Origin of the sequence: Arcobacter defluvii (assembly GCF_013201725.1) — a bacterium.
GTDB classification, from domain to species: domain Bacteria; phylum Campylobacterota; class Campylobacteria; order Campylobacterales; family Arcobacteraceae; genus Aliarcobacter; species Aliarcobacter defluvii.
In genome coordinates, this window is sequence record NZ_CP053835.1 from 286,819 (window position 1) to 517,504 (window position 230,686).

Sequence of the window (230,686 nt, forward strand, 5' to 3'; positions counted from 1 at the left end):
AGGTGAACAATATATATTTTCTAATGGTTTTAGTAGTTATGTTTTAAATTTTAAAGATAATCAGCAATCAGTAGAATTAACGTTTAAAATTGATGGTAAAACTATTAAAGTTGACTTAAAAGGAATAGTTCCTCTTCTTCAAGAAAATGTTGAAGGTATGGAAAATCCTACTTTAGTAATAATTAATAAAACAGTTAATGAGAAAGATGTTGATAATATAGTTGATAATGATGCATTTAATGGCAGTGAAATAATAGATAGATTAGAAGCTTTATTATCTAAACCAGTTGAATTAGGATCAGGAAATGGGAATGATAAATTAGCAATAATTTCTGATTTTCAATCATTAGTTGAAACACTTGATGCCGCTGCAGCTGGTGGAGAACAAGGAGGAGCAACATCTAATGGTTCTACATTCAATTCAATATTTGGTTCTATTTCAGATTCTTTAAATGGAATTGCAGATAGTGCAATATGGGAAAATTTGAGTGAATCTATTTCAACTATTCCTGTTGAAACAGGAAATACAGCGGCTATAGCTGCTAATCAAGCAGACCAAATTGTGAATATCTTAGTAAGTGATGCAGGAAGTGTAAAAGAAGCAGATGGAGCAACTTTAACATATGAAGTAAAACTATCAAACGCAGTTGGATCAGATGTAGAAGTAGATTTAACAACAGGTGGAACAGCAACAAGAGGTAGTGATTATGAAAATACATTACAATACTCAACAGATGGTGGAACAACTTGGTTAGATGTACCAGCTACAGGAAAAGTAACTCTTCCAGCAGATGGATCTTCAATTCTTGTAAAAGTAACAGTAATAGATGATGCAATAACAGAGCCTGATGAAACAGTACTGTTAACAGCAACAACAATAAATACACAAATTACAACAAAAACAGCAACAGGAACAGGAACAATCCTTGATGATAGAGGAAGTGATAATCCAGATGTAGATGAAGATATAAAAGCAAATATCTTAGTAAGTGATGCAGGAAGTGTAAAAGAAGCAGATGGAGCAACTTTAACATATGAAGTAAAACTATCAAACGCAGTTGGATCAGATGTAGAAGTAGATTTAACAACAGGTGGAACAGCAACAAGAGGTAGTGATTATGAAAATACATTACAATACTCAACAGATGGTGGAACAACTTGGTTAGATGTACCAGCTACAGGAAAAGTAACTCTTCCAGCAGATGGATCTTCAATTCTTGTAAAAGTAACAGTAATAGATGATGCAATAACAGAGCCTGATGAAACAGTACTGTTAACAGCAACAACAATAAATACACAAATTACAACAAAAACAGCAACAGGAACAGGAACAATCCTTGATGATAGAGGAAGTGATAATCCAGATGTAGATGAAGATATAAAAGCAAATATCTTAGTAAGTGATGCAGGAAGTGTAAAAGAAGCAGATGGAGCAACTTTAACATATGAAGTAAAACTATCAAACGCAGTTGGATCAGATGTAGAAGTAGATTTAACAACAGGTGGAACAGCAACAAGAGGTAGTGATTATGAAAATACATTACAATACTCAACAGATGGTGGAACAACTTGGTTAGATGTACCAGCTACAGGAAAAGTAACTCTTCCAGCAGATGGATCTTCAATTCTTGTAAAAGTAACAGTAATAGATGATGCAATAACAGAGCCTGATGAAACAGTACTGTTAACAGCAACAACAATAAATACACAAATTACAACAAAAACAGCAACAGGAACAGGAACAATCCTTGATGATAGAGGAAGTGATAATCCAGATGTAGATGAAGATATAAAAGCAAATATCTTAGTAAGTGATGCAGGAAGTGTAAAAGAAGCAGATGGAGCAACTTTAACATATGAAGTAAAACTATCAAACGCAGTTGGATCAGATGTAGAAGTAGATTTAACAACAGGTGGAACAGCAACAAGAGGTAGTGATTATGAAAATACATTACAATACTCAACAGATGGTGGAACAACTTGGTTAGATGTACCAGCTACAGGAAAAGTAACTCTTCCAGCAGATGGATCTTCAATTCTTGTAAAAGTAACAGTAATAGATGATGCAATAACAGAGCCTGATGAAACAGTACTGTTAACAGCAACAACAATAAATACACAAATTACAACAAAAACAGCAACAGGAACAGGAACAATCCTTGATGATAGAGGAAGTGATAATCCAGATGTAGATGAAGATATAAAAGCAAATATCTTAGTAAGTGATGCAGGAAGTGTAAAAGAAGCAGATGGAGCAACTTTAACATATGAAGTAAAACTATCAAACGCAGTTGGATCAGATGTAGAAGTAGATTTAACAACAGGTGGAACAGCAACAAGAGGTAGTGATTATGAAAATACATTACAATACTCAACAGATGGTGGAACAACTTGGTTAGATGTACCAGCTACAGGAAAAGTAACTCTTCCAGCAGATGGATCTTCAATTCTTGTAAAAGTAACAGTAATAGATGATGCAATAACAGAGCCTGATGAAACAGTACTGTTAACAGCAACAACAATAAATACACAAATTACAACAAAAACAGCAACAGGAACAGGAACAATCCTTGATGATAGAGGAAGTGATAATCCAGATGTAGATGAAGATATAAAAGCAAATATCTTAGTAAGTGATGCAGGAAGTGTAAAAGAAGCAGATGGAGCAACTTTAACATATGAAGTAAAACTATCAAACGCAGTTGGATCAGATGTAGAAGTAGATTTAACAACAGGTGGAACAGCAACAAGAGGTAGTGATTATGAAAATACATTACAATACTCAACAGATGGTGGAACAACTTGGTTAGATGTACCAGCTACAGGAAAAGTAACTCTTCCAGCAGATGGATCTTCAATTCTTGTAAAAGTAACAGTAATAGATGATGCAATAACAGAGCCTGATGAAACAGTACTGTTAACAGCAACAACAATAAATACACAAATTACAACAAAAACAGCAACAGGAACAGGAACAATCCTTGATGATAGAGGAAGTGATAATCCAGATGTAGATGAAGATATAAAAGCAAATATCTTAGTAAGTGATGCAGGAAGTGTAAAAGAAGCAGATGGAGCAACTTTAACATATGAAGTAAAACTATCAAACGCAGTTGGATCAGATGTAGAAGTAGATTTAACAACAGGTGGAACAGCAACAAGAGGTAGTGATTATGAAAATACATTACAATACTCAACAGATGGTGGAACAACTTGGTTAGATGTACCAGCTACAGGAAAAGTAACTCTTCCAGCAGATGGATCTTCAATTCTTGTAAAAGTAACAGTAATAGATGATGCAATAACAGAGCCTGATGAAACAGTACTGTTAACAGCAACAACAATAAATACACAAATTACAACAAAAACAGCAACAGGAACAGGAACAATCCTTGATGATAGAGGAAGTGATAATCCAGATGTAGATGAAGATATAAAAGCAAATATCTTAGTAAGTGATGCAGGAAGTGTAAAAGAAGCAGATGGAGCAACTTTAACATATGAAGTAAAACTATCAAACGCAGTTGGATCAGATGTAGAAGTAGATTTAACAACAGGTGGAACAGCAACAAGAGGTAGTGATTATGAAAATACATTACAATACTCAACAGATGGTGGAACAACTTGGTTAGATGTACCAGCTACAGGAAAAGTAACTCTTCCAGCAGATGGATCTTCAATTCTTGTAAAAGTAACAGTAATAGATGATGCAATAACAGAGCCTGATGAAACAGTACTGTTAACAGCAACAACAATAAATACACAAATTACAACAAAAACAGCAACAGGAACAGGAACAATCCTTGATGATAGAGGAAGTGATAATCCAGATGTAGATGAAGATATAAAAGCAAATATCTTAGTAAGTGATGCAGGAAGTGTAAAAGAAGCAGATGGAGCAACTTTAACATATGAAGTAAAACTATCAAACGCAGTTGGATCAGATGTAGAAGTAGATTTAACAACAGGTGGAACAGCAACAAGAGGTAGTGATTATGAAAATACATTACAATACTCAACAGATGGTGGAACAACTTGGTTAGATGTACCAGCTACAGGAAAAGTAACTCTTCCAGCAGATGGATCTTCAATTCTTGTAAAAGTAACAGTAATAGATGATGCAATAACAGAGCCTGATGAAACAGTACTGTTAACAGCAACAACAATAAATACACAAATTACAACAAAAACAGCAACAGGAACAGGAACAATCCTTGATGATAGAGGAAGTGATAATCCAGATGTAGATGAAGATATAAAAGCAAATATCTTAGTAAGTGATGCAGGAAGTGTAAAAGAAGCAGATGGAGCAACTTTAACATATGAAGTAAAACTATCAAACGCAGTTGGATCAGATGTAGAAGTAGATTTAACAACAGGTGGAACAGCAACAAGAGGTAGTGATTATGAAAATACATTACAATACTCAACAGATGGTGGAACAACTTGGTTAGATGTACCAGCTACAGGAAAAGTAACTCTTCCAGCAGATGGATCTTCAATTCTTGTAAAAGTAACAGTAATAGATGATGCAATAACAGAGCCTGATGAAACAGTACTGTTAACAGCAACAACAATAAATACACAAATTACAACAAAAACAGCAACAGGAACAGGAACAATCCTTGATGATAGAGGAAGTGATAATCCAGATGTAGATGAAGATATAAAAGCAAATATCTTAGTAAGTGATGCAGGAAGTGTAAAAGAAGCAGATGGAGCAACTTTAACATATGAAGTAAAACTATCAAACGCAGTTGGATCAGATGTAGAAGTAGATTTAACAACAGGTGGAACAGCAACAAGAGGTAGTGATTATGAAAATACATTACAATACTCAACAGATGGTGGAACAACTTGGTTAGATGTACCAGCTACAGGAAAAGTAACTCTTCCAGCAGATGGATCTTCAATTCTTGTAAAAGTAACAGTAATAGATGATGCAATAACAGAGCCTGATGAAACAGTACTGTTAACAGCAACAACAATAAATACACAAATTACAACAAAAACAGCAACAGGAACAGGAACAATCCTTGATGATAGAGGAAGTGATAATCCAGATGTAGATGAAGATATAAAAGCAAATATCTTAGTAAGTGATGCAGGAAGTGTAAAAGAAGCAGATGGAGCAACTTTAACATATGAAGTAAAACTATCAAACGCAGTTGGATCAGATGTAGAAGTAGATTTAACAACAGGTGGAACAGCAACAAGAGGTAGTGATTATGAAAATACATTACAATACTCAACAGATGGTGGAACAACTTGGTTAGATGTACCAGCTACAGGAAAAGTAACTCTTCCAGCAGATGGATCTTCAATTCTTGTAAAAGTAACAGTAATAGATGATGCAATAACAGAGCCTGATGAAACAGTACTGTTAACAGCAACAACAATAAATACACAAATTACAACAAAAACAGCAACAGGAACAGGAACAATCCTTGATGATAGAGGAAGTGATAATCCAGATGTAGATGAAGATATAAAAGCAAATATCTTAGTAAGTGATGCAGGAAGTGTAAAAGAAGCAGATGGAGCAACTTTAACATATGAAGTAAAACTATCAAACGCAGTTGGATCAGATGTAGAAGTAGATTTAACAACAGGTGGAACAGCAACAAGAGGTAGTGATTATGAAAATACATTACAATACTCAACAGATGGTGGAACAACTTGGTTAGATGTACCAGCTACAGGAAAAGTAACTCTTCCAGCAGATGGATCTTCAATTCTTGTAAAAGTAACAGTAATAGATGATGCAATAACAGAGCCTGATGAAACAGTACTGTTAACAGCAACAACAATAAATACACAAATTACAACAAAAACAGCAACAGGAACAGGAACAATCCTTGATGATAGAGGAAGTGATAATCCAGATGTAGATGAAGATATAAAAGCAAATATCTTAGTAAGTGATGCAGGAAGTGTAAAAGAAGCAGATGGAGCAACTTTAACATATGAAGTAAAACTATCAAACGCAGTTGGATCAGATGTAGAAGTAGATTTAACAACAGGTGGAACAGCAACAAGAGGTAGTGATTATGAAAATACATTACAATACTCAACAGATGGTGGAACAACTTGGTTAGATGTACCAGCTACAGGAAAAGTAACTCTTCCAGCAGATGGATCTTCAATTCTTGTAAAAGTAACAGTAATAGATGATGCAATAACAGAGCCTGATGAAACAGTACTGTTAACAGCAACAACAATAAATACACAAATTACAACAAAAACAGCAACAGGAACAGGAACAATCCTTGATGATAGAGGAAGTGATAATCCAGATGTAGATGAAGATATAAAAGCAAATATCTTAGTAAGTGATGCAGGAAGTGTAAAAGAAGCAGATGGAGCAACTTTAACATATGAAGTAAAACTATCAAACGCAGTTGGATCAGATGTAGAAGTAGATTTAACAACAGGTGGAACAGCAACAAGAGGTAGTGATTATGAAAATACATTACAATACTCAACAGATGGTGGAACAACTTGGTTAGATGTACCAGCTACAGGAAAAGTAACTCTTCCAGCAGATGGATCTTCAATTCTTGTAAAAGTAACAGTAATAGATGATGCAATAACAGAGCCTGATGAAACAGTACTGTTAACAGCAACAACAATAAATACACAAATTACAACAAAAACAGCAACAGGAACAGGAACAATCCTTGATGATAGAGGAAGTGATAATCCAGATGTAGATGAAGATATAAAAGCAAATATCTTAGTAAGTGATGCAGGAAGTGTAAAAGAAGCAGATGGAGCAACTTTAACATATGAAGTAAAACTATCAAACGCAGTTGGATCAGATGTAGAAGTAGATTTAACAACAGGTGGAACAGCAACAAGAGGTAGTGATTATGAAAATACATTACAATACTCAACAGATGGTGGAACAACTTGGTTAGATGTACCAGCTACAGGAAAAGTAACTCTTCCAGCAGATGGATCTTCAATTCTTGTAAAAGTAACAGTAATAGATGATGCAATAACAGAGCCTGATGAAACAGTACTGTTAACAGCAACAACAATAAATACACAAATTACAACAAAAACAGCAACAGGAACAGGAACAATCCTTGATGATAGAGGAAGTGATAATCCAGATGTAGATGAAGATATAAAAGCAAATATCTTAGTAAGTGATGCAGGAAGTGTAAAAGAAGCAGATGGAGCAACTTTAACATATGAAGTAAAACTATCAAACGCAGTTGGATCAGATGTAGAAGTAGATTTAACAACAGGTGGAACAGCAACAAGAGGTAGTGATTATGAAAATACATTACAATACTCAACAGATGGTGGAACAACTTGGTTAGATGTACCAGCTACAGGAAAAGTAACTCTTCCAGCAGATGGATCTTCAATTCTTGTAAAAGTAACAGTAATAGATGATGCAATAACAGAGCCTGATGAAACAGTACTGTTAACAGCAACAACAATAAATACACAAATTACAACAAAAACAGCAACAGGAACAGGAACAATCCTTGATGATAGAGGAAGTGATAATCCAGATGTAGATGAAGATATAAAAGCAAATATCTTAGTAAGTGATGCAGGAAGTGTAAAAGAAGCAGATGGAGCAACTTTAACATATGAAGTAAAACTATCAAACGCAGTTGGATCAGATGTAGAAGTAGATTTAACAACAGGTGGAACAGCAACAAGAGGTAGTGATTATGAAAATACATTACAATACTCAACAGATGGTGGAACAACTTGGTTAGATGTACCAGCTACAGGAAAAGTAACTCTTCCAGCAGATGGATCTTCAATTCTTGTAAAAGTAACAGTAATAGATGATGCAATAACAGAGCCTGATGAAACAGTACTGTTAACAGCAACAACAATAAATACACAAATTACAACAAAAACAGCAACAGGAACAGGAACAATCCTTGATGATAGAGGAAGTGATAATCCAGATGTAGATGAAGATATAAAAGCAAATATCTTAGTAAGTGATGCAGGAAGTGTAAAAGAAGCAGATGGAGCAACTTTAACATATGAAGTAAAACTATCAAACGCAGTTGGATCAGATGTAGAAGTAGATTTAACAACAGGTGGAACAGCAACAAGAGGTAGTGATTATGAAAATACATTACAATACTCAACAGATGGTGGAACAACTTGGTTAGATGTACCAGCTACAGGAAAAGTAACTCTTCCAGCAGATGGATCTTCAATTCTTGTAAAAGTAACAGTAATAGATGATGCAATAACAGAGCCTGATGAAACAGTACTGTTAACAGCAACAACAATAAATACACAAATTACAACAAAAACAGCAACAGGAACAGGAACAATCCTTGATGATAGAGGAAGTGATAATCCAGATGTAGATGAAGATATAAAAGCAAATATCTTAGTAAGTGATGCAGGAAGTGTAAAAGAAGCAGATGGAGCAACTTTAACATATGAAGTAAAACTATCAAACGCAGTTGGATCAGATGTAGAAGTAGATTTAACAACAGGTGGAACAGCAACAAGAGGTAGTGATTATGAAAATACATTACAATACTCAACAGATGGTGGAACAACTTGGTTAGATGTACCAGCTACAGGAAAAGTAACTCTTCCAGCAGATGGATCTTCAATTCTTGTAAAAGTAACAGTAATAGATGATGCAATAACAGAGCCTGATGAAACAGTACTGTTAACAGCAACAACAATAAATACACAAATTACAACAAAAACAGCAACAGGAACAGGAACAATCCTTGATGATAGAGGAAGTGATAATCCAGATGTAGATGAAGATATAAAAGCAAATATCTTAGTAAGTGATGCAGGAAGTGTAAAAGAAGCAGATGGAGCAACTTTAACATATGAAGTAAAACTATCAAACGCAGTTGGATCAGATGTAGAAGTAGATTTAACAACAGGTGGAACAGCAACAAGAGGTAGTGATTATGAAAATACATTACAATACTCAACAGATGGTGGAACAACTTGGTTAGATGTACCAGCTACAGGAAAAGTAACTCTTCCAGCAGATGGATCTTCAATTCTTGTAAAAGTAACAGTAATAGATGATGCAATAACAGAGCCTGATGAAACAGTACTGTTAACAGCAACAACAATAAATACACAAATTACAACAAAAACAGCAACAGGAACAGGAACAATCCTTGATGATAGAGGAAGTGATAATCCAGATGTAGATGAAGATATAAAAGCAAATATCTTAGTAAGTGATGCAGGAAGTGTAAAAGAAGCAGATGGAGCAACTTTAACATATGAAGTAAAACTATCAAACGCAGTTGGATCAGATGTAGAAGTAGATTTAACAACAGGTGGAACAGCAACAAGAGGTAGTGATTATGAAAATACATTACAATACTCAACAGATGGTGGAACAACTTGGTTAGATGTACCAGCTACAGGAAAAGTAACTCTTCCAGCAGATGGATCTTCAATTCTTGTAAAAGTAACAGTAATAGATGATGCAATAACAGAGCCTGATGAAACAGTACTGTTAACAGCAACAACAATAAATACACAAATTACAACAAAAACAGCAACAGGAACAGGAACAATCCTTGATGATAGAGGAAGTGATAATCCAGATGTAGATGAAGATGTTCCAGTAATTACAATAACAGGTAGCATCGTATCTGAAAAAGAAAGTGGAATTGCAACAGGAGATAAAGTAATAGGAACGGTATCTATTAGTATTGATAAAGTATTTAATGAAGACATAAAAATAACATTAAGTGATGGGCAACAAGTTACTATTTATGCAGGTGAATATACTCCAAGAAATACAATATATATTGAAACAGATAGAATAGATGACTATTATAAACAAGGAACAACAACTTTTGAAGTATCTATAACAGATATATCAAATTCTGAAATAGATATAAGTGATAAAAAAACAGAAATTACAATTAATGATGATGTTGATCCTATTGGTATGACTGTAACTGCAACTGCAACTTCACCTAAAATAATAGATGTAGATACTGAATTTGATGATTTAACAGGAGTATCAATTTATGCAACAGATACAAAAGGAAATAATAAAGAAATTTCTGTTGTAAAAGGTACAAATCATGATGGATTTGGTGTATATGGAAAAACTACTGGAAGTGGTGCATCAACTGAGTTAGGTAATCTTGGAAATGGAGAAAGTGAAAAGATTGTTCTTACTTTTGATAAAGATGTAAATTCATTAGATGTTGCTTTTGCTTGGAGACATAATGGTGAAACAGCTAGAGTTACTTTTATAAAAGATGGTCAAATTCTAGGTTATGCAGAAGTTACAGGTGGAGGAGATAATACAAAAGCAAAAGTAAATTATTATTCAGTTGATGGTGAATTAATAAAATCTGTAGAAGCGCAGGGTGGAACAGATAGAGTTGATTTATCTTATACATTTGAATTAACTGATACAAATGGAAATTTAGTAGCATTTGATCAAGTTGAATTTACTGCACCTAATTATGATGATGATTATTTGATTAACAAAATTTCATATAAAGAAGTTGTTGATACAAGTTTAACTGATATTATTACTGATGGAGGAGAAGTTACATTTAGTATTCAATTAGATGAAAAATATCCACCTCAAGGAACAGCAACTGCAACAATTGAAATAAATGGCATAACATATGAAAATGTGGCTATAAATGCAACAGGAAGAGCTACATTAACTGTTGATAGCAAAGATTTAGGTGATTTATCAAATGTTGTTGTAAAAGTAATTTCAATTAATGGTGGAAATTATGAAAAAGTTGAACAAGTTGAAGAAACTTTTGATTTTTCACCAGTTCTAGAATCTTCTGATGATAGTATAACTACAAATGAAGATACATCATATATTTTTAAAGTAAGTGATTTTGGAAATATTTCAGTTAATACAACAGAGTTTAAAATTACAGAGTTGCCAAGTTTACAAAGCGGTAAACTTTATTTATTAGTTACAGAAGGTGAAACAATTATTGATAAAGAAGGCAATCTAATCACAGTAACTCAAGATACAAAAATTGAAGTTTATGAAGGTCAAATTATTTCTTTAGCAGATGTTGGTACTGGAAAATTAATATTTGAACCTACTTCTAATAGTGATATTGATGGAGAACTTAAATTTGAAGTAGGTGATGGAAATGGAAATTATAGTGATGAATATACAACATCTATTGAAATAATTGCAGTTGCAGATGCTCCAATAGCAAGTATTGACGTTGTTAAAATTGAAACACTTTCTACAACAAATGAAATTATTGTTAAAGTGGGGAATAAAACATATAATATATCTGAAATAATCGCAAATAAAGATTCATATACAGAGTTAAGTGGAATAACAAATAGCACTTCAACTAATAGTTCAAGTGTAGTTATAAATGAAAATATGGATAGCAATGATTATCTTAAAACAACAAACTCTGATGATATTATAGTGTTAAATGGAGATTTTGGTGGACAATGGGGTAATGCAAAATTTGAAGGAATGTCTGGAAATGATGTATATGTAATATTAGGAGATATTAGAGGATCAAATAATGCAATAAATGATAGTGCTGGTGATGCAGATATCATATATTTAAGTAAAGCTAGAGAATATTATGTAATTACTGATTCAAGTAATCATATAGTTAATAATTCAGGAACAGGAGTTGATTTTACTATAACACAATATGATGATAATGGTAATTTCGTAGGAAGTATGAGAATTAATAATATTGAAGGTATTGTCTTTGGTGATGGCTCTACTTTTGGAAGTATAGAAAAAGTTGAAACGACTACTACAACAATAAATTATGAAGTTGATATAACTGCAGCTTTAGTAGATACAGATGGAAGTGAAACTTTAACTGTACAAATAAGTGGAGTACCAGAAGGGGCAACATTTGATTTAGCAAATATGACAAATCTTGGAAATGGAATTTGGGAAGTAATTGTACCTCAAGGTGGAACATCAATAAATTATAGTAATATTAAAATGACTGTTCCATCTGAAGTAAAATATGTAGATTTACAAATCACAGCGAAATCGACAGAGGTAAGTAATAATTCTTCTGCTAAAACAACTGATTCGGATGCAACAATTTATGCTGTTAATGAATCAGAGCAAGTTAATATGCAAGAATTTAAATATAATCTAGTCTTAACAATAGATAATTCAGGAAGTATGAAAGGTGATAAAATTGCTTTAGCAAAAGCTGCAATGGTTAATTTGATAAACAAATATGATGATTTAGGTGAAGTTAAAGTATTATTAAATGTGTTTAATGCTTATGGTGATATTAAAGGTGTATGGGTAGATCCTTCTAAAGCTATTAGTTTAATTAATGCAATTAGTGCTGGTGGTGGAACAAATTATGATGATGCGTTATTAAAAAATATTACTGCATTAGAAAATAATCCAGCACCATTAGATGGGAAAACAATTTCATATTTTGTATCAGATGGAGTACCAACTTATGGAATGTATGAAAAAACTGAATGGTCATGGTCTCAACTTAAAAAAATAACAACTTGGGAAAGAGATGGAGATGGGAAAAACACAACAGATGTAAATGATAAAATAGTTAATGATTGGAAAAAATTAGATATTGATAAAACATATTCTATAGGCATAGGAACAAATGAATTAAATACTTATATGAGAGAAATATCACAAAATCCAGATGAAGATGTAATTATTATTAGTAATGCAAATGACTTAAGTAGCACTCTTGAAGATACAGTACAAGAGTTATTAGTTGATGGAAATGTAATTAATAATGTTGTTGGAGGAGATGGCGAAATTTCTATAGATAGTATAGAAGTAGATGGAAAAGAATATACAAAAGATGACTTCCCTGAAGATGGATTATTATTAGGTGATAATAATATTAAGTTTACATTTGATTTTGAAACAGGTGATTATCAATATTATGCAAAATCATCAAATTTTGTAGAAGAAGTGGAAACATTTAAAGTAAATGCTTCAGATTCAGATGGAGATAAAACATCATTTGATGTTAGTGCAAGTGTAAAAATTGTTCAAGAAGAAACATCAAATATTCAAAACTTAATGGGTGAAGATATTGATTTAACAACTGTTATCACAAAAAATACAGATGTAATTAATTTAGAAAATTCTACTAACGATAAGATAACTATTGAGTTAGAAGATATGTTAGTTCAAGAAGATAAACAATTAATAATCAAAGGTGATGATGGAGATATGATTGAACTTGATAATCCAAGTGATTGGTCAAATGCAGGAACAGAACAATTAGATGGTATAAACTACAATGTTTATACAGGAACAGGAGAAAATTCAACAGTTAAATTATTAATTGAAGATGATATAGATATTACACCTGATATATAAATACAAATAGGAAAAATTCCTATTTGTATAGCTTTTAATTTTTTATAAAGTTGGATTTTTTTAAATATGAGACAAACGAGAATTGATGAATTCCTAGAATTAGAACATCACAATAAAGAACTTGAAAAAAGAATAAAAGAAGAAGTTGCAAAGAATAGAGAAAAAGACAAATTGATGTTTCAACAAGCAAAACTTGCTTCTTTAGGTGAAATGTTAGGAAATATTTCTCATCAATGGCGACAACCTTTGATGGAAATCAATTCTTTATTTCTACCAATTGAAGCAAAAATTGCATTAGGTGAAACTTTAAATAAGGAAGAAATTTTGGAATCAATAGATAAATTAAATCATATAACAAAATATATGTCTAATACAATAGATGATTTTAAAGATTTTTTTGCAACAGATAAAGAAAAAATAAGATTCAAATTAATAGAACAAATAAATTCAACAATAAATATTATAAGTGGTGGATTAAAAGCAAATAGTATTAAACTTGATATTATAATCAAAAAAAATCCTGAATTAATTGGATATAAAAATGATTATTCTCAAGTTTTAATTAATATTATTAGCAATGCAAAAGATGTATTAGTTCAACGAAATATAAAAGAGCCATACATAAAAATAACTATTTATGAAGAAAATAATAATATTGTTACAACAATAGAAGATAATGCAGAAGGAATAAAAGTAGAACCTATTGAAAAAATATTTGAACCTTTTTTTACATATGAAAAAATTAATGGTTCAGGAATTGGTCTTTTTATGTCAAAATTAATAATAGAAAAAAATATGAATGGAAAATTAACTGCAAAAAATTCTTCAACAGGTGCATTTTTTAAAATAATTATTCCAAAAAACTAAACTAAATCAATTCATTTTTTATTCAATCAATTTTAGATATAATCCTAAAAATTTAGAAAACTTCACTCATTATTAGGATAATCATGTCAAAACAATTATTACAAAAACAAGCAGATACTATCAGATTTTTAGCAGCTGATATGGTGCAACAAGCAAACTCAGGACATCCTGGTGCTCCTATGGGATTAGCTGATATTGCAACAGTATTAAGTAAACATTTAAATGTAAATCCAGCTGATGAAAAATGGCTAAATAGAGATAGATTAGTATTTAGTGGTGGTCATGCTACAGGTTTAGTATACTCTTTATTACACCTTTGGGGATTTGATGTATCAGTAAATGATATGAAAAATTTTAGACAAACTCATTCTAAAACTCCAGGACATCCAGAATATGGGCATACTCATGGAATTGAAATAACAACAGGACCTTTAGGACAAGGAATTGCAAATTCAGTTGGATTTGCAATGGCAGGAAAATATGCACAAAATCTTCTTGGACGTGATGTAATTAACCATAAAGTTTATTGTTTATGTGGTGATGGAGATTTACAAGAAGGTATCTCTTATGAAGCAACTTCAACAGCAGGGCATCTAAAACTTGATAATCTTGTAATAATCTATGATTCAAACTCTATTACAATAGAAGGCGATACAAGTATAGCTTGGAGTGAAAATGTTAAAAAAAGATTCCAAGCTATTGATTTTGAAGTAATTGAAATTGATGGACATAATTTTGAGCAAATTGATAAAGCGTTAGTTACAGCTAAAGATGCAACTCAACCTGTACTTATTATCGCAAAAACTGCAATTGCAAAAGGTGCAGTTACTATGGAAGGAAGTCATCATTCTCATGGTGCACCTTTAGGTGAAGATGAAATTGCTAAATCAAAAGAAAAAGCCGGATTTGATCCAAAAGAAAAATTCTTTGTACCAGCAGATGTGAAAGGTGCTTTTGATAAGTTAATCGTGGGTTCTACCGCACAAAATGCTTGGACTGAATCACTTTCAGCTGAAACAAAAGCGAAAATTGAAGAGTTAAAAAATCCAAATTTTGATTCTATTGTTTATCCAACTTTTGAAGTTGATTCAAGTGTTGCAACAAGAGATTCAAATCACAAAATCTTAAATGCAATAGCACTTGCAATTCCAGGATTTTTAGGTGGAAGTGCTGACTTAGCTCCATCAAATAAAACTGAATTAAAAGATATGGGTGATTTCCCAAATGGAAGAAATATTCACTTTGGTATCAAAGAACATGCAATGGCAGCAATTACAAATGCAATGAATTTATACGGATTATTTAGAGTTTATTCTGCAACATTCTTTGTATTTAGTGATTATTTAAAACCAGCTGCAAGAATAGCTGCACTTGCAGGAATCCCTCAACACTTTATTTGGACACATGACTCTATTGGTGTTGGAGAAGATGGACCAACACACCAACCAATTGAGCATTTATCACAATTTAGAGCATTACCAAACTTTTATACATTTAGACCTGCAGATGCAAGTGAAAATGTTGAAGCTTGGAAAGTAGCACTTAAAATGAAAGCACCAACTGCTTTTGTTTGCTCAAGACAAGGTTTAAAAGTATTAAAAGATGAAAGAGCTTATGGAAATGTTTCAAATGGAGCTTATTTATTAAAACAAAGAGAAAATGCAAATATTACTATCATGGCAAGTGGAAGTGAATTAATGCTTGCTCTTCAAACAGCTTGTTCTTTAGAAGAAGAAGGAATTATTGCAAACGTAGTTTCTGTTCCTTGTTTTGATTTATTAATGGAACAAAGTAAAGAGTATGTAGAAAAAATCATTAACCCAAAAACTAAAGTATATGCAGTAGAAGCAGCGCGTGGTTTAGAATACTACAAGTATGCTGATGTTGTATTTGGTATGGAAACATTTGGAGCATCTGGACCTGCAAATGATTTATTCAAAGAATTTGGATTTACAATTGATACTTTAAAGGCTAAAATTGTTGCAGATTTTAAAAAATAGATAAGAGTTTTTCTCTTATCTATTTATCTTGAGATAAAATATTTATAATCTCAAAAGGTGAAGTTTTATTTATTGAAGCAAGTTCTTTTAAAGAGTTTGCTTTTTCAAGTTTTATTCCTGCTTTTTCAAGTTTCTCTTTAGCATTTTCAATATTTTTACTAAAAATCAGAAATGAAGTTTCAATGGGTGCTTCTAATGTTTTATTTATCAATATTGCTTTTGGATTTTCACCTGTTTTTGCATTTAAAATAAATGTTAAAGCCACGATGGAAATTATTATTCCAGCACTTAAAAAAACTTTTTTGCTAAAATAACTTTTCATTGCTTTCCAATTAAAAAAAACATGAAAGAAGATTACTAAAACAAAAACTAAACCTAATATTTCATGCATTTCTTTTGTATAATTATCCAAAATGTGAAAATACATTAAAACACCAGTTATTCCCATAACTAAAAATAAAAATGTTGTAAAAGATGTTGCAATATCTCTTTTTAAAAATTTATTCATTTTTTCCCCTTTTAAAAAGGTAATTATACAAAAGTAATCTTAATGAATTTTTAATATAATCATATATAAAGATAAGAGGGAGATATAAATGAAAATAGGATTTATTGGACTTGGAAATTTAGGTCAAGCAATTTGTAAAAGATTAAGTGATGTTGGTGAGACATTAATTGTTTATAATAGAAATAAAGAAAAAATAGAAAATTTACCTTATGAAAAAGTTGATACACCAAGAGAACTACTTTTAAAGAGTGATGTGATTTTTATGTGTTTATTTGATAGTGATGCAGTAAGTCATATTTTGTCAAGAGAAAATGGGCTTTTATGTGATGAAATAAAAGGAAAAACAATTATAGATTTGACAACAAATGATTATAAAGATGTTTTAGAATTTCATGACGCAATTAATAGTATGGGTGGAAATTATTTAGAAAATCCAGTTTTTGGTTCCGTTGCACCTGCACTTAAAGGTGAATTAACTGTTGTTAGTTCTGGAAAAGAAGAAATATTTAAAAATGTTAAACCAATTTTAGAAAAGATTGCAAAAGAGATTTTTTATCTTCCTGTACCTTCAAGTGCTACAAAAATGAAACTTATAAATAACCTTTGTTTAGGTTCATTTATGGTCACAATTGCGGAATGTACAGCAATGGCTGAAAGTTGTGATATAAATAAATCTAAAGCTTTAGAAATACTTGGAGTTGGTGGTGGTCAATCACTTGTACTTAAAGCTAAAACACAAAAATTGATAGATGAAGATTTTTCTGCACATTTTTCAAATAATGCAATAAATAAAGATTTACATTTATTACAAAATTTAGCTTATGAATTAAAAAAGCCACTTTTTAGTGCAGCAATTCCAAAAGAGTTATTCTCTAAAATGAAAATGTTAGGAAAAGGTGACGAAGATTTTTCTTCAATTTATCAATTATTTAAAAACTAAAAGGATAAAAAATGCCTCATTTACAGTTTGAATTGAATAAAAAAGTATCAAATGAAACTAAAGAAGAGTTTGTAAAAGAGATAAGAAATAGTTTTGCTCAAATCATGGATACAAAAACAGATCATATTGCTATTAGTTTAAGAGAGTATGATAAATATAGTTTAACTATTGGAAGAGCAAATGTTACTGATGATATTTGTTTGATGAATCTTGATATAAGAGAAGGTAGAACAATTGAAAAAAGAAGAGAATTAGCTTTAAAATTTATGGATGTAATTAAAGATAACTTTGGAATAAATCCAAAAAATCAGTATATAACATTTACTGAACATAAAGGTGAAGATTTTCATTTAATTGAAAAATATTTAGCCACATGGCAAAGTGGAGAAGATCCACTTAATTAAAAGATAAATTCAAGGAAATAGATTTGTTAAAAGGTATTATAGTTTTATTAGTATTTCAATTTTTAGGGGAGTGTATAGCTAAATTCTTTGAGTTATTAGTTCCTGGACCTGTAATTGGAATGGTTTTATTGTTATTTTTTTTATTGATTAGAAAAGGAAGTTTTATAAGTCTTGATAATGCAGTTGCACTTCATTTAAGATATCTTCCATTACTTTTTATTCCTGCTGCAATGGGAATAATTACTCAAATAGATATTATTACAAAAGAGTTTTGGGCTATATTTATAGCTCTGTTTTTTGGAACTTTAATAGCTTTAGTTTTTGCAGCTAAATTTATGGATTTTCTAACTTCAAGGGTGAATAAAGATGAATTATGAAGCATTGACAAACTATATTAGTTCTACACCACTTACTTGGTTAATTATAACTTTAGCAGCATTTAAATTAGGAATAATAATTTATGAAAAGTTTAATAAACATACTTTATTACAACCAATTATTATAGCTTATGTGATTATTTTATCTTTGATTGTTTATACAAATACATCATTTGAAAAGTATTTTAAAAGTGTTGAAATAATTCATTTTTTCTTAGGCCCTGCAACAGTTGCACTTGCTCTTCCACTTTATAAAAATTTGAAATATATAAAATCACTTTTTTTACCAATAGTTTTAACTCTATTTATAGCTGGTGTTTTTTCAATAGTGATTGCAATTAGTTTACTTTATATTTTTGGAGCACATCTTCCAACTATTTTATCAATGACTACAAAATCTATAACTGCTCCAATAGCAATTATAACTTCAGAACAAATTGGAGCTATTCCTTCACTTGCTGTTGGTTTTGTTTTAATTACAGGAATTGTTGGAGCTTTATTTGGAACAATAGTGTTTAAAATTTTTAAAGTAAAATATGAAACTTCAAAAGGTTTTGCTCTTGGACTTGTATCACATGGAATTGGAACTGCAAGGGCAATAGAAATAAGTGAAAAAGCAGCAGCTTTTGCAGCACTTGCAATGGGTTTAAGTGGAATATTTACTGCAATTTTTCTTCCAATGGTAATTACTTTTTTTAAGTAATTACTATTTTTATAATTAATATATCAAGATATGTTGATATATTAATATTTTTATGTTAAACTTTCAAAAATCATCAAGGAGCAAGTATGGATATATTTTTAAAAACAGTTAGTGCTTTAAATGATGAGACAAGAGTAAAGATAATTAAGTTCATAAATATTTATGGAAAATGTTGTGTTTGTGATTTGGAAAACTCATTTGAAATGATTCAATCAAGACTTTCACGTCATCTAAAGATTTTAAAAGAAGCTGGATTTTTAAAACTAGAACGTGATGGAAGATGGGCTTATTATAGTATTCGTTCACCTTTAGATGAGTTTAGACAAAGTTGTATAAAAGAGATAATGACACTTCAAATAGAGTTGCCAACTCTAAAAAAAGTTTGTGAGATTAAGGAATAAAATTGAAAGAGACACTTTTTGTATATGGAACACTAATGCCAAATTGTCCAAATGCTTATGTATTAGAAAATATAGTTGGGAAATTTGTTCCTGCAACTGTAAATGGAAAATTAATAGATGCTGGTTGGAGTGCAAGTATGGGTTATCCTGGGATTAGGCTTGATGCTGGAAAGGATACTATTCATGGATTTTTATTTTATTCAGATAACCTTATAAATCATTGGGATAGTTTAGATGAGTTTGAAGGTGCCGAGTTTGAAAGAACAGCTGTAACAGTAGAAAGATTTGATGAAATTGAAGTTGATTCTTATATTTATACTTTAAAATCAGAGATTTTAGAAATGCATGAAGAAAAATAGATGTTAATTGCAAGTTTAATTTTTTTGATTACTTTGATATTTGTAATTTGGCAACCACGAGGTTTACAAATTGGAACAACTGCAATTTTAGGTGCAATTGTTGCTTTGATTTTTCAAGTTGTAAATTTTGATGATGTACTTGCTGTAACAAATATAGTTTGGGATGCAACTTTAGCATTTATTGGAATCATAATCTTATCTATGATTTTAGACGAAATAGGATTTTTTGAGTGGGCTGCACTTAAAATGGCAAAGTTTTCAAATGGAAATGGAATATTGATGTTTATCTATTCTATTTTACTTGGGGCTTTTGTTTCTGCACTTTTTGCAAATGATGGAGCAGCGTTAATTTTAACTCCAATTTTGTTAGCAAAAATGAGAATACTAAAACTAAATACAAAAACAATAGTTGCTTTTTTACTTGCAGGTGGATTTATAAGTGATAGTGCTTCTTTACCATTCGTATTTTCAAATCTAACAAATATAGTAACAGCGAACTATTTTAGTATTGGATTTGTGGAATACTTTTTTAATATGATAATTCCATTTATTGTAAGTGTAATCACTTCAATAGTTTTTTTATGGTTACTTTTACGAAAAGATATTCCCAAAACTGTGGATATAACTTTGTTAAAAGAGCCAAAAAGTGTAATCAAAAATATGAAACTTTTTTATTTTTCTTGGTTCTTTTTAGGTTTTTTATTATGTGCATATTTTTTAGGAGATGCTTACGATTTACCTATTTCTATTTTTGCTTTAGGTGGAGCAGTTATATTTTTAATAATTGCAACTATTTCAAAAACTGTAAAAGCAAAACATATTATAAAAGAAGCACCATGGCAAGTTGTATGGTTTAGTATTGGACTTTATATTGTTGTTTATGGTTTAAAAAATGCAGGATTGACAGATGAATTAAGTCAAATTTTACAATATCTTGCAACAAAAGGTGATATGGTTGCTGTTGTTGGAACAGGATTTATAGCTGCATTTTTAAGTGCAATTATGAATAATATGCCAACAGTAATGATTATGGATATAGCTTTAACTGATATTTCAAATCAAGCATTGATTTATGCAAATGTTATTGGGTGTAACCTTGGACCAAAAATGACTCCATTTGGTAGTTTAGCTACTCTTCTTTGGCTTCATGTTTTAGCAAAAAAAGGTGTAAAAATTAGCTTTTGGGAATATAGTAGATTTGGACTTATTATAACTCCTCCAGTTTTATTAATAGTTTTATTATCAATTTAAAAGGAAAAATAATGAATAAAAAAGTTTTAATTTTATGTACAGGAAATTCTTGTCGAAGTATTATAGCTGAAGCTTTGATTAATGCTAAATTAGATGGAATTAGTGCAGATAGTAGTGGAGTGCGAGCAAGTGGAAAAGTAAATCCAAATGCAAAAAAACTTCTTGAAGAAAAAGGAATTTGGAAGGAAGAGTATCACTCTAAAACACTTGATGCAGTAATTGACAATGATTATGATTTAATCGTAACAGTTTGTGACCATGCAAATGAAACTTGTCCAATGTTTCCAAAACCAATCAAAAAAATTCATGTGGGATTTGAAGATCCAGATGGAAAAGGTTTTGAAGCATTTGAAGAGACATATAAAGAGATAGAAGAAATTTTACTTCCAAGAATTATAGAGGCTTTGAAATAGATGTTTGATTGGCTTGCAAATTTAACTTCAATTTTTGTATTTAATATTTTAGGTCTTGTAAAAAATAGTCATTTAGGTGAATCATTAAATTTCTTTATTTACGACACAATTAAAATTTTTATATTATTAATCTCTATTATTTATATAGTTACACTTTTAAGAAGTTATTTTCCTATTGAAAAAGCAAGGGATTATATAAGTGGTAAGCATAAAATCGTAGGACATATACTTGCAGCAATTTTTGGAGTAATAACTCCATTTTGCTCATGTAGTGCAATACCTCTTTTTTTAGGATTTTTACAAGCAAGAATTCCTTTAGGAGTTACATTTTCATATTTGATTTCTGCACCACTAAGTGATGCAGTTGTAATTGCAATGTTGTTTTCACTCTTTGGTTGGAAAATTGCTTTATTATATGTGGGAATAGGTCTGCTAATTGCAATAATCTCAGGTCTTGTAATAGGAAGTATGAATCTAGAAAAAGAGGTTTTAATAGAAGTTAAACCTATGAATAACTGTTGCAATAGCTCAAATAGTGATGAAACTTTATTTAAGCAAAGATTGAAAGAATCTTGGGAAAATACAATTGATATATTTAAAAAGATTTATCTTTATGTAATTATTGGTGTTGGAATAGGAGCATTTATTCATGGCTATATTCCAGCAGATTTTATAAGTACTTACGCAGGTGGAGATATTTGGTATGCTCCAATAGTTGCAGTTATTATGGGAATTCCAATGTATTCAAATGCTGCAGGAATTTTACCACTTGTTGAGGTTTTAACACAAAAAGGAATGTTATTAGGAACAGCGTTATCATTTATGATGGCTGTTGTTGCTCTTAGTCTTCCTGAAGCTATGATTTTAAAAAGAGTTTTAAGTATAAAACTTATTTCAATATTTTTTGGAATAGTTGGAGTTTCTATTTTAATAACAGGTTATTTATTTAATACTATTTTATAGGAGAAAAAATGAAAATAGAAGTTTTAGGAACAGGATGTTCAAAATGTAAAGCTTTAGAAGAAGCTGTGAAACAAGCAGTTGCAAAAATTGGTGGTTTCCATGAAGTTAAAAAAGTTGAAGATATAGTTGAAATAATGAATTATGGTGTAATGAGTACACCAGCACTCGTTGTTGATGGAGTTGTGAGAAGTAGTGGAAAACAGCTAAATGTTGAGGATATTGTAAAAATATTATCAAATAATAATTAAGTTTTGAAGGATATTCTTGATAAAAGAGTTTAGTTTATATTTTTTAGCAGCTTTTTTTGAGATACTTGGTTGTTATAGTTTTTGGGTTTATTTTAAACTTGGCAAAAGTTATTGGTTTTTAATTCTTGGAGTTTTTTCTTTGATTGCTTTTGCTTATGCTTTAACACGAGTAAATTTAGAGTTTGCTGGACGAGCTTATGCTATTTATGGTGGAATTTATATTGTTTCATCTTTACTTTGGTTATATTTTGTGGAAAAACAAGAGTTTAATAGATGGGATTTATTAGGTTCTTTTGTCGTTTTAATTGGAGTTTGTATTATACTTTTGGGAAATCAAAAATAGAGAAAAATTTCTCTATTTTAATGACCACCCATAACTTTTTCTATCTCTTCTGGTTTATCATGAATTCCAAATCTATCAATGATAGTTTTACTTGCTTCATTTTGTCCTATAACTTCAACTTCTTTACCTTCTTTTCGCAGTTTAATTACTGATTTGTCTAAAGCATAAACAGCTGAAATATCCCAAAAGTGAGCTTTTGAAACATCAATGATAACTTTTTTAATATCTTCTTTGAAATCAATCATTTCATAAAACTTATCAGCACTATTAAAAAATACCTGCCCTACAAATTTATAAGTTTTTATTGTTTTATTTTCATTATAAAAAGTTTCATTGTACATAAAGTGTGAAATCTTATTTGCAAAAAATAAAGAAGCAAGTAAAACTCCTGTGATTACTCCCATAGCAAGATTGTGTGTATAAACTGTAACAAAAACTGTTGATAACATTACAAGATTTGTTGAAATTGGAAGTGTTTTTAACTTTTTTACTGAAGCCCAATTAAATGTACTAATAGATACCATTATCATAACAGCAACTAATGCAGCCATAGGAATAATAGAAATTATATCACTTAAAAATACAACCATTATCAAAAGTAAAAAACCGGCAATAAAAGTAGATAATCTTCCTCGACCTCCTGATTTGAAGTTGATAATAGATTGTCCAATCATAGCACAACCTGCCATTCCACCAATACAACCTGTTGCTATATTTGCGATTCCTTGACCTCTGGCTTCTGTTTGTTTATTACTTTTAGTATCTGTTAAATCATCAATAATGGTTGCCGTCATAAATGACTCTAAAAGTCCAACGATTGCTAAAGCAAAAGAGTATGGGAAAATGATTTGTAAAGTTTCAAAATTTAGAGGAATTTCTGGAAATAAAAATATTGGTAAAGTGTTTGGTAATTCACCCATATCTCCAACATTTCTCACATCCCAACCAACAAAATATACAAATATAGTAAGAACTACAATTGTTACAAGAGGAGAGGGTAAAAGTTTTCCAATTTTTGGAACATAAGGAAATAGATAAATAATACCAAGACCAACAGCAGTTAAAGCATAAACATGCCATGTTACATTAGTTAGTTCAGGTAATTGAGCCATAAAAATTAAGATTGCTAGCGCATTTACAAATCCAACAACAACAGCACGTGCAACAAAACTCATAAGTTTATGAATACCAATATATGATAAAAATATTTGAATTACACCAGTTAAAAGTGTAGCAGCTAGAAGATATTGTAATCCATGTTCTTTTACTAATGTCACCATCACAAGAGCCATAGCACCAGTAGCTGCACTAATCATCGCAGGTCGTCCTCCCACAAATGCAATAACAACTGCCATAGAAAATGAAGCATAAAGTCCAACTTTTGGGTCAACTCCTGCAATAATAGAAAAAGCAATTGCTTCAGGGATAAGTGCAAGTGCAACTACAAGACCTGATAAAAAATCAGCTCTAATATTTGAAAACCACTCTTTTTTCATGGTTTGGTACATATAATTCCTTAATAATGATTATTTTTTATTTTGATAGATAATCAGATTTTATCTAATAAGTGGTTAATAGTTGATAAATAAAAAGTAAAGAGTTAAACTCTTGACTTTTTAAATTAATTTTTATAAACTTTCAAAAGTAAAGAGTTTAACTTTATACTTTAAAGGAAAAATTATGAAAATAATAGAGAATAAAAACTATTATAAAATGTCAGAATTGGTTGATTTAACAGCTTTAAGTAATCATACGATTTCATTTTATGATAAAAAAGGTTTATTACCAAACACTTTAAGTACATCAAAAAATATGAAATATTATCCTGAAATCACAATAACAGTTTTAAATCTAATTAAATACTTCAAAGATAACCTAAATTTTTCAATTGATTACATAAAAGAACTTTTTGATTATTACAAAATAAATTTTGATGACAGATCAGATTTAATTTTACAATCAATTCAAATGTTAAGTAATGAGATTAAAAACCCAGTTTTAAAAAAAGATTTAATAAATCAAAATATAGAAGAAGCTATAAAACTTGATTTATTAGATGATAAAGAAGTATATTTTAAAACAGAAATAGAAGTTTTAAACACTTTCAATGAGTTAAGAAAATATGACATCTCAACGGAACTTATAAGTGAATATGTAAATACAAGTAAAAAACTTGCATTACTTGAAAAAGAGTTAACAAGTAAAGTTTTAGAAAAAAATGGATATTTACCTGAGGTTTTAGTTCTTGATATACTTAATTCATTTAAACCTTATATTTTCAATCGACATACTATTATTGAATTTAAAAAGGCTAGATAATGAAAAAAGAGAAATATATATCAGCAATTTTTGCTTTTATTTTATGGGGAACTTGGTCGTATTTTATAAATATAAAAGATGAAAATAGATTTGTTTCATCTTTTTTTCAAGGAATAGCTAGTTTTTTAATAACAATTTTTATGGTTCATTTAATAGTTTTTTTTAACAGATTATTTATAAATAGTTCAGCTTATGTTGTTGCAATATTAACTGTAATGATTACTTCAAGTATAGTTTTTATAGGACATTTATTGATAAATACACAAAATATTTTTTATACTATTGCACCAACAGTTATAGTTTCCTTACTATTTTCTGTTTTTATGGCAAAAAAAGTATCAAAAGTAAATTAAGAAAGGGAAAATATGGAAAATAATAACAGAAGACCACTAAAAGTTAGAGGAAGTGTTTGGAGTCAAAAGTTCGCAAGTTATTTAAGCAAAAAGGATATTACTCCAAATCAAATATCAATAGGTAGTATTGTAGCTTCTTTTATAGCTTCAATTTTTATATTGTCAATTTCAAATGATAATTTTTTTACTATTTGGATTTCACCAATATTAGCTGCATTATTTATACAAATGAGGTTATTATGTAATTTATTTGATGGAATGGTTGCACTTGAAGGTGGTAAGAGTACAAAATCAGGGGAGTTATTTAATGATATTCCAGATAGAGTTTCTGATAGTTTACTTTTTATAGCTTTAGGATATTCAATAGCAAATATTTCTTTTGGAATAGAACTTGGATATTTAGCAGCACTTTTTGCAGCTTTAACAGCTTATGTAAGAGTTTTAGGAGCAAGTATGCAAGCTGGAAGTTGCTTTAAAGGACCAATGGCAAAACAACATAGAATGGCTATTTTGACAACAGCTTTAATATTAACTCCATTTGAATTTTCATATTTAAATTCAGATTATATTTTAACTGTTACTTTATTTATCATAACAATTGGTTCATTTTTAACAATAATCAATAGAACAAAAACTATTTACAACACTTTAGAAGGAAAATAATGTTTGATATTGCACAAAATTCATTGTATGCAATGGCTTTTACCATTGTTGTTTTAGTTATATCAACTTTGATATATCAATACAAAAAAGTTAAAAATCCAAATAAGGATTTTAATGAATTAGGATTAAGAATAAAATCTTGGTGGTGGATGATTGCTATTGTTTTTTTAGCATTAAGTATTAGTCTAAAATCTGCTTTAATATTTTTTGCTTTTTTATCATTTCTAGCTCTAAAAGAGTTTTTATCAATTGTTTCTGTTAGATATGTAGATAGAAGAGCAATCTTCTGGGCTTATTTATCTATTCCTTTGCAATATTATTGGATTAGTATTGGTTGGTATGGAATGTTTATAATTTTCATTCCTGTTTATCTGTTTTTATTTATACCTATAAGATTGGTTTTAATTGGAGAAACAAATGGTTTTATAAAATCAGCAAGTATAATCCAATGGGCAACAATGTTAACAGTTTTTAGTATAAGTCATATAGCTTATCTTATGGCATTGCCAGTTCATAATAGTTTAGCTGGAAATATCGGTCCAGTTTTATTTTTATTGATAATGACACAGTTTAATGATGTATCACAATATGTTTTTGGAAAATTATTTGGAAAACATAAGATTATTCCAAAAGTTAGTCCAAATAAAACATGGGAAGGATTTTTAGGAGGAGTTTTTAGTGTTACATTAATTTCTGGAATAATTGCACCTTATTTAACACCTTTAGATATGTATTATGGATTTATTGCAGGATTTATTATCTCTTGTATCGGATTTTTTGGAGATGTTGTAATCTCAAGTGTAAAAAGAGATATCGGAATAAAAGATACAGGTACATTTATCCCTGGTCATGGTGGGATTTTAGATAGAATTGATAGTTTAATGTATACAGCACCAGCATTTTTCCATTTTTTATATTATGTGAGTTATTAATATGAAAAGAGTTATTAAAATTTTATTTTTTGCTTTTATAGTAAAACCTATTGTATTTGTTATTTTAGGATTAAATATTAGAGGAAGAGAAAATCTACCTTTAAAGGGTGGAGCTGTTATTGCTCCTAATCATAATAGTCATTTAGATACTTTAGTAATTATGAGTCTATATCCTTTGTCTATGATAGATAAAATTCGTCCAGTTGCAGCAGCAGATTATTTTATGAGAAATAAATTTATATCTTGGATTTCAACTTATTGTATAGGAATAATTCCTTTAGATAGAACGGGTGCGAGTTCCCAAGAAGAGTTATTTAAAAAGCCACATGAAGCTTTAGATAATGGAGATATTTTAATATTATTTCCAGAAGGAAGTAGGGGAAAACCAGAACAAATGACAAGATTAAAAAAAGGGTTATATTATTTATTAAAAGATAAAAAAGATATACCTATTACTCCTATAGCAATGCAAGGTTTAGGTAATTCTTTACCAAAAGGAGAAGCTTTATTTGTTCCTTTTAATTGTCAAGTATTTATAGGTGAGCAAATCAGTATTCCAGAAAATTCTCAAATATTAAATGAAAATTTAAAAGAATTTTTTGAAACAAATTTAAATCAATTTAATTAAATAGGATAACTAATGACAAAAATAAATAATCTTTTATCAATAAAAATTGCATTTTTATTTGTGGTTTTTTGTAATGCTGTCGTTGATGTTGCTCATAAAGTATTACTACAAAATATTGCTTTCAAAGTTTTTGATGGAACAACACAAGTAATTTGGATTTCAGTAATCAATGCAATGATTATAATCCCATTTTTACTTCTATTTACTCTAAGTGGATATTTATCTGATAAATATAATAAAAAAAATATTATGGTTTATGGGGCTTTATCCTCTTTTTTATTATCAGTTTTGATGATAATTTCATATATGAGTGAAAATTTTTATTTTGCAATGTTCTCTTTAGTTTTATTGGCTGTTCAAAGTGCCATTTATTCTCCAGCTAAATTTGGTCTTATTCTTGATATTTATGGTAAAAAAAATCTTTCACGTGGAAATGCTGCTTTACAAGCAATTTCAATAATTGCTATATTATTTTCAATTGGTGTTGCATCTTTTGTTTTTGAAAATTTTTACAATGTAAATAATCTTCAAAATTTAACTTCAAAAGAAGAACTATTAACTGCAATTTTGCCATTGACTTACTATATATTACCAGTTGCTTTTTTAGAAATGGTTGTTTCATTTTTATTTTTAAGAAGAATAAATACAGTTTATGTAAAAGATGAAAATTTGACTTTAGACAAAGATGAATTTTTTAAAGGTAAGTTATTAGTTAAAAATATAAGAACGATTTTTTCACATGATGTGATTTTTTTATCAGTTATAGGCTTATCTGTATTTTGGGGAGTTTCTCAAGCTACAATGGCTGTTTTCCCATCTTTTGTAAAACAATATTTAAATATTACAGATGTGTTTTTAATAAATGGAGTAATTGCAGCTTCTGGAATTGGAATAGCTATAGGTTCAGTATTATATTCAAGAATATCAAAACATTATATTGAAGTAGGAACTATTCCTTTAGCATCTTTTGGTATGGCTTTTTCTTTATATGTTTCAACAGTTGTTCAAACTCCATTTTTATTGGCAATTTCATTTTTGATGTTTGGAGTTTTTGGTGGAATGTTTGTTGTTCCATTAAATGCTTTAATTCAATTTAATGCAAAGAAAAAGGTTTTAGGAACAATATTAGCAGGAAATAATTGGTTTCATTCTTTATCTATGTTTTTAATGCTTTGTATGACAACAATCGTATCTTATTTTGATTTAGATCCATTAAAAACTATATATTTAATATTACTAATAATTGTAATAGGAACAGCATATACAATTTATAAATTACCTCAATCTTTGATTTTACTATTCTTAAAAAGTATTGTGGGATTAAAATATAAATTAGAAGTTGATGGAATAAAAAATATACCTTCATCAGGAGGAGTTTTACTTTTAGGAAATCATATTTCTTGGCTTGATTGGGCAATAATTTTAATGGCAGTTCCAAGAGAAGTTAAGTTTGTTATGGATAAAACAATTTATAGCAAATGGTATATAACTTGGATACTAAAAATGTTTAAAGCAATTCCTATATCAAATGCTTCAAGTAAATCAACTATTCAACTTATTGCAAATGAGTTGGACAATGGTAGTGTTGTTGTACTTTTCCCTGAAGGAAGTATTACAAGAAACGGACATTTAGGGGAGTTTAAAAAAGGTTTTGAAAAAGCATTAGAGTTGACACAAACAGAGATAAAAGTTATTCCTTTTTATATTAGAGGACTTTGGGAATCTATGTTTAGTAGAGCTAATAAAAAGTTCAAAAAATCAAAGAAAACTAATAGTGTTACGGTATCTTTTGCAAGAAGTATGACGAAAGAAAGAGCAAATATTGTTAGTGTAAAAAAAGAGGTTTTTGAATTATCTTCAAAATCTTGGAAAGAGCATATAAGAAATCTAAAACCTTTAAATGAAACTATATTTGATAGATTAAAAGAAGTTTCTTCAGAGATTGTTTTTGCTGATTCAACAGGTTTAGAGATGACAGGAAGTAAGTTTTTAACTGCATCAATACTTTTTAAAGATTTATTGAAAAAAGAGATAAAAGGTCAAAATATAGGTCTGTTAGTTCCCTCAACTGCCAGCGGTGCATTTATAAATTACACAGTATTAATGATGGGAAAAACAGCAATAAATCTAAACTATACAAGTGAGATAAACTCTTTAAAATCTTCTATTGAATTAGCAGAAATAAAAACAATAATAGCTTCAAAAAAATTTGTTGAAAAACTTGAATCAAAAGGTATAAATATAAAAGAGATTTTAGAATTGGTTGAGGTAATTTATTTAGAGGAATTAAAAACTAAGATTTCTAAAAATAAAGGCTTATTTACATATTTAAGTGTTAAATTTTTACCTGCTTGTATTTTAAAATCGATACATTTAACAAAAACAAATAAAGATGACACGGTAATGATATTGTTCTCTTCTGGAAGTGAAGGAAAACCAAAAGGTGTAGAACTAAGTGGTGATAACATTTTAGGAAATGCACAACAAATAGCAAATATTATAAATGTAAGTAATGAAGATACAATAGTAGGTTCTTTACCATTATTTCATGCTTTTGGAATAGTAGTTACAACATATTTACCATTAATTGAAGGTATAAAATGTGTTGCTCATCCAGATCCAACAGATGGATTAGGAATTGCAAAATTAGTAAGTTCTTATAAAGCAACAATAATGTGTGGAACTTCAACTTTCTTTAGATTATATGCAAAAAATCAAAAAATTCATCCTTTGATGTTTGAGAGTTTACGACTAGTTGTTGCAGGTGCTGAAAAATTACGAGAAGATGTAAAGTTTGAGTTCAAAAAAAGATTTGGAAAAGATATTCTTGAAGGTTTTGGTGCAACTGAAACTTCACCAGTTGCAAGTTGTAATCTTCCTGATGTTTTAGCTTCTGATTTTACTGTTCAAGTTGGGCAGAAAACAGGAACAGTTGGTATGGCAATTCCAGGAACAACAATTAAAATTGTAAATCCAGAAACATATAAAGAATTAGAACCAAATGAAGAAGGAATGATTTTAATCTCAGGTATTCAAGTAATGAAGGGATACTTAAAAAATGAAGAAAAAACAAAAGAAGTTTTAAAAACTATAAAAGGAAAAACTTATTATATAACTGGAGATAAGGGAAAAATTGATGAAGATGGTTTTTTAACTATAGTTGATAGATATTCACGATTCGCTAAACTTGGAGGAGAAATGATAAGTCTTGGTGCAGTTGAAGAGAAAATATCAAAATTATTAGATTTAAAAGATGATAGTTTAGTAGATTTTATTGTTACAAGTATTGAAGATGAAAAAAAAGGTGAAAAAATAGTATTGTTAATCTCCCATGTAAGTGAAGATTATATTTTAATATTAAAAGATAAAATATTAAAGAATTTTGAAAATAAATTAATGATTCCTACTGATATAAAAATTGTTGATGAGATACCAAAACTTGGTAGTGGGAAGAAAGATTTTAATGCTTGTAAGTTAAAAGCAAAAGAGTGGTGATTTTCAATTTCTAAAAAAGAGTCATTTGTGAGTCATTTGTTTGTTACAATTTTTTATTAACAGAAGAGATTGAAACAAAGAGTTTTAAATGAAAATATTTGAACTAAAATGCGAAGCATACTTAAAAAATTTTATTGAATTAAAAGAGAGCTTTGATGTATTGTCAAAATATATAAATTTTACGATATATCAAAGTAAAAGATTAGATCTTGAGAATAAAGATAAATCAATAAATAACTATTGTTTTAGTAATTTTTATCCAACAGAAAGTGATAGAATTTATAAAAAAGACAAAATATATAAATTTGTAATTAGAAGTATTGATAGAGAATTGATTAATGAATTAGAGATTTTACTTTGTAAAAATACAAATAATATCTTTCTTAAAGTTTTAAATGTACAAAAAAAAGTAATTGATCAATTTTTTATTCATGAATTATATAGTGCAACACCAGTTATCGTTTCTGATAAAAGAGATGAAAAGGGAAAACAACTTTTCTGGTCTTTACATTATAATGGAGATATATTGTCTTTACAAAAAAGACTTCATAATAATTTGGAAAAAAAATTAAAACAGTTTTATCAAGAAGATGTGAGTGAATCAACAAGTTTTATTCAAGAGATTGAATTAAAAAATCAAAAACCTCAATCTATTTATTTTAAAACTACAAAAGATAAAAAAGAGAAGATTGTAAGATTAATTGGTAATAAATTAAGAATTGTACCAAATAAAGATGTAATATCTCAAAAATTAGCTTTTTTATCTTTAGCAGTTGGTTTAGGTGAAAAAAGTAGTTTAGGTGGTGGATTTTGTTTGAGTAGAGGAATTTAATAAAACAGAATTATTCTGTTTTATCGCCTTTACATATTAAATCTATAATTTCATCTTGATTTGAACAGAAATTCCCATTTTTTTCAATTAAAATTAAATCTTTTGCATAACCTTTTAGAGTATGAAGTTTAGCACTTTCAATTTCAACATTAAAATCATCAAAGATTTTAGCTATATATGCAAATAAACCTTTTTGGTCTTTTGCAACTATATGCATAGATGCTAGATAAATAGTATGATTACAATCTATTTTTACATTTTCTTTTTTTATAATTGGAGTAATTAAATTTGTTGTTTTATTCATATCAAAAGAGTCTTTGATAATCTCTTCAATAAAATAAATGTCTTCATTATCAACTTTTTCAGAAAAAGAGATCTCAAAAGCTTTTTTATTATCATAAAGTTTAAAAATATTCATCGATGCAATATTTAAAAACTCTAATTTACCTAGTAAATATCCAAGATTAAGTGGAGATTTTCTGATAATTCTAATAGTAAGTTGTGCTTCATTTGTTATTTTATAAATATAGCTATCTACATCTTTTGCTTTTATTGCAATATCTAAAATATCTTCAGCTTTTAATCTTAAGAAGATTTGATTTGAAGCTATGTACATTATTTTCTTTTGTAAAATAGTTGGAAGTTCTTTATATCTTGGCAAATTTTTTATTGCATTTTGTTTTACGATTCTTCTTTTACTTTCATTTAAAAATTCTTCATCTTCAAATGCTGGTAATGATTGATAATATAACTGTTTTAATAAAGATGCTGTTGAACTATTGAAAATATTTTTCCCAACAGCTGAAATATCACAATAAGTAATTACGTACAACATTTTTAATGCATCTTTTGTTTTAATCAATCCAGTAAAGTTTAAAATAGTTTTTTCAGAATATATATCTTCATGAGTTGCCATATAAGACATCATATTATGATATCTAACTAATCTTGAACCTAATTTTATAAATTCATCATCAAAATCAAAAGATTTCATCATACTTTTAAATAATTTTTCTCCAACAATATGATGATCTTCTTTTCTTCCTTTTCCAATATCATGTAAGAAAGCAACCAATCTTACTATTATTTTTTGTTCATTTGTAAGTTCATCAAATATAGATTTAATAAAATCATTTTCTATATATTGAGCAAATTTTAGAGTTTTAATAGAATGAATATCAACAGGATGCGCATGATAACCGTCAAATTGTGGTAAATCAATCATCGTTTTTGTACTAGGTAGAACAGCTCTGAATAATCCAGCATTATAAATAAGTTTTATTATAGGATATAAATTTGTTTTACATAAAAGAGCTTTAACAGTTTTTTTTAACTCTTTTGTTTGAACCTTTGGAAGTTTCGCTTTACTTAAATAGTAAATATATGACCTATCAAATTTTTCTACATTTGCTGGTAATTCAATAAGTTCTTTAAGCATATAATTTAAAGATTGAGATTTTGCACTAAATGAACAATAAAGTTCATTGTCAATTATATAAAGATTTTTTTTATATCTTTGAGTTTTTAGTTTTGCTATATTTGATGCTTCAAAAAAAGCAACTCTTGTAAATTTTTTTACCATTGTTGCTGTGAAACTATGAATTATATGTAAACAAGAGATGATTTTTGACATACAAAGTCTATCTTTTGTATATCTTGATGTATTTTTAAATCCGAGTTTAGAACTTAAATCAGGTAATATATCAAAAGTTACTTGGTCTAATTTTTTTCTAGCAATATTATGTAAAGCATTTCTAACTTGAAAAATAAATTCTAAAGCTTGTCTATATTTTTTATATTCATCTTCTGTGAATTGAGTTCCAATTAAATCTTTTGTATTAGTAACTCCATATAAAATATTAGCCATCCAATACATCATATTTGCTTCTCTTATTCCACCATATCCATCTTTGATATTTGGTTCCATCTTTAGTGGATATTTTAGTAATCTTTGTTTATGTTCTTCAAGTTTGTCTAAAATGAACTCTTTTTGATTTGTTTTTCTAATGATTTTTAGAACATTTTCATAACTAAACCATAAAATCTTTGAACCATAAATCATCCTTGATTCTAAAATAGAACTTTTTATTGTTATATCTTCTTTTACTGCTTCTTTTATCTCTTTTAATTCATGAACTCTTGAACCGAGTTTTAATCCGCAATCCCAAGCTAAAGTTATAAATTCTTCCATAATATCTTTAAGATTATAGCCTTTGATATTTTCATATAAAATCATAATATCAATATCAGAGTAAATACATAATTGTTCTCTTCCATAAGAACCAAGGGCAATTAAAGAAATTGGAATTGATGTACTCATTGGTTGATGAGAACCAAAGTTTTTTCTTAAGATATATTTGTATAAAAGGATTAAAAATTTATCTGTATGTTTTGTGTGTTTTATGAAAAAATCTTTTCCACCCGTTGTTTCAACTGTTGTATCAATTGATTCTAAATAGTTTTTATAATATGTCTTAAAAACTTTTGAGATTTGAAAATCTGTAGCATTATTTGAAATTAACTCTTCAATTTGTAAATTAAGCTCTGTCATAATAAATCTTTATAAATTTCCAATTTTTTTCTTAAAGTAATTCTATTTAATCCCAAGTGTTTTGCCACTTGAACTTGTGATTTATATTTTTTTGTTGCAGCTTTAAGTAAAGGAACTTCAAAAATATATGATAAATCTTTATAAGAATTTTCTCCGTATAGATTTTCACTTATATATTTTTCTAAAAACATTAAAATCTCATGCTCACCAATTGTTTCAAAAAGATATGAAAAATAGATAGATTTTCTTAAACTATGAGTATTGTTTGAAATATTAATAATAAGTTTAGATTGTGGAATTAAAGGCATATCTAAAATAGAACTTGCCTCTTGTGAGAATTTATTTACTAAAGCTTTTGTATCTTCTTCTCTTTTTGCTAAAATAGGAATTTCTAAGTTAATCGAAAAAATATCTTTTAATTTTTGATTTAAATTCTCAGTTGGCGATATAGCAATAATTCTAATTGCATTTTCTTCAATCCATTTTAAAAATAAATCAATATTTGTAATTTCATTTATTTTATCTATAATTATTGCATCATTTTGCAAAGTTAAAACATCATCTGCAATATCTTTTTGTAAATTTTTTGCTTCATAAACTTCTGATTGGGGTAAAATATATTTAGCTAAAGATTTTTTTCCTACACCACTTTCTCCTAAGATTAAAGCATTTACTTCTACTGCTTGTAAAAGTTTTGCTGAATTTAAAATCTCTTTGGAAATACTATCTTTTGCTATATATTCTTGCATATTATATTACCTCTTTTAACTCTAAAAATTTGTAGATGATTTACCATTTATAAAATATTATACTGTATAAAAATGAAAAAAAAGTAAAAAAATGTATAAAAAATAAACAATTGTAATGATAATTTAAACAAATTATTATTTAATAAAGAATATGTAATACTCTAAATAATATAATAATAAATAAAAAGGTTCTATTTGAAGAAGAAAAGTAAATATATTTTAATAAATTTTTTTGTATTGATTTTTCTTTGTTTTATTACAGCTTTTGGTGGAATAGAATTTATACTTAAAAAAGAAAAAGAACTCTTAGAAGAAAAATATAATAGTTTAACAATTAATATAAAAGATAAAATTAATTCTTTAATTCTTTCAAAAAAGAATGCAACTTTAGCTATAACTCTTACTTTATCTGAAAATGAAAATATTAAAAAAATTATTCTAAATAAAAAAGAAACTAATTTTTATGATTTAAATAATTTAAGTAAAAAATTAAAAGATTATACAGATTTTAAAAATGTTTGGTTTCAAATTATCAATAAAGATGGAATTTCTGTTTATAGAAGTTGGACAGAAAATAAGAATGATGAAATAAAATTATATAGATTAGATTTGCAAAAAATATTGGAAGAACCAAAAATAAAAAATACAATAAGTGTTGGAATTTATGATATGACATTTAAATCAATTGTTCCTATTTATAAAAATAACGATTTTATTGGAACATTAGAAGGAATAACACATTTTAATTCTATAACAAAAGATTTAAAGGATATTGATAAAGTAGAACCAATAATTTTAGTTGATAAACTTTTTACAGAACAATTAAAACAAAATAGTTTTAGTAAAATATTTTTTAAAGATTATTATATTCCAAATGTTGATGTTTCAAAAGAATTACTAACTTATTTGGAAAATGAAGATATAAAAAAATTTTTGGAAATAAATAATTATGTAATAAAAGATGGAAAAATAATTACAACTTTCAAAATTTATCAAGACGATATAAAATTAGCAGATATTTTAATATTTAAAGATTTGAATTTAATTGATATATCAGAAATAACAAAATTTAAACAACATGCTTTTTTATATTTGATTTTATTTTTGATTCTTCTATGTTTGACAGTTTTGATTATAAGTTATTATATTTATTCTAAAAGGCTAAAAGAGTTAAATGAATATTTACAACAAACAGTTAACAATGAAATAATAAAAAATGATGAAAAAAACAAACTTTTATTTCAACAAAATAAAATGGCAGCAATGGGTGAAATGATAGAAAATATTGCCCATCAATGGAGACAACCTCTTTCTATTATAACAACTTCTGCTTCTTCAATAAAGCTAAAAAAAGAGTATGGAATTTTAGAAGAAAAAGAGTGTGAAGAATCTCTTAATTATATAATTGATACAGCAAATTATTTATCAAATACAATAGATGATTTCAGATATTATTTTTCACCTGAAAGAAGTGAGAATTTATTTAAAAGTAAAGATTTGATAGATAAAGCACTAAATATTGTAAAAATTTCATTTAATACTAATGAAATAAAGATTATAAAAGAGATAGAAGATTGTGAAGTTTTAACTTTTGAAAATGAGTTATTACAAGTGATAATAAATATATTAAACAATGCAGAAGATGAATTAATAAAAAAAGATAAGAATTTTGAAAAATATATATTTATAAAATTATTTAAAGAAAAGAATAATTTGAAAATTTCTATAAAAGATAATGCAAATGGAATAAATGAAGAGATAATAGATAGAATTTTTGAACCATATTTTACAACAAAACATAAAAGTAAAGGTACTGGAATAGGACTTTATATGTGTGAAGAAATAATCAAAAAGCATATGAAGGGGACTATTAGTGTTTCAAATGAAAGATATATTTATAATAACAAAGAGTATATTGGTGCAATGTTTGAAATAAATATTCCTCTATCATAATTTAAAGGAGTTACAAATGAAATGGAAAAAGAATTATGCAGCAATATATAGAGCTAAAAAAGAGTTATTAAAACCTGTAAAACATCTTGATAAAATAAAATTAGATGAGTTAGTGGGAATAGATACTCAAAAAGATGCAATTATTGAAAATACAAAAAGATTTCTAAAAGGATTGCCCTCAAATAATGTTTTACTTTGGGGAGCAAGAGGAACAGGAAAATCATCATTAATTAAAGCAATTTTAAACAAGTTTAAAAAAGATGGCTTACGACTTATTGAAATTGATAGAGATGATTTGGATGACTTGATTGAAATATCAGATTTGATAAGAGAAAAACCATATAAATTTATAATTTTTTGTGATGATTTATCTTTTGAAGAGGGCGAAAAAGGATATAAAGGTTTAAAAAGAATTTTAGAAGGTTCTATTGAAGCTCCAGCTTCAAACATAAAAATATATGCAACATCAAATAGAAGACATTTAATAACAGAATATCAAAAAGATAATGAAGGTACAAAAATTGGAAATAATGGTGAAATTCATTATTCAGATAGTGTTGAAGAAAAAATTTCATTAAGTGATAGATTTGGATTATGGTTATCTTTTTATCATGGAACGCAAGATGATTATTTAAAAGTTGTAGATTTTTATTTTAAAGATTGTGAGATAGATAAAGAAGAACTATATAAAGAAGCATTAAGATTTGCTCAATTAAGAGCAAGTAAAAGTGCAAGAACTGCAAAACAGTTTTATAACACTTATTTTAATAAAGAGATGAAATAATTTTAAAGTTAAGAAATTTATTTAAAAATAAATTTCTTAATTTTGTGAATCAGAAGATTGTTTATATTTTTTTGATGAAAAATATATAAATACAGTTAAAGAGATAAGAATTAAAGCAATTCCTGCAATTAAATAAAAAGCATTAATCATCTTATCATAATCATTAATCGCAATTTTAAATACGACAATTAAAGCTTCAATAGATAAAGCAATAATAATCGTAGTTAAAAATTTTGTTAATAATTTTGTTTCAACTCTTGAATTTTTTGAATATGATTTAAAAAATACTTCTTGTTCTAAAATAGTTTTAGCTAAATCAAAAATAGCTATACTTAAAGTTAACGCAATTATAGGTTTAAATATCATTTCTAATGCAATATCATGTTTAGAAAAAATATAAAGAATAAAATCGTATAAAGAAAATAAAATTGTTGCAAGAGCTAAAATCATCATTGAAAATCCTGCAAGTATATAGAAACCTTTAGTAACACTATGAAAAGGTTTATTTAATTCAATTAGATTTAATTTTTGTAATAATACATCAATTTGAAAATCTAAAAAAAAGATTTCATCTCCTTCTTTTATTGTAACCGTTACACAAGTACTTTTTGTTGCACTACTTATATATGGTTTTGAAAAAGCCATATTTGATTCTTTAAAATGTAATTTAGAAATTAGATGTGAACGGTCTTTATTTTTTGCACTTTCATCGACTTTATATCGATAAAAATTATTTGAAGTTTGGATTTTTGTCTCTTTATCTATAATATAAACAAGTTCAAGAGAAGGAAATATTTTATAAAGTTGTTTAAAATCATTTTTTTTGTGGATTGATAGATTTCCAATATTTTTTAAACTCTCTTGCAAAAAATATTCTATATCTTCTTGATGTTGCGTATAAGTTTCAAAAAATTCTTTCATAGTAATCCTGTATATTTTTTATTATATTATATAAAAGAATTTGATTAGTAAGTTAAAAACCATTGTATACTAACTAATCAGATGTTGATTTTATTGTGTAATGTTAAATTCTTTTATCATATTATTTGCAAGTAAATTTAGATTTGCTTTATCTAACTCTTTTTCTACACCTTTTGATAAATCAATAATATTTTGGTGAAATTTTTCTAAAAATTTTAATATTTTAGGATCTTTTTTAGATGGATTATTAACAGATACACCTTCATCTAACATTTCAATAACTAAATCTTTTTTTCCCATAAAAGCTGCATAATTTATAGGTTTAACTCCAAATATATCAGGAATATCAACAATATCTTTATTATAGTGATGAATTAATTTGAAATATTTTGTAGTATTTTTTAAAATACAATTATTAATGATACTTCTTCCTTTTGAATCAGTGATAAAACAATCAGCTCGTAATTCTAATAATAATCTAATTGTATATTCACATTTTTCAGTAACTGCAACATGTAAAGCTGTAAGACCTTCATTATTTTTTGCATTTATATCTACACCAGAATTAATAAGACTTTTTAAAGTGTTTAAATATAGTTTTTTATCTTTTATTTTACCTTGATAGTTATATTGCATTAGTTTAAATACAATGTTATTACCATCTTTATCTTTTTGATTTAGATTAATATTTTTTATTCTTAGAATTTTAAACAATTTGAAGTTAAAATATAAGATAGATTGAAAGAAAATTGGTTCACTTTTTGAATTTAGTTTATTTAAATCTATTTTGCAATTTCTTAGAAGATTTTCTAAAACAGTTGGATATTCAGCATCTTCATTTAAAAGTATCTCATATTCAAAATCTAACTCTTTTCTATTTTGAACATGTAAAATTATATCTATTAAGATTTCTATAATTGATTTGCCAAATTTATTTTCAAGTGTTGGATTAGCTCCTTTTTCCAAATAAAGTTTTATTAAATCACTATTTCTTATACCATTTAATACTAAAATTGATAAAACTGTTTCTCCATCAATATTTTCATGATTTAAATTAACATTAGAATTTTCAAGAAATAAATTTATTAATTCTCTATCTTCACTTTTTGTCGCTAAAAAGAAAGCATTTTCTCCTTTATTGTCTAATGTTTCGACATTAACTCCTAAATTTATAAGTTCTTTAATCATTTCAAAATGGCTAATTTTTTCATTTTCATCTTTTGCATTTAAAAAATAATTGATTGATTCCATTAATAAAGTAGTGTTTTGTGAACTTTTACTATTTATATTACAACCCAATTCAACTGCTTTTTGAATAATACTAATGTTTTCTATACCTTTAGTAATGGCATAAAATAAGAAGTTTTTTCCATTTTTATCTAATATTGTAGGATTTGCACCTAAATCTAATAATAATAAAGCAAGATTATTGTTTTTTAGAACTGTCTCTTTTTGTAAGATAGTATTTCCTTCTTCATTTATTTGATTAATATTTATTTCTTGTAAGGAAGCGACTTTTTTGATAATTTCTAAGTTTCCATTTGCTATCGCATCAAAAATCAAATTATTTCCGTGAATATCACAATTTCCCAAATTTGTAGTTACTTCAATTAAAAAATTTACTATTCTATTGCTTGCACTAATTACAGCATCTTGTAATGCAGTTCTTCTATAAATATTTAAATGATTTATGTTTGCATTATGTTCGATTAGAAGTTGCATAATAGCACTACTTTTTGAGTGAATAGCATAAAATATAGCTGTTTCTTTTTGATTATTTTCAATTTCAGGACTTACTCCTTGATTTAATAACCATAGTACTGATTCATATAAATCTTTTTTACAACAATAATGTAAGATATGTTCATCTTTATAATAATATGAATTTAAATCAATATCTAATTGATTGTATATTTTAGTTATTTTTTCTAAATCTAATGAAGAGGATATTAACTCTTTTATAAATTCTTCTTCCGTAAATTTAGTCTTTTTAAGAAGTTTGCTAAACATTATTTTTGCCCATTTTTTTATGATAATTTATTTGTGATTATATAATAAAAAATTTAAATTTTTTGTTTTATGTCAGAATAAAATTAGAAAACAACTATATTGTATAAAAAATATACAAATATATATTTACATATTGTTTAGAAATTCCTATAATTTGTTTAGATAAATTGACAAAGGAGTCTTATGGAAAATTTTACTGATGTAAAATATATTTTAGATGGTTTTCTGTTTGTATTTGCAGGAATCCTTGTAATGTGGATGGCAGCAGGTTTTGCAATGCTAGAATCAGGTTTAACAAGAACTAAAAATACAGCAACAGTATTAACAAAAAATGTTGCTTTATTTGCTATTTCTTGTATCATGTTCTATTTTGTAGGATATAACTTTATGTATGGTGATGGAAGTGCATTTATTGGAAGTGGAGCAATGTTATCTGGAAAAACAAATGAAGAAATGGGTTATCCAGTAATGGCTGACTTCTTCTTCCAAGTTGTTTTCGTAGCAACAGCTGCATCAGTTATTTCAGGAACAATTGCTGAAAGAATGAAATTATGGCCATTCTTAATATTTACAGTGTTTTTATCTGGATTAATTTACCCAATTCAAGGTCACTGGACATGGGGAGGAAGTGAATTAGGTGGTTTAATTGCTGGATTCTCTGACTTTGCTGGATCAACAATTGTTCACTCTGTTGGTGGATGGGCTGCATTAGCTGGTGTATTAATCTTAGGAGCTAGAAAAGGTAAATATACTAAAGATGGTCAAGTAAAACCAATGCCAGGTTCAAATTTACCATTGGCTACTTTAGGTACATTTATTTTATGGATGGGATGGTTTGGATTTAATGGTGGTTCTCAATTAGCTTTAGGTTCAAAAGAAGATATTGATGGTATTGCTTCAGTAGTTGCAAGTACAAATATGGCAGCTTGTGCTGGTGCTATAATGGCTGCAATTTTAACTCAACTAATTTATAAAAAAGTTGATTTAACTATGGTTTTAAATGGTGCATTAGCAGGGTTAGTTTCTTGTACTGCAGGTCCAGATTTAGGTATGAACATTGCCTTTATTGAAGGATTAATTGGTGGTGCATTAGTTGTATTTGCTGTACCATTCTTTGATAAAATAAGAGTTGATGATCCAGTTGGAGCATTATCTGTTCACTTAGTTGCAGGTATTTGGGGAACATTAGCTGTAGGTATTTTCAATCCTGAAGTTGCTTTATTAGCTCAAGTTAAAGGTATAGTTGTAATTGGAGCATTTGTATTCATATCATCATTCATTGTATGGAAAATCTTAGATTTAATCATGGGATTAAGAGTTGATGAAGAAACAGAAGTTAATGGTCTTGACATTCATGAAACTGGATTAGAAGCTTATCCAGAATTTAAAAGAGCGTAATTAAGGATAAATGATGAAAAAAATTGAAGTAATAATTAAACCTTTTAAATTAGAAGATGTAAAGGATGCTTTAGTTGAAGCAGGTATTACAGGTATGAGTGTTTATGATGTGAAAGGTTATGGAAGACAACAAGGACATAGTGAACTTTATAGAGGTGCAGAATATGTAGTTGATTTTTTACCAAAAATCAAAATAGATGTTGTTGTAAAAGATGAAATGGTTGAAACTGTGATTAATGCAATCGTTAATTCAGCAAAAACAGGAAAAATTGGAGATGGAAAAATATTTGTTTCATCTTTAGATGAAGTTGTAAGAATTAGAACTGAAGAACGAGGAAGTGAAGCAGTTTAGTTTTTCTACTTGTAGTAAGGAAATAACCTTTCCTTACTATGTTGTATAAAATATATACATTAAGTTCTTAAAATATAAAATATATACTGTTATAATATTCAAAAAAGAATAAGGAATATTATGAGTATAGAATCATTATCTTACATAATTGATACTTTGTATGCAATCTTTGCAATGACGTTGATTATTTTTATGGTTCCCGGTTTTGCTATGTTAGAAGCAGGAATTGTAAGAACAAAAAATGTTACAGCAGTATTAACTATAAATACACTTATTTATGCAATAGCATCATTATCTTTTTTATTATTTGGTTATTCATTGGCTTTTGGTGATTTAGGAAGCGATACGATGAGTAAGTATGCAGCATTTTTATTTCAAATGGCTTTTGTAGGAAAAGTTATAAATATTATGAGTGGTGGAGTTAGTGAACGAGCAAAAATAATACCACTTGCGATATTTACAATAATTATGGCTGCAATTTTATATCCAATTGTTGTAAATGTAACTTGGGGAGCAAATTTTCTTGAAGGAACAATATTAGAATTATCAATGTATGATTTAGCTGGTTCAACTGTGATTCATAGTACAGGAGGTTGGGCATTATTAGCTGCAATATTAATTATTGGTGCTAGAAAAGGAAGATACACTCCTGAAGGAGGAATTAGAGTAATTCCTGCTTCGAATATTCCTTTAGTAACATTAGGTGCATTTTTATTATGGATTGGTTGGTTTGGATTTAATGGTGGAAGTGTAGGCTCAATAGCATCAAAAGAAAATGCAGATTTAGTTGCATTGACAATAATGAATACAAATACAGCAGGATTAAGTGGTGCAATAATAGTTGCGATAGTTATGCAAATAATTTATAAAAAACTTGATTTAACAATGATTTTAAATGGAGCATTAGGTGGTTTAGTTGCAATTACAGCTGGTCCAGATTTATATGATATTTATACACCAATTTTAATTGGTTCAATAGGTGGAATTTTAGTTGTAGTTGCAGTTCCAATGTTTGATAGATTGAGAATTGATGATCCAGTTGGAGCATTATCTGTTCACTTAGTAAATGGAATTTGGGGTACATTAGCTGTTGGTATCTTTGCCTCAAATGGAAATGATATAACACTGTTAGGACAATTAAAGGGAATTTTAATTGTTGCAATTTTTGCATTTGTTAGTTCATATATTGTTTTATTTTTAATTAATAAAATAATTCCACTACGTGCAGGAAATGATGATGAAATGCAAGGATTAGATGTTGGAGAATGTGGACTTGAAGCTTATCCTGAGTTTAAGCGAGCATTCTAATATTAATTTAAAAAAATTTTGTTAAAATATAAGAACTAAAAAAAGGATTAATAGTGAAAAAAATTGAAGCTGTAATTAAACCATTTAAACTAGAAGATGTGAAAGATGCATTAGCACAAGCTGGTGTAACAGGAATGACTGTATCAGACGTAAAAGGTTATGGAAGACAACAAGGTCATAGTGAACTTTATAGAGGTGCAGAATATGTAGTCGATTTTTTGCCAAAAATTAAATTAGAATTAATTGTTGCAGACGAAAGTGTTGATGCAATTATTTCAGTAATTATAGAATCTGCAAAAACAGGAAAAATTGGAGATGGAAAAATCTTTGTATCACCAGTTGAAAAAATTGTAAGAATTAGAACAGGTGAGCAAGACGAGGAAGCTATTTAATGGCTGAATTGACATTTGAAATTAATGAACCATTAGATATGCATCTGCATTTAAGAGATGCAGATATGTTAAAACTTGTTGGTCCATTAACTTCTAAAACATTTAGTGGTGCACTAATTATGCCAAATTTAGTACCACCAATTACTACAAAAGAAGCATTATTATCATATAAACAAAGAATTAAAGAAGCTTGTAAAGATGATAAATTTGAACCATATGTAACACTGTTTTTTAAAAATGATTATTCATATGAATTTTTATCAGATGTAAAAAATGATATTATTGGAATTAAACTTTATCCTGCTGGAATTACTACTAATTCAGAAACAGGTGTTGCTTCAATGGATGTTGAAGTTTTAAGACCAGCTTTAGAATCTATGAGTAAGTTAGGTATTCCATTATGTATTCATGGTGAAACAAATGGATTTGTAATGGATAGAGAAAAAGAATTTATGCCAATTTATGAATCTATTGCAAAATCTTTTCCTGATTTAAAAATCATAATGGAACATATTACAACAAAAGATGCAATAGAATTATTGGATAAATACGACAATCTATTTGCAACAGTTACTCTTCATCATTTAATAATCACACTAGATGATGTTGCAGGAGGAATGTTAAATCCGCATCTATTCTGTAAACCAATTGCAAAAAGACCAGAAGATAGAAGTGCATTATTAAATGCAGCACTAAAAGCTCATCCAAAACTTATGTTTGGTAGTGATTCTGCTCCTCATCCAAAACATAAAAAAGAGTGTTGCGGCTGTGCAGCTGGTGTATTTACATCACCAATTGCATTACAGGTTTTGACTGAACTTTTTGAGAAACATAATGCACTTGACAAACTAAATGCTTTCGTATCATTAAATGCACAAAGAATTTATAATTTATCTTTAGAGAAAAAAACTATCAAATTAGTAAAAAAAGATTTTGTAGTTCCAGCAATTTATGAATATAAAAATGAAAATGTAGTTCCTATGTATGCTGGAGAAACAATTTCTTGGAGTATTGAAAGTATCAATTAAAAAAGGAAATAGTTAGATTAACTATTTCTTTGATTTAAAAGTTTTCTAATATTTTCTGCAGTCTCTTTTGCTTTTATTTCTCTTTCTTCTCTCATAGCTCTTAGATTTTCTAGAGTTTCTTGTTTTTCTTTATCTAAATTTGATTTAATTTGTATAGCTTTTCTATTATTTGATATTCCAGATATTGCAGAAAATTTTTCTTTTTTATTTATGTAAATAGTAGCTGATGAAGAAGTTGCATTTTTATTGAAAACTATAACATCATTTTCTTTTAAATTTAAAATTTCTTGAGTTGTTAATTCAGTTTCTGCCATAATAGATTCGATTTTCATTCTAGCACCAGAGATTAAAGTTTTTATATCTCTTTTTCTACTTGATTTTCTATTTTTACCTTCACTAAATATTTTTTCAACAATTTTATTTAAAAGAGGTTCAAAATATGAAATAGGGTAGCAAATAGAGAGAAAACCTGATTCTTCATCAATTGTTATTTCTAAAACAACAAGTAAAACAATTTCATGATCAGAAACTATTTGTATTGCATTTGCATTTGTATCTCTTGATTCTATTTTAAAATTCAGACTTGAAATATCACTCCAAGTTTTATATAATATTTTAATAAACATTTTGTAGAAATGTTCAAGAATTTCAACTTCAATTTCTGTTAATTCTCTATCAATATTATCTGTTGTATTAACAGCACCTGAACCTAATAAATCAGCAATTATTTTATGTGAAATTGCAGGATTACATTCAACAACAATTCTTCCATCAAGTGGTTTTATAGAAAGAGTATTTAAAGATGTTATTTGGGGAATTGATAAAATAAATTCTCCATATGTCATTTGTTCAATAGAATATAACTTTATATCAACAAGTTTTCTAAGCATAGAAGATAAGTCATTAATAAAATCTCTTAGCATCTTATCATGCATAGTAGAAAAAGCTTTTAATTGGTCAACAGTAATTCTATTTGGTTTTTTAAAGTCATAAATAGAGTAATTTTTTTCTTTTGATACAACTTTATCAAGAGGATTAGTACCATCAATATCCTCTCCTTGTTCAGCAATGTCTAAAAGAGCATCAATTTCATCTTGACTTAAAAATTCAGCCATATTATCCTCTTACCTCAATATCTACATCAATTGCACCCATTTCTTTTATCATTTTTATCGTATCAATAATTTCTGTCATTGGTAATTTCATAACTTTCATAGAACGAACTAAATCAGATATTGTAGGTGTTCCTTTAGTATTTATCATTGCATTATCAATATTTATTATAGGTTTATCTGCAATTTTAACATTGTCTCCAATATCAACACCTGGATTCTTTTTTGAATCATTCCAATCATTATCATTTAAAGGTGATTTATCTATTCTAATTGTAAATTTATCTCTTGCAATTGTAACAGGATCAATTGGAATATCTCCTCCTGTAATTATAGATTCTCTACTTAGGTCAATAATAACTTTCTTTTTAAATGTAGAATCTAATTCTATATTTTGGACAATAGATAAAAACTTAACCATAGAAATATTTTCTGGTTTCATAATTTCAATAGTTCTTGTATCAAGAGCTGTTGCTAATTTTTTATTAAATCTTTCATTTACTTTTGTTTCAATTAAATCAGCATTTCTTGCAGAATTTTTTAATAAACTCAATTGAATAGAATTTTCATCTTTTAAATTATAATCAATCTCATTTTCAACTGTTGCCCCATCATAAATAAATCCAGTAGTTTTGTTATTTTCATTTGAAACAATCGTTCCTTGAGCTAATGCATAAACATTACCATCTACACCTTTTAATTGTGTTATTAATAGTTCTCCATTATCTACAGATTTAGCATCACCAATAGTTGAAACTTTTACTTTTATTTTATCACCTTGTCTAGAAAATGGTGGTAAATCTGCTGTTACCATAACAGCAGCAATATTCTTTGAATTTATTGATCCAGCAGGAATTTTTATGTAAGAATTTCTAAGAAGATTTTGTAAAGATTGCATTGTAAATTTTGATTTATCACCAGTTCCAGGAAGTCCAACAATCAAACCATAACCAATTAATTGATTTTCACGTATTCCAATTACATTTGAAATATCTTTGATAGTCTGCGAATACAAAGATGATAAAAATAGTGTAAGTATAAAAAAATATTTCAATATCATCCTCCATTATTAAGTAAGAAATATTTTATCGAAAATTTAATAAAAAAAGGTATAATCTATCATAATAAAATCATCACATAGGGTTCTAGTATTGAATATTTATATATATGGTAATCAAAGTTTTAAAAAAGAGATTCTTGAAACATTAGAACATTCAAATATTAAATTTAAACTCGATACAGATACTTCAATTAAAGAAATAAATAAATTATCTGAATTAAAACAAACTATTAGAACTTATCCAAAAGAAATATATTTAATTGATGATGAAAAAATAATTAAAAAAAACTCATTAAATAAAAAATTAAAATTTTTTATACCAAAAGATGGGATAGAAGAAGAATTTTTACTTGATAATGGAATTGCTGATTTATCAATAGATTCTTTAAAAGAGATACCTAAATATATAATTAGAAAATATGAAGAACAAAAAGATTTAGAAGAAAATGATAAAAACGTATCTTTAGAAAATGAAGATGGAATAGAAGGGAAAAATAAAAGTATTGAACTTGATGAAGAATTAGCCCAACTTTTAGTCAAAGAACCAATTCCTGAAGAAAAAAATATTATAGAGTCAAAAGAAGAAAATTTAGATGATTTGTTTGATACAATGGGTTCAGGTGTAAATTTAGATGAATTAGAGAATTTAATTGGAAAAAATGAAGAAAATAATGTAAATATTTTTGATAATGAATCTGATAAAAATTTAGATTTTAATGATAATTTTGGACTAAATAATATATCATTTGACTATGATGATAAAGATATTTTAAGTGAGCAAGAAGAACCTTTAAATGATGAAGATATACTTGCTAACTTATTAGATGAAAATATTGAAGATGAAGAAGATTCAATAGAAGAAGTATTTGAAGATGTTGATTTTTTAGAAGAAATTTTTGCTAAGAAAGATAAAGATGAAAATGAAAAAGCTGATGATTTTGAGAATTTTGTAGAAGAAAAAGATGAAGATCTTGATGATATAAATTTTTTTGAAGAGAAAAAAACAGAGTTAAAAGATATTGAACCTTTAAAAGGAGAAAAAATGAGTGATGATGAATTTTTTGAGTTAGATTCATTGAATGAAAAAGATTTATTAGAAGCATTAAATTGTACAGATACAAATGAGTCGAAGAGTGAAAAAATAGAATTTAAACAAGAAATTGTGAAAAATAATAGCGAAACTCTAAATATTAGTAGTTCAAATGTTGATGATCTTTCATTATTAATTTCTAAATTATTAAATAACAAAACATTAGAAATAACAATAAAAATTAAAGATTAGGTATGGATTTAATAGCTATTTCTGAAAATACTGTGAAAATAATTTTGATTCTTGGTTTACCATCACTAATAGTTAGTATGATTATAGGACTTATAATATCTATTTTTCAGGCTGTAACACAAGTAAGTGATGCATCTTTATCTTTTGTTCCTAAAATGATTTTTGTATCTGCTTTTATTTTAATTTCTCTTCCTTGGATTGGGGATCACATTGAAACATATACTAAAGATTTATGGAATCTAATTTTAGTATTTGGTAATTAATTTGATTGAAAAATTATATAATTTAAAAAAAAATCAAACAGATCAAAAATTAATGCAAAAGGCATTAATTGAAACAAAAATAGAAAAAATAGATTTAGAAATATCTTTTACTCAAAACAAAATTGATACAGCAACAGTTGAAAAACATGGTGCTATATCAGATTTTATGATTTTAACAATGCATAAAAACACAATGAAAATGTATATTCAAAATCTTAAAAATGAAAAGACAAGTTTAAATAAACAACTTGAGGTTCTTGTAAAAGAGATAATTGAATTACAAAAAGAGGCTGAACAATTTAAATATATTTTAGATGAAGAAAAGAAAGAAGCATTTAAAAAGGTATTATTAGCCGAAGAGGAAGCATCTAGTGAATATATGCAAAGTAAATATATAAAAGATAAAGGAGAAAATAAATTTGTTCAATAAAATATTAATAATAGTTTTTTTAGGACTTTATCTAAATGCTGAGGAAACAAGTAGTTCTTTGACTAGACAGAAAATTGAGGTTATGGAATTAAAAAAAGAGTTAAATAATTTTTATAATGAAAAAGAAAAAGAGTATCAAGATAGAAAAAAAGAGTTAGAAAATATTCTTACTCAAATAGAAAAAGAGAAAAATGAAATAAAAAAATTACATGATGATAATCTTGAAATTTTGAAGGATATAAAAGGAGAAGTTGAAAGTAAAACTTCTAAAATATACAATGCAATGAAAGCAAAAAATGCTGCTGAAATTTTTAATCAAATGATCAGTGAAGGCAAAATTGATGATGTTTTTGATATAATTTTAAAATTAAAAGAGAATAATGTAACTCAAATAATGAAATTTTTAAGTGTACCAAATGCTTCTATACTTACTCAAAAACTTGAGAATTACAATATAGAAAATGAGAAAAAGGATTAATATGGCAGAAGAAAATAATCAAGAAAAAAGTTCATCTGGAGGAGGAAAAGGATTAATTATTGTATTAATCGCTTTAGTTGTAATTTTATTAGTAGCTGTTGTAGGAGGAGGTTATTTTTTATATTCACAAGGTGTTTTAAGTGGTAATAATCAGACTACACAAGAAGAAGTTAAAGCTGAAGCTTCAGATAAAGGAGATTCTTTTAAAGCTGACATAAATGATTTGGTACTTAATTTAACTGATTCAAGAGGAAAAGAAAAATTAATGAAATTGTCTTTTTCTATAAAAAGTACAGAACCAACAATTGCTGCAATTGTAGAAGAGTACAAAGCAGAGATAATTGATGTTGTAATTTCTCAAATAAGCGCAAGAAGTTCAGAAGAATTATTGACAGTGGGTGGAAAAAATTTATTAAAAGATGAATTGATTCAAGATATAAATAATGTAATAAATAATGTTACACAATCAAATAGTAAAATAGCTCGGAATAGTGTTCAAACGATATTATTTACTACTTTTGTAATTAAATAATGATAGTTGCAGTAAAAAGAAATCGAAAACAAAAATTTATTAAACTAATATCATTAGTTGTATTAATCGCTATGTTTGGTGGCTATTACTATTATATGAATAAAACTTTTGAAGAAAAACAAAAACAAGAGTTACAAGAAAAACAAGCTTTAAAAATTGAAGAAGAAAAAAAAGAAAAAGCTAAAAAAAATTTGGAAAGAGCAATTCTTTCTGAAGTAGAAAAAGCTGTTGACTTAGTTGGTCAAGAACATATTAAACATGTAAAATTAATTGAAAACAAAGTTGTAATAGTTTGTGAGCCAGATACAAATTTAGATGCCTTGATTGTTAGATATGGAGTTATGGCTTTGATAAAAAGAACTTTGACTGAAGTAATTGTGGCTGTTGATATAAATTTTATTTTAAAAAGTAAATCAAATGAAAAAAAATAATCTTCTACTAATATTTTTTTTAGGTTTTTTTGTTGGATGTAGTACATCAGAACCGGAATTAGAATTTAAAAAACCCGAAATACAAATTCCTAAAAAAGCTCCTGAAGCAAGAAAAAATAAAGGTTCTTTATACTCAATGCAAGGAACATCTTTATTTGCTGACAAGAAAGATTTACAAGTTGGTGATATTATTCAAATTGTAATTAGCGAAGATCTAACTTCAAAAAGTAATAATAAAAGAGAACTGACAAATACTAGAGATAATAGTTTAGGTGGAGGCTTATTCTCTGCAACTGGTACAAATGCTTTAAGTGGCGTAGCAGGAAATGTAACAAAAAACTTAAATGCAAATCTTGGTGTTAATTTTGGAACAAATAGTTCAACTTCTGATAAAGGAAAAGTTAAAACAGAATTAGATGAAACTTTTGATACAACAATCTCTGCAATTATTGAAGAAACTTATCAAAATGGTAACTATTATGTTAAGGGAAAAAAAGAGATGTTAATTGAAGGTCAAAAACAAGAAATTGTTATAAGTGGTGTTATTAGACCTTATGATATAACATCAGATAATTCAATTAATTCATCACAAATCGCAAATCTAAAACTTATGTATAATAAAGATGGTGTTGAATCAGATATTTTAGATACCCCTTGGGGATTAAAATTTGTAAGAGCAATTTGGCCATTTTAATCTAATTTTAAGAAATGTAATGCGATAATTTTATAAATTATAAAGGAGTCACTATGTTAAGTACATTGAACGTGTCATATACTGGGCTTAGTGCTGCAAAAACTGCAGTTGAGAATGTATCTAATAACATAGCTAATGAGAATACTCCTGGATATAAAAAAAGAGTGGTTGGACTTAGTGAAATAGGTCAAATAGATTCTTTATTTGCAGCTCGTGGTGTAAACGTTGATGGTGTTTATAGAGTAACATCCCAATATGTATATGATAAGCTTATGAGTGAAAATTCAAAGTCAAGTTATTATAGTAAGTTATCAAATATGCTTGGAAATGTAGAAGCAACATTTAAAGAGACAGAAGATAGTGGTTTTTCTGTTGATTTAAATAGATATTTTCAAGCAGTAGAAAATTTAAGAACAAATCCAAATTCAGAAGTTTATCAAAGTGCATTAAAGAGTCAAGGTTCTATTTTAGTAGATTCTTTGCAAAATCTTTATTCGAGTGTTGAGAAACAACAAGAATTTGAAAAAACAGAATTAAATGCAAATGTTGAAAAGATAAATTCTTTATTAAAAGAAATAGGCGATGTTAATGATAAAATACAAAAGTATGCAACCGCGACAAATGATTTATTTGATAAAAGGGATCAATTAGAATTAGAGTTATCTAGTTATGTTGATATAAGTGTGAGTAGAGAAGACAACTTTTATGAACTAAAAATTGGTGATACAGTTGCAATTAGTAATAATACTATTGTAAGAACAATAAGTGTTTTAGAAAATGATACACCTCAAGTGGATAAATTTAATTATGTAAAATATAATAGTAATAATACATTTGAAGTTTATGATTCTTTAAAATATAATGAAGATTTTACATCAAAAAATCTTGATTTAAATGATGTTGTAACTTATAAATTAAATAATGAATTTGAAGTTTCAGTTACTATTGGTGAATCAATCACAATGGATTGGAATGGAGATGGAAGTGAGACAACAGAAGTTGTATCAGAATCAAATCTTACAAGAGCAATGGTACATAAAATTAATTCTGATCCAGATTTAAAAAATTATGTTACTGCATATAATGGTGATTATTCAATTGATGACAATGGTAATAAAATCATAAATAATAATCAAGATAATTTTTTAAGAATAGAATCAAATTTACCTGGAATATCAAATGAATTTGAAGCAAGAGTAAGTATAGAAAAAAGAGATAATAGTGATTCTACAATAGTTGATAGTAGAGAATCAGTTTATAAAAATGAGAGTGAGAGTAAAGAACCTAAATCAGAAGTTTCAATAGCAACTTATGATAGAGAAATTACATTAAAAAATGGAATGGTAAAAGCTCAACTTGATAATTTATCTTCAACATCACCTAATAATAAATATCAAGTTTACCTTGATAAATTAGATGAATTTGCTCAAACTTTAGCTGATATAACAGATAAATATATAAAATCAGGACCAAATGATTATATTTATGGAGAGGCTGCAAGTGATGAATCTTTAGGGATAATAAATTCTCTAGGATTATTTAGCGGAGCAAGTGTTAAAACATTGAAATTTAGTAAAAATGCAGTGAATGATTTAAAACAAGAAGAATTAGATTATTTAGCAACTATACAATGGAAAAGTAACTTATCTTATGATGGAAAAGCTCAAAATATTACTTCTTCTAAAACTACATCTTTATTGGAGTTTTATAGAGATTTAAGAGTAAGTATTTCCGCAGATAAAGAAAATACAAAATTTTTACAAGAAACACAAAATGATATAAAACAATCAGTACAAAGTTCTTATGATAAGCTTGTAAAAGTTGATAAAGATGAAGAAATGTTAGATTTAATGAAATTCCAAGCAGCATATACAGCAAATGCAAAAATTGTAACTGCAATAGATGAAATGTTACAAACTTTACTTGGATTAAAAAGATAAAAGGATAAATCATGGCTAGTGGAATATTAGGATTAGGTTCAGGACAAGCAGCTTCTTTAAATAGTGATTTAATTGAAAAATTAAAAACAGCAGAAAGAAAAGCTACTGTTGAACCATATGATACAAAAATAGAGAATATTACAAAAGAAAAAGAAGTTTTTTCAAGTATTGAAACAAAAGTTTCTGAGTTACTAAATGCAATAAAACCTTTTGATTTATTTGTATCTGGTGGAGTAAGTGCATTTGAACAAAAATCGGCAACAACTTCTGGTGATTCAGTTACTTTTGATGCTGCAGATGTTAAATCCTTAAAAAAAGGATTTACAAGTGTTGAAGTAACACAATTAGCTCAAAAAGATGTTTACCAATCAAATAGTTTTAATTCAACAATAAAAGATGGAACTGTTGATCAAGGCGACTTAATAATTAATGGCGAAACATTTAATACAAATGGAAAAACTTATCAACAGTTAGCTGATGAAATAAGTACAAAATCTGGAATGAATGCTTCAATAGAGCAAGTAGGTACAGATTCTTTTAGATTAGTTATTAAAAGTGAAGATACTGGACTTGACAATGCTTTATCTATTAGTGGTCAAGCAAGTCAAGCTTTAGGATATACAACAGATCAAATTACAGTTAATACCTCAAATCACATATTAGAAGCTAAAAATATGATTGCAAAAGTTGATGGAGTTACATATGATGTTTCTTCAAATACAATAACTGTTGATGGATTAAAAATAACAGCTAATAAAGAAGGTACATCTTCAATAAATATAGTAGAAGATAATACTCAAGTTGAGACACAAATGCAAAATTTCATTACAAAATACAATGAATTAGTAGCTTTAGTTGATGGAGAAGTATATAATGCAGATTCTAAACTAGGAGATAAATCTTCAATAAGAGATATAATAGATCAAGTAAAAAGTAAATTATTTGATTCATATGGTTCTTCTAGCGATAAATCAGTATTTAACTATGGAATAGAACTTGATAGATATGGTTCTTTATCTTTAGATTCAACAAAATTTAATGATGCAGTTCAAAATGATATGACAGGATTAAAAGATTTATTTTTAGGAACAGCAGAAAAAAAAGGTTTAGGAACAGTATTAAAAGAAACTATTGATCAAATGACTTTTACTGGTGGAACTTTAGATTTGTATGCAAAATCAATGACAACAAGGGAAACAACTTTAAATACTGAAAAAAATAAAGCAGAAGAAGCTTTAAATGCAAAATATGAGCTTTTATCTTTACAATTTAGTTCATATGGAACAATAATTAATCAGATGGAGTCTTCATTTTCTGGATTAAAGATGTTGATACAACAGTCAACAGTAAGTAATTAGTATTAAAATAAGAAGTTGAAAATAGTTATTTTCTCTTCTTATTTAAGTAAATCTATTATATACTGATAAAAGAAAAATGATTAATTTGGAGTAATGATTAATGGGAATAGAAGTATACAATCAACAAAATGCAATATCTGATGATCCATATGTTTTAGTACTAAAACTTTATGAAGGGATTATTAAATATCTTTCTTTTGTAAAAAATGCAATGCAAGATGGTGATGTTGAGCAAAAATTTACTTATATAAACAAAACAATTGCAATTTTTGATGAATTAAGAAATGTGTTAGATTTTGATGGTGGAGAAGTTGCATATTATTTAGATGGTTTATACTTATATCAAATTGAAACTCTATTTGCTGCTGGAATTGATGATAATATTAATTCAGTTAATCAAGTTATGAAAGTTACTCAAGGATTGATTGACGCATGGAAAGAAGAAACAGGTCTATAAAAGCACTAAGTGAATTAACATATATTGATTCGCTTGATTCATTTGAAAAAGCAGATGCTTTAGTTAGATGGTACAAAGATTACTTAACTGATGATTCAATTGAAAACTTTGATTTAGAGTTAAGTGATTTAAAAAAACTTGAAGAACTTTTTTTTAAAAATATAAATTTCCTGAAAAAACATAAAGAAGATACTCGACAGGAATTAATAAAAATACAAAAAATGAAAAGATTTTTAAAAAATTAATTCATTTAAATTTATATTAGAAGTACAAATATAACTTCTAATATTTTTAGGTATATTATTTACTCTACACAATTCTTTAAATTTTTTATCCATGCTTTTTTCAATTTTTGGTGCTATCCAGATAAACTTTTCAGTAATAGAAATATTTATTTTGTGAGAAATAGTTATCTCTTTTTGCTTAAGTATTTCTTCTCTTTGTGCAAAACTTAATAAAATTCCTCTTTTTTTCAAACTATTATCTATGATTCTAATATTTAAATTATCGCTATTTTGATTATAAAAGATTTCTAGTTCATGTATTTTTTTTATAGGATTTAAGTTGATATTTAAAGAATTTAAATCATTTTGTAAATATACAAAAGAATTTTTTATTCCATTTTTAAATTCGTTTAAAAGTTTATCAGAAAAATTATGTCGAAAATAGTTTCTTTTATATTTTTCATCAAAATTAGATTTATCAATAAAATATTTTATATTTTCTAGTTTCAAAAAGTTTTCTAACTCATCTTTTGTAATTTCTAATAAAGGTTTATAGACTTTGTAGTTTTCTTTTTCTTCAAATTCATTAAATCCAATTAGTTCAATTAATCCTGCACCTTTTGTAAATTGCATCAAAAACCACTCTAATTTATCATTTAATTGATGAGCTGTGATTAAAGTAACATAAGAATTTTGAGTTATAATCTCATCAAAAAAAGAGTATCTTATATCTCTTGCAGTTTTTTCAAAGTTTGAAGTTGCTTCTAATTTTACTTCTTTTATAAAGATTTTTTTATTGTATTTTAAAGCTAACTCTTTTGCATAAGAGACTTCATCTTTTGATTGAACTCTTACATTATAATTAACAATTGCAATATCAAAAGGAATATTTTGTTTTAAAAGTAAAAAAAATAGTGCAGTAGAGTCAACACCAGCAGAAAATGCTAGAAGATTTTTTGACTCTTTTACAGCACTAAAATCTAAATTCATAACTATTTAATTACAGTTGCAAGTAATTTATCACCAACAAGTTCTGTAACTTTTACAGTGTAAATTTGTCCAAATTTGATTTGTTCACCCTCAGCTAATTCATTATCATTGATATAAATTTCCCCATCAATATTTGGTGCCCAAATAGTTTTTCTAGCACTTAATAGATACTCATGTTCATCACTTTCTCCATCAATATAAACTTCAAAAATTTTTCCAACTTCATTTTCAAGTGATTCTTGTGTAGTTTGCGAGATGATTTCTCCTAAAACTTCAGCTCTTTCATCAATCAGTTCTTGTTCAACTTTATCATTTCTTGTTGCTGCTGTTGTTCCTTCTTCATCAGAGTATGAGAATACATTTGCTCTATCAAATTTAAAGTTTTCTACATAATTACAAAGTGTTTCGAAATCTTCTTGCGTTTCTCCTGGATGTCCAGCAATAAATGTTGTTCTTACAAAAGAGTTTTGTTTTGATTTCATATGATTCATTAATTCATTTAATTGCTCAACACCTTTTCCTCTTTTCATGATTTTTAACATTGAAGGAGTTATATGTTGTAAAGGCATATCAAAATAATTTACAAATACTTTTGAATCAGCAATTTTGTCAATTAAACTTAATGTTGTAGTTGATGGATAAAGATATAAAATTCTTGCTGTTTTGATACCTTCTATTTTTTCAACTTCTTCTATTAGAAGTTCAAGACCATTTTTCGTGTCTAGGTCTCTTAAAAATGATGAAGAATCTTGAGATACAAAAGAAAAATCAACATATCCTTTTGCTACAAGTGATTTTACTTCTTTTACAAGTGATTCTAAAGTTCTTGAGTGAAGTTTTCCTTTAAATGAAGGAATTGCACAAAATGAACAGGCTTGATTGCATCCTTCACTTAATTTTACATAAGCATGATATGAAGAACCTGTTATTACTCTTTCATTGTTTTCGCTTGCTAGAAATACTTCTGTTGTAAAATTACTTCTTTTTTCATTTACTAGTTCATCGATTTTGTCATAATCACCAACTCCCGTAAAAACATCAATTTCTGGAAGTTCTTTTTGCAATTCTTCTTTATATCTTTCACTTAAACATCCAGCCATTACTAGAACAGATTCTTTTTTTCTGTCATCATGTAGATTTAAAATTGTATTAATACTTTCTTGTTTTGCACTGTCAATAAATCCACAAGTATTTACTATAATAACATCTGCATTTTGTGCATCATCTGTTAGTTGATATTCATTTAATCGTCCAAGCATAACTTCACTATCTACTAAGTTCTTAGTACAACCAAGACTTACCATATGCAAAGTTTTTTTAGGTTTTTGTATTGAAAATTTCATATATATTATTATTTACCTTAAATTTTTTTGTGATTTTAACATAATCTTTTTTTAAAGCCAAATATTATCAAGTAATCTAGTATTTCCAAATCTAGCAACTACCAAGATAATTGTATTTTTAGGTTCAATAATCTCAATTTCATTAAATTCTCTATCAACTATTGCTACATACTCAATATCCAATGTTTGCATAACTTCATAAATTTTATCTTTTACAACTTTAACACTTCTTTCACCTTTTGAAATAACTGAACCTGCCATATAAAGTGATTTTGAAATTAAAAGTGCATCTTGTCTTTGTGTTGGATTTAGATAAATATTTCTTGAACTAAGTGCTAAGCCATCTTCTTCTCTTACAATATCACATGGAACAATATTTATTGGTAAAAAGAAATTTCTTACCATTTGTTGAATAAGTGTTAGTTGTTGCGCATCTTTTTTCCCAAAGTAAGCATTTGTTGGTTGTGTTAAATTAAATAGTTTTAAAACAACTTGTAATACTCCATCAAAATGTCCTGGACGTGTTTTACCTTCTAAAATATAACTTTTATTTGGAGCTTTTACTAAAACTTCTTCTTTTGTATACATAGTTGAGATTTCAGGCATAAAAACATAATCAACTTTACACATTTGACAAATCTTTTTATCTGCTTCATCTTTTCGTGGATATGCATCTAAATCTTCACCCGGTAAGAATTGAGTTGGATTTACAAATATAGATACAATAAGAACATCATTTTCATTTCTTGCTTGTTTGATAAGTGAAATATGTCCATTATGTAAAGCTCCCATTGTTGGAACAAAACCAACACTACTAGTTAAATTTTTTCTAACTTCTTGCAATTCTTCAATAGTTTTTAAAACTTGCAATATTTATCCTTTAATAAATTTATTTTTCTTCATAATTTGGGTTTAGTTTTAGTAAAACTAAATCAGCAATCATATTACCAATTAGTGTCAAAAAGGCTCCAATTATTAAAATCCCCATAATTACAGGATAGTCATGACTTAATGCACTTTGATAAAAAAGTAATCCCATCCCATCTATTGAAAATATAGTTTCAAGTATTACAGAACCTCCAATTATTCCAGGAAGTGAAAGCCCAAGTAAAGTTATAACAGGTGGATATAAATTGGGCAAAATATAAAATCTAAGTATTTGTTTTTGAGTTAAACCACGTGATTTTGCAAAAAAGATATAATCAGATTTAAGTATCTCGATGGTTAAACCTCTTATATATAAAATTAAACTACCAATTCCCCCAAAAACAATAATAAAAATTGGAAGTATTAGATGCCAAGCAAAATCTAAGTAGTAATTAAAACTCCCGTCATTAGGAACACTATGTAATCCTGCTATTGGAAAAATCTCAAAATTTATAGCAAAAACTAAAACTAAAATAAGTGCCAAATAAAATGAAGGCATTGAAAAACTTAGAAGTGATAATTGACCTGTAAATTTATCAAAAAAAGAGTTTTTATTTAAAGCTGATTTTATACCAAAATATAGTGAAATTATAAAAATTAGTACCATTGAAACAATATTTATAGTTAAAGTAATAGGAATTCTACTTAATATCTCATTTTTTACCATTTCTCCACTTGAAAAAGAGATTCCAAAGTCAAGTTGTAAAATAGAAATAATCCAAGAAAAGAATTGGACATATAAAGGTTTATCAAGTCCGTAAATTGCTTTTAATTGTTCAATTGATTCAGGTGTGATATTTGGATTTAGTTCTCCACTTGCAAAAAAAGAGTTTGGTGCAGCATTTATTGCAATAAAAGATATTAGACTGATTATAAATAGCATAATTACTAAATAGAAAAATTTTCGGATAAACAGTTTCATATTGTTTATAAAATTCCTTTTATATTCATAAAATTATGAGAAAAAGAATAATATCCAAATTAAAGTAAGAGTTATTCATAAATATTACTTTTAAGTTTATTTAATTCATCTTTTTTATTTTTTAAAAGTTTTTTACACTCTTTTTTAGAACATTTTTTAATTTTTGATTTCTTTAAATAACCAATTTGATTTCTAATATCTTGAATTTCTCCAAAATTATTTTGAACTTTTTTACATATTTTTATTTTATTTTTTTCATTACTTATATGACAATTTTCTAAAAACTCTAAGGAATATCTTGATTTTTTAAAATGTATTCTGATTTTATGGAGTTTTTTATTACTATATTTTGCATCTATTTTTTTTGCTAAATCTATACTTTCTTCAAAATGATTATGTGTTATTTTTATTAATTCTTGGTTTGAATAAGAATATTTTATTTTAGAAATTTTATTTTTGATTCTTTTTAATTTTTTTAAATATTTTTTTGTTGATTTTTTATTCCAATATTTTTTTAAATATTTTTTTCTTTCAAGAATTATTTTTTTATGAAGATTTGGATATTTGTCTTTTGAAAGTGTTTTGATAAAAATATCAAATTCTCGTAAAGAGTTGGTTTTTAGAAATATTTTTTTTAATTTTAAATTTATAGATTTTTTATCTTTAAAAAAAAGATTTAATAAAGAACGAATTTTTCTAATATTAAGACGAAAATTATGTAAATCTTCAATATTTTGTTCTTTTTTATCTAATTTTTTGAGTAATTTAATACTATTTTTTATAGTTAATAAAAGATAATTGTTTAAAATAGATAATTGTTTCATTATGTTGGTTTACCTTTGACATAATCATATGCTTTTAATTGTGTAATACCTAAAAATTTTCCCGATAATTAATTTTACTCTTATTAAGTTTATTTGGACTTATAAAAGCTAAATAAATATGAGATATAATATTAATTTGAAAGTTTTAATAATTTAAATATAGGTTTAAAATGATAGGAATAGATGTTACATCTTTAGATAGAATAAAAAAAATGTATGAAAGATTTGGAATAAAAGCATATAAAAAGTTTTTAAATCCCAATGAAATTGAACTAATTAAAAGAATAGAAACAGCAGCTGGATTTTGGGCAGCAAAAGAAGCAGCTAGTAAAGCTTTAGGAACAGGAATTGGTGCTAATTGTTCTTTTCATGATATAAAAATAAAAAAAGATAAATTTGGAGCACCTAAAATAAAGTATAAAAAAGAGATTAGAAAAAAATTTGGTATAAAAAAATCTCATTTATCAATAACACATGATGCAGGTTTTGCAATAGCTGTTGTTGTAAATGTTTTAAAATAATTACTTTTTAGCTAAATAACGTTCAAGTATTATTTTAGCTGCGAGAGAATCAACTCTTCCATCTCTTTTATATTTTATTTCACCTTTAATTAACTCTTCAGCTTCAATTGAACTCATATTTTCTTCTTGGAATTCATAAGGAATTTGAAGCTTTAAAAGAGAAACAAAGTGTTTTATTCTTTTTTGCATATCTTCGCTTGCACTTGGAAATCCAACTATTAGTTTTTCAATTTCCCACTCTTTTAAAAAAGAGTTTACATCATGTGCAGCTTGGTCTCTATTTTTTCTCAAAATGGCAGTTTGAGGAGTTACGATATTTGAAGTTAAACAAATAGCAACTCCTATTCTTTTTAGTCCTACATCAATTGAAGCTAATTTCAAGAGATAATCTCATTTGCAACATCAAATCTATTTGCTGTCATTAGATGGATTTTTGGATGAAGTTTATTTAAATCTCTGAATAAATCTTGACTTAATTGCATTCCAACTTTGTACTCTTCCTCTTCTGAAATATTATGTGCAGTTTCAAGGGCATCAATCCAAAATTGTGGTACATGAATACCTGGAACTTGTGCTGATAAAAATAGAGCTGTCCTAAGTTTTGTTACTGGAAAAACTCCAAAAATAAGTTGAGCTTTTTTCTTGTCTCCTTCAACTCCTTCTTTTGCTATATTAAATGATTCTAAAAGTTTTTTAGCATTTTCAATATCAAAAACAGGTTGAGAAATAATTCCAACAGCACCATTTTGGATTTTTAAATTCATTTTTTTCTCTAAAGTTGAAAAATTTTTTGCATAAGAGTTTGTAACAGCAAAAGGAAAAATTTGTTTAGGTTCTATTTTAAAAGGATGACCTGACATATCCATTCCATAATTAAATGATTTAATAATTTTTAAAAGCATTAAAGAGTTTGCTTCAAAAACTCCTTTTGCATGAGGTTGGTCACTCATTTTTGCAGGATCACCAGTAAGTGCTAAAATAGCTCTCACATCAAAATCATTTGCTCCCATTAAATCTGATTGTAATGCAATTTTGTTTCTATCTCTCATACTCATAGTTGCAATTACAGGTTTATTAAATTCTGTTTGTAATTTTAATGAGGCAAATAAAGCATTGTATTTTAATTTGGCAAGAGGATTATCTGTACACGAAAAACCATCAACTCTATCTTGTAATTTAAATTTTTTAATTCTTTCAATAATATTATGCATAGAAGGTTCATGTTGAGGTGTTGTTTCAAGTGTTAAAAATCTATCTTCTTGAAGTTTTTGTATAAGTGTTTCAAACATTTAAAAATATGTTCCTTTTAGATATTTAGTTAAATTTAGCTAATATTATACCTTTTAAAGACTAAAACTAGGGAAAATTGATGAAATTAGCTGTTTTTGATTTTGATTCAACTTTAATGGATGGGGAAACTATTGATTTTTTAGCAGTTGAATTAGGAATAGGTGAGCAAGTAAAAAAGATTACAGAAGAAGCAATGAGTGGAAGACTTGATTTTTTTGAATCTTTAACAACAAGAGTTGCTTTATTAAAAGGAATGGATTATAAAAAAGTTGTAGATATTTGTGCAAATCTTCCTTTAATGCCAGGCTCATATGAACTTGTACCAGAACTTCAAAAAATGGGATACAAAGTAGTGTGTTTTTCTGGTGGATTTAGACTTGGTACATCTCCAGCACGTGAAAAATTAGGTTTAGATGCAGATTTTTCAAATGTTTTACACGAAAAAAATGGCATTTTGACTGGACTTGTTGGTGGAGATATGATGTTTGGTTATTCAAAAGGTGATATGTTACAAAGAATCCAATCTTTAATGGGAATAACAAGAGCTGAAACTTTAGTTTGTGGTGATGGTGCAAATGATTTAAGTATGTTTGCACATGCGGATACAAGAGTTGCTTTTTGTGCAAGAGAGATACTTAAAAAAGAAGCAAATGTTATTGTAGATACAAAAGATTTAACAAAAATTCTAGATTATATAAAATAGGTTTTATTCTTACAAGGAGAAAAGATGAGTTTAAAAGAAGATATTAATTACTCTTTATGGTGTGATTTTATTGAAAGAGATTTTTTAGAAAATAGATTTAAAGAGATTATTAAAAAAGGGATTATTCAAGGTGCTACTTCAAATCCAGCTATTTTTGAATCATCAATCACAAACTCTGTTGCATACAAACAACAACTTGATATGTTACAAGCAAATAATGCAAAAACAATTTATGAAGAGCTTGCTTTAACTGATATTAAAAGAGCAGCTTTTTTACTTGATGAATTACACAAAAAAGATGCAGATGATGGATTTATTTCTATAGAAGTTGACCCACTTTTATGTGATGATGCTGCTGGTACTATTGAAGAAGGAGTAAGATTATATACTTCAATTAATGCAGATAATGTAATGATAAAAGTTCCTGCAACAGAAGCTGGATATATAGCAATGAGGGAATTAACTTCAAGAGGAATAAATGTAAATGCAACATTGATTTTTTCACCTGAACAAGCAATTAAATGTGCACAAGCTTTAGATGAAGGAATAAAAGATTCAAATAAAGATATAAAAGCTGTTATTTCAGTATTTGTTTCAAGATTTGACAGAATGATGGATGCTGATTTGATTTTAAAAGGTTTACAAGCTTCGAAATTAGGGATTATCAATGCAACAAAATGTTACTATGAAGTAAATAAATTTGGAAACTCAAATATTAGAACATTATTTGCAAGTACAGGTGTAAAAGGGAATGAATTAAGTCCTAGTTATTATATTGATAATTTAATTTATCCAAACTCAGTAAATACAGCACCACTAGCAACAATAGAAGATTGGTTAACTGATGGTTCAAAAGAACCAACACCAATTATGAGTGAAGTTGATTGTGATAAATATTTTGAACTTTTAAAATCAAAAGGAATCAAAATGCAATCAATTTATGATAAGCTATTAAATGATGGTTTAGAAGCATTTAAAGTTTCATTTAGAGATTTGCTTTCAAAATTAATAAATTAAAAAATTGTTTAAGAAATTATTGGATAAAATTTTTCCAATAATAAAATATAATAAAAAGGTAGAATAAATGAATATTTGGACTCCAAATAGCTGGAGAGATTTTCCTATAAAACAGCAACCAACATATAATGATTTAGAAAAACTTGCAAAAGTAGAATCAGAACTTGCATCTTATCCTCCTTTAATTTTTGCAGGAGAAGCACTGAATTTAAAAAAACAATTAGCTGATGTTGTAAATGGTAAAGCTTTTTTACTTCAAGGTGGAGATTGTGCAGAATCATTTACATCATTTAATGCTGCAAATATAAAAGATTTATTTAAAGTAATGATGCAAATGGCAGTTGTTTTAACTTTTTCTGGTGGTTGTCCAGTTGTAAAAGTAGGACGAGTTGCAGGTCAATTTGCAAAACCAAGAAGTGCTGATTTTGAAGAAATAGAAGGGGTAAGCTTACCTTCATATAGAGGTGATATTGTAAATGATATTGCATTTACTGAAAAAGCAAGAAATCCAAGAGCTAAAAAATTATTAAAAGCATATAATCAAAGTGCAGCAACAATGAACCTTTTAAGAGCATTTTCAAGAGGTGGAATGGCTGATTTAAATCAAGTTCATATATGGAATTTAGATTTTGTAAAAGATAATTATTTAGGTGCAAAGTATGAAGAACTTGCAAATAAAATTAGTGAAAGTTTAACATTTATGAAAGCTTGTGGAATTACAAGTGAAAATACACCTCAATTAAATCAAACAACACTATTTACTTCACATGAAGCACTATTGTTAAATTATGAGCAAGCACTAACTAGAAAAGATTCAATCACTGGTGATTGGTTTAACTGTGCTGCTCATATGTTATGGATTGGTGATAGAACAAGAGATTTAAAAGATGCTCATATTGAATATTTTAGAGGAATTAAAAATCCAATCGGATGTAAAGTAGGTCCTTCTATGAAAGAGGATGAATTAATTCAATTAATTGATACTTTAAATCCTACTAATGAAGCTGGAAGATTAAATCTTATTGTTAGAATGGGTGCAAATAAAGTTGGTGATTTCTTCCCAAAACTTTTACAAAGAGTAAAAGCAGAAGGTAAAAATGTATTATGGTCAAGTGATCCAATGCATGGAAATACAATAAAAGCTGACAATGGATATAAAACTAGAGATTTTGAAGCAATTTTAAGTGAAGTAAAACAATTTTTTCAAATCCATAAAGCAGAAGGTACTTATGCAGGTGGAATTCATCTTGAAATGACAGGACAAAATGTAACGGAATGTACAGGAAGTGCATCTTCTGCTGTAACTCAAGAGAGTCTATCAAGTAGATATCATACTCAATGTGACCCAAGATTAAATGCTGATCAGGCTTTAGAGTTATCATTTATGATTGCTGATACTTTAAAAGAAGCAAGAAAAGATTTAGCGTAATTGTATAAATTATTGAAATAATCAAAAGGAGAGAGTTTTTACTTTCTCCTTTTTTTATGAATTTAAATAGGTGTTAATAATGAAAAATCTCATAGTAAGAGTTACTTTAGTTGTATTTCTTTTTGTAATAAATGTTTTTCCAAAAGATATTAATAATATTACTAATTCACATTGGGAAACTTTACATCTTTACCATGGGGAAAATCAAAAAGCAGGTCCTTTTGCATTTGATGATAATTATGTAGAGTTTGAATTTGGTGGAAGATATGAATGGTTAGATTTATATGGATATATAGATTTTATAGATGCTTTAAACAGTTCAACAAGTGATAAGCATGGACAAAATAACTTCTTTGCAGATATTGAACCAAGGATTTCAATAGACTATTTAACAAATACTGATTTATCTTATGGTGCTTTACAAGAGTTATTTATCGCTTTTGATATCTATTATGCAGATGAGCCAAATGGAGATGGATTAAAGATAGTTTGGATGGGATTAGGAAGTGATATAGATATTCCATGGCTTGGAATTAGTGGTGTGAATTTTTATACTAGATATGTAGAAGAAAATTATGGTGCAAGTAATGAAAATAGTTTTGATGGATATGTTGCTCATATAAATTGGTTTAAACCTTTATATAATTTTACGGATTCAAGATTTTTATCTTTTCAAGGTTATTTAGATTATGAGTTTGGAAGTGATTTAGATAATAACAGTTTTGAAAGACAATATAGAACAAGTGATTCATTACAATCTTATTTAGGACTTTGGGTACATGATAAAAAATGGACTATTGGATATGGACTAAAAGTTTATAAAAATATGACTCAATGGAAAGATGGTGAAGTTTTAAATGGTAAAGAGACAAAAACTTCTGGATATGCTCACTATTTTAATATAGGATATAAATTTTAATTAATTTCATAAAAATTATTTTAAAATAAAAAAATGAGTCATTTATGAGTAATTCTTTGTGTATTATTTTTCTTCATTAATACGCAAGGAGAAAATATGGCAGCAGTAGGAGCTGGATTATTTGTTTTTTTATTTATTTTTCTAGTTTGGTTAGGATTTTTATTAAGCCTTAATAAATTAGTCAATGTAATGAGAGTTGATGGTTTACCTCAAACTTTTATAAGTAAAATTTGGGTTTGGAGTCAAGTGATTCCTTTTTGGGGCTTTATTGCTTTAATTGTATTTAATATTAAAGCAGACACTGCATCAAGAGCATTGGAATCAGAATTTAAATTACCTTTTAAAGAAATAAAATATCCTGCAACAATTGGTTGGATAGTTATTTTAGGTTTACTTTATACATGGATTCCTATTTTAGGAGCACTAGTATTATTAGTTTGTATGATTTTATTTTGGATTAAAGTTTCTTCAACTTCAAAACAAATAGAAGATTTAAAATTAAACACAAAGACTACAATTGAGTCTTGATAGATAGAAAGTAGGTTACTACTTTCTATAAAAAAGTTTTTTTATAAAGCTCTTCATCCCAAGCTACAACTAATTTATCATCAAATTCAATAACTGGTCTTTTAAAAAGTAATGGTTCTTTACAAAGCCATTCATATTTTCCATTATCATCAAGATTTAACTCTTTTAGATTTAATGTTTTATATTTTGTACCTTTGTTATTAAAAAGAACATTTATATCAGCTTTTGTAGTCCAAATCTTTATTTTATCTGCACTTGGAGTCTCTTTTTTGAAATCAAAAAATTCAACTTCGATATTATTGTCTTTGAAAAATTTTAAAGCATTTCTTACACTTCCACAAGTTTTTATACCGTAAACTGTAATCATAAAATTGTCCTATTCAATGATTTTTGGAACTATAAAGTATCCATCTTCAGATTTTGGAGCATTTTTTAAAATTTGATTTGATAATTCTAAATTTTGAACTGAAACATCTTCTCTTAAAGGTGTTCCACCTTCAATTGTAGTAAATGTAGCTTCGATATGACTTACATCTATATCATTTAAATTTTCAACGAAGTTAATAATATCAGCCAATTCTGATTTTAATTTTTCTTTTTTCGAATCATCAACCTCTAAACTTGATAATTTTTCTAATTTTGCAATTAATTTATCATCAACAGTCATAAGTATCCTTATTTTTAATATATTTTATTTTATCAAAAAAGAGTTTATTTGCTTCTTTTAGCGTAAAACTCTTTTTTAAATTCAGTCCAATTATTTGCTAAAATTGCTTCTCTTGCATCTTTCATTAATTGTAAATAGTAATGAATATTATGAATTGAAGCAAGTCTAAAATATGTTATTTCAGAAGCTCTAAATAAATGATTTAAATAAGCTCTTGAAAAGTTTTTACAAGTATAACATTCACATGCGTTATCTATTGGATTAGTATCTTCTTTAAATTCAGCTTTTTTGATGTTTAATCTTCCAAAAGTTGTAAATAAAGTTCCATTTCTTGCATTTCTTGTAGGCATTACACAGTCAAACATATCAACACCACGCTCGATATTTTCTATTAAATCTTCAGGCGTTCCAACACCCATAAGATATCGTGGTTTATCTTTTGGCATAAATTGAGTTGTCCATTCAACAGTTTCATACATATCTTGGTTTGGTTCACCAACACTTAATCCACCAATTGCATAACCATCATAATCTGTCATTGCACAAAGTTGTTCAGCACTCATTTTTCTAAACTCTTTGTCTGTTCCACCTTGAATAATAGCAAAGATATTTTGATTTACTCCAATACCTTTTTCTTTTTGAGACATATGATATTCAATTGCTTCTTTAGCCCATTTAGTAGTTCTTTCTATTGATTTTTGGATTCTCTCTTTAGTATTTGGTAAGGCTACTAAATCATCCAAAATCATCATAATATCACTGCCCAAATCATATTGAGTATTAAGAACACTTTGTGGAGTAAAGTAATGTTTACTCCCATCAATATGTGATTTAAAAGTAATTCCATTTTCATCTGGTTTACTATTATCACTTAGTGAAAATGCTTGAAATCCTCCACTATCTGTTAAAAATGAGTTTGGAAATTTTGAAAATCCATGAAGTCCACCAAATTTTTTGATTAGTTTACTTCCTGGTCTTAAATATAAGTGATAAGTATTTCCAAGTATAATTTTTGCTCCAAGTTCTAGCATATCATTTGCATCCAGAGCTTTTACTGTTCCTTGTGTTCCCACTGGCATGAAAACAGGAGTTAAAATAGTACTATGAGCAGTTTTTATTGTACAAGCTCTAGCACCATTTGATGTTGCGTCTATTTTAAATTCCATAAATCTTAAAAACCTTTTTTTAGATAATTATAATTGTACCTAAACTAAGATTTATATCTTGTGATAGTAAAATATAAAGCTAAAAATTAGCTATAAATAAAAATCTACTATTAATTTTTTTAGGATATAATTTTAGTCATGAAAAAAATATTAATTATATTAGATGGTATTGTTGCAAAAAAATTAATGCAAAGAATTATTGAAGCTAATACAGGTGACAATAGTTATGATGTAATATATATGAGTGATGTAATTTTACCAGTACAAAAGCCTTCTAACTTTACATTTTATAAGTTTGATCCAACTTCAAAATCAAAACTTTCAATGGTTTTAGATAAAAATATTCATACAGAAGTTTTAATTGCACTTAACTCTAAAGATGAGACTTTAAATGTAATTAAAAATATTAGAGAACACACAAAAAATCTTCAAATGACAGTTTTGGATTATTGGGGAATAAAAGTAAATGATTCTTTAGTAAATATTTATAGAGGAATTGAAGTTTTAGCAAATGGAATGGTTGAAAAACTCCCAAATGTTCCTGTACTAGCGCAAAATATTGGATTAAAACAAGGTGAAATTATGGAGATAAGAATTCCATTTGGAAGTTCTTATGCTTATAGATATATTGGTTCAATTGAGCAAAAAGAGTGGAGAATTTTTGGGCTTTACAGAAATCAAAAGATGATAAATATAAAACCTTCTTTAGTTTTAAAACCAAATGATGTAATTTTAGTTATTGGAAAACCTGATGTTTTAATGCAAGTTTATAATGTAATTGGAAAAACTCAAGGGCAATTTCCTATGCCATTTGGAAGTAATATTTATCTATATTTAGATTTATATCTTGAAGATGAAAATAGTGTAAAAAAAGCTATTGATGAAGCAAAATATTTAAATCAAAAATTGAAAAATAATTTATTAATAGTTAGAGTTACAAGACCTACAACAGTTGAAATTATGGATTTAATTAAAAATGAGTTAAGACATTTTCCTACTATTATTTTACAAATTGATTATGCAAATAAAGGTTTTTCAAAAATTGTAAAAGAAGATTATAGAAAATATAATATTGGTATGATTATGTTGACACATGAAATGTTCAAAGATAAAGAGAGAACAAAAAGTGTTATGGAACTTAAAATTCCAGTATTTAAATTTGGAAAAGAAAAGTTAAAATCTGTAAAAAGAACAGTAATTATATTAAATGATACAAATTCTTATGAGCAAATTTCACCAATAGTATTTGATATCTCAAGTCAATTAAAAATAAAAACAAAAATATTTGATTTAGACCCAATTGGTGAAAAAGAAGGAAAATCTAATCTTTTAGATCATTTTGAAAACTTAGCAAAAATATTTAATGAAAAATTAGAAATAGTAACAAGTGGTGAAAATCCAATCAGAGAGTTAAAAAAACAAAGAAATATGCTACAAATCTTACCTTTAAAACAAGATATGTTTAAAAAAAGATTTTCATTTAAATTTTTCTATACAAATAGTGATTTTATTGCATTTGATATGAATAAATTTAATCAATTACTAATCCCAATATCTGAAGAATAAAAATAAGGAAATAAAATTTATGAATTTTGAAAAATATCCATTTGAAAAATTGAATGAGTTATTAAAAGATGTGGTTCCAAATGATAAATTTGAACTATCAGCTTTGACAATAGGTGAACCAAAATTTGAAACACCACAATTCATCCAAGATAAATTAAAAGAAACAACACCTCTTTTGAGAAAATATCCCTCAACAGTAGGTGAAGTATTTTTAAGAGAATCTATGATTAATTTTGTAAAAAATAGATTCAATGTATCTTTAGAAATAAATCAAATTGTTCCAACTTTTGGAACAAGAGAAGTTTTATTTAACTTCCCTCAATTTGCTTTATTTGATAAAAAAAATCCAGTAATTGCTTTTACAAATCCTTTTTATCAAATCTATGAAGGTGCAGCAATTGCTAGTCGTGCCGAGGTTATTCATATAAATTTAACAAAAGAGAATAATTTTAAAGCAATGCTTAGTGATGAAGAGTTAAAAAAATGTGATTTAGTAGTTCTAAATTTCCCAAATAATCCAACATCAGCTTCAATGGATATTGATGAGTTAGGAATTTGGGTTAAAAAAGCATTAGAATTTGATTTTATACTTATAAATGATGAATGTTATAGTGAAATATATTTTGAAGAAGAGACAAAACCAGCTTCACTTTTAGAAGCTAGTATAAAAGTTGGAAATACTGAATTTAAAAATGTATTAGTAATGAACTCAATTTCAAAAAGAAGTAGTGCACCAGGACTTAGAAGTGGATTTATAGCAGGTGATGCAACTATTTTAAAAGATTATTTACAATATAGAACTTATGTTGGTTGTGCTTCTCCTGTTCCACTTCAAGAAGCAGCGGCTGTTGCTTGGAATGATCAGAATCATGTGGCTGAATTTAGAAAAATCTATAAAAAGAATTTTGAAATTGCAAAAGAGATTTTAGGAACAGATATCCCAAAAGCAACTTTTTATATTTGGTTAGAAGTAAAAGATGAACTTGAATTTACAAAAAATTTATATAAAGAAAAAAATATCAAAGTACTACCTGGAAGTTTTTTAGGAAGAAATGGTTTAGGTAAAGGTTATGTAAGAATAGCACTTGTTGAAAATGAAGAAAAAACAAGAGAAACTTTAAAAAGATTAAAGGATTTTATAGATGGATAAAGAAGCTTTATTTCAAGCAAGAACAAATCCAGATTTTTTAAAATATTTAGAAGAGACAAGAGTTAATTCTATGAAAGCTGAAGATATAGGATTGATGTATGAAACTTTAGATTCTATGTTAGTTTTAGGACTTGATGAAGAAGATATAAACAAACTTTATGAACAGATTTTAAAAACATCTTTTTCAAATGTTGAAAAGATTTTACAAAATCATGAAAAACTAAAACTTGAAGCTGATAATCTTTTATATGTTCGAGCTTTATATGAACATGCTATTGAAAAATGGTCAAATGGAAATTTTAAAGGTGCAAAAGAATTGATTTTTGTAATTGCAAATATCATTGAAGATGAGGTTTTAGAAAAAGCTTTAAATGTATTGATTGTTTTTTTAGCTTCAAATATAGAACTTGATGATTTTTATGATACAAGAGTTGATTTAGAAGCTGATATTGATGATGAAAAATATGGATATTTTATTATAAAATTTAAGTTTGATAATCAAGAATTTTTAAATGAGAATAGAAATGTTTTAGAAAAAGAGTATGAAAATTTAAAATATTTATTAGGAAATTAATTGAAAGTACATTTTATAGGAATCGGTGGGATAGGGCTTTCTGCCTTAGCTAGATTTTTAAATTTTGATGGTCATGAAGTATCTGGTTCAGATATGAAAAGCTCACCAATTACAAGAGCTTTAGAAGAAGAGGGAATAAAAGTATTTTGTCCCCAAGATGCAACTAATATAAAAGATGATGTAGATTTAGTTATCTATTCAGCAGCTGTTACAGATGAGAATCCTGAATTAATTGAGGCAAGACTTAAACAAATAAGAACTCTTTCACGTAAAGAAGCATTACCTATTATTTTAGGTGATAAGAAAAATTATTGTGTTGCCGGAGCTCATGGAAAATCAACAACAACAGCAATGTTAGCTTCAATTTTAAATAGTACAGCTCTAATTGGTGCAATTTCAAAAGATTTTGGTTCAAATTTTAGATATGTAAATGATTTAGTCGCTTTTGAAGCAGATGAATCTGATGCCTCTTTTTTACTTTCAAGCCCTTATTGTGCAATAGTTACAAATGCAGAACCTGAACATATGGAATATTATCACTATGATTATGATAAGTTTTATGAGTCTTATGAAAAATTTTTAAGTCTTGCAAAAAAAAGAGTTGTAAATGGTGAAGATAAAGATGTTCAAAAACTAAAAATAGAAGATGCAACTTACCTTTATCCATCAAAAGATATTAAAAATCTTTGTTATACACTAAAAGATAATCAACCTTGCACTAAATTTGATTTAAAAGATTTAGGAACTTTTGAAGTTTGGGGATTTGGTTTCCATATGGCTACAAATGCCTCTTTAGCAATACTTGCAGCTTTAAATGAGCTAGATGTTGAAACAATTAGAAAAAATCTTTTAAACTATAAAGGGATTAAAAAAAGATTTGATATTGTTCAATCAAATGAAAAATTTGTGGTAATTGATGATTATGCACATCATCCAACTGAGATTGAAGCAACTATGAAATCAATAGAGTTATATGATAATCTTACAAATTTAAATAAAAGAATAGTTCTTTGGCAACCACATAAATACTCTAGAACAAGTGATAATCTTGAAGGTTTTAAAAAATGTTTTAGAAGATGTGATGAACTTGTAATTCTTCCTTTATGGACAATTCCTGGTGAGAAAAAAATAGATATAGATTTTGAAAAAGAGTTCGCCTCTTATAATCCAATTTTTGCAGATAAAATAATAGCAACTAATGGAAAAATTGAACTAATAAAAGATGAAAAAATTATCAAAAGTTATGATGAGGGAATCTTCCTTGGTGTCGGAGCTGGAGATATAACTTACCAATTAAGATATAAATAAATTTAACAATAACTAAAGATTTCTTTACTAAAATATACTCATAAAGGAAAATTTATGAAAACATTAGTAGGGAAATTTTTAGAGAATGAATCATCTTCTGGAATAATCTTAATATTTGTTACAATAATAGCTTTAATTTTTAGTAATAGCTTTTTATCCCCTTTTTATACAGAATTTTTACATACAAAAATTGAATTAAAAGTTGGAACAATTCTTGAAATATCTAAACCTTTAATACTTTGGGTAAACGATGGACTAATGGCGATTTTCTTTTTAATGATAGGTTTAGAAATAAAAAGAGAATTAATTTTAGGACATTTATCAAGTTTTTCAAATATAACTTTACCTTTAATTGGTGCACTAGGAGGAATGATAGCTCCTGCATTAATCTTTTTTATTTTAAATATAAATGATAATTTTGCACTTCGTGGTTGGGCAATACCAACAGCAACTGATATAGCTTTTGCTTTAGGAATTTTATCACTTCTTGGAAAAAGAGTTCCAACTTCACTTAAAATCTTTTTAATGGCATTAGCAATATTTGATGATTTAGGTGCAATATTAATAATTGCATTTTTTTATACTGCAGAATTATCTTTAAGTTCTTTAATTCTAGCAACAATATGTATATTAATACTTTTTATATTTAATCGCTTGAAAATATCATATCTAAGTCTTTATATGTTAGTTGGATTTATTTTATGGATTTGTGTTCTAAAAACAGGAGTTCATGCAACTTTAACAGGAATAATTTTAGCTTTTACAATACCTCTTAGTTTAATTAATGAAAAAAGAAAACATATTTCTCCTGTGAGGACTTTAGAACATTATATTCATAGTTGGGTTGCTTTTTTTATTTTACCTCTATTTGCATTTGTAAATGCTGGAATAGATTTAAGAAATATTTCCTTAGCGCAGATTGATAATAATGTATTTTTAGGGATATTTTTTGGGCTATTTATTGGTAAACAAATAGGAGTATTTTTATTTGTTTTTATATCTGTAAAATTAAAATTTACAAAATTACCAACTGGTGTGAATTGGATTCAGTTTTATGGAGTTACAATTCTAACAGGAGTTGGATTTACAATGAGTTTATTTATAAATTCATTAGCATATGAAGATTCAAATATATTTTTTTATACAGATAAATTAGCAATTTTACTAGCTTCATTAATATCAGCAGTAATTGGATATTTTATTTTATTAAAAGTTTCTAACAAAAAAAGTATTTAAGTGAAAGTTTAATTAGAAAAGAATATATCAGTTTAAATAAACTCTTCCATTTTTTATACTGATTTTTCCCTCTAATTCATATTCAAATATTTTGCTTGAGAATTTTTCTATTGTACTTTCATAAGTGGGATTATTTCTACAAAAAAGTAAAACTTCATCTTCTATAATTTTTGTTTTCTTAAAAGTGATTTTTTCAATAAATTCATCAATATCATATATTACTTTTATTAGATTCTTTTTTACAAGTTCTTGGGTTCCTAGACTTTCATTTAATCTATGAGGTAATGTATAAATTTCTTTTTTCATCTTTAATGCAAACTCAACAGAACTTAAACTACCAGAGTTTTTATCAGCTTCTGTCACAATCAAAATATCTCCAAGTGCTACTACAAGCTCATTTCTCAATATAAAAGTATAATTTTTAGCTTTTTCTTTCTCTTTATAAGTTGAAAGGATTAATCCATTATTTTCAATATCTTGAATTAGATTTTTATTTATACTTGGATATCTTATATCTAAGCCATTTGCAACAACAGCAATTGTATTATTCGATTTTGCACCTTGGTGTGCGATAGCATCAACTCCCATTGCAGCACCACTTACAATACAAATATTGTTTGAAGATAGTTTAGATGATAATTTATATGTAAATTCTTTTGTATAAGAAGAAGGTCTACGGGTTCCTATTATCGCAATTTTTTTTCTTTTTAAAAGATCCAAGTTCCCTATATAAAAGATTTCATTGGGATATTTTTTCATTGAAGATAACTCTTCAATTTTAAAGTTTATTTGTTTAATCATATAAATCCAGTTATAATAAATAAAATTATTATAACTGATTTTTTACAAATAAGGAAGTTTATTTACAAGTATTGGTTCAACATCTTTAAGTAGATGTTTTGAATCTTTTAAAACTTTTAGTGTTATATCGTGAGGATGACCAATTGCTATGGCATAACCTTGTTTTTTAGCTATTTCAATTGCTTTTTTTAATTGATTTTGAATAGCAGTAAAATTTCTATCATTATCGATGAAAGTATTTCTTACAATATATGCCATTTCATACTTTTTTGCATATTTTTTTGCCACAGATTTTGCACTAGTTCTACTATCAACAAAAATAAAATTATATTTTTTTAAAGCACGAAATAATTTATCCATTGCTTCTTCATTTTCAGTAAAAACAGAACCTGTGTGATTATTTGTATATATAGCATTTGGGTACCAAGCTCTTAATTGTTTTACTCTATTTTCAATAACTTCATAAGAATCTGTTATTTTTAAAGTATTTATTTCTTCCCCTTTAAATGCACTTGATGCTTGCATAGGAAAATGTATCATATAAAATTTTAGATTTTGTGCAATTTTTGCAGATTCTTTATGAGATGGAGTCGGAGGTAAAAAAGCCATAGTTATAGGATAACCTATATTTTGTATTTTTTCTTTTTGTGTATTTGTACTAACATCATCAATAATAATTACTAATTTGGGTTTATCACTTTTATTAAAGATATAAGTATCTTTTTTTGTGATTATAGCTTTATCATCAACTTTACTTGTTTGTTTTTCATTTTCCTTTTTTGTTTCTTTTATTTTTTCTTCTTTTTGTTTCTCTTTTCTCTTATCTTCTTTTAATTCTTCAATTCTTTTTACAATTTTTTCATTTATTTGTTGTTCATCTTCAAGAGTTTTTTCTAAAAAATCTTTTTCTAAGGCTTGTGTATACTCTTCAAATTTATCATAGGAGTCATCTTTTGGGATAACTTCATCAAAATATTGTTCAGGTTTTTTTGTTTCAAATAGTTTTAATTCATCAAAAGTTTTATTTTTTTTTGTTTCATTTTTTGTTTCTAAAATATTATCAGTTTTTTCTAAAGTATTATCTTTTTTATTAGACATTAAAAAATAGCTGCTAATTGAAGCTAATGAAGTAAATAAGAATATGAAAATAAAGATTTTAACTAATCTTTTTTGAGAAATTTTATTTGTACGCTTGCTTTTTGATTTTGTCTTTTTTGGGTTCATTAATGATAGTTTCAATTAAGGAAGAAAAATCTTCCCTAATGTAATTTTTAGTTAGTTTCTTGGTTAACGATTTTTTTAGATGCAATCCAAGGCATCATTTGTCTTAATTTAACACCAGTTTGCTCTAATAATGAAGCTTTAGTATAAGCTCTTTCAGCATTCATTCTTGGATATCCTGATTGACCTTCTAAGATGAAATCTTTTGCAAATACACCATTTTGGATCTCTTTTAAGATTTGTTTCATAGCTGCTCTTGACTCATCATTGATAACTCTTGGACCAGATACATAATCTCCATACTCAGCAGTATTAGAAATAGAATATCTCATATCTGCAATTCCACCTTCATACATTAAGTCAACGATTAATTTTAATTCGTGTAAACACTCAAAGTATGCCATTTCTGGTTCATATCCAGCTTCAACTAAAGTTTCGAAACCAGCTTGCACTAAAGCTGTTGCTCCACCACAAAGTACTGCTTGCTCACCAAATAAGTCAGTTTCAGTTTCATCTTTAAAAGTAGTTTCAATAATTCCTGTTCTTCCTCCACCAATTGCAGATGCATAAGCTAATGCAACATCTTTAGTGTTTCCAGATGGATCAGAATAAACAGCAATTAAGTCAGGAATCCCTCCACCTTTTGTGAATTCTGATCTAACAGTATGACCTGGAGCTTTTGGAGCAACCATCATAACGTTAGTGTTTGCATCAGGCATAATTCTTTTATAGTGAATGTTAAATCCATGACCAAATGCTAAATAAGCACCAGCTTTTAAATTTGGTTTGATTTCTTTTGCATAAATATCAGCTTGATTTTCATCAGGTAATAAAATCATTACAACATCAGCTTCTTTAGTTGCTTCTGCTACAGTTTTTACAGCAAAACCTTTAGCTTCTGCTTTTTTCCAAGATGAACCATCTTTTCTTAATCCAACGATAACTTCTACACCTGAATCTCTTAAGTTTTCAGCGTGAGCGTGCCCTTGAGAACCAAATCCAATCATTGCAACTTTTTTAGATTTAATTAATTCGATATTACAATCTTTATCATAGTAAACGTTTAATGCCATTACTCTTTCCTCTAATTAAAAAATTTTTTGCAGATTATACAAAAAACTATCTAAATATTAGATAACTTGAAAATTAAAGGCAAGTGTAGAGATAGTTTAGATACTATTATGTGATTATTTAAAAAGGATTTATTTTGCTAAGAGAACTATTTATAAAAATTCAAACAGAATGTAAAAATTATTCGAATGATGAATTAAATGAAATAGAAAAATTTTTAAAAGATGAAATCATAATAAAAAATCAAAATGGCAATTTTGAGTTAAATTCTAAATATAAAATTGCAATTGTAAATATCGGAAAAAATTTTGTAATTTTAGAAGATTTAGTAAGTGAATTAAAAAATATAAAAATTGAATTAGAAGATTTAAATGGCGCTTATAATGGTGATTTGGTATTAGCAAAAAGAGTTTTTAACCCAAGAAGTAAAACTAAAGCAAAAATTGTAAAAATACTTGAAAGTAAAAAAGCTGAACTTTTAGTTTATGTAAAAGATAAAGCTTTTTATACATTAAAAGAAAATATTAGACTTGATAATAAAAATGCTTTAAAATATAAAGAATTAGATGTTTTAATTGTTGATAATAAATCATTTGATTTGATTAAAAATGTTGGAAATTTAAATGATTCAAAAATAGATGAATTTATCTCTTTATATTTATATGAAGAACTTTATAGATTAGAAAAACATTTAGATGTAAAAGCTTTAATGGATGATAAAAAACAAAGAGTTGATTTAAGAGATTTAGCATTTTGTACGATTGACCCAAATAGTGCAAAAGACCACGATGATGCAATTTATTTTGATAAAAATGAAAATATTTTATATGTAGCGATTGCAGATGTTTCATATTTTGTAAAAGAGGGTAGTGAACTTGATATTTTAGCATTTAAAAAATCTACTTCTATTTATCTTCCTACAAAAGTTTTACCAATGCTTCCTCCAATTTTGAGTGAAGAGATGTGTTCATTAAAAGAAGGAGTTGATAGATACTCTTATGTTTTTAAAATGTATTTAGATTTAGAAAATTTTAGTGTGAAAAAAGCTGAGCTTTTTGAAGCAGTTATAAATTCCCACAAAAATTTCTCTTATGGAAGAATTGATAGGGTTATTGAAGGACATCTTGACCAATATTCAAAAGTTGAAAAAGAGATATTTGACTATTTAATTCCTTTATATGAAATTAGTAAAAAATTTAGAAAAAGAAGATTATTAAAAGGTTATGATTTTAGAACAACTGAAAATAGATTAAAGTTAAGAAATGATGAACTTGAATCTATTGATGTTGAAACATCAACAGCATCTCATCAGTTAGTTGAAGAGTGTATGTTAATGGCAAATATAGAAGCAAGTAAAAAAGTAAATACAGTTGGAATATATAGGATTCATGAAGAACCACCTTTTAAAGCAATTTCAAAACTTGTAGATGATGTAAATATTTTGGGAGTTAATGTAAAACTTCAAAGTGATGTTCATGAAACAATAACACACATTCAAGAAAAAGCAAAAAATTCAATGATGAGTGCAGAAATTGATGAACTAATTATCCAAGCTCAAACACAAGCTAAATATAGTTCAAAAAATCTAGGACATTTTGGTTTAGGATTCTCTTTTTATTCTCATTTTACATCACCAATTAGAAGATATTCAGATTTAGTCTTACATAGAATTTTAAAGACAAAACAAACTCCAAAAAATATAGATGATATTTGTGAACATATCTCTTTAAATGAAAGAAAAGTTGATCAACTTGTTTGGGATTTTGAAGATAGAAAATATGCAAGATGGGCAGCTTCTCATTTAGGTGAAGAACTAAAAGTAAAAGTTGTTGATACAGAAAAAGCAAAAGCTGTTTGTTATGAAAAAATTATTGGAATGAAAGTAATTTTAGAAAATTATAGAGGACAGAAATTATTTTCAAAAATGAGAGTGAAAATAAAATCTGCCGATATTGCTACAAAAGTTATAGTTGTAACTATAATGTAGCACACTTATCAATAGAAGCTAAATATGGTTCTACTTTTTCAGTAGTTACATATTGACCAATAAGTTTCTCTTTTTCATTTATAAATATAGGAGAAACAAGATTTATAATTGAGTGTTCTATAGGATTCTGAGAAACAACAGCAAAATAAGTTGAAAAATCTTCTTTAGATTTAATTTTTAATTTTTCTAAAACATTTGAATCAATTTGAAAATCAAATGAAACTTTTGTCAAAACATTGATATTTACAACTGTTATTTTTGTATTTTCATCAAAAACTAAAAAAGAGAAAAATTCATCAATTTTTTCAATTGATAAACTGTCGAAACTTTCAAAACCTAATATTGGAAGTACAATCTTATACATGGCTTAACCCCTTTTAATATGAATAAATAAATTGTATTAAAAGTAAACTTAGGTTATTATTTTATTATGTATAAAAACGAATTTGATAACTATTTAAAACAAAATAAAAAATTTAAAGCTTATATGTTTTATGGACAATCTATCTTTTTAATTGAACAGTATTCTTTAGTAATTGCTCAAATGTTTGGTGAAAGTGATGAAATTGAAAAACTATATTTTGATGATTATAATTTTAAATATGCAAAAGATAAATTATTACAATCATCACTTTTTTCTTCAAACAATATTTTATTAATAAAAGTTGAAAAAAAAATACCTAAAAAAGAAGTTGATGCACTAATTGAAGCTTGTAATGTAAATCCTGATAGTACACTTATATTTGCATGTATGGGTGATGGAGATTTTAAAACAATGGAAAATAGTTTTTCTTTAAAAACAAATTCTGTTGCTGTTAGATTTTTTCAGCCAACAGATTTGGAAGCAACAAAATTTTTAGAATATGAAGCAAAAATGCTTCAAATGCAATATGAAGTGAGTGCTTTAAATCATCTTTATTTTATGCATAAAAATGATTTAGCATTATGTGTTAATGATTTAAAAAAGTTAGCTATCTTAAACCAATTAATAACAATAAATGTTGTTGATAATAATTGCTTTGGAATAGGTACAGTTAATTTTGAAGATTTTTTATATGATTTAATAAATGGTAAAGATATTAGTGATGATTTAACTTTGATTTTAGAAGAGGGAATGAATGAGATATTTTTATTAAATCAAGTTACTTCTTTTGTTCAACAATTATTTATGATTAGCTCATATGCGAGAACAATGGGACAACCAAACCCAAAAGAAATTTTAGGATTTGTTCCACCAAAAAATATTTGGGAAAAAAAATCAAAATTAGCAATAAATATAAAACCTGAAACTTTTCAAAATATTTTAGAATATTTATTAGATATAGAACTTGATTTTAAATCTTCAAAAATTGATAATCAAAGTTTATATCTTCAGTCTGCTCTAAGAAAGTTTACAGTTTTATTTAGATAAAATCACAAACTTTACAAAAAAGAAATCCTTGCTGATATTAGGAAATGTAAAGAATACCGGCACAATCTATAAGGAGAATTAATGTCAAAAATCAAACATTATGAAACAATGTTTATCTTAAAACCTACATTAACTGAAGAAGAAACTGTAGCACAAATTGATGGACTTAAAGCAATCATCGAAAAAAATGGTGGAGAAATTGCAGCTGTTGAAAACGTAGGAATTAGAGAATTAGCTTACGAAATCGAAAAATGTAAAAGAGGTTACTACTATGTAGTTTACTTCAGAGGTAACCCAGCTGGAATTGCTGAAATCGAAAGAAATTATAGAATCAACGAAAATGTTATCAGATTTATTTTCATTAAATATGAAAGCAAAAAAGAAGTTGTTTCTTGGACAAAAATGAGTGATGAGGCTGCTAAAAAAGCTGCTAAATAAATATAATTAGGAACCTTACATGTATAATAAAGTAATAATGGTAGGAAATTTAACAAGAGATATTGAATTAAGATATTTGCCTTCAGGTTCTGCTATTGCAAAATCTGCAATTGCAACATCTTATAAATACAAATCTTCAACTGGAGAACAAAAAGATGAAGTTTGTTTTTTAGATTTTAATATCTTTGGAAGATCTGCAGAAGTTGCTAACCAATACTTAAAAAAAGGTTCTAAAGTATTATTAGAAGGAAGACTTGTTTTTGAACAATGGACAGCTCAAGATGGATCAACAAGAAGTAGACACTCTTTAAGAGTTGATACTATGAAAATGTTAGATACAAAAGGTGATTCAGGAAATACTGAAAACCAAGGTTATAATCCTCAGGGATACACTCAACCAGCACCAATTCAATATGACGAGCCAACTTCTCATGACAGTTATGGTGGTATGAATCAATCAAAACCAAAGATTGAACAAAGAATACCTGAAATTGATATAGACGAAGACGAAATACCGTTTTAGAAAAGGAAAATCAAATGGCTGAAAGAAGAAAATACGGAAAAAAATATTGTAAATATACTGAAATGAAAGTTGATTTCATCGATTATAAAAATACAGATTTATTAAAATTATCTATGAGTGAAAGAGGTAAAATTATGCCTAGAAGACTTACAGGTAACTCTAAAAATGCACAAGAAATGGTAGAAAAAGCAATCAAAAGAGCTAGACATATGGCATTAGTTCCTTATATTGTTGATACTAAAAATATCACTGATTCTGCATATGCAAGATCATTCTACTAAGAATTATTTTTAGTAAATAAAAAGGGAAGAAGTTGAACTTCTTCCCTTTTTTTATTTTTTTAATAAAAATAAAATTTATAGTTTTTCCCAAACTGTTCCATTAGCAGTATCCATAAGTGAAATATCAAGTTTTGATAATTCATCTCTAATTTTATCTGCAGTTTGAAAATCTTTACTGATTTTTGCTTCATTTCTTTTATTAATTAAATCTTCAATTTTTTCTTTTGTCGATTTATCAATTCCAAATTGGAAATAAGAATAAGCGTCATTTCCTCCAACTCCAAGAATTTCTTCAATAAATAAAATATTTGAAATTAACTCTTTTTTTAGATTTTTATCTTTTGGATTTGCATCTAATTTATCATTTGAAGTATTAATCATCTCATCAATAATTGATAAAGCAATTGAAGTATTCATATCATCATTTAAAGCATTTAAAATAGCTTCTTTAAATGTTTTATTAACCATTGAACCTTCTAATCCATAAACTCTTTTTTTAAGTCTGTAAAGTTTATCAAGTCTTTTTTTTGATGAGATTAAATCTTCTTCATTGAAATTAAAATTTGCTCTATAATGTGTTGACATAAGATAGAATCTTACAACTTCTCCACTATAAGATTTTAAAACATCTTTTAAAAAAAATGAGTTTCCCAATGATTTACTCATTTTTTCTCCATTTATATTTACAAAACCGTTATGCATCCAATATTTTGCTAATTGTTGATTTGATGAACATCTTGTTTGCGCAGCTTCATTTTCATGATGTGGAAAAAGTAAATCTGCACCTCCACCATGGATGTCAATTTGATAAGGAGTATTTTTATAAGCTAAATGTTTTTCAATCATCGCAGAACATTCTATATGCCACCCTGGTCTTCCTTTTCCAAAAGGAGCATCAAAACTTACGTCATTTGCTTTTTCAAATTTCCATAAAGCAAAATCAGCACTATTTCTTTTTTCTTTATTTTCTTCAACTCTTGCAATTGAATTTTCATCATTAGTTTTATGTGAAAGTGTTCCATAAAGTGAATCTTTTGAAGTATCAAAATATACACTATCAGATGTTTTATATGCAATGTCTTTTGAAATAAGGTTTGAAATCATATCTTTCATAACATCAAGATTTTCAGTAGCTTTAGGTTCTATAGAATTATCTAAGATATTTAAAGCCTTCATATCAGCTTTATAAGCTGTTATATATTGTTTTGTAATATCTTCAAGTGTTCTATTTGAATCATACATTTTTTTTATGATTTTATCATCAATATCAGTGAAGTTTTTAGTCATAATTACTTCATAGCCATTTATTTTTAAAACTCTATGCAGTAAATCAAAAGATATTGCACTTCTTGCATGACCTAAATGAGAATCATCATAAACAGTTGGTCCACAAATATAAATTTTTGCTACATTTGGAAAAATAGAGTTAAACTCTAATTTTTCCTTTTTAACTGAATCATAGATAAATATTTTATTCATTTTTTTACTTAAATAGAGCTTCTAAAGATGCAGTATCAGTTGTTTTTTCTTCATTAGATGAAGTTGCTTCATTATTTGATGAATTTGAATTTATTGAAGCAATTTCAACTAATTCAATATCATATTTTGTAAGCATTGAAGCAAGTCTAATATTTAAACCAGCTTTTCCTATTGCTTTTGATTTTTGATCACTTGGAATTGTAACAATAGCTTTTCCTTTTTCTCCATTGATTGGAGCTTTTTCAATTTTAACGCTATTTACCATTGCAGGAGATAATGCTCTTGAAATGAACATTTCAGGGATTGTTGAATATTCAACACAATCAATATTTTCTCCATGAAGTTGCTTTGAAACAGAACTAATTCTTACACCTTTTACTCCAACTACTGCACCTATTGGGTCAATTTGTGGTTCGATTGTAGAAAGTGCTATTTTAGATCTAGTTCCTGGAATTCTTGCACTTGCTTCAATGATAACTTTTTTATCTTTTAATTCCGGAACTTCTAAAGTTAAAAGATTTTCTAAAAATTTAGGAGAAGTTCTTGAAATATCAATTAATAATCCATTTGTTTTATCAATATTAACACCTTTTACAACGGCTTTTAATACATCACCAACTTTAAAAGTTTCACCTTTAATTCTACTTTTTCGTTGTAGGATACCTTTTACTTCACCTATTTCAATAAATGTATTATCTGATTTATCAACTCTTGTAACAGTTCCTGAAACTGTTTTTCCTATTTTTTCTTTATATTTATTAACAATATTTTCTTCAATAAATCTTTGAAGTCTAAATTCAAAATTACTATGTAAAATAGTGGCTGCATTTCTTCCCATATTTTCAAATTCTAAATCATAATTCATAAAATCACCGATTTCTAAATCTGGGTCGATTTCTTTTGCTTCTTCTAAAGTGATGAAATTTTCATAGTTTACAGGTAAACCTTGTTTATTAATTGCATTTGCAAGTAATCTTTCATCATCTTCATCCACAACTTCAATTTTTTGAAATAATTCAAGTCTCTTGTTTGCTCTATCAATATTTGCATCAAAAACTAAAGTAGCATCTACCATTTTTTGTGCAGTTTTAATTAAAGCTTCTTTTAGTGCATTTTCAACATCATCAATTTTGAGACCTTTCTCATATGCGATTGAATCTAAAATATCTATTATTTTATCCATTAAATAACCTCTTGTTTGTTGACATTGAAATGATTAGGATGATTTTCAATGTAGTATAGATGTATAGTATATCTAAAATAGCCTTTTATAGAAATTAAAGTAATTTTGAGCTAAAATGTACAATTAATAAACAAAGAAAAAGGCTTAATAAATGGAATTATTATTTGCAAGAAATGAGTTAAATGAAAAACCAAAAAAAGTGCAATTAGATAAAATAAAAGAAGAGTTGAACAAAGATGGACAAAAAATATTTTATTTTGATAGAGATAACTCACATAAAGATATGATGGCATTAGTAGATGCTTTAGAAGCTGATGGAAATAACGTGTATTTTAGAGAAGTAAAATATGGTTTAGCGGATGATGAATATATGTATGAGGTTCATGCACTTTAATCTATTAATAGTGTTATAAAAATTATGAGTTCAAACAAAAAATTATTTATACAAACTCTAGGGTGTCAAATGAATGACACTGATAGTCAACATATTCAAGCTGAACTAGAGAAACACAAAGGTTATATACCAACACAAAATATTGAAGATGCTGATTTAATTATTATAAATACTTGTTCAGTTAGAGAAAAACCTGTTCAAAAACTTTTTTCAGAAATAGGTCAATTTAATAAAAAGAAAAAAGATGGTGCAAAAATTGGTGTTTGTGGATGTACAGCATCACATTTAGGGCATGATATTATAAAAAGAGCACCTTATGTAGATTTTGTTGTTGGGGCAAGAAATATATCAAAAATAAAAGATGTAGTTGATGTAAAAGGTGCAGTTGAAGTAGCAATTGACAATGATGAATCAACTTATGAATTTTCAACAGCTAAAACAAATAAATACAGAGCAAGTGTAAATATTTCTATTGGTTGTGATAAAAAATGTACTTATTGCATTGTTCCTAGTACTCGTGGTGAAGAAATTTCTATTCCACCTGAAATGATTGTTGAGCAGGTGCGAAAATCAGTTGAACTAGGTGCAGTTGAAGTTATGCTTCTTGGACAAAATGTTAACTCTTATGGTAGAAGATTTAGTGATAAAAGAGAAAAATATACATTTACAAAACTTTTACAAGATATTTCTAAAGTTGAGGGATTAAAAAGAATTAGATTTACTTCTCCTCATCCTTTGCATATGGATGATGATTTTATTGAAGAATTTGCAAGAAATGAGAAAATTTCAAAGTGTATTCATATGCCTTTACAAAGCGGTTCAACTGAAGTTTTAAAAGCTATGAAAAGAGGATATACAAAAGAGTGGTTTTTAAATAGAGCAGCAAAAATGAGAGAATTAATTCCTAATTTAAGAATTACAACAGATATAATTGTTGCATTTCCAGGAGAAAGACAAGAAGATTTTGAAGATACATTAGATGTTGTAAATCAAGTTAAATTTGATCAAATTTTTAACTTTAAATATTCTCCAAGACCCGGAACAGAAGCATTAAATTTGGCTGATAAAGAGATTCCAGATGAAATTGGAAGCGCAAGATTAATTGAATTAATTGAACTTCATAAAAGACATCTTGAAGACACAATGCCTACTTATGTTGGAAAAACTTTAAATGTATTGGTTGAGAGTTTAAAACCAAATGGTGAAGTTTGTGGATTTACAGATAGTTATTTACAAGTGTTTACAAAAGGTAGTGATGAATTACTAGGTAAATTTGTAGATGTAAAAATTGTTGAAGCAACAAGAACATCTTTAAAGGGTGAAATAATAAGCTAATGTTAAAATATTTTAAATTAAATATACTTCCTTATTTGTTGTATTATTTAGTTAAAATGATATATGCAACAAATAAAAAAGTTTATCATCATCCAAAAGATGATGGAAAACCAATTATTATATGTATGTGGCATGGAGATTTGATATCTCAAATATACAACTATTTTGGATTTAGAAAAAATGGAATTGTAAAAGCAATGATAAGTCACAATAAAGATGGAGAAATCATAACAAAATTAGCTTCAAATTTTAAAATTGGAGCAGTTCGTGGATCTTCATCAAAAGGTGCAGCAAAAGTTTTAATAAGTGCAATAAAAGAGTTAAAATTAGGAAATGATTTGGCTATTACACCTGATGGTCCAAGAGGTCCACGATACTCAATTGCAGATGGAGTAATAGCTTTAGCTCAAAAGAGTGAATCTAAAATTGTATGTTTTAATACTATACCAACAAAATATTGGCAATTTAACTCATGGGATAAATTTGTTTTACCAAAACCTTTTGGTAGAATAGATTTTTATATCAGTGAACCATTTGATATTAAAAATATGGAATTTGAGCAAGCAAGGGAATTTATCAAAGAAAAAATGTTGATACACTCAATGCCTTGAAATTAAGTAAGTAGGGATAAATGTTTACTAAAGAATCTTTATATATCAATGCAATTAAATATGATACTCAATTAAAGCTTGATTTCAAAAAACTCAATAATGAAGAGATAATCGATGCGAATAATTCAGTTTTTCTAGTAGATGATGAAATTTTACCTTTAGATATTGCGCAAAAAATAAATACTTCACAAGAAGAGATAGATTTTACATATATCTCAACTCTTCTAATAAGTGATACTACTAAACTTGTTCCTAAGTCATTATCATCAAAATTAAAAGATTGTGAGATTGGAAAGTTTAATGATGAATTTGATATTGCTGTATTAAAAACAACTCTTTTTGAAACAAAGAATTATTTTGTTAAAACAGGGATAGATTATATTTATTCAGCTTTTCATATAATGAGTTTACATATAGAAAAAAATGTTTGTAGAAATGAACTCTTACTTCTTTTATATAATAATAAAGCATTTATTTTAATACTTAATCAATCTGGAATTATTGTATATCATGAAACAGTAGATTTACCAACATTTGAATCAGTTAAAAAAACTCATTTTTATGAAGATGATTTAGAGGGGCAAAAACTTTTTGATGAAATTTATTATTTAGAATTAAATGAAATTATACATAATACTTTGAATGATTTTTATAGTAAAAAGAATGGGGTTTTTGTAGAAAAAATTACAATTCTTTATGTATTGAAACAATTAAGCTCTGAAGAGATAGAACAACTTTCTCAAGAACTAATGCTAAAAGTTGACTATCATCCAATAAATATTGATGAAGAAGTTTTTGAATTGTCAAGAGATAAACATTTAAAAAAAAGTTTTATAAAGCCTAGAAAGAAGAAAAAGAAAAGAGATTTTAAATATCTTTATTTGATTTTATTATTAGCTGTTTTATCTTTAGGGTTATATAAAATATATACGATGATAGATTTTGAAAAACTTTTCAAGAAAGAAAGAATTGAAAAAGTTAAGATAGAAGAAAAATTAACAACATTACCTAATCATATTAATTTAAATGATAAAATTGAACAAAGAATAAGAGTTATTTTTAATACAATACCAGTAGGTGTTATGATTAAAGAAATGAAAATCGTTCCAAATAATTTAGAATTAAAAGTATTTTCTTTAAAAGAAGAAAATTTAGTATTATTAAAACCTGCTTTAGACAAATTGTATAAAAATACTCAGTTTGAACTTGTTGATCCAGAGAAAAAAATAGATTTTGATACAACAATTATAGCAAAAGATGAAAATGAATTAAATATTAGTTATAAAAATTTCGATAAAGCATATATAACAGATGAAACAATGTCTGTTGAAAGAGTTACTGAACAATTAAAGATTTTAATGCCTGAAAATGCAATAATAAAATATATATCGACAATAAATCAAGGAATAAATAAATTTGATTATACAATTAATATTTTAGTAAAAGAACCAAAAGAATTTTTTGATTTAATATCAACTCTAAATAGTGAGTTATATTCTATAAATATTTCATATCCAATAAGTATGATAAAAATGGAAGCGGGAATAGAAATAGAGTTTAATTTAGAATTTAATCAATTAAAATAACTAAAAACTTGTTTTACCAAGTTTTTAGTTCGTTATAAACAGAATCTCTTTCAACTGGAATAAATCCAGAATTTTTTATCAAATCAACAAATTCCATTTGAGCAATACCATTTGCACTTCCAGCACCTGCAGCACTTTGGATAGATTCTTTTTCAATTGTTCCATCAACATCATTTGCACCAAATTCTTGAGCAATTAATGCTAATTTTACAGTTGAAGTTGCCCAATAAGCTTTTATATTTGGAATATTATCAAGTAAAATTCTTGCAATTGCGTAAGTTTTTAATATCTCTTGCCCAGTTAATGCTTCTTTTACTTTTAAATAATTGTTTTCAGTTTGATAAACTAAAGGAATAAATGCATTAAATCCACCAGTTTCATCTTGTAATTTTCTCAATCTTAACATATGATCAATTCTATGATTCCTATCTTCGACGTGACCGAAAAGCATAGTTGCATTACTTTTTCTTCCTTTTTGATGCCAAAGTTTATGAATTTCTAACCATTGGACAGAACTAACTTTCCCTCCACAGATTCTTTTTCTAACAGTTTCATCAAAAATCTCTGCTCCACCACCTGGCATTGAATCAATTCCATGTGCAATCATCATATTTATAATTTCTTCGTATGATAGATTATATTCTGTACTTAAAAAATGAATTTCTGCAGCTGTTAAAGCTTTTACATGAATTGATGGGAAATTCTCTTTAATCTTTTTAAATACATCCATATACCATTGTAATCCAGTATGTGGATTATGAGCTGAAACAATATGAACTTCTTTAATATTGTTTTTCGAAGAGTTTTTTACAATTTCTAATATCTCTTCATGGCTCATTGTATATTGGTGAGGATTTTTTCTACTTGCGCTATAGGCACAAAACTGACAAACATCTTTACAAATATTTGTTGGATTTATATGTCTATTTATATTAAAATATGTCTTTTTAGCATGTCTTTCAGTTCTAATTTTATTTGCAAATGAAGCTAATGTAAACAAATCTAAATCATATAATTTAATTGCATCTTCATATTCTAATCTTTCATTTTTTTCTAATTTTTCAATAATACTCATTTTTCCCTACTTACAATCAATATCTTTTGTATAGTGCGCATCTTTTTCTCTATGAATAAAACCTATACAAGTTTGTTTTAAATTATTGTCATAAAACATAACTTTATAAACAGTACTTTTATATCTTGTTTGAGTGTCTTCTACACTCATTTTATTTATAACTTTTAAATCTTTTATATTTTCATGACCAATTGTATTAAGAACTTCTGTAAGTTTTTGTTCTTTTAAACTTTTTAGAAATAAAAAGAAAGCAAGACCAATTACAATTAATAATCCTATTATAAAAATAGTTTTCTTCGGTAATCTTCTTATTTCATTATTGTTCATTTGTATTCTCAATTAGTGGTTTAAAAGAACATTCATTTCCATCATAATACTCAATTGTTCCATCTTCAATTTTGTAATACCAACCATGAATTTGGATTTCACCATTTTTTATTTTTTTCTCAATGTAAGGAAAAGTCAAAAGATTTTCCATTTGATGGACAATAGAAATTTTTTCTGTAGTTCTATAAATATTCTCTTTATCAGTTTTATCTTGAATTGCCAATAGTGTATATTCTTTTGCTTTTTTACCTAAATCTAACCATTTTTTAATATTAATTAAATCAGGAGAATTTCCAAAGTCTTGGTATAAGCTTTTACAAGCCCCACAGTGTGAATGTCCACAAACAATGATATGTTTTACTCCCAGAATATTTACAGCATACTCAATAACAGCTGAACTTCCGTGGTAATCATTATCTGGATTATATGGTGGAACAAAATTTCCTACATTTCTTAAAATAAACATATCACCTGGTTTTGTATCTAGCATTAAATCAGGAGTTACCCTACTATCACTACACCCAATAAATAGTACTTCAGGTCTTTGCCCTGTTTCAACTAATTGTTTTAAATCAGCTTCATATTTAGAAAAACTTGCTTCTCTAAATTTTTTATTACCTTTAATTAAATCATTTATTAGCATTTCAAATCCTTTAATAAATTACAGACACTAATTAAATCGTTAGTATTTATATCAATTTTTGCAATTAATCTAATAATTGCACTTTTTACGGTTGGTTGTCTAATTGCTCCAACTATAAAACCATTTTGTTTTAAAATTTCTTGAATTTTTTTCACTTTTTTATTATCACCAATTTCAATTGGAATAATTAAACTTTGAGATTTTATTTTTAAAATCTCGTAAATAATATTTAAATTTGTATTTATTTTTTCCTTTAAATCTTTTTTATTATTTATAATATAATTTAAAGATTCAAGTGCAAGGGCGGTATCAAATAATGAAGGAGCAGTAGAATAAATAATAGGTTTTGCTCTATTTGTTAAAAAATCTATAATCTCTTTAGAAGCTAAAATATAAGCTCCATAAGAACCATAAGCTTTTCCTAATGTTCCCATTTTTATATGATATTTATTTGGTTTTATTTTATAATAGTCAAAAATACCTAAAAGATTTTCTCCAATTACTCCAGAACTATGAGCTTCATCTACAATAAGAAGAGTTTTATATGTTTCAGCTAAATTAAATATTTCAATTGGTGCAATATCTCCACCCATTGAATAAACACCTTCAATAGCTATAATATTTCTTCCAACTCTTTTATTTTCTAAAATTTTTTTTTCTAAATCTTTATAATCATTATGTTTAAAAACAATTACTTGTTCAGGTTTTAATAACTTTGTAGCAAGTATTCCACTTGCGTGATACTCTTCATCAATAAATAATGTATCATTTTTTCTAACAAGTGCTTCAATCATTGAGATATTTGCTAAGAAACCAGAACCAACAGTGATTCCTGCTTCAAATTTATTTACCTCACACAATTTATCTTCAAAATCTTTATGGATTTTATTGTAGCCATTTACTAACATTGAAGCACGAGGAGAGTGGAAATTTTGATTTAAAACGTTTTCGTAAGCTTTTTGAAAAAGATTTTTATTTGTAGAAAGACCTAAATAATCGTTTGAGGCAAGATCAATAAGATTATCATCGAATATATCTCTTGTTCTAAAACGGTTAGACTTTTTAATAGATTCAAGTTCTTTTGAGTACAAAAAATTCTCCGTAAGTATTTTTGAATAGTATCTAATAATTTCTAAGAAAAAGTTAAATTTTACAATTATCAACTTTTGCTAGTTTATTGCTACTTTGAATTGTTATAATTCTTTTCTACTAATTTTAGATACAGTTTAGAACAGTAAGGGGTGTTTTTGCGACCTTCACCCCTTGCTTAATCATATAGTTATATTTTCAATTAATTCAATATTTTCATCTGTGATTATAATAGCATCAACTGAATAAGAAATATCCAATTTTTTTATTTGTAAATAGTAATTTATACTTCTTTTTATTTTTGAAAGTTTAGAAGGGGTTATATTATTAATAGCAGTTTCATAATCAGGTGCAGATTTTACTTCACAAAAGTGATAAATATTTTCTTTCTTAGCAATAATATCTATTTCACCAAGTTTTTTAGCATAAAAATTTTTTTCAATGATTTTAAAATTTAAATCTTCTAAAAAAGAGATTGCTTTTTTTTCAGCAAATTCTCCTTTTTCTCTACTCATAAAATCAACCACCACCAACAAATTGAAGTAATTCGATTTTATCATTTTCTTTTGGAATAAAATTCTTCCAATCATCTTTTTTTACAATATTCATATTAATAGCAGCTGCCATTACTTTGTTTTCAATTTGTAAATTTGTTATTATGTCTTGAAGTGTTAATGAGTTATCAAACTCTTTTGTTTCACCATTTATAATTAGTATCATAATTTAAACCTTTTTATATTTTTTATAAAGTTTGATTATACAAACACTTAACTTATTTTCTTATATTCAAGGTTTTAAATCTATCACCCATTCCAGTTGGCTCTAGTAAAACTTTTATTTTTTGAGTCTCTTTTAAATAAGTGTTTTCATTTACATTTGCTTTTAAAATTTCTAATAATTCTAAAATACCAAATTCAACTAAAGATTTTAATTGAGTATTAAAAACTATATCTTTTATTCCATTTTCTTTGAAACAATCACTTAAATAATTAAAGTGAACATCATAGGTAATATCAGAATTTTTAAAGAGTTTTTCTAAATTTAGATTTTCTTCAAAAATTGGATAAACTGCATGTTTTTCATAAACTCTTGTACTAAAATCATTTCTTGGAAATTTATCTCCATAATCAAAAGTTAGAAATTCAAAATGAGTTATATTTTTACAAATCGTATTTACAAAATCTTTGTAAGACAATGCAACTTCACCTTTTGTGATACTGTATTTTTTACAATGATTTAAAATTTTTTCATCAATACAATCAATAAACTCTATTTTATGATTTTCTACCATTGCAATTTGTAAAATATTTTTATCATTTGTATAAACTAAATCACAAGAAAAAGCATCAAAAATCTCATTTGCAATAATATAGGCATTTTCAAGTTTAACCTCTGAAATATCATTAAAATGTTTTAGTTTGATAATATTTCCAAAAGATTCTTGTAAATATTTTTTTTGTTGATTTTGAAGATTTTCAAATCTTTCAACTATTGCAAAATTTAAAGTATCAAGAAGTTTGGGTTTTAATGTATATATAAATTGGATTATATCTGCAAGTAAATATCCATGATGAGCACCAATTTCTAAAATTGTTGTATTGTTTGGTAGAAATCCATCTTCAATCGAGCTAATAATTTTTTTTGCAATTGTGCCACCAAAAAAAGAAGAAGTAGAAACTGAAGTGAAAAAATCACCATCTTTTCCTATTTCTTTGTAGTTTGAATAATATCCATTTTTACCATAAAGCCAATCATTAAAATATGTACTAAATTTAATCATATACGATTGTATCAAAAAAGCTGTAAATAAAAGGTTTTACCTTTTATTTACAAACATCTATAACAGATTGTTGATTTGGATATAAATAAACTTCAACTCTTCTATTTAGAGCCATATTTGCATCACTATTATTTAATGCAACTGGTTTGTCAAAAGAACAACCTCTTGAAAAAATTTGATTTGAAACACCAGAATTATATATAATATTTCCTACATTTGAAGCTCTTTGTTCAGATAGAGTTTGATTATAAGCATGAGTTCCACGGCTATCTGTGTGACCTACAACTTGAACTAATGTATTTGGATATTTTTGTAAAACAGAGTTTATTTTAGATATTTTTGTTTGGGCACTATATGTTGGATTTGCAGAATTAGTTTCAAACATCATGTCATCTCTGAACATAACTTTTACGTAGTTATCAGTATTTGAAACGATTAAATCTTGATTTGGGTCTAAAACGGCATTTGGATTATTATTTACATTTGTATTTAAACTTTGAGCAACTTCTTGAGCTTGTTTATCCATACTATAACCAATTGCTCCACCAATTGCTGCACCTGCAACTGCACCAATTACTTTATTTCGTCCTTTGTTCCCACCACCAATATTATTTCCTAAAACAATACCTGCAATTGCTCCAAGAGTTGTTCCAATAATTGCATTTTGATTATTGTCATAAGTTTCGTTTCCGGTTCTTTGAGCACAACCAGTTAATAAACTTGCAATTACGGTAGTCGATAATAAAAATTTAAAATTTAGATATTTCATAATAACCTCTTTTTATATGTAATAAGCGATTTTAACATAAAAATTATGTAAGAATAGTGAAACAATATAGTTACTCTATTGTAACAATATTATGTTATAATAAAAATAACTTTTTGAAGGAGAATCTATGGAAAAAAGAACAAAAATATTAGCAACTTTAGGCCCAGCAAGCCATAGTTTAGAAATGATTGAAGGATTGATTAAAGCTGGTGCAAACATGTTTAGATTAAACTTTTCGCATGGAAGCCATGAATATCATTTAGAAACATTAAATAATATTAGAACAGCTATGAAAAATACAGGGAAAACGGTTGGAATTTTACAAGATATTTCAGGTCCAAAAGTAAGAATTGGAGATTTAAAAGAGCCTTTTTCACTTTATAGAGATGATGTAATTACTTTTTTAAAAGATGAAATGGTTGGATATAAAAAAGCAGATAAAGAGTATGTTGTATCTATTAATTATCCAGATATTTTAGATAAAGTAAAAATTGATGAATATATTTATTTATATGATGGAACAATTAGAGCAAAAGTTATTGAAACAGGAAAAGAAGTAAAAGCTAGAATTGAAAATCATGGAACTTTATCTTCACGAAAAGGTGTAAATTTCCCAAATACTGTGATTGATATTGATGTAATTACAAAAAAAGATGAAAAAGATATAGCTTGGGGTGTTGAGCATGAAGTTGATTATTTTGCAATTTCATTTGTTCAAAATGCAAGAGATATGCGAAAAGCTAGAAATCTTTTAAATGGATATAAAGGTAAATTAATAGCAAAAATTGAAAAATTTGATGCAGTTGAAAATATTGATGAAATTATAGAAGCTAGTGATGGATTGATGGTTGCAAGGGGAGATTTAGGAATAGAAGTTCCTTATTATGATGTTCCAACTATTCAAAAAATGCTTATTAAAAAAGCAAATTTAAAAGGAATCCCAGTAATCACTGCAACTCAAATGCTTTTATCAATGACTCAAAATGAAAGAGCAACAAGAGCTGAAATTTCTGACGTTGCAAATGCAGTTTTAGATGGAACAGATGTTGTTATGCTTAGTGAAGAGAGTGCAGTTGGAGAAGATCCAATAAATGTAGTTGATACAATGCATAATATCATTGCAAAAACTGAAGGTATTTATAATTATGAAAAACAATATAAGTTCCCTTATTTGGATGAATTTGATGTTATTCAAGCAACAGTAACAAAACTTGCAGATGATTTAAAAGCAGATGGTATTTTAGCACTTACAAGTTCTGGAAAATCAGCAACAAAAATGTCAAGATATAGACCAAAAACTCCTATTTATACTTTTACACATAAGAAAAAAATATTAAATTCTCTAACAGCTGTTTGGGGAGTTGAACCAGTTGGAATTATCAAAGAAGCTCAAGCTTCAAAAATGTTTCAAAAAATGTTGAAATCTTTAGATGAAAAAGGTTTATTAAATAAAAAAGGTTTATATGTAGCAACAGTAGGTTATCCAGTTGGAATGCCAGGAAGTACAAATACAATAAAAATCTTAACTCCATCAGAAATGGAATATTACTTAAATTATAAAGAAAGTAAAGAAAAAGATAAAAAATCTAAATAATATATTTGTATGCAAAAACTTCTAATGAAGTTTTGCATACAGTTCTAAAAGTTCTAGTTGTTTTTCAACTTCAAATATTTTTAAATCTAAAGATTTGATTTTCTGTGAGTTTTGTAAAGTATCAACATCACTTTGTGTTTTAATTTGTGCTTGTTTTTCTTCATTTATGATCTTTAAAATAGAGTCATAAACTTCTAAATCTTCTCTTGTTATTTGTAGTCTCTCATCAAGCATAGATATTTTTTCAAGTTTTGTTTTGAAAAAAGTTTTTTCATCATCTTCACTATTTTCTAAATTTAATTTTGATTTTAAGTAATCGATTTTTGTACTTTGAATATCATTGAATGTTCTACTATCAAATGGTATGTTTAAAGTCAATCCAAATGTTTGGTCATTTTCTTTTGTATATTTTATACTATTATCTGTATCATGATATTTTGAGTAAGTATAATAAGCATTTACACTTGGTAAATATTTTGCCATAGTCATATAAGAATAATTACCTTTTTTTTCAATATCAGCTTGAGCTTTTTTTAGTTCGATATTATTTTCTAAAAACTCTTTTTGGCTAAATATTTTAAATATAGGAAGTTCAAATTTTGTGTAATCTTGTGATGAAATATTATTGAAACTATTGATTAAATCTTGTTTTTGATACTTTAAATCAACTAAATTATGTTTTGAACTATTTAGTGTAAGAAGTGCATCATCTAAATAAGAAGTATCTAAAAAACCATTTAGAACTTGTTCTTTTTTTCTATTTACATCTATTTTTGCATTTTCTAAAGTATATTTTGCTTTTTGAATATTTAAATTTGTTTTTTCAATATTATAAAGATATTGTAAAGCTTGTTTTACAAGGTCTTTTTGTTGTTGGTCCAATTCAAGTGCTGCATAATCATAAGTTGAATCTGCATATTTTATGGCTTTATAAATTCCACCACTTTGAAAAATTGGCTGATTTATAGAAATAAGTGAACGCTCAGTTTTTTCATCTTCACCTAAATTTTTAGTATATTGATAAGTTATTGGATTTATCCAATCTTTTCTTAGTTTAGAGCTGTCTTCTTTTATTTGTTCTTTTGATAACTCAATATTTTTTAATCTTTTTTCTGAAATTATTTTTGTATCAAAAGCATCTTTTGTATCATCTGATGCAAAAAGACTTAAAGAGATTAAACTACAAAATAGTAGTTTAACCTTGCTTGATTTTATCAAGTGCATTTTGCAGCCTTTTGAAACCTTCATCAATTTCTGCTTTTGAGATTGTAAGTGCTGGAAGAAGTCTTAGAGTATTTTTTCCTGCTTTTAAAACTAAAACTCCACATTCAAAAGCTGTTTTAATCACAAGTGCCAAAGTTTCCGCATCTTTAACTCTTAATCCTCTCATAAGTCCAAGACCTACATTTTCAGTAAATATTTCTCTATTGTTTTCAAAAAATTCATTTAATTTAGAATTATAATAAATGATAGTTTCATCTAATGTTCCAGTATCTTTTAACTCTTCTAAAATATCTAAAACTTCTAAAGCAGCAGTTGTAACTAAATAATTTCCTCCAAAAGTTGAACCATGATCACCTGGAGAAAAAATATCTTTATGTTTTGTTAAAACAGCCCCAATAGGAACTCCACCACCAAGACCTTTTGCAAGAGTGATAATATCAGGTTCAATTTCATAAAGATTAGAAGCTAAAAATTCACCTGTTCTAAAAACACCTGTTTGAACTTCATCTATGATTAATAAAATATTATTCTCTTTTAAAAATTTTGCTAATTCTTGAATATCTTTTTTATTAAAAGGTTGAACTCCACCTTCTCCTTGTACAAGTTCTATCATAACAGCAACTGTCTCATTATCAATTGCATTATAAATATCATCTATTTTATTATGATATGAAAATCCTTCTGGATAAGGAGCAAAATTTGGTGTATGCATAGATTCTTGACCAGTTGCTTTTACAGTTGTAATTGTTCTTCCATGGAAAGAGTGTTCTAATGTGATAACTTTATATCTTTTATTTTCAAATTTTGTTTCACCATATTTTCTAGCAATTTTTATAGCACCTTCATTTGCTTCAGCACCACTATTTGAGAAAAATGTTCTTATATCATAACCACTTAATTCTCTTATTTTTTTTGCAAGTTTTGCTTGTGGTTCAATTGCATATAAGTTTGAAATATGAGTTATATTTGATATTTGTTGATATATTTTATCTGCAACTCTTTTATTTCCATGTCCAACACTAACTACAGCTATTCCAGATGTAAAGTCTATATAATCTTTATCATTTTCATCAAATAGCGTGGCATTGATACCTTTTTTGAAATTTACATAATTTCTTGCATAAGTATGAAGTACATACTCTTTGTCCATTTGTTCTAATTGTTCATTCATTTCTTTTCCTAAAAAAATTTAGATATATTTTGGCAAGATTATATCCAAAATATATTTATACTTATTGATTAATTGCTTTACTATAATATCGATTTAAATCAAATAATCCATATTGTAAAGAATCTTGTTTTTTAAACTCATTATTAAACCAATCAAAATTTTCCCAAAAATTTGAATCTGCCCGATTTATAACAAATTTAGATATTCTTTTATCATCATTTGGAGTATCTTTATAGTTTTGTAAAAGATTGAAAAATTCATTTAAATCATTTTGATTTACAACTACAAAAAGATTTGGATAAGAACCTATAAATCCTTTTACAAAATTTATTCTATCTTTTGATGGCTCTAACCTTGATTCTTCATCAAAAAGTAAAGCAACATTTTTATGCCATCTATTTATAACTAAAGTATATACAAAATTCTCTCCTGAGTTCATTTTGATTCTAATATAAGCTAAATTTGATTCTCCATCTGTAAAATGTTTTATAATTTTTGAACTATTAGGTAAAGTTAAAGTTTTAAATGTCTTTTCAATTTCTTCTTTAGTATTATAAACTTTTTTAATTTCATTTTGTTTATAACCATCTTCTATAAAATTTATAGAATCTCTTTTGGTATTTGTATAGTCTAAAACTTTATTTGCAAACTCTTTTTTGAAATCTTTAGTTTGATATTTTATATCAACATTGTTATCTGAAGGAATATAAACAGATAAATATTGAGCTAACCAACCTTCATACCAAGAATTAAAATATTCTTGTCTTGACTCTTTTGGTAAAAATTCTAAGAAATTACTCTCTCCTTCAATTCTAAGTCTATCCATATGAGTTCGTACTAATAATTGGTGTGCTGTATTTCCAAATACATCGAAACCTGCAACTAAAGAGTAGTAAATACGTTCTAATAAAGGAAAATCAATAACCCATAAAGTTTTAGGAATATCTCCAAAAGCACCTTTATGAACAGAAGCAGAATTAAAATGTCTATAAATAGTTAATATTGAATCATTTTCTTGAGTTTGATTTCCTTTCCAAATTGCATTAAAATTTAACCCATTTGGATAATATTGTTTATATACAGAAGCTTTATTTGTTTCATATTTTTTTGCTAATTCATAATTATCTAAAGCTTTGAATGTTTTAAATAAGCTAGGATCTTCTCCATACTCATTTGGTATAGATAAATTTGGAATATTATCATGTAAAAAATATTTATCTTGTAGACTTAAATCGTATTTTGGATCCATAAACATTACCCAAAAATGGTCATTTATTACATTTAAGGCAATTTGCCCTTTACAAACAGGACCTCTAATAAATGTCATAATAATATAATGAATATCATCAAGTAAAAATTGATATCTACTACTTGCTGGAATTTGTTCGAAAATTTTTAAAGCATTTGCAGAAATTTTACTATCATAAGGTGGTAAATATGGTTTTTGTTCCCAAGTTGGTTTTATAAAAAGTTCATTATATCTTTCAAGTTTTTTATCATTTAATTCATAAACCATATGTGTTTTATGAACAATAGTTGATTCAATTTTTCTAAATCTATAATAAAATGGTTCTTTTACTTCGTCATAAGGAAATCTTGTAGCAATAATTTTTGGTTTAAAACCAGTTGGCGTAGTTGAACGTATTAATTCAAAAAAATTGCCACTTTTTTCATCAAAACTTATATGAGCTAAAAATAGATGTTCATAAATATATCTTGAAGTTACTTGATATTTTGTCTCTTTATTATTTAAAAACGCTTCAAACTTTTTGATTTGTTCTTTTTCAAAATTATTAATATCATCTTTTTTTGTATCATCAATTGCACCATCTTTTAACCAAGTCATTAGAAGATTGTATTCTTCTTTTTTAAGTGCTGGAAATCCATAAGGCATTCCTTTATGTGGGTTATCTTCAAAAAATAAAGCTAATTCATCTTTATCTTTTGTACAACTAAGTTCATCTTCTTCTGGAGAATAATTTCCTAAATTTAAAGGATTTTTATCTTTTTGAAAAAGATATTGCATCATTATTGATTCATTAGAGTTTTCTAAATAATCAACAACAGAAAAAAAGCCTTTCCCTCTCCATTCTTTTTGATTTATAGCATCAATAAATAATCTTGTTGGACTATCTGCATTCATTCTATTTGCATAAACATCAGCTTTAGAACCACCTCTTTCAAGTCCTTCATAAGAAGAGAGTTTTAATTGACAAGGAGAGTTGTAACATGAGTGACAAGATACACATCTATTATCTAAAATGGGTTTAATATCATTTGTGAAAGATATTTCTTTATTTACAGTTTCAAAACTTACAGGCTCAAGAGGTTTTACTGAACACGCTGTAAATAAAAGAGTAAATAAAGAAATAATTATTAATTGTAATTTCATAAAAATGTCCTAAAAAATAAAGTTTTGTATTATACAAAAAGTTTTATTTTTTAAACTCCTTTTTGCTAAAATCCAAACTAAAATTAAAGGAAAAAAATGCAGCATTTGATTAGAACTTCGGATTTTTCAAAAGAAGAGATAATGGGCATCTTTGATGATGCAAGAGAGTTTTTAAAATTTGAACCAAATGAAATTTTAAAAGGTAAAATTATAGTTACTTTGTTTTTTGAAAATTCTACAAGGACTAGAAGTTCATTTGAAATTGCAGCTAAGAGATTAGGAGCTGAGGTTGTATCACTTGATGTAGGAACATCTTCTACAAATAAAGGTGAAACAATTTTTGATACAGTTGCAAATATAAATGCTATGAAACCAGATGCAATTATTATTAGACATAGTGAATGTGGATTACCAGAAAGTTTAACAGGTTTTGTAGATTGTCCTATAATAAATGCAGGTGATGGAAAACATTCACATCCAACTCAAGCTCTTTTAGATTTATTTACAATTTATGAGCATTTTGAAGGAAAAACTGAAGGTAAAAAAATAGCAATAGTTGGAGATGTAAAAAGTTCAAGAGTTGCAGGTTCAAATAGAAGGTTACTACCAAGATTTGGAATTGATGTAAATTTAGTTGCTCCTGATTGTTTTAAATATGAAGGAGATGAATTTAAACAATATAATAATATCAATGAAATAATAGATGAACTTGATATTATTATGAGTTTAAGAACACAACTTGAAAGACACAATCAAATATATTTTGAATCTTTACAAGAATATGCAAAAGATTATTGTATTACAAATGAAGTTGTAGGAGATAGAGATATTATCCTTTTACACCCAGGACCAGTTAATAGAAATGTTGATATTAGCGATGAAATGTTAAAAGATCCAAGATCAAAAGTTTTAAAACAAGTAACTCATGGTGTTGCTATAAGAGCTGCTGTTCTTAAAAAACTTATTTTAAAGTAAAAATTGAATAAAAAACTAATAAAAGATAAATTAAATAAATTTGGTTCTTTAAAAGAACCATTTTTATTTGTAATATCATACGATTTTACTAAATCTTACATAGAAAAATTATCAAATCTTCCTGCATCTATCAAATTCCAATTAAATCAAAAAGAAGATTTTTCTAAAAGAACTCTTAAAACAAAACTAGAAAAATTTCCTATCTCATTTGAAGAGTATAAAAAGAAGTTTGAAATAATACAAGAAGAGATAAAAAAAGGGAATAGTTATCTTTTGAATTTAACTGCAAAAACTAAAATAGATACAACTTTCTCTTTAGATGAAATTTATGAAAATACTAAAAGTAAATATAAATTAAGATTTAAAAATAAAAAAGAAGATTTTGTATGTTTTTCACCTGAAAAATTTGTGGAAATTAAAGAAAATAGAATCTTTACATATCCTATGAAAGGAACAATTGATTCAAAAGTTCAAAATGCAAAAGAGAAGATTTTAGCAAATCAAAAAGAGATGGCAGAACATACAATGGTTGTTGATTTACTTAGGAATGATTTGGGAATGGTTGGCTTAAATGTAAAAGTTGAAGAGTTTAGATATATTGAAACAATAAATGCAGGAGATAAAGAGTTATTACAAGTAAGTTCAAAAATTTCTGCAACTTTGCAAGAAAATTGGTACGAAAATATTGGAGATATCATAACTTCTATATTACCAGCAGGTTCAATAACAGGAACACCAAAGAAAAAAACAGTTGAAATACTAAAAAAAGTTGAAGATTATGATAGAGATTTTTATACAGGAATTTTTGGAATATTTGATGGAAAAAGTTTTGATTCTTTTGTTTTAATAAGATTTATTGAAGCTGATGAAAAAGGAAATTTATTTTATAAAAGTGGTGGAGGGATTACTTGTGATAGTGATGTTTTAGCTGAATATGAAGAACTTATAGACAAAATTTATTTAGCTTTTTAAAAAGGAAAAATGTGGAAACAATAAAATATTTTGAAACAATTAAATGTGAAGATTTTGAAATCTTTAATTTAGAATATCATAATAAAAGAATATCAAATACAATAGGATTAAATATAAATTTGCAAGAGTATATTTATCCAATATCTGATGAACTTTTAAGATGTAAAGTTGTTTATGATAAAGATGAAATAATTGATGTTTTATATTTCCCGTATAAAAAAAGAGAGATAAAAAGCTTTAAGATAATTATTGATGATGAGATAGATTATTCAAAAAAATATTTAGACAGAACTAAGCTAGATAAGTTGTTTGAAAAAAGAAATGGTTGTGATGAAATTATTATTGTAAAAAATGATATTGTAACTGATACTACTATTGCAAATGTTGCAATCTTTTATGATGGCTGTTGGATAACTTCAAAAAATTGTTTATTAATAGGAACAACTAGAACTAGATTACTCGAAGAAAAAAAGTTAATAGAAAAAGATATTACATTAGATATGTTATATAATGCATCAAAAATTGCACTAATGAATGCAATGATAGATTTTAATATTATTGAAAATTATTCTTTTAAATTATAAACTCGATTAAGAAGTTTTTCCCATTTATTATCTTTCCCCCAATTTATTGTTGCTTTTTTTGTAAATCCTGTTGGGGTAAATACATAAGAATCTATTTCATTAAAAGCCACTTTTGGAATTAATTTAGGTCTTTTTGTAAATGGAATCACTTTAAAACTAAGATTATCTAAAACTAATGGAGAGGAATTTTTGTCTTCTATATATAGTAAAACCATATGAGCATCTTTTTGACCTTTTATATTTACAATTGCAAAATATAATTTTTCTTTTGGAATACCTATTTCTAAAAGTGTAAAATATTTTGCAATAACATAATCTTCACAATCCCCATGACCTTGAAGTAAAAATTCTTTTGGTGTTGCCCAATAATCAATAGATGAAGCAGTTGAAATATCACGAGCTGGAAGTATTTTATTTATAAAAGAATTAACATAAGAGAGCTTTTTTATAAGCTCATAATCTTTTACTTTTTCTTTTAATGTTTGATATTTTTCAATTCGATTTAATATAAATGATTTTTTAGGAGATTTATTTATATAATCAATATCATTTTTGTTTAATTTAAATTCATAAGCCCACAAAGGTGATGTGATTAGAAAGATAAGGAAAATTAGTTGTTTCATAAGTTATAATAACATCAAATTTTTAAAATAGGAATTAATTATGATTCAAAATATAATAGAAAGTGAAGATTATAAAAATTTAGTCGAAAAACAAATATGTGAGAATATTCTTTTTTTATTAGAAAAAAATCAGGAATTTTCAATAACAGCAAATATAGAACCAATTACTTTCACTCCCGAATTACCAAAAGTTATAAAAGAGCAAATGCATAAATTTTCATTATTTATTTTGAGTAATTATACTTATAGTACAATTCAGGTTGATGATGAATTCTTGAGTTTTGAAGCAGGATTTGGAAATGAAAATTTTGGAAGTGTGGTGAAAATACCTCTTCATGCAGTTTTTCAAATAATTGTAGATGAATCAATTTTATATTTAAATTCAGTTGCGACAGTTGAAAAATTTAATAAGAATTTGAAAAAAAATTCATTTGATGTATTTAAAAATAATCCAAATAATAAAAAATTTAACTAAAGATAAAAAATATTGAAATATAAAAATGAATTAAAAAAAGCATTTCATATTTCAATCCCAATTATGATGGGATATATTGTTTTAGGTTTTGCTTTTGGCTTATTGTTAGTCTCTTTTGATTACTCTTGGTATTTGGCTCCAATTATGTCTTTTTTTATTTATACAGGTGCACTACAATTTGTTGCTATAAATTTTTTTAATATAAAAGCAGGATATGTTGATATAGCAATTGCTTCTTGGTTTATAAATATAAGACAAGCTTTTTATGGATTGTCTTTAATAAAAAGATTTAATAAAACAGGTAAATTAAAACCTTATTTGATTTTTGCATTGACTGATGAAACTTATGCACTTTTAACTTCAATTAAAGATGATGAAAATCTAAATAAAAAATGGTATTACTTTTTTTTACTCTTTTTTAGTCAATCTTATTGGTTATTAGGTTCAACATTGGGAGCAATTTTTGGAAGTAATATTAAGTTTAATACACAAGGTTTAGAGTTTTCATTAACTGCATTATTTGTTGTTCTTTGTATTGAACAATATAAAAGTCTTAAAAATATTTTTCCATTTTTTATTGGTTTTATTTCATCAATTTTTTCTTTGATTTTTATTCCTAGTGATAAAATGTTGCTTGTATCAATTGTTTTTGCTTTGATTTTATTATTTACATTTGAAAGAAAAATTGAAAATGAATAATTCTGAAATATTTATAGCAATAGCAATTATGTCAATAATTAGTTATTTTACAAGAGCTTTACCATTTATTTTTTTTAGGAATAAAGAAGAATTACCTCATTATTTCTTATTTATTGGTAAGTATTTTCCTTCAATTATTATAACTATATTGATTGTATTCACTTTAAAAGATGTTGATTTTTCTATAGTACCTTATGGTTTAAAAGAAATAGTTGGAGTTTTTGTAACAGCAATTTTACATTTATTATTTAAAAATTATTTAATTTCAATTTTTTTAGGGACAGTCTTTTATATGAGTTTAGTTCAGTTGATATAAAATAGGTTAAAACCTATTTTATTTTTTAGGAGCAAATTTAAATAGAGCAGAACCCCAAGTTAATCCACCACCAAAGGCATCAAAAAGTACTGTATCACCAGCTTTTATTCTACCTTCTTCATATGCATAGTTCATTGCCATAGGAATAGAAGCAGCAGAAGTATTACCATATTTATCAACAGTAACTACAGTTTGCTCTTCACTTAATCCTAAAGCTTCACCTACAGCTTTTATAATTCTATAATTTGCTTGATGAGGAATAAAGTGAGTTATATCCTCATTTGAAAGATTATGTTTTTCCATCATGATTTTTACATCTGAAGTTAATGTTTTTACAGCAAGTTTGAAAGTTTCGTTTCCTTTCATTTTTATACAAGCCATTTTATTTTCTAAAACTTCTTGTGAGCAAGGATGTTTGCTTCCTCCACCAGGAGTTTTGATTAAATCTTCATAATTCCCATCACTTGAACAATTTATATCGATAATTGCTTCATCTTTATTTGTTGTTGCACTAATAATAGCAGCTCCTGCTCCATCACCAAAGATAAAACAAGTTCCTCTATCAGTATAATCTAATATTGAGCTATAAGTTTCTGCACCAATAATAAGTACATTCTTTTTCATTCCTGATTCAACAAAAGCTTTAGCTATACTAAGTGCATATACAAAACCAGTACATGCTGCACTTACATCAAAAGCCATAACAGGAGGAAGATTTAATTTTGAAGCAATTAAGCATGCAGTTGATGGCATACATAAATAATCAGGTGTAACAGTTGCACAAATAACTAAGTCAATTTCATCTTTTGAAATTCCAGCTCTTTGAATTGCAACTTCAGCTGCACGTGAACCTAAATCAGATGAAGCTTCACCAACTTCAGAAATTCTTCTTTCCTTAATACCAGTTCTTTTTGTAATCCATTCGTCACTAGTATCAATAATTTTTTCAAAATCTGCATTTGTCATAATCTTAGGAGGAATATAAGCTCCTATAGATCTAAAAGCTGCATATGTCATTTACATATCCTTAAATTTATATAGTAGTTAGTTTTCTTGAGTACTACCATATTTTGCTAATCTTTGTTCAATTATATTATCTAAATTTGAACTTGCGGCATTAATTGCTTGAAATATTGCATTTTGAATTGCTTTTGGATTTGATTTTCCATGAGCAATAATGACAGGTGCTTTTACCCCAAGAAGTGGTGCACCACCATATTCTGCATAATCAACTCTTACTTTTAAGTTTTTAAATACTTTTCTCATAAGAACTGCACCCGCAATAGAAATTAGCGATCTTTTTAAATTCTTTTTAATTATTTTTCCAATTGTGTCTGCAACACCTTCGGCTGTTTTAAGTAATATATTACCAACAAAACCATCACAAACAACAACATCAACTGTACCTTTGAAAATATCACTACCTTCAACGTTACCTGCAAAATTAGGAATTTTAGATATAAGTTTATAAGCTTCTTTAGTTACTTCATTTCCTTTACTATCTTCTTCTCCATTACTTAATAATCCAACAATAGGTTCATCAAGTCTTAATGCATATTGTGCATAGACTTGTCCCATTACTGCAAATTCAAATAAATTTTTTGCATCACTATCTACATTTGCTCCAACATCTAATACTAAAGTATTTTGATTTTCACTCGTTGGCATTAATGTTGCAATTGCTGGTCTACTTACACCTTTTATTCTTCCTATTCTCAAAGTTGCAAGAGACATAGTAGCGCCAGAATGTCCAGCAGAAACTACTGCATCTGCATTTCCTTCACGTACAAGTTCTATGGCTTTAAAAATTGTTGAATCTTTTCTTTTTAGTGCATCAGTTGCAGAATCACTCATACTAATTACATCATTTGTATCTAATATTTCGACTCTTGATAAAAAGTTTTGTGGGATAAGTTGTAAAAGTTGTGTTTTATTTCCAACCGCAATTGCTGAAAAGTTGTTGTTTTTTTTAAGAGCCGTTATCAAGCCCTCTATAATAGGTTCAGGACCGAAGTCCCCACCCATAGCATCTATTGCAATTCTTAGCATTAGTTTTTATATTCACCAGTATTTGGATTAACCATATGAGGCATTTTCCAAGAACCATCACTATCTTTAACTGGTTTTTTTAACGTTATTTTGTAGTGAGTTCTTCTTTTTGCTGATCTAGTATGAGATACTCTTCTCTTAGGTACTGCCATTTTAATTCTCCTTAAAATTCTTTTTCAAAATTATCACCATATTTTATACATTCTTTACAAATATGGTAGTCACTTTTTATACTGTTTAATTCACTATTAATAATTTCATCAAAGTCAATCAAACTGTTTTCTACTTCAATTACTAAATATTCCTCTTCATTACCTTTATAGATACCATCACTTAACAGTAAATTAAGTTCTTCATCAACTTCTTTAATTTCTGTTATTCCGCATCTACAACAATCAATTTCAGTAGTACCTTTTAGTACTGCTTCAACTTTCACTAATGATGGCGATATTTTACAAAAAGTACCTTCAATTTTAACTGAATTAAATTCAACAACCAATTCCTTGGTAGTTTGAGGTACTTTTTTAAATTCAATTTTCATTATAAAATCAATAAATTAATAGATAATTAACAAATTTCTTTTTGTGCAAAGAAGAAAGCTATTTCATTTTTTGCATTTTCTAATGAATCAGAACCATGAACTGCATTTGCATCAATTGATTCTGCAAAATCTGCTCTAATTGTTCCAGCAGCAGCTTCTTTAGGATTTGTTGCACCCATTAATTCTCTATTTTTTGCCATTGCATTTTCACCTTCTAAAACTGAAACTACTACTGGACCTGAAATCATAAATTCAACTAAATCTTTAAAGAAAGGTCTTGCTGAATGTACTGCATAAAAAGCTTCAGCATCTGCTTTACTTAATTGCATTTTTTTTGTTGCTGCAATTTTTAATCCAGCTGATTCAAATCTATCTAAGATTTTTCCAACTACATTTTTAGCTACAGCATCTGGTTTAATGATTGATAATGTTTGTTCCATTGCTTATATTCCTCGATTTTTTTTAAGTCGCGGATTATATCTAAAAAAACAAAAAAAGGCAAGTAGTAAAACTACTTGCCTTTTTAATATATGTTAAATTTAATAAAATTTATTATTCAACTACAGGAGTACCCGGAGTTCCTCTATCTTCTTTTTCAATTGAACCAGAACCAGCTTCATCCCATACAATACATCCTTCAGTTGGACATGCATCAGCACATGCAGGGCTATCATTATGACCTACACATTCAACACATTTATCAGCATATACGTAATATGTATCTTCACCTGTTGGATTTTCGTCATTATCTACGATTGCTTCTACTGGACACTCATCTAAACAAGCATCACAACTAATACAGATATCAGTAATTTTTACTGCCATTGTATATCTCCTTATTAAATTTTAACAAACTTTAACACAGTAAATATAAAATTATCTTTAAAATATTTGATTTATGATTAAGTGATTAATATAATTGTAACAGAAATATAAATATATAGTAGAAAGGATAAATATTATCATAAAATAATATTTCTTATAAATTTAGAAATTTAAGCTTATTTACAGTTTGTTTTACAAAATATTGTTATATAATTCTATCACATTAAAAAATATTTAAAGGATATAAAATATGTTAGTAACAAAAAAAGCTCCAGATTTTACAGCAAAAGCTGTACTTGCAGATGGTCAAATAGTAGAAAATTTCAACTTATATGAAAACATTGGTGAAAAAGGTGCAGTATTATTCTTTTACCCACTAGATTTTACATTTGTATGTCCATCAGAAATTATTGCTTTCTCAAAAAGAATTGACGAATTTTCTTCAAGAGGAATTTCTGTAATTGGTTGTTCAGTTGATTCTCAATTCTCTCACTTCGCATGGAGAGAAACACCAGTTGAAAATGGTGGAATTGGTAGAGTTAAATTTCCATTAGTAGCAGATTTATCTAAATCAATTTCTAGAGATTATGATGTATTATTTGGTGAGTCAGTGGCATTAAGAGGTTCATTTTTAATTGATGCTGATGGAACAGTAAGACATGCAGTAATTAATGATTTACCATTAGGAAGAAATATTGATGAAATGATAAGAATGGTAGATGCAATGTTATTTACAAATGAGCATGGTGAAGTTTGTCCTGCTGGTTGGGCAAAAGGTGATGAAGGTATGAAAGCTAACACTGCTGGTGTTGCTGAATATTTAGCTAAAAATGAAGGTAAATTATAATATATAAATTTAATTTATATTTATAATAAAAAGGTATCAATTAAGATACCTTTTTTTATGTATTTTATAATTTATTGACAATTTTTGAAATAAACACTACAATAACAAAAATACTTTAAAAACTACAAAAAACTACACTACATACTTAATTATGTAAAATCAAAGGCAAACATACTCATGGAAGAGTCTAAAGAAGAAACGAAAGTAAAAACAACAAATTCAAAAAAAACAAGAACTCATATCCCTGTTGAAGGTTATAAAATAGAACAACTAAGGGAACTTCCTTTAGAAGAATTAATTAATATAGCAAATGAACTAGATGTTGAAAATCCTCAAGAATTAAAACGACAAGATTTAATGTTTACGATTTTAAAATCTCAAATAGATGCAGGCGGATTTATTTTATTTACAGGTATCTTAGAGATTAAAGAGGGCGGATTTGGTTTTTTAAGAGCAATTGATGGAAATTTTTCAGATACTTCAAATGATTCTTATGTAAGTGCAACTCAAATTAGAAAATTTGCATTAAGAACTGGAGATATCGTCTCAGGGCAAGTTAGACCTCCAAATAAGGAGAGTGAAAAATATAATGCTTTATTAAAAATAGAAGCTATAAATTACTTACCCGTAAAAGAGTCTAAAAATAGACCTTTATTTGATAACTTAACTCCACTTTATTCTACATCACGATTTAATTTTGAATATGATTCACAAAAAATGACAGGAAGAATGCTTGACCTTTTTGCACCAATGGGAAAAGGACAAAGAGGACTTATTGTAGCTCCTCCAAAAACAGGTAAAACTGAACTTTTAAAAGAATTAGCACATGCAATAAGTAGAAATCATCCAGAAGTTACTTTGATGGTTCTTTTAATTGATGAAAGACCTGAAGAAGTTACTGATATGCAAAGAAGTGTAAGAGGTGAAGTTTATTCTTCAACTTTTGATTTACCTGCTCAAAATCATGTAAGAGTTGCAGAAATTGTTATTGAAAAAGCAAAAAGACTTGTTGAAATGAAAAAGGATGTTGTAATTTTACTTGATTCTATTACTCGACTTGCTCGTGCTTATAATACTGTAACACCAAGTTCTGGGAAAGTTCTTTCTGGTGGAGTTGATGCTAATGCTTTACATAAACCAAAAAGATTTTTTGGAGCTGCAAGAAATATAGAAGAGGGTGGTAGTTTAACTATTATTTCTACTGCACTTATTGAAACAGGTTCAAAAATGGATGAAGTTATTTTTGAAGAGTTTAAAGGTACAGGAAATAGTGAAGTTGTTCTTAGTAGAAATGCTGCAAATAAAAGAGTTTATCCTGCTCTTGATATTATTAAATCTGGAACAAGAAAAGAAGAACTGCTTTTAAGTCCAGATGTTTTACAAAAAACTTGGATTTTAAGAAATGCGATTTCTCAAATGGATGAAGTTGAAGCACTTAAATTTTTATATTCAAAAATGCTGAAAACAAAAAATAATGAAGAGTTTTTTAACTCAATGAATGAATAAAAAAGATTTTTCTTTTTTATTCAAAATTTCTAAATACTTTTTTATACTGCTCAACTCTAAAATCAAAAGTTGTATATTTGTCATCTTTCTCTTTTTTTTGTTTATAATGATTATTTGAACCTATGCTTTTATTGGCGCTATTGGATGGAGAAGTTAAAGATATAGTTGTAAAAGATCTATTATCAAAAGTGAATTTATTAATTTTTGGTGTATCTTTATCTATAATTTCTATTTTTATATTATTTTGTTTTAAAATTTTCCTGAAAAAATACTCTGGGCTATTTTTTGAATTTCCGCCCGTAAATATGATTTTATATATATTTTTATAATTTTTTAAATAATATAATATATCTCTCAGTACAATATCTTGCATAGTTAAATCACTTGCATCATATTTAATTCTTTTACAATTTTCTACAATATCACAAATTCCAATTTTATTTTTTATTAAAAAGTTTTTTCTTTGATTTATTGCCTCTAATGAATTATTATATATAAGATTTAGTTTAAAAATTTTATCAAGAATTTGCCAAAAAAGATTGTCTTTTGAGCCATATGGGAAATCTACATCTTTTATCTTTAATTCTTTAGAGCAAAATCTTGGAGGAGGAAGAGTACCAATAATTAATATTTTTGTATCATCATTTAAAATTGGTAAATATGGATGATAGTGAAAAATCATAAAAATCCTTTAACGTATATAGAATAATTTTTATATATATGATTAAAATTTATAGATATTGTATAAAATATAATCATTTTTTGATAAAATATTTTTTCAATTTAGAATGAAGGAAGAAGTATGCCATATTTAGAAGAAGTTTTTAACTATCTTAAAAGAACAAGTCCAGCCCAAACAGAATTTTATCAAGCAGCAGAAGAAGTATTATATTCATTGCAACCATTGTTAGATAAATATCCTCAATATAGAAAGCACAAAATTATAGAAAGAATAGTTGAGCCGGAAAGACAAATAATGTTTAGAGTAAATTGGCTTGATGATAATGGTGAGATTCAAGTAAATAAAGGTTTTAGAATAGAGTTTAATTCAGCATTAGGACCATATAAAGGTGGTCTTAGATTTCATCCAAGTGTAAATGCAGGAGTGATTAAATTTTTAGGATTTGAACAAATATTTAAAAATGCACTAACAGGTCTTCAAATTGGTGGAGGAAAAGGTGGAAGTGATTTTAATCCAAAAGGAAAATCAGACAATGAAATCATGAGATTTTGTCAAGCATTTATGAGTGAATTATATAGACATATTGGTGCAAATACTGATGTTCCAGCTGGTGATATTGGAGTTGGTGCTAGAGAAATAGGTTATATGTTTGGGATGTATAAAAAACTTGCAAATAGATATGAAGGCGTATTTACTGGAAAATCATTAAAATGGGGTGGTTCTTTAGCTAGAACAGAAGCTACAGGTTATGGATGTGTATATTTTGCAAAAAATATGCTTGCAGCACGAGGAGAGAGTCTAGAAGGACAAAGATGTGTAGTTTCTGGTTCAGGAAATGTTGCTATTTATACTATAGAAAAATTATATCATCTTGGTGCATTACCTATTACTTGTAGTGATTCAAAAGGTATGATTTTAGATGAAGAAGGAATAGATTTACTTTTATTAAAAGATTTAAAAGAGAATAAAAGAGTAAGATTAACTGAATATGTAAAATATAGACCAAATGCTAAATATATTCCTATTGAAGAGTATCCAGAAGGAAAAAATATGGTTTGGTCAATACCATGTTTTGCAGCATTTCCAAGCGCGACACAAAATGAATTAAATTTAGAAGATGCAAAAACATTATTAGCAAATGGCTGTAAATGTGTAAGTGAAGGTGCTAATATGCCATCAACTCCTCAAGCTGTTGATTTATTTGTAGAAGCAAAGATTGCTTATGGACCAGGAAAAGCAGCGAATGCAGGTGGAGTTGCAACAAGTCAATTAGAAATGGCACAAAATGCTTCAATGTTATCTTGGACATTTGAAGAAGTTGATGCAAAACTAGAACAAATTATGAAAAATATTTTTGAATCAGCAAGTTCAACTGCAGCTGAATTTGGACAACCAACAAACTTAGTTTTAGGAGCAAACATCGCAGGATTTAGAAAAGTAGCTGATGCTATGATAGAGCAAGGTTTAGTATAATTCTTTTTTAACAATACTCTAATAAAGAGTATTGTTACTTCTTATTTCTTTCTAATAATTTTATTTAAAAACTTATGTTAAAATAATCGCTTATTACTAATAAAGGTATAACTTGAAAGTTGGTGTATTTGATTCTGGGCTTGGAGGATTAACAGTTCTAAAAGCTATTTTAAAAGTTTTTAGAAATGCAGAGATTTTCTATATTGCTGATACAGCGTATGCTCCTTATGGAGAAAAAAGTTCGCAAGAGATTTTAGATAGATGTGATAAAATCACAACTTATTTACTTGAAAATTATGGAATAGAAGCTTTAATTGTTGCATGTAACACTGCAACAAGTGCTGCAATTAAACACTTAAGAGAAAAATATCCTTTTCTTATAGTAATTGGAACAGAACCAGGAATTAAGCCAGCTATTTTAAATACAAAAACATCAAATATAGGAATTCTTGCAACAAAAGCTACATTAAAAGGTGATAAATATCAACTCTTAGTAGATAAACTATCTTCTATAAAAGAGGTAAAACTTTATGAACAAGCTTGTGTTGGTTTGGTTGAACAGATAGAAAAAGGTGAAATAAATAGTTTAAAAACTTATGATATGTTAGAAAATTGGTTAAAACCAATGAAACATAACAATGTAGATACAATAGTTCTTGGATGTACTCATTATCCTTTAGTTGATAAACTAATAAAAGAAATTATGGGTGAAGATGTTACTTTAATTGAAACAGGTGATGCAATTGCGAAAAGACTTTTATGTTTAAGTGATGAAAAAGCTCATCATATAAATCAAGGTGATTTAAAAATTTTGATTTTACATACAGGAAATATAAATATAAATATGATACAAATTGTTTTAGAAAATAAAAATATTGAAATTAGGAAATGTGAAATATGAATAATGAAAACTTAGAAGATAAAGTTTTAGCTTTAAAATATAGACCTCGAAGATTTGAGGATTTAGTTGGACAAAGTACAGTTTCGCAAACTTTATCTTTAGCATTAGATTTGAATAGATTATCACATGCTTACCTTTTTTCAGGTTTAAGAGGAAGTGGTAAAACAAGTACTGCAAGAATTATGGCAAAAGCTTTATTATGTTCAAATGGTCCTACTTCAAAACCTTGTGAAGTTTGTCCTAATTGTATTAGTGCAAATTCAAATAGACATCTTGATATTATTGAAATGGATGCTGCAAGTAATCGCGGAATTGATGATATTAAAGATTTAATTGAACATACAAAATATAAACCAAGTAGTGCTAGATTTAAAGTATTTATCATCGATGAAGTTCATATGCTTACAACTCAAGCTTTTAATGCTTTATTAAAAACTTTAGAAGAACCTCCTGGATTTGTAAAATTTATTTTAGCAACAACAGATCCACTAAAACTTCCTGCAACAATTCTTTCTAGAACTCAACATTTTAGATTTAATAAAATAGCACAAAGTGATGTTATTCATCATTTATCACATATCTTAAATGAAGAAAATATTGATTTTGAAAAAGATGCATTAGAAATACTTGCAAGAAGTGGACAAGGAAGTTTAAGAGATACATTAACACTTCTTGACCAAGCTATAATTTTTTCAAAAGGAAAAGTAAATACAACAAGTGTTGTTGATATGTTAGGACTTATTGATCCAAAACTAATGGATAATATTTTTTCAATCATTTTAAATAAAGGTGATGTAAATGAAATTATCAAAGAGTTAGAAATATATGAAGTTTCTCAAATTTGTGATGAAATGACAATTTATCTAAAAGATAAAATGATTTCAAAAGATAGAAGATTTGATTTACTTTTATTTGATAGATTCTTTAGAATTTTAAGTGATGCTAAACATTTATTAGCAATAAATAGTGATGGAACTTTTGTATTAATTTTAACATTTATGAAAATGATGGAAGCTACGAATTTAAAATCTATTGATGATATTATCAATCAAGTAGAAAAAATAGAAGCAAAAAAAGATTTAATTGTAGAAAAACCAATTATTGAAAAAATAGTGGAAAAACCAATTTTAGAAAAAATTGGAATAGTTGAAGAGATAAAAGTTGAAGAAAAAACATTAGTTATTGAAGAAGAGACAAAAATAGAGGAAGTTACTCCTTTTGATGAGGTTATGATAGAAACTAATAATATTATAGATTTAGGTATTATGGATTCTATTGAGACTGTAGATTATTCAACTCCTTTTGATGAATTACCTATTCAAAAACCTGAAGAAATTGAAATAAAGAATAAACAAATAGAAGAAATAAAAGAGATAGAAATAGAAGAAATTCCTTTTGAAAAAGAGGTTTCTGTTAATGTAATGCAAGAGATTGAAGTAGTTCCCTTTGAAGATGAAGTTGAAGAAGAAATTTCTTTAAAAAATGAGTTATATGAACAGTTAACATCAAAAGTTTATGATAGAGATTATGCTTTAGGAGAATGTTTTGAAAAGAATTTTATTTTCAATGGATTTGAAAATAATAAACTTTTTATAATCTCTTATGCACAAGATGAAGATAGAAAGCTTTTATATAAACATTTTGGGATTATAAAAACTTTTGCTCAAGATATTTTTGGAAATGATGTTGAACTAGATTTTAAAAAGGAAGAACCCTCCGTACTAGAAACAAAAGAAGAAATTAATTTAGTTAAAGAAGAAACTGAAAAGAATAAAGAAAATTTTGATGAAGATGAAACGAATCAAACAGCTACAGAAGAAACAAGTTCTATGTTAGAAGCTATTGAGATGGGTGCAGGTTGTGTAGCAGATATGACTAAAAGTTCTGTTGTAACACCTTCTCAAAAAGAGTTAGAATTAAATGATATTTTAAATTCTAAAATGCTTGATAAAGCAAAAGAATTATTTGATATCAGAAAAATTACAGTAAAAGCAAGAAGTTAGAATATTAACTTTTTATTAATGTAAAAAAGATAGACTAATCCCTAATTTTTAAAAAGGAAAAATTATATGAATAAGCTTTCAAAGATATTATCGTTAAGTGTGCTATTATCAGCAACTTTATATGCAAATAGTGGTGATGATGTTGTTGTAAATTTTGAAAAAACAAGAGTAGCTCAAAATCCAAATGTAAAAGTAAATGATGTAAAAGTAAACACAAAAAAAGAGTTACCTCTTAGTGGATGGAATGGATATATTTTGGATGTTCAAGCAAATGTTCAAGGTAAAGAAATTAATGTAAAAGATATTTTATTCAGTGATGGTAAATATATCGCTTTAGATTTAATTGATTCTAAAACAGGAAAATCATTGAAAGATGTAGTTACTCCGAATTTAACAGCTAAATATTATGATAAATCAAAATTAATAGCAGGAAATCACAATGCAAAAGACAAAATTGTAATTTTTTCTGACCCACTTTGTCCATTTTGTATAGATTATGTTCCTGATGTTATAAATTATGTAAATAAAAATAGTGATAATGTAGCTTTATATTATTATCATTTCCCATTAATTGGATTACATCCAGCAGCTGCACCTCTAGCAAAAATAATAGAAGTTGCAAAAAGTAAAGGTTTAAAAGATGTTGAGTTAAAAACATATCAAATAAATTGGGAACCATATTTTACAGCAAAATCAACTGATGAGAAAAAAATCTTAGAAGCATTTAATAAAGAGTTTAAAACAGATATTAAACTTGAAGAGATTAATACAAAAGAAGTAAATGAAAATCTTCAAAAAGATATGTCAATGGGCGAAGAAGTTATGGTTCAAGGAACACCAACTATATTTGTAAATGGAGTAAAAGATTCTTCAAGACAAAAATATGAAACTTTAGGGAAAAAATAAATTTTATAAGAAGGTAATATGGAAAAATTAGTAATAGCAACAAGAAGAAGTCAATTAGCTCTTTGGCAAAGTGAATATGTAAAATCACTACTTTTAGAACACTATCCTGATATGCAAATAGAATTACAAGAATTTGTAACAAAGGGTGATAAAATATTAGATGTTCCTCTAGCTAAAATAGGTGGAAAAGGGCTTTTTACAAAAGAACTTGAAGTTGCAATGTTAGAAGGAAGTGCACATCTTGCAGTTCATTCATTAAAAGATGTACCAACTCAATTTGAAGATGGATTAACTCTTGCTGCTGTTACTAAAAGATTTGACCCAAGAGATGCAATTTTAAGTAATAAATATAGTTCTATTGAAGAATTACCTCAAGGTGCAGTTGTAGGAACTACAAGTTTAAGAAGAAGAATGGCTTTAAAAATTTTAAGACCAGATATTGTACTTAAAGATTTAAGAGGTAATATAAATACTAGAATTGCTAAATTAAATGCAGGTGAATATGATGCAATTATACTTGCAGCTACTGGTATTCAAAAACTAAAAATTGAAAATGAAGTTAAATACTTCAATCCAATTTCAACTGATGTTATGATTCCATCAATGGGACAAGCTACACTTGGAATTGAAACTACAAATAATCCAGAAGTATTAGAAATAGTAAAAGTATTAAATGATGAAAATGCTCATATCGAATCAACAATTGAGCGAAGTTTTGTAGATACATTACAAGGTGGTTGTCAAGTTCCAATAGGTGTAAAAGCAACAATTATTGATAAAAATTCTATAAGAGTTCAAGCAATTGTAGGAATGCCAGATGGCAGTGAATATCTAAGTGAAGATATAACTGCTGATATTAAAGATTATGAAAAAATTGGACAAAATTTAGCTCAAACTTTTATAGACCAAGGTGCAAAAGATTTATTAGAAAGAGCAGAAAAAACAGCTTTTAAATAAAAGAATTGTAAAATATTTTTTACCATTTTAAGGAGAGAGAAAATGAGAATAAATATTGATGATGCACTTTTTTGTTTGGTTGATGTTCAAGAAAAATTATTTCCACACATTGCAAATAAAGAAGAACTAGAAAAGAATTTATTGATTTTAGTAAAAGGTTTGAAAGTTTTAAATGTTCCATTTATTGTAAATGAACAATATAAAAAAGGAATAGGTGAAACAATTCCTTCTTTAAAAGAATTAGTTGATACTTACCCATCATTTGAAAAAACTACTTTTTCATGTTGTCAAAATAAACCAACAATGGATGCGATTAAAGCTACTAATAAAAAAGTAGTTATTGTTGCAGGAATTGAAACACATGTTTGTGTTTTACAAACTTGTATTGATTTAATAGAAGCTGGATTCGAAGTTGTTTTAGTAACTGATTGTTGTAGCTCTAGAAAACAAAAAGATACTGATATTGCTTTACAAAGATTGATTCAATCAGGAGTTATTCCAACTACTTATGAATCTTTATTATTTGAATTAACTTTAAATGCAAAAAACCCTTGTTTTAAAGAAATCTCAAGCTTAGTAAAATAGAATTTTCTATTTTACTATAGAATTTTTTCCCTCTTTTTTTGCTTTATACATTTTTTTATCTGCAAGATTTAATATTTCGTCATATGAATTAAAATCTTTATTAAATTCAACTAATCCAATACTTAGCGTAATCTTACCAAATTTTGTTGTTAAGAATTTTCTTGATGTTAGATTCATAATTCTTTCCATATATTCATAAGCATAATTTAATGGTGTATTTAAACTAATAATACAAAATTCTTCTCCACCAAGCCTAAAAATATAGTCTATTCCTTTTCTTGATTCTTCTTTCAAAATATCTGCAAAATATTTTAATACAAAATCTCCACCATCATGACCAAATTTATCATTTATACTTTTAAAATTATCTATATCTATGTAAGCTAAAGTTGCTTGTGTAGATGCTCTTTTTACTTGAGCAAAAATATCTGAGCAAATTTTTACAAAATATCTTCTATTGTATAAAGTTGTTAATGTATCAGTAATTGTCAACTCTTCTAATTGTTTTCTTATAAGAAGATTTTCTTTTTCTAAAGCAATTCTTCTTGTTTCTCTTTCAATTTTTCTTGAATAAATTAATGCAATATCATTTAATTCTTCAGGTAAATCTCTTACTTTTTTTGAATAAATTGCGATATGTCCTATACAATTATTTTTACCATCGGTTATTGGAATACCATAAAAACTTTCATATTTTTCATTTATTACATCCAGAAAGTTGTATTGTACATGCTCTTTTATTTTTATAATTTTATTGTCAAAAACAAATTTACCAGGAACACCATTTAGGTCTATTATTTTAGGAATTTTTGTATTTGTAGAGTAAATAACTTCAACTTTTGTAGTTGGTGAATAATCAATAGCTTTTGTAATATAAACTAAATCAGCTTGAAATAATTTTTTTATTTCAATTGCAGTTTTAGCTATAAATTCATCACCTGTATGATAAGATGTTATTTCTAAGATCGATTTTAAAGCTTCATATGGATTGAATTTGAATTTATTATCCAAAATTTTTGCTCCATTAAATTTTTGGATTATATTAGCATAAAATTTTTAATTAGAAATAAAAAAAGGTCTAGATATAACCTAGACCTTTTTTCAAATAAGGAAATTAGAATTATTCCATTGTACCAGCTGGAACGAATACATTTCCTTCCATAATTATTCTAGCACTTCTACTCATAGTTGCTTTATCAACAACATATTTTCCATTTTCTTGTTTGATAACTGCACCAACTTTTAAAGTTCCAGATGGGTGACCAAATTCAACAGCAGTTTTTTCTCCACCACCAGCAGCTAAGTTAACTAAAGTTCCAGGAATACAAGCAGCAACACCAATAGCAACCGAAGCAGTTCCCATCATAGCGTGGTGTAATTTTTGCATAGATAACGCACGTACATGTAAATCAATTTCATCTGCTTTAACCTCTTTACCACTAGAAGTTGTAAAATCAGATTTAGGTGCAACAAATGCAATTTTTGGAGTATGTTGTCTTGTTTCTGCTTCTTTTAAATCAGAGATTAATCCCATTTTTAAAGCAGCATAAGATCTGATTACTTCAAATCTTGCAAGTGCTTCGGCATCATTGTTTATATCAACTTGTAATTCAGTTCCTTTATATCCAATATCAGCTGCATTAACAAAACAAGTAGGAATACCAGCAGTAATCATAGTTGCTTTAAATGTACCAATTCCTGGAACTTCTAAATCATCAACTAAATTTCCAGTAGGGAATAACTCTTCAGAAGGGTCAACAGGTTCAGCAAATTCTAAAACGATTTCTTCTGCTGGGAAGGCAACACCATCAATGTAGTAATCACCCATTTCTTTAACCATACCATCAACCATAGTTACATAACACAAAATAGTTTTTTTGATATTTGCTTGCCAAATTCTTACACAACAAACACCATTTTCAGGTACATTATCAACTAATCCTTCTTTAATAGCAAATGGACCAACTGCACTTGATAAGTTCCCACAGTTTCCACTCATGTCTACAAAATCTTTATCAATTGCAACTTGACAGAAATAGTAATCTACATCATGATTTGGAACAGTTGATCTACCTACTAAAATTGCTTTTGAAGTAGAAGAAGTAGCTCCTCCCATACCATCCATTTGTTGTTTATAAACATCAGGACTTCCTACAATTCTTTGAAGTAGTCTATCTCTTTTTTTTGGGTCTTCTTGAGCTTCTTTTGGTAAGTCTGCAATATTGAAGAAAGTACCTTTTGATGTACCACCTCTCATATATGTAGCTTTAACTTTAAATTGTGGTTTATAATTACTCATATTTTAGTTCCTTAAAAATTAGTTTTTTGATTTTAAAAACTGTTAAAAAAAATCTTTTGATTTCTTTTAACAGTTTTATATTCTAAAAAGCATCAATGATGCTTTTTAGATATTTAATTATTTTGAAGATGCAATAACATCTTTAGCGAATTTTTGTAAAATACCACCATTTTTGTAAACTTCAACTTCAGCAGAAGTATCTAATCTACATAAAACTTTGAATTTAACAACTTCACCATTTGCTCTTGTCATTACAACAGTTAAATCACATCTTGGAGTAATCTCACCTTCAATATCAAATGTTTCAGAACCATCAATATTATAAGTATGTCTTGTTTCTCCATCTTTGAATTGTAATGGTAATACACCCATTCCAACTAAATTAGTTCTGTGAATTCTTTCAATTGATTCAGCAATTAATACTTCAACACCTGCAAGTCTTACACCTTTAGCTGCCCAGTCTCTTGATGAACCTTGTCCATAGTTAGTTCCAGCAATAATAATTAAAGGTTGTTTTCTATTTGTGTAAGTTTCAATTGCTTCCCACATTCTAGATTCTTTACCTTCTGGCATAATCATTGTTAATGAACCTTGTTTAACTGTTCCATCTGGATTTTTAACCATTTCGTTAAAAAGTTTTGGATTTGCTAATGTAGCTCTTGATGCTGTATGATGATCTCCTCTATGCGTAGCGTAAGAGTTTAAGTCTTCAACAGGTAATCCCATTTTTAAACAATATTCACCAGATGCTGATGTTGGTAAAATTGCATTTGATGGAGATAAGTGATCCGTTGTAATATTATCTGGGAATACACCTAATGGTCTCATACCTTTTAGTGCTGGCATTTGCATATATTCATCTTCCCAATAAGGAGGTTTATTTATATATGTAGATTTTGTATTCCATTTATAGAATGGATCAACTTTAATACCTGCTAATCCATTTCTTGCGAACATTGGATCATAAATTTTTGCAAACATTTCTGGTTTTACAGCAGAATTAACAACTGCATCAACTTCAGCATCAGTTGGCCATAAATCTTTTAGTTTAATATCATTTCCATTTTTATCTTTACCTAAAACACCATTTTCAATATCAAATCTAATAGTTCCTGCTAATGCATATGCAATAACAAGTGCAGGAGATGCTAAAAATGCTTCTTTTACATAAGGGTGAATTCTTCCATCAAAGTTTCTATTTCCTGATAATACAGCTGTTGTATAAATATTGTTATCAACTGCCTCTTTTTGGATTTTAGGATCTAATGCACCTGACATACCATTACAAGTAGTACATGCAAATCCAACAATACCAAATCCTAATTTTTCTAATTCAGGTAATAATCCAGCCTCTTTTAAATAAAGTTCTGCAACTTTTGAACCTGGTGCTAAAGAAGATTTAACCCATGGTTTTCTAGTTAATCCAAGCTCATTTGCTTTTTTTGCAAGTAAACCAGCAGCAACAACATTTCTAGGATTTGAAGTATTTGTACAAGATGTAATTGCAGCAATTAAAATAGCACCATCTGGCATTTTATCACCATCAATTTTGAAATCTTTGATAATTCCTTCAGCTTTTAATGTTGAAGTTGGAACTAATTTATGTGGTTTAGAAGGACCAGCTAAACTTCTTGTAACAGATGTTAAATCAAATTTTAAAGTTCTTGCATATGTAGCTTGCTCAAATGCATCTGCCCATAAACCATTTGCTTTAGCATAAGTTTCAACTAATTTAATTTGTTCAGGACTTCTACCAGTTACTCTTAAGTAATCAATAGTTTGTTCATCAATTGCAAACATTCCCGCACTAGCACCGTATTCAGGAGTCATATTAGCAATAGTAGCTCTATCACCTAAATTAAGGTATTTAATACCAGGTCCAAAGAATTCTAAGTAAGCAGAAATTACGTTGTTTTCTCTTAAAAAAGAAGTTAAAGATAATGCAATATCTGTTGCTGTAATACCTTCAGCTCTTGTTCCAACAATTTCAACACCGATAATTTCAGGAACTCTCATATAAGAAGGATTTCCTAACATTACATTTTCAGCTTCTAATCCACCAACACCAACAGCGATAACTCCAAGTGCATCAACGTGAGGAGTATGTGAATCTGTTCCTACTAATGTATCTGGACTTGCTATACCATTAATGTTGTGAATAACTGGAGACATTTTTTCAAGGTTGATTTGGTGCATAATTCCATTACCTGGAGGAATAACGTCAACATTATTAAATGCTTCTTTAGTCCAGTTAATAAAGTGGAATCTATCTGCATTTCTTCTATCTTCAATATCTCTATTTTTTTGGAATGCATCTGGATCATATCCACCACACTCAACTGCTAATGAGTGGTCAACAATTAATTGAGTAGGAACAACAGGATTAACTTTATCAGGATTTCCACCTTTTGATGCTACTGCTTCTCTAAGACCTGCTAAGTCAACAAATGCTGTTAATCCTAGAATATCATGACAGATTACTCTTGATGGATACCAAGGGAAATCTTTATCAGTTCTTTTTTCAATTAATTGAATAAGTGAATCTTTTAAATCTTCACTTGGACATTTTCTTATTAAGTTTTCAGCTAAAACTCTTGATGTATAGTTAAGTTTTGCAAAAGAACCTGGAGTAATGTCTTCAACAGCACTTTTTACATCATAATATTTAACATCTAAACCATCTAGTTGTTTAAGATATTTTTCGTTTGTCATTGTTTTTATATCCATATTTTGAAGTTTATTATTGAGAATTTGGAATATTTAATATTCACCAGTTTTTTAAGTTAGCAAAAAGCTAACTTAAATTTGAAAATAAAATTATTTTCTATCTTCTAAAGAAACAAATGCTCTTGGCTCAGGTCCAGTATATTCAGAACTTGGTCTGATAATTCTGTTATTTGCTCTTTGTTCAAATGCATGAGCTGCCCATCCAGCTGCTCTTGACATAATGAATAAAGGTGTATAGTATAATCTTTCGATTTCCATATAGTGGTAAATTAATCCACCAAAGAAGTCGATATTATCTGGTAAACCTTTATCAGCTTTTACTTTGTCTCTAATTGCTTTTGCAATATCAAATAGTTTTGGATCAGAAGTTTCTAATTCTCTTAATTCTGAAGCTAATTCAAAACCTACTGGAGATCTTGGGTCTAAGTTTCTATAAACTCTATGTCCAAATCCCATGATTTTTTCTTTTTTTGCAAATAATTCATCAACTGATTTTAATGCGTGTTCAACATTATCAAATTGTAATACAAATTTGATAGCAACTTCGTTAGCTCCACCATGTAAGTGACCTTTTAAAGTTCCAATTCCAGTTGTCATACAAGAATAAATATCTGATAATGTAGAAGCTGTAATTCTATTTGCAAATGTAGAAGCATTAAATTCATGCTCTGCATATAAAGTTAACATTGCATTCATAGCTTTAACTTCAACTGCTTTTGGTTTAGTTTCTTTTAATCTTTCTAAGATATAACCAGCAATTGTAGTTTCTTCAGAAATTAAATCAATTTCTTTACCATGTTTATGCCAGTGATGCCAGTAAACTAAAAATGATGGGAATGCACCTAATAATCTAATGATTTTTGCCATTTGATCAGAAAAATCTTCTGCTTCTGGTTCAACACAACCTAAAGCAGAAGTTGCAGTTTTCATAACATCCATTGGATGAGAAGAAGCTGGAATTGATTTTAATACGTTTTTAACGCTAATTGGTAATTCTCTTCCTGCAATAATTTTTCTTCTGAAGTCTTTTAATTGTGCTTTATTTGGTAATTCACCAACTAATAATAAGTATGCAACTTCTTCAAAATCTGCTTTTAAAGCTAAATCTGCAATATCATATCCTCTATAATTAAGTCCATTTCCTAATCCACAAGTACAAATTGCTGAAGTTCCAGCTGTAACACCTGCTAATCCACCCATATTTTCTCCTTAGTTTTATTTATTCAAATTTTATTTTAAGTAAAGCTAATTATTTAGCTTTACCTTTTGAAAATAATTCATCCATTTTTTGCTCATAAGCATGGTAATTTAACATATCGTATAATTCCATTCTTGTTTGCATTGTTCCTAGAACACCTTCTTGTGTACCTTTTTCTTTTAATTCTTGATATACAGTTAAAGCAGCTTTATTCATCGCTCTGAATGCTGATAATGGATATAGAACCATTGAAATACCAACTGAAGCTAATTCTTCTGTTGTAAACATTGGAGTTGCACCAAATTCAGTAATATTTGCTAATACTGGAACTTTGATTACATCTGTAAATTCTTTATATTCTTTTAAAGTGTGAATTGCTTCAGCAAAAATCATATCTGCACCAGCTTCAACATAAGCTTTTGCTCTATCAATTGCAGCTTGTTGACCTTCACTTGCGTGAGCATCTGTTCTAGCAATAATTACAAACTCAGGGTCAAGTTGCATTTTAGCATCTACAGCAGCTCTAATTCTATCGCACATTTCTTCTGTTGAAACTAATTCTTTATTTGGTCTGTGACCACATCTTTTAGCAGCAACTTGATCTTCAATATGAAGTCCAGCAGCACCATATCTGATGAATTCTTTAACAGTTCTTGCAATATTAAATGCATGTCCCCAACCAGTATCAGCATCCACGATTAATGGTGTATCACAAATAGAAGTAATTCTTCTAATATCAATACATACATCTTCTAACATTGTCATACCTAAGTCTGGTAAACCATAAGAAGCGTTTGCAATACCTCCACCTGATAAATAGATAGCTTTGTGTCCAGCTCTTGTAGCTTGTAATGCTTGATAAGCATTAATTGTTCCTACGATTTGTAAAGGAGACTCTTCTTTTAAGGCTTCTCTAAATTTTTTTCCTGCGCTCATACACATCCTTTAAATTTAAGTTGACTGTCATTATACATAATTTAGACATTCAAGTAGTGTATTATTTTTGAAACAGAAAATACAATTTCTTTTAAAAATATAGTCAAATGTACAAAAGTTGCTTTTTTTATAAAAAATGGTACAATAATACAAATATTAAATATAAGGTTTACTATGAATTATAAAAATTCAATTGAAAAATTTATAGAAATTTTTAAAAGATCAAACTTAAGTATTTCTAAATTTGCTTCTATGATAAATAAAGATAGAAGGACTGTAACATCGTGGATTGATAATGTTACAGATATAGAACCAAATAAAGATATAAAAGAAAAAATTTGTCAAATTTTTAGGTATCCTGATTATATTTGGGAAGAGGGGTGTAATGGTGAAGAGTTCTTAAAATCAATTACACAAATACCACAAAAAGAAGTAAGAATTATAGATGAAGATTATTATGGAAGATTAAAATACATTATGGAAATGGAAAAAAATAGAAGATTTGTTATTCAAGCACAATTTCCAGGACCAATGTACAGAGATTCTGCTGTACAAAAAGTGTACAAATCAACAACTAGCACAGAGATTGAAGAGTTAAAACAAGCAAGAATTGATCAAATGTTAAGATATGATTATGACACAACTGAATGGTATTCTATTAAATCAATATTATCTTTTTGTTTTGCAATTATTGGAAATTTTTATACTAAAGAAGAAAAGATAAAAATTTTAGAATTGATTTATGAACTTTTTAATAATAACTATAATAAAAAACTTTTTTTATTTGATTCTTACTCAAGAAAAATTTATGGAATGGAAACAACATATATTTCAATAAATGTAAAACAAAAAGTATTATTCTTTAAATCACCAATTGAATCAGTTTTTATTGAAATTAGAAATAAATCTTTAGTTGAAAGAATGCATAAGTATTATAGTTCTCCTATTGAGGCTCCTTCTCACGTAAATTTTTTAGAATCAGTTAAAATTATAAAAATATTACAAGATGCTTTGAAATATGGTAATGACATAAAACAAGCATATGAAACAATAAATCGTGAAACAAATTATGGTGAACTTTTTTATAATAATCTTAGTGTTGATTTACAAAAAGAAGTAACTCCACCAAAAGCAGGTCAAAGAAGAAATTAAAGGATAAATATGAAAATAGTAATTTTAGATAGAGCAACTTTAGGATTTGATATTGATGTATCAATTTTTGAAAAATATGGAGAAGTTACTTCTTATGATGTAACAAAAAACGAAAAAACGAAAGAAAGAATAAAAGATGCAGATATTGTTCTTACTAATAAAGTTGTTATTGGTAAAGATGAAATGGATGATTCAAATGTAAAACTTATTTGTATAACTGCAACAGGAACAAATAATGTAGATTTAGTTTATGCAAAAGAAAAAGGAATAGAAGTGAAAAATGTGGCTGGATATTCAACTTCAAGTGTTGTTCAAGTTGCTTTTTCTATGATTTTTTATTTTGTTCAAAAATTAAATTATTACAAAACTTATGTAGATGAGGGAAAATGGCAAAAATCAAAAATTTTTACTCATATAGATAAACCATTTTATGAACTTGATAAAAAAAGAGTTGGAGTTATAGGACTTGGTGAAATAGGACGAAATTTAGCAAAAAAATCACGAGCTTTTGATTGTGAAGTAGTTTATTATTCAACAAGTGGAAAAAACGCTAATAGTGAATATAAACAAGTAAGTCTTGATGAGTTACTAAAAACAAGTGATATTATCTCTATTCATGCACCATTAAATGAAAATACAAAAGATTTATTAAATTATGAAAATATGAAAAATATGAAAAAAGGTGCAATTTTACTAAATCTTGGTCGTGGTGGAATTATCAATGAAAATGATTTGGCAAAACTTATAGATGAAAAAGAGATTTATTGTGGGATTGATGTTGTAAATAAAGAACCAATTGAAGAGTCAAATCCACTTTTAAAAGTTAAAAATAAAGATAGACTTTTATTAACTCCACATATTGGTTGGGCAAGTATTGAAGCTAGAACAAGACTTGTAGAAATGGTTGCTCAAAATATAGAAGAGTTTATTTTCTAAAGAAAAATCTGAAAAGTTTTTGAAAAAAAGATAATCTCTTTTTTTCAATCTTTTCTTTTACTTCTTTTGATAACTCTTCTAAATTTCTTGGTTCATAAAGGTGTTTTTTTGATATTTCCATTATTTCTTCTCACCTAAATAGTTTTGAATTTCTCTTATAGCTTCTTCATTTTTTATTGTAAATTTAATCTCTATTCTTCTTGAGGCATCTTTATCTTCAACACCATTTTTATCTAAAATTAAATCAGATGATGAACGCCCACTAGAATTTACATAAGTTGATAAAAGATTTTTATCTATGATATTAGAATCATATAAAAACTGCATAACTGCATGTGCTCTTTGTTGAGATAATGAAAGATTTGAAAGATATGTTCCATCACTATTAGTATGTCCTTCAATAGTGATACTTTCAATATATTTTTTCATCTCTTTATCACCAAGTAAAGTATTCAAATATTTTTTCAAAGTATTACTTAACTCTTTTTTTGCATTTTCTTTTAAAATATAAGAGTTTTGGTCAAATAAAATATTTGAAGAGAATTTTATAGCTCCACTTTTTTCATCAATATTTATTGATTTTCCTAGTTTCTCTTTTAGTTTTGCAATAACTGTTAATTTTATACCTGTTAAGTTTTTGATTTTTAATTTTGCTATATCAAACTCTTCAACCATTTTTTGATGAATTTGTGTTTGAACTAATAACTTATCAGCAAGCATAGTTAATTCTTCATCTTTTAAACTTATCATATTTGTTTTTTCAGTTAATTCTGCTGATAATTTTTCATTTTTATCTTTTTCATCTTTTACATTTAATTCATACTCTAAAAGTAAAGCTTTTAATTTTTCTATTTCTGCAAGATTTAAAGAGATTTTATTATCTTTATCTTTTAGTTCAGATGCTGCTTTATCTAAATCACTTTTTGTTGTTTCATATAGATTTTTTGCTTTTGCCAATTCATAAAAAAGTTTAGATTTTGCCTCTTCACTTGAGTTTAAAGCTGCTTTTTCTTTTTCTAAATTACTTTGTGTATAAACATATTTTATTACAATAGCTCCAATTACTAAGATGAATACAAAAAGTAATCCAGCCATCAAATCAGCATAAGATATCCAAAAGTTTTCATCATTTTTTTGCTCTTTATTGTACATTTTTTACTACTTTGATATTTCTTTAAATTCTTTAAAATCTTTTATGATTTTTGTAGTTTCTTCATCAATCAATTCAAGAGAGTTTTTTAATCTATTTTCAATATTTTCATCATACTCTTCTAAACCTTTTTTGAATTTCCATTCAACTTTTTCCATATCAGCTTTCATAGTTTCAATACTTTTTACAATATTTGTATAGATTGCTTTTAGATTATCAGAACTTAAATTACCCATATGAGAATTTAGTTTTTCTATATTTGCATTTAATAATTCTGCATTTAAAGCATATAAATCTTTTTGTTTTTCAAAACTTTTTATTGTTGTTTGCATATTTAAAGTCATATCTTTTAACATAATTGATAATTTCTCATTATTATCAATATTTTCTGCAATTTTAGAAGATAAAATCAACTCTTTTTTCAAAATTTCTTCTAAAACTTCAAATCTGTGTTCAATTGAAGAATTAATATTATCTAAAATATCACTTGATGTTAATTGATTAAATACTTCACTCATTTTTGTAAAATTATCTAAATTACTTTTTATATGGATTGATTCGATATCAACTTTTGTCCAGAAAAAATGTTTAGTATTTTCTTTAATTACAAATGTATCATGATCAAATCTACTCATCCCAATTTTTTCAAAGAATATCCACCAAATTGATAAAAAAATACCATAAATAGAAACATAAAATGCAGTACCAACTCCACCTAAAAGCTTTGAAATTTCACCTTCTAATGCACTTGTTGTTCCAGATGTAAAATCAGGCATACTAAGAGCAATAGAGATAAAAGTTCCTAAAATCCCTAATGTTGGGAAAATTCCTGATGCAATTGAAGAAAAGTTTGTATTTCTTATGTTACTTGTGTAATCTTTTAAAAAGTCATCTACACTTCCATTTGCTTTTGTTGTTTCACCAATAGTTAATAAATTTTTATTGATATACTCTTTTAAATTAAAAGCTAACTCATAATATTGTGTTCTAAACTTACAAGAAACATAATATGCATTATGTTTTACAAAAAATAGATAAATAAAAAATATAAAACCAATTAAAACAACACTATGAATCTCTACTTTCAAAGGAAAATATCCCAAAAAACACAATAAAATAATTGCAAATAAAGCAGCAGGCACAGTAAGTAGTGTAAAAATCCTAGATTGAGGTTTACAAGTCGTGTAAAATTTTGAATTTAGTTCAATAAAATCATCATCTGTGAACATGAACATTCCTTATAATGTTAATTAATATAAAACTGGAAGTTTAGCATATTATTATATTAAAAGGTAAATTTTTTATAACTAAAAATAACATTATAAATAAATTTACAACAATTAAAAGGTAAAATACTAAAAAACAAAGAAAGAATAAAAAGTAATATTATGCTAAAAAATATTTTAACTCTATTATTTATCACATCATATATTTATGCTTCAGAAGAAAAATATACTATTTCAGTTTGTGTAACTTCTAATCTTGAAAATGCACTTGTATGTAAAAAAAGAATTTTTGACAAAATGCAAGGAGATGTTTTTATCGTAAAAGATAAAAAAGAAAAATTTCATACATATTTAAATATTTATAATAATAAAGAAGAAGCACTTATTGCTATTAAATCAACTTCATCTTATGTAAAAAAACAAAAACCTTATGTGAAATTATTAGAAAATGAAGTTTTGTTTTCTAAATCAAAAAACAAAATATTTATTGATTTAAATAATCCAATTAAACCTATTGTTGAAACAATTGTTGTAAAAAAAGAGAATATTGCTGATATAAAAGAAGAAAAAAAAGAAGAGAAAAAATTTAAAGAAGAATTTCCCTTAGTTTCAGTTGTTCCAAATATGGAAGAGTTAAAACTTGTAGGTTCTTATCCTTTTCCTGAAGGAAAAAAATTTGTAGATGATGATGTGATTATAGAAGAAAAACCTGAGATAAAAGAAGAACCAATTCAAAAAGAAGTTGTTTTAGAAGAAAAAAATGATGTTTCAGATGAAACACCATATGAAGAAGAAATAAGACAAATTAGTATGGATGAATTTGATAAAGCTTATGAAGAGGAAGAAAATAAAGTTCAAAAAATAACAAAAAGTTATGAGAAAATAAAACCAGTAAAAAAAGAGATAAAAAAAGTTAGTTTACCAAAAGAGAAAAAAGAAAAGGTAGATTATAGTTCAAATGTTTTAGATTATCAACAGCTGATAATTGAGGTTGATTCTGTAACAAATTATATGACAGTAAAAGCTCAAATAAATGACCATTTACAAAAAATAAAAACATATAGAGTTTCAACTGGGAAAAAAGATGTAAAAAAACCATTTGGGGTTGGAAAAATTTCTCAGATTTCTTTAAATCCAGTTTGGTATCCAACCGCTGATACAATAAAAAGTTTTAGAAAAAGAGGAATTTATCTTCCTTCTGTTGTACCTCCTGGAGATAAATACAACTATATGGGAGCTGCAAAAATAAATCTTACACATATTGTTGATGGGAAAAATACTTTTAGAATACATGGTACTTTAAATGAAAAAACAATAGGAACTAATGAATCAGCAGGATGTATAAGAATGAAAAATAGTGATGTTTTACAACTTGCAAATTTAATAAATGATTTTGCAAGTATGAAAAGTATGGATAAAGTAAAAGTTGTTTTGAAGTGATAATTTGAGTTATGAAGATTATATTAAATAAAGAGTAGAATCAAATATCAAAATATAAAGGATAAGATTATGCAAAATATGTCAAAAATGATTAGATTAGGTTTAGTAGTTGCTGGTACTTTATCAGTTATAACAAGTAGTGTTATTGCCGAAGATTTACCAAATCGAGGTCCAATAGAATTTTCAACTTATGATATAAATAACGATGGATTTGTAAGTGAAAAAGAGTTTAATGAAATAAGAGAAAAAAGAATGGAGCAAAAAGCATCAGCTGGAATGCCTATGAAAAATGCAATCAATGCTCCTGATTTTACTTCTTTAGATACAAATAAAGATGGAAAATTAACTGAACTTGAGTTATTAAAAGGTCAAAATAAACAAATGCAACTTAACCAAGGAAATAGGGGAATGGGGCAAGGAATAAATGGTAAAGGTATGGGAAAAGGTTACAATATGCCAGCATTTGAAAGTTTTGATTTAAATAATGATGGAAAAATCAGTGAAAAAGAGATGGAAGAAGTTAGAGAAAAAAGAATGGAACAAAAAGCATCTGAAGGAAAAATGATGAGAAATATTGGTAATCAACCAATGTTTTCAGACATAGATACAAATAATGATGGAAATATAACTAAAGAAGAGTTCTTAAATCATCAAATGAAACAAAGACAATAATTTTATATTGAGGGTGTTTTTTTATGCCCTCAATATTTTTTATTCTTATATAAATACTAACTCAACCTATGCTAATATCCCAACCAAAATTATAAACTCAAATATAAAAAAGAATATATGAAAAAAATAACAGAAGAATTTATAGCAAAACATCAGCCTTATTTATATAATTTGGCTTTACGATTAGTTTATTATAAAGAAGATGCTTTAGATTTAACAAACGATGTTTGGATTAAAATTATTGAAAGTATTGATACTTTTGAAGAAAAATCTGAGTTTAAAACTTGGGCTTATCGTATTATGATTAATTGCTTTTTAAATCAAAAAAGAAAATATAGAGACCTTACTTTTGAGAATTTTGCTAATACAATGGATAATTTAAAAAACTCTATGTTATCAGATGAATATGATGAACCTTTCAAACAACTTTTGATTGAAGAGGCAAAAATTGGATGTATGAGAGGAATGCTTTTGTGTTTAAATCCTGAACAAAGAGCAATTCTAATTATTGGAGATATTTTTGAAATAAATAGTGATATTTCAAGTGAAATATTTTCTATTTCTAAAGAAAATTTTAGAAAAAAATTATCTCGTGCAAGAAGTGATTTGTATAATTTTATGAACAATCATTGCTCACTTATAAATAAACAAAATTCTTGTAAATGTGAACAAAAAACAAAAGCATTGATTGAAAAAGGTTATGTAAATCCTAAGAACATAGAGTTTTTTGCAAGTTTCCAAAATACAATTAAAAATACTATAAAAACAAAATCAAATAATCTTGATTTAACTATGGAAAAACTATATAAAGATTTATATCAAGAACATCCTTTTTACGAAAGTGATATAAAAATATTTGCAATAAATATACTAAAAAATGAAGAAATTAAAGAAATATTTGAATTATAGTGTCACACAATATTTTTTAATGTGTCTAAATATAAAGAGATAGAAATATCTTAATATATTAAAAGGAGTCACTTATGACACAATTAAAAAACATTAGTAATTTTGTAGGAATGGAGTTTGCTACATTCAAACTAAAAGAGGGAATTACAGAAGAAACTATGCTTCAAATAATAAACGAAGTTGATAAAAATTTTTTACAAAAAGAAGAAGGTTTTCTAGGTCATTGCACATTAAAAGGAAATGATGGTGTTTATGCAGATGTTGCTTTTGCAACGACACAAGAAAAAGCACAAGAAATTTGTGCTAAATGGATGGAAAATGACTTGGCTTTGAAATATATAGAACTTATTGATGAATCAAGTGTAAATATGACATTTTGGAATAGAATTAAGTAATACTATATAATATAGCAATAGTGGAGTAGTTTTAATTTTTAAATCTTAATACAATTTCTATACAAAAGAGTTTGAAAGAGAGCATATGAGTAAGATGGTAAAAGATGATTATATTCAAAGTGTGTGTAGAGTCATTTTGTATATTGAGCAAAATTATAATAGTGCTTTAAATCTTGAGGAATTATCGAAGGTTGCTAGTTTTTCTAAATACCATTTTCATAGAATTTTTAAATCAGTTGTAGGTGAAAGTATAGGTAATTATATTAGAAGAGTTAGGTTATCAAATAGTACTTTACAGTTTAAAACAAATCAAAAAATTACTCAAATTGCAATGAACTGTGGATATGAAACCAATGCTTCTTTTTCAAAAGCTTTTAAAAAGCATTTTGGAATAACTCCTAAAGTATTTGCCAAAAATGCAAAATTAAAAAGAGGAAATAAAATGTTAGAGCCAAAAATAGTAAAGCTAGAAGATATAGAGATTTTGTATGTAAGAAAAACAGGTGAATATACAAAATGTAGTATTAAAGCATGGGAAACTCTTATAAATTTTGTGAGCAAAGAATATTTTATAAGAGATGATGTCATGATGTTTGGAATAGGGCATGATAATCCACATGTTACTGATGCAGATAAACTAAGATATGATGCTTGTGTTTCTTGGGTTGATAAAACAATTCAAACAAAAGGTGAAATTCAAAGTAAAATAATAGATGGTGGCAAATATGCTGTATTCTTACATAAGGGCGATTATATAAAGTTGATTAATACATATGATGGTGTATCAAATTGGATTGTTGAAAGTGGAGTTAGATTAAGAGATTTGCCTATTTTTGAAAAATATTTGAATAAGAATCCAATTACTTGTAATAAAGATGATTTAAGAACGGAGATTTATATTCCAATTATTTGATAATTGGAATATAAATCACTTTATCCTAATATTCTGAAAAGCATCTTTTTAGAAGTATTTATATTAGATTTTATATCAAAACCATTTAATATATAAGCTCTAATTTTTTTAATATTGATGACTGTGATATACCCTTAATTCAAACTATGTTACCATCCTAAATGAATAAAAAATACCAAATACTAAAAGATATTTTCGGACACGAGCAGTTTAGAAGCTTTCAAGAAGAGGTTGTTGATTGCATTATTAACAAACAAGATGTTTTGACGATTTTACCAACTGGTGGTGGAAAATCACTTTGTTATCAACTTCCTACACTTCTTATGGATGGAACTACTGTTGTAATTTCTCCTCTTATTGCACTTATGCAAGACCAGATAAAAGCTTTGAATGATTTGAATATTAGTGCCGAAATGATAAGTTCAGCAACTTCAAATGATGAAAATAGTTTCACTCTTCAAAAGCTTTTAAATGGCGAGTTAAAATTTATTTATGTGGCACCTGAAAGGTTCACTTCAAATGAGTTTGTAGCAGTTTTACAGCGAATAAATATAAACTATTTTGTAATAGATGAAGCCCATTGTGTTTCTGCTTGGGGTCATGAGTTTAGGGCTGAGTATAGAAATCTCGATAGATTAAAAAGATTTTTTCCAAATACTGCAATTTGCGCATTTACTGCAACTGCTACAAAAAAAGTTGAAGCTGATATTGCTTCCTCTTTGAACTTGCAAAATCCTAGACATTTTAGAGCAAAAACTGTAAGAGATAATCTTGATATAAAAGTAGAACCACGAATTGCAAATGGGAAAACTCAAATATTAAATTTCCTAAAAACCCACAAAGGTTTATGTGGGATTATTTATACTTTCACAAGAAAAGAAGCTGAATCAACAGCTGAGTTTTTAAGTGAAAGTGGATATAGCGCAAAAGCTTATCATGCAGGACTTAGTAATGATAGAAAAAATGAAGTTTTTAATGATTTTGTATATGAAAAAATAGATATTGTGGTAGCAACAATCGCTTTTGGTATGGGAATTGATAAATCAAATATCCGTTTTGTAATACATACTTCATTGCCTAAAACCCTTGAAAATTATTATCAAGAAATAGGAAGAGCTGGTCGTGATGGTGAAATGTCTTATGTTTATATGCTTTATTCAAAATCTGATGAGGTAAAAAGAAAAATCCAAATTGAAGAAGCTATAGATAATGCTTACAAACAAACTGGACTTGATAAGTTAGAGTTTATGTATAGATATTGTGTGAGTAATAATTGCCGTCATAAGATGATTGCAGGTTATTTTGAAGATGAGATAGAAGCTTGTAAAACTCTATGTGATAACTGCACAAAAGGTGAAGTGGATCAGGTTGATGTGAGTGTGGATGCTCAAAAACTTCTAAGTGCCATTTATAGAAGTGAACAAAGATTTGGATTAAATCATATTATTGATATTTTACGTGGTTCAAAAAATCAAAAGTTATTAGATTTTGGACATGATAAACTAAGCGTTTATAATCTAGGAATTGATAAAAGCAAAAATGAGTGGATAGCAATTGCAGATAAATTAATAGATATTCAAGCACTTACTTTAGGGGAATTTCGAGCCTTGAAAATAAGTTCTTTAGGTTTAGAGATTTTAAAAGGTAAAGAAAAACTTTTTATTGATAGTGATAAACTAGGAATTGCTTCAAAAATCCAAGAAGAAGAGACTGAGTTAAGTTTTGATGAGCTAATTTATGAAAGATTCAGAACCTTACGAAGAGAGATAGCATTAGAACATGAAATTCCAGCTTATGTGATATTTGGAGATAAAACTTTAAAAGAGTTTGCCCTAAAGTTGCCAATTACAAAAGATGAAATGTTAAATATAAATGGCGTTGGTCTTGTAAAATATGAAAAATATGGAGAGACTTTTTTAAATTTATGCAAAGAGATAAAAGATGAATTTAAAGAAAAACTTGAACAAAAAGAGCCTTTAAAGAAACTAACAAAAACATATCTTGAAACTTATGAACTTTTAAATGAAGGAAAAAGTGTAGAAGAGATAGCCCAAATTAGAGATTTAGGATTAACTTCTGTTCTAGGTCATATTTCAGTTTTGACTGAACATGAAAAAATCTCAAAAGAGAAAAAAGAAGAGTTATTAAAACCCCTTGAAATTCCTTTAAATATAAAAGCTTGGATAGAAGAGGGAACAAAACTTGAAAGTTTAAAAGAGTTAAGACAATATTTGTATTTGTATGAATATTTATCAAAATAATTCATAAATTAGACTTGACAATAAATATATCATATGATAATATCTTCATATGATAAAATTAACATATAAAATGGAGTAATTATGAAAAAAACATTTAAAGCAAAAAATATCTCTTGCATGAAATGTGCAAACTTGATAAAAGGTTCTTTAGAAGATGATTTTGGAGCAATTGAAGTTAACTTAGAATCAAGTCCAAAAGAAGTTACTGTTAATATAGAAAATGAAGAACAAGAAGCAAATTTTAAAGCAGAAATGAGTTCAATCGGATTTGAAATTATAGAAGAGTAATATGAGTAATTCGAAACAACTTATTCGTTCTTGTTGTGAAGATGTAAGTTATATTTGTGATATAGAAAAAAAATTACCAAATGAGGGTGAACTTACCCAATTAAGCAATATTTTTAAAGCACTAAACGATCCCATTCGTGTAAAAATTTTATTTGCTCTTTTAGAATATGAAATTTGTGTGGGAGAGATGGTGAATTTATTGCAAATCCCTCAATCTCATGTTTCCCATCAACTCAGAATTTTAAGAAAATATGGAATTGTTGAGTTTACAAAAGATAAAAAAATGTCTTTTTATTATATAAAAAATGAGTATATAAAAACATTATTGATACTTGCGCAAAAGGGCATAAAGGAATAAAAATGTCTAAAGAAAAAATCAATCTAAATATTTCAGGAATGACTTGTGTAAACTGTTCAAATGGAATAGAGAAGGTTGTTGGAAAAATGAAAGGTTTAGAGTCTTCAAAAGTGAGTTTCGCTTCAAATGAGGGTGAGTTTTATATAAATACAGAATTTTTAGATAAACAAAGCCTAATCAATAAAATAGAAAAGTTAGGTTATGGAGTTGAAGAAAATTTAGAAGCTTTAGAAAAAAGTAAACTAAAAGCATACAATGAACTAAAAAGAGTATTTATACTTAGTGCTAGTATTGCTGTGATTATGTTTTATTTTATGTTTTTCCCACTTGAAAATGTGCAAGTAAATCAATATGTAATGTTTGCACTAGCTACAGTTGTGCAGTTTTATGCGGGAGCTAGATTTTATAATTTGGCGTTTAAGGCTTTGAAAAACAAAAATTACGATATGAATGTTTTAGTTGCTCTTGGGACAAGTGCTGCTTATTTTTATTCTGTTTTTGTAGTTTTATTTCCCTCTTTATTTCCTGAACATTTAAGATTTATCTATTTTGATGGAGCGGTTGTAATTATCACTTTTATACTTTTAGGGCGATTACTTGAAGAGCGTTCAAAAGCAAAAGCAACAGATTTTCTGAAAAAACTTATGGATTTAGCTCCTTTAAATGCAACTTTGATTTGTGAAGATGGAAGTTATAAAACTATTTTAGCAACACAATTAAAAGTGGGAGATAAAGTTCTTATAAAATCAGGAGAAAAAATATCAACAGATGCAATAATAAAAAAAGGAAGTGCAGATATTGATACTTCGATGCTTACTGGTGAATCAATGCCTGTATATAAAACAATAGGTGATGAGGTAATAGCAGGAACTTTAAATACCTCAGGTGTTATTGAAGTTGAAGTTTTAAAAGAGTCAAAAGATACAACCCTTTCTAAAATTGTTGCTCTTTTAAGTACAGCTCAAAGTAAAAAACTTCCTATTAGTAGATTTGCAGATAAGGTTGCAAATATTTTTGTACCAACTGTTATAGTTATTTCAATTGCTACTTTTTTGATTTGGTTTTTTATCATAGGCGATGCAATGGACGCAATATTAGCTTCTATTTCTGTTTTGATTATCTCTTGTCCTTGTGCTTTAGGTTTAGCAACTCCAATTGCAATAGTTAGTTCAGTTGGAAAAGGTGCACGTGAGGGAATTTTGATAAAAAATCCAGAAATACTTGAACTTATAAAAGATATAAAATATGCAGTTTTTGATAAAACAGGAACTTTAACAACAGGAATTATAAGTGTTAAAGATGCTTTGTATGAAGAGTCATTTTTAGATATCTTAGCTTCACTTGAAACACAAAGTGAACATCCTATTTCAAAAGCTGTGGTAAATTTTGCTAAGGCAAAAAATCTAGCTTGTGACAAAATATTTACAGATATTCAAATCATCGCAGGACAAGGAATAAGTGCAAATTTTGAAGATAAAAAAGTATTGATTGGAAATCTTGATTTTTTAGAAAAAAATGAAGTTTTATTAGAAAATAAATATTTAGAGTTTTACAATAAATCACTAGAGGAAGGAAGTGGAGTTATTCTAGCTTCATTTGATAAAAAATGCGTTGCAGTTTTTGCCTTGGCAGATACGATAAAAGAGGGTGCTAAAGAGTTAATAGAAAATTTAAAAGCAAAAGATATAACACCTATTTTATTAACAGGTGATAATAAAACTACAGCAAATAGTGTAGCTCAAAAATTAGGAATAGAAAAAGTATATGCACAAGTCCTTCCTGATGAAAAATATAAAGTAATCATGGAACTTCAAAAAGAAGCAAAAGTTATGTTTGTAGGTGATGGAATAAATGATTCCCCTTCAATCAAACAAGCAGATATTGGAATCACACTAAATTCAGGTTCTGATATAACTAAAGATGCAGGAGATATAATACTTATTAACAATGAGTTAAGTGCTGTTTTAAAAAGTATAAATTTATCAATTGAGTCAATGAAAATCATAAAACAAAACCTATTTTGGGCATTTATTTATAATGCTGCTGGTATTCCCTTAGCAGCTGGATTATTTTATCCCATACTTGGTGTAATGCTAAGTCCAATGTATGCTGGAATTGCTATGAGTTTTTCTTCTGTAACAGTTGTATTAAACTCTTTGAGATTAAAATTTAAAAAGATTTAAAGATAAATTTTAATCTTCACTAAACCATTTTTTACTAAAGTCTTTTAAAGATTCAGGATAATATCTATGTTTTGGGATATTGTTTACAACAAGAGCAATAATTAATAAAAGAAATGCTCCTGTTGTAACAGGATATAAAACATATAAAAATCCTAAACTATGAATCTTCTCACTTCCAATAACTGCAATTAAAGCAGTTGCACCTCCTGGTGGATGTAAAGTTAGAGTTAATTGCATAATCAAAATAGAAGTTGCAACAGCAAATGCAGAAGCTAATAGTAGATTTTGAGAAAAAAGTTTAAATGATATTACTCCAATAATTGCTGATAAAATATGTCCACCTATTAAATTCCTTGGTTGTGCTAAAGGTGAATTAACAGCTCCATAAACTAAAACAGCACTTGCTCCAAAAGAGCCAATAACTAAACTTAAATCTTTATCATCTAAAACGTCACGATGAAAAAAAGAGATAGCTAAAATCCCAATAAATGAACCAATCCATGACCAAATAAGGTTTGATTTTTCCATAGGTTCTGAGTTTATTTTTTTGAATTGTTTAAAAAATTTTTGCATTTACAAACTTTATAAATAAAATAAAAGTGATGTTATCAAAAAGTTTAAAGTATATAAATGATTTGAATCAAGATAGATTTATAAGAAGAAAATCTTCTTATAAAATATTTAATTGGTGGGCTAAATCAGCTGCAATTCTTTCATAATTTCTAACTGATAAAAGGCGATTTTGTCCATTTTGACCTACTTTGGCAACTTCGTCTTTTGATAAATTTATGATTTGTTCAAGTTTTTTTCTAATTGAATCTTCATCAAAATTTGTGAACCAAGCACTTATGTTGTCTTCAAAAATTGAAGTATTATTTTCATTATTACTCATAATACAAGGAATTGCACTTGAATAATAATCTAAAACTTTCATTGGTGTTGAAGAGTTAAATAAAGCAATATCAGGTAATGTTGCTATCCCAACATCAGCTTTTGCAATCAGTTCAAGAAGTTCATCTCTATTTGTTGCATTATAAACTTCAATATTATTAGATAAATTTTCAAAATCTTCTAGTAATTTTTCTAAATATTCAGGGTCTTTTGTCGAAATCATAAGTTTATAATTTGAACTATTTATATTGCTAAACGCTTCTAAAATAATTTCAAATTCTCTTAATTTATCCAAAGTTCCTGCATAAAAAAATCTTTTTTCACTACTTTCATGCTGAATATTTTCGTGTAAATTATCAGGATCAATTGCTGATGGAATTACAAAACTTCTTGTTTTTACATCTTTAAAATAGTCATCTTTCATTTGAAATGATGTTGGTAAAAATATATCACATTTATTAATCAAACTTATTTCTGTAAATGTTTTGATTTTATTGCTTATTACATCAAATAGTGTTTTTTTATTGTTAGCTTCATCTGTTTGCAGTTTTGCTATTCGTTTTGGAAAAGAGAGTCTAAATCCAACTTTGAAGTTGTAGTTTTGTTTTTTATCCAAAACTTCTTTTAGTAAATCTGTATTGTTTCTTATGACAACAAATTCAAACTTTTCAAGATTTATTCCAGCTTTTTGTAACTCTTCTAAAATATTATTTTGGAATTTTTTAGGAATAATTATTCTTCCATTTTCTTCAAATTCAATATTTTCTTTTGTATTTGAAAAAAAAGTTGTATTTATATCAAAATGTTTTGTTAAATATTTTTGAAATAAAGGACCAATAAAACTATGATCAGAGTATTCATCTTGATCCGTAATGTATAAAAAATTGCTCATTTTAACTCCTTTAAATTTTCATAAAATTTTAGCAGTTAAAAATCGCAAGAAAAAAGCATTTAATAAATTTTTCCAAATAAATCAATATGAGTTAAATAAACTCTTAGATCAAATTCAACTTGATGATAAGAAGGCATGACAAATGTACAAAGATTATAAAAAGCTTTATCATGCTCTCTTTCTTTAAAGTGTGCAAGTTCATGTACAACTATCATTTCTAAAAACTCTTCAGGCATATTTTTAAAAATAGTTGCAACTCTTATCTCATTTTTTGATTTTAGTTTTGAACCTTGGACTCTTGAAACTATTGAGTGCATGCCTAGTGCATTATTTATAACATTTATTTTTCCATCATACATTACTTTTGAAACTTGATATTTTTTGAAATAATCATTTTTGAAATTCATTACATAATCATATAAAGCTTTATCGTTTGTATAAGTGTGAGTATTTGGATATTTTGTTTTTATATAAGAAGTAAGTTTATCTTTTTCTATTAAAGTTTGTACTTGTTCTTGTAAGTGTTTTGGATAATGATTTAAATATTTCATAAAGGATTATACCAAAGAGAAACAAATAAAGAGGATTAAATTCCCTCTTTAATATTTTCTAAATCTTTGATTTTATCTAGATATTGCTCTTTTTTTGATGTTACAAATTTGATTCTATCTTCATTTATTTCAAGATATTGTTCTTTAGAATATTTGATAATTTTAAATAAATAGTTTCTTTTTGAAGTTAAAAAGTCTTCAATTTTTTCAAATCCAAAATTCGCTTTTAATTTTGCCACAATTTCATCTTCTCTTGGATGTGAAATTGCAAATCTTGAAGGTTCTTTTTTATATAACTCCTCTGATTCAAATATTTGTTGTTCAAAGTGAGCGATAGTTGCTTGAGTTGTTTGAATGTAAGAATAAGATAAAGCACCATTAAAGTATGCGAATTTTTTTCTTAAAGCTGAAATATTTTCTAAAATTGCAGTATGATATGCTCTTAACACATTTTCATAAACTTTAGCTGCAAAGTGTCTTGTATTTGAGAACTCAAAATCAGAAGCAATTTCTCTATGTTTTCTTATTAATTCATAAGGTTCTTGCCATTTTGAAACTTCATTTTTTATGATATTGTAACCTTCTCTAAATGCATCATCTGTATTTAATTCTATGTTTTTAAGAAGTTTTATTGATCTTTTGAACATTTTATCTACAGTTTGGTCATCATAAAATAGTGATTTATAAACAGCATCTGAATCAATCCAAAAAGTTTCATAAGAGAATTTTTCTATTTTTTCACCTAAAAAACCTTTTGATTCTTCAAATCTAAAAGCTTTTCTACGTTTGATATTTTTATATGTTTCGTGGGCAATTTTTTCCATAATTGATTCTAAAGAATTATAAATATTAAATAATTCTTTAGAGTATCTTTTATGAATATTTTCAAAGTGTTCAATTACTTTTGGTTCACAAGATTTTAACACTTCAAGTAGAGCATCATAAACTTTTGTAATTGTTTCATACTCTTTTACTAAAATTTCACAAATACCTTTTAAATCTTTTTTAATAGCAAACTCTTTAGCTTCTGCTGCTTGTGGTCTAATAGTGTTATTTATAAATTCTAATACATCTTGAATATTTGAATCTTCTAAAAGTTTTGTATTTGTTGTTGCATCTGAGTTTTGAATTGAGTGAATTTTATTTTTATAATCTTTAAAACTATTTTCAAAAAAATCTAAATCATCAACATTTTTTTCAAGTAAATCTTTTTTGAATTGAGTAACTATTTTTGTATATTCATCTTCAATCAAAATATCTTTTTGTTGAGCTCTTGATTCAAGTGCCATCCTTGCAGAAATTGGTACAACTTTCGCAAAGAATTTTGAAAACTTATCACTTACATATTTTGTTGTAGTTTCAACTTGTTCAGGAGTTAATTTATCTTTTTGATTTAAAACACATAAAGATTTATTTTTGAAGTGTTGCATATACTCTTCTAAAACTTCAGCTTCTGATAGTTTTCCTGCATTATCAATAAGTGTTAACCAAATAATTCCACCAACATCTCTTAAAACTTTTCTAGTTGTTTCTGTATCACTTTGAGATTGAGAGTTTAATCCTGGCGTATCAACAAATGAAATATCTTTTAAAATATCCATAGGAGCATAAAGAGTTAGATATTTTATGTCTTTCATCTCATGTTGTCTTTGATCTGTAAAATCAGCAATACTTTCAATTGGTGCAAATTCTTGAGCACCTGAATAATAAGTGATTTTTAGTTTATACTCTTCGCCATAGTTTATAAAGTTTACTTTTGAAGTTACAGGTGTAATTCCTGTCGGTAAGATATTTCTTGAAAGTAGGGCATTTAAAAATGTTGATTTACCAGCACTAAATTGCCCAGTAATTGCAACTTCCATAGGATAACGTGCACGTCTAATTTGTTTATTTAAAATATTTTTCAGCTGATTTGATGGGAAAAACTTTTCATCAAGAAGTTTATTTTGAACCTTTTTTATATCACCAACTAAACCTTCTTCATAAATAACTTCTTCAATAGAATAAGTTTCTTTATATTCGTTAATAAAACTTTTTAGGATATTTAAATTTGCACTCATTAGTATAATCCTTTTATAGTTGTTGAAATATTTTCAAGTTTTTTAATATTTTTATGTATATCAATTGATAATTGAGCTCTATTTTTATCATTTTCTTCAAATGAATTAATTTGATTTTGAAGTGTTTCTTCATCATTTTTTAGTTTTTGTTCAAATGATTTTAATGGAGCATTTAAAGTAGTAAAAAATGATTCAATTAATAAATTACTTACTTTTTTTGCCTTAGCTTTTATATCTTGGTCTATTGATGAAAATTGATTTGATATTAATACTTCGATTTCTCTATCAAGTTCATTTATTTTTGATTCTTTTGATTTTGAAACAGCTTCAGTTATTTGAGAAACTAGAATTTCATTATTTGAAGTTAAAAATCCTGATTTAAAATCATCTTGGAAAAAACCTCTTGCATCAAAATTTTCATTTTTATGTCCTATTGTAAATCCCATATCATGGTATTTTTGTTCACATTGTTCTCCAATAGTTTGAGATTTTTTGATAAATTTATACCTATAATCTCTAATCACATCAATAATTCCATCTTTAATAGCAGTTTCAACAATAACTTTGATTCTACTATTTTCAGGTCTTTTTTTCGTTTTTTCAAATGAGTATCTAACATCACTTACAACTCTTTGTTTTATAACTGTTTGTAAGTCAATTAGCTCACTTTGTAAAAATGTTTCAAGTGAATCAATATATGATTTTGCATCGTTTTTATAAAAATTAATATCTTCACTCATTGCTTGGAAAATTCTAGTATTTACAGCTTTTTTCTTATTAAATTCTTCTAATTCTTTTTCTAATTCATCTTTTGATTTTGATAAAAGTTTTAATTCATAGTTATAAAATGATGTTTGTTTTTCAACAATTTTTTGTAATTGATTTTTGCAAGATTGAATTACAAGTTCACCTTTTTGTGAGTTTGTTCCAAAAAGTGTTTCTGTTAGATATTTTTCAATCTCTAAAATACCAGTATCTTCAAGTCTAAATCCAGCATCTAATGCTTCTTGAGCTCGTCCTGTTCTATGTAATAAAGCCATTCTTCCAGAAATAGGAATAAATTTGATAGTTTTTAAAATATAATCAAGTTGAGAGTCTTTATTTTGTGCTTTTAATTGTCGCTCAATTGAAGATTTTGTATATTTTATAACTTCATTAAGTTGGTCTTTTGTAACTGTATCAGCTCTTGTTATTACTATTAAAAGTTTAGAAATATTTTGATATAAAACAGCATCAATAATAAAATCAACATCTTTCAACGTAGCACTTTGAGAAACGTTCATAAGATGTAACATCATATCACAAGCAGATATATACTCTTTTGTAATTTCTTCCCTTTGAATAACAGGGTCATCAAGTCCTGGTGTATCAACTATTTCTATACCATCACTTAAAAAATCAAGTTTTGAACCTAATTCTACATATTTTACAAGATTACATTTTTTCCCACTTGCTTCTGCTGATGTATAAGAAGATAAATCTTTTATATCAATTTCATCAAATCTTGAAACAGGTCTTATATAGTTTTTTAGATTATCTCCAAATATTTTATTTGTTTCATCAACAAAATCTTTCATAGATTCAAGTTGAGAAGCTGATTTTATTATTCTTTCCCATTCTTGTTCATTCCAATAATAAACTTTTGCAGTATCAGTTGGATTATGCTTTACAATAGTTAAGTTTGCAGTTTCAGGAACAACAGCACTTCCTAGAATCTCTTTTCCCATTAGTGCATTTAGCATTGTAGATTTACCTGCATTCATAACGCCAGTAATTCCTATAGAGAATTTTTGATTATCTAAATAGTTTTTTGTATTTTCTACTTCTTTTAATATTTCTTCATTTGATATGTTATTTTTAAGTTCAGCAATTAAACTTTCTAAAGTTATTTTTAAATCTTTAAATGAAGATTTGTTTTCTTCATCTATCTCTTCTAATAAATTATGAATTGGATCTTCAGTAATATTAAACTCTTTATCTTCAAATAAAGATAATAATTTATTATAGTGTTCATTATTTATAATATTTTCATTTTTTAAGTATTCAAATGATGAATGTAAAACAGATATATTTTGTTTAGATCTATTTTTTGCAATAGTTTCAATTACATTATGTTGCAAATGATTTAATTCATTAATATTTGAAGGACTTTTTACTTTTATTTGCTGACATAATGTTTTAAAAGATGTAAGTGGTAAAAATTTATCATAATTTTTTCTTGTAGCACTTATAATTAAAGCAAAAATTGTGAATGTTTCATCATTTATTGTTGTTTCAATTGGTTCAACATCTAAATTCTGCTCAAAAGTTATACCGTGATATAATAAAAAGTAGTCATTTACTAAACTCATTTTAAATCCCCCAAAAATATAAAAAGTTAAATATCACTAATGATATTTAACTTTTTATATTTTCTTATTTACGAAGGAGTAAATCCTTCGCAATAATTATCTAAGTGCTACTAATTTTCTTCTTAAGTAAGCGATTTTGTTTTGTAATGGTAAGTGTTTTGGACAATGGTCTTCACAAGCCATTAAAGACATACAACCAAAAATTCCATCATCATCACCGATTAATTCATAGAAATCTTCCGCTGTTCTTTTATCATGTGGGTCAACTTCAAATCTTGCAACTCTGTTTAATCCAACAGGTCCAACAAAGTTTGGTCTCATAAGCATTGTTCCACAAGAAGCAACACAAATACCACACTCAATACATCTATCTAATTCGAATGTTTCATTTGCAACATCTGGATCAATTCTATCTTCTAATTTAGAAATATCTACTTCGTGGTCATTATGAATCCATGACTCAACTCTTTTAGACATTCCATCCATCCATTTACCTGTGTTTACAGATAAATCTTTAATTAATTCAAATGCAGGCATAGGCATTAATTGTAGTTTTCCAGTTGGATAATTTGCAATTAATGTTCTACAAGCTAATGATGGTTTTCCATTTACAACCATACCACAAGAACCACAAATACCTGCTCTACAAACGAAGTCAAAAGATAAATCTGGATCCATTGTTTCTCTAATTTTCATTAAAGCAATGAAAAGAGTCATACCTGGAGTTTCTTCTAATTTATATTCAACAAAGTGAGGTTTTGAAACCTTACTTCTTGGATTAAATTTAAGAACTGATATAGTTATTTCTCTACCTTTTTCGATACTCATTATAAATCTCCTGCTCTTTCGTTTTTCTCTTTATAATTCATTGGTAAGTCAAATGGCATCAATGCATGTTGAATTTCATGTCTATCTTTACCTTCTGCTTGCATTTTTTCAGTAACTTCATCAACTTCTGCTTGTCTTTTTGCAGATAATTCATTTTCAATAATCATACCTTTTGCACCATAACCTCTAAATGCAGGTGGTAATTCCATTGACATAATATCTAATGGTTCGTATGAAATAGTTGGAAGAGTTTGATTTTCATCAGGCCAAGAAGTTAATGTTCTGTTTAACCAGTTAGCATCATCTCTTTTTAAATAATCTTCTCTATAGTGTGCACCTCTAGATTCAGTTCTTTCTAATGCACCTTTAGCAACACAAAGAGCAACTTTTAACATTCTTGGTACTCTATATGCTTCTTCTAATTCTGGATTTCCAACTCTTTCTTTAGATTTAACATTAATATGTTTTGTTTTTTTCAATAAATCTTCAAGCTCATTAACAGCTTCTTCTAAGTGTGGACCATCTCTAAAGATACCAACTTTTTCATCCATTAAGTTTTGCATTCTATTTTTGATTTTGAAAATATCTTCATTTCCATTATAAGATAAAATTTCATCAATGTATTTATTTTGTTTATCTAAGAATTTTTGAACCGTTGCTGTTGGAATATTAACATCATTAGATAAACAATAATCAGCAAAATAGTTACCAATAATCATACCTGCAACAACTGTTTCAGAAACAGAGTTCCCTCCAAGTCTATTAAATCCATGCATATCCCAACAAGAAGCTTCACCACAAGCAAATAATCCTGCTAATTTTTGTGATTCACCAGTTGGTTTAGTTCTAATTCCACCCATTGAGTAGTGTTGCATAGGAAGAACTGGTGCCCATCCTTTTTTACCTTCATCAGCTGGATCTATACCGTTGAAAATCATACAAATTTCTTGTACGTCTCTTAAATTTTTCTCAATATGCTCTCTTCCTAGAATAGAAATATCTAACCATACGTGGTATCCATAAGGAGAAGGAACACCTTTTCCATTTCTAATATGCTCAATCATTCTTCTTGAAACAACGTCTCTTGAAGCTAGTTCTTTTTTCTCTGGTTCATAATCTGGCATAAATCTGTGACCATCAACATCTCTTAAGATACCACCATCTCCTCTACAACCTTCAGTTAATAAGATACCTGATGGTACGATTGGTGTTGGGTGAAATTGAACAGCTTCCATATTTCCTAAAGTTGCAATTCCAGTCTCAAGTGCAATTGCAGCTCCAATACCTTCACAAATTACAGCATTTGTAGTTTGTTTAAATACTCTTCCATATCCACCTGTTGCAATACATGTACCTTTTGCAACATAAGCTTCTAATTCACCAGTAATTAAATCTCTAACAACAGCTCCATAACATCTTCCATCTTCATGAATGATTGATAAAGCTTCTTTTCTATCTCTAATGTCAACATTATTTCTTAATGCTTCATTTGCAACACCAAATAACATTGTATGTCCAGTTGCATCTGCTGTATAACAAGTTCTCCATTTTTTAGTTCCACCAAAGTCTCTTGATGTAATTAAACCATGTCTATCTTCTTCTTCTGTAATAGTCGTTTTTTTAGCATTAATAACTGCTTCTCTTGAACCAGCTTTTACTCTTGACCAAGGAACCCCCCAAGATGCTAATTCTCTAATAGCTTTTGGTGCAGTGTGAACGAACATTCTAGCAACTTCTTGATCACATCCCCAGTCAGAACCTTTAACAGTATCAGCAAAGTGTAAATCTTCATTATCACCATCAGACATTTTTGAGTTACCTAATGAAGCTTGCATACCACCTTGAGCAGCAGCAGAGTGTGATCTTTTAACAGGTACTAAAGATAAAACTATTGTACTTAAACCTTTTTTTTGTGCAGCAACAGCAGCTCTTAACCCTGCTAATCCACCACCAATTACTAACGCATCACAGTAATTAATTTTCATTATGCAATTCTCCCAACACTTTTATTTGTTATATTAAATTCTATCACTTTAGCAGTTGGTTGATATCTTTCTCCAACTGTTCCATTTTTAGCATTTTCCATACCAATTTTCATATAAGCTGCAAGTGAAGCGAATCCTAATACTAAGAAGAATACTGTTAAAGCCCATTTAACTTTTTTAAGTGCTTTTCTTGTTGCTTTTGGATTTTCACCATCAAACCATCCCCATTTAACACATAATCTATAAAGACCAATTGTTCCATGGAATTCAACAGCTAATAATAATAAGATATATAAAGGCCACATATATTCAGACCATACTCTATCTGAACTAGCCATTGGTCCAATTTTATCAGAATGCGTTAAGATTACATAAATATGTACAGATCCTAAGAAGAACATAGCAAAACCAGTGAAGGCTTGTGTAAACCAAAGTTTTGTATCATCATGTCCCATACTTTTTGCATGAGCTTTCATTACTTGAAATTGTTTGAAATTACCAGGTAATTTTCTCATACCAAGAGCAGCATGTACTATAAAAATTACAAATATTACTGCTGCAACTAAAGAAACTAATAAAGGATTTCCTCCCTCAAAAATAAAACTTCCTTCCAAAAGTTTTGTTACAGTGTACATAAAATCTTTCGATACTAATATCGAAGCAACTAACAACATATGTGCCCACATAAATAAAGCTAAGAAACCACCAGTAAAACTTTGAATAAAATCAAGTTTAGCTGGTAATCTACTTTTCTTTCCTTCAACTGTTTTCCCTAAATAACCTTCTATTAGGTCACTCATTTGCTATCCTTTCTGCGATTTTTGATTTTTTTGAATAATAGCAAAATAATAGCTTAAATCTACTTCAATGATAATTATATTTTTGAAGTTTTTTTATAGAAAAGGGCATTTAATATAGAGTGAGTTACCCCTGAAAAGGGGATTTTATTTAGTTGTTTTTTTGTTTGAAAAATAGATTAATTATAAGTAGCCATGTTACATATTAACACAGTCTATTTTATAAATAAAGATTGAACAGATAATTGAGTTAAATTAATAATAGTGTCTATATTCATCACAGGTATAAAAAATACAATTGCTGAACCAATACCACCTAAAATAGTCAAGATTGCAACAAAAGCAATTGCATAAGTTGAAACTCTTTTATCATTAAATTCAATAGACACACACTCTTCTTTTGCTGGATAAAAATACATCATTGCAACAAGTTTGAAATAATAATATACAGAAACAATAGTTGCAATAATTGCAACTATTGTAAGCGTAGTATAACCTGCACTTATTGCTTCAGTGAATACATAAAACTTTCCAATAAATCCTATTGTTGAAGGAATTCCTGCAAGAGAAAATAAGAATATAGTCATCATAGCTGCTAAAAATGGTCTTTGTTTTGCTAAACCTTTAAAATCATCATAGGTAACTTTTACATTTGTTTCTGAAATAATATGCGAAGCTAATCCAAATGCTCCAAGAGCTGATAATAAATATGCAATTAAATAAAACATTATTGCATAAGCAGAAGCAAGATTTATTATATGCCCATCTTTATAACTTAAAGCAATAAAAGCAAGAAGTAAATAACCTGTATGAACAATAGAAGATGCAGCTAACATTCTTTTTACAATTTGTTGAGTAATTGCTAACCAAGTTCCAAATACAAGAGTTAAAATTATTATAACTGAAATTATGCCATCCCAGAAATCAACAATTGGTGCTATATATTCTAAAATCACTCTTAAGAAAAAAGAAAAAATTGCAATTTTAAATGTAGATGCCATATATGCAGTAATAATCATTGGTGCACCTCTATAAACATCTAATAACCAAGATTGGAAAGGAAACGCTGCAATTTTGAATAAAAAAGTAAATAAAATTAAAGTAAATCCAATATAAATTAAAACCATATCTTGAGAATTTGCATTTGTAATAAATGTTAAAATATCTGCTAAATTTGTGCTTGTTGTCGCTCCATAAATTAGAACTACTCCCAAGAGATAAAAAGCTCCAATAAATGAACCTAAAACTAAATATTTAAAAATTGCTTCAACTCTTTTTGCATCATCTGAATTGTATCCAACCATGATATAAACAGAAAAAGATGCAATTTCAAGTGCAATATATGCAGTAACTAATTCATTTGAGTGAGCTAATATCATCATTCCAAATAGTGCAAAAAGTAGAAGAGAAAAAAATTCCCCTTTAAAATAACTTCTATGTTGAAAATAATGCTCACCAATTAGTAAAGTTAATAATGTTCCCGCAATCAACATGATATTAAAAAAGTTTGAAAAACTATCAAAAGTTAAAACATTATTTAAAAAATGAGGATAAGGTTGAACTGAATATGAAGTAGTTATATTTACTAGCGTGAATCCTAATGCTATTATCAAGAAAAATGATGAAACAACAATAAAGTTTTTAACATTGAATCTTTTATACATACTCATAAACATAAGTACAATTGCCCCAACTAAAATAATAAGAGTTGGAATTAAATACAAAAATTGATTCATTTTGTTGCTCCAATATGTAAGATGTCATTTAAATAATGTGTTACTGTTGGTTCAAATTTATTTATAAAAATTTCTGGATAAAGACCCATTAAGAAAACTAAAATAACCCATGGAATTAAACCTATGATCTCTTTAATTTTTAAATCTCTCATAATAAGTTCTTTTGAACCTTCAGGTCTATCTTGTAAAATTGCTCTTTGAAACATCCATAACATATATGAAGCTCCAATAATAACCGTAAGTGCAGCAATATAACCTAATGAATGATTAAAATCGTAAATTCCAAAAATTATTAATAATTCAGAAACAAAACCATTTGTTCCAGGAAGTCCTATATTTGCAAATAACATTACAGCAAAAATAAAAGTAAAAATAGGAGCTTTTTTTGCAATTCCACCTAAATCTTTGATTGTTTTAAATCCAGTTTGTTCTTGTAATAATCCTACAAGTAAAAATAGAGCTCCTGTTGCAATTGCATGAGCAATTATTAAATATAAAGCTCCATTTATACCATAAGAATTTAGTGAAAAAATACCTGCTGATATAAAACTTAAGTGTGAAGCAGATGAGTATGCAAACATTCTTTTTATATCATCTTGCATTAGTGCAGCAATTCCAAAGTAAATAAGTCCAAATAATCCAATTGCTACAAACCAAGTTGAAAACTCAACATAAATATCTGGAAAAATTGGAATCATAAATCTAACTATTGCATAAACTCCAAGTTTAGCCATAATAGAAGATAGTAAGAAAACTGCACCAGTTGGAGCATTTTTATATGTTTCCATAATCCAAGTATGTAATGGAAAAATTGGGATTTTTATAGCAAATGCAGCTAAAAATGCTAAAAATAACCATACTTTAGTATTATAATCAATAGTTGTAATAGTCATCAACTTATCATAAGCAAAAGACCACGAACCAAACTCATTATGATATGAAACACCAAGATACAATATTGCAATAAACATAAGTAGTGATCCTACCATAGTATAAACAGTTACTTTTATTGTAGTAAATACTTTATTCCCAAATCCATATTGACCAATAAGTAAAAATACTGGTAAAAGCATAACTTCCCAAAAGAAATAAAATAAAACAACATCTAATGCTAGAACTGCTCCAGTTACTCCTGTTTGAACTAAAAGCATATTTATCCAATACCCCTTAGTCTTTCCTTCCCATAAAAGTAAATAAGATGTAGGAATAAGTATTGCAATCATCATTAAAATAGTAAGTGAAAAACCATCTAATCCTACATAATAATTTATCCCATAAGTTTCTATCCAAGGAACATTTGTTACAAATTGCATCCCTGAACTTGGTTCAAACTCTATATAAATTTTTAATACAAGGGCTAATATAACAGTTGTAGTTAAAAAAGCTATATTTCTAATTGTATTTATATCTCTTGTTGTTAGCATTAATCCAACAGCAACAACAGCAGGTAAAAATATAATAAATGAAAGTATATCTGCACTCATATTATAATCCTAAAGTAATATATAAATATACAAAAATGCAAGTCATTCCAACTAACATAAATGCTGCATAAAATCTAACATTTGCATTTTGTATCATGGCAACTTTTTTCCCTATGTTTATAAAAGTGATTGATGAATACATGATAAAAGCATCTATTATTTTTGTATCAACTATCTTATCAATAAAAGTAGATATAGCTTTTGTTGGCTGAACAAATAATGAGTCATAAATTTCATCAATATAAAATTTATTTCCTATAAATCCAGTTTCATTTTCAGGTTTAAATACGTCAAAATTTGAATATTTTGAATATGCTAGCATAATTCCTGTCATTGCAACTATCACAGAAATAGCCATCAAAACATATTCTGTCATATGATCTAGATGAATATGTTTTGAATTTAAATTTCCAAGCCAAGTATCAATAAAATGATTTCCACCTAAAACAGAAGGAAGGTTTAAAAAACCTGCACCAATTGCACCAATTGCTAAAATAAACAAAGGAAGAGTAATTGTTTTTGAAGTATAAATATAGTCACTACTATGATGATTTGGAGCAACAAAAACTATAAAATACATTCTAAACATATAAAATGCAGTTAAAAAGGCAGTAAACAGTGCAATAGCCCAAATTAAATATTGTCCTTCTTGAAAAGCTGCTGCTAAAATTGCATCTTTTGAGAAAAATCCAGAAAATGGAGGAATCCCTGAAATTGCAATGACACCAATCAAAAAAGTCATCCCAATAATTGGAAGATTTGCTCTATGTTGTGCAATTTTAAAAATATTTTGTTCATGATGAAGTGCTATTATAATTCCACCAGCTCCCATGAATAACATAGCTTTAAAGAAAGCATGTGTAAATACATGAAAAAGTCCTGTTGAATAAAATCCAAGTCCAACAGCAATAAACATATAACCTAATTGACTCATTGTTGAATATGCAAGAATTTTTTTAATATCAGTTTGTCTTGTTGCTATTATAGCTGCAAACAGTGCTGAAAATGCACCAATATAAGCTATAAATAAACCTATTTCTTCAATTCCTGAATATAAAAAATGGAATCTCGCAACCATATATACACCAGCAGTTACCATTGTTGCAGCATGGATTAAAGCTGAAATAGGAGTTGGTCCTGCCATTGCATCAGGAAGCCAAACATAAAGTGGAATTTGTGCTGATTTTCCCATTGCTCCAACAAAAAGTAAAAAACCTGAGATAATTAAAAGTTCTTTAGATACATTTTCTATATTCGCTTCAATTGTTCCAAATGATAAATCAATTTGACCTAAAGCAAAAAACAGAGTTACAACACCAAGTAAAAAACCAAAATCACCAATTCTATTTACTATAAATGCTTTATTTGCAGCAAGTACATTTTCTTTATTACCATAATAAAATTTAATTAATAGATATGAACAAACTCCAACGCCTTCCCAACCAATAAATAAAATTATTGGATTATCTGCAAGAACCAATATTAACATTGAAGCTAAAAATAGATTGAAATATGCAAAAAATTTACCAAACCCATCATCATTTTTCATATAACCTATTGCATAAATATGTATTAACCATCCAACAAAAGTTACAAACATAGACATAAATATAGAAAGATTGTCCCCTAAAAAACTCATTTCTATATTTAATTTATCAACACTAAGCCATGTAAAAATATGTTGTTTAAATATGATTTTTTCTTCTAACATTTGAAGAAATAGATTTAATGTTATTAGAAATGATATCAATGGTGTAATTGTCCCAATTAAGGCAAAATATATCTCAGATACTTTATGCTTTTTTATATGATAAAAATATAAAAAAGTATTTGCTAAAGCCCCCAACAATGGAGCTAAAATTATCCAAACTAATAAAGAGGTACTCATGATTTTTCCCCTTGTGACAGAGTTGTGAAAATATCTGTATCAAGAGATTTTCTTGATCTATATAATAAAATTATTACAGACAAAAATATAGCAGCTTCAGCAGCAGCAATAGATATAACCATAATTGTAATAATTTGAGGATCTAGATTAAAGTGATATCTTGCAAATGTAACTAAAAATAAGTTTATTCCATTTAACATCATTTCAATTGACATATAAATAACAAAAATATTTTTTCTTGAAATAACTCCAATTGCACCAATAGAAAACAACATCATTGATACAAATGCGTAAGAAGTTAGTGAAATCATACTTAATCCTCCTTGCTATTTAATTTAGATTTTCTTTTTTTAGCAAGAACTACTGAACCAATTAATGCAATTAAAAGTAAAATAGAGATTAATTCAAAAGAGATAATCCAATTATTATAAAGTTCTAATCCAACAGGTTTTATAGCTCCAAAATCACTATCACTAATTGATAAATCTTTTGAAGGAAGATTTGAAATTGCTTTTAAAACAAGAATGTTTAGAGGTATCATTATAGCAGTACCTAAAGCAATTAATTTATATTTATTTGGTTCATTTGGTAAATCTTCATCTTTAATATTTAAAAACATTAAAATAAAAAGAATTAGTGTCATAATAGCTCCTGCATAAACTATTATTTGAACTAAAAATAAAAAAGTTGCATTTAAAAGGGCAAACATCCCAGCAACACTAAGCATTGTAACTAATACACCAAGTGCACTGTACATTGGACTTTTATAAACTATCATAGCAATAGCGCCTGTTATTGCAAAAAATGCTAAGGCAATAAAAATTAAATCAGCCATTATTTCAAATCCTTTGCTCTTTCATTAGCCATTAAAGCTTTTTTATCTAAAACAAAATCTTCTCTTTTAGAACCTGTAAATGAAAAAATTCCTGTATCCATTCTAATTGCATCGCAAGGACAAGCTTCAACACAATATCCACAAAATACACACTCTAATAAATCAATTTTAAACTCTTTTGGTCTTTTTTCATTGTGTTCATCAAATCTCTCTTCTGCTTCAATAAAAATACATTCAGCAGGACATGCAGTTGCACACATATAACAAGCAACACATTTTTCTGTTCCATCATCAAATTTTGTGAGTCTATGAACACCTCTATATCTTTCGTTTAAATCAGTTGGTTGAACTTCTGGATATTGCATAGTTTTTAAATTATCAATATCACTTAAATTTTTTATGAAATGTTTGAAAGTTGTTTTCATCCCTCCTGCAATAGCAGGTAAGTATAATTTATCTTTAAATGATTTTCCATATCTTGGTACTACTTTTATTGCCATCTTATTTTCCTACCACAACTATAATCGCAGTAACTACGATATTTAAAAGAGCTAATGGAATTAAAACTTTCCACCCTAACATCTGTAATTGGTCATATCTGAATCTTAAAACTGTCCATCTTACCCAAATATAAACAAATGCCATCATAAAAAACTTGATTAAAAATGTTCCTACTTGAATTACAGCAGTTGTAATATTTACACCATTTGTTCCAAGTCCTGTAATTAAAAAAGAGATTAAAAGAGCGATTAAAACAAAACAAATAGACCAAAATGCAACCGTTAAAATTTTTGTCTCTTTTTCTCTACTTTTATTTTCACCTATTGCTTTATTGTTTTTTTTCATCCATCTTGTGAAGAAGAATATTTTTAATGGAAGAATTATTATGATTGCTAGGATAACATAATTTATATTACTTTGAATAGCTTGTGTATCTAACCAAGGGATTTGATATCCTCCAAAAAATAGAGTTACAATTAAAGCACTTGATGCACTCATTGCTGCATATTCACCAACTTGAAAAAGACCAAATTTCATTGCACTATATTCAGTATGATATCCTGCAACTAATTCTGATTCTCCTTCTGCTAAGTCAAAAGGCGCTCTATTTGTTTCTGCAAAAGAACAAACAATAAAAATTATTGCAGCAAGTGGTTGTACAAAAATTCCCCACATTGGAATAAAACCAAGATAAGTTCCACTTTGAGCATTTACCATATCAGTTAGATGAATTGAACCATAAGAAATAATCATAGAAATAATTGCAAGTCCCATAGCTGCTTCATATGAAATAACTTGAGCACTGGCTCTAATTGAACCTAAAAGTCCATATTTATTTCCTGATGAGTAACCTCCAAGAATTATTCCATAAACACTAAGTCCTGCAAATGCAATAAACCACATAATTCCAAGTTGATTTGGAATTGCTTGCATGATATTTTCTTTTCCATCTATAACTAAAACATCAGCAAAAGGAATAACTGCAAAAGTTAAAAAAGAACATAAAAATACAATTACAGGAGCAACTGTAAAGAAAAACTTGTATCTAATATGTGAAGGGGTAAAATCCTCTTTAAAAACAAGTTTTAGCATATCTGCAAAACTTTGAATTAATCCACCTAATCTAAAAGGTCCAATATTACATCTATTTGGACCACTTCTATCTTGCATAAGTCCTGAGACTCTTCTCTCCCACCAAACAAATAAAGGAGTTAATCCAACAGCTAATAATACAGCTATTACAATGTTTACTATAATTATAATTGTGCTACTCATAGAGTTCCTTTTTCAATCATAGATTTTAAATTTTCTATTATTGTTGTTATAGTTTTCATTGGATTATTTTTATTCATTTTTGAAATAACTTTTTGTTTAATTCCATCACAATTTGTATAAGTTCCAGATTTTTCATAAAAAGAAGCTACAGGAACAGCAATATTTGAATAACCAATAGTAAGACATAAATGACTAAAAAAAGAGATAATTTTTTTATTTTCTAATAATTTTATATTATTCTCAAAATAATCATTTTCAATTATAAACACTAAAGAAGCATTTTTTAAACTATCTTCAAAAAATTCTTTTGTTTCATCAATTTCAAGTTCTTTAAAAGAAGCTCTATTTGAAGTTTTATCATTTTGTCTTAGATAATTATCAGCAAAATTTTCATCAAATGTATTTGGTGAATATCCTGATAAATTTATATTTAATTTTCTTGCTAAATTTTTTACATTTAACATCTCTTCATAAGAAAGATTTGGACTTAATACCATTAGGATATTTTTATTTGTAGTTAATTCTTTAAAAATATTTGCAATTGTATTATTTATATCTGTTTCATTTTTATTTACTAAAGGAATCTCAAATCTATTATCATTCTCTTTTGAGTAAGATAATCTTCCTTCATCACACATAAACCAACCATTTATTGCTCTATTTACTCTTGGTCTAAATCTAAAAATTTGGTCATCTTTGTATTTTTCTTTTCTATGATCAACAAAAATATTACAACCCTTTGAACAACCATTACAAATGGCATCAAAAGTTTCTAAAAACCAAACTCTTTGTTTAAATCTAAAATCTTTATTCGTTAAAGCACCAACAGGGCATAAATCAATAACATTCATGGCATAAGGATTATTTAAAGGTCGCCCAGGAAAAATTCCAATAACTGAATGATCAGCTCGACTTATAACACCTAATTCATTAGTTTTTGTAATATCTGAACAAAATCTAACACATCTTGTACAAAGTACACATCTTTCTTGGTCTAGCATTACATTAGAACCAATATCAACTCTTTTTCTTGCATGATTTTTAGAATTTACATTTATTCTTGATTCATAAAATCCAGATTCCATGTAATAATCTTGTAATTTACATTCTCCAGCTTGGTCGCAAGTTGGACAATCAATAGGATGATTGATAAGTTCAAGTTCAAGAATTTCTCGTCTTACTTTCTCGATATTCTCACCTTTTGTTCTTATAATCATCCCATCTTTTATAGGAGTATCACAAGCAATTTGAGGTCTTTTTTGACCTTCAATTTCAACCATACACATTCTACAATTTCCATCTTTGCCCAATGCTTGATGATAACAAAAGTGAGGGATATGAACATTTTCATCCAGTAATTTATCAATCAACAAGCTACCTTTTGTAGCTTGCATTTCTACGCCATTGATTGTAATATTAACTATCTCTGCCATATATATCCCTTTCACCTTAAGTTTATTTTTTCTTAGTTACCTGTATATAACTGTCTTGGTCTTGCAATTTTATGTTTTGGATCTTGTTTCAATTCAGACCATTGTGATAACCATCCTGGAGTTCTTCCAATAACGAAGATTGGAGTAAACATTTCAACAGGAATTTTAAGAGCAGTTAAAATTACACCTGAATAGAAGTCAATATTTGGATATAATCCTCTTTCTTTGAAGTAATCATCTTTTAATGCAGCTTCTTCAACAGCAGCAGCAACATCTAATAATTTAGAATCAAGATTTAATTCTTCTCTTAATTTATCTTGTAATCCTTTTAATGTTTCAGCTCTTGGATCTCTATTTTTATAAACTCTATGTCCGAATCCCATTAATCTAAATGGATCATTTTTATCTTTAGCTTTTGCAATATATGTTGGAACATTTTTAACATCACCGATTAATTTTAACTGATCCATAACTTTTTCATTTGCTCCACCATGAGCACTTCCCCATAATGCAGAAATACCAGAAGCAATAGCAACATAAGGGTGAGCTTCAGTTGAACCAACATTTCTAACTGTTGTTGTAGAAGCATTTTGTTCGTGGTCAGCATGTAAAGTAAAGATTGCATCAAGTGCATCAATTTCAACTTGTCTGATTTCTTGATTTTTACCATCACCTAAATATTTCATTCTTCCACCTGGATATGCTCTTAACATATATAAGAAGTTTTCAGTAAAATATTTATTTACATCTGGATAAATTAATGGAGTACCAATAGAATTTCTATATGCCATTGCTGCAATTGTAGGCATTTTAGCTAAGATTCTTCTTCTCATCATTTTAAATTGTTCTTCATCTTCTAAATGTAAGTGATCTTTATAAAATGCTGCTAATGCCATAGTAGCTGCTCCCATCGTTGCCATTGGGTGAGCACCATCTGGTAAAGCATCGAATAATCTTATAATTCCTTCATTTAAAAATGATCTATGTCTGATTTCTAAATCAAAGTTTTTAGAAGCTTCAGGAGTTGGAAGTTTTCCTCTCATTAATAAATAAGAAACATCTAAGAAAGAGTGTTTTCCTGCTAAATCAGCAATATCATATCCTCTATATCTTAACTCAGAGTTTTCACCATCAATAAATGTGATTTTTGATTCACAAGAAGCAGTTGAAGTATAACCAGGGTCATAAGTAAACATTCCCGAATCTTTATAAAATGTAGAAATATCTACAACACTTGGTCCTCTTGTACCATCAATAATATTATACTCATATGACTTACCATTTCTATTGTCTGTTAATGTCATTGTGTTTTTTGCCATAATTACTTTTCTCCTATAATAAATTAAATTTAGTTTTTTAAATATGTTTTAAATTCTTCTGGGAATTTTTTAACAATACTTGAAATAATATCTTTTACTGCTGGTGCAAAAACACAAATCGTTTTTCCATTCATAGTATTACATACATCAAGTATAGTTTCTAAATCCCCAGTTGAACCATCACCACTTAAGATTTTTTTTAAAATCTTATCAATCCAACCTGTCCCTTCTCTACAAGGGGTACACTGACCGCAAGACTCATGGTGATAAAATTCAATAATATTTTTCGCTACATCAACCATTGATGTATCTTCATCAATAACTATCATTCCTCCTGTACCTAAAGTTGAACCAATATCCCACATTGACTCATAGTCCAATACTGCCTTTTCTACTTCAGAAGCGGTTAGTATTGGACAAGATGAACCTCCAGGAATAATTGCTTTTAATTTTTTCCCTTCTTTCATTCCACCACCAAGAATGTTAAAAAAATCTATCATTTTATTTCCATATGCCATTTCATAAACGCCTGGATTATTTACAGGTCCTGAGATTGCAAATAGCATTGTTCCTGGTGATTTTTCTGTTCCATATTTTGTATAACCTTCAAAGCCATTTTCTACAATATTTGGAACACTTGCAATTGTTTCTACATTATTAACAGTTGCAGGATTATCAAAGAACCATTCACACTCTTTTCCATGTGGTTTAAGTCTTGGATGTCCTCGTTTTCCCTCAAGTGATTCAATAAGCGCAGATTTTTCACCACAAATATATGCACCACCACCTCTATGAACTGTAATATCAAGTTTAAAATCATATTTATTCATGATTTTATCTCCAATTATTCCAGCTTCATAAGCTTCTTTTATAGCTTCATTTACTCTATCTATAAAAAATTTATATTCACCTCTTATATAAATATAAGCATTATGTGCACTTATTGCATAACAACTACAAATAATCCCCTCAATTAATAGATGTGGATCATATTGGAAAATTTGTCTATCTTTAAAAGTTCCAGGTTCACTCTCATCACCATTAACTATTAAATATCTAGGACGTTCATCAACTGGCGGCATTAGCTCCCATTTAGGTCCACAAGCAGCTCCACCACCACCTTTTCCTCTAAGTCCTGATTTTACAACTTCTTGTGTAACATCATTTGGGCTCATTGAAAATAATTTATCAATTGATGTATATCTTCCATTCACAAGAGCAACTTCTAATTTATGAGAATTCGGAATATCGAAATTTTTACTTACAATTTTAGTTATCATTTCTACACTCCTTTATAAGTTCATCAACTTTCTCTTTAGTTAATTTTTCGTGATACTCTCCATTTAATGCAAACATAGGTGCTCCACCACAAGCTCCTAGACATTCAACTTCAGTTAGTGTGAATAATCCATCGTCACTTGTTTGACCAGCATCTATTCCTATAGTTTCTTTTATATGTTTTTTTAATTCACGGCTACCACATAACATACAAGAGACAGTTTTGCAAAGTTCAATATGATATTTTCCTACTGGTTTTAAGTTAAACATTGTATAAAAAGTTGCAACTTCATATACTTGAATAGGAGTTTTACCAATTTTTTCTGCCACATAAATCATAGCTTCAGGACTTACCCATCCAATTTGTTCTTGAACTAACCAAAGTGCTGGTAACATACATGAATCAATTTTTGGATATCTTGATACATATTCTTGAAATTTTATTTCATTTTCAGGTGTGTATTCAAATGTATTCATTATCTATCAAACTCTCCTGCAATAAAATTCATACTTGCCATTGTTACAACTGCATCTGCAAGCATCCCACCTTCAACTATTTTAGAATAACTTGCAAGTGAATAAAAACATGGTGGTCTACATTTAACTTTATAAGGTCTTCCACTTCCATCACTAACTATAAAAAATCCTAATTCTCCATTTGCAGCTTCAGTTGAAGAATAGTATTCACCTTTTGGTACATGAATTCCTTCAAATGTAAGTTTAAATTGATTCATTAAACCTTCAATATTTCCATAAACATCTTTTTTTGAAGGAAGTAATACTCCTGGAGCATAAATATTTATATCTCCATCTGGAAGATTTTTCATAGCTTGTCTTATGATTCTCATTGATTGTATCATCTCTTCAAATCTACACATCATTCTGTCATAAACATCCCCATGGCTTCCAATTACCATATCAAAATCAAAGTTTTCATAACCATAATATGGTTTGTCTTTTCTTAAATCATATGCAACACCAGCTGCTCTTAAATTAGGACCAGTTATTCCATTTTTTAAAGCAAAATTACCTTTTATAACACCCACATCTTGTGTTCTATCATGGAAAATTTTATTGTGTGCTATCAAAGATAAAGCATCATCAATTGCTGTTTCAACTGATTTTAAAACTTCTTGCAAATCAGAGCTAAATCCATCATATAAATCAAATTCTAATCCACCAATTCTTGTATAAGTATTAGTTAGTCTTGCTCCTGTTAATTTTGATAGCAGATCATAAGCTTTATCTCTTGGAGTAAATAAATACCAAAAGTTTGTAAGTCCACCTAAATCAACCATATTTGCAGCATTACAAACAAGATGATCGATAATTCTACTTAATTCTCCAATAATAACTCTTATCATTTTTGCTCTTGGAGTTATTTCTATATTTAACATCTCTTCAACAGCTTTTGCATAACCAATATTATTTAAAATAGCACTACAGTAATTTAATCTATCTGTATATGGAATAATTTGAGAATAAGTGTGATTTTCACAAGATTTTTCAAATCCTCTATGTAAATATCCAATTTCTGTAACACAAGTTGTAATAGTTTCACCTTCAAGTGCTACAAAGTTTCTAATTGTTCCGTGACTTGCAGGGTGAGATGGTCCAACATTTAAAAGCATTAAATCTTTTATCTCTTCGTCACTATAACCTTTAGATTTTAGTTTAGGAAGCATTTCATCCATCAAATCTTCAGTTTGTGTACAAATTTGTCCTTTTGTAGTTTCATAATCTTTTCTTAAAGGATGCCCAACAAATTGATGATGATTTAAAACTCTTTTTAAATTAGGATGACCAACAAATTTTATTCCATATTGGTCATATGTTTCTCTTTCTGCCCAATTTGCAGATTCATATAAATCACAAATTGAATCTATCTCTAAAGTATTATCATCAACAAAAGATTTAATAGAAATTTGTTTTTTAAAAGTTGAATCTCTTAATATATAAACTACAGCAAATCTAGAAGGTGTAATATCTGGATATTTTGAATAATCTACAGCAGTAATATCGAGTAAAATAGTGTAGTTTTCATCATTTTTAAGTTTAGAAATAGTCGATTTTAAATCTTTAGAATCGATTAACATATCACAATTAAACATCTAAAAATCCTTTATAATCTTTGACTCTATCTTTTAAAATTGATTCATCTTTTGCTTTTTCTTGAATTCTCATAATCGCATCAAGAACTGCTTCAGGACGCGGTGGACAGCCTGCAATGTACTCATCAACTGGAATTATTTGATCAATTCCTTGAACTGTTGTATAGTTGTCATAAAATCCACCACTACAAGCACATGCACCCATAGAAATAACCCATTTTGGTTCGCACATTTGTTCATAGATTTTTTTTAAAATAGGGGCTTGTTTATATGAAATTGTTCCTGCAACTATCAGTAAATCTGCTTGTCTTGGAGAAAATCTTACAACTTCAGCTCCAAATCTTGATAAGTCATATTTAGCTCCTGCAACTGCCATGAATTCAATTCCACAACAAGCAGTTCCAAATGCCATAGGCCATAAAGAATACGATCTTCCCCAATTTATTGCGTGATCAAGTCTAGTCGTAACTATGCTATCACCTAGTTTTGATTCAACTCCTAATCCCATAATAAAGCCTTTTTCTTATAAATATAAATTAATCCAGCGAACAACAATCCCATAAATATAAACATCTTAATTAAGCCATAATAACCTAATTCAACGACATTTACAGCCCAAGGAAACATAAATACTATTTCAACATCAAATAATAAAAAGGAAATAGCAACTAAATAAAACTTCACAGAAAATCTGATATTTGTATTTCCAATAGGATTAGAAATACCACTTTCATAAACAGAGTTTTTTAATTGTGAATTTTCATTCTTTGGTCCAATAAATTTAGTCAAAACAAAAACTAAAGATAAAATAACACCAATAGCAACAAAAATTACAGAAGCTAATATTAATTGTGTTGACATATTATTTTCCTAATTATTAATATTATGAAATGATTGTACACTTTTTTTTCATACATAATAAAGTTTTTACCCTAATTCTAAATTATTATAAAATATAGTGAGAAAAAAGGTAATACTTTATTTAACTAAAATTTTTAGAACTCATAAGAAAGCTGTTTTAGGGCTATCTCTAGAGTTTTTTTACTTAATGCAGTATTAAGTCTAAAATATTTGCTACCATTGCTACCAAAAGAAACACCATCATTTAGGGCAATTTTGCATTTTGTGAGTAAAATATCTTTTATTTCATCGTGAGAAAGTCCTGTTTTAGAAAAATCTAACCATAAAAGATATGTTGCTTCAGGAATAAAAAAATCAATTTTTGAATTTATATTTTTTAAATAATCTTTTGTAAATAAAATATTATTCATGATATATTTTTTTAATTCTTTAACAAATACTGAACCATTTTCATAGGCTGCTTTTGTTGAAACATAACCAAAAAAGTTTATTGAATTTATCTCTCTTTTAATTGCGATTTTTTTAAATTTATTTAAAATTTCTTCATTTTTACTTATTGCATATGCACAATTTAAACCTGCGATATTAAAAGTTTTTCCAGGACTATTAAGTGTAATTGTTTGATTTGCTATCTCTTTTGAAATAGATGCAATAGGAGTAAACTTTTTAAAAGTGATATCACTATGAATCTCATCTGAAACTATAATGATGTTATGTTTTATACAAATGTTTGCTAATTTTTCGAGTTCTTCTTTACTCCAAACACGACCAACTGGATTATGAGGAGAACAAAGTGCTAAAATTTTTGTTTTAGAAGTTATTTTCTTTTCTAAATCTTCTAAATCCATAGTGTAATAGTTATTTTCATCTTTTTTTAGTTCATTTACAACTACAATTCTACCATTTACTGTAACGCATTTAAAAAGTGGTGGATAAATTGGAGTTTGAACTATAACTTCATCACCAATTTCACTAAATGCTTCAATACAAGCACTATAAGCTGGAACTACTCCATTTATCATAAAAATATCTTTTTGTTCAATTTGCCAATCATGTTCATTTTTTTGCCAATTGATAATTGAAGCATAAAGTTCAGATGTATCAACACTATAACCATATAAAGAGTTAGAAGCTGCTTTTATAATTGCATCATTTATAAATGATGGAGTTTTAAAATCCATATCAGCTACCCAAAGTGGATTTAAATCCTCATAACCAAAATATTTTTTTAAACCATCATATTTCGCACAATTTGTATTTTTTCTATTTATCTCTTCATCAAAATTATATTCAATATTATTAAGCATACTTAAAACCTCTATTATAAACTATATTTTATGGATAAAATGATATAAGATTTCAACTTAATTAACTGATGAATTAGATTTGAGGGAAAAATGAAAGAAGCTATTGAACTATTAAAAAAAAATAATTTGCTAAGAGTTATCGATGATGAATTAGATATATATTTAGAAATTCCACATATTGCTTATATTGAAGTAAAAAAAGAGGATTCTAAAGCTTTATTATTTACAAATGTTGTAGATAAAAAAAATAATAAAAAATTTGATATACCAGTTTTGATGAATGTTTTTTGTAATGAAAAAGCTGTAAGACTTTTTATTGGAGATGGAGATAAAATTGGAGCTGAAATAGAAGGGCTTTTAAAAATGAAGCCACCAACAACTTTTAGCGAAAAATTATCTACTTTTGGAAAATTATTTGCACTTAAAAACACAATTCCTAAAAAATTAAAAGGGAAAGGTGAGTGTCAACAAGTAATAAAACTTGGAAGTGATGCAAAACTTTCTGATTTACCAATTCTTACAACTTGGGAACAAGACGGAGGTCCTTTTATTACAATGGGGCAAGTGTACACGACTTCTTTAAATGGTGAATTAAAAAACCTTGGAATGTATAGACTTCAAGTTTATGATGACCAAACTTTAGGAATGCATTGGCAAATTCATAAAGACTCAAATCATTTCTTCCATGAGTATAAAAAAGCTGGTAAAAAAATGCCAGTATCAATTGGAATAGGAGGTGATCCTATGTATATTTGGTGCGGGCAAGCTCCGCTTCCAATAGGAATTTTTGAACTTATGCTTTATGGTTTTGTAAAAAATAAAAATGCCCAACTTGTAAAATCAATTACAAATGATATTTATGTTCCAAAAGATAATGATTTTATTATCGAAGGTTTTGTTGATCCTTCAAAAATGAGAATTGAAGGACCATTTGGAGACCATACTGGATATTATACACTTGAAGAAGAGTATCCATTTATGCAAGTTTCGGCAATTACAAGTAAGAAAAATCCTACATATTTAGCAACTGTTGTTGGTAAACCACCACTTGAAGATAAATATATGGGATTTGCAACTGAAAGAATCTTCTTACCATTATTAAAAACAACGGCTCCTGATTTAATAGATTATTATATGCCTGAAAATGGTGTTTTCCATAATCTAATTGTTGCAAAAATTAAAACACTTTATCCTGGACATGCTTCTCAAATGATGCATGCATTTTGGGGAGTAGGGCAAATGAGTTTTGTTAAACATGCGATTTTTGTAAATGAAGATGCACCTGAACTGACTTCACATGAAGAGATTTCAAAATATATTTTAAATAGAATAAATGTTGAAGATATGTTAGTTTCAAAAGGTGTAGTTGATGCACTTGACCATTCATCTCCAAAATTTGCAGTTGGTGGAAAATTAGGACTTGATTGTACTGGTGATGAAGTTGCTGAACTTGGAATTACACTTTTAGAAGATGATGAATTACTTCAAAAAATGCAAAATATTTCAAATGAAGTAAAAGCTTTAAAACAATATTTCAAAGATACAAAAAATCCAATTTGCGTAATTAGTGTAGAAAAAACTAGAAATCAAAAATATCTTTTTGAAGAGTTAAAACCACTTTTTGAACATATTAAAATTTTAATAATAGTTGATAGTGCAAAAAATGATGTAACTAATTCTTATATGTTAGTTTGGAGAGTTTGTAATAATATCGATTCAAATAGAGATTTATTTATTGATGGTCATACAATGTGTTTAGATGCAACTGACAAAAATGCTCATGATAATTTTAAACGAAGATGGCCTGATGATGTTGATTGTACAAAAGAGGTTATTGAGTCATTAAGAGAGAGAAAGATTATTGATATAAGTGATGAGTTTATAAAAAAATTCTATTTATAAAAAGGTAAAGAGAGATTTTCTCTTTACTAAATAATTGGTCTATTTAATCTCATAAAATATAAAGATGGTAATGCTAAACCAAAACTAATAGCTCCTAAAATAGAAACTGCTTTTAACCCATTATTAATAAAAATATCTATTAATTCAGTTGTAACTCCATGACTATTCATATCAACTAAACTAATCATCGCTGCAAATGCATAAGTTCCAGGAATCATGGGAATAATTGAAGCAACAGTATAAACAGGTCTTGGTATTAGATATTTTCTTGACCATCTAAGAGCAACAATTCCTATAAAAGTTGAAGCTAAAAAAGTTGATATTTCAATTCCTAAACCTAAGTGTAAAAACATTGTTCTTGCTATATAAGTAATTGCTCCACCAAATGCACAATAAACCAAAGTATGTTTTGGTACATTAAAAACCATGGCAAAACCAACAGCAGCAACACTTGCAAATATAGATTCAATGAGCATTTTTACTATTATTTCTGTCATTTTACCAACCTTTCATATTTAAAATAGCCATAGCAATGATTATTCCAATTGAAGTTGCAATTGTAAGCAGTACTCCATCCATCCAACGTCCCCAACCCATCATCAAATAACCTTTTAAAGAGTCTAAAAATGAGTTAACAAAGGCAAATCCAGGAGCAAGCAATAATACACTTGATGCTAGTGCTATATTAGGAGTTGCACTAACTCCACTTATTTGGGAAAGACTTGCAATCATAGTTGCTACAAAGGCTGTAACTCCAAAAGTGATAATTAAAACAAATTTTCTTTTTGCTAATTCTTGTCTTACAAACATCGCTGTACTTGAAGCCAAAAATGTTATAAAAAAAGCACTTGTATCACTACCTTGTAAATATGCAAATGAAGCACAAGCACATCCTACCATAAAAACTACGAGCCATCTATTATAATATTTAGGTTTGAAATTTTTCAAAATTTCATCAAGATATTCTACATCATGTTCATATTTTTCTATATCAATTATAATTTTTTGAATTTCACAAACTATTGACATATTTATTGGTTTATGATGAACTCTTCTTGTTGTTGTAACTGATTGATTATTATGTAAAGTTGTTAATACGATGGCTGAAGGAATTAATGAAATTTCAACAGAATCAACTCCCAAAGCTTTACCTAATCTTTGAGCTCCTTGTTCTATCAAAATAGATTCTGCTCCAAATTCGCTCATTAAAACAGCAGCTTTTATGATACCTCTTGTGATAATTGTTTGTTCTTGATAACTTAAGTTGTTCATTTTCTCTTTGATGTTTATAAATTTGTTATTATTATAGCTAATTCATATGTCAAAATTGTGATAATTTAAAAGAGTTTATTGGATATAATCTATACGATAAAGGAAAGATATTGAAAGAACTAACAACATACTATACAAATAAAAATATACTTTTTAAAGAGATTAAACAAATTTTTCCAAAAGAATTAGATTCAAGAAAAAAAATAGATATTTATAGTGCAACTACTATTGATTCTAAATTTTATGCTATTTTTATAGTAGATTCAAAAAGTAGATTTATTAGAAAAAATGCTGATGATTTAATGGAATTATGTGAGAAATTAGCAACTTTTTTAGGACATAATTTTAAGAAAAGAGAGTTACTAATAAGTAGTCCACTTTGTTCAAAAGCAAAAGAGTATTTAAAACAAAATGATTGGAGTGTTAGAGTTGATTATTAATTAAAATTAGAATGAGAGGAATAATTTATGAAATATAATGATTTAGATTTAAAAAACTGGCAAGAGTTAGAAATAAACACAGATTCTCTTTGGATAATAAATCAAAGAGATAAAAGTGGAAAACATAAAAATGTATATCACGGAAATTTTATTCCTCAAATTCCAAATCAATTAATCAATCGTTGTACAAAAAAAAATGATGTGATACTTGAACCTTTTATGGGAAGTGGAACTACACTTTTTGAATGTGAAAAATTAAATCGTAAATATATAGGATAAGAATGGAGAAAAATATTGTGTATAAAGATTTGACATATTCAGAAGCTATTGAAAAAGTTATATTTGATAATGGTGGTTACGCATCATTAAAATATATTTATGAAAATATTGAAAAATACCGTAAAAAAACTGGATTAACTCCTGATAATACAATTCAAGAAAGAGTTCAAAGAGATAATAGATTCACAAGAATTGCAAAAGGTGTTTATGCTTTGACTGATTTTGTAAATACATTAGAAAATAATAATGATAAATATATCGAATTTAGTGAAAATGAAGTTGTTCTAAAACCAATTAAAAAAATAGAAACAGAAAAAACTATTAGTCAAAAAATTAGAATTGGTCAAAATGATTTTAGACAGGCTTTGTTAAAAAGTTTGAAAAAATGTCCGATTACCCATTTAGATGAAAAAAGATTATTAATTGCAAGTCATATTAAACCTTGGGTTTATTGTGATAATAATGAGAGACTTGATATAAATAATGGATTTTTACTATCACCTTTATTTGACAAACTTTTTGATAAAAGTGTTGGTCTTATCACTTTTACATCAGAAAAAGAAATTTTAATATCAAATAAATTGAGTAAAGAGAATATTAAAAGATTAGGTATTAAACATAGACAAATTATAAATGATTTACCACTTAATGGTAGAGAAGAGTTTTTAGAATATCATAGAAAATATATTTTTCAAGGCTAAGAAAATGAAAACATTTAAGTATTTACTAGAAGTTGAAATTGCTATTGATGAAAAAAATATTAATGAAAAATACCCAAATTATAAATGGAATTTTGATTCAATAGAACAATTTGCTGATTCATTAGTTCTAGAGGAAAGTTATGAAGGCGATACTGATATGTCAAAAGATGGTTTAGCGCGATGGGGATATAGTATTACAAAAAAAAGAACTAAAATATTATGAAACAATATTATATAAATTGAGAGGATAACACAAATGAGCACTCCTTATAGAATAGAATATAATAGAAAAAGATTAAAGGTAAAGCATTGATTTTATGTGATATAGGAAATACAACTTTCCACTTTTTGATAAATGGAAAACATAAAAAATATTTTTTAGATGAAAAAGTTCCAAAGTTTGATGATAAAATCTATTTTATATCTGTAAATGAAAAAGCTACAAAAAAATTACTTAAAAAAAATTCAAAAGCAAAAGATATAAAAGAACTTTTGAAATTTGATACTTCTTATCAAGGTTTAGGAATAGATAGGGCGGTTGCTTGTAGTTTTCAAGATAATTGTGTGATTGTTGATGCAGGAAGTGCAATAACAGTTGATATTATAGAAAATGGTCAACATCAGGGTGGATTTATAATGTTAGGTTTACAAAGATTTATAAAAACTTATCCAAAAATATCAAAAAAATTAAAGTTTGATTTTGAAAAAAATGTAAATTTAGATAAAATACCGCTTCGCACGATTGATGCTATACAATATGCTATGCTAAAATCTATCATTTTACCAATCAAAGAAGTAAGTTTAAATAAAAATATAATATTTACTGGTGGTGATGGAGAGTTTTTAAGTAAATATTTTGAGAATAGTACATATAAAAAAGATTTAATATTTGAGAATATGAAAAGGATAATTGATGCTAACAATTGCATTGCCTAAAGGAAGAATTGCTGAGGAGACTCTTGATAAATTTGAAAAAGCTTTTGGTGAAAAGTTTGTTTTTGAAGATAGAAAACTAATACTAAAAAAAACAGGTTTTACTTTTTTAAATGTAAGAAATCAAGATGTACCAACTTATGTAATGCATGGAGCAGCTGATTTAGGCGTTGTTGGACTTGATGTTTTAGAAGAAAAAGAGTATGACCTAATCAAACTTTTGGATTTGGAACTTGGAAAGTGTAAAGTTGCTTTTGGACTTAGACGTGGTGAAAAACTAAATTTTGACAAAAGTAAAATTACAATTGCTACAAAACATGAAAAAATTGCTAAAAAATATTTTGAACAAAAAGCTATGGCAGTTGAGATTATCAAACTTTATGGTTCTATTGAACTTGCACCTTTAGTTGGACTTTGTGATTGTATTGTTGATATTGTTGAAACTGGTGAAACAATGAAACAAAATGGGCTTGAAGTAGGACCAACAATCATGGAAAGTAGCGCACATTTAATTGCAAATAAAAACTCATTTTATGCAAAAAAAGATTTAATCTTAGATTTAAAAGAAAGAATAGAAGTACACTTATAATGGGATTGGATTTATACGCAAAAATTGAACCTTTTTTAGATTTTGAAGAAGAGGTTTATACTTTACACAAAGAGTTTTTACGATTTGTGATGACTAATGATTTAGACAATATTATTGATATTGGTTGTGGTCAAGGATATTTCCTAGAAAACCTAAGAGTAAATAAAAAAAAGTATTTTGGAATTGATTTAAGTGTTGAGCAAATCAAAGTTTGCCAATCTAAAGGCTTAAATGCACAAGCAGTTGCTTTAAAAGATGTAAAAGAAAAATTTGATTGTGCAACAGCTATATTTGATGTCTTAAATTATATTCCAAAAGAAGAGTTGAAAACTTTTTTAAAAGAAACAAATGAAGTTTTAAATCAAGGTGCTTATTTTATCTTTGATGTAAATTCATATTTTGGTTTTGATGAGGTTGCTCAAGGAACTATAACTATTGACTTTGAAGATAAATTTATTGCAATTGATGCAAATTTTGAAGATGAAAAACTTCAAACTGATATTACACTTTTTGAAGAACAAGAAAATGGACTTTTTACAAAAGAACAAGATTCAATAATCCAAGAATATCACTCTAAAGAATTATTAACAAATGTTCTTGAAGAAATTGATTTTGAAGTAGTAGAGATAAAAGAGTTCAATCTTCACACAGATGAAATCGCTGATAAATTGATTTTTATTTGTAGAAAAAAGTAATTTAATATAAATTTTTGACAAAAATAGAGTTATAAAAAAATCTTTTATAACTCTTATCCTATTTCGACTCTATTTCTACCTGCATTTTTGGCTTTATATAAAGCAGTGTCAACTCTTTTAAATAAAGTATCTTTATCCTCATTTTTTTGGAATTGTGTAACACCAATAGAACAAGTTATATGTTTAACTTCATCAAATTTGTGTTTTTCAATTGTTGCTCTTAATTTTTGTGCAACCAAAAAAGCTTGTTCAACATTTGTTTGTGGAAGCATAAGTATAAACTCTTCTCCTCCCCAACGAGCAACAATATCTGTATCTCTTGAACAAATTGTCAATATTTTACTAACTTCTTGTAAAATATTATCTCCAACTAAATGACCATAATAATCATTTACATTTTTAAAGTAATCAATATCCACAAGTAATAATGACAAATATTCTTCTTTATATCTATTTGCTTTTGAAATTTCATACTCTAAAAAAGTATTAAATTTTCTTCTATTATAAAGTTTTGTTAAAAAATCAAATGAAGCTTTTTCTTCTAACATTGAAGCTTTTGAAAGTAATTCTTCATTCATTTTAGAAATTCTATTACCTTCTTCTTTTATAAAATCTATCCATTTATTATAAATTATTCTCAATAACTCTTTTTGAGTTAAAATACCTGTTATCTCTTCTTCCTCATTTGTAACAACAATTCTTTTAAAATGTTTATCTCTAATAAAATCAATTGCTTCTGCAATTGTAGAATTTTCACTTAATGTATAAACAGGTTTACTCATATATAAATTTATAGGTTTATGTAAATTAGAGTTTTTATGAATCAAATTTATAAAATCTTTAGTAGTAAAAATTCCAATAGGTTTATGGTCATCATCAATTATGATAATAGAATCACTATTATTATCTTTCATCATTTTTATTGCTTGAATTGTTGATGTATTCTCATAGGTTGTTGTTGCTTTGTATTGTAAAATCAAAGTTGCAATAGTCTGTTTTTTCATCAAAATTTTAGGGTCGATATTATTTATAATATCAGTGTATGATAGTATTCCAATTAACTCATCATTTTCAACTATAACCATATATTTATCAGTTGTTTCAACTTCATTTAAAACATTTAAAATATTTAAATCTTTTTTTAAAATTTTTGCTTTTGTAAGTTTTAAGTCTTTTAATAAAATTTCTTCATCAATATTATCAAGTTTATAATTTATTAAATCAGAAATAGTAAGTAAATAAAAGTTTTTATGGTTAACAGGAGTATTTTCAATAACAACTATATTTCTAAGATTTGAAGAAGCCATTTTATTTATGGCTTCTTTGAGAGGTTTTGTTATTTCTATTGATAAAATAGATTTAACAGCAATTTCTTCAATAGTTGGCATCATAGCTGCAACTTTTAGATTAAACCAACTGCATCTCTAATAATTTCCATTTTAGCAGATGCAATTTTTTTAGCTTTACTTGCTCCAAAATCTAGTATTTCTCTAACTTCTTTTTTATTGTTTAAGTAATATTCTCTTTTTTCTTCATAAGGTGCGAAATATTCATTTATTTTTTCAAGTAATGTCATTTTAAAATGTCCATAACCTTCCCCAGGTGTTGCATATCTTTGTCTTAAACTTGCTAATTCATCTTCATTCATAAACAGTTTAGATAAAGCGTAAATATTGCAGTTTTCCCACTCTTTTGGTTCATCAAGTTCTTTTGAGTCAGTTACTATTCCCATAACTTGTTTTTTTCTTTGTTTTGGTGTAGTAAACATATCAATTGTGTTGTTGTATGATTTAGACATTTTAGCTCCATCAGTTCCAGGAACTGTTGCAACAATTTCATCAACTCTAGCTTCAGGTAAGATAAAAATTTCTTTTCCATAAGCGTGATTAAATGAAGTTGCAATATCTCTTGTCATTTCAACGTGTTGAATTTGGTCTTTCCCAACTGGTACAATATTTGAATCAAATAGTAAAATATCAGCAGCCATTAGAACTGGATATGAAAATAATCCATGATTTGCTTGAATCCCTCTCGCTGTTTTATCTTTATATGAGTGAGCTCGTTCTAATAATCCCATTGAAGTATGATTTGAAAGTATCCAATATAGTTCTAAAACCTCTTTTACATCGTGTTGAATCCAGAATGTTGATTTTTCTGGGTCCATTCCTAAAGCTAAAAAGTTAATAGCTGCTTCATAAGAGTTTTTCTCTAAAGCCTCTTTTTCTTTTACCGATGTTAAAGCATGGTATGATGCTAAAAATGCAAAAAGTTCACCTTCATTTTGTGACTCTATCATCTTTTTTATCATACCAAAGTAGTTTCCTATATGTATTGTTCCTGATGGTTGAATACCTGATAAAATTCTCAAATCATAATCCTTCTTTTTTTGTTTTGATTATATCAAAAGTTACTAAAATTAATTTTTATGAGTTGTTTATTTTGGGGAATAAATATAGCATATTCATTGTAATATAACAAAAAAATTATAGAATTATTGGAAATAAAATGGAAAATTGTAAATTTGGTCTAAATGACCATAAACCTTTTTTTAAAGAAGAGAGTCATCACCATCACCATGATGAAGAAAATTGTTCACATCATCATGAACACGAACATGGACATTCACACGACCATAGAGGAACAGATAAAAAAGTTTTAAAATGGGCTTTGAGTATTACTTTGCTTACAATGTTTTTAGAGTTTTTTTATGGATTTTTATCAAATTCATTAGCTTTGATTTCAGATGCAATTCATATGTTTACTCACTCATTTGCTTTAATTATTTCATTAATAGCAATAATACTTGCAAGTAAAAAAGCACCACTATCTAAAACTTTTGGTTTTTATAGAACAGAAGTATTAGCTGCTTTTATAAATGGAATAACAATAGTTTTATCAATTATTTGGATTTTATATGAAGCTGTTGAAAGATTCTTGAATCCTCAAACAATAGATATTAAAACAGCAATGATAGTAGCTATTATCGGACTTGTTATAAATATTATAACTGGTGTTATTTTGATGCAAGGTGACAAAAATAATATCAATTTAAAATCAGCTTTTGTTCATATGTTAAGTGATGCTTTATCTTCTGTTGCAATTATTATTGGATATATTATTATTTATTTTACATCTTGGTATTTTATAGATGTTATTTTAGCTGTTATTGTAGCAATTGTTATTGGGAAATGGGCAATTGATATTTTGAAAAATTCAACAAATACTTTACTTGAAAGTTCACCTTTAGATATAACAATAGTTAAAGAGTTCATAGAAAGAAATGAAAAAGTGATTGAACTTCATGATATTCATATTTGGGAAATCACACAAGATATGTATAATATGACAGCTCATGTAAAAATAGATAAAAAAGATTTAGAAGAATATGAAAATATTTTACATGAAATAAATCATGATTTAAAAGAGAAGTTTAAAATAGTTCATACGACTTTTCAGTTTGAGTGGTAATAAAATAGTAAAAGATAGTTCTAATCTCTTTATGATAAAATTGCAAAAAATTTTATAAGTGATTGAACTTCATGATATTCATATTTGGGAAATCACACAAGATATGTATAATATGACAGCTCATGTAAAAATAGATAAAAAAGATTTAGAAGAATATGAAAATATTTTACATGAAATAAATCATGATTTAAAAGAGAAGTTTAAAATAGTTCATACGACTTTTCAGTTTGAGTGGTAATAAAATAGTAAAAGATAGTTCTAATCTCTTTATGATAAAATTGCAAAAAATTTTATAAAGGATTAAAAAATATGGCATCAGTTATAGTTGAAAAAGCATGTGGTTGTTTTAGAAATTCTGATTTCGAACAAGAAACACATTTTAATACAGTTGAAGAAGCATTAGAAAAAGCAAATGAAATGTGTGTAATTATGAATGAAGATTTCTGTCACAAACATAAATTTAGAAGTGAATACGTTGATGGAAATGTTATCATTAAAATGGAAATGAACGGATAAATTTAAAATATCATCTAATCTCTTTGTAGTTTTTTTTAGCTATAATTCCCTCAAAAATAATACAAAGAGTAAAGATGATAGATATAAAATTACTACAAAAAGATTTTGAATATGTTGCAACAGCCCTACAAAGAAAAGGTGTTGATAACGAACTTTTAAACAATCTAAAAACTTTAGCATCTCAAGCAAAACAAAAAAGACAAGAGATGGAAGATGTTACAGCTGAACAAAATGTACTTTCAAAAGATTTTGGAAGATACAAAAAAGAAGGCTTAGACGTAGCTTCTTTACAAGAAAGTATTAACAATCTAAAAATCAAAAAACAAGAACTTGAAGAAAAAGTAAAAGATTTAGAAGAACAATTAACTTCTATTATTTTAGGTGTTCCAAATATTCCAGATGAATCTGTTCCCTATGGTGCTGATGAAAATGAAAATGTGATTTTAGAAGTAGTTGGGCAAAAACCAACTTTTGATTTTGAACCAAAAGAACATTGGGATTTAAATAATGGTTGGTTAGATTTTGAAAGAGGTGTAAAACTAGCAAAATCAAGATTTTCTGCAATCAAAGGTGATGGAGCAAGATTAGAGCGAGCTTTAATCAACTATATGCTTGATTTTAATAGACAAAGAGGATTTAATGAATGGTATGTTCCATTTATGGCAAACTCAAATACTCTTCAAGGAACAGGGCAACTTCCAAAATTTGCTGATGATTTATTTAAAATTGAAGGTGAAGATTTATATTTAATTCCAACTGCTGAGGTTAGTTTAACAAATCTTTATAATGACGAGATTATTGATGTATCTGAATTACCACTACTTCTTACTTCTTATACTCCTTGTTTTAGAAAAGAAGCTGGAAGTGCAGGACGAGATACAAGAGGATTAATCAGACAACATCAATTTGATAAAGTTGAAATGGTTGCTATTACTTCACAAGAACAATCAGATGAAATTTTTCAAAAAATGGTAAGTTGTGCAAGTGATTTATTAACTTCACTTGGACTTGCTCACCAAAAAGTACAATTATGTACGGGAGATTTAGGATTTAGTGCAGCAGTTACAATTGACTTAGAAGTTTGGTTGCCTGGACAAAATAAATATAGAGAAATTTCATCTATTTCAAATACAAGAGATTTCCAAGCAAGAAGGGCAAAAATCAGATATAAAGAAGATAAGAAAAATATCTTAGCTCATACTTTAAATGGTTCAAGTTTAGCTGTTGGAAGAACACTTGTTGCTATTATGGAAAATTATCAAAATGAAGATGGAAGCGTAAGTATTCCAGAAGTATTAAAACCTTATATGAAATAAAAAATGTAAAATAGAGAAATCTATTTTACATTACTAACCTAAAAAATAAATCCGTTACTTTCTTGTAATTTTTCTTTTATACAATCCTCAAAAAAATTGAGGTGAAAAATGAGATTTTCAAGAAGAGATTTTATAAAAATGTCTGCATTAAGTTTTTGTTCATTAGTTGTTTCAACTGGAATAAGTGGTTGTGGAAATGATTCTAATCCTACAAAAATTGAGTTTTTACATGGTGTCGCAAGTGGAGATCCAACACAAAATAGTGTAATAATTTGGACTAGATTAACTCCTGATTCTCAATTAAATAGTTTAAACTTTTCATATGAAGTTTCAAAATATAAAGATTTTTCAACTTTAGTTCATTCAGGTGATGCAAAAACTAAAAAAGAACAAGATTATACAGTAAAAATAGATTTACAAAATTTGGAAGCTGGAACAGTTTATTATTATAGATTTAAAGCTAATGGAAAAATATCAGTTGTTGGAAGAACAAAAACAATTTCATCAAATCCAAATAGTGTAAAAATAGCTGTATTCTCATGTTCAAATTATCCAAATGGTTATTTTAATTCTTATATGGAAGCTTCAAAAATTGAAGATTTAGATATTGCTGTTCATTTAGGAGATTACATATATGAATATGGAATGTACGAAAGTGATGGAATTACACCTGCTTATGCAACAAAAAATGCAATTGCAATAGGAAGAGCTTTACCATCAGATAATAATACAGAGCTTTTAACCTTAGATGATTATAGAAAGAGATATGCCTTATATAGAACAGATGAAGGCTTATTTGCTTTACATAAAAATGTGCCATTTATTACAATCTGGGATGACCATGAAATTGCAAATGATACATATAAAGATGGTGCTGAAAATCATGATTCTCTTACAGAAGGTGATTTTAATACAAGAAAATTAGCTGCTTTACAAGCATATTTTGAATGGTTGCCAATTCGTCCTTATGCAGAAGGGAATAATGAAGTTATTTATAGAAGTTTTGAATTTGGTGATTTATTAACTCTTCATATGTTAGATACAAGAGTTATTGGTAGAGATAAACAGTTGAGTTATTCAGATTATTTTGATTCATATGGAAACTTTGATTCTGCAACTTTTAGTGCAGATTTAACAAATACAAGTAGAACAATGATGGGAGCTGAACAATTATCTTGGTTACAAGGGAAATTAGCTTCATCAACTTCAAATTGGCAAGTTTTAGGACAACAAGTATTGATGGGAAAAATGTTTTTACCTGCTGAATTATTAACTTCAATTTCTCAATTAGAAGGAGAGTTAACAACTGAACAAAAAAATAGTTTATTAATTCAATTAAATCAACAAGTTACGGAATTAGTTACAATAAAAACAAGAATTTTATCAGGTGATACAACACTTACAAATGAAGAAAAAGCAAGAGTAAATACAACTTTACCATATAACTTAGATGCTTGGGATGGATATTTTTATGAAAGAGAAGTTCTTTTTGGAACAGTTCTATCTTTAAATAAAAATCTTGTTGTTTTAGCAGGAGATACACATAATTCTTGGGCAAATGAATTAAAAGATTCAAATGGAAATGCTGTTGGTGTTGAGTTTGCAGTAACTTCTGTTACTTCTCCTGGAATGGAAGATTATGCAGGATTATCAACATTAGAAACAGCAGTGGCATTTGAAAATGCTATTACGCTTTTAATTGATGATTTAAAATATACAAATTTAAACCAAAGAGGTTTTATGACTTTAACTTTTACAAGCAGCGAAGTAAATACTACTTGGTATTATATAGATAATTATGATTCAACAACATATTCTTTAGATACAACAAGACAAAAAGAGTTGAAAAATATATTGGGAAATAAGACTTTAGAAATTTTATAGGCATAAAAAAAGGGAAGTTGGTAAATCTTCCCTTCTTTTTTAAGTTTTATTAAAAAAATATAAATTAAGTACAAAATAAAACTTAATTACTTAAACAGAACGACTTTTATTGGTTAAACCCAAAATTAAAATAAGAAGAATTATCCTAAAAAATTGTTACATTATCACAATTTTTTAACTAAGGAGAGATTAAGTGTAGATAAAACTTCTTAATTTGAGAAATTATACTCCCTCTAAACTTAAAAAATGCTATTTTATTGCTACGTTTATAAAATTTTTTTTAAATTTTATAATTAATATATAAAATTAAATAAATTACCTTACAAAAACTTTGCTATCATAAAGTTTATTATCAATTTTAACTTGGAATAATCCTTTTTTTATAGTGTAATGTTTAAATGTTAGTTCATATCCAATTTGAATATTTCTATCATTGAAAACGGGAATTTTATTTATAAAATGACCTATTGAATCACCTATTTTTACTTCTATAATTGAATTATTATTATAATTTCCAAATATAACAATCTTTGAAAAACAAATTCCATTATAATCTTGATCAGTAATTTTTTTATGTTGAATATTTTCACCTTTTCCATTTTCATGAAAAATACCTATTGCATAAGAAGCTTGAATATTAGAATCAAATGCAAATAACGACGATATAGCTAGAAAAAGAATTAATAATGATTTTTTCATGGGTAAATAATACAACTTTTTAGTGTAATTTTCGTATAAGCAAATCTTTTTATTGATAATTGTCAATGAAATTATTTTATAGATAAATTAAAATATCAAAATATTAAATAAGGAAAAAATATGTATATTCCAAAAGATGCAAAAGAAATAATAGTAAAAGATTCAACGGTTCCATTTTTTAAATTAGAAAATATTTATTATTTTGATACAAGTTCAACAGCGGTTCCTGAACCTATGATAAATGCAGTTGCAGGGCTTAAAATATTAGATAAAAATTCAAAATTAGTTATGATAAATCACAAAATTCCTCTTGGATTATTTCCTAAAATTGAAGCTTATTTTGATTTTGATGTTGAAGAGTTTGAGAATTGTGTAAAAATTACATTTGTTAAAAAAAGAGGTTTTGAAGTAAATTTAAATGTAAATACAAACTGTCAAGGATAAACCTTGAAGTTTATTGATAAATAACTTTTCTAATTGATTCGTTATTTTCTTTTTTTAATTGGTCATAATATAATTGATATTTAACTTTTTCTTCAAAAGAAATGGGTGCTCTTAATGATTTATATTCCACTAAATTTCCATCTTTATAAACTCCAGAAATTTCTGCATAAACCCAATAAAATCCTTCATCTTTTCGTAAATTTTTAATATAACCACTCCAAGAACCTTTTGTTTGAAGATTCTTCCATAAATCATAAAATATTACTTTTGGCATATCAGGATGTCTTACAAGATTATGAGGTTTTCCTACTAACTCTTTTATACTATATCCAGAAATCTCTGCAAAAGTTTCATTTGCATAAGTGATATTACCTTTTAAATCAGTTCTTGACACTATTAGTTCACCTTTTGGAACAATAGTTTCACACAAAAAATTTCCGCTTAAGAATTCCATTTTATTTTCCTGTATTATCAAATGTTCTTGCAAAACCTTCTAAATCTTTTTTCTTTAAATCCCCATTATAAACCATATCTGCTACATTAACTGTATTATCATTTAAAACTTTTGGCACAGCATCAGCATTTTCTAAAACTTCTATATGAGAACTTAACTCCTCTTCACTATATGCCATTTGCATCTCTGCACTAATTACATGGGGAATTGCTTCAATTACTTTTAATTTTTTTAGCTCTTCTTGAACACCATTTCCTTCAATCGTAATAATAATTCTTCCTTTTTCATCGTGCATATGATAATCACACACCTCTGACTTTTTTAGTGAGTCTATTACTTCATCTAGATATTTTGGAAGAGTTTGTACAACAATACTTGAAATATTCATTTTTAATCCTTTTAGTTTAATTTATAGAAATTAATTTTTTTGTCATCACTTGAAACAATAATTTCATTTTCATTTATAAATAAAATATTTGTTAAAGTGCTTCTATTTTGAGTTAAATTACAAATGTTCTCTTTTGAGTTTACATTAAAAACCGTCACATTATTCTCTTCATCACTTGCAACTGCTGCTAAAGTTCCACTTGGACTTAATCCTGCACTATAAATCAAAAAACTGAACTCTTTATAATAAGAAATTCTTCCATCAAGGCTATAAACAGCACTTCTTCTATCTTGTCCAGCAGTTAAAATAATTTTATTTTTAAAATCTACTTGAAATACATTGTCTAAATTTTGATTTTTAAAAGTTTTGATTATGTTAAAAGTATTTGAATCAAGCATAGTTAAAACACCACTTTCATCACAAACTACAACTTTTGTTTTATCACTTGAGAGTTTAAAATTTGAAAATTTTGATTGTGAAATTTGAATCTCTTTTGTAATAGTTTTATTTTTTATATCATATAAATAAATTTGATTTGATAAAAGTGCATAAATTATATGATTTTCATCCAAAAATTTTGCTCTAGCAATAAACAATCTTTGTTTATCTTCTATTATATGAGTTAATTTACCATCTTTATATAAAGAGATATTTCTTCCTCCATTTTCACCTTGAGAAAGAATCAAAATTTTATCATCAAATACATCCACACTATAAATTTTTGAATCAATTGTATCACCAATAAAATCTTTTATTTTAGGAAGATTTATGGAATCTATTTTTTCTTTTGTAGTTATGTCAAAAATATCTACACTAGAAGCTGTTGTTGCAGCAAAAAGTCTGTTTTTATCGATGATTAAATCAGTTACTCCACCACTTGTACTTAAAAAAGAGTTTGGTTCTAACTCTTTTGCATTAAGATTTAAAAGTAGTATTATAATAGTGAAAAAACTTTTTAAAATATTCATTAAATCTCCATTTTATTACTAATTTTTATGGCATTTGTTGGGCAAGTTTTTATACATAATCCACAAGAAACACAATTGTCATTTATATTTGGTCTAAACATTGCTAAAAAATCTATTGCTTCATAAAAACAAGGGTCTTTACATGAAAAACACATTGTTTGATTCCATGATAAACAAGATAATATATCAATTTCTATTTTAACATCAATATTTCTTTTATTTTCGATTTTTAAAACATTAGTTGGGCAAATTTCTGCACATTTATCACAGTATGTACAACCACTATTTGAGAAATCAAGTTTGGGTGTTAAATCTTCTTGAATAACAATAATATTTTCTTCACAAACTGTACTACATAAGCCTTCGCATTCTATACAATTTGTAAAAAAAAGAGATTCATCACTTTGTAAAAAGTAGGGTGGTCTTACTACTTTCTCTTGTTTCTCTTTTTTTGAAAAAGAAGAAGCAAGAGAACTAAAGAGTTCTCTTCTTTTCATCTTTATTTTACACCTTCTTCAATATTATCAATTAAATTTGATTTACTATTTAATCCAACACCTCTAAATTCAGGTGTGAAGTTGTTTTTTGGTGCTTCTGTTGTCATTGATTGTGGAGCATGACATTGAGAACAGTTAAATCTAGCTCCTGCGAGCGTTTCAAGAGGTTTTTCAACAACTTTAATATCACTTGTATTTGTAATTATTTTCCCATCTTTTTCAATTTTCCCATCTTTATCTAATTTTGTTTCTGGTCTAAAATTTGTAAGATGTGATTTTGGATATGGTACTGCACCCATTGATTGTGCAACAGCTGGTTCATGACACATAATACATTGATTATTATCAATTGTAATAGGTAGCATTCCTTCTACATCATGTGGAATCATCGGTGGAGCATTTTCAAAAGCTCTTTCTATTTTTTTACTTGTTCCTGGAGCATCACTACCATATTGTGTTTTATCCACAGTTACTTTATCTTCTGAATAAATAGAAGTATTTCTCAAACCTAGAGATTCTTCTTTTACTGTATTTGTTACAGCAAAAGTACTAACAGTAAAAAGTACTGTTGAAGTTATTATTCCTAAAGCTAATCTATCTAACTTCATTTTCTTTTTCCTTTTTTAAATTTTTTATTGAAAAATTAAGAGCATCATCTTCACATACTTCTACACATCTTCCGCAGTTTGTACATTCACCACTTAATACAGGCATAGAAGTTTTTGTAACCATGTGTAAAACTTGATTTTCAGGACAAACTTCTTTACATTTCATACATGCTGTACAATTAGGTGCATTATGATGAACTCTAATAAAACTAAATCTTCCAATTAGTGAATAAAATCCACCAAGAGGGCAAATGTGTCCACACCAACCATTTTTTAAAACAAACAAATCAAAAAGAAAAATTACAACCATAGTTGCCCAACCAAAACCTAAACCAAAAATAATTCCTCTATGAACCATCGAAACTGGAGAAATCAGTTCAAATGCTGCAATTCCCATTATAAATGATAGAACAAAACTTATTGCAATTACCCAATATCTTATGTTTCTTGATGCTGGTTGTTTTTTTTGAATTTGGTTAAATCCAAATTTTCGTCTTAAATAATTTGCCAAATCTGTAATCATATTAACTGGACAAATCCAAGAACAAAATGCGCGACCACCAACAATCATATAAAACATTGTTATAAAAAAAGCACCCAAAAGAATATCAAATGATAACACTGCACCTGCAAATGCCATTTGTAAAACAGCATAAGGATCACTTAATGGAATAGTATTTAAAAGCAATGATGAACTTAAATTCCCCATCAAAATATTTATTCCATATACATTTGCAATAACATACAAAACCATAATAGCGATTTGTGTAACTCTTCTTGCGATTAAGAATCTATATTTTTTTATCATTTTAATAAATCCTCCATATCTTTAGAGCTATTCAAGGAATCAACTGCACTATCTTTACTAAGTTTTGTTTTTGTTGTACTGCTTGTAGCATTTTGTACTCTTTTTTCGTCTTCTTTATTCCAACCTTGAACATAATGATCACCTGCAACTCCTAAAGCTACATTTCTTGGCAGAACAAAAATTGCTGCTTTTTGAGTAACACAGGCTTTTTCGCATAAACCACAACCTGTACAAACATCTGTATGTACAACTGGTTTTAAAAATGCGTGTTTTCCTGTTCTTTCATTTTTTGAATATTCAATACTAATTGCTTCTCCTAAAAGAGGGCAAGCTCTATAACAAGCATCACATTGAATCCCCCAAAAAGCTATACAAGAACTATCATCAATAACTGCAACACCCATTTTTGCTTTTGAAATATCAAGTTTCCCATTTTCATTTTGTACTGATTTGATATTTAGTGCATCTGTTGGACAAACAGGAACACATGGAATATCTGTACACATATAACAAGGAACTTTTCTTGGCTCAAAAAAAGGTGTTCCAAGAGGTTTATTATCACCTGGTTTTGCTAATTTTAATGTATCAAATGGACAGGCTTCAACGCATATCCCACATTTAATACAAGTTGCTAAAAAATCATTTTCATCAAGAGCCCCTGGTGGTCTTAAAATCAACGATGTAGCTTTTACTTCACTAACATAAGCACTCCAAGTTAATCCCCCAAGCACTGCAAGACCCGCAGCTCTTGCAATACTTAAAAAGAATTTTCTTCTTTCATTAATTGGTTGGTTTCTTGATGTATCCATCTATTTTTCTCTTTTTATTACGCTTGATAAATTTTTACTGCACACTTTTTATAATCTGTTTGCCCTGATTGTGGACAAGTTGCATCTAAACAAACTTTGTTGATAAATACTTTTTCGTCAAACCAAGGAACAAATACTAAACCTCGAGATGGTCTATTTCTACCTCTTGTTTCAACCCTTGCTTTTACTTTTCCACGTCTACTTTCAACCCAACAAAGTGAACCTTGTTTTACACCATAAGTTTTTGCATCTTCTGGGTGCATATAACAAAGTGCTTCAGGAACTGCACGATATAGTTCAGGAACCCTCATAGTCATAGTTCCACTATGCCAATGCTCTAAAACTCTCCCTGTACTTAGCCAAACTGGATACTCTTCATTTGGTATTTCAGGTGGATCCATATAAGGACGTGCAAAGATTTTTGCTTTGTTTTTTAATGATTTTTTAGTTTGGTCTTTAACTCCAAGTAAATCACCTTGCGCTAACTCTTTTGCAATTGTTCCATAGAATGCAAAATCACTATCAGGATTTGCTTTTTTAGCATAAGGGTCATATTTAGTATTAAATCTCCATTGAGTCTCTTTACCATCAACAACTGGCCATTTAAGTCCTCTTACTCTATGGTAAGTATCAAAGTCAGCTAAATCGTGTCCATGGCCTCTACCAAAATCAGCATACTCTTCAAATAGATATTTTTGGATAAAGAATCCATATCCTTTCCAAGGTTTTCCATCACTACCAATAACATTTCTTGAATCTCCAGATCCATCAGTGTTATCATAACCAGCTTGAACAGGGTCTTTTGGATCTATTTTATAAGATTTTGCTTTTTTATTTGCAAATAAGATTTCATACATAGTTGTATTTTCATCATATCCCATAGCTTTAGCTGCTGCAATTACATCTGGAAGTTTAGTTTCACCTTTTGTACTATTAAGTGATTGTTCACCCCATAAATCTTTTACTGTAAATCTTTTTGAAAGTTCAACCCATTGCCATGTATCAGACATTGCATCTCCAACTGGAACTACTTGTTGTCTCCAAAGTTGAGTTCTTCTTTCAGCATTTCCATATCCACCCCATTTTTCATAAATCATAGCAGATGGTAAAATTAAGTCAGATACTTTTGCCGAAATTCCAGGATATCCATCACTTGTTACGATGAAATTATCCATTTCCCTTGCTGCTTTTACCCAGTGTGTTGCACTTGCTGTATCTTGATATGGATTACAAACATTTACCCAAGCAAATTTGATATTTCCATCTTCGATATCTCTGTGGATTTTCATAATATGTTGGTCACCTTTTGGATTTAAAGTTCCAGCAGGAATATTCCACGCTTTTTCAGTAACTGCTCTATCTTTTGGATTTGCAACCATCATATCAGCTGGAAGTCTATGAGTAAATGTTCCAACTTCTCTTGCTGTTCCACAAGCACTAGGTTGACCTGTTAGTGAGAATGCACCACTTCCTGGTTTTGCTTGTTTATTTAATAAGAAGTGAACATTATATGAAAGTGTATTTACCCATGTTCCTCTTGTATGTTGATTCATTCCCATTGTCCAGAAAGATACAACTTTTCTATTTTTTTCAATATATAAATCAGCTAAAGTTTGAAGTTTTTTCTTAAACTCTTCAATATCTTCATCAGGATTTCCTTTTGAAATTTTTGCCACATAATCAAGTGTATAAGGCTCTAAAGATTTTTTATAATCTTCAAAAGAGATTTCCCAGTGTGCTAAACCAGTATTTTTGTTTACAAGTTTATCTCCTGCTTTATATCCATATGGAGCAAGTGCTGGAGCTTCAGTTTCAGAAACAATTTTTTCCATCTCTTTAGAAATAGTTTGCATCTCTAAATCTGTATATTTTCCATCTTTGATAGATTTTTCATCACTTCTTCTCATACCATAACCAATATTAACTGGACTTGCTGCAAATACGATATGTTCTTTTACGAAATCCCAATCAATTGATTCTGGGTGATTATATACGATTTCTCTTGCAATATAATTCCATAATGCTAAGTCAGTATTTGGAGTAAAAATAATTTCAATATCAGCTAAATCAGAAGTTCTATGTCTATATGTTGAAATATTTATAACTTTTACTTTATCCGGAGCACTTAATTTTCTATCTGTTACCCTTGACCATAAAATAGGGTGCATCTCTGCCATATTTGAACCCCAAGCTACAACAGTATCAGTTAGTTCAATATCATCATAACAGCCACTAGGTTCATCTATTCCAAAAGTTTGATAAAACCCAGTTACTGCTGATGCCATACAATGTCTTGCATTTGGGTCAAAAGCATTTGATCTAAATCCTGCTTTCATCATTTTTAATGCAGCATAACCTTCCATAATTGTATATTGACCTGAAGCAAAAATTCCAATCCCTTCTGGACCTTTTTCTTTTAGTGCAACTCTTATGTGTTTTTCCATCTCATCAAAAGCTCTTTGCCAAGAAACAGGTGCAAAATCACCTTTTTTGTCAAATTCACCTTTTGAATTAACTCTTAATAAAGGTTGTTTTAATCTATCTGCTCCATACATAATTTTTGCATTGAAGTAACCTTTGATACAATTAAGTCCTCTATTAACTGGTGCTGCTGGATCACCTTTTACTGCAACGATTTTTCCCTCTTTAGTAGCTAGCATAATCCCACAACCAGTTCCACAGAATCGGCAAGCTGCCTTATCCCATCTCCATCCACCTTCAGCTGCATTTGCTTGTGCTTGTAAATCAGCAGGTACTGTCATACCAATTGCTGCTGCTGCACTTGCTGCTGCTGAGCTTTTTAGGAAGTCTCTTCTTGAAAGCGACATAATTTCTCCTTTTATGAAATAAATTCTTTAACACTGAATTGTAACGATTAAAAGGAGAAAAAATATTGACTTGTGTCAAGTAGATTAAGTTTTAATTAAGATAAAAAGTATCCTATTTAGATAGAACTTGAAGGTTTTCCTGTGTAATAACCTTGTGAAAAATTAACACCAATTTTTTTTACAATGTTAAATATATTCTCATCAAAAACAAATTCTGCAACAGTTTTTGCTTCTACTTTTTTAGCAAAATCTACAATTGTTTCTACAATAATTCGATGTTTTTCATTTTTATCAATATTTTTTATTAATGAACCATCAATTTTTATATAGTCAACATTTAGTTTTAAGATATGTTCAAAATTTGAATACCCTGTTCCAAAATCATCAATAGCAATTTTTGCACCAATAGATTTTATTTGAGTTATAAAATTAACAACTTCATCATAATTTTCGATACCTTCTGATTCTAAAATTTCAAAAATTATGCGATTTGATGTTTTTGTTTTTATTATTGTTTTTATTATCTCTTGAACTGTGCTTGAATCTTTTATATCATCAATTGACAAATTTATAGAAAAACTTTTATCACTATTTTTAAAAGTATTACACGCTTGATGTATAACTTCTTTTGTAATATGAGAATAAAGTTTTGTTTTTTTTGCAATATTTAGAAAATCTAAAGGAGGAATAATTTCATTATTTTTATCAATCATTCTAACAAGAGTTTCATATTTATCAATTTTTAGAGTTTCTAAATTCATAATAGGTTGGTAATAACAAACAATTCTATTATCAATCAAAGCTTCTCTAATTGAAGTTGCAATTGCAATATTTTGTTTATATTTCTTTTCAATATTTGCATTTTCTTCATAAACTGCAATTTTTATTTTGTTTTCTTTTGCATAATGAACAGCGATATCTGTTTTTGTTAATAAATTTTCTTTTTCTTTTGCAATTCCAACAGAAAATCGAATATGAATATGCTCTTCTTCTATATGAAACATCTCTTCTTCAAAAAGTGATAAAATATTTTCAATATTATGTCTTATTTTATCAATAGGAATATCTTCATAATATAAAATTGCAAATTCATCTCCATCAATTCTATACGTTGTAAAGTCAAGTTTTAAGAACCAGTCAGCAATTTCTTGAAGAATTTTGTCAGCATTTGTAGTTCCAAAAAAATCATTTACTTCTTTAAATTCATCTATATTAAAAATTGCACAAGCAGTTGGAGTTTTTTCTAAAATATCAGAAAGAATTTTTTGTCTATTTGGTAAAGAAGTTAATTGATCATAATATACAAGTTTTTTATTTTTCTTTTTTAACATAACTTGAGCTGTAATATCTCTTCCACTTCCAATTGTACCTATTAATTTTCCAGTTTCATCATGAAGAGGAGCTTTATGAACTTCTAAATAAACAAGTTCACCTTTTATATTTCCAAATTCTTCAAAAATCATAGGCTTCATCTCATCTAAAACTATTAAATCAGAATTAGAACAAAGTTCACCAAATGTATGCCATTGTTTATTTTCAGGATGTTTTTCTCTTTCTCTTTTTGCAAAAAAAACATCATTTTTTCCAATAACTTCTTTTGGATCGGCCATTAACAAATTTTTACAAATACAATCATTTGCATATAAATAATTTCCATCTAAATCTTTTGCCCACAACATATCAGGTAAATATTTTGAAATTAATTTTAAAAAATTTTCAGGTTGAAGAGACTCATTCATAAAATTTCCTTATGTTCAAAAACAAAAATTACTATTTAATTATATTTTATCTAAGATTCATAAGTAATGCCTTAAAAACGTTATTTAATAAACATTATATAAATTAAATTAATATTATTTTGGAATTGTTTAGTTAAACCATTGAATTTTTTCTTTTAAATTTACAACTTCTCCTATAACAATCATTGCAGGAGTTGGTAAATTTTTAGATTTTTCTACAATATTTTCTAATGTTCCAACTATGACTTTTTGTTCTTTTGTTGTACCTTTTGAAATAACTGCACAGGGATAATCTTTTCTTTTTCCTAAAGAGATAAGTTTTGAAGAGATTAATTCAATATTATGATAACCCATTAAAAACACAATAGTTTCATCATTTAAAAAAGTTTCCCATTCAATTTGAGATATTTTCTTTTTAGGATTTTCATGACCTGTTACAACTCTAAAAGATGTTGTTAATCCTCTGTGAGTTACAGGAATCCCAGCATATGCAGGAACAGCAATAGCAGAACTAATACCAGGAATAATTTCAAATTTTATATCTCTTTCTTGTAAATAAAGAGCTTCTTCTCCACCCCTACCAAAAACAAAAGGATCTCCACCTTTTAGTCTTACAACATTTTCATATTTTAATGAAGCTTGATAAATAAGTTCATTTATCTCTTCTTGAGGAAGAGTATGTTTTTTATCTTCTTTTCCAACATAAATTAAATCGCAAGATTTTTTTACCATTTTTAGAATTTCTGGGTTAACTAATCTATCATAAATTAATACATCAGCATTTTCTATAACTTTTAGCGCTTTTAAAGTAAGTAATTCAACATCTCCAGGACCCGCTCCTGTTAGATAAACTTTGGGCATAATAATTAATATTCCTTATATATATTATTTAAATGAATTATATCTAAAATAGATTAAAGCTTTTAAGATGAAATTTTAGTATCACAAGATTTTAGAATTTTACCCAATTCATTTTTTAATTCTTGCAATCTTTTTGTTGAATTTATCAGATATTCTTGCGATTGAATAACAATATCTTCACTTCTATTTAACTGTTTTGAAATATCAGCTGAATTAGTTAATTCATAAATTATATTATCAAACTCATCTGTCAATTCATCAAGTTTTAAGGAAGCATTTTTTGATTGTTCAATTGCATTTGTGGAATAACTCATAACAGAATTAATTTTATCAATAAAGTGATTTATTGTTTGAGTTGCTTCAATAATTTCATTTTCTGCCTCAATTTTTATTGGAGTTAAAGGTTTAGTAGGATTTTGTTCAACTATTTTTTTAGACTCTTCTAAAAATTTTTTTACATTATCTTCCATCGCTTTTAACTGCAAAAAACTATAAATAATTAATAAAACAATAAGTGAAGCAAAGAAATATTGAACATATTTTAAATAATTGCTTTTTTCTTCACTATAATTTGTATACATTGAAACTAAAGTATCCACTTCTTTTAATAAAATAGTGTTTGTTGTATAAATTGAATTTACAATATTTTTTAATAAAATTTCAGAAGATTCATCTTTTTTGTTGATTAAATCTTTAAATTTGATTATGTTTTGAAAAAAACTTTTCCATAAAATCTCAACTTTTGATAATTGACTTGCTATCTCTTCTGTTGGAGCTTTTTTTATACCTAAAAGATTATTTCCATCTTTTAGAGAATTTAAATTATAGATAAATTCTGTTGTTGAATTTTCTAATTCTATAAAAGAACTCTCTTTATGTTGATACAAATAAAAAATATTTTTTGAAATATTTTGAGTTAACATTCTTTGTTTTCCAGCAATATTTATAATTAAAGCATCTTTTTTACTTTTGTCGTTTAAATAAATTGTTGTAGCAATTATACTTGCCATTAAAATAAAAAATAAAATGCCCAGAGATTTTATTTTCGTACTTATTTTATTGTTTTTCATACTCCAACTCCTTTGAAGATACAGATTAGTTCATTTTGATTTTCTATTATAACTTCACCATTATCAATACTTATTATCTCATCTCTTGATAATCTTTTTAAAACTCTTGACAACGTTTCAGGTTGAATATGTAACATAAATGAAACTTCTTGTCTTTTTAATTTATTAAACATTTCCAAATCTTGATTTAACATAAATGCAACTTTTGCTGTTGCGTCAAATACTAATTCTCTATTTACAATACATTGTAATTGATGTGTTTTATCAAGTAAAATTTCCATTAATTCTGTTGTTAAAATATTTTTCGATAAAAAATATTCTTGTAATTTCTCAAAATTTACTGATAAAATAGTTGAGTTTTCAACAAATTCAGCATTTGAAAAACAGTAAATATCATTTGATTTCATAGAGGATAATTCACTAATCATTGAATTTTTATAAATATGATATAAAAATATCTCATTTCCAAATTTATCAACTTTATATATTTTTATTAATCCATCAACTAAAAAAAGTAGATGATTTTTAATATCACTTTCATAAAACAAAATTGATTTACTTTCATATTTTGAAACATTAGAAAAAGATGCAATTATATTTAATTGTTCTTCATTTAAAGTATTAAAAAAGTCTATTTTTTTTATTGTTTCTATTAAAATCAAATCAAGCCTTACAATTGGTTTTATTTAAGCTATTGTATATTATGCTTGTAAAAATATTAATAAAAGTGCTATATAATAAGGTATATAATGAATTTTAAGAAATACATAAAAGCTGTTGGAACAGGTGTAAAAGGAAATAGAAATTTATCAAAAGATGAAATTTTTGATGCAATAGAATCTATATTAGAAAATAGAGTAACTCCTGCTCAAATTGGAGCATTTCTAATTGGTTGGAGAACTAAACTTGAAACAAATGAAGAGCTAAGTGGAGCAGTAGAAGCTTTAAGAAAATTTATGAAATTTAAAAGAGTTGAAAATTCAATAGAACTTGGATATTCATTTGACGGAAGATGTGAAAATCCTTTTTTATTTCCTCTATTTGAAAATATTTTAGATGAGTTTTATAAAAAAAATAGTGATGTGAAAAGATTAGATTTGGTAATTTCAGGGGATTATTTACAACCAGCAAAAGTGGGAATTACAACAAAAGAAATTTTTCAAAATATTGACAAAGGTCAATACATACATTTTTTTGATAGGGTAGAATACTTAAAAGAGTTAAGTGATATTACTCCTTTACGACACGAATTGGGTTTAAGAACAGCATTTAATACAGTTGAAAAACTTTTGAATCCAGCTTTTAGTGAATATGGAGTAACAACAGCTTTTCATAAACCTTATGTACAAAAATATTTAGAAATTTTTGCTCCATATTTTGAAGAAGTTGTTGTTGTTAAAGCAAGTGAAGGAAGTCCAGAAGTATTTAAAGATGGAAAATTTTGGAAACTAAAAAATAATCAAATAATTGAAGAGAGTTTTTCTTTAAAAGATTTTGGAGTTAATTACTCTAAAGAGTTTGAGAATATAACTCTTGAAGAATCTTTAAATATTGTAAAAAATCCGGATGATGAAATTTTAAAACTTGCTAAATTTAATGTTGCTTTATATCTTTTATTTTCAAATAGAGTTGCTTCTTTAAAAGAAGCATGGCAAAGATTAAACTAGGTTTAATAAAAGGTAAAAAATGTTAATAGATGGATTTGGAAGAACGGTTGATTATCTAAGAGTTTCTGTAACTGAAAGATGTAATTTTAGATGTCAATATTGTATGCCAGAAAAACCTTTTTCTTGGGTTCCTAAAGAGAATCTTTTATCTTATGAAGATTTATTTAAATTTATAAAAGTTTCAATTGATGAAGGAATAAAAAAAGTTAGAATTACAGGTGGTGAACCACTTTTACGAGAAGGTCTTGATATTTTTATAAAAATGGTTTTTGATTATAAAAATGATATTGATTTAGCTTTAACAACAAATGGTTTTTTATTAGCAAAAGCAGCACAAAAATTAAAAGATGCTGGATTAAAAAGAATTAATATTTCTCTTGATTCTTTAGATTCATCAACTGTTGCTAAAATGGCACAAAAAGATGTCTTATCTAATGTTTTAGAGGGAATTAAAGCTGCTGATGAAGTAGGTTTAAAAATAAAAATAAATTGTGTTCCTTTAAAAGGGATAAATGATAAAGATATTATTGAAGTTTTAGAGTTTTGTAGAGCTAAAGGTTATGTAGTTAGATTTATTGAATTTATGGAAAATCATCATGCAAAAGATGGAGTAAAAGGATTAAATTCTGATGAACTAAAAGCAATTATTTCAAAAAAATATCCAAATTTTAAGATGATACCAAGAGATACAAGTTCTCCTGCTCAATACTACGAATTTGAAGATGGTTATCAATTTGGAATAATTGAACCTCATAAAGATGATTTTTGTGCAGCATGTAATAGAATTAGATTAACTTCTGAGGGGTATTTAATACCATGTTTGTATTTTGAAGATGCAATGAGTATAAAAGATGCTGTTCAAAATAATAGAATTGATGAAGCAGTTGAGATATTAAAAAAAGTTTTACAAAACAAACCTGAAAAAAATAAATGGTCGACAACAGGTGATAATGAGACATCAAGTAGAGCATTTTATCAAACTGGTGGATAAAATAAATTTTTTTTTAAGAATAAAGTAAAAATAAAGTATTTTTTTTATAAAATTGCGACTCATTTTATTGTAAATGAATAATTTAAATATACCTATTAGGAGGTCAACATGGCTTTAGATCAGGAAGTAAAAGCAGCTATTATTGCAAAATATGGAAAAAAAGATGGAGATACAGGTTCTTCAGAAGTTCAAATTGCATTATTAACAGAGCAAATTAAAATTTTAACAGAACACTTAAAAGTTTTCAAAAAAGATCACTCTTCAAGATTAGGTCTTTTAAAAATGGTTGGAAAAAGAAAAAGATTATTAGCATACTTAAAAAGAAATGATTATGCTAGATTTACTGAATTAGTAGCTTCTTTAGGAATCAGAGCTAAATAAATTATCTCTAATTTCTTAAAAAGGGTTGTAGTCGTTGCTACAACCCTTTTTTTTTGATTAAATAAACCAATTAATTGATTATAATAACGAATCTTAATAATAGTTCAAGTAAAATATACATAAATTATAAAAAAATTGGAAAATTATAATATGTTATTAACAAAAAAAAGTGAATATGCACTACTTTCTTTAATCGCAATTGCAAAAAGTGATGAACCAAAGAATGTAGATGTATTATCAAAAGATTTAAATATATCAAAATCATTTTTAGCAAAAATTATGCAAAATTTAGCAAAATATGAATTAGTAGTTTCTCAACGGGGAGTAAATGGTGGTTTTACACTGAAAAAATCTTGGGAAAGTATAACAATACTTGAAATAGTTGAAGCAGCAGAAGAAAAAATGCCAACGGTGTTTGAATGTGCTCCATCTTTACAAAGTTGTCCAAATCAAAAAGCAATGTCTTGTACAATTTGGCCTTTATTAAATAATTTGCAATTTAAAGTAAATGATTTTTTAAGTAAATTAACCTTAAAAGATATTGCTTAATGAAACTATTTCATATTTCACATACGGATTTAGATGGATATGGATGCCAATTAATAACAAAAGAATTTTTTAAAGAAGGATTCTTTTATAATGCAAATTATGGATTAGAAGTAAAATTAACAATAAAAAAAGCTTTGGAAGAAATAAAGAATTATAAAGATGAAAATATTCTTCTTCTAATAAGTGATTTGAATTTAACTTTTCAAGAATCAACAGATTTGGATTTAGAGATAAATAAACTTACAACAGAAGGTTATCAAATCAAACTTCAACTTTTAGATCATCATGTAAGTGGCAAAAAAAGTGCAGAAAATTTTTATTGGTATTATTTAGATGATAAAAGATGTGCAACAAAAATAGTATATGATTACATGTTTGAAGAGTATGAAGGTTTTGACTGTTTGACAAGTGCTTGGCTAAAACCTTTAGTTGATTCAATAAATGCAGTTGATATTTGGCTTGAACATGAAACTAAAAATTTTGAATTTGGCAAAGTTTTGATGTCAATGATTACAAAAGTTAAAGAAATAAATAATATTTTATTTTCAGATTTAAATAGAGAATTTAAATTTTATCTTTTAAAAGAAGCTTCAAAATTTTTAGATGAATTTGATGGTCATATAAAACTTGATAATGAAGTTCATTTTATGAAAAAAAAGTTTTTAAAACTAACTGATAAAGATGATACCTTAGATAATTTAAGTGCAGCATATTTAGTAAAAACTTTAGATGATGTAAAAGAGAATTTAACAGTTGTTTATAAAGAACAAAAAGGATTATTAACATATTGTTTAGGATCTATTTCTATTCCAGCAAATGCTTTTCTAAAAGCAAATCCAGATTATGATTTTTTTATTGATATAAATAAAAAAGGAAATGCTTCTTTTAGAGCAGATGGAAAAATTGATGTAGCATTACTTGCAGCAAAACTTGCAAATGGTGGTGGTCATGTAAATGCAAGTGGTGGAAAATTTGATGATTTTAAAGAAACAATAGATTATTCAGAAGTTAAAACTTATATACAAAAAAAACTGGATAAACTTTAGTTTACACTTTTTTAGCATTCTTTTATATATTTTACTTATAATAGAACAATTTATTATAAAGGATATAAAATGGAGTGTGAATTCCCAACAGTAAATTCAAAAAATGAAGAAATTTTAGATATTTTTAAAAATACAAAAACTATTGCAATAGCAGGACTTTCTCCTGATTCTGATAAAGCATCAAATATGGTAGCAGTTTATTTACAGAATGCTGGATTTAAAATAGTGCCTGTTTATCCTAAAGAAGAAACAATTTTAGGTGAAAAAGTTTATAGAACAATAAGTGAAATACCTTTTAAAATAGATATGGTTGATATTTTTAGAAAACCTGATGCAATATCTTCAATCGTTGATGAAGCAATACAAAGAGGTGATGTTGATACAGTTTGGTTTCAACTTGGACTTGTAAATAATGAAGCAGCTTTAAAAGCTAAAGAAGCTGGATTAAAAGTTGTGCAAAATAAATGTACAAAGATAGAACATAGAAATTTATTTTAGATACTATTTTTAGGTAATGTGTTGTTAAGTACTAATTTAGCAACACAACCACTTTTCCCATCTTCTCTATTTTTTAATGTTATTTCAGCTCTTAATGCATCGGCCGCATTTTTTGCTAAGAATAGTCCAAGTCCTACGCCACTTTGGTTTCCAATTCTTTTAAATGGAGCAAAAAAATCTATATTTTCATCGATTCCAATACCTTCGTCAGTTACAGTTAAAATAATTTTCTCTTTTGTTTTACGAAGTCTAATTGCAATAGTTTTTTCATTTGGAGTAAATTTGATTGCATTTTGTACAAAATTTTGTAATATTTGATTAAATAGAGTCAATTGTATAGATGTACTTAAGTGATTTATATTAGAGAAAAATGTAATAATAATATTTTTTTGTGCACTTAACATTCTATAATCATTTGCTTTTTTCTTAATATATTCTACTAAATCAATATCTGTTGTTTGCTCAAATTGTGCTCCTTCTGTTCGTCCAATATCTAAAATTGAAGAAATCATTTTATTCATCTCATCTATTTGTTTAATAGATAAATTTAAAACTTCTTCATATTGTTCAACTTCCCTTTTTTTCTTTAAAGTTACTTCATTTTTTAATTTCATAACTGCAAGTGGAGTTTTAAGCTCATGCGCTGCACCAATAAATAACTCTTTTTTGAATTTTACATAAGTTCCTATTCTATTTGTTAAAGAGTTTATAGAGTTTGCTAATGAGTGAAATTCTATTGGTAAATCTTTTGTATCAATTTGAGATAAAGAGTGTTCATCCATATTAGATAGTTTTTTATTAATTTGCATTATTGGTTTTAATAGAGATTTTGAAACTACTAAAGAGTATAAAAGCATCAAAATAAATCCAGGTATGGCCAAGATAAAAAGATTTTTAAAAATTACAGAATATAAAAGTTCTCTCTCTAAACTAATATTTTTTATAATTTGTAAAAATAGACCATTTTTTAGATCAAATGGATAAAGAAGTTTTATATAATATTTCCCACCTAATTGATAATTTGAAAATCTAAGTTTCTCTAATTCAGAATTTTTTACTAAATCAATAGATTGAAATTGTGTTTTTACAGGTTGAAATTTATCAGGTGAAATATAATTTTTTTGAATTTGTTTTGCTTGATTAAGCATATTTTCTTGAATATCAACATAAACTGTACTTCTTGCATATTCATAAAAAATAAAAGAAAGTGTAATAATAAAAAGAGAAGTAGCTATAATCAATTTATTATAAAATTGTCTATAAATACTTCTGCTTTCCATCTTAAAATACCGAAATTATTTTTGTTTTACATCTTCTGCTACATTTGGATAACAAAATCTATAACCTCTTCTTCTAATAGTTTCAATTGTAGAGATGTTTAATGGTTTATCCATTTTTTGTCTAATTTGATTAATTGCAACTTCGATTACATTTGGAGTAACAAGTTCTGGTTCTTCCCAGATTGCATCTAATAATTGTTCTTTTGAAACGATTTGATCTCTATGACGTGCAAGGTGAGTTAAAACTTCAAATGGTTTACCTTTTAACTCTATTTCTTCACCTGCATATTCAATTTTTTCTTCATCAGGATTAATTACTAAATCATCAATTTCGATTACATTTGTTCCACCAAATCTTAATCTTGCTTCAATTCTTGCAAGTAAAATATCAAAATCAAATGGTTTTTTAATAAAATCATCAGCACCAGATTTTAATGCTTCAATTTCAGATTCTTTATCATCTCTTGCTGAGATTATAACAACAGCAGTTCTTGAACTTCTATTTTTAACTATTTTACATAGTTCAATTCCGTCACCATCTGGTAACATCCAATCAGTTAATACTAAATCATAATTTCTAATATCAATAAAATATTCTGCATCTTTATAGTTTTCAGCAGTATCCACTTGATAACCAAAGTCAGTTAGACCTTCTTGTAATGTTCTGTTTAGTGTAATTTCGTCTTCAATAATCAAAATTCTCATAATATTCCTTAAATTTAAGTTAAATTTAAATTTGGACGGAATTGTATCATAAATATTTGAAAATTTAAAGCCTTTTTAAGCTAAATTTTAAAATTTACAAAATACAGTAAAAATTTTTAAAATTTGTTTAATAAACTTATCATTTATTTATAAAAAATCAACTATTTATTAACTATGAAAAGATAAAATGTCGCAAATATAATTTCAAGGAATAAAATGAAAAAAATAGTATCAAGTTTCGTTGCTTCAATTGCATTAGTTTCTGCTTTAAATGCAGCTGATTTTTATGCTACAGTTGATGGTGAACAAATCACTAAACAAGATATCTCAATGGCTTTACAAGATCCAAGAATAGATTTTGATAAATTACCAGATAATGCTAAAAAACAAGTATTAGAGCAAATTATCAATAGAAAATTATTAGCTAAAAAAGCTATTAAAGATGGAATTGAAAAAGATCCACAATATGTTGAAACAATAAATAAAATAAAAGAAGATTTAGCTTTCCAAGTTTGGCAAAAAAATCAAATTGATAAAATCAAATTCACAGAAGATGAGAAAAAAGATTTTTATGAAAAAAATAAAGCAAAATTTGTAATGCCTGAAACTTTAGAAGCAAGTCATATTTTAGTTAAAACTGAAAAAGAGGCTTTTGATATAATCAAACAATTAGACAAAGCTTCAAATAAAGAAGAAAAATTTAAAGAATTAGCAAAAACTAAATCACAAGATCCAGCTGGCAAAAATGGTGGGTATTTAGGAAAATTCCCAGCAGATCAAATGGTTCCAGAATTTTCAAGTGCAGCAAAAGCAATGTCAAAAGGTACATATTCTAAAGTTCCAACAAAAACACAATTTGGTTATCATGTAATTTATTTAAAAGACAAAATTCCTTCAAAAGCTTTAGCTTATAATGAAGTTGAAGGTAACATCTCTCAAATTTTATTAGGAAATAGTTATAATAAAAAAGTAAAAGAGTTAACAGACGAATTAAGAAAAGACGCAAAAATAGTAATTAAATAAGGAGATTAAATTGGGTGTATTAAATGTTGTAAAACCTGGTGTTTTAACAGGTAGTGAAGCAAAAAAACTTTTTGCTTATGCAAAAGAGAATAATTTTGCGATTCCAGCTGTAAATGTGGTAGGAACTGATTCAGTAAATGCAGTTTTAGAAGCAGCAGCAAAAGTTAATTCACCAGTTATTATCCAATTCTCAAATGGTGGTGCTGGTTTTTATGCGGGAAAAGGTTTAAAAACTTCAGATGCAGCAGTTCTTGGTGGAATTAGTGGCGCAAACCATGTTCATACTATGGCAAAAGCTTATGGAATACCTGTAATTTTACATACAGACCATGCAGCAAAAAAACTTTTACCTTGGATTGATGGGTTAATTGAAGCTGGCTGTGAGCATTTTGAGAAAACAGGAAGACCATTGTTTACTTCTCATATGCTTGATTTAAGTGAAGAAAGTTTAGAAGAAAATATTGAAATTTGTGTTGAGTATTTCAAAAAAATGAATGCAATTGATATGATGTTAGAGATTGAACTTGGAATTACTGGTGGTGAAGAAGATGGTGTTGATAACAGTGATGTTGATAATGCTTTACTTTATACACAACCAGAAGAAGTTTGTTATGCTTATGAAAAATTAAAAGAAGTTGGAGATAATTTTACAATTGCTGCATCTTTTGGAAATGTTCATGGTGTATATAAACCAGGAAATGTTGTTTTAAGTCCAAAAATCTTAGATAATTCACAAAAATATATTCAAGATAAATTAAAAACTTCAGATAAACCAGTTGACTTTGTTTTCCATGGTGGTTCAGGTTCACTTTTAAGTGAAATTAGAGAAGCTATCTCTTATGGTGTTATTAAAATGAACATTGATACTGATACTCAATGGGCAATGTGGGATGGTGTAAGAGCTTATGAAGCTAAATACCATGATTATTTACAAGGGCAAATTGGTAACCCAGAAGGTGAAGATAAACCAAATAAAAACTATTATGACCCAAGAAAATTTTTAAGAGCTGGTCAAGAAACAATGATAGCTAGACTTGAAGTTGCTTTCTCTGATCTTTGTGCTTTAAATAAAAACTAATATTTTAGAGGAATTTCCTCTAAAATAATTTTAATTAGGTCTTTCTATTATATATCCACTTCCTCTTATATTTTTTATAAAATCTTCTTTTAATACAGTTTTTACTCTATTAACTTCTGCTCTTATTGTTGCATTATCAATATAATCATCATTCCAAACATAAGTTCTAAACATATCATAATTTACAACTAAACTTCTATTTTGTGCAAGAAGTTCAATAATTTGAAGTTGTCGTTTAGGTAGGATATGTGGTTCATTATTAAAATATAAAGTCATAGTTTCTGCATCAAAACTATATTGATTAGATAATCTTTTATGTTTTTGAGGGACGATTCTAGTTTTTAAAATTTTGTTTATTCTTAAAGTTAATTCTTTTAGATGAAAAGGTTTTTTTAAATAATCAAAACAGCCCAAATCAAAAGCTCTTGATATATCTTCAATATCAATTAACGCAGAAATGTAAATAGTTGGAATATTTAATTTTTGCTCATGTAATCTTTCTAATATTGTAAATCCATCTATATCAGGAAGAGAAATATCTAAAATTAGTAAATCAAATTTTTCAGAATTTAATATTTCTAATGCTTCTACTCCATTTTTTGCACTTATTATTGCATGACCAGTTGAACTTAAATATTCAGTAATCATTTCATTTAACATAAAATCATCTTCAACTAATAAAATTTTCATAATACTCCTTTAAAAGTATAAGTAAATGATGCCCAATCTTTACCTGATTCAAGTTTTATACCTACGTTTTCTTCATTACAAATTCTTTTTACTAAATTTAATCCTAATCCAAATCCCTCTTGTGAAACTTGTTCTCTATAATATTCTTCAAAAATTTCTTGCGGATTTAATATTTGTTTTGAATTGCTTTCTATTGTAAAATTACACTCTTTATTAAAAATAGAAAGTTTTACAAATATTGTTTCATTTGGCAAAGTATATTTTATAGCATTTGTTAAATTATTATCAACAATTCGTTGAAGTTTTATTTCATTAAAATTTATATTTATTTCATCTTTTAATGCTTGAAATTTAAAATTTGATTTAAACTTTAAAGCCGAAGATGTGAAAAAATCAATTCTACTTCTTACAAAATCAACTATATTTATTTTATGAATTGCAGAATTTACTTGATCTTTTTTTATTAGATAACTTAAATCATCATATATACTAAAGATATTTTTCATAGCAACTTCAATATTTGAAAGATATTTGTTTTTCCCAAATTCCATCTCAAACATCTCTATATTTCCCATAATAACTGATAGTGGTGTATTTGTTTCATGTACTGCATGTTTTAAAAATCTTTTTTGTGCAGTTATTAAATTTTGAGAATAAATATTTCCTTCTTCTAGTTTTTTTGATTGTTTATTGTAATCATTTGAAGATTGTTGAATTAAATGTGTTAATGCTTCAAGACTTCTTGCATGTTCACTCAAAGGAGTTTGCGATATTTTTATCTGTTTTTTTGAATTTTTTTTGGAACAATTCTCACTCAATGCAACTAATGTTAAAGATTGATTTAAAAGCTGATTATTCTCTTGATAATGAAAAAATTCTCCATATGTAAAAAAGCCACAAGTTGGAGCTATTTGAGAAAAAGGTTTTATTTCAATATCAATCATATTAGGCATATAACGTCTTCTTGCCATACATGAATATATGAAAATTGATTCAATATTTTCCAAAGGTTGGTCTTTAAATAGTGATTCTATAGGATTATTCATAATAAGTTCAATATTCCCAAATCCAAGTTTTACAATATCTCCTTTTTCCAAATTTCCAGCAAAGCTTAAACTCCCATCGATATGTTTTGAAATAACAGCTCTTGCTAAAGGAAGATTGTTTTTTTGTACAATTAAAGGAAATTCAATTCCTGTTGCAGGAAGTGAAGAAGCAACATAAGAACCTAAATATTTTTTATAAAAATCTAGAGGTGTTAAACCTGAAATTTTATAAACTCTATTTTTATCAACTTCATCAATTGTATGAACTATACCTATTTCTGACCAGTTAAAGTTATAAGAATTTCTCACTTGTAAAACGTCTGAGTCTAATACAACTCCAACACAACCATAAGTGAATACTTTATCTTGATAAGAGATAAAAGTTTGATTGAAATTTGCATTATCTCCTGCCATTCCTCCACAAACAATGATTTTATTATTTATAGAATTTATACCTTTTAAAAACTCTTCTCCATTTGTTTTTTTCCCATCTGTAAATGTAATAAGAAGTTTAGTCTTCTCAGAAAATAGTTCTTTTGCAATTTCAACTCCATTTATAAAAGAGTTTTCATTTTTTACATAAATTGCTTTTAATGTAGTTTTTTCAAAAACAGATATAGATATGACAGTATTTAATGTTGTAATGTTTTCTTCATTTATTTCTCCATCTGTTGAAGAACCTATACAAATAGCTTGAGGTAAATTTTTTGTTATTATTTTTACTATATTTTCTAAATAGTGTTTTTTATTTCCACAAAATATTTGAATTAATAAATTTTTTTTATTTTTAAAAGAAGGAAAATCAATCAACATTTCCAAAGAAGAGTCATTTAACGTATAGTTGTATGTTTTCATAGGAAAATTTTAGCAAATTTTTAAAAAGTATTAAATAAATAAAATAATAAACAAACCATAAAATCGTAATTTGTCACGATTATTATCAATGCTATGCTAATGCTATGCTATCGCTATAATTAGGCTATAAACATAAGATAGAATTTTACCATCTGAAGAGAAAAAATGTTTCTTCAATATTTGAATTAAAAGGAATAAAAATGATTTATACAAAACCAACATATAAACCTCAATACGAAAATTTCATTGGTGGAGAATGGGTAGCTCCAATTAGTGGTGAATATTTTGATAATATTTCTCCTGTAGATGGTGAAGTTTTAACAAAAATTCCAAGATCAAATGAAAAAGATTGTGAAGCTGCTATTTTAGCTGCAAATAAAGCATTTCAATCATTTAAACATACATCAGTTATTGAAAGAAGCACTTTATTAAATAAAATTGCAGATGCAATAGAAGCAAATTTGGAAAATATAGCAATAGCTGAAACTTTAGATAATGGAAAAGCAATTAGAGAAACTTTAAATGCTGACGTTCCTTTAGTAGTTGATCATTTTAGATATTTTGCTTCTGTAATTAGAGCAGAGTCAGGAACAGTTTCTGATTTAGATGAAAATACAATTTCTCAAGAAATTCATGAACCATATGGTGTTGTTGCACAAATTATTCCTTGGAATTTCCCATTATTAATGGCAGCATGGAAATTAGCTCCTGCAATTGCTGCTGGAAATTGTGTTGTTATGAAACCAGCAAGTGCAACACCAATGTCAATTTTATTATTAATGGAAACAATTCAAGACGTATTACCAAAAGGTGTTATTAATATTATTAATGGTGCAGGTGGAAAAATTGGTAAATATTTATCTACTCATGAATTAGTTAAAAAAGTTGGATTTACAGGTGAAACTACAACTGGTCAATTAATTATGCAATATGCAACTGAAAATATTATTCCTTCAACTTTAGAGTTAGGTGGAAAATCACCAAATATTTTCTTAGAATCAATCATGGATGCCGATGATGAATTTTTTGATAAAGCAATCGAAGGTTTAGTATTATTTGCATTTAATAGTGGAGAAGTTTGTACTTGTCCTTCACGTGCTTTAATTCAAGAATCAATTTATGAACCATTTATGGCAAGAGTACTTGAAAGAGTAAAAGCTATAAAATTAGGAAACCCTTTAGATACTGAGTGTATGATGGGTGCTCAATGTTCACTTAACCAAAAAGAAAAAATTATGGAATATATTAAAATTGGTAAAGAAGAAGGAGCAGAATTATTAATCGGTGGTGATGTTTACAAATCAGAAACTAATCCAAATGGTTTCTATATTCAACCAACATTATTTAAAGGTCATAATAAAATGAGAATCTTCCAAGAAGAGATTTTTGGACCAGTTCTTGCTGTTACTACTTTTAAAGATGAAGAAGAAGCACTTGCAATTGCAAATGATACAATTTATGGATTAGGTTCAGGTGTTTGGTCAAGAGATGCACATCAATTACATAAATTCAGTCGTGGAATAGAAGCTGGAAGAGTTTGGGTAAATTGTTATCATATTTATCCATCACATGCTTCATTTGGTGGATATAAAAAATCAGGAATCGGAAGAGAAACACATATGATGATGTTAAATTCTTATAGACATACAAAAAATATTTTAACTTCATACAACAAAAATAAATTAGGATTCTTCTAGGATTTTAGCTTTACAATAAAATTATTAAGCCCATAGAAGTTCTTTCTATGGGCTTTTTTGCTTTAAAAAGGACAAAAAATGAAAAGACTAGATGTAACACCAGCTGCTGCTGAGGTAATAGAAAGATTAAAAAAAGAACATGGAGAATTGGTTTTTAATCAAAGTGGTGGATGTTGTGATGGAACAGCTCCTATGTGTTATGAAAAAGGTGATTTTTATGTTCCTAGTCGTAATGTAAAATTAGGTGAAATATGTGGTTGTGAGTTTTTTATAGATAAAGACCAATTTGAATATTTCAAACACTCTTTTATTACAATTGATGTAAGAGAAGAAAAAGCTGCTTTTGGAAATTCTTTTTCCCTAGAGATAGATCTGGGTTATCAGTTTATTACAAAATCAAGAATTTTTACAGATGAAGAGTATAAACAACTTTTAGAAGAAGAGAAATAATTACTTCTTCCCTTCTTCATTTGTAACTAAAGCTAGATTTGTTAAATCATATTTTTGAAGTAAATCTAAAACTTTTACTACCCTTTGATATTCAACTTTTTTATCAATTCTTACAATAACTGGTTTATTTTTATTTTTTATTGCTTTTAAGTTATCTTCAAGTGATTCAAAAGATACTTCAATTCCTTTTATTGCTAACTTATTTTGATTAAGTTCTATAAAAACTTGTTCTTCTTTTATTTCCATCTCTTTTGCAGTTGATGTTGGTAAATCTAAAATTAAAGCTAATTCTTCTTTTTTAAATACAGATGTAACTATAAAAAAGATAAGTAAAATAAAAACAACATCAATAACAGGAGTTAAATCTAAGCCTAAAGCTTCACGTCTTTTCATTATTCGCTCGCTAGCTCTTTTTTAGCTTTTAACTCAATTGAATCAATCAAAGAGATAAAATGATTATAAGCTATTTGATGAGGAATTGCTACAATTAAACCTGCGATTGTCGTAATCAACGCAATCCCGATTCCATTTGAAAAGATTGTTGGGTCACCTAAACCATTTTGAGTAATTGCTTCAAAAGATTTATAAACTCCAATAACAGTTCCTAAAAGTCCTAAAAGTGGGGCAACTGTTGCTATGTTTTTTATAATAGTAAGTCCAGATTCAAGTTTTTTAACTTCATATTCTATTTGAGATGTAAGAGAAGAATCTTTTGTAACTCTATGTTTAATTTGACTAATAATTGCATTTTTTCTTGGAAGTGTAAAAAATTTCCATAAAATAATAGTAAATCCAATCACATTTAAAGCAATTAAAATATAAACAATAATTCCACCTTTATCAATGTATCCCATTAAATCCATAACGACCTCAATAATTTTTTGTGACATTGTACAGAAATTTTGCTAATAGATGGTACAATTTTTTATGAACTATACAAATTCTTTAATTGAACAAATAAGCTTTAATAATCAAAAATATTTTGTAAAAAGAGATGATTTATTACACAAAGATTTTTCAGGAAATAAGGCTAGAAAGTTTTACTATTTTTTGAAAAATGATTTTCCTAAAATTAAAAAAGTTATATCTTTTGGTTCTGCCCAATCAAATGCAATGTATTCACTCTCTGTATTGTGTAAAATCAAAGGTTGGAAGTTTGATTATTATGTTGATCATATTGCTTCATATTTAAAAGAAAATCCAATTGGAAATTATAAATTTGCAAAAGAATTTGGAATGAATATTATAGAAGCTGAAGTTCCAAAAACTTTTAAAAATGATGAACTTTTTATTAGTGAAGGTGGAGCTGTAAGTGCAGCTTCTTTTGGAATAGAGATTTTAGCTAATGAGATAAGAACTTGGGCAAAAGAAAATCAAATAAAAAATCTAAAAGTTTTTTTGCCAAGTGGTACAGGAACAACATCCCTTTATCTACAAAAATTTCTTCCATTTGAAGTTTTGACTTGTTCTTGTGTTGGTGATGATGAATATTTAGAAAAACAGTTTTTAGCTCTTGAAAAAACTAATTTTCCAACAATTTTAAAAAAAGAGAAAAAATATCATTTTGGGAAACTTTATAAAGAGTTATATGAAATCCATAATGAGTTGCTAAATCAAACAAATATTGAGTTTGATTTACTTTATGATAGTTTAGGTTGGCTTTGTTTTGAAAAATATGTAGAAAATTTTGATAAAAAAGATGAGTTCAACTTCTTATATATTCATCAAGGTGGACTACTTGGAAATATCTCTATGAAAGAGAGATATACCTATAAATATAACTCTTAAATAAATTTTTTTATATTAAAGAAAAAAAAGATAATATATCTTTTATGTTAACAAAAAAAGAAAAAAAACTTATAAAATTAATAAAATATACACCAATTTTTATAGTCGCATTAGTTTGTATGATAATCATATCTTTATTGTATATTGATAAAAATATTACATTAAAATCTGATTTAAAAGCTTTAGAAAATGACTATTTAAAAAGAAATCAAAATATTATAAAAGATGAAGTAAATAAAATTTATGACTATATTATTCATAAAAAATTGAATAGTGAAAAAGAGTTAAAACACGATATAAAAAGTAGGGTTTTAGCTATTCATAATATGATGACATATATTTATGAAAAATATAAAGATAAAGAATCAGCTGAACAAATACAAACAAGAATAAAAGATGCTTTAAAAGCTTTAAGGTTTAATGACAATCGAGGCTATTTTTATATAAATACAATGGAAGGAAAGTCAATTTTACATCCTTTATATCCTCAGTTTGAAAATAAAAGTATTTTAGATTTTGAGGATAATTATGGTTCTAAATTTATTGAAAATGTAATCAATGATTTAAAAATAAAAAAAGAATCTTATAATGAATATTATTGGAAGAAACCAGAAGCTTTTAATAAATTAAAACAGTATAAGAAAATTACTTTCAATAAAGTTTTTGAACCATACAATTGGTATATAGGAACAGGAGAGTATTTAGAAGATTTTGAAGAAAAAATAAAAAAAGAGATTTTGGAATATATAAGCAGTATAAAATACTCTAAAAATGGATATATTTTTGTAATAGATGAAAAAGGAGTTTATTTAACTCATATTGAAAAATCATATATTGGAGTTAATAGAATAACTCTAAAAGACGCAAATGGATTTATGATTACAAAAGAGATTATGAATTTGGCAAATAAAGGTGAAGGTTTTTTAAAATATGTAGGAACAATAAAGCCTGATACAAAGCTTCCTTCTGAAAAAATCACTTTTGTTAAAGGATTTAAAGATTGGGATTGGGCAATTGCAACTGGTTTTTATACTGATGAATTAGCAGAACAAATAAAAACTAAACAATATGAATATAAACAAAATTATTTACATAATCTGTTAAGTCTTTTTACTGTTAGTGGATTGATAACTATAGTATTTCTATTTTTATCTTTTTATATATCAAAAAGATTAGAAAGAAGATTTTATAAATATAAACAACAAGTATTAAGTTATATTAAAAAAAGTAGAGAAAAAGATAATTTATTAGCTCAACAATCGAAAATGGCTGCAATGGGAGAAATGTTAGAAAATATTGCTCATCAATGGAGACAACCTTTAAGTTCTATTTCGACTCTTTCAACTGGAATAAAACTTCAATACCAATATGGAGAAATAAATAAAGAAGAGATTCTTCGTTCAATGGATGCTATTACAACTACCACAAAATATTTGTCTCAAACAATAGATGATTTTAGAGATTATTTTAATCCAAACAAAGAAGCTTATTATTTTAATCTCAAAAAGGTTTTCCAAAAAGCTTTTGATTTGTTAGAAATACAATTTAATTTAAGAAATATAATCTTTATAAAAAATTTAGATGATGTTTATATTTATGGTTTTGAAAATGAATTTTTACAAGTAATAATAAATATTTTAAATAATGCAAAAGATGAATTTGAAAAAAAAGAGTTAGATCAAAAATATATTTTTGTTGATATTAGAAAAGAAGAAAATAGGGTAAAAATTTTTATAAAAGATAATGCAGGTGGAATAGCAGAAAATATTTTAGAAAAAGTTTTCGAGCCATATTTTACAACAAAATTCAAATCTCAAGGTACAGGAATAGGGCTTTATATGTCAAAAGAGATTATTGAAAAACATATGAAAGGAAGAATATCAGTATATAATGAAGATTATATTTATGAGAATAGTGGGCATAAAGGCGCAGTTTTTGAGATAATCTTTTTAGCAGAAGAGGCAAAAAAAGTTATTTAAACTCTTTTATAAACTTTATAAAATCCTCTTCTCTTAAAGCTTTTGAATATAACCAACCTTGAATTTCATCGCAACCTGCATTTTGTAAGAACTCTTTTTGTTCATTCTTCTCTACACCTTCTGCAATTGTTTTTATTTCAAGTCCATTTCCTAAAGCTAAAATAGTTTTTGCAATAGCAACATCTTTTTTATTAAAAGGAAGACCATTTGCAAATGATTTATCAATTTTTAATTTATCAATTGGAAATTGTTTTAAATAATTCAAAGAAGAATATCCTGTTCCAAAATCATCAATTGCAAGTTTAATTCCTAGATTTTTTAAATTTTCAAGAATAGTTAAAGATTCTTCAATATCTTCCATGATATAACTTTCAGTTAATTCTATTTCTAAATTTGCAGGATTTAACTTCGTTTCTTCTAATTCTTTTATTATTGATTTTTGAATATCGCTATATTTTATTTGAATATTTGAGATATTAACTGCAACAATTCCATCTTCTAATAATTTTGTATCATTTAGATATTTCATAAAAGTACAAGCTTTTTTTAGAACAAATTCCCCAATTGGAATAATTAATTTTGTTTCTTCTGCATGTGAAATAAAATCATTTGGAAAAACAACTCCTAAAGTTTTATGATTCCATCTAATAAGAGCTTCTGCTCCTACTATTTTATTCATTTTTATATCAATTTGTGGTTGATAATATACTTCAAATTCATTGTTTTTTAAAGCATCAGTTAATTCTTGTTTCATTATGATTTTCTCAAAAATTTCACTTGTCATTTCATTTTTATAAAATTGATATTGATTTCTTCCTGCATTTTTTGCACTATACATAGCTGTATCAGCATGTTTTATTAAATCTTCTGCATTTAAACCATTATTTGGAAAAATAGAGATACCAACACTAACTGTTGTATCAAAAAGATACTCTTCCATTTTTATTGGTTCTTTAAAATCACTTACAATTTTTTTTGCTAATTTTTCTATATCTTTATTATCAACATCTTCAATTACAATTATAAATTCATCTCCACCAATTCTAGAAATTGTGTCGTTTTTTCTTATATTTTTTTGTAATCTATTTGCTACAAGTGAAATAATATTATCACCAATTGAGTGACCATAAGTATCATTTATCAATTTAAAGTTATCAATATCAATAAAAAAGATTGCTAATCTATATTTTAATTCATTTGCTTTTTCTATTGATTTTATAAGTCTCGCTTTTAATAATAAACGATTTGGAAGATTTGTTAGTGGATCATGATGTGCTAAAAACTCTATTTTTGCATTTGAATTTTTTATTTTTGTAATATCAGAAAATAAAGCTACATAATTTAAAATATTTCCTTCAGAATCTTTTACTAAGCTTAAATTTAGCCATTCAGGATAAATCTCACCACTTTTTTTACGATTCCAAATTTCACCTTTCCAAGCACCTTTTTTTATTAACTCTTCCCAAAGGATTTGATAAAATTCTATATTATGTTTTCCAGATTTTAGAATTTTAGGATTTTGTCCCTTTATCTCTTCAAAACTATAACCTGTAATTTTACTAAACGCACTATTTACTGAAATTATTTCACCTCTTTCATTTGTGATAATAATACCTTCAGTTGTATTTTCAAATACTATATCAGAAAGTTGTAATTTCTTTTGGATTTTTTCTTCTTCAGTTATATCTTTGAAAATACAGTGAGTTCTAATTTCACCATTTATATTTGAAATATTTCCTGTAAAACTCGCAAGTATAATTTCGTTATTTTTCTTTTTTATTCTTAGAATAATATTTTCAATATGTTTATGTTGCATAAACTTTGAAAATAAATTTTGTAGAATCTCAGGTTTTTCAACTGTAAAAGATGCAAACTTTTGTCCTATTACATCATTTTTATCATAACCTGTAATTTCTAGCCATTTTTTATTTACATTAGTGATTAAACCTTTCGCATCTAGTGACTGATAAGGATAAGGTACTTCTTCATATAGATATTTAAAGTTAGTTTCTATTTTTTTATTTGCATCTGTAATTTCTGAAATATTTGTAAAAAGAAGTTTTATTATAGAGTTTTCTAAAATTTTGCTATATATTATAGTTAATTGGAAGGTATTTTTATCAATTTCAATAATCTCTTTTTCATTAAAATTATTTGTTTTTATTTTTTCATAAATTAAATTCCATCTTGCTTTTGGAATTAAAGTTGTAATATCTTCATCAATTTTTATATCAAATAATTTATTTGCTTTTTGATTAAACCAATATATTATTTGTTCATCATCATTATCAAAAACTTCAATAACTGCTTCATTAAGTGAATTAAAAGTATTTTTAACATCTTTTAGTTTTGATTCTAAAAATAAATTGTAGTTTCCTTTTATATTATTCAAAATCTCTTTTGAAGTAATTACATAATAAGAAGAACTATTCTTATCAAAAATTATAGCTCTTCTTATGTCTTTTTTTCTCATTGTATTTACAATACTAAATAAAGACTCTTCACTATCAAAAGTTATTAAATTTTTGTAACTAAAGTTTTCTACATTTAAAGTTGTATCAATATGTTTTTGTGCAAGATTAATAACATCACTTTCTGTTAATATTCCAATTGGAGTAAGATTATCAAATACTAAAGCTGAACCTATATTCTTTTCGCTCATTAAGTCTAAAGTAGTTTGAATAGTGGCATCTTTTTGTACAAAAAAAGCTTTTGATTTGTCTTTTATTAAATCTTTTGCTTTTATATTTGTTTTAAATATATCTTGTTCAAATTCAAAAATAAGATTTTCTTGTAAAATAGAACCTAAATAGTTATTTTCTTTATCTAAAACAATGATTCTTCTTATTTTATTATTTAGCATTAATCCTAAAACATAGTTTATTTTTCTATTTGACTTCGTTGTAATTAGTTCTTTATTTGCAAAATCAATTGCTTTTGAATTTAAATCAATATGTTTTGCATATGAAAATAAAATATCTCTTTCAGTTATAATTCCAACAGCTTTTTGCCCATCAAGTAAAACAAAATGTTTCGTACGATTTTTTATCATTGAATCTAAAATTTCTTGTAAAGAAACATCTTTACTTATAGAATCTTTTATTTCAGAAATTAGTTTAGTTAAACCCATTGTTTTCCTATTTTACATCGTTTTTAAAAATAGATTTTATCAAAAAAATACCTAATTAAAACTAATATCCTTTTTTGTACTATATAAATTTACTATAAATTAGATATAATCCACCACTATGAAAAAGAATAATATTATACTAATTGGTTTTATGGGTGTTGGTAAAGGTACAGTTGCAAGGGCTTTAGTTGAAAAATCTGATATGTTTGCAATTGATACTGATGATTTAATCGAAAGTATGGAAAACAGAAAAATCAAAAAAATTTTTGAAGTTGAAGGTGAACCATATTTTAGAGCTTTAGAGAAAAAAACTGCTTTATGGTTAGAAAAAAGTGTAGATAACACAATCATTTCCACAGGTGGTGGGTTTTATAAACAAGAAAACATAAATAAAATAGGAAAAGTTGTTTATTTAAAATCATCATTTCAAGGTATCTTAGATAGAATAAATAATGCTCCAAATGCTGCAAATAAATTGAAAAAAAGACCACTTTTACAAAATATGGAAGAAGCTTTAAAACTTTATAATTCAAGAGTTAGTGATTATGAAAATGTTGCAAAAATAGTGGTTGATGTTGAGAAAAAAGATTTAAATGATATTGTAAAAGAGATTTTAGGAAAAATATAAATGAAAATAATAAATACAAAAGATACGAACTTTCAAAGTGAATTTGATTCTATTTTAGCAAGAGCTAAAAGTGATATAAAAGGCGTTTCATCAATTGTTATGAATATTATTGACGAAATAGTAGCAGAAGGAAATGTTGCTTTAAAAAGACATATTGAAAAGTTTGATAAATGGGAAGTTAAATCAGATGATGATTTATTGATTTCTCAAGAAGATATGAAAAAAGCATATGAAAATATTGATGAGAAACTAAGACTTGCTCTTCATACAGCATATGATAGAATCAAAACATATCATGAAAAACAACTTCCAAAATCTTGGCTTGATTTTGAATCAAATGGAACAATTTTAGGACAAAAAGTTACTCCTGTCGATAAAGCTGGGCTTTATATTCCTGGTGGAAAAGCTGCATATCCTAGTTCACTTTTGATGAATGCAGTTCCAGCAATTGTTGCTGGAGTTAAAGAAATAGTTGTATGTACACCGACTCCAAATAATGAAGTAAATGAACTTTTACTTGCTGCTTGCCACTTATGTAAAGTTTCAAAAGTTTATAAAGTTGGAGGAGCAAGTGCAATTGCTGCTATGGCTTATGGAACACAAACTATTCCTAAAGTTGATGTAATAACTGGTCCTGGAAATATTTTTGTTGCAACTGCTAAAAAACTTGTATTTGGTGAAGTTAATATTGATATGATAGCAGGTCCTTCTGAAATTGGAATTTTAGCTGATGCAACAGCAAAACCTCACTATTTAGCAATTGATTTATTATCTCAAGCTGAACATGATGAAATGGCAAGTTCTATTATGATTACAACTTGTGATGAAGTTGCTAGTTTAACAAGTAAAGAAGTTGAAGAGTATTTAAAAACTCTAAGTAGAGAAGCAATTGCTAGAAAATCAATAGATGAAAGAGGAGCAATAATTGTTGCTTCAAATATGGAAGAAGCAATCTCTTTAATGAATGAAATAGCACCTGAACACTTAGAAGTTATGACACAAAATCCTTTTGAATTGTTACCTTATATCAAACATGCAGGTGCAATTTTCTTAGGTGAAAATACTCCTGAACCAATTGGAGATTATATAGCAGGTCCTAATCATACTCTTCCAACAGGAAGTACAGCTAAGTTTTATAGTCCATTAAATGTAGAAAATTTTATGAAAAAAAGTTCAATTATAAATTTCTCAAAAAATGCTATAAATGAATTAGGTGAAGCTTGTGCATTATTAGCGGATACAGAAGGTCTTACAGCTCATGCTAAATCTGTAAGAGTTAGATTAGAAAAATAGATATGTATAGGCTTTATTCTTAAAGCCCTTTAGGTTTTTGTTACTTTTTAAGGATTTTTTATAAATCCTGCTAAAAAAGTAGAAATTAAACAAAATAGGTTCCCTTTTAAAGAGGAACGATTTGAAAGGAAATATAGATGTCGATGTTTAGTGATTGGTTTACTGAAGACGAAGATGATATTTTTATGGGAAGTCCAAAATCTAAGTTTTTTGACGTTACAAGAGAAGCTTCAAAAGAAGTTGTAGAAGATGAAATAGATAAAATTATAGAAAAATTGGCTGTACTTGAAATGATAATAAGTGAAAATAAAGATGAAAATTTTGATATTAATGAATTTATTAAAGAGTATACTTTAGAAAACGCAGAAAAAGTTAAAGCTATGAAAAAAGGTCTTTATGTTGAATTTACTGGTGAAATTATCTGTAGATTAGATTCATAAAGGTTTAGACGTGGAAGAATTAGAACAAGTTAAAAATCAGATAAAAGAGTTTGTAAAAGTTTGTAATCATCAAAAAAGTTTAGAACTTTTAGATAAATTAGCAACAGGTAAGATGTTGCGTTCTAAACTTATACTTAAAATTGCAGGAGTAAGTGAAGAAAGTGTTAGACTTTGTGCAATTGTAGAAATGATTCATGCAGCATCACTTTTACATGATGATGTTATTGATGAAGCAGATACTAGACGTGGAAAACCAAGTGTAAATGCACTTTATGATAATAAAACTTCTATAATGTTTGGAGATATTTTATACTCACGTGCATTTACTGAACTTTCACAAATGGATAAAAGAATCGCATATACAATCTCAAATGCTGTAACACTTTTAAGTATTGGTGAGATGATGGATGTAGATTTAACTGAAAACTTCAATACTTCTTATGATTTATATCTTGATATGATTTATAAAAAAACAGCTTCTTTAATAGAAGCAAGTGCGAAAGCAGCTGCAATATTAGCTGGACTTGATGAAAATAAATATGCACTTTATGGTAAAAATCTTGGACTTGCATTTCAAATGGTAGATGATATTTTAGATATTACACAAGATAGTGCAACTTTAGGAAAACCAGCAATGCTTGATTTTGTTGAAGGGAAAGTAACTATTCCATATTTATTTTTATATGAAAGAGTTGAAGATAAAACTAAACTTGCTTCATTATATAAAAAAGAGTTAAGTGCAGAAGAGAGTGCTTGGATTAAAGAACAAATGAAAATAACAAAAGCTTTAGAAGATTCTATCTTACAAGCTAAAGAGATTGGAAATGAAGCAATTAGTGCTGTAATAGATGAAAAAGATAGCCAAACTCTTGTTATGATAATGAAAGCAATGATTGAAAGAGAGTTTTAATGAGTTACTTAATAATTAGTTTTTCTCATAAAAATATAGATATTAAAATGAGAGAAAAACTGGCTTTTAATAGTGATGAAGATAAAGATAGATTTATAAAACAACTTATAGAAAATGAAGCTACAAAAGAGGTAGTTTTATTATCAACTTGTAATAGAGTTGAAATAATCACTAGATCTTCAAATGTAAAACAAAGTGCTAGAAATATTATAGAAAAATTAGCAAGTTATTCTGGGCTTGATTTTGAACTTTTATATGATAGAGCTGATATTTATGATAATGACGGAGCAGTTCATCATCTATTTTCAGTGGCTTCTGCACTTGATTCACTTGTAATTGGTGAGACACAAATTGTTGGACAATTAAAAGATGCTTTTAGATTTTCTCAAGCAAAAGGTTATTGTGGCTCAAATATAACAAGAGTTATGCACTATGCTTTTAAATGTGCTGCACAAGTAAGAAATGCAACAAGTTTAGGAACAGGTTCTGTTTCTGTTGCTTCAACAGCAGTTGCAAAAGCAAAAGATATTATTGGAAATACAAAAGGTATTAAAGCTTTAGTAATTGGTGCAGGTGAGATGAGTGAGCTTACAGTTAAACATCTTATTTCATCAGGTTTTGATGTAACAATAATAAGTAGAGATACAAAAAAAGCTCAAAATTTAGCAACCACATTTGAAGTTCATGTAAATGTTGAACCTTATAATGAATTATCAAACCTACTTGAAAAAATACCAGTTATGATAACAGCAACTTCTGCACCTTATCCAATAATTACAAAAGATAATGCTCCAAATTCAAGTATAAATAGATATTGGTTTGATATTGCAGTTCCTAGAGATATAGATGAAGATATATCTATGCCAAATTTAGAAATTTATTCGGTTGATGATTTACAAGATATTGTAAATGAAAATATGAGTTTAAGAGCAGAACAAGCAAAAACAGCTTATGGAATAGTAAGTCGTATGTCGTTAGAGTTTTTTGAATGGCTTAAATCACTTGAAATTGAGCCAATAGTAAAAAATCTTTATGTAAAAGGTAATGATATTATCGATAAAAAAATAAAAAAAGCAATAAAAAAAGGCTTTATAAATTCTAGTGATGAAGAAAATATTAGAAAACTTTGTCAAACTGTAATAACTGAATATTTACATCAACCATCAAAACAACTAAAAGATATTTCAAAAAATATGGAATGTGATTTAGTTGTAGGAACAGTTCAAAATATGTTTGGATTTAATAATGATTCAAATATTGCAACTAAATATAAATGCGACCATTTAGCAAAAAATTAGAAATAAATTAAATACAGGAAAATAATCAATGAAATTTAGTAAAATGTTTATTCCAACAACAAAAGAGACACCAAATGATGCAACATTACCATCTCATCAATATTTAGTAAGAGGTGGATTTATTGCTCAAACTGGAGCTGGAATTTATGATTTTATGCCTTTAGGAAAAATTGTTTTAGAAAAAATCAGAGCAATTGTAAAAGAAGAGATGGATGAAGCTGGTGCAAACGAAGTTCAATTTGGTTTTGTAACACCTTTATCATTATGGCAAGAATCAGGGCGAGCTACAACTATGGGAGCAGAAATGCTTCGATTTAAAGATAGAAAAAATGGTGAGTTTGTGTTAAGTCCAACAAATGAAGAAGCTGTTGTAAATATGGTAAAAAATAGAATCACTTCATACAAAGATTTACCAGTTCATCTTTATCAAATAAATACAAAATTTAGAGATGAAGCAAGACCTAGATTTGGGCTTATGAGAGGAAGAGAGTTCTTGATGAAAGATGGATACTCTTTCCATTCAAGTGAAGAGGATTTGGTTCGAGAATTTAATCTTATGGAAGCAACTTATAAAAAAATTTATACAAAATTAGGTTTAGATTTTAGAGTAGTTGCAGCTGATTCAGGAGCAATTGGTGGAAGTGGTTCAAAAGAGTTTCACGTAATTGCAGATTCAGGTGAAGATACGATTGTTATTTGTGATTCTTGTGATTATGGTGCAAATATTGAAGCAGCGAATCGAAAACCAAGACATTTTACAGCTTGGTTTGAAAATACAAACACACCAGCTTCAATGGAAAAAGTTTTAACACAAGATTTAAAAACTATTGAAGAAGTTTCAAATTTCTTAAGTATCTCAAAAGCTCAAACAATCAAAGCAGTTATTAAAAGAGCAATTTTTGAAGAAAAAACTCAAATAGTTGTATTTTTTGTAAGAGGTGATGATGAGCTTGAGGAAACAAAAGCTTGTAATGCAGTTAACGCTTTAGAATTAACTGACGCAACAGAAGATGATATAAAAGAAGCTGGATTAGTTGTTGGTTATTGTGGACCATTTAATCTTCCATCAAATATAAATTTCTTTGTTGATTTAGAAATAAAAGATGAGATAGGACTTGCATGTGGAGCTAATGAGGAGCACTATCACTTAATAAATACAGATTTATCAACTTTAAAAGATGTAAAATATTTTGATTTAGTAGCTGTTCAAGAAGGTGACATATGTGCTTGTTGTGGTGGAAAACTTTCATACACTAAAGGAATTGAAGCAGGGCATATTTTCCAACTTGGAACTAAATATTCAGCTGCTATGAATGCAAACTTTTTAGATGAAAATGGAAAAGCAAAACCATTTGTTATGGGATGTTATGGAATTGGAGTTTCAAGATTAGTTGCAGCTGTAATTGAACAAAATCATGATGAAAAAGGTTGTATTTGGACAAAAGCTACAACTCCATTTATGGTAGATATTATTGTTTCAAACTCTAAAAAAGAGGATGAAGCGCAAGTTGGTGAAGAACTTTATGCTAAATTAAAACACGCTGGAATTAGCACAATTTTAGATGATAGAATAAATGCCAGATTTGGTTTTAAAATGAGTGATTTTGAACTTTTAGGTTTCCCATATGCAGTTGTAATTGGTAAAAAATTAGCTGAAGGTTTTGTAGAAATCGTAGATAGAAAAACATTAGAAAAAATCGATGTTAAAGTTGAAGATGTTTTAGGAAAAATAGTAGAACTAACTAAATAATTAAGTATTAAGGAGTTATTTTGGAAAAAGAATTAGAAAAGAATATTGAAACTATTACAAAAGATATTAGTTCATATATTCCAGATAATATAGTAGAAATTATTGGTGGATATGCATTTTCTTTATTAATGGCATTATTAATTTTTGTTATAGGAAAATGGTTTGTAAATAAAATAGTATCTTTACTTGGAAAAGTTCTAAGAAAAGTTAATGGTATGGATGAAACTTTAGTTAGATTTCTAGAAAATATTGTTTATTATGTACTTTTAATCGTTGTAATTCTTACAGCACTTGGAAAATTGGGAGTTGAAACAACTTCATTCTTAGCTATTTTAGGAGCTGCTGGTTTAGCTGTTGGTTTAGCATTAAAAGATTCTCTTGGAAATTTTGCTTCAGGGGTTATGATAATTTTATTTAAACCTTTTAAAGTTGGTGATTTAGTTACAGCAGCTGGAGTTACAGGAAGTGTAAGTGAAGTTGGAATTTTTAATTCAGTTTTTATAACTGCTGATAATCAAAAAATTATAGTTCCAAATGGTGCAATAACAAGTGGAACAATCACAAATGTAAATGCTTTTGATACAAGAAGAGTTGATTTGATTGTTGGAATTTCATATGATGATGATATTAAAAAAGCAAAAGATATTTTAACTTCTATTATCTCTTCAAATGAAAAAGTAATACTAGATAAAGGAATTACAGTTGCAGTTTCAGAATTAGCTGATTCTTCAGTTAATTTTGTAGTTCGAGCTTGGACAAAAACACCTGATTATTGGGATGTAAAATTTGGATTAACTGAAACTATTAAAACAACATTTGATAAAGAAGGAATTTCTATTCCTTATCCGCAACAAGATGTTCACCACTACAACAAAGATTAATATACCTAAAATCTTAAGTGATATATTAGTAAGTTTACAAGAATTAGGAGCTAGACCAATTCTTGTAGGTGGTTGTGTACGTGATTATTTTTTAAATAAAGAAGTTAAAGATTTTGATATAGAAATCTTTGATTTTAACTCACTTGAAGAAATTGAAAAATCTTTAAAAAAATTTGGAAATGTTAAACTTGTTGGAAAATCTTTTGGTGTTTTAACATTAAAAGTTGATGGATATGATTTTGATTTTGCACTTCCAAGAATTGAAAAAAAAGTTGGAAACTCTCATACTGATTTTGAAGTTATTACAAATTCAAATTTGAGTTTTGAAGAAGCAGCAATACGAAGAGATTTTACAATAAATGCAATTGGTTATGATTATTTTAAAGATGAATTTATTGACCCTTTTAATGGAATCGATGATTTAAAAAACAAAATTTTAAAACATATAAATGAAAAAACTTTTGTTGAAGATAGTTTAAGGGTTTATCGAGCAGTTCAGTTCGCAGCAAGATTTGAATTTAATCTTGATAAAAAAACAAAAAAATTATGCAAAAAAATAGTTTTAAGTGATGAACTTTTGTATTTACCAAAAGAGAGAGTTTATGAAGAGTTCAAAAAATTATTTTTAAAATCTTCTAAACCATCAATTGGATTTGAACTTCTCCATGAATTAGGTATTCTAAAATATTTTCCTGAATTAGAAGTTTTGATAGGCTGTGAACAAGATCCAATTTATCATCCTGAAGGTGATGTTTGGATTCATACTTTAATGTGTTTAGATGAATTAGTAGAAATTATAGAAGAGAAAAAAGTAACTAATGAGTATAAAAAACTATGTCTTTTTTATGCTATTTTGTGTCATGATTTAGGAAAACCTTTTTCTACAAAAGAGATAAATGGAAAAATAACTTCATATAAACATGAATCTTTAGGAATCAAACCAACTATATCTTTATTATCTAGATTAACAAATGAAAAAAAATTTGTAGATATTGTTTGTTCTTTAGTCAAAAATCATTTAGCTCCATTTCAATTATATTTAGCAGAGAGCTCATTAAAAGCTATAAAAAGGCTATCTTTGAAAGTTAATATTGAAGATTTATGTTTAGTTTGTCTTGCTGATTGTTTGGGAAGAGATATAGAAAATAAAAATAAATGTTTTGAAGCTACAAATTGGCTATTGGCTCAAGCAAAAGAGTTAGATATAGAAAATAAAGCTATTGTTCCATTAATTCTTGGAAGAGATTTAATAGCTTTAGGTTTTAAACCATCAAAAAAATTTAAAGAGATTTTGGAGTTTGCCTTTGATTTACAACTTGATTTTCATTTATCAAAAGAAGAAATTATAAATAAAATAATGCTAAAGTATTAAAATAGTTATTTTTTTAAGTCCATATTTACTATAAACATAATAAAATCAAGCAAATTTTTAAGGAGATGAAATGAAAAAAATTATTGGTTTAATAGCTGCACTTGGTTTAACAGCTTCAGTTTATGCAAATGAAAATACAGGATGTGGACTTGGTTCTTTAGTTATTAAAAATCAAAACACAGTAGTATTACAGGTATTAGCTGCAACTACAAATGGAACTTCAGGTAACCAAACTTTTGGTATTACAAGTGGTACTTCAAATTGTGATAAACCTTCAAACTTTGTATCAAATGATAAATTAAATAAATTTGTTGCTGAAAATATGGACGAATTAGCTTTAGATATTTCAGCTGGTCATGGTGAAACTTTACAAACAGTTGCAAAATTAATGAATGTAGAAAATACAGATGCATTTTCTGCTAAATTACAAGCAAACTTTTCAAATATTTATTCAAACCAAGATGTAACTTCAGCAAACGTTATTGACTCAATTGCTAAATATATGTAATCTTTTTAATAGAAAGTTTAAGTATTTAATACTTAGCTTTCTATTTTGCACTTATTCTTATTCTTCTGAATTAAATGCTTTTGTTGAACAAACAAAACTTTATGAAAATCCTTATTGGGCAAAATTATTACATTATCGAAATGGTGAAAGTGAAATAGATTCAACTAACTTTTTTATATCAAAAAATGGAAAATATGATTTAAAAGAAGAGTTATTTGAGACTATTACTTCCTTAAAAAATGGAACAAATAATGTTTTATGTAGATTTCCATTAAGAGTAAAATGGTTAAAACAAAATCTTCCTGATTTAAAGATTGCAGAGTATTCTTGTGAAGAGTTAGATAAATTTATAACTTCAATAGATGCAAAATCTATAACAATGGTTTTCCCAACTGCTCATATAAATTCACCTGCTTCTATGTATGGACATACTTTTATAAGAATTAGTTCTGATGAAAAAACTCCACTTATTTCAAATGCAGTAAATTATGCTGCTGCAACAACAGATACAAATGGTTTGATTTTTGCTTATAAAGGTTTGTTTGGTGAATATGAAGGAAGATATTCAATTTTGCCTTATTATGAAAAAATCAAAGAATATAACAACCTTGAACAAAGAGATATTTGGGAATATGATTTAGATTTAAATCAAGAAGAAATAGATAGATTAGTTTTACATACTTATGAGTTGAAAGATTCATATTCTGATTATTTTTTCTTTAAAGAAAATTGTTCATATAATGTTTTATGGCTTTTAGAAGTAGCAAGGCCAAGTTTGGATTTAGTTAGTCAATTTGATTTTAAAACAGTTCCTCTTGATTCTATTAAAGTTTTACAAAAATATGATTTGATTAAAAACACAAACTTTAGATACTCATCAATGAGAAAAATGAAATTTATTTTAAATGAAAAGATACAAAATAAAGAGTATTTAAAAGATTTTGTTTATAAAAATGAAGCTTTAGATGACTCATTAAGCACTGAAGATAAAATCTCTTATTTGGATTTTAAAATTTCTTATTTACAGTATCAAAGAGCAAATAATGAGTATGAAAAGGATGAATATTTAAAAAAATATTTAAAACTTTTAAAACAAAGAAGTTCTTACAAACAAGCTTCAACTTATGATATAAAAACTCCTTTTGACCCACTTTATTCACATGATTCAGCAAGATTCTCTTTTTTTTATAATAGTAATGATAGTTTTGAACTTTCTGCAAAACCAGTTTACAATGACATCTATGACATAAGTGATGGTTATTTACAAGGTGCATATATTGATTTCTTTGATTTAAATATTAAAAAAGAGAAAAATGAAAATGCAAGATTAGATAGATTCACTCTTTTAAAAATAAAATCACTTGCTCCTCAAGATTTATTTTTTAAACCAATATCATGGGGAATAGATGTTGGTTATGAGCAATTTAAACAAAGAAGTGATTATTTAAAAGTAAAACCAGAAGTTGGTGTTACTTTTGGCGAGAACAAAGATTTTATATATTTGATGTTAGGTTCAAATTTATATTATAAAAATAGTGAGCAATTATATTCTATTGGTTCAACTATTGGTGCTGTTACAAATAGATTTGATAATATAAAGCTAGGGATAAATTATAGTTATGATAAATATAATAAAGATTTAGAAAATAATCTATTTGAAGTTTTTTCAACATATAAACTTGATAGAAATTTAGCTTTAAATATTAGATATATAAATGATGATTTAAATGAAAAAGAGGATATTTTAAAAGTAGGAGTTTCCTACTACTTTTAAGGTCTATAAATTCTATTAGGACTTCCATTTACTTCATGGAATATTGTAATTCCATATTTTTTAGAATAATATTTAAAAAGTAAATGTTGAAGGGTCGGTTCAATTGATGGCGTAAACCAAGCATTGTTTGATATAACTATCATATATCTTGTATCTTTTATATCTTCAAATATTTTATCTGTTGTTCCTTCATAGCAAATAGCATTTCTAAATTTTTCACCTTTTATTATAAAATCAGTAGGTTTTGATGCTTTTGAGTAATCTTGTGCACCATTGTAGAATACTTTATTTATAAAATCAACTAAAAATTTAGGAAAAGGTATCTCCTCACCAAAAGGAACTAATACGACTTTTTTAGCAATTTGAATTTCACCTTTACTGAAAAAATATGAAGCATTAAATATTTGGTCATCTTCAACATATAAAGCGCCAGTTATAATATCTATATCATTAGAAAAATCTTTTAATCTTTCTAATATCTCAGCATTTCTATTTAAAACTGTTGTGAAAGCTGTTTCTGGTAAAAGTATTAAATCTTTTTTCATTTCAACAGCTTTTGCAATTTCCTCAAAATTCTTTTCATGTAAAGTAGTTCTATACTCTTTTTGCCATTTTAGGTTTTGTTCTACATTCATTTGAGGCATATAAATTTTTGCAATAGGATTATCAATATACTCACCTTTTTCAAAAGATAATGTAAATAGTAAAGGTATTAATGCAATAATTTTGTGTTTCTTTAGTTTAATTATTAGATAAAAAGAAAAAAGTATTAAAGCAAAATCAGTTTTTGAAATTCCAATATATGAATCAATAAATAAAAGTTCGAATTTCATCCAATTGAAACCTAAAGGAGCAAAAAAAGTAAATGCAAATATCATTGCAATTCTAATAGTTAATCTATCATAAAAAGCAAAAAGATAAAAAATTATTGCATAAACTAAACCAATTCCAATTAATAAAATAGGTGCAATATAAGTTAAGTCGTAGTATTGCAAGCTAACAGCCATCCAATTACACCATAATATTCCAGTTAAAAATCCTGTAATTAATAAAGAACGTTTTGGAATTATCAATAAAAAATAAATAGCAAATAATCCTAAAAAGGTGTTCAGAATTTTATATTCAATATTAAAATAACTTAAGTAAATGAAAGAACTCAATAAAATAGAAGTAATCAAGCCTTTTATTATAAAGTTTTTGTTAGAATAATCGCGTTTTAGTAAAAACATAATAAACTACTTTTAAAAAGGAAATTTGATGGAAGGTTCAAGTACAGATTTAATAAGCTCATTGTTACCCTTAGTTGCATTATTTGCAATTTTCTACTTTTTAATTATCAGACCACAACAAAAACAAGCGAAAGCTCATAAAGAGATGGTTTCTAATTTAAAAAAAGGTGATAAGATTGTAACAAATGGTGGCTTAATCGTAGAAGTTGTTAAAGTAGAAGATACATATTTTCTAGTAAAAAATAACGATGGAACTGAAATGAAGCTTGTTAGAGAGTTTGTTGCAAAACTTTTAGAAGACTAAAATTTTTCAAATATTTAAGATATGTATTTTTACATATCTTATTCTCAAAATTTCTAAAACCCTAATTTAAGGAAAAGAATTGAAAATCTTTAATTATAGACTCGTAATATTTATACTTAGTATTATTTTTGGTATTGTTTTTTCAATTCCATCATTATTACAAACAGATACAGGAAAAAAAATCTCTTTAGGACTTGACCTTCAAGGTGGATTACACATGCTTTTGGGTGTAAATACACATGAAGCTGTAACTTCAAAAATAAAAACAGTTGCAACTTCTATTAAATATTTTTCTGATGATGAAGAACTTTTAATTGATGGTTTATCAATTGAAAATGATAGTGTTGTTTTTACTGTTTTAGATGCAGATGAAATGCCTAAAATGGATGAAATGTTAAAACAGATAAAAGGTTTAGATATTTCAAAAGAAGATTTAAAATATACATTAAAACTAACTGCTGAAGATATTGCAAAAACAAAAGATTTATCAGTTGCTCAAGCAGTCGAAACTATAAGAAATAGACTTGATCAATTTGGTTTATCTGAACCAACAGTTGTAAGACAAGGTCAAACTGATATAGTAGTTGAACTTCCTGGAATAAAAACACAAGAAGATGAAAAAGCAGCACGTGAACTTATTTCAAAACCTGCAAATTTAGAATTAATGGCAGTTGACGAAGAAAGGGCTGATCAAGTTTATACTATGACTTCATCTCAAGCAGCAGCTTATGGTGACGTGATTTTAGAAGATACAAATAATGATAAAGTTAAATATCTTGTAAAAGAGATTCCTATTTTAAATGGAAGTCAAGTAGTTGATGCACAAGTAGGATTTGATCAATCAAATCAACCAATTATTAATTTTACATTAAACTCAACTGGAGCTAGAATTTTTGGTGAATTTACAGGTAAAAATGTAGGAAAAAGATTAGCTGTAGTTTTAGATGGTAAAGTTTATTCTGCTCCAAATATAAGAGAAAGAATTGGTGGTGGAAGTGGACAAATTTCTGGTGGATTTACAATGATTGAAGCTGGAAATATTGCAATTGCACTAAGAAGTGGAGCTCTTCCTGCAACTGTAACATTACTTGAAAAAAGAAGTGTAGGACCATCTTTAGGAGCTGATTCAATTCAAGCATCAATGATTGCACTTATTTCTGGGTTCTCTTTAGTATTTATTTTTATGGTTATTTATTATAGACGTGCAGGTGTTATTGCAAATATTGCTTTAATTACAAATGTTTTTATAATAATTGCAGTAATGGCAATGTTTGGAGCAACTTTAACGCTTCCAGGAATGGCAGGTATTGTTCTTACAGTTGGTATGGCAGTTGATGCAAATGTTATTATTACTGAAAGAATTAGAGAATTAATAAGAGAAGGTAGTTCAATACCAAAAGCAATAGAAGATGGTTATTCAAACGCAATGAGAGCAATTTTAGATGCAAATATAACTACACTTTTAGTTGCAGTTCTTTTATATGCTTATGGTACAGGACCAATAAAAGGATTTGCTATTACTATTTCTATTGGTATTTTAGCTTCAATGTTAACAGCAATTTTAGGAACACATGGTATTTATGAAGCTTTAATGTCAAGAATATCAAGAGATAAAGATAGTAAAAAATGGTTTGGAGTTAAATAATGGAAATTTTTAAAACAAATGTAATATATGATTTTATGGGTAAAAGATTACCTTTTTTAGGTTTGTCTTCTATTTTATTTATTGCTTCAATAGTTTTACTTTTAACAAAAGGCTTAAATTTTGGTATTGATTTTGCAGGTGGTACAATAGTTCAAGTAAAATATGAACAAGCAGCACCAATTGATAAAATTAGAGAGACTTTAAAAACTACAAAATATGGCAATTCGGTAATTACAAAATTTGGAAGTGATGAAGAAGTTATCATTAGAATAACAGGAAGTAGTTCAGATCTAACAAATGATATTGGTGATGAAATGCATAAAATTTTAGTACCAACTGGAAATTTTGAAATTAGAAGAATAGATATGGTTGGAGCTAAAGTCGGTGGTGAATTAAGAGAAAAAGGTTTAATGGCATTATCTTTATCTTTACTTGTAATGTTAATTTATTTATCTGTAAGATTTGAATGGAGATTTGCACTTGCCTCAGTTTTTGCATTGGTACATGATATTACTATTGCAATGGGTGCAATATCTTTATTTAGTGTAGAAGTTAACTTAGATATTTTAGCGGCAATTCTTACTCTTTTAGGATATTCTTTAAATGATACAATTATTGTATTTGATAGAATTAGAGAAGGAATACAAAGTTCTAAAGGTACAGATTTAAAAGGGATAATAAATGAATCTGTTAGTAAAACTTTATCAAGAACAACATTAACTTCTTTAACTACTTTATTTGTTGTTGCAACATTGTATTTCTTTGGTGGAGAAATAATAAGTGGGTTTTCATTTACTTTACTTGTAGGAATTATTGTAGGAACGTATTCTTCAATATTTATTGCTGCATCATTTTTAGTACAATTAAAATTCTCAGTTGATGATTTTAAAACAAAAGAAGCAGAAAAAGTAAAAAGACAAAAAGAAAAAGAAAAATTAAGAGCTATGTATGAACAAGGTACAGTTTGATAAGTAAGTAGTTTTTAATAAATTATGTTTTTATAAAAGGGGAAGAGTTTTTACTCTTCTCCTTTTTTTTATTAAGTAAAAAATAAAAAATAATTTATAAAAGCTTCTATTCAAGCCTTATTTAAGAAGTAGTTTTGATATAATAAGAATTAAATTAATTAAAAATACTTATAAAGAAGAGATAATGGAAGAAGATATTAAAAATAATTCTATATATAAAAATTTAAAATATAAATTTGATTTGATTACATCGAATGGTGGAAAAAGTTGGCTTTTAGCTTTAAATTGGATTTTAGTTTTAGAGTTTTTATCTTCGATTATTGAATATGAATTTTTGGATATATCGAAAAAATATATTGAGTATGTTCCTGATGGATTATTAAAAGAATTATTAGTTGCTCTTATGATAGTTCTTTTTATTTGGTATAGTATATATAACTTTATTTTTATGAAAAAAGAACAATTCTTCGTTTTTACACTTTATTTATCAGTATGTTTTTATCTTTTAGTTACACATGATTTATCTTTTAACCTCCTATTTCATAATTTAAATATTTTAGAAATTTTAAAAGATGGTTTTGGTTTTTATGTAATTATTCAAATATTATTGAAAGTTATAATATTTTATCTTATATATAAAATGATAATTGCTTTAAAAAATAGAAATAAGATTCTTTAACAAAGTTACTATAACAGCATTTTTTTATCATTTTTTAGCTAATATATTTGCCTTAATAAAAAGCAAAAAGGATAAAAATGGATTGGGGTAAAGTAACCTATATTTTCTTTTCACTAATGTCTTTAACTACAACAGCAGGGTTTTTATACGAACCAAATGCTATAGCATTATTTATTGCAGCTGGTGTAAATGTTATTTCAACAATACTTAAACTTGGTGTTAAAAATTTACTTGCAGCAGAATTGCTAGCTAGTTCATTGGTTGCTGATTTACACCTAATTCCAGCCTTTATGGTATTAACATTTACAGATAATTTAGCACTAACAATTTCACTTGCAATTGGTGCAATAGTTGCGAATATTTTTTCAATTGCTTTAGCTTTAATTGAAAGTGCAAAAAGTCAAGACAAGGAAGATTTTTAATGGAATATAATTCAAAAGATATTGAAAAAAAATGGCAAAATTTTTGGAGTGAGAATCAATCTTTTGAGCCAAGTGATGATTTAACAAAAGAAAAAAAATATATTTTAAGTATGTTTCCTTATCCAAGTGGAAGAATACATATGGGACATGTTAGAAATTATTGTTTAGGTGATGCTTTTGCTAGACATTTTAGAAAAAATAATTTCAATGTTTTACACCCAATTGGATGGGATAGTTTTGGAATGCCTGCTGAAAATGCAGCTATAAAACATAAACTTCATCCAAAAAAATGGACTTATGAAAATATAGATTATATGAGAGATGAATTGAAATCTTTAGGATTATCTTTTTCTGAAACTAGAGAATTTGCAACAAGTGATGAACTTTATACAAGATGGGAACAAGAATTTATCATCAAAATGTACGAAGCAGGAATAATCTATAGAAAATCAGCAACAGTAAACTGGTGTCCACATGATTTAACAGTTCTAGCAAATGAACAGCTTGAAGATGGATGCTGTTGGAGATGTGGAACTGAAGTTGTGCAAAAAGAGATGCCTGGATATTATATAGCTATTACAAAATATGCACAAGAATTACTTGATGATTTACAATTATTAAAAAATGATTGGCCTTCTCAAGTTTTAACAATGCAAGAAAATTGGATAGGAAGAAGTGAAGGTTTAGAGTTTAAGTTTGAATTATC

Annotated in this window: 226 protein-coding genes (2 of these 226 running past the window's edge); 127 read left to right on the top strand and 99 right to left on the bottom strand. The window is 27.2% G+C overall.

The window, feature by feature from the left end; translation table 11 throughout:
• The 3 genes from ADFLV_RS01575 to tkt all read left to right on the top strand — a co-directional run.
• Positions 1 to 13,342: the 3' portion of a Calx-beta domain-containing protein gene (locus ADFLV_RS01575; protein ID WP_172658745.1), read on the top strand. Its footprint begins 77 nt before the window's first position; the window shows 13,342 of its 13,419 coding nt (coding positions 78-13,419); its start codon lies beyond the left edge, outside the window; the stop codon is at positions 13,340 to 13,342.
• A 66-nt stretch (positions 13,343 to 13,408) separates the two neighbouring features.
• Complete coding sequence (locus ADFLV_RS01580; RefSeq protein WP_014473019.1) at positions 13,409 to 14,209, top strand: sensor histidine kinase; 801 nt, start codon at positions 13,409 to 13,411, stop codon at positions 14,207 to 14,209.
• An 83-nt stretch (positions 14,210 to 14,292) separates the two neighbouring features.
• The gene (gene tkt, locus ADFLV_RS01585; protein ID WP_129010308.1) at positions 14,293 to 16,209 is read left to right on the top strand and encodes a transketolase; all 1,917 of its coding nucleotides are present in this window, start codon (positions 14,293 to 14,295) and stop codon (positions 16,207 to 16,209) included.
• Positions 16,210 to 16,228: 19 nt separating this feature from the next.
• Here the strand turns inward: tkt and ADFLV_RS01590 are convergent, their stop codons facing one another.
• Positions 16,229 to 16,717, bottom strand: a complete 489-nt coding sequence (locus tag ADFLV_RS01590) for a DUF4405 domain-containing protein (RefSeq protein ID WP_014473021.1) — start codon at positions 16,715 to 16,717, stop codon at positions 16,229 to 16,231.
• An 88-nt stretch (positions 16,718 to 16,805) separates the two neighbouring features.
• On the opposite strand from ADFLV_RS01590, the gene ADFLV_RS01595 reads away from it, so the two are divergent.
• From ADFLV_RS01595 to ADFLV_RS01645, 11 genes are all read left to right on the top strand, one after another.
• Complete coding sequence (locus ADFLV_RS01595) at positions 16,806 to 17,657, top strand: NAD(P)-dependent oxidoreductase (protein ID WP_014473022.1); 852 nt, start codon at positions 16,806 to 16,808, stop codon at positions 17,655 to 17,657.
• An 11-nt stretch (positions 17,658 to 17,668) separates the two neighbouring features.
• The gene (locus ADFLV_RS01600) at positions 17,669 to 18,061 is read left to right on the top strand and encodes a tautomerase family protein (protein WP_014473023.1); all 393 of its coding nucleotides are present in this window, start codon (positions 17,669 to 17,671) and stop codon (positions 18,059 to 18,061) included.
• 23 nt (positions 18,062 to 18,084) lie between these two features.
• Positions 18,085 to 18,438, top strand: a complete 354-nt coding sequence (locus tag ADFLV_RS01605) for a CidA/LrgA family protein (protein WP_129010309.1) — start codon at positions 18,085 to 18,087, stop codon at positions 18,436 to 18,438.
• The gene (locus tag ADFLV_RS01610) at positions 18,428 to 19,141 is read left to right on the top strand and encodes an LrgB family protein (RefSeq protein WP_014473025.1); all 714 of its coding nucleotides are present in this window, start codon (positions 18,428 to 18,430) and stop codon (positions 19,139 to 19,141) included. Before ADFLV_RS01605 ends, ADFLV_RS01610 begins: the two co-directional genes overlap by 11 nt.
• Positions 19,142 to 19,227: 86 nt before the next feature.
• On the top strand, positions 19,228 to 19,542 hold the full coding sequence (locus ADFLV_RS01615; protein ID WP_014473026.1) for an ArsR/SmtB family transcription factor: 315 nt from the start codon (positions 19,228 to 19,230) through the stop codon (positions 19,540 to 19,542).
• A 2-nt stretch (positions 19,543 to 19,544) separates the two neighbouring features.
• Positions 19,545 to 19,901 carry a gamma-glutamylcyclotransferase family protein gene (locus ADFLV_RS01620; protein ID WP_014473027.1) on the top strand — a complete coding sequence of 119 codons (357 nt, stop codon included), beginning with the start codon at positions 19,545 to 19,547 and terminating at the stop codon, positions 19,899 to 19,901.
• The gene (locus tag ADFLV_RS01625; RefSeq protein ID WP_129010310.1) at positions 19,902 to 21,152 is read left to right on the top strand and encodes an arsenic transporter; all 1,251 of its coding nucleotides are present in this window, start codon (positions 19,902 to 19,904) and stop codon (positions 21,150 to 21,152) included.
• An 11-nt stretch (positions 21,153 to 21,163) separates the two neighbouring features.
• Complete coding sequence (locus ADFLV_RS01630; protein ID WP_129010311.1) at positions 21,164 to 21,565, top strand: arsenate reductase ArsC; 402 nt, start codon at positions 21,164 to 21,166, stop codon at positions 21,563 to 21,565.
• Positions 21,566 to 22,528: a permease gene (locus ADFLV_RS01635; RefSeq protein ID WP_129010312.1), complete on the top strand. Its 963-nt coding sequence runs from the start codon at positions 21,566 to 21,568 to the stop codon at positions 22,526 to 22,528. It abuts the gene before it with no gap.
• A gap of 8 nt (positions 22,529 to 22,536) precedes the next feature.
• Entirely contained in the window at positions 22,537 to 22,776 is a 240-nt protein-coding gene (locus ADFLV_RS01640; RefSeq protein WP_129010313.1) for a thioredoxin family protein, read from the top strand.
• Between the two features lie 16 nt (positions 22,777 to 22,792).
• Positions 22,793 to 23,119 carry a YnfA family protein gene (locus ADFLV_RS01645; RefSeq protein ID WP_206731463.1) on the top strand — a complete coding sequence of 109 codons (327 nt, stop codon included), beginning with the start codon at positions 22,793 to 22,795 and terminating at the stop codon, positions 23,117 to 23,119.
• A gap of 17 nt (positions 23,120 to 23,136) precedes the next feature.
• Here the strand turns inward: ADFLV_RS01645 and ADFLV_RS01650 are convergent, their stop codons facing one another.
• On the bottom strand, positions 23,137 to 24,627 hold the full coding sequence (locus ADFLV_RS01650; protein WP_129010314.1) for a SulP family inorganic anion transporter: 1,491 nt from the start codon (positions 24,625 to 24,627) through the stop codon (positions 23,137 to 23,139).
• A 172-nt stretch (positions 24,628 to 24,799) separates the two neighbouring features.
• Between ADFLV_RS01650 and ADFLV_RS01655 the strand changes: the two genes are divergently transcribed.
• From ADFLV_RS01655 to ADFLV_RS01685, 7 genes are all read left to right on the top strand, one after another.
• Entirely contained in the window at positions 24,800 to 25,438 is a 639-nt protein-coding gene (locus ADFLV_RS01655; RefSeq protein ID WP_129010315.1) for a MerR family transcriptional regulator, read from the top strand.
• Positions 25,438 to 25,791 carry a hypothetical protein gene (locus tag ADFLV_RS01660; RefSeq protein ID WP_129010316.1) on the top strand — a complete coding sequence of 118 codons (354 nt, stop codon included), beginning with the start codon at positions 25,438 to 25,440 and terminating at the stop codon, positions 25,789 to 25,791. Before ADFLV_RS01655 ends, ADFLV_RS01660 begins: the two co-directional genes overlap by 1 nt.
• A 12-nt stretch (positions 25,792 to 25,803) precedes the next feature.
• Positions 25,804 to 26,454, top strand: coding sequence for a CDP-alcohol phosphatidyltransferase family protein (locus ADFLV_RS01665; RefSeq protein ID WP_129010317.1), 651 nt, complete (start codon positions 25,804 to 25,806; stop codon positions 26,452 to 26,454).
• Entirely contained in the window at positions 26,454 to 27,386 is a 933-nt protein-coding gene (locus ADFLV_RS01670; protein ID WP_014473037.1) for a phosphatidate cytidylyltransferase, read from the top strand. The genes ADFLV_RS01665 and ADFLV_RS01670 overlap by 1 nt, the downstream gene beginning before the upstream one ends.
• A 1-nt stretch (position 27,387) precedes the next feature.
• Entirely contained in the window at positions 27,388 to 28,014 is a 627-nt protein-coding gene (locus ADFLV_RS01675) for a lysophospholipid acyltransferase family protein (RefSeq protein WP_129010318.1), read from the top strand.
• A gap of 12 nt (positions 28,015 to 28,026) precedes the next feature.
• The gene (locus ADFLV_RS01680; protein ID WP_129010319.1) at positions 28,027 to 31,509 is read left to right on the top strand and encodes an acyl-[ACP]--phospholipid O-acyltransferase; all 3,483 of its coding nucleotides are present in this window, start codon (positions 28,027 to 28,029) and stop codon (positions 31,507 to 31,509) included.
• Positions 31,510 to 31,597: 88 nt separating this feature from the next.
• The gene (locus ADFLV_RS01685; protein WP_014473040.1) at positions 31,598 to 32,341 is read left to right on the top strand and encodes a CRISPR-associated endoribonuclease Cas6; all 744 of its coding nucleotides are present in this window, start codon (positions 31,598 to 31,600) and stop codon (positions 32,339 to 32,341) included.
• 10 nt (positions 32,342 to 32,351) lie between these two features.
• Here the strand turns inward: ADFLV_RS01685 and ADFLV_RS01690 are convergent, their stop codons facing one another.
• Both ADFLV_RS01690 and ADFLV_RS01695 read right to left on the bottom strand, forming a co-directional pair.
• Complete coding sequence (locus tag ADFLV_RS01690; RefSeq protein ID WP_014473041.1) at positions 32,352 to 34,892, bottom strand: [protein-PII] uridylyltransferase family protein; 2,541 nt, start codon at positions 34,890 to 34,892, stop codon at positions 32,352 to 32,354.
• Positions 34,889 to 35,641, bottom strand: coding sequence for a sigma 54-interacting transcriptional regulator (locus tag ADFLV_RS01695; RefSeq protein ID WP_014473042.1), 753 nt, complete (start codon positions 35,639 to 35,641; stop codon positions 34,889 to 34,891). The genes ADFLV_RS01690 and ADFLV_RS01695 overlap by 4 nt, the downstream gene beginning before the upstream one ends.
• Before the next feature lie 195 nt (positions 35,642 to 35,836).
• On the opposite strand from ADFLV_RS01695, the gene ADFLV_RS01700 reads away from it, so the two are divergent.
• The gene (locus ADFLV_RS01700; protein ID WP_129010320.1) at positions 35,837 to 37,594 is read left to right on the top strand and encodes a sensor histidine kinase; all 1,758 of its coding nucleotides are present in this window, start codon (positions 35,837 to 35,839) and stop codon (positions 37,592 to 37,594) included.
• A 16-nt stretch (positions 37,595 to 37,610) separates the two neighbouring features.
• Positions 37,611 to 38,378, top strand: a complete 768-nt coding sequence (locus tag ADFLV_RS01705; RefSeq protein WP_014473044.1) for an ATP-binding protein — start codon at positions 37,611 to 37,613, stop codon at positions 38,376 to 38,378.
• 36 nt (positions 38,379 to 38,414) lie between these two features.
• Here the strand turns inward: ADFLV_RS01705 and ADFLV_RS01710 are convergent, their stop codons facing one another.
• Positions 38,415 to 39,299, bottom strand: coding sequence for a hypothetical protein (locus ADFLV_RS01710; protein ID WP_014473045.1), 885 nt, complete (start codon positions 39,297 to 39,299; stop codon positions 38,415 to 38,417).
• Positions 39,300 to 39,389: 90 nt separating this feature from the next.
• Positions 39,390 to 41,309 carry an ankyrin repeat domain-containing protein gene (locus tag ADFLV_RS01715; RefSeq protein ID WP_129010321.1) on the bottom strand — a complete coding sequence of 640 codons (1,920 nt, stop codon included), beginning with the start codon at positions 41,307 to 41,309 and terminating at the stop codon, positions 39,390 to 39,392.
• A 183-nt stretch (positions 41,310 to 41,492) separates the two neighbouring features.
• Here ADFLV_RS01715 and ADFLV_RS01720 point away from each other — a divergent pair, with 183 nt between their 5' ends.
• From ADFLV_RS01720 to pyrC, 5 genes are all read left to right on the top strand, one after another.
• A complete protein-coding gene (locus tag ADFLV_RS01720) occupies positions 41,493 to 42,707 on the top strand; it encodes an ammonium transporter family protein (protein WP_129010322.1) in 1,215 nt (404 codons plus the stop codon).
• A gap of 13 nt (positions 42,708 to 42,720) precedes the next feature.
• Complete coding sequence (locus ADFLV_RS01725; RefSeq protein ID WP_014473048.1) at positions 42,721 to 43,059, top strand: P-II family nitrogen regulator; 339 nt, start codon at positions 42,721 to 42,723, stop codon at positions 43,057 to 43,059.
• A gap of 120 nt (positions 43,060 to 43,179) precedes the next feature.
• Positions 43,180 to 44,367: an ammonium transporter gene (locus ADFLV_RS01730; RefSeq protein WP_129010323.1), complete on the top strand. Its 1,188-nt coding sequence runs from the start codon at positions 43,180 to 43,182 to the stop codon at positions 44,365 to 44,367.
• Positions 44,368 to 44,420: 53 nt separating this feature from the next.
• Positions 44,421 to 44,759 (top strand): P-II family nitrogen regulator, encoded by a 339-nt coding sequence (locus ADFLV_RS01735; protein ID WP_014473050.1) that lies wholly within the window; start codon positions 44,421 to 44,423, stop codon positions 44,757 to 44,759.
• Positions 44,759 to 45,787, top strand: coding sequence for a dihydroorotase (gene pyrC, locus ADFLV_RS01740; protein ID WP_129010324.1), 1,029 nt, complete (start codon positions 44,759 to 44,761; stop codon positions 45,785 to 45,787). Before ADFLV_RS01735 ends, pyrC begins: the two co-directional genes overlap by 1 nt.
• A 17-nt stretch (positions 45,788 to 45,804) precedes the next feature.
• Here the strand turns inward: pyrC and fliM are convergent, their stop codons facing one another.
• On the bottom strand, positions 45,805 to 46,902 hold the full coding sequence (gene fliM / locus ADFLV_RS01745) for a flagellar motor switch protein FliM (protein WP_014473052.1): 1,098 nt from the start codon (positions 46,900 to 46,902) through the stop codon (positions 45,805 to 45,807).
• Between the two features lies 1 nt (position 46,903).
• Entirely contained in the window at positions 46,904 to 47,959 is a 1,056-nt protein-coding gene (locus ADFLV_RS01750) for a flagellar basal body P-ring protein FlgI (RefSeq protein WP_228712348.1), read from the bottom strand.
• 91 nt (positions 47,960 to 48,050) lie between these two features.
• Here ADFLV_RS01750 and ADFLV_RS01755 point away from each other — a divergent pair, with 91 nt between their 5' ends.
• From ADFLV_RS01755 to ADFLV_RS01805, 11 genes are all read left to right on the top strand, one after another.
• The gene (locus ADFLV_RS01755) at positions 48,051 to 49,241 is read left to right on the top strand and encodes a hypothetical protein (RefSeq protein ID WP_129010325.1); all 1,191 of its coding nucleotides are present in this window, start codon (positions 48,051 to 48,053) and stop codon (positions 49,239 to 49,241) included.
• Between the two features lie 2 nt (positions 49,242 to 49,243).
• The gene (locus tag ADFLV_RS01760; RefSeq protein ID WP_014473055.1) at positions 49,244 to 49,504 is read left to right on the top strand and encodes a flagellar biosynthetic protein FliQ; all 261 of its coding nucleotides are present in this window, start codon (positions 49,244 to 49,246) and stop codon (positions 49,502 to 49,504) included.
• A 1-nt stretch (position 49,505) separates the two neighbouring features.
• Positions 49,506 to 49,934, top strand: a complete 429-nt coding sequence (locus tag ADFLV_RS01765) for a hypothetical protein (protein ID WP_041654619.1) — start codon at positions 49,506 to 49,508, stop codon at positions 49,932 to 49,934.
• Positions 49,924 to 50,412, top strand: coding sequence for a MotE family protein (locus tag ADFLV_RS01770; protein WP_014473057.1), 489 nt, complete (start codon positions 49,924 to 49,926; stop codon positions 50,410 to 50,412). The genes ADFLV_RS01765 and ADFLV_RS01770 overlap by 11 nt, the downstream gene beginning before the upstream one ends.
• 1 nt (position 50,413) lies before the next feature.
• Positions 50,414 to 50,944: a flagellar basal body-associated FliL family protein gene (locus tag ADFLV_RS01775; protein WP_014473058.1), complete on the top strand. Its 531-nt coding sequence runs from the start codon at positions 50,414 to 50,416 to the stop codon at positions 50,942 to 50,944.
• Positions 50,944 to 51,375: a hypothetical protein gene (locus ADFLV_RS01780; protein WP_129010326.1), complete on the top strand. Its 432-nt coding sequence runs from the start codon at positions 50,944 to 50,946 to the stop codon at positions 51,373 to 51,375. The genes ADFLV_RS01775 and ADFLV_RS01780 overlap by 1 nt, the downstream gene beginning before the upstream one ends.
• Positions 51,362 to 52,069, top strand: coding sequence for a flagellar basal body L-ring protein FlgH (locus ADFLV_RS01785; RefSeq protein WP_014473060.1), 708 nt, complete (start codon positions 51,362 to 51,364; stop codon positions 52,067 to 52,069). The genes ADFLV_RS01780 and ADFLV_RS01785 overlap by 14 nt, the downstream gene beginning before the upstream one ends.
• 53 nt (positions 52,070 to 52,122) lie before the next feature.
• Positions 52,123 to 54,009: a flagellar hook-associated protein FlgK gene (gene flgK, locus ADFLV_RS01790; RefSeq protein ID WP_129010327.1), complete on the top strand. Its 1,887-nt coding sequence runs from the start codon at positions 52,123 to 52,125 to the stop codon at positions 54,007 to 54,009.
• A gap of 11 nt (positions 54,010 to 54,020) precedes the next feature.
• The gene (fliD, locus tag ADFLV_RS01795; RefSeq protein WP_129010328.1) at positions 54,021 to 55,367 is read left to right on the top strand and encodes a flagellar filament capping protein FliD; all 1,347 of its coding nucleotides are present in this window, start codon (positions 54,021 to 54,023) and stop codon (positions 55,365 to 55,367) included.
• Between the two features lie 100 nt (positions 55,368 to 55,467).
• Positions 55,468 to 55,824: a flagellar export chaperone FliS gene (fliS, locus tag ADFLV_RS01800; RefSeq protein ID WP_014473063.1), complete on the top strand. Its 357-nt coding sequence runs from the start codon at positions 55,468 to 55,470 to the stop codon at positions 55,822 to 55,824.
• Positions 55,800 to 56,069, top strand: a complete 270-nt coding sequence (locus ADFLV_RS01805) for a hypothetical protein (protein ID WP_014473064.1) — start codon at positions 55,800 to 55,802, stop codon at positions 56,067 to 56,069. Before fliS ends, ADFLV_RS01805 begins: the two co-directional genes overlap by 25 nt.
• Here the strand turns inward: ADFLV_RS01805 and tilS are convergent.
• From tilS to ADFLV_RS01830, 5 genes are all read right to left on the bottom strand, one after another.
• Positions 56,058 to 57,038 carry a tRNA lysidine(34) synthetase TilS gene (gene tilS, locus ADFLV_RS01810; RefSeq protein WP_129010329.1) on the bottom strand — a complete coding sequence of 327 codons (981 nt, stop codon included), beginning with the start codon at positions 57,036 to 57,038 and terminating at the stop codon, positions 56,058 to 56,060. The genes ADFLV_RS01805 and tilS overlap by 12 nt on opposite strands.
• A 2-nt stretch (positions 57,039 to 57,040) precedes the next feature.
• Positions 57,041 to 58,381, bottom strand: coding sequence for a 30S ribosomal protein S12 methylthiotransferase RimO (gene rimO, locus ADFLV_RS01815; protein ID WP_129010330.1), 1,341 nt, complete (start codon positions 58,379 to 58,381; stop codon positions 57,041 to 57,043).
• Between the two features lie 51 nt (positions 58,382 to 58,432).
• On the bottom strand, positions 58,433 to 59,251 hold the full coding sequence (panC, locus tag ADFLV_RS01820; RefSeq protein ID WP_129010331.1) for a pantoate--beta-alanine ligase: 819 nt from the start codon (positions 59,249 to 59,251) through the stop codon (positions 58,433 to 58,435).
• Positions 59,252 to 59,270: 19 nt separating this feature from the next.
• Positions 59,271 to 60,230, bottom strand: coding sequence for an ABC transporter permease (locus ADFLV_RS01825; RefSeq protein WP_129010332.1), 960 nt, complete (start codon positions 60,228 to 60,230; stop codon positions 59,271 to 59,273).
• 71 nt (positions 60,231 to 60,301) lie between these two features.
• Positions 60,302 to 61,054, bottom strand: coding sequence for a CHAD domain-containing protein (locus ADFLV_RS01830; protein WP_129010333.1), 753 nt, complete (start codon positions 61,052 to 61,054; stop codon positions 60,302 to 60,304).
• 170 nt (positions 61,055 to 61,224) lie between these two features.
• On the opposite strand from ADFLV_RS01830, the gene acpS reads away from it, so the two are divergent.
• On the top strand, positions 61,225 to 61,575 hold the full coding sequence (acpS, locus tag ADFLV_RS01835; protein WP_014473070.1) for a holo-ACP synthase: 351 nt from the start codon (positions 61,225 to 61,227) through the stop codon (positions 61,573 to 61,575).
• On the opposite strand, the gene ruvX is transcribed toward acpS, so the two are convergent.
• The gene (gene ruvX / locus ADFLV_RS01840; RefSeq protein WP_014473071.1) at positions 61,576 to 61,956 is read right to left on the bottom strand and encodes a Holliday junction resolvase RuvX; all 381 of its coding nucleotides are present in this window, start codon (positions 61,954 to 61,956) and stop codon (positions 61,576 to 61,578) included.
• Positions 61,953 to 62,864 (bottom strand): methylenetetrahydrofolate reductase, encoded by a 912-nt coding sequence (locus tag ADFLV_RS01845; RefSeq protein WP_014473072.1) that lies wholly within the window; start codon positions 62,862 to 62,864, stop codon positions 61,953 to 61,955. Before ADFLV_RS01845 ends, ruvX begins: the two co-directional genes overlap by 4 nt.
• An 80-nt stretch (positions 62,865 to 62,944) precedes the next feature.
• On the opposite strand from ADFLV_RS01845, the gene serB reads away from it, so the two are divergent.
• From serB to ADFLV_RS01870, 5 genes are all read left to right on the top strand, one after another.
• Complete coding sequence (gene serB, locus ADFLV_RS01850; protein WP_014473073.1) at positions 62,945 to 63,568, top strand: phosphoserine phosphatase SerB; 624 nt, start codon at positions 62,945 to 62,947, stop codon at positions 63,566 to 63,568.
• 24 nt (positions 63,569 to 63,592) lie between these two features.
• A complete protein-coding gene (locus tag ADFLV_RS01855; protein WP_014473074.1) occupies positions 63,593 to 64,585 on the top strand; it encodes a transaldolase in 993 nt (330 codons plus the stop codon).
• Between the two features lie 67 nt (positions 64,586 to 64,652).
• A complete protein-coding gene (locus ADFLV_RS01860; protein WP_129010334.1) occupies positions 64,653 to 66,014 on the top strand; it encodes a class II 3-deoxy-7-phosphoheptulonate synthase in 1,362 nt (453 codons plus the stop codon).
• Between the two features lie 79 nt (positions 66,015 to 66,093).
• Positions 66,094 to 66,933: a nucleoside-specific channel-forming Tsx family protein gene (locus tag ADFLV_RS01865; protein WP_129010335.1), complete on the top strand. Its 840-nt coding sequence runs from the start codon at positions 66,094 to 66,096 to the stop codon at positions 66,931 to 66,933.
• A gap of 96 nt (positions 66,934 to 67,029) precedes the next feature.
• Positions 67,030 to 67,461: a hypothetical protein gene (locus tag ADFLV_RS01870; protein ID WP_014473077.1), complete on the top strand. Its 432-nt coding sequence runs from the start codon at positions 67,030 to 67,032 to the stop codon at positions 67,459 to 67,461.
• 25 nt (positions 67,462 to 67,486) lie between these two features.
• Here ADFLV_RS01870 and ADFLV_RS01875 read toward each other — a convergent pair whose 3' ends face one another.
• Genes ADFLV_RS01875 through tgt form a run of 3 tightly spaced genes read right to left on the bottom strand, consistent with a single transcriptional unit; the run spans position 67,487 to position 69,294 of the window.
• The gene (locus tag ADFLV_RS01875) at positions 67,487 to 67,828 is read right to left on the bottom strand and encodes an arsenate reductase family protein (protein ID WP_014473078.1); all 342 of its coding nucleotides are present in this window, start codon (positions 67,826 to 67,828) and stop codon (positions 67,487 to 67,489) included.
• A 9-nt stretch (positions 67,829 to 67,837) separates the two neighbouring features.
• Positions 67,838 to 68,128, bottom strand: coding sequence for an Asp-tRNA(Asn)/Glu-tRNA(Gln) amidotransferase subunit GatC (gene gatC / locus ADFLV_RS01880; RefSeq protein WP_129010336.1), 291 nt, complete (start codon positions 68,126 to 68,128; stop codon positions 67,838 to 67,840).
• A gap of 44 nt (positions 68,129 to 68,172) precedes the next feature.
• On the bottom strand, positions 68,173 to 69,294 hold the full coding sequence (gene tgt / locus ADFLV_RS01885) for a tRNA guanosine(34) transglycosylase Tgt (protein WP_129010337.1): 1,122 nt from the start codon (positions 69,292 to 69,294) through the stop codon (positions 68,173 to 68,175).
• A gap of 138 nt (positions 69,295 to 69,432) precedes the next feature.
• Between tgt and ADFLV_RS01890 the strand changes: the two genes are divergently transcribed.
• The 5 genes from ADFLV_RS01890 to nhaA are packed head-to-tail and all read left to right on the top strand — an operon-like array spanning position 69,433 to position 75,128.
• Positions 69,433 to 70,860, top strand: coding sequence for a COG3400 family protein (locus ADFLV_RS01890; protein WP_014473081.1), 1,428 nt, complete (start codon positions 69,433 to 69,435; stop codon positions 70,858 to 70,860).
• Positions 70,861 to 70,879: 19 nt separating this feature from the next.
• Positions 70,880 to 72,010: a succinyldiaminopimelate transaminase gene (locus ADFLV_RS01895; RefSeq protein WP_014473082.1), complete on the top strand. Its 1,131-nt coding sequence runs from the start codon at positions 70,880 to 70,882 to the stop codon at positions 72,008 to 72,010.
• Positions 72,003 to 72,584 (top strand): hypothetical protein, encoded by a 582-nt coding sequence (locus tag ADFLV_RS01900; RefSeq protein ID WP_129010338.1) that lies wholly within the window; start codon positions 72,003 to 72,005, stop codon positions 72,582 to 72,584. Before ADFLV_RS01895 ends, ADFLV_RS01900 begins: the two co-directional genes overlap by 8 nt.
• Positions 72,585 to 73,892, top strand: a complete 1,308-nt coding sequence (gene murC, locus ADFLV_RS01905) for a UDP-N-acetylmuramate--L-alanine ligase (protein WP_129010339.1) — start codon at positions 72,585 to 72,587, stop codon at positions 73,890 to 73,892.
• Between the two features lie 54 nt (positions 73,893 to 73,946).
• Entirely contained in the window at positions 73,947 to 75,128 is a 1,182-nt protein-coding gene (nhaA, locus tag ADFLV_RS01910; RefSeq protein WP_129010340.1) for a Na+/H+ antiporter NhaA, read from the top strand.
• Positions 75,129 to 75,155: 27 nt separating this feature from the next.
• Here the strand turns inward: nhaA and ADFLV_RS01915 are convergent, their stop codons facing one another.
• From ADFLV_RS01915 to ilvC, 3 genes are all read right to left on the bottom strand, one after another.
• A complete protein-coding gene (locus ADFLV_RS01915; RefSeq protein ID WP_129010341.1) occupies positions 75,156 to 75,929 on the bottom strand; it encodes a DNA-processing protein DprA in 774 nt (257 codons plus the stop codon).
• Positions 75,930 to 75,971: 42 nt separating this feature from the next.
• On the bottom strand, positions 75,972 to 77,027 hold the full coding sequence (locus ADFLV_RS01920) for a divergent polysaccharide deacetylase family protein (RefSeq protein ID WP_172658746.1): 1,056 nt from the start codon (positions 77,025 to 77,027) through the stop codon (positions 75,972 to 75,974).
• Between the two features lie 173 nt (positions 77,028 to 77,200).
• Complete coding sequence (gene ilvC, locus ADFLV_RS01925) at positions 77,201 to 78,223, bottom strand: ketol-acid reductoisomerase (protein WP_014473088.1); 1,023 nt, start codon at positions 78,221 to 78,223, stop codon at positions 77,201 to 77,203.
• Between the two features lie 134 nt (positions 78,224 to 78,357).
• Between ilvC and ADFLV_RS01930 the strand changes: the two genes are divergently transcribed.
• Positions 78,358 to 80,208 carry an RNB domain-containing ribonuclease gene (locus ADFLV_RS01930; protein WP_129010343.1) on the top strand — a complete coding sequence of 617 codons (1,851 nt, stop codon included), beginning with the start codon at positions 78,358 to 78,360 and terminating at the stop codon, positions 80,206 to 80,208.
• On the opposite strand, the gene fliW is transcribed toward ADFLV_RS01930, so the two are convergent.
• Complete coding sequence (gene fliW, locus ADFLV_RS01935) at positions 80,198 to 80,572, bottom strand: flagellar assembly protein FliW (RefSeq protein WP_014473090.1); 375 nt, start codon at positions 80,570 to 80,572, stop codon at positions 80,198 to 80,200. The two genes, ADFLV_RS01930 and fliW, sit on opposite strands and share 11 nt — an antisense overlap.
• A gap of 66 nt (positions 80,573 to 80,638) precedes the next feature.
• Between fliW and holA the strand changes: the two genes are divergently transcribed.
• The 4 genes from holA to rpsR all read left to right on the top strand — a co-directional run bounded on the left by holA (position 80,639) and on the right by rpsR (position 82,861).
• Positions 80,639 to 81,619 carry a DNA polymerase III subunit delta gene (holA, locus tag ADFLV_RS01940; protein ID WP_129010344.1) on the top strand — a complete coding sequence of 327 codons (981 nt, stop codon included), beginning with the start codon at positions 80,639 to 80,641 and terminating at the stop codon, positions 81,617 to 81,619.
• Between the two features lie 81 nt (positions 81,620 to 81,700).
• Positions 81,701 to 82,057, top strand: a complete 357-nt coding sequence (rpsF, locus tag ADFLV_RS01945; protein ID WP_014473092.1) for a 30S ribosomal protein S6 — start codon at positions 81,701 to 81,703, stop codon at positions 82,055 to 82,057.
• 19 nt (positions 82,058 to 82,076) lie between these two features.
• Positions 82,077 to 82,580, top strand: coding sequence for a single-stranded DNA-binding protein (locus ADFLV_RS01950; RefSeq protein WP_014473093.1), 504 nt, complete (start codon positions 82,077 to 82,079; stop codon positions 82,578 to 82,580).
• 14 nt (positions 82,581 to 82,594) lie between these two features.
• Positions 82,595 to 82,861, top strand: coding sequence for a 30S ribosomal protein S18 (gene rpsR, locus ADFLV_RS01955; RefSeq protein ID WP_014473094.1), 267 nt, complete (start codon positions 82,595 to 82,597; stop codon positions 82,859 to 82,861).
• Between the two features lie 75 nt (positions 82,862 to 82,936).
• On the opposite strand, the gene cysS is transcribed toward rpsR, so the two are convergent.
• Both cysS and nusA read right to left on the bottom strand, forming a co-directional pair.
• Positions 82,937 to 84,340, bottom strand: coding sequence for a cysteine--tRNA ligase (cysS, locus tag ADFLV_RS01960; RefSeq protein WP_129010345.1), 1,404 nt, complete (start codon positions 84,338 to 84,340; stop codon positions 82,937 to 82,939).
• A gap of 4 nt (positions 84,341 to 84,344) precedes the next feature.
• A complete protein-coding gene (nusA, locus tag ADFLV_RS01965) occupies positions 84,345 to 85,523 on the bottom strand; it encodes a transcription termination factor NusA (RefSeq protein ID WP_014473096.1) in 1,179 nt (392 codons plus the stop codon).
• Positions 85,524 to 85,674: 151 nt separating this feature from the next.
• Here nusA and ADFLV_RS01970 point away from each other — a divergent pair, with 151 nt between their 5' ends.
• Genes ADFLV_RS01970 through ADFLV_RS01985 form a run of 4 tightly spaced genes read left to right on the top strand, consistent with a single transcriptional unit; the run spans position 85,675 to position 89,449 of the window.
• Entirely contained in the window at positions 85,675 to 85,917 is a 243-nt protein-coding gene (locus ADFLV_RS01970) for an HP0268 family nuclease (RefSeq protein WP_014473097.1), read from the top strand.
• A 24-nt stretch (positions 85,918 to 85,941) separates the two neighbouring features.
• Positions 85,942 to 87,252, top strand: a complete 1,311-nt coding sequence (gene miaB / locus ADFLV_RS01975) for a tRNA (N6-isopentenyl adenosine(37)-C2)-methylthiotransferase MiaB (protein ID WP_129010346.1) — start codon at positions 85,942 to 85,944, stop codon at positions 87,250 to 87,252.
• Complete coding sequence (locus ADFLV_RS01980) at positions 87,252 to 87,863, top strand: lysophospholipid acyltransferase family protein (protein WP_014473099.1); 612 nt, start codon at positions 87,252 to 87,254, stop codon at positions 87,861 to 87,863. The genes miaB and ADFLV_RS01980 overlap by 1 nt, the downstream gene beginning before the upstream one ends.
• Before the next feature lie 20 nt (positions 87,864 to 87,883).
• Positions 87,884 to 89,449: a hypothetical protein gene (locus tag ADFLV_RS01985; RefSeq protein WP_129010347.1), complete on the top strand. Its 1,566-nt coding sequence runs from the start codon at positions 87,884 to 87,886 to the stop codon at positions 89,447 to 89,449.
• 13 nt (positions 89,450 to 89,462) lie between these two features.
• Here the strand turns inward: ADFLV_RS01985 and mqnE are convergent, their stop codons facing one another.
• The 8 genes from mqnE to ADFLV_RS02025 all read right to left on the bottom strand — a co-directional run bounded on the left by mqnE (position 89,463) and on the right by ADFLV_RS02025 (position 95,132).
• The gene (gene mqnE / locus ADFLV_RS01990; RefSeq protein WP_014473101.1) at positions 89,463 to 90,524 is read right to left on the bottom strand and encodes an aminofutalosine synthase MqnE; all 1,062 of its coding nucleotides are present in this window, start codon (positions 90,522 to 90,524) and stop codon (positions 89,463 to 89,465) included.
• A gap of 6 nt (positions 90,525 to 90,530) precedes the next feature.
• Entirely contained in the window at positions 90,531 to 90,851 is a 321-nt protein-coding gene (locus ADFLV_RS01995) for a hypothetical protein (protein ID WP_014473102.1), read from the bottom strand.
• Positions 90,841 to 91,494 carry a carbonic anhydrase gene (locus tag ADFLV_RS02000; RefSeq protein WP_014473103.1) on the bottom strand — a complete coding sequence of 218 codons (654 nt, stop codon included), beginning with the start codon at positions 91,492 to 91,494 and terminating at the stop codon, positions 90,841 to 90,843. Before ADFLV_RS02000 ends, ADFLV_RS01995 begins: the two co-directional genes overlap by 11 nt.
• Positions 91,488 to 92,585, bottom strand: a complete 1,098-nt coding sequence (locus tag ADFLV_RS02005) for an aminotransferase class I/II-fold pyridoxal phosphate-dependent enzyme (protein WP_129010348.1) — start codon at positions 92,583 to 92,585, stop codon at positions 91,488 to 91,490. Before ADFLV_RS02005 ends, ADFLV_RS02000 begins: the two co-directional genes overlap by 7 nt.
• A 180-nt stretch (positions 92,586 to 92,765) precedes the next feature.
• Positions 92,766 to 93,098 carry a YraN family protein gene (locus ADFLV_RS02010; protein WP_129010349.1) on the bottom strand — a complete coding sequence of 111 codons (333 nt, stop codon included), beginning with the start codon at positions 93,096 to 93,098 and terminating at the stop codon, positions 92,766 to 92,768.
• Positions 93,099 to 93,102: 4 nt separating this feature from the next.
• A complete protein-coding gene (gene thiS, locus ADFLV_RS02015) occupies positions 93,103 to 93,303 on the bottom strand; it encodes a sulfur carrier protein ThiS (protein WP_014473106.1) in 201 nt (66 codons plus the stop codon).
• A 52-nt stretch (positions 93,304 to 93,355) separates the two neighbouring features.
• Positions 93,356 to 94,363 carry an SAM-dependent methyltransferase gene (locus tag ADFLV_RS02020; protein ID WP_129010350.1) on the bottom strand — a complete coding sequence of 336 codons (1,008 nt, stop codon included), beginning with the start codon at positions 94,361 to 94,363 and terminating at the stop codon, positions 93,356 to 93,358.
• A 43-nt stretch (positions 94,364 to 94,406) separates the two neighbouring features.
• Complete coding sequence (locus ADFLV_RS02025) at positions 94,407 to 95,132, bottom strand: OmpA family protein (protein WP_014473108.1); 726 nt, start codon at positions 95,130 to 95,132, stop codon at positions 94,407 to 94,409.
• A 127-nt stretch (positions 95,133 to 95,259) separates the two neighbouring features.
• Here ADFLV_RS02025 and pyk point away from each other — a divergent pair, with 127 nt between their 5' ends.
• Positions 95,260 to 96,726, top strand: a complete 1,467-nt coding sequence (gene pyk / locus ADFLV_RS02030; RefSeq protein WP_014473109.1) for a pyruvate kinase — start codon at positions 95,260 to 95,262, stop codon at positions 96,724 to 96,726.
• 21 nt (positions 96,727 to 96,747) lie between these two features.
• Here pyk and ADFLV_RS02035 read toward each other — a convergent pair whose 3' ends face one another.
• From ADFLV_RS02035 to ADFLV_RS02045, 3 genes are all read right to left on the bottom strand, one after another.
• A complete protein-coding gene (locus ADFLV_RS02035) occupies positions 96,748 to 97,950 on the bottom strand; it encodes a TolC family protein (protein ID WP_172658747.1) in 1,203 nt (400 codons plus the stop codon).
• Entirely contained in the window at positions 97,922 to 99,121 is a 1,200-nt protein-coding gene (locus ADFLV_RS02040; RefSeq protein WP_014473111.1) for an aspartate aminotransferase family protein, read from the bottom strand. Before ADFLV_RS02040 ends, ADFLV_RS02035 begins: the two co-directional genes overlap by 29 nt.
• A 61-nt stretch (positions 99,122 to 99,182) precedes the next feature.
• Positions 99,183 to 101,513: a fatty acid cis/trans isomerase gene (locus ADFLV_RS02045; protein ID WP_129010351.1), complete on the bottom strand. Its 2,331-nt coding sequence runs from the start codon at positions 101,511 to 101,513 to the stop codon at positions 99,183 to 99,185.
• Positions 101,514 to 101,609: 96 nt separating this feature from the next.
• Between ADFLV_RS02045 and ADFLV_RS02050 the strand changes: the two genes are divergently transcribed.
• Genes ADFLV_RS02050 through ADFLV_RS02060 form a run of 3 tightly spaced genes read left to right on the top strand, consistent with a single transcriptional unit; the run spans position 101,610 to position 104,044 of the window.
• On the top strand, positions 101,610 to 102,488 hold the full coding sequence (locus ADFLV_RS02050; RefSeq protein WP_129010352.1) for an aspartate carbamoyltransferase catalytic subunit: 879 nt from the start codon (positions 101,610 to 101,612) through the stop codon (positions 102,486 to 102,488).
• A gap of 3 nt (positions 102,489 to 102,491) precedes the next feature.
• Positions 102,492 to 103,460 carry an aminodeoxychorismate synthase component I gene (locus tag ADFLV_RS02055; RefSeq protein ID WP_129010353.1) on the top strand — a complete coding sequence of 323 codons (969 nt, stop codon included), beginning with the start codon at positions 102,492 to 102,494 and terminating at the stop codon, positions 103,458 to 103,460.
• 11 nt (positions 103,461 to 103,471) lie between these two features.
• Positions 103,472 to 104,044: an aminotransferase class IV family protein gene (locus ADFLV_RS02060; protein ID WP_014473115.1), complete on the top strand. Its 573-nt coding sequence runs from the start codon at positions 103,472 to 103,474 to the stop codon at positions 104,042 to 104,044.
• On the opposite strand, the gene ADFLV_RS02065 is transcribed toward ADFLV_RS02060, so the two are convergent.
• Entirely contained in the window at positions 104,026 to 104,667 is a 642-nt protein-coding gene (locus ADFLV_RS02065) for a transglutaminase-like cysteine peptidase (RefSeq protein ID WP_041654625.1), read from the bottom strand. The genes ADFLV_RS02060 and ADFLV_RS02065 overlap by 19 nt on opposite strands.
• A gap of 40 nt (positions 104,668 to 104,707) precedes the next feature.
• Here ADFLV_RS02065 and ADFLV_RS02070 point away from each other — a divergent pair, with 40 nt between their 5' ends.
• The 3 genes from ADFLV_RS02070 to ADFLV_RS02080 are packed head-to-tail and all read left to right on the top strand — an operon-like array spanning position 104,708 to position 106,157.
• Positions 104,708 to 105,142, top strand: coding sequence for a hypothetical protein (locus ADFLV_RS02070; RefSeq protein WP_014473117.1), 435 nt, complete (start codon positions 104,708 to 104,710; stop codon positions 105,140 to 105,142).
• Between the two features lie 12 nt (positions 105,143 to 105,154).
• Complete coding sequence (locus ADFLV_RS02075) at positions 105,155 to 105,841, top strand: AzlC family ABC transporter permease (RefSeq protein ID WP_129010354.1); 687 nt, start codon at positions 105,155 to 105,157, stop codon at positions 105,839 to 105,841.
• Positions 105,834 to 106,157: a branched-chain amino acid transporter permease gene (locus ADFLV_RS02080; protein WP_129010355.1), complete on the top strand. Its 324-nt coding sequence runs from the start codon at positions 105,834 to 105,836 to the stop codon at positions 106,155 to 106,157. The genes ADFLV_RS02075 and ADFLV_RS02080 overlap by 8 nt, the downstream gene beginning before the upstream one ends.
• 18 nt (positions 106,158 to 106,175) lie before the next feature.
• Here ADFLV_RS02080 and ADFLV_RS02085 read toward each other — a convergent pair whose 3' ends face one another.
• The 6 genes from ADFLV_RS02085 to ADFLV_RS02110 form a co-directional block, all read right to left on the bottom strand.
• A complete protein-coding gene (locus ADFLV_RS02085) occupies positions 106,176 to 107,174 on the bottom strand; it encodes a beta-ketoacyl-ACP synthase III (RefSeq protein WP_014473120.1) in 999 nt (332 codons plus the stop codon).
• A 27-nt stretch (positions 107,175 to 107,201) separates the two neighbouring features.
• Positions 107,202 to 108,206 (bottom strand): phosphate acyltransferase PlsX, encoded by a 1,005-nt coding sequence (gene plsX, locus ADFLV_RS02090; protein ID WP_014473121.1) that lies wholly within the window; start codon positions 108,204 to 108,206, stop codon positions 107,202 to 107,204.
• Positions 108,206 to 108,358, bottom strand: coding sequence for a 50S ribosomal protein L32 (gene rpmF, locus ADFLV_RS02095; RefSeq protein WP_004510349.1), 153 nt, complete (start codon positions 108,356 to 108,358; stop codon positions 108,206 to 108,208). The genes plsX and rpmF overlap by 1 nt, the downstream gene beginning before the upstream one ends.
• Before the next feature lie 11 nt (positions 108,359 to 108,369).
• Entirely contained in the window at positions 108,370 to 108,705 is a 336-nt protein-coding gene (locus ADFLV_RS02100; RefSeq protein WP_228712349.1) for a hypothetical protein, read from the bottom strand.
• Between the two features lie 68 nt (positions 108,706 to 108,773).
• Positions 108,774 to 109,187: a nucleoside-diphosphate kinase gene (gene ndk / locus ADFLV_RS02105; protein WP_014473123.1), complete on the bottom strand. Its 414-nt coding sequence runs from the start codon at positions 109,185 to 109,187 to the stop codon at positions 108,774 to 108,776.
• A gap of 112 nt (positions 109,188 to 109,299) precedes the next feature.
• Positions 109,300 to 109,572 (bottom strand): NADH-quinone oxidoreductase subunit I, encoded by a 273-nt coding sequence (locus ADFLV_RS02110; protein ID WP_014473124.1) that lies wholly within the window; start codon positions 109,570 to 109,572, stop codon positions 109,300 to 109,302.
• Positions 109,573 to 109,822: 250 nt separating this feature from the next.
• On the opposite strand from ADFLV_RS02110, the gene ADFLV_RS02115 reads away from it, so the two are divergent.
• Together ADFLV_RS02115 and rho are read left to right on the top strand one after the other, a co-directional pair.
• Positions 109,823 to 110,419: a peroxiredoxin gene (locus ADFLV_RS02115; RefSeq protein WP_014473125.1), complete on the top strand. Its 597-nt coding sequence runs from the start codon at positions 109,823 to 109,825 to the stop codon at positions 110,417 to 110,419.
• A 177-nt stretch (positions 110,420 to 110,596) separates the two neighbouring features.
• The gene (gene rho, locus ADFLV_RS02120) at positions 110,597 to 111,925 is read left to right on the top strand and encodes a transcription termination factor Rho (RefSeq protein ID WP_014473126.1); all 1,329 of its coding nucleotides are present in this window, start codon (positions 110,597 to 110,599) and stop codon (positions 111,923 to 111,925) included.
• A gap of 16 nt (positions 111,926 to 111,941) precedes the next feature.
• On the opposite strand, the gene ADFLV_RS02125 is transcribed toward rho, so the two are convergent.
• Positions 111,942 to 112,607 carry a uracil-DNA glycosylase family protein gene (locus ADFLV_RS02125; RefSeq protein WP_129010356.1) on the bottom strand — a complete coding sequence of 222 codons (666 nt, stop codon included), beginning with the start codon at positions 112,605 to 112,607 and terminating at the stop codon, positions 111,942 to 111,944.
• Between the two features lie 120 nt (positions 112,608 to 112,727).
• Between ADFLV_RS02125 and gdhA the strand changes: the two genes are divergently transcribed.
• From gdhA to ADFLV_RS02155, 6 genes are all read left to right on the top strand, one after another.
• On the top strand, positions 112,728 to 114,080 hold the full coding sequence (gene gdhA / locus ADFLV_RS02130; RefSeq protein ID WP_129010357.1) for an NADP-specific glutamate dehydrogenase: 1,353 nt from the start codon (positions 112,728 to 112,730) through the stop codon (positions 114,078 to 114,080).
• 112 nt (positions 114,081 to 114,192) lie between these two features.
• A complete protein-coding gene (gene murI / locus ADFLV_RS02135; protein WP_129010358.1) occupies positions 114,193 to 114,981 on the top strand; it encodes a glutamate racemase in 789 nt (262 codons plus the stop codon).
• Positions 114,978 to 116,984 carry a DNA polymerase III subunit gamma/tau gene (locus ADFLV_RS02140; RefSeq protein WP_129010359.1) on the top strand — a complete coding sequence of 669 codons (2,007 nt, stop codon included), beginning with the start codon at positions 114,978 to 114,980 and terminating at the stop codon, positions 116,982 to 116,984. The genes murI and ADFLV_RS02140 overlap by 4 nt, the downstream gene beginning before the upstream one ends.
• Positions 116,985 to 117,050: 66 nt before the next feature.
• A complete protein-coding gene (locus tag ADFLV_RS02145; RefSeq protein WP_014473131.1) occupies positions 117,051 to 117,890 on the top strand; it encodes a thioredoxin domain-containing protein in 840 nt (279 codons plus the stop codon).
• 18 nt (positions 117,891 to 117,908) lie between these two features.
• Positions 117,909 to 118,847 (top strand): hydroxymethylbilane synthase, encoded by a 939-nt coding sequence (gene hemC / locus ADFLV_RS02150; RefSeq protein WP_014473132.1) that lies wholly within the window; start codon positions 117,909 to 117,911, stop codon positions 118,845 to 118,847.
• A gap of 42 nt (positions 118,848 to 118,889) precedes the next feature.
• A complete protein-coding gene (locus ADFLV_RS02155) occupies positions 118,890 to 119,432 on the top strand; it encodes a hydrolase (RefSeq protein ID WP_129010360.1) in 543 nt (180 codons plus the stop codon).
• Positions 119,433 to 119,438: 6 nt separating this feature from the next.
• Here ADFLV_RS02155 and ADFLV_RS02160 read toward each other — a convergent pair whose 3' ends face one another.
• The 5 genes from ADFLV_RS02160 to prpB form a co-directional block, all read right to left on the bottom strand.
• A complete protein-coding gene (locus ADFLV_RS02160; RefSeq protein WP_014473134.1) occupies positions 119,439 to 120,443 on the bottom strand; it encodes a GGDEF domain-containing protein in 1,005 nt (334 codons plus the stop codon).
• 109 nt (positions 120,444 to 120,552) lie between these two features.
• Entirely contained in the window at positions 120,553 to 121,731 is a 1,179-nt protein-coding gene (prpF, locus tag ADFLV_RS02165) for a 2-methylaconitate cis-trans isomerase PrpF (RefSeq protein ID WP_129010361.1), read from the bottom strand.
• Between the two features lie 117 nt (positions 121,732 to 121,848).
• On the bottom strand, positions 121,849 to 124,443 hold the full coding sequence (gene acnD, locus ADFLV_RS02170) for a Fe/S-dependent 2-methylisocitrate dehydratase AcnD (RefSeq protein ID WP_014473136.1): 2,595 nt from the start codon (positions 124,441 to 124,443) through the stop codon (positions 121,849 to 121,851).
• Between the two features lie 105 nt (positions 124,444 to 124,548).
• Positions 124,549 to 125,658, bottom strand: a complete 1,110-nt coding sequence (locus ADFLV_RS02175; protein WP_014473137.1) for a citrate/2-methylcitrate synthase — start codon at positions 125,656 to 125,658, stop codon at positions 124,549 to 124,551.
• Positions 125,659 to 125,707: 49 nt separating this feature from the next.
• The gene (gene prpB / locus ADFLV_RS02180; protein WP_014473138.1) at positions 125,708 to 126,592 is read right to left on the bottom strand and encodes a methylisocitrate lyase; all 885 of its coding nucleotides are present in this window, start codon (positions 126,590 to 126,592) and stop codon (positions 125,708 to 125,710) included.
• Between the two features lie 174 nt (positions 126,593 to 126,766).
• Between prpB and ADFLV_RS02185 the strand changes: the two genes are divergently transcribed.
• Positions 126,767 to 127,744: a hypothetical protein gene (locus ADFLV_RS02185; RefSeq protein ID WP_014473139.1), complete on the top strand. Its 978-nt coding sequence runs from the start codon at positions 126,767 to 126,769 to the stop codon at positions 127,742 to 127,744.
• 9 nt (positions 127,745 to 127,753) lie between these two features.
• Positions 127,754 to 128,680, top strand: coding sequence for a D-2-hydroxyacid dehydrogenase (locus tag ADFLV_RS02190; protein ID WP_129010362.1), 927 nt, complete (start codon positions 127,754 to 127,756; stop codon positions 128,678 to 128,680).
• Here the strand turns inward: ADFLV_RS02190 and ADFLV_RS15195 are convergent.
• Genes ADFLV_RS15195 through ADFLV_RS02200 form a run of 3 tightly spaced genes read right to left on the bottom strand, consistent with a single transcriptional unit; the run spans position 128,670 to position 131,059 of the window.
• A complete protein-coding gene (locus ADFLV_RS15195) occupies positions 128,670 to 128,801 on the bottom strand; it encodes a hypothetical protein (RefSeq protein ID WP_268812257.1) in 132 nt (43 codons plus the stop codon). The two genes, ADFLV_RS02190 and ADFLV_RS15195, sit on opposite strands and share 11 nt — an antisense overlap.
• Positions 128,801 to 129,832: an OmpA family protein gene (locus ADFLV_RS02195; protein WP_129010363.1), complete on the bottom strand. Its 1,032-nt coding sequence runs from the start codon at positions 129,830 to 129,832 to the stop codon at positions 128,801 to 128,803. Before ADFLV_RS02195 ends, ADFLV_RS15195 begins: the two co-directional genes overlap by 1 nt.
• A 6-nt stretch (positions 129,833 to 129,838) precedes the next feature.
• Positions 129,839 to 131,059: a MotA/TolQ/ExbB proton channel family protein gene (locus ADFLV_RS02200; protein WP_014473143.1), complete on the bottom strand. Its 1,221-nt coding sequence runs from the start codon at positions 131,057 to 131,059 to the stop codon at positions 129,839 to 129,841.
• A gap of 159 nt (positions 131,060 to 131,218) precedes the next feature.
• Here ADFLV_RS02200 and ADFLV_RS02205 point away from each other — a divergent pair, with 159 nt between their 5' ends.
• From ADFLV_RS02205 to ADFLV_RS02245, 9 genes are all read left to right on the top strand, one after another.
• Positions 131,219 to 132,496 carry a L,D-transpeptidase gene (locus ADFLV_RS02205; protein WP_129010364.1) on the top strand — a complete coding sequence of 426 codons (1,278 nt, stop codon included), beginning with the start codon at positions 131,219 to 131,221 and terminating at the stop codon, positions 132,494 to 132,496.
• A gap of 69 nt (positions 132,497 to 132,565) precedes the next feature.
• Positions 132,566 to 133,168: an EF-hand domain-containing protein gene (locus ADFLV_RS02210; RefSeq protein ID WP_129010365.1), complete on the top strand. Its 603-nt coding sequence runs from the start codon at positions 132,566 to 132,568 to the stop codon at positions 133,166 to 133,168.
• 117 nt (positions 133,169 to 133,285) lie between these two features.
• Entirely contained in the window at positions 133,286 to 134,077 is a 792-nt protein-coding gene (locus ADFLV_RS02215) for an RNA polymerase sigma factor (RefSeq protein ID WP_129010366.1), read from the top strand.
• Between the two features lie 74 nt (positions 134,078 to 134,151).
• Positions 134,152 to 134,472 carry a hypothetical protein gene (locus ADFLV_RS02220; RefSeq protein ID WP_129010367.1) on the top strand — a complete coding sequence of 107 codons (321 nt, stop codon included), beginning with the start codon at positions 134,152 to 134,154 and terminating at the stop codon, positions 134,470 to 134,472.
• A gap of 85 nt (positions 134,473 to 134,557) precedes the next feature.
• On the top strand, positions 134,558 to 135,385 hold the full coding sequence (locus ADFLV_RS02225; RefSeq protein ID WP_129010368.1) for an AraC family transcriptional regulator: 828 nt from the start codon (positions 134,558 to 134,560) through the stop codon (positions 135,383 to 135,385).
• Positions 135,386 to 135,546: 161 nt separating this feature from the next.
• The gene (gene recQ / locus ADFLV_RS02230; RefSeq protein ID WP_129010369.1) at positions 135,547 to 137,646 is read left to right on the top strand and encodes a DNA helicase RecQ; all 2,100 of its coding nucleotides are present in this window, start codon (positions 135,547 to 135,549) and stop codon (positions 137,644 to 137,646) included.
• An 81-nt stretch (positions 137,647 to 137,727) separates the two neighbouring features.
• The gene (locus tag ADFLV_RS02235) at positions 137,728 to 137,934 is read left to right on the top strand and encodes a fimbrial protein (RefSeq protein ID WP_014473149.1); all 207 of its coding nucleotides are present in this window, start codon (positions 137,728 to 137,730) and stop codon (positions 137,932 to 137,934) included.
• A gap of 1 nt (position 137,935) precedes the next feature.
• Complete coding sequence (locus ADFLV_RS02240; protein WP_129010370.1) at positions 137,936 to 138,292, top strand: ArsR/SmtB family transcription factor; 357 nt, start codon at positions 137,936 to 137,938, stop codon at positions 138,290 to 138,292.
• A gap of 2 nt (positions 138,293 to 138,294) precedes the next feature.
• The gene (locus ADFLV_RS02245; protein ID WP_129010371.1) at positions 138,295 to 140,475 is read left to right on the top strand and encodes a heavy metal translocating P-type ATPase; all 2,181 of its coding nucleotides are present in this window, start codon (positions 138,295 to 138,297) and stop codon (positions 140,473 to 140,475) included.
• A 9-nt stretch (positions 140,476 to 140,484) separates the two neighbouring features.
• Here ADFLV_RS02245 and ADFLV_RS02250 read toward each other — a convergent pair whose 3' ends face one another.
• The 23 genes from ADFLV_RS02250 to ADFLV_RS02360 form a co-directional block, all read right to left on the bottom strand.
• Positions 140,485 to 141,048 (bottom strand): HPP family protein, encoded by a 564-nt coding sequence (locus ADFLV_RS02250; protein ID WP_014473152.1) that lies wholly within the window; start codon positions 141,046 to 141,048, stop codon positions 140,485 to 140,487.
• A gap of 97 nt (positions 141,049 to 141,145) precedes the next feature.
• Entirely contained in the window at positions 141,146 to 142,258 is a 1,113-nt protein-coding gene (locus ADFLV_RS02255) for a glycosyltransferase (protein ID WP_014473153.1), read from the bottom strand.
• Between the two features lie 59 nt (positions 142,259 to 142,317).
• Positions 142,318 to 142,809 carry a YgjP-like metallopeptidase domain-containing protein gene (locus ADFLV_RS02260; RefSeq protein ID WP_129010372.1) on the bottom strand — a complete coding sequence of 164 codons (492 nt, stop codon included), beginning with the start codon at positions 142,807 to 142,809 and terminating at the stop codon, positions 142,318 to 142,320.
• Between the two features lie 35 nt (positions 142,810 to 142,844).
• On the bottom strand, positions 142,845 to 144,869 hold the full coding sequence (locus ADFLV_RS02265) for a dynamin family protein (RefSeq protein ID WP_014473155.1): 2,025 nt from the start codon (positions 144,867 to 144,869) through the stop codon (positions 142,845 to 142,847).
• The gene (locus ADFLV_RS02270; RefSeq protein ID WP_129010373.1) at positions 144,869 to 147,220 is read right to left on the bottom strand and encodes a dynamin family protein; all 2,352 of its coding nucleotides are present in this window, start codon (positions 147,218 to 147,220) and stop codon (positions 144,869 to 144,871) included. The genes ADFLV_RS02265 and ADFLV_RS02270 overlap by 1 nt, the downstream gene beginning before the upstream one ends.
• Before the next feature lie 96 nt (positions 147,221 to 147,316).
• The gene (locus ADFLV_RS02275) at positions 147,317 to 148,048 is read right to left on the bottom strand and encodes a fumarate reductase iron-sulfur subunit (protein ID WP_014473157.1); all 732 of its coding nucleotides are present in this window, start codon (positions 148,046 to 148,048) and stop codon (positions 147,317 to 147,319) included.
• Positions 148,048 to 150,033: a fumarate reductase flavoprotein subunit gene (locus ADFLV_RS02280; protein ID WP_014473158.1), complete on the bottom strand. Its 1,986-nt coding sequence runs from the start codon at positions 150,031 to 150,033 to the stop codon at positions 148,048 to 148,050. Before ADFLV_RS02280 ends, ADFLV_RS02275 begins: the two co-directional genes overlap by 1 nt.
• Entirely contained in the window at positions 150,033 to 150,833 is an 801-nt protein-coding gene (locus ADFLV_RS02285) for a fumarate reductase cytochrome b subunit (RefSeq protein ID WP_014473159.1), read from the bottom strand. Before ADFLV_RS02285 ends, ADFLV_RS02280 begins: the two co-directional genes overlap by 1 nt.
• A gap of 212 nt (positions 150,834 to 151,045) precedes the next feature.
• Positions 151,046 to 152,566, bottom strand: coding sequence for an NADH-quinone oxidoreductase subunit N (locus ADFLV_RS02290; RefSeq protein WP_129010374.1), 1,521 nt, complete (start codon positions 152,564 to 152,566; stop codon positions 151,046 to 151,048).
• Positions 152,563 to 154,050: a complex I subunit 4 family protein gene (locus ADFLV_RS02295; RefSeq protein ID WP_129010375.1), complete on the bottom strand. Its 1,488-nt coding sequence runs from the start codon at positions 154,048 to 154,050 to the stop codon at positions 152,563 to 152,565. The genes ADFLV_RS02290 and ADFLV_RS02295 overlap by 4 nt, the downstream gene beginning before the upstream one ends.
• Position 154,051: 1 nt before the next feature.
• Positions 154,052 to 155,938, bottom strand: coding sequence for an NADH-quinone oxidoreductase subunit L (gene nuoL / locus ADFLV_RS02300; RefSeq protein WP_129010376.1), 1,887 nt, complete (start codon positions 155,936 to 155,938; stop codon positions 154,052 to 154,054).
• Complete coding sequence (gene nuoK, locus ADFLV_RS02305; protein ID WP_014473163.1) at positions 155,935 to 156,249, bottom strand: NADH-quinone oxidoreductase subunit NuoK; 315 nt, start codon at positions 156,247 to 156,249, stop codon at positions 155,935 to 155,937. The genes nuoL and nuoK overlap by 4 nt, the downstream gene beginning before the upstream one ends.
• A gap of 2 nt (positions 156,250 to 156,251) precedes the next feature.
• Positions 156,252 to 156,773 (bottom strand): NADH-quinone oxidoreductase subunit J family protein, encoded by a 522-nt coding sequence (locus ADFLV_RS02310; protein WP_014473164.1) that lies wholly within the window; start codon positions 156,771 to 156,773, stop codon positions 156,252 to 156,254.
• Positions 156,773 to 157,273, bottom strand: coding sequence for a NuoI/complex I 23 kDa subunit family protein (locus ADFLV_RS02315; protein ID WP_129010377.1), 501 nt, complete (start codon positions 157,271 to 157,273; stop codon positions 156,773 to 156,775). The genes ADFLV_RS02310 and ADFLV_RS02315 overlap by 1 nt, the downstream gene beginning before the upstream one ends.
• Before the next feature lies 1 nt (position 157,274).
• A complete protein-coding gene (locus tag ADFLV_RS02320; RefSeq protein ID WP_014473166.1) occupies positions 157,275 to 158,549 on the bottom strand; it encodes a complex I subunit 1/NuoH family protein in 1,275 nt (424 codons plus the stop codon).
• Positions 158,546 to 159,982: an NADH-quinone oxidoreductase subunit G gene (locus ADFLV_RS02325; protein ID WP_129010378.1), complete on the bottom strand. Its 1,437-nt coding sequence runs from the start codon at positions 159,980 to 159,982 to the stop codon at positions 158,546 to 158,548. The genes ADFLV_RS02320 and ADFLV_RS02325 overlap by 4 nt, the downstream gene beginning before the upstream one ends.
• Positions 159,983 to 160,014: 32 nt before the next feature.
• Positions 160,015 to 161,301 carry a citrate synthase gene (locus tag ADFLV_RS02330; RefSeq protein ID WP_014473168.1) on the bottom strand — a complete coding sequence of 429 codons (1,287 nt, stop codon included), beginning with the start codon at positions 161,299 to 161,301 and terminating at the stop codon, positions 160,015 to 160,017.
• A gap of 29 nt (positions 161,302 to 161,330) precedes the next feature.
• Positions 161,331 to 162,581, bottom strand: coding sequence for an NADH-quinone oxidoreductase subunit NuoF (gene nuoF / locus ADFLV_RS02335; protein ID WP_129010379.1), 1,251 nt, complete (start codon positions 162,579 to 162,581; stop codon positions 161,331 to 161,333).
• Entirely contained in the window at positions 162,571 to 163,056 is a 486-nt protein-coding gene (locus ADFLV_RS02340; protein WP_129010380.1) for an NADH-quinone oxidoreductase subunit NuoE family protein, read from the bottom strand. Before ADFLV_RS02340 ends, nuoF begins: the two co-directional genes overlap by 11 nt.
• Positions 163,056 to 164,690, bottom strand: coding sequence for an NADH-quinone oxidoreductase subunit D (locus tag ADFLV_RS02345; protein WP_129010381.1), 1,635 nt, complete (start codon positions 164,688 to 164,690; stop codon positions 163,056 to 163,058). The genes ADFLV_RS02340 and ADFLV_RS02345 overlap by 1 nt, the downstream gene beginning before the upstream one ends.
• Positions 164,683 to 165,198 carry an NADH-quinone oxidoreductase subunit B gene (locus ADFLV_RS02350; protein WP_129010382.1) on the bottom strand — a complete coding sequence of 172 codons (516 nt, stop codon included), beginning with the start codon at positions 165,196 to 165,198 and terminating at the stop codon, positions 164,683 to 164,685. The genes ADFLV_RS02345 and ADFLV_RS02350 overlap by 8 nt, the downstream gene beginning before the upstream one ends.
• Positions 165,189 to 165,551: an NADH-quinone oxidoreductase subunit A gene (locus tag ADFLV_RS02355; protein WP_129010383.1), complete on the bottom strand. Its 363-nt coding sequence runs from the start codon at positions 165,549 to 165,551 to the stop codon at positions 165,189 to 165,191. The genes ADFLV_RS02350 and ADFLV_RS02355 overlap by 10 nt, the downstream gene beginning before the upstream one ends.
• Positions 165,552 to 165,685: 134 nt before the next feature.
• Complete coding sequence (locus tag ADFLV_RS02360; protein WP_228712350.1) at positions 165,686 to 166,858, bottom strand: MalY/PatB family protein; 1,173 nt, start codon at positions 166,856 to 166,858, stop codon at positions 165,686 to 165,688.
• A gap of 90 nt (positions 166,859 to 166,948) precedes the next feature.
• Between ADFLV_RS02360 and ADFLV_RS02365 the strand changes: the two genes are divergently transcribed.
• Positions 166,949 to 168,760 carry a menaquinone biosynthesis decarboxylase gene (locus ADFLV_RS02365; protein WP_129010384.1) on the top strand — a complete coding sequence of 604 codons (1,812 nt, stop codon included), beginning with the start codon at positions 166,949 to 166,951 and terminating at the stop codon, positions 168,758 to 168,760.
• A gap of 26 nt (positions 168,761 to 168,786) precedes the next feature.
• On the opposite strand, the gene ADFLV_RS02370 is transcribed toward ADFLV_RS02365, so the two are convergent.
• Together ADFLV_RS02370 and ADFLV_RS02375 are read right to left on the bottom strand one after the other, a co-directional pair.
• Entirely contained in the window at positions 168,787 to 169,257 is a 471-nt protein-coding gene (locus tag ADFLV_RS02370; RefSeq protein WP_014473176.1) for a threonine/serine exporter family protein, read from the bottom strand.
• Between the two features lies 1 nt (position 169,258).
• Positions 169,259 to 170,032, bottom strand: coding sequence for a threonine/serine exporter family protein (locus ADFLV_RS02375; RefSeq protein ID WP_014473177.1), 774 nt, complete (start codon positions 170,030 to 170,032; stop codon positions 169,259 to 169,261).
• 110 nt (positions 170,033 to 170,142) lie between these two features.
• Here ADFLV_RS02375 and ADFLV_RS02380 point away from each other — a divergent pair, with 110 nt between their 5' ends.
• The 7 genes from ADFLV_RS02380 to ADFLV_RS02410 all read left to right on the top strand — a co-directional run bounded on the left by ADFLV_RS02380 (position 170,143) and on the right by ADFLV_RS02410 (position 173,669).
• Complete coding sequence (locus ADFLV_RS02380) at positions 170,143 to 170,472, top strand: hypothetical protein (RefSeq protein WP_129010385.1); 330 nt, start codon at positions 170,143 to 170,145, stop codon at positions 170,470 to 170,472.
• A 27-nt stretch (positions 170,473 to 170,499) separates the two neighbouring features.
• Positions 170,500 to 170,751, top strand: a complete 252-nt coding sequence (locus tag ADFLV_RS02385) for a DNA methyltransferase (RefSeq protein ID WP_129010386.1) — start codon at positions 170,500 to 170,502, stop codon at positions 170,749 to 170,751.
• Between the two features lie 2 nt (positions 170,752 to 170,753).
• Positions 170,754 to 171,452: an HNH endonuclease gene (locus tag ADFLV_RS02390; protein ID WP_052759200.1), complete on the top strand. Its 699-nt coding sequence runs from the start codon at positions 170,754 to 170,756 to the stop codon at positions 171,450 to 171,452.
• A 4-nt stretch (positions 171,453 to 171,456) separates the two neighbouring features.
• Positions 171,457 to 171,675, top strand: a complete 219-nt coding sequence (locus ADFLV_RS02395) for a hypothetical protein (RefSeq protein WP_046994483.1) — start codon at positions 171,457 to 171,459, stop codon at positions 171,673 to 171,675.
• Positions 171,676 to 171,761: 86 nt separating this feature from the next.
• Positions 171,762 to 172,388 carry a type III pantothenate kinase gene (locus ADFLV_RS02400; RefSeq protein WP_129010387.1) on the top strand — a complete coding sequence of 209 codons (627 nt, stop codon included), beginning with the start codon at positions 171,762 to 171,764 and terminating at the stop codon, positions 172,386 to 172,388.
• Positions 172,366 to 172,974 carry an ATP phosphoribosyltransferase gene (gene hisG / locus ADFLV_RS02405; protein ID WP_129010388.1) on the top strand — a complete coding sequence of 203 codons (609 nt, stop codon included), beginning with the start codon at positions 172,366 to 172,368 and terminating at the stop codon, positions 172,972 to 172,974. The genes ADFLV_RS02400 and hisG overlap by 23 nt, the downstream gene beginning before the upstream one ends.
• The gene (locus ADFLV_RS02410; RefSeq protein ID WP_129010389.1) at positions 172,974 to 173,669 is read left to right on the top strand and encodes a class I SAM-dependent DNA methyltransferase; all 696 of its coding nucleotides are present in this window, start codon (positions 172,974 to 172,976) and stop codon (positions 173,667 to 173,669) included. Before hisG ends, ADFLV_RS02410 begins: the two co-directional genes overlap by 1 nt.
• A gap of 53 nt (positions 173,670 to 173,722) precedes the next feature.
• On the opposite strand, the gene ADFLV_RS02415 is transcribed toward ADFLV_RS02410, so the two are convergent.
• The gene (locus tag ADFLV_RS02415) at positions 173,723 to 175,060 is read right to left on the bottom strand and encodes a diguanylate cyclase (protein WP_129010390.1); all 1,338 of its coding nucleotides are present in this window, start codon (positions 175,058 to 175,060) and stop codon (positions 173,723 to 173,725) included.
• Positions 175,061 to 175,071: 11 nt separating this feature from the next.
• Complete coding sequence (gene trpS, locus ADFLV_RS02420) at positions 175,072 to 176,037, bottom strand: tryptophan--tRNA ligase (protein ID WP_014473187.1); 966 nt, start codon at positions 176,035 to 176,037, stop codon at positions 175,072 to 175,074.
• Between the two features lie 137 nt (positions 176,038 to 176,174).
• Here trpS and ADFLV_RS02425 point away from each other — a divergent pair, with 137 nt between their 5' ends.
• The 5 genes from ADFLV_RS02425 (at position 176,175) to ADFLV_RS02445 (ending at position 180,853) form a co-directional block, all read left to right on the top strand.
• The gene (locus ADFLV_RS02425; RefSeq protein WP_129010391.1) at positions 176,175 to 177,137 is read left to right on the top strand and encodes a cation diffusion facilitator family transporter; all 963 of its coding nucleotides are present in this window, start codon (positions 176,175 to 176,177) and stop codon (positions 177,135 to 177,137) included.
• Positions 177,138 to 177,195: 58 nt separating this feature from the next.
• Complete coding sequence (locus tag ADFLV_RS02430; RefSeq protein ID WP_228712351.1) at positions 177,196 to 177,375, top strand: cation transporter dimerization domain-containing protein; 180 nt, start codon at positions 177,196 to 177,198, stop codon at positions 177,373 to 177,375.
• Between the two features lie 71 nt (positions 177,376 to 177,446).
• The gene (locus tag ADFLV_RS02435; RefSeq protein WP_014473195.1) at positions 177,447 to 177,653 is read left to right on the top strand and encodes a hypothetical protein; all 207 of its coding nucleotides are present in this window, start codon (positions 177,447 to 177,449) and stop codon (positions 177,651 to 177,653) included.
• A 74-nt stretch (positions 177,654 to 177,727) separates the two neighbouring features.
• Positions 177,728 to 178,969: a serine--tRNA ligase gene (gene serS, locus ADFLV_RS02440; protein ID WP_129010392.1), complete on the top strand. Its 1,242-nt coding sequence runs from the start codon at positions 177,728 to 177,730 to the stop codon at positions 178,967 to 178,969.
• Positions 178,970 to 179,077: 108 nt separating this feature from the next.
• On the top strand, positions 179,078 to 180,853 hold the full coding sequence (locus tag ADFLV_RS02445) for an alkaline phosphatase D family protein (RefSeq protein WP_129010393.1): 1,776 nt from the start codon (positions 179,078 to 179,080) through the stop codon (positions 180,851 to 180,853).
• A 315-nt stretch (positions 180,854 to 181,168) separates the two neighbouring features.
• On the opposite strand, the gene ADFLV_RS02450 is transcribed toward ADFLV_RS02445, so the two are convergent.
• Positions 181,169 to 181,552 carry a hypothetical protein gene (locus ADFLV_RS02450; RefSeq protein WP_129010394.1) on the bottom strand — a complete coding sequence of 128 codons (384 nt, stop codon included), beginning with the start codon at positions 181,550 to 181,552 and terminating at the stop codon, positions 181,169 to 181,171.
• Between the two features lie 120 nt (positions 181,553 to 181,672).
• Between ADFLV_RS02450 and ADFLV_RS02455 the strand changes: the two genes are divergently transcribed.
• Positions 181,673 to 181,996, top strand: coding sequence for a hypothetical protein (locus ADFLV_RS02455; protein WP_129010395.1), 324 nt, complete (start codon positions 181,673 to 181,675; stop codon positions 181,994 to 181,996).
• Between the two features lie 10 nt (positions 181,997 to 182,006).
• Here ADFLV_RS02455 and ADFLV_RS02460 read toward each other — a convergent pair whose 3' ends face one another.
• From ADFLV_RS02460 to ADFLV_RS02515, 12 genes are all read right to left on the bottom strand, one after another.
• Positions 182,007 to 182,450 (bottom strand): PAS domain-containing protein, encoded by a 444-nt coding sequence (locus tag ADFLV_RS02460; RefSeq protein ID WP_129010396.1) that lies wholly within the window; start codon positions 182,448 to 182,450, stop codon positions 182,007 to 182,009.
• A 1-nt stretch (position 182,451) separates the two neighbouring features.
• Positions 182,452 to 182,838, bottom strand: a complete 387-nt coding sequence (locus tag ADFLV_RS02465) for a chaperone NapD (protein WP_129010397.1) — start codon at positions 182,836 to 182,838, stop codon at positions 182,452 to 182,454.
• A gap of 11 nt (positions 182,839 to 182,849) precedes the next feature.
• Positions 182,850 to 183,806, bottom strand: coding sequence for a WD40 repeat domain-containing protein (locus ADFLV_RS02470; protein WP_129010398.1), 957 nt, complete (start codon positions 183,804 to 183,806; stop codon positions 182,850 to 182,852).
• On the bottom strand, positions 183,806 to 184,303 hold the full coding sequence (locus tag ADFLV_RS02475; RefSeq protein ID WP_129010399.1) for a ferredoxin-type protein NapF: 498 nt from the start codon (positions 184,301 to 184,303) through the stop codon (positions 183,806 to 183,808). Before ADFLV_RS02475 ends, ADFLV_RS02470 begins: the two co-directional genes overlap by 1 nt.
• A 2-nt stretch (positions 184,304 to 184,305) precedes the next feature.
• The gene (locus ADFLV_RS02480; RefSeq protein WP_014473204.1) at positions 184,306 to 184,911 is read right to left on the bottom strand and encodes a nitrate reductase cytochrome c-type subunit; all 606 of its coding nucleotides are present in this window, start codon (positions 184,909 to 184,911) and stop codon (positions 184,306 to 184,308) included.
• The gene (gene napH / locus ADFLV_RS02485) at positions 184,898 to 185,719 is read right to left on the bottom strand and encodes a quinol dehydrogenase ferredoxin subunit NapH (protein WP_129010400.1); all 822 of its coding nucleotides are present in this window, start codon (positions 185,717 to 185,719) and stop codon (positions 184,898 to 184,900) included. Before napH ends, ADFLV_RS02480 begins: the two co-directional genes overlap by 14 nt.
• On the bottom strand, positions 185,716 to 186,528 hold the full coding sequence (napG, locus tag ADFLV_RS02490) for a ferredoxin-type protein NapG (RefSeq protein WP_129010401.1): 813 nt from the start codon (positions 186,526 to 186,528) through the stop codon (positions 185,716 to 185,718). The genes napH and napG overlap by 4 nt, the downstream gene beginning before the upstream one ends.
• Before the next feature lie 17 nt (positions 186,529 to 186,545).
• Positions 186,546 to 189,356, bottom strand: coding sequence for a nitrate reductase catalytic subunit NapA (napA, locus tag ADFLV_RS02495; RefSeq protein ID WP_129010402.1), 2,811 nt, complete (start codon positions 189,354 to 189,356; stop codon positions 186,546 to 186,548).
• A 116-nt stretch (positions 189,357 to 189,472) separates the two neighbouring features.
• Entirely contained in the window at positions 189,473 to 191,095 is a 1,623-nt protein-coding gene (locus ADFLV_RS02500) for a sensor domain-containing phosphodiesterase (RefSeq protein ID WP_129010403.1), read from the bottom strand.
• Between the two features lie 129 nt (positions 191,096 to 191,224).
• Entirely contained in the window at positions 191,225 to 191,956 is a 732-nt protein-coding gene (gene cobA / locus ADFLV_RS02505) for a uroporphyrinogen-III C-methyltransferase (RefSeq protein ID WP_014473209.1), read from the bottom strand.
• A gap of 62 nt (positions 191,957 to 192,018) precedes the next feature.
• Complete coding sequence (locus ADFLV_RS02510; protein ID WP_014473210.1) at positions 192,019 to 193,026, bottom strand: type IV pili methyl-accepting chemotaxis transducer N-terminal domain-containing protein; 1,008 nt, start codon at positions 193,024 to 193,026, stop codon at positions 192,019 to 192,021.
• Entirely contained in the window at positions 193,023 to 193,688 is a 666-nt protein-coding gene (locus tag ADFLV_RS02515) for a Crp/Fnr family transcriptional regulator (RefSeq protein ID WP_014473211.1), read from the bottom strand. Before ADFLV_RS02515 ends, ADFLV_RS02510 begins: the two co-directional genes overlap by 4 nt.
• Before the next feature lie 87 nt (positions 193,689 to 193,775).
• Between ADFLV_RS02515 and ADFLV_RS02520 the strand changes: the two genes are divergently transcribed.
• From ADFLV_RS02520 to ADFLV_RS02545, 6 genes are all read left to right on the top strand, one after another.
• On the top strand, positions 193,776 to 194,693 hold the full coding sequence (locus ADFLV_RS02520; protein ID WP_014473212.1) for a glycosyl transferase: 918 nt from the start codon (positions 193,776 to 193,778) through the stop codon (positions 194,691 to 194,693).
• Between the two features lie 19 nt (positions 194,694 to 194,712).
• Positions 194,713 to 195,684, top strand: a complete 972-nt coding sequence (moaA, locus tag ADFLV_RS02525) for a GTP 3',8-cyclase MoaA (RefSeq protein ID WP_014473213.1) — start codon at positions 194,713 to 194,715, stop codon at positions 195,682 to 195,684.
• 108 nt (positions 195,685 to 195,792) lie between these two features.
• Positions 195,793 to 196,065 carry a 30S ribosomal protein S15 gene (rpsO, locus tag ADFLV_RS02530; RefSeq protein WP_014473214.1) on the top strand — a complete coding sequence of 91 codons (273 nt, stop codon included), beginning with the start codon at positions 195,793 to 195,795 and terminating at the stop codon, positions 196,063 to 196,065.
• Positions 196,066 to 196,215: 150 nt separating this feature from the next.
• On the top strand, positions 196,216 to 196,614 hold the full coding sequence (locus ADFLV_RS02535) for an RrF2 family transcriptional regulator (protein WP_014473215.1): 399 nt from the start codon (positions 196,216 to 196,218) through the stop codon (positions 196,612 to 196,614).
• Positions 196,614 to 197,660, top strand: coding sequence for a DHH family phosphoesterase (locus ADFLV_RS02540; RefSeq protein WP_014473216.1), 1,047 nt, complete (start codon positions 196,614 to 196,616; stop codon positions 197,658 to 197,660). Before ADFLV_RS02535 ends, ADFLV_RS02540 begins: the two co-directional genes overlap by 1 nt.
• Before the next feature lie 69 nt (positions 197,661 to 197,729).
• Complete coding sequence (locus ADFLV_RS02545; protein ID WP_014473217.1) at positions 197,730 to 198,158, top strand: CoA-binding protein; 429 nt, start codon at positions 197,730 to 197,732, stop codon at positions 198,156 to 198,158.
• Here ADFLV_RS02545 and ADFLV_RS02550 read toward each other — a convergent pair.
• On the bottom strand, positions 198,155 to 199,438 hold the full coding sequence (locus ADFLV_RS02550; protein ID WP_014473218.1) for a sensor histidine kinase: 1,284 nt from the start codon (positions 199,436 to 199,438) through the stop codon (positions 198,155 to 198,157). The two genes, ADFLV_RS02545 and ADFLV_RS02550, sit on opposite strands and share 4 nt — an antisense overlap.
• Positions 199,439 to 199,453: 15 nt before the next feature.
• Positions 199,454 to 200,143, bottom strand: a complete 690-nt coding sequence (gene hsrA, locus ADFLV_RS02555; RefSeq protein ID WP_014473219.1) for a homeostatic response regulator transcription factor HsrA — start codon at positions 200,141 to 200,143, stop codon at positions 199,454 to 199,456.
• 216 nt (positions 200,144 to 200,359) lie between these two features.
• Here hsrA and ADFLV_RS02560 point away from each other — a divergent pair, with 216 nt between their 5' ends.
• Both ADFLV_RS02560 and fbaA read left to right on the top strand, forming a co-directional pair.
• The gene (locus tag ADFLV_RS02560; protein ID WP_014473220.1) at positions 200,360 to 201,166 is read left to right on the top strand and encodes a peptidylprolyl isomerase; all 807 of its coding nucleotides are present in this window, start codon (positions 200,360 to 200,362) and stop codon (positions 201,164 to 201,166) included.
• A 10-nt stretch (positions 201,167 to 201,176) separates the two neighbouring features.
• Positions 201,177 to 202,244: a class II fructose-bisphosphate aldolase gene (gene fbaA / locus ADFLV_RS02565; RefSeq protein WP_014473221.1), complete on the top strand. Its 1,068-nt coding sequence runs from the start codon at positions 201,177 to 201,179 to the stop codon at positions 202,242 to 202,244.
• A gap of 30 nt (positions 202,245 to 202,274) precedes the next feature.
• On the opposite strand, the gene ADFLV_RS02570 is transcribed toward fbaA, so the two are convergent.
• Entirely contained in the window at positions 202,275 to 202,934 is a 660-nt protein-coding gene (locus tag ADFLV_RS02570) for a response regulator transcription factor (RefSeq protein WP_129010404.1), read from the bottom strand.
• A complete protein-coding gene (locus ADFLV_RS02575) occupies positions 202,931 to 204,835 on the bottom strand; it encodes an FIST N-terminal domain-containing protein (protein ID WP_228712352.1) in 1,905 nt (634 codons plus the stop codon). Before ADFLV_RS02575 ends, ADFLV_RS02570 begins: the two co-directional genes overlap by 4 nt.
• 200 nt (positions 204,836 to 205,035) lie before the next feature.
• Here ADFLV_RS02575 and ADFLV_RS02580 point away from each other — a divergent pair, with 200 nt between their 5' ends.
• Both ADFLV_RS02580 and ADFLV_RS02585 read left to right on the top strand, forming a co-directional pair.
• Positions 205,036 to 206,532 (top strand): aldehyde dehydrogenase family protein, encoded by a 1,497-nt coding sequence (locus ADFLV_RS02580; RefSeq protein ID WP_129010405.1) that lies wholly within the window; start codon positions 205,036 to 205,038, stop codon positions 206,530 to 206,532.
• Positions 206,533 to 206,610: 78 nt separating this feature from the next.
• Positions 206,611 to 206,982 (top strand): DUF779 domain-containing protein, encoded by a 372-nt coding sequence (locus tag ADFLV_RS02585; RefSeq protein ID WP_014473225.1) that lies wholly within the window; start codon positions 206,611 to 206,613, stop codon positions 206,980 to 206,982.
• On the opposite strand, the gene ADFLV_RS02590 is transcribed toward ADFLV_RS02585, so the two are convergent.
• Both ADFLV_RS02590 and ADFLV_RS02595 read right to left on the bottom strand, forming a co-directional pair.
• Positions 206,983 to 207,375, bottom strand: coding sequence for an ExbD/TolR family protein (locus tag ADFLV_RS02590; protein WP_014473226.1), 393 nt, complete (start codon positions 207,373 to 207,375; stop codon positions 206,983 to 206,985). It abuts the gene before it with no gap.
• Positions 207,375 to 207,872 (bottom strand): MotA/TolQ/ExbB proton channel family protein, encoded by a 498-nt coding sequence (locus tag ADFLV_RS02595; protein ID WP_228712353.1) that lies wholly within the window; start codon positions 207,870 to 207,872, stop codon positions 207,375 to 207,377. The genes ADFLV_RS02590 and ADFLV_RS02595 overlap by 1 nt, the downstream gene beginning before the upstream one ends.
• A gap of 37 nt (positions 207,873 to 207,909) precedes the next feature.
• On the opposite strand from ADFLV_RS02595, the gene ADFLV_RS02600 reads away from it, so the two are divergent.
• Positions 207,910 to 208,770, top strand: coding sequence for a 1-aminocyclopropane-1-carboxylate deaminase (locus tag ADFLV_RS02600; RefSeq protein ID WP_129010406.1), 861 nt, complete (start codon positions 207,910 to 207,912; stop codon positions 208,768 to 208,770).
• 44 nt (positions 208,771 to 208,814) lie between these two features.
• Entirely contained in the window at positions 208,815 to 210,749 is a 1,935-nt protein-coding gene (locus tag ADFLV_RS02605; RefSeq protein ID WP_129010407.1) for a sensor histidine kinase, read from the top strand.
• Here ADFLV_RS02605 and ADFLV_RS02610 read toward each other — a convergent pair.
• Positions 210,742 to 213,879 carry an EAL domain-containing protein gene (locus tag ADFLV_RS02610; RefSeq protein ID WP_129010408.1) on the bottom strand — a complete coding sequence of 1,046 codons (3,138 nt, stop codon included), beginning with the start codon at positions 213,877 to 213,879 and terminating at the stop codon, positions 210,742 to 210,744. The two genes, ADFLV_RS02605 and ADFLV_RS02610, sit on opposite strands and share 8 nt — an antisense overlap.
• Before the next feature lie 118 nt (positions 213,880 to 213,997).
• On the opposite strand from ADFLV_RS02610, the gene ADFLV_RS02615 reads away from it, so the two are divergent.
• From ADFLV_RS02615 to ADFLV_RS02660, 10 genes are all read left to right on the top strand, one after another.
• Positions 213,998 to 214,507 carry a shikimate kinase gene (locus tag ADFLV_RS02615; protein WP_228712354.1) on the top strand — a complete coding sequence of 170 codons (510 nt, stop codon included), beginning with the start codon at positions 213,998 to 214,000 and terminating at the stop codon, positions 214,505 to 214,507.
• Complete coding sequence (hisD, locus tag ADFLV_RS02620) at positions 214,508 to 215,800, top strand: histidinol dehydrogenase (protein ID WP_129010409.1); 1,293 nt, start codon at positions 214,508 to 214,510, stop codon at positions 215,798 to 215,800. It abuts the gene before it with no gap.
• Positions 215,801 to 215,937: 137 nt separating this feature from the next.
• Positions 215,938 to 216,240 (top strand): DUF2018 family protein, encoded by a 303-nt coding sequence (locus tag ADFLV_RS02625; RefSeq protein ID WP_014473233.1) that lies wholly within the window; start codon positions 215,938 to 215,940, stop codon positions 216,238 to 216,240.
• 10 nt (positions 216,241 to 216,250) lie between these two features.
• Positions 216,251 to 217,150, top strand: a complete 900-nt coding sequence (locus tag ADFLV_RS02630; protein WP_129010410.1) for a polyprenyl synthetase family protein — start codon at positions 216,251 to 216,253, stop codon at positions 217,148 to 217,150.
• Positions 217,150 to 218,448 (top strand): glutamyl-tRNA reductase, encoded by a 1,299-nt coding sequence (gene hemA / locus ADFLV_RS02635; RefSeq protein WP_129010411.1) that lies wholly within the window; start codon positions 217,150 to 217,152, stop codon positions 218,446 to 218,448. The genes ADFLV_RS02630 and hemA overlap by 1 nt, the downstream gene beginning before the upstream one ends.
• Positions 218,449 to 218,476: 28 nt before the next feature.
• Positions 218,477 to 220,198, top strand: coding sequence for a proline--tRNA ligase (locus tag ADFLV_RS02640; RefSeq protein WP_129010412.1), 1,722 nt, complete (start codon positions 218,477 to 218,479; stop codon positions 220,196 to 220,198).
• A gap of 20 nt (positions 220,199 to 220,218) precedes the next feature.
• The gene (locus tag ADFLV_RS02645) at positions 220,219 to 221,079 is read left to right on the top strand and encodes a mechanosensitive ion channel family protein (RefSeq protein WP_014473237.1); all 861 of its coding nucleotides are present in this window, start codon (positions 220,219 to 220,221) and stop codon (positions 221,077 to 221,079) included.
• Positions 221,054 to 222,451, top strand: coding sequence for a CCA tRNA nucleotidyltransferase (locus tag ADFLV_RS02650; protein ID WP_129010413.1), 1,398 nt, complete (start codon positions 221,054 to 221,056; stop codon positions 222,449 to 222,451). Before ADFLV_RS02645 ends, ADFLV_RS02650 begins: the two co-directional genes overlap by 26 nt.
• A gap of 70 nt (positions 222,452 to 222,521) precedes the next feature.
• The gene (locus tag ADFLV_RS02655; protein WP_129010414.1) at positions 222,522 to 222,959 is read left to right on the top strand and encodes a DUF3015 family protein; all 438 of its coding nucleotides are present in this window, start codon (positions 222,522 to 222,524) and stop codon (positions 222,957 to 222,959) included.
• Positions 222,934 to 224,733, top strand: coding sequence for an Lnb N-terminal periplasmic domain-containing protein (locus ADFLV_RS02660; RefSeq protein ID WP_228712355.1), 1,800 nt, complete (start codon positions 222,934 to 222,936; stop codon positions 224,731 to 224,733). Before ADFLV_RS02655 ends, ADFLV_RS02660 begins: the two co-directional genes overlap by 26 nt.
• Here ADFLV_RS02660 and ADFLV_RS02665 read toward each other — a convergent pair.
• Positions 224,730 to 225,962 carry an apolipoprotein N-acyltransferase gene (locus ADFLV_RS02665; RefSeq protein WP_129010415.1) on the bottom strand — a complete coding sequence of 411 codons (1,233 nt, stop codon included), beginning with the start codon at positions 225,960 to 225,962 and terminating at the stop codon, positions 224,730 to 224,732. The genes ADFLV_RS02660 and ADFLV_RS02665 overlap by 4 nt on opposite strands.
• 28 nt (positions 225,963 to 225,990) lie before the next feature.
• On the opposite strand from ADFLV_RS02665, the gene yajC reads away from it, so the two are divergent.
• The 6 genes from yajC to leuS form a co-directional block, all read left to right on the top strand.
• A complete protein-coding gene (gene yajC, locus ADFLV_RS02670; protein WP_014473242.1) occupies positions 225,991 to 226,266 on the top strand; it encodes a preprotein translocase subunit YajC in 276 nt (91 codons plus the stop codon).
• Between the two features lie 79 nt (positions 226,267 to 226,345).
• The gene (secD, locus tag ADFLV_RS02675; RefSeq protein ID WP_129010416.1) at positions 226,346 to 227,911 is read left to right on the top strand and encodes a protein translocase subunit SecD; all 1,566 of its coding nucleotides are present in this window, start codon (positions 226,346 to 226,348) and stop codon (positions 227,909 to 227,911) included.
• A complete protein-coding gene (gene secF, locus ADFLV_RS02680) occupies positions 227,911 to 228,879 on the top strand; it encodes a protein translocase subunit SecF (protein WP_129010417.1) in 969 nt (322 codons plus the stop codon). The genes secD and secF overlap by 1 nt, the downstream gene beginning before the upstream one ends.
• A 184-nt stretch (positions 228,880 to 229,063) precedes the next feature.
• Positions 229,064 to 229,558 carry a hypothetical protein gene (locus ADFLV_RS02685; RefSeq protein WP_014473245.1) on the top strand — a complete coding sequence of 165 codons (495 nt, stop codon included), beginning with the start codon at positions 229,064 to 229,066 and terminating at the stop codon, positions 229,556 to 229,558.
• Positions 229,559 to 229,635: 77 nt separating this feature from the next.
• Entirely contained in the window at positions 229,636 to 229,980 is a 345-nt protein-coding gene (locus ADFLV_RS02690; protein WP_014473246.1) for a DUF6394 family protein, read from the top strand.
• A protein-coding gene (leuS, locus tag ADFLV_RS02695) for a leucine--tRNA ligase (protein ID WP_129010418.1) crosses the window boundary here: on the top strand, positions 229,980 to 230,686 show its beginning. 1,759 nt of this gene lie beyond the right edge of the window; the window shows 707 of its 2,466 coding nt (coding positions 1-707); its start codon is at positions 229,980 to 229,982; its stop codon lies off the right edge, out of view. Before ADFLV_RS02690 ends, leuS begins: the two co-directional genes overlap by 1 nt.

Coding starts and splice junctions, on each gene's coding strand:
- ADFLV_RS01580 (WP_014473019.1), top strand. CDS start 13,409: ATGAGACAAACGAGAATTGATGAATTCCTAGAATTAGAACATCACAAT.
- tkt (WP_129010308.1), top strand. CDS start 14,293: ATGTCAAAACAATTATTACAAAAACAAGCAGATACTATCAGATTTTTA.
- ADFLV_RS01590 (WP_014473021.1), bottom strand. CDS start 16,717: ATGAATAAATTTTTAAAAAGAGATATTGCAACATCTTTTACAACATTT.
- ADFLV_RS01595 (WP_014473022.1), top strand. CDS start 16,806: ATGAAAATAGGATTTATTGGACTTGGAAATTTAGGTCAAGCAATTTGT.
- ADFLV_RS01600 (WP_014473023.1), top strand. CDS start 17,669: ATGCCTCATTTACAGTTTGAATTGAATAAAAAAGTATCAAATGAAACT.
- ADFLV_RS01610 (WP_014473025.1), top strand. CDS start 18,428: ATGAATTATGAAGCATTGACAAACTATATTAGTTCTACACCACTTACT.
- ADFLV_RS01615 (WP_014473026.1), top strand. CDS start 19,228: ATGGATATATTTTTAAAAACAGTTAGTGCTTTAAATGATGAGACAAGA.
- ADFLV_RS01625 (WP_129010310.1), top strand. CDS start 19,902: ATGTTAATTGCAAGTTTAATTTTTTTGATTACTTTGATATTTGTAATT.
- ADFLV_RS01630 (WP_129010311.1), top strand. CDS start 21,164: ATGAATAAAAAAGTTTTAATTTTATGTACAGGAAATTCTTGTCGAAGT.
- ADFLV_RS01635 (WP_129010312.1), top strand. CDS start 21,566: ATGTTTGATTGGCTTGCAAATTTAACTTCAATTTTTGTATTTAATATT.
- ADFLV_RS01640 (WP_129010313.1), top strand. CDS start 22,537: ATGAAAATAGAAGTTTTAGGAACAGGATGTTCAAAATGTAAAGCTTTA.
- ADFLV_RS01650 (WP_129010314.1), bottom strand. CDS start 24,627: ATGTACCAAACCATGAAAAAAGAGTGGTTTTCAAATATTAGAGCTGAT.
- ADFLV_RS01655 (WP_129010315.1), top strand. CDS start 24,800: ATGAAAATAATAGAGAATAAAAACTATTATAAAATGTCAGAATTGGTT.
- ADFLV_RS01660 (WP_129010316.1), top strand. CDS start 25,438: ATGAAAAAAGAGAAATATATATCAGCAATTTTTGCTTTTATTTTATGG.
- ADFLV_RS01665 (WP_129010317.1), top strand. CDS start 25,804: ATGGAAAATAATAACAGAAGACCACTAAAAGTTAGAGGAAGTGTTTGG.
- ADFLV_RS01670 (WP_014473037.1), top strand. CDS start 26,454: ATGTTTGATATTGCACAAAATTCATTGTATGCAATGGCTTTTACCATT.
- ADFLV_RS01675 (WP_129010318.1), top strand. CDS start 27,388: ATGAAAAGAGTTATTAAAATTTTATTTTTTGCTTTTATAGTAAAACCT.
- ADFLV_RS01680 (WP_129010319.1), top strand. CDS start 28,027: ATGACAAAAATAAATAATCTTTTATCAATAAAAATTGCATTTTTATTT.
- ADFLV_RS01685 (WP_014473040.1), top strand. CDS start 31,598: ATGAAAATATTTGAACTAAAATGCGAAGCATACTTAAAAAATTTTATT.
- ADFLV_RS01690 (WP_014473041.1), bottom strand. CDS start 34,892: ATGACAGAGCTTAATTTACAAATTGAAGAGTTAATTTCAAATAATGCT.
- ADFLV_RS01695 (WP_014473042.1), bottom strand. CDS start 35,641: ATGCAAGAATATATAGCAAAAGATAGTATTTCCAAAGAGATTTTAAAT.
- ADFLV_RS01705 (WP_014473044.1), top strand. CDS start 37,611: ATGAAATGGAAAAAGAATTATGCAGCAATATATAGAGCTAAAAAAGAG.
- ADFLV_RS01710 (WP_014473045.1), bottom strand. CDS start 39,299: ATGAAAGAATTTTTTGAAACTTATACGCAACATCAAGAAGATATAGAA.
- ADFLV_RS01715 (WP_129010321.1), bottom strand. CDS start 41,309: ATGTTTAGCAAACTTCTTAAAAAGACTAAATTTACGGAAGAAGAATTT.
- ADFLV_RS01720 (WP_129010322.1), top strand. CDS start 41,493: ATGGAAAATTTTACTGATGTAAAATATATTTTAGATGGTTTTCTGTTT.
- ADFLV_RS01725 (WP_014473048.1), top strand. CDS start 42,721: ATGAAAAAAATTGAAGTAATAATTAAACCTTTTAAATTAGAAGATGTA.
- ADFLV_RS01730 (WP_129010323.1), top strand. CDS start 43,180: ATGAGTATAGAATCATTATCTTACATAATTGATACTTTGTATGCAATC.
- pyrC (WP_129010324.1), top strand. CDS start 44,759: ATGGCTGAATTGACATTTGAAATTAATGAACCATTAGATATGCATCTG.
- fliM (WP_014473052.1), bottom strand. CDS start 46,902: ATGGCTGAATTTTTAAGTCAAGATGAAATTGATGCTCTTTTAGACATT.
- ADFLV_RS01750 (WP_228712348.1), bottom strand. CDS start 47,959: ATGATATTGAAATATTTTTTTATACTTACACTATTTTTATCATCTTTG.
- ADFLV_RS01760 (WP_014473055.1), top strand. CDS start 49,244: ATGGATTTAATAGCTATTTCTGAAAATACTGTGAAAATAATTTTGATT.
- ADFLV_RS01775 (WP_014473058.1), top strand. CDS start 50,414: ATGGCAGAAGAAAATAATCAAGAAAAAAGTTCATCTGGAGGAGGAAAA.
- ADFLV_RS01780 (WP_129010326.1), top strand. CDS start 50,944: ATGATAGTTGCAGTAAAAAGAAATCGAAAACAAAAATTTATTAAACTA.
- ADFLV_RS01785 (WP_014473060.1), top strand. CDS start 51,362: ATGAAAAAAAATAATCTTCTACTAATATTTTTTTTAGGTTTTTTTGTT.
- flgK (WP_129010327.1), top strand. CDS start 52,123: ATGTTAAGTACATTGAACGTGTCATATACTGGGCTTAGTGCTGCAAAA.
- fliD (WP_129010328.1), top strand. CDS start 54,021: ATGGCTAGTGGAATATTAGGATTAGGTTCAGGACAAGCAGCTTCTTTA.
- fliS (WP_014473063.1), top strand. CDS start 55,468: ATGGGAATAGAAGTATACAATCAACAAAATGCAATATCTGATGATCCA.
- ADFLV_RS01805 (WP_014473064.1), top strand. CDS start 55,800: ATGGAAAGAAGAAACAGGTCTATAAAAGCACTAAGTGAATTAACATAT.
- tilS (WP_129010329.1), bottom strand. CDS start 57,038: ATGAATTTAGATTTTAGTGCTGTAAAAGAGTCAAAAAATCTTCTAGCA.
- rimO (WP_129010330.1), bottom strand. CDS start 58,381: ATGAAATTTTCAATACAAAAACCTAAAAAAACTTTGCATATGGTAAGT.
- ADFLV_RS01825 (WP_129010332.1), bottom strand. CDS start 60,230: ATGAAACTGTTTATCCGAAAATTTTTCTATTTAGTAATTATGCTATTT.
- ADFLV_RS01830 (WP_129010333.1), bottom strand. CDS start 61,054: ATGAAACAATTATCTATTTTAAACAATTATCTTTTATTAACTATAAAA.
- acpS (WP_014473070.1), top strand. CDS start 61,225: ATGATAGGAATAGATGTTACATCTTTAGATAGAATAAAAAAAATGTAT.
- ADFLV_RS01845 (WP_014473072.1), bottom strand. CDS start 62,864: ATGTTTGAAACACTTATACAAAAACTTCAAGAAGATAGATTTTTAACA.
- serB (WP_014473073.1), top strand. CDS start 62,945: ATGAAATTAGCTGTTTTTGATTTTGATTCAACTTTAATGGATGGGGAA.
- ADFLV_RS01855 (WP_014473074.1), top strand. CDS start 63,593: ATGAGTTTAAAAGAAGATATTAATTACTCTTTATGGTGTGATTTTATT.
- ADFLV_RS01860 (WP_129010334.1), top strand. CDS start 64,653: ATGAATATTTGGACTCCAAATAGCTGGAGAGATTTTCCTATAAAACAG.
- ADFLV_RS01865 (WP_129010335.1), top strand. CDS start 66,094: ATGAAAAATCTCATAGTAAGAGTTACTTTAGTTGTATTTCTTTTTGTA.
- ADFLV_RS01870 (WP_014473077.1), top strand. CDS start 67,030: ATGGCAGCAGTAGGAGCTGGATTATTTGTTTTTTTATTTATTTTTCTA.
- ADFLV_RS01875 (WP_014473078.1), bottom strand. CDS start 67,828: ATGATTACAGTTTACGGTATAAAAACTTGTGGAAGTGTAAGAAATGCT.
- gatC (WP_129010336.1), bottom strand. CDS start 68,128: ATGACTGTTGATGATAAATTAATTGCAAAATTAGAAAAATTATCAAGT.
- tgt (WP_129010337.1), bottom strand. CDS start 69,294: ATGGAATTTAAAATAGACGCAACATCAAATGGTGCTAGAGCTTGTACA.
- ADFLV_RS01890 (WP_014473081.1), top strand. CDS start 69,433: ATGAAAAAAATATTAATTATATTAGATGGTATTGTTGCAAAAAAATTA.
- ADFLV_RS01895 (WP_014473082.1), top strand. CDS start 70,880: ATGAATTTTGAAAAATATCCATTTGAAAAATTGAATGAGTTATTAAAA.
- ADFLV_RS01900 (WP_129010338.1), top strand. CDS start 72,003: ATGGATAAAGAAGCTTTATTTCAAGCAAGAACAAATCCAGATTTTTTA.
- nhaA (WP_129010340.1), top strand. CDS start 73,947: ATGAAAACATTAGTAGGGAAATTTTTAGAGAATGAATCATCTTCTGGA.
- ADFLV_RS01915 (WP_129010341.1), bottom strand. CDS start 75,929: ATGATTAAACAAATAAACTTTAAAATTGAAGAGTTATCTTCAATGAAA.
- ADFLV_RS01920 (WP_172658746.1), bottom strand. CDS start 77,027: ATGTCTAATAAAAAAGATAATACTTTAGAAAAAACTGATAATATTTTA.
- ilvC (WP_014473088.1), bottom strand. CDS start 78,223: ATGGCATTAAACGTTTACTATGATAAAGATTGTAATATCGAATTAATT.
- fliW (WP_014473090.1), bottom strand. CDS start 80,572: ATGTATAAGATTGTACTTCCAATATTAGGTTTTGAAAGTTTCGACAGT.
- holA (WP_129010344.1), top strand. CDS start 80,639: ATGTATAAAAACGAATTTGATAACTATTTAAAACAAAATAAAAAATTT.
- rpsF (WP_014473092.1), top strand. CDS start 81,701: ATGTCAAAAATCAAACATTATGAAACAATGTTTATCTTAAAACCTACA.
- ADFLV_RS01950 (WP_014473093.1), top strand. CDS start 82,077: ATGTATAATAAAGTAATAATGGTAGGAAATTTAACAAGAGATATTGAA.
- rpsR (WP_014473094.1), top strand. CDS start 82,595: ATGGCTGAAAGAAGAAAATACGGAAAAAAATATTGTAAATATACTGAA.
- cysS (WP_129010345.1), bottom strand. CDS start 84,340: ATGAATAAAATATTTATCTATGATTCAGTTAAAAAGGAAAAATTAGAG.
- nusA (WP_014473096.1), bottom strand. CDS start 85,523: ATGGATAAAATAATAGATATTTTAGATTCAATCGCATATGAGAAAGGT.
- ADFLV_RS01970 (WP_014473097.1), top strand. CDS start 85,675: ATGGAATTATTATTTGCAAGAAATGAGTTAAATGAAAAACCAAAAAAA.
- miaB (WP_129010346.1), top strand. CDS start 85,942: ATGAGTTCAAACAAAAAATTATTTATACAAACTCTAGGGTGTCAAATG.
- ADFLV_RS01980 (WP_014473099.1), top strand. CDS start 87,252: ATGTTAAAATATTTTAAATTAAATATACTTCCTTATTTGTTGTATTAT.
- ADFLV_RS01985 (WP_129010347.1), top strand. CDS start 87,884: ATGTTTACTAAAGAATCTTTATATATCAATGCAATTAAATATGATACT.
- mqnE (WP_014473101.1), bottom strand. CDS start 90,524: ATGAGTATTATTGAAAAATTAGAAAAAAATGAAAGATTAGAATATGAA.
- ADFLV_RS01995 (WP_014473102.1), bottom strand. CDS start 90,851: ATGAACAATAATGAAATAAGAAGATTACCGAAGAAAACTATTTTTATA.
- ADFLV_RS02000 (WP_014473103.1), bottom strand. CDS start 91,494: ATGCTAATAAATGATTTAATTAAAGGTAATAAAAAATTTAGAGAAGCA.
- ADFLV_RS02010 (WP_129010349.1), bottom strand. CDS start 93,098: ATGAGTAGAGAAAAAGGAGAATTTGCTGAAAAAAAAGCAATCTCTTTT.
- thiS (WP_014473106.1), bottom strand. CDS start 93,303: ATGATACTAATTATAAATGGTGAAACAAAAGAGTTTGATAACTCATTA.
- ADFLV_RS02020 (WP_129010350.1), bottom strand. CDS start 94,363: ATGATTAAATTTAGTACATATTTTAATGATTGGCTTTATGGTAAAAAT.
- ADFLV_RS02025 (WP_014473108.1), bottom strand. CDS start 95,132: ATGAAATATCTAAATTTTAAATTTTTATTATCGACTACCGTAATTGCA.
- pyk (WP_014473109.1), top strand. CDS start 95,260: ATGGAAAAAAGAACAAAAATATTAGCAACTTTAGGCCCAGCAAGCCAT.
- ADFLV_RS02035 (WP_172658747.1), bottom strand. CDS start 97,950: ATGCACTTGATAAAATCAAGCAAGGTTAAACTACTATTTTGTAGTTTA.
- ADFLV_RS02040 (WP_014473111.1), bottom strand. CDS start 99,121: ATGAATGAACAATTAGAACAAATGGACAAAGAGTATGTACTTCATACT.
- ADFLV_RS02045 (WP_129010351.1), bottom strand. CDS start 101,513: ATGAAATTACAATTAATAATTATTTCTTTATTTACTCTTTTATTTACA.
- ADFLV_RS02050 (WP_129010352.1), top strand. CDS start 101,610: ATGCAGCATTTGATTAGAACTTCGGATTTTTCAAAAGAAGAGATAATG.
- ADFLV_RS02065 (WP_041654625.1), bottom strand. CDS start 104,667: ATGAAACAACTAATTTTCCTTATCTTTCTAATCACATCACCTTTGTGG.
- ADFLV_RS02070 (WP_014473117.1), top strand. CDS start 104,708: ATGATTCAAAATATAATAGAAAGTGAAGATTATAAAAATTTAGTCGAA.
- ADFLV_RS02080 (WP_129010355.1), top strand. CDS start 105,834: ATGAATAATTCTGAAATATTTATAGCAATAGCAATTATGTCAATAATT.
- ADFLV_RS02085 (WP_014473120.1), bottom strand. CDS start 107,174: ATGACATATGCAGCTTTTAGATCTATAGGAGCTTATATTCCTCCTAAG.
- plsX (WP_014473121.1), bottom strand. CDS start 108,206: ATGCTAAGAATTGCAATAGATGCTATGGGTGGGGACTTCGGTCCTGAA.
- rpmF (WP_004510349.1), bottom strand. CDS start 108,358: ATGGCAGTACCTAAGAGAAGAGTATCTCATACTAGATCAGCAAAAAGA.
- ndk (WP_014473123.1), bottom strand. CDS start 109,187: ATGGAACAAACATTATCAATCATTAAACCAGATGCTGTAGCTAAAAAT.
- ADFLV_RS02110 (WP_014473124.1), bottom strand. CDS start 109,572: ATGGCAGTAAAAATTACTGATATCTGTATTAGTTGTGATGCTTGTTTA.
- ADFLV_RS02115 (WP_014473125.1), top strand. CDS start 109,823: ATGTTAGTAACAAAAAAAGCTCCAGATTTTACAGCAAAAGCTGTACTT.
- rho (WP_014473126.1), top strand. CDS start 110,597: ATGGAAGAGTCTAAAGAAGAAACGAAAGTAAAAACAACAAATTCAAAA.
- ADFLV_RS02125 (WP_129010356.1), bottom strand. CDS start 112,607: ATGATTTTTCACTATCATCCATATTTACCAATTTTAAATGATGATACA.
- gdhA (WP_129010357.1), top strand. CDS start 112,728: ATGCCATATTTAGAAGAAGTTTTTAACTATCTTAAAAGAACAAGTCCA.
- ADFLV_RS02140 (WP_129010359.1), top strand. CDS start 114,978: ATGAATAATGAAAACTTAGAAGATAAAGTTTTAGCTTTAAAATATAGA.
- ADFLV_RS02145 (WP_014473131.1), top strand. CDS start 117,051: ATGAATAAGCTTTCAAAGATATTATCGTTAAGTGTGCTATTATCAGCA.
- hemC (WP_014473132.1), top strand. CDS start 117,909: ATGGAAAAATTAGTAATAGCAACAAGAAGAAGTCAATTAGCTCTTTGG.
- ADFLV_RS02155 (WP_129010360.1), top strand. CDS start 118,890: ATGAGAATAAATATTGATGATGCACTTTTTTGTTTGGTTGATGTTCAA.
- prpF (WP_129010361.1), bottom strand. CDS start 121,731: ATGAGTAATTATAAACCACAATTTAAAGTTAAAGCTACATATATGAGA.
- acnD (WP_014473136.1), bottom strand. CDS start 124,443: ATGACAAACGAAAAATATCTTAAACAACTAGATGGTTTAGATGTTAAA.
- ADFLV_RS02175 (WP_014473137.1), bottom strand. CDS start 125,658: ATGGGTGGATTAGCAGGTGTTACAGCTGGAACTTCAGCAATTTGTACT.
- prpB (WP_014473138.1), bottom strand. CDS start 126,592: ATGAGCGCAGGAAAAAAATTTAGAGAAGCCTTAAAAGAAGAGTCTCCT.
- ADFLV_RS02185 (WP_014473139.1), top strand. CDS start 126,767: ATGAATTATAAAAATTCAATTGAAAAATTTATAGAAATTTTTAAAAGA.
- ADFLV_RS02190 (WP_129010362.1), top strand. CDS start 127,754: ATGAAAATAGTAATTTTAGATAGAGCAACTTTAGGATTTGATATTGAT.
- ADFLV_RS15195 (WP_268812257.1), bottom strand. CDS start 128,801: ATGGAAATATCAAAAAAACACCTTTATGAACCAAGAAATTTAGAAGAG.
- ADFLV_RS02195 (WP_129010363.1), bottom strand. CDS start 129,832: ATGTACAATAAAGAGCAAAAAAATGATGAAAACTTTTGGATATCTTAT.
- ADFLV_RS02200 (WP_014473143.1), bottom strand. CDS start 131,059: ATGTTCACAGATGATGATTTTATTGAACTAAATTCAAAATTTTACACG.
- ADFLV_RS02205 (WP_129010364.1), top strand. CDS start 131,219: ATGCTAAAAAATATTTTAACTCTATTATTTATCACATCATATATTTAT.
- ADFLV_RS02210 (WP_129010365.1), top strand. CDS start 132,566: ATGCAAAATATGTCAAAAATGATTAGATTAGGTTTAGTAGTTGCTGGT.
- ADFLV_RS02215 (WP_129010366.1), top strand. CDS start 133,286: ATGAAAAAAATAACAGAAGAATTTATAGCAAAACATCAGCCTTATTTA.
- ADFLV_RS02220 (WP_129010367.1), top strand. CDS start 134,152: ATGACACAATTAAAAAACATTAGTAATTTTGTAGGAATGGAGTTTGCT.
- ADFLV_RS02225 (WP_129010368.1), top strand. CDS start 134,558: ATGAGTAAGATGGTAAAAGATGATTATATTCAAAGTGTGTGTAGAGTC.
- recQ (WP_129010369.1), top strand. CDS start 135,547: ATGAATAAAAAATACCAAATACTAAAAGATATTTTCGGACACGAGCAG.
- ADFLV_RS02235 (WP_014473149.1), top strand. CDS start 137,728: ATGAAAAAAACATTTAAAGCAAAAAATATCTCTTGCATGAAATGTGCA.
- ADFLV_RS02240 (WP_129010370.1), top strand. CDS start 137,936: ATGAGTAATTCGAAACAACTTATTCGTTCTTGTTGTGAAGATGTAAGT.
- ADFLV_RS02245 (WP_129010371.1), top strand. CDS start 138,295: ATGTCTAAAGAAAAAATCAATCTAAATATTTCAGGAATGACTTGTGTA.
- ADFLV_RS02250 (WP_014473152.1), bottom strand. CDS start 141,048: ATGCAAAAATTTTTTAAACAATTCAAAAAAATAAACTCAGAACCTATG.
- ADFLV_RS02255 (WP_014473153.1), bottom strand. CDS start 142,258: ATGAGCAATTTTTTATACATTACGGATCAAGATGAATACTCTGATCAT.
- ADFLV_RS02260 (WP_129010372.1), bottom strand. CDS start 142,809: ATGAAATATTTAAATCATTATCCAAAACACTTACAAGAACAAGTACAA.
- ADFLV_RS02265 (WP_014473155.1), bottom strand. CDS start 144,869: ATGAGTGCAAATTTAAATATCCTAAAAAGTTTTATTAACGAATATAAA.
- ADFLV_RS02270 (WP_129010373.1), bottom strand. CDS start 147,220: ATGAGTTTAGTAAATGACTACTTTTTATTATATCACGGTATAACTTTT.
- ADFLV_RS02275 (WP_014473157.1), bottom strand. CDS start 148,048: ATGAGTATCGAAAAAGGTAGAGAAATAACTATATCAGTTCTTAAATTT.
- ADFLV_RS02280 (WP_014473158.1), bottom strand. CDS start 150,033: ATGAAAATTAATTACTGTGATGCGTTAGTAATTGGTGGTGGATTAGCA.
- ADFLV_RS02285 (WP_014473159.1), bottom strand. CDS start 150,833: ATGAGTGACCTAATAGAAGGTTATTTAGGGAAAACAGTTGAAGGAAAG.
- ADFLV_RS02290 (WP_129010374.1), bottom strand. CDS start 152,566: ATGAATCAATTTTTGTATTTAATTCCAACTCTTATTATTTTAGTTGGG.
- ADFLV_RS02295 (WP_129010375.1), bottom strand. CDS start 154,050: ATGAGTGCAGATATACTTTCATTTATTATATTTTTACCTGCTGTTGTT.
- nuoL (WP_129010376.1), bottom strand. CDS start 155,938: ATGAGTACCTCTTTATTAGTTTGGATAATTTTAGCTCCATTGTTGGGG.
- nuoK (WP_014473163.1), bottom strand. CDS start 156,249: ATGATTTCACTAACTTCTTACGCATTTGTATCAATGATGTTGTTTTCT.
- ADFLV_RS02310 (WP_014473164.1), bottom strand. CDS start 156,773: ATGGCTGATTTAATTTTTATTGCCTTAGCATTTTTTGCAATAACAGGC.
- ADFLV_RS02315 (WP_129010377.1), bottom strand. CDS start 157,273: ATGGCAATAAAAGTAGTACCAAGATATGGAAAATCATTTAAAGATAAA.
- ADFLV_RS02320 (WP_014473166.1), bottom strand. CDS start 158,549: ATGAGTAGCACAATTATAATTATAGTAAACATTGTAATAGCTGTATTA.
- ADFLV_RS02325 (WP_129010378.1), bottom strand. CDS start 159,982: ATGGCAGAGATAGTTAATATTACAATCAATGGCGTAGAAATGCAAGCT.
- ADFLV_RS02330 (WP_014473168.1), bottom strand. CDS start 161,301: ATGGCAAAAAACACAATGACATTAACAGACAATAGAAATGGTAAGTCA.
- nuoF (WP_129010379.1), bottom strand. CDS start 162,581: ATGATAACTAAAATTGTAAGTAAAAATTTCGATATTCCGAATTCTCAT.
- ADFLV_RS02340 (WP_129010380.1), bottom strand. CDS start 163,056: ATGAATACATTTGAATACACACCTGAAAATGAAATAAAATTTCAAGAA.
- ADFLV_RS02345 (WP_129010381.1), bottom strand. CDS start 164,690: ATGTTTAATTGTGATATGTTAATCGATTCTAAAGATTTAAAATCGACT.
- ADFLV_RS02350 (WP_129010382.1), bottom strand. CDS start 165,198: ATGGGATTAGGAGTTGAATCAAAACTAGGTGATAGCATAGTTACGACT.
- ADFLV_RS02355 (WP_129010383.1), bottom strand. CDS start 165,551: ATGTCAACACAATTAATATTAGCTTCTGTAATTTTTGTTGCTATTGGT.
- ADFLV_RS02360 (WP_228712350.1), bottom strand. CDS start 166,858: ATGCTTAATAATATTGAATATAATTTTGATGAAGAGATAAATAGAAAA.
- ADFLV_RS02365 (WP_129010384.1), top strand. CDS start 166,949: ATGAAAGAAGCTATTGAACTATTAAAAAAAAATAATTTGCTAAGAGTT.
- ADFLV_RS02370 (WP_014473176.1), bottom strand. CDS start 169,257: ATGACAGAAATAATAGTAAAAATGCTCATTGAATCTATATTTGCAAGT.
- ADFLV_RS02375 (WP_014473177.1), bottom strand. CDS start 170,032: ATGAACAACTTAAGTTATCAAGAACAAACAATTATCACAAGAGGTATC.
- ADFLV_RS02385 (WP_129010386.1), top strand. CDS start 170,500: ATGAAATATAATGATTTAGATTTAAAAAACTGGCAAGAGTTAGAAATA.
- ADFLV_RS02390 (WP_052759200.1), top strand. CDS start 170,754: ATGGAGAAAAATATTGTGTATAAAGATTTGACATATTCAGAAGCTATT.
- ADFLV_RS02395 (WP_046994483.1), top strand. CDS start 171,457: ATGAAAACATTTAAGTATTTACTAGAAGTTGAAATTGCTATTGATGAA.
- hisG (WP_129010388.1), top strand. CDS start 172,366: ATGCTAACAATTGCATTGCCTAAAGGAAGAATTGCTGAGGAGACTCTT.
- ADFLV_RS02410 (WP_129010389.1), top strand. CDS start 172,974: ATGGGATTGGATTTATACGCAAAAATTGAACCTTTTTTAGATTTTGAA.
- ADFLV_RS02415 (WP_129010390.1), bottom strand. CDS start 175,060: ATGATGCCAACTATTGAAGAAATTGCTGTTAAATCTATTTTATCAATA.
- ADFLV_RS02425 (WP_129010391.1), top strand. CDS start 176,175: ATGGAAAATTGTAAATTTGGTCTAAATGACCATAAACCTTTTTTTAAA.
- ADFLV_RS02435 (WP_014473195.1), top strand. CDS start 177,447: ATGGCATCAGTTATAGTTGAAAAAGCATGTGGTTGTTTTAGAAATTCT.
- serS (WP_129010392.1), top strand. CDS start 177,728: ATGATAGATATAAAATTACTACAAAAAGATTTTGAATATGTTGCAACA.
- ADFLV_RS02445 (WP_129010393.1), top strand. CDS start 179,078: ATGAGATTTTCAAGAAGAGATTTTATAAAAATGTCTGCATTAAGTTTT.
- ADFLV_RS02450 (WP_129010394.1), bottom strand. CDS start 181,552: ATGAAAAAATCATTATTAATTCTTTTTCTAGCTATATCGTCGTTATTT.
- ADFLV_RS02455 (WP_129010395.1), top strand. CDS start 181,673: ATGTATATTCCAAAAGATGCAAAAGAAATAATAGTAAAAGATTCAACG.
- ADFLV_RS02460 (WP_129010396.1), bottom strand. CDS start 182,450: ATGGAATTCTTAAGCGGAAATTTTTTGTGTGAAACTATTGTTCCAAAA.
- ADFLV_RS02465 (WP_129010397.1), bottom strand. CDS start 182,838: ATGAATATTTCAAGTATTGTTGTACAAACTCTTCCAAAATATCTAGAT.
- ADFLV_RS02470 (WP_129010398.1), bottom strand. CDS start 183,806: ATGAATATTTTAAAAAGTTTTTTCACTATTATAATACTACTTTTAAAT.
- ADFLV_RS02475 (WP_129010399.1), bottom strand. CDS start 184,303: ATGAAAAGAAGAGAACTCTTTAGTTCTCTTGCTTCTTCTTTTTCAAAA.
- ADFLV_RS02480 (WP_014473204.1), bottom strand. CDS start 184,911: ATGAAGTTAGATAGATTAGCTTTAGGAATAATAACTTCAACAGTACTT.
- napH (WP_129010400.1), bottom strand. CDS start 185,719: ATGATAAAAAAATATAGATTCTTAATCGCAAGAAGAGTTACACAAATC.
- napG (WP_129010401.1), bottom strand. CDS start 186,528: ATGGATACATCAAGAAACCAACCAATTAATGAAAGAAGAAAATTCTTT.
- napA (WP_129010402.1), bottom strand. CDS start 189,356: ATGTCGCTTTCAAGAAGAGACTTCCTAAAAAGCTCAGCAGCAGCAAGT.
- ADFLV_RS02500 (WP_129010403.1), bottom strand. CDS start 191,095: ATGAATGAGTCTCTTCAACCTGAAAATTTTTTAAAATTAATTTCAAAA.
- cobA (WP_014473209.1), bottom strand. CDS start 191,956: ATGCCCAAAGTTTATCTAACAGGAGCGGGTCCTGGAGATGTTGAATTA.
- ADFLV_RS02510 (WP_014473210.1), bottom strand. CDS start 193,026: ATGAAAAACAATAAAATAAGTACGAAAATAAAATCTCTGGGCATTTTA.
- ADFLV_RS02520 (WP_014473212.1), top strand. CDS start 193,776: ATGAATTTTAAGAAATACATAAAAGCTGTTGGAACAGGTGTAAAAGGA.
- moaA (WP_014473213.1), top strand. CDS start 194,713: ATGTTAATAGATGGATTTGGAAGAACGGTTGATTATCTAAGAGTTTCT.
- rpsO (WP_014473214.1), top strand. CDS start 195,793: ATGGCTTTAGATCAGGAAGTAAAAGCAGCTATTATTGCAAAATATGGA.
- ADFLV_RS02535 (WP_014473215.1), top strand. CDS start 196,216: ATGTTATTAACAAAAAAAAGTGAATATGCACTACTTTCTTTAATCGCA.
- ADFLV_RS02540 (WP_014473216.1), top strand. CDS start 196,614: ATGAAACTATTTCATATTTCACATACGGATTTAGATGGATATGGATGC.
- ADFLV_RS02545 (WP_014473217.1), top strand. CDS start 197,730: ATGGAGTGTGAATTCCCAACAGTAAATTCAAAAAATGAAGAAATTTTA.
- ADFLV_RS02550 (WP_014473218.1), bottom strand. CDS start 199,438: ATGGAAAGCAGAAGTATTTATAGACAATTTTATAATAAATTGATTATA.
- hsrA (WP_014473219.1), bottom strand. CDS start 200,143: ATGAGAATTTTGATTATTGAAGACGAAATTACACTAAACAGAACATTA.
- ADFLV_RS02560 (WP_014473220.1), top strand. CDS start 200,360: ATGAAAAAAATAGTATCAAGTTTCGTTGCTTCAATTGCATTAGTTTCT.
- ADFLV_RS02570 (WP_129010404.1), bottom strand. CDS start 202,934: ATGAAAATTTTATTAGTTGAAGATGATTTTATGTTAAATGAAATGATT.
- ADFLV_RS02575 (WP_228712352.1), bottom strand. CDS start 204,835: ATGAAAACATACAACTATACGTTAAATGACTCTTCTTTGGAAATGTTG.
- ADFLV_RS02580 (WP_129010405.1), top strand. CDS start 205,036: ATGATTTATACAAAACCAACATATAAACCTCAATACGAAAATTTCATT.
- ADFLV_RS02585 (WP_014473225.1), top strand. CDS start 206,611: ATGAAAAGACTAGATGTAACACCAGCTGCTGCTGAGGTAATAGAAAGA.
- ADFLV_RS02590 (WP_014473226.1), bottom strand. CDS start 207,375: ATGAAAAGACGTGAAGCTTTAGGCTTAGATTTAACTCCTGTTATTGAT.
- ADFLV_RS02595 (WP_228712353.1), bottom strand. CDS start 207,872: ATGTCACAAAAAATTATTGAGGTCGTTATGGATTTAATGGGATACATT.
- ADFLV_RS02600 (WP_129010406.1), top strand. CDS start 207,910: ATGAACTATACAAATTCTTTAATTGAACAAATAAGCTTTAATAATCAA.
- ADFLV_RS02605 (WP_129010407.1), top strand. CDS start 208,815: ATGTTAACAAAAAAAGAAAAAAAACTTATAAAATTAATAAAATATACA.
- ADFLV_RS02610 (WP_129010408.1), bottom strand. CDS start 213,879: ATGGGTTTAACTAAACTAATTTCTGAAATAAAAGATTCTATAAGTAAA.
- ADFLV_RS02615 (WP_228712354.1), top strand. CDS start 213,998: ATGAAAAAGAATAATATTATACTAATTGGTTTTATGGGTGTTGGTAAA.
- hisD (WP_129010409.1), top strand. CDS start 214,508: ATGAAAATAATAAATACAAAAGATACGAACTTTCAAAGTGAATTTGAT.
- ADFLV_RS02625 (WP_014473233.1), top strand. CDS start 215,938: ATGTCGATGTTTAGTGATTGGTTTACTGAAGACGAAGATGATATTTTT.
- hemA (WP_129010411.1), top strand. CDS start 217,150: ATGAGTTACTTAATAATTAGTTTTTCTCATAAAAATATAGATATTAAA.
- ADFLV_RS02640 (WP_129010412.1), top strand. CDS start 218,477: ATGAAATTTAGTAAAATGTTTATTCCAACAACAAAAGAGACACCAAAT.
- ADFLV_RS02650 (WP_129010413.1), top strand. CDS start 221,054: ATGTTCACCACTACAACAAAGATTAATATACCTAAAATCTTAAGTGAT.
- ADFLV_RS02655 (WP_129010414.1), top strand. CDS start 222,522: ATGAAAAAAATTATTGGTTTAATAGCTGCACTTGGTTTAACAGCTTCA.
- ADFLV_RS02665 (WP_129010415.1), bottom strand. CDS start 225,962: ATGTTTTTACTAAAACGCGATTATTCTAACAAAAACTTTATAATAAAA.
- yajC (WP_014473242.1), top strand. CDS start 225,991: ATGGAAGGTTCAAGTACAGATTTAATAAGCTCATTGTTACCCTTAGTT.
- secF (WP_129010417.1), top strand. CDS start 227,911: ATGGAAATTTTTAAAACAAATGTAATATATGATTTTATGGGTAAAAGA.
- ADFLV_RS02685 (WP_014473245.1), top strand. CDS start 229,064: ATGGAAGAAGATATTAAAAATAATTCTATATATAAAAATTTAAAATAT.
- ADFLV_RS02690 (WP_014473246.1), top strand. CDS start 229,636: ATGGATTGGGGTAAAGTAACCTATATTTTCTTTTCACTAATGTCTTTA.